Here is a 230,686-nt window from a genome sequence, read left to right as displayed (position 1 = left end):
TCTAAAGTTTTTAATAAAGCATTTGATGAAGCTATGTTTAAAGCTTCAGCAGGTTCAATGACTACAACACGCCAGCCTTCACCAGTTTGCTGAACAAAAGGTAAAAGATCTCGAATTTTTTCAATCTTAATTTTTGCATTTTGCTTTTTATTATCTTCATCTGTTGTGATGTGAACATAGTTAGGATGTGTATCCGACTTTAACCATTGACAGCTACTACATTCGCCACAGGCATTTTCAGATTGTTTATTTAAACATAACACCCATGCTACAAATCTATCGGTAAACTCTTGTTTAGCACATCCTTTCTTTCCATAAAACAATAAACCATGCCCAACATCAGGAAAACGCGAGGTTAAAAGATCCCACGTTTGCTGATGCCAAGGGTAATGTTCATAGACTTGAACTTCTTTTGTCATATTATTCAAAGAAACTAATAGACATTGAGTTTAATCGATCTAAATCTTCCTGAGTATCAACTCCAGGCGGAAGGTTTGCTTCAGCAATAGCTATGGCAATGCGATGACCGTTTTCAAGTACCCTGAGTTGCTCAAGACTTTCTAATTTTTCAAGCACACCTTGATCCCAAGTTACATATTCTTGTAATAGTTTAACTCGATAGGCATACAAACCTAGATGACGGTAAGCACTGCTATGCATTGATTGCTGTTTTTGTTTCGCCCCATCACGATCATAAGGGATAGTTGCGCGGCTAAAATACAATGCTTCATTATGTTTTGACATGACAACTTTGACGATACTATCTCGCTGAAATTCATCCAAAACGCTGATTGGCTCGCACAACGTAGACATTGAGCAATTTGGATTATCGACTAGAAGTTGTGAAACCTGTTTAACTAATTTTGCAGGTAATAAAGGTTCATCACCCTGAACATTCACAATAATATCATCTTCAGCCCACCCTTTTAAACGAGCTACTTCACTTAAACGATCCGTACCAGATGGATGATCAGGGCTTGTCAATACCACATCAACGCCTTCTGCACGGCAGATCTCGGCAATTCGCTCATCATCTGTCGCAACACATAAATCATCAAAGCCCTCAACTTTTTTTGCCTGATCAACCACTCGTAAAATCATTGGACGACCATGTATCAGCAATAATGGTTTAGCTGGTAATCTCGAACTTGCAAAACGTGCAGGAATGACAATGTGTTTCATGGTATATCTCTAAGACAAATAAATACCAACTTGTTGTAATTGTTGCTCCAACAAGTCATAACAATCGGATGATAAAACGGCTTCTACGGGTACAACCCAAATAGGGATATTGAATTCTGGATGTTGAATTAAAATTTCTTTTAATTTAACAGCATCTTTTTCTGTTGTGATAATCGCATTCTGATTCTGAAAACTTAGATCACTCAGTTTATATTCATGATGATCCGGAAACTCATGCGCTTGAAATTGCTCAATTCCTAAATTTTGCAAAGTCTGATAAAAACGCTGAGGAAAACCAATACCAACCACAGCATGATAGCTTTGCTTTGAATCGAATTGATTAGATAAATTATCAGATCTGAGCAAATAAGGCTTACCCACTTGTAAATGCATATTGAGCAATGATTGAGGCTGTTTGCTATGTACAATCACACTACTATTTTGTAGACGTGATTTTGGCTCTCGCAAATAACCTTCAGGCAAAAGCTTTTCATTACCTAAACCACGATTTTGATCTAAAACAATCCATTCAATTTGACGATCTAAAGCCCAGTGCTGAAGACCATCATCACTAATAATCAAATCCAATGAATAGTTCTGCAATAATAACTCTATAGAAGATTGTCTATTTGGACCAACTGCCATTGCAACACCAGTCGATTGAACAATTAAAGCGGGTTCATCACCAATAATCTCAGGCGATGACTCTTTATGTACCAGCGCTGGAAATGGACCAACCCCTCCATAACCACGACTAATTACACCTACCGACAACCCTTTGCTTTGCAAATATTTTACTAGTTGAATTAGCAAAGGAGTTTTTCCACTTCCGCCAACTGTAATATTTCCAATCACCATAACTGGGATTGGTGCCGTATAGATTTTCTTCAGCCTGTATGTGTACATCGCTTTATTCATCAAAAATGCAAAGCGATAAAGCCATGACAAAGGTCTTAAAACGATCAGCCATTTCTCTTGGTTATTCCAAGCAGTCTGAATCGTCTGTGCCAGTGACATGATTAATTTTCCTCAAAATTGCGCTGATGTAACTGATAATACATTCCTTGTTTAGCGATCAATTCTAAGTGAGTTCCTTGCTCGATAATTTGCCCTTTATCCATCACAACAATCAAATCGGCATTTTCAACTGTAGATAATCGATGAGCAATTACAATCGTGGTACGACCTTGCATCGCTTCATCAAAGGCTTGTTGTATAAAGTATTCTGATTCGTTATCAAGCGCGCTTGTTGCCTCATCTAAAATTAGAATTGGCGAATCTTTCAGAATTGCTCTCGCAATCGCAATACGTTGACGTTGTCCACCAGATAAATTCAGACCTTGGGCACCAAGTATAGTGTCATAACCTTGAGGCAAACTCATGATGAAATCATGTGCATAGGCAGCTTTAGCAGCAGCAATCACTTGCTCATCACTAGCATTTTGTAATTGTCCGTAGGCGATATTGTCACGCACTGAACGATTAAACAGAACGACTTGTTGGTTCACCATTGCAATTTGCGATCTTAAACACAGCAACTCTATTTCTTGAACAGGAATATCATCAAAATATATTCCGCCACTACTTAACTCTTGGAAACGTGGCAACATGTTTACCAATGAGGTTTTACCCGCTCCTGACCGTCCAACGAGTGCAATAGTTTGACCAGCTTGAATATTTAAAGAGAAATCTTTAATGGCTTTGGTACCATCAGAATATTCCAAGCAAGCTTGATCAAATCGAATATTACCTTTCAATTGAGGCTTCAATTGCCCTTTATTTTCTTCTTCAGGTAAATCCAATAATTCAAAAACCGAATGTGCTGCAGCTAAACCGCGCTGAAGCTTTTCATTGATATCAGTTAAGTTTTTTACAGGCTTAGATATTAAACCAGCAGCAGTGATATAAGAAACGAACTCTCCAGCAGATGTATCACCCAAAACTTGAGGTCTTAAGGCTAACCATAAAATGATGGCCATCGCTATCGATAACAATAGTTGAATAATGGGGCTGTTAATATTTTGAACGACCACCATTTTTAAACCACGACGCAAGTTCTCTTCTGAAGAATGATAGAACCGTTGCTGTTCAAAAGCCTCTCCTGTAAAACTTTTTACCACTGAATTACCAGTAATTGTTTCTTGAACCACATGGTTTACATCGCCCATAGTATTTTGTACTTGTATTGATAACTTACGCATCTTTTTAGAAGCGATACGAACAAGTAGACCAATAACAGGCATAAACACGATAATACATAATGTTAAGCGCCAATTTGTGTATAGCAAATAGCTCAACAACCCTATAACAATTAACCCATCTTTAATTAAAGTCTGCAATGATTCAGAAGATGCAGCCGTTAACTGTTCTACGTTGTACATTAACTTCGCACTGATATGACCCGCAGAGTTATCCAAATAATATTGTGCAGGCAATTTTAAAAGTTTCGCATAGACTTCTTGTCGTATACTAAAAACCAAACTACGAGAGATAACAGCAGAATAATATCCGCCTAAAAACAACCCAACACCCCTGAAGAACATTAACAAAACAATTAATGCAGGAAACCAATTAAGATTTTCTCTGCTTCCATTTTGAATTGCATCAATAATAAACTTCAGCAATTTGGCTACCGAGACTTCCGTAGCCGCATTGATACCAAAACCAAGTAATACAAATAAGGCAATACCCCAATAAGATTTTAGATAAGCTAAAAGGCGTAAATAAACCTTAAAATCTTGATTCACTCGGTGAAACCTCTAGTTGGAACTTTAGTGCTAATGTTAACGTTTACAAACCCAAGCTGACCTGCAACATCCATCACACGTATTACATCCTGATGGGCGGCTTTAGCATCAGCAGCGATAATAAACATAAAGTCGCGACGTTCTTGTGCAACTTGCTTAATGGCTGTACTGAGATCAGCTGTATCTTTTGTCGATAATGCTTGACCATTCACGGAATAATGGCCAGTGGAGTCTACCATGATTTCAATTTTTTGATCGAATTGTTTAGGCGGTACACCTTGAGCATCGGGCAAAGTTAGATTTATACGACTTTGCTGACTAAATGTCGTCGAAAGTAATAAAAACACCAAAATAAATAACATACAGTCAATCATTGGTGTCAAATTGATATGAATATCTTCAACTTGAGAGCGTTTGAATTTCATTTGATCACCTATGCTTAGCTTGCAAGGCGATGTTCTTGTACATGTGGTACTTTTTTGTAGAAAAGTGCAGCATGGAACAAGGTAGATTGTTGTTCTAACTCAGCGGTATATTCGTGTACAACACGTTGAAAGTATCGATAAGCAATCATCGCTGGAATAGCAATTAACATACCAACAGCCGTTGTGATCAAGGCTTTAGAAATACCAGGCATCATCATACTTGCATTTCCTGCTGATCCCACATCTATCACCAAGAAAGATTCAATAATACCTAAAACCGTACCAAGCAAACCCAATAAAGGGGCTATTGCGCTCAATGTGCCCAAGAAATTGATGTTCTTCTCTAAGAATGAAATTTCTTGTGAAGCTGCCGCCTCCATTTGCGCACGCGCAAATTGTTCACCCTGTTCTTTGTGTTCGTATCCAGCAAGTAGAATACGTCCTAAAGGTGATTTCTTTGCTTGCTCTTGCTGTAAATTTGAAATTACAGTCTCAGCATTAGAACCATTTACAAATAAATCTCTAGGTAATACTTGAGAACGCTTCAAACGAATGTAGCGTTCAATTGTGATTGCAACCGTAAAAATTGATGAGAGAATAAGCGGCAGCATTAACCAACCGCCCGCTTTTACCAGTTCCCACATATTATTCCCCAATAATATTTAAAATAATTAGGACGAATCCTAAATATTAGTTAGGCAAACAAATATTTAGAATCCCATCCAACTCATCCAATGAGTGATAGTGAATGACCATTTTCCCTTTTCCTTGTTGGTTATGGTCAATTTTGACGTTCGCACCAAAGCGTTCAGATAGCTTTTGAGTTAATTGTTCAATATCTGGAGAAATTTTTACTTTCTCCTTTTCTGGTTTTGGTTCACTCCACTCACGAACCAATTGTTCAGTTTGACGCACTGACAAACCTTTTTCAATCACGATTTTTGCAACTTCAATTTGTTCTTTAGTCTTTAAAGTCAAAATTGCGCGGGCATGTCCCATATCAATCTGACCTTGTTGCATATAATCTTTAATTGGGTCTGCTAAGCTTAGTAAGCGCAACAAATTACTGACTGTAGTACGCGCTTTACCAACGGTATCTGCAATTTCTTGGTGACTTAAACCAAATTCATCATGAAAACGTTGTAATGCAAGTGCTTGATCAATAGGATTTAAATCTTGGCGTTGAATATTTTCAATTAAGGCTAATGCTATCGCAACCTGATCATTCAACTCTCTTACAATTGCGGGAATTTCAGTTAATCCCGCCATGATTGCGGCACGCCAACGTCGCTCACCTGCAATAATTTCATAAGGGTGTTGTTCATCATCCACAGGACGAATCACGATAGGCTGCATTACACCATGTTTTTCAATCGATGATGCAAGCTCTTGTAAATCCTGTTCTTGAATAAAACGACGTGGTTGATATTCTCCACGCTTTAACGAGTTAACATCAATCTGCTTGAGTTGACCATGATCCAAGGCTTGTGCTTCTAGTTGCAGTTTTTCTTTTTGAATCGAACCTAGCAACGCATCTAAACCACGACCTTTAGCCAATCCGCGTTTTTTGATGCTCATACAGCACTTCCTTTTTTCACTTTACTTTTTTTAAGCATTTCCGCAGCCAAATTTAAATATGCAACGGCACCTTTAGAACTCTTTTCAAAATAGATCACAGGTAAACCATGTGCTGGCGCTTCAGCCAAACGAATATTACGAGGGATAACCGTATCATAGAGCTTTTTACCAAAATATTGCTCAAGCTCAGAAGATACATCACGTGTTAACGCATTTCTTGCATCATACATGGTACGTAACACACCAATGATTTCCAAGTTTGGATTGAGTGCTTTTTGTATACGGTCGATGGTTTGCGTTAGATCTGCAAGGCCTTCTAAAGCATAGTACTCACATTGCATCGGAATGATCACACCATTCACTGCTGCAAGGGCATTTACAGTAATCAAGCTTAGACTTGGAGCACAATCCACAATAATATAATCAAAAGCTGAATCTACCTCTTCTAATGCTTTTTTGAGGATAAATTCACGACCTTCTTGCTCAGCGATTGCTAGCTCTACTCCTGCAAGCTCACGGTTTGCACCCAAAACTTTATATCCTACTTCTGCTTTTTGAATTGCAGTTTCGATCGGCACTTCACCTAATAAGACATCAGTAACAGAATACAAAAGATCATTCTTTTGTACGCCAGACCCCATTGTTGCATTACCTTGTGAGTCCATATCAACTAACAAGACACGCTTCTTTAAAATCGCCAAAGAAGCAGCAAGATTAACTGCGGTTGTTGTTTTCCCTACGCCACCTTTTTGGTTAGCAATTGCAATAATATGTGCCATGATTACCCTTAATATTTTTTATTAAATTCGTTGAAGCAAAAGCAAATGACGTTGTTCATCTAATCTTGGTACTTTCAATTCGACAATCTGAGACTGATATTGACCTTTTAATTGATCAAGTTCATCAGTTGGAATCAAACCTTTCATTGCTGCAATAATACTTTTTTCATGCATATATGGCTGTGCAGCATCCACAAAGTCAGTTAGTGAAGCGAATGCTCGACTTGTAATTACATCGAACTGACCAAGCTCATTGATACTGTCTTCATTTTCAACACGTGTTTGCACTGCAATTACATTTTTCAGTTTTAAATCAGCAATAAACTGTTTCAGAAAACGAATTTTCTTACCATTTGAATCAAGCAAAACACAATCACGTTCTGGTTGACATAAAGCAATAATCATTCCAGGCATTCCACCACCTGTACCTACATCTAATAAACGCCCTTTTGGTAGATCATTCAAGATACTTAAACTATCTAATAAATGTTTAATCAGCATTTCTTTAGGGTCGCGTATTGCTGTTAGGTTATATGCCTTATTCCACAATACTAGCGCATCTTGATATTTTAATAAGAGTGTTAAAGCCTCTTCGCTGAGGTTTAATCCTAAAGCTTGACTACCTTGCTTTAATTCTTGAAAAAAATGATGCATGACAGTGTAACATCTCGATAAATTTGCTGTGCAGTATACCGATTTCTGATACAAGACACAGTAGGACTTGTTGAACGATTATGCAGTTAATCATCTATGTTCATGATAAACTGCACAATCCATCAAATTTTCTGCCTTGGTTCAACAACATCAAAGCACGACAAATATCTTCTTAGGCAAATTCACCTTGTTTAATTTTATTATCAAGCTCTTCTAACCGCTCAGGCGTACCAACATCAACCCAAATACCCTGCATTTTCTCAGCTGAAACTAATTCTTGTGACATTGCCTGTTTAAGTAAAGGTGCTAATGGTCTCTTACCATTCTCCAGACCTTTAAACATATTCGGTGATAATACCGCAATACCACTATAGGTTAATGCTTCACCCAATTGCTCCTGCTCAAATGTATAAGCCAAATCATTGGATAAAATGAAATCACCTTTTAAATGCTGAGGAGGATTATCAACCAATACTAAATGCGCTTGCTTGTCACCTAAATGAACATTCAGCAATGAAGAGAAATCCATAGTTGTCCAGACATCACCATTGACTAGAATGAAAGGCTTATCGCCCAATAAAGGCAATGCATTGATAATACCACCTGCCGTCTCAAGCCCCTCACCCTCATGCGACCATAAAATAGTTACACTAAATTGAGAACCATCTCCAAGAGCAGCCGCAAGTTTGTCTCCCAACCAAGCAGTATTGATCACAATTTCAGAGACACCTATCTTTTGCAATTTTTCGATATGCCAAACAATTAAAGGCTTTCCACCAACTTCAAGCAAAGGTTTTGGTGTATGCAACGTGAGAGGTCGCATACGATTTCCAAGACCTGCGGCAAGAATCATAGCTCTCATTATGCAGCAACCTCATAATCACCATATTTTGCAATGAACTTTGGCATAACGATTTCACGCATAAATTGCATAAAGTCATTCAATTCATCATAACCTTGACTTTCTTCAAGCAGATACCACATCACTCTTGGCAGATCTTTTAGATAACCTGATTTTCCATCACGCTCGAATAAACGAACAAAAATACCTAAAATTTTAAGATGGCGCTGAATCGCCATAAGATCAGCGTCACGCTTAAACTGCTCAAAACTCCGATTTTCTTTCGCTTTTGCTGGCAACAAGTTATAAAAGACTTCAAACCATTCATAAACTCGCTCGGCATTCCACTGTACATAAGCATCTCGTGTAATCGAGATTAAATCATAAGTATCAGCACCAATTACCGCATCTTGGAAATCAATAACACCGAGTTCTTGCTCATTTTCAATTTTCATCAGATTACGACTGTGAAAATCACGATGAACGATTACTTGAGGTTGATTAGTTGCTTCAATCGCAAGAAAATCGAAAGCGTGCTCAATTGTTTCTAATTGCTGTTCTGTTGGTTGAATATTTAATGAAGGTAGCATCCATTCTGTTAACAAACGCATCTCAGTCATTAATTTCTCATATGAATATGCAGGCAAATGAGATTTCCCATCAATTTGCTGCAATTCAATAAGTTGTTTAAAGCTCTGGGCATAATATTGATCAACTGTTTTATCATTTAACAATGTTGATAACACTACATCACCAAAATCTTCCAACAATAATAATCCTTGCTCCAAATCTTTAGCAACGATATGAGGAACTCTCACCCCATTCGCATCAAAGAATTCATCAATCGTCACAAACGGAACGCAATCTTCTTTTTCAGGAGGCGCATCCATGAGCATATATGTTTTGTTTTGTAAACCAACTCGTGCATAGCGGCGGAAACTCGCATCTCCAGCAAGAAAGTTGATTTCAAACTGATCAGATTTAAGAACGGCTTCAAGCCAAGTTTGTATCAATTGTTCACGTTGTGTATTCATTTGCAATAAAATCTAAAACTAGCTGAGATTTTGAAAGCTTAAGTGTAGCCACTTATCAACTTTTTCTCTATAATGCGACAATAATTAATTGTGAATTAGCATACTGGTTAATGAGACAATGAAACATCAGTTTAAATTTAATCCTTTAGCGACTGCTATTTTGACACTCTTGTGTGGCGGCTCGATTCAATCAGGTTTCGCAGCAACCAACACGTCTCATGTCTCTACACTAGACAATGCTCAACTCAAAGCCAAAATTCAGAAAGACCAAGAAACCTACCCTGGCGAAAGTTTTTTTCAGCAATACTATGTAGACAAATCGGCACCAGAAGCTCAATTGCGTGACAATCGCTATTTAAGCTCATCTTTTTGCCAAGGTACATGGATTACGCCTATCAACCCTGAAAGCAGACCCAAAGATGCGAATAGCACCACCTCTGTTATTACGGCAGACTATGGTCACTACAATCCAAATGGTGATTCGGTTTTACGAGGTGACGTAATTATTGACCAAGAAGGTCGCAATATTCGCGCAGATGAGGTTACTTTAGATTCATCTCAAACATATGCAAATGCGAAAGGTCGAGTTCAACTCGCTCAATCAGGTTTACTCACCCAAAGCGATCAAATCAATTACAACTTAAAAACCCAAACTGGCGACTTAAATAACAGTTTTTATATTTCTGAACAACAACATGCTCATGGCCATGCAAGCCAAATCAAACGCCAAAATGAAAATTTGGTTATTCTTAAAGATGCTAGCTATACAGCTTGCCCACCTGAACAAAAACCTGCATGGAAAATTCAGGCGAAACAAATTGAACTGAATCAAGAAACTGGTCGTGGTGTGACTAGAGGAACTAAACTATATGTAAAAGATGTTCCCGTCTTAGCTGTTCCTTATTTTAATTTCCCAATTGATGATAGGCGCACCACTGGTCTTTTAAGTCCAAATTTTGGCTATAGCAATGATGGTGGTGCTCAACTTACCGTTCCTGTTTATCTTAATCTTGCACCTAATTATGATCTAACACTCACACCAAGCTTTATGAGCAAACGTGGAGCAAAGTTGGATGCAGAATTTAGATATATGACTGAGAATTTTGGTTCAGGACGTATTTGGGGTGGCTATCTACCAAATGACAATGAATACGACAACAAAGATCGTGATGACTTACATTTTGAACACAATTGGAACATCACAGATCAATGGTCTACGAACCTAGAATTTAACCATGCATCAGATAAAGATTATTTCTCTGATTTTAACTCAAGCCCAAATTCAAAAACTGACTTAAACCTACGTCGTGCATGGGAATTGAATTATAAAAATGGTATTCCTGGCTTAAAAGCTCAGTTAAAAGTCGAAGATTTCCAAACCCTAGATGAAACGATTGAAGATAAAGACAAACCGTATGCTCGCTTACCTCAGTTCCTTCTCAATTATGTAACAGGTAATCCACAAGGTTTACAATACGAGTTTAATAATGATACAGCTTATTTTAAAAAGTCTATAAATGATGGCTCAGCTTTAGAATCAAGTGGTACTCGTATCTATAACCAATTTGCTGTTCGTTATAACTACATAACACCATCATGGTTCTACGCTATTCCTGAATTATCCGTACGTTCAATTAATACATTCTACGATCAAGATACTAAAGAAGGTTTAGGCTTATCGGCTTCCGATGATTTAGAGAAGTCTGTCGTTGTGCCGCAATTTACGTTCGCAACTGGTGTAACTTTTGAGAAAGATGGCAAATATCTTCAAAGCATCTCACCAAGAGCGTTCTATGCTTACTCACCTTATAAAAAGCAAGATGATCATCCAAACTTTGACTCTACAACTGCATCTATTAGTTATGATCAATTGTTTAACCCTTACCGCTTTTATGGGCACGACCGCTTAGAGGATAATAATTTCTTATCTTTGGGTGTTACATACAGCTTACTAGATACAGAAGGCTTAGAACGTATTAGAGCGAGTCTAGGTCAAAGTTATTATTTTAATGACAGACGTGTAACCCTAAACGAAGAACCTGATGAGTTCGACACGCAAAAAAGAACAGGTCCGATTATTAGCCTAGCGAGTCAATTGAATCAGAACTTCACCTTAGCTGCCAATTCTGCATGGATGTCTAATGGTGAAAATGCACAACGTGATTTTCAAGCATATTACGTCGGCGATAAAGGTAATCTCTACAATCTAGGCTATTTTTATCGTAAAGACATTCCAGACCGTCAAGATTCTTATGATCAAGCTGTTGCATCCTTTATACAACCTGTAAAAGATAATTGGCGTATTATGGGGCATGCTCAATATGACTTAGACAATAATTTGATGCGCGAGTATTTACTTGGCGTCAATTATGAGTCTTGTTGTTGGGCTGTCTCTGTGTATGGACGCTCGTACTACAACGATTTAGATGATCCTAATTCTCCTGATGTACGTAGAAAGCGTGCTGTAATGGCTGAGTTTACACTTAAAGGTTTAGGCGCCTTAAATAATAAGCTTGCCTCACTTTTAGAAAGCAGAGTTTTAGGTTTCAACAAAATTAATCAATCTTGGACACAACGTTAATGAAGATAAATTCTATTCAACATATCTTTAGAGCTACTGTTCTAGCCGCCCTAATTTCTTCATCAATGCATAGCTTTGCTCAACCTACGGATGAGGTTGTCGCAATTGTGGATAGTAGTGTCATTCTTAAAAGTGATTTAGAACAAGGAATTGCTGAAACTGAGCATCAACTTAAAGCACAAAATAAAACTGTGCCACCACAACAATACTTACAGATGCAAGTTTTAGATCAATTGATCATCCGACAAGCTCAATTAGAACAAGTTAAACGTTACGGTATTAAAGCTGACGAAAAAAGTTTAAATGCTGCTGTTATGAAAGTGGCAAATCAATCTGGCGCTACTACCTTAGAAGCGTTCCAACAAAAACTAGATGCAATTGCGCCAGGTACATATGAAAACTTAAGAAACCGTATTGCTGAAGATTTAGCAATCGGACGCTTACGTCAACAACAAGTAATGTCGCGAATTAAAATCAGCGACTTAGATGTTGAAAATTTCCTAAATTCACCTGAAGGTCAAGCCGCATTAGGCACTCAAGCTCATGTGATTCATATGCGTATCTCAGGAGATAATGCAGCAGAAGCACAAAAAGTTGCCTTAGAAGTAAAAAATGCGCTTACGAATAGTGATGATCCAAAAGCAATCAGCTCTAAATTATCAACTTCTTCTGTGAAAGTTGATGGCGCAGACATGGGATTTAGATCACTTTCTGAAATTCCAACTGAACTCGCAGCGCGAATCACCCCATTGAAAATAGGTCAAACAACTGAACTTATTAATGTTCGTGATGGTATCCACGTTCTTAAATTACTTGAACGTAAACAAAATGATCAAAAAGCTTTAGTGGATCAATACCAAACACGTCATATTTTAATCCAACCTTCTGAAGTTGTATCTTTAGACCGTGCTAAACAAATGATTGATAGTCTATACAATCGTGCTAAAGCTGGCGAAGATTTTGCAACACTTGCTGCAACATATTCAAATGATACAGGTTCAGCTCGTGATGGAGGTAGCTTGGGTTGGGTTAGCCCGGGCGTTATGGTTGCTGAATTTGAACAAACCATGAAGAATACACCTGTAGGTCAAATTAGCAAACCATTCCAAACACAATTTGGATGGCACATCCTGCAAGTGATGGATACTCGCCAACAAGACATGACCAAAGAAGTACAAGAACGTATGGCACGTCAGATTCTCGGTGAACGTCAATTTGATACTGAAGTAGATACTTGGATGCGTGAGCTTCGCGCCAATGCATATGTTGAAATTAAAGATGTCAATTTAGACTCAAAAGCGCAGCAAAAATAAATTCTGCCTCAAAAAATGCCAGCTATATGCTGGCATTTTTTTCATACAAATATAAAAATAGCGGCAAATGCCGCTATTTTTTAAATTACAAGTTAATCACTTGTAACGATCAACCATCTTCTCTAAAGAAATTGGGCGAATCTTATCTGCATTACCAGCTGTACCAAATGCTTCATAACGTGCAATACAAATATCTTTCATTGCTTCAACTGTTTCACCAAAGAATTTACGTGGATCAAATTCACTTGGCTTCTCAGCCATCATACGACGCATCGCGCCAGTAGATGCCAAACGTAAATCAGTATCAATATTAATTTTACGAACACCATGTTTAATCGCTTCTACAAGCTGATCTACCGGTACACCATAAGTTTCTTTAATATCACCACCATATTGGTTAATAATCGCCAACCACTCTTGTGGTACAGAGCTTGAACCATGCATTACAAGATGCGTGTTTGGTAGTGCAGCATGAATTTCTTTAATTCGATCAATTGCCAAGATATCGCCTGTAGGTGGACGAGTAAACTTGTATGCACCATGAGAAGTACCAACAGCAATCGCTAAAGCGTCAACATCAGTATCAGCAACGAATTGTGTTGCTTCTTCTACAGAAGTTAGCAATTGAGAATGGTCTAGTACGCCCTCAGCGCCAACACCATCTTCTTCACCAGCCATACCAGTTTCAAGGCTACCTAAGCAACCAATCTCACCTTCAACAGAAACGCCACATGCGTGAGCCATAGCTACAACACGACGAGTAACATCAACATTGTAATCATATGAAGTTGGTGTCTTACCATCAGCTCCCAAAGAACCATCCATCATCACTGAGCTAAAGCCCAACTGGATAGAGCGTTGGCAGACATCAGGGCTTGTACCGTGATCTTGATGCATTACCACTGGAATATGTGGCCATTCTTCAATCGCAGCTAAAATAAGATGACGTAAGAAAGGTGCACCTGCATATTTACGCGCACCAGCAGAAGCTTGTACGATTACAGGTGAATTCGTTGCATCAGCTGCGAGCATAATTGCACGCATTTGTTCTAAGTTGTTTACGTTAAACGCTGGTACGCCGTAGTTATGTTCTGCAGCGTGATCCAAGAGCTGGCGCATTGAGATTAGAGCCATAATATCCTCCCAGGTAATGCGCCATATTCTACATGTTGATTTGTTTCAATTCAGCAACTAATCACAGGATTTCAAAAAAATTCTTAATCTTTTGTATCATTTGGGTAGCAAAACATACTAAAAAATAAAAAAAGCTAAATCGTCGCATGATTTAGCTTTTTAAATGATTCAATAAACAAATTCTAATTTGAAATTGCTTCAATCAAATCAACAATATCCTTCGATTCGCGTAAGGGGTAATTTCTTCCCAATCGCCTTTTCAATCTCAGGCAAATAGAACGCATCATCTTCTGATAAGAAGCTAATACTTACACCTTGAGCACCTGCACGTCCAGTACGACCAATACGATGAACATAATCATCTGATTGCTCAGGCAAGGTAAAGTTAATGACGTGCGATACACCATCAACATGAATACCACGACCAGCGACATCAGTCGCAATCATAATATTGTTTTTGCCTTGTTTAAACTGATCGAGCATCTTCAATCTTTTGTCTTGCGCAATTTCACCAGACAACATTCCTACTTTATAACCATCACGCTTTAAGTGATCATATAAACGACGAACTTGATCTCTACGGTTTGCAAAGATCATGACTTTATCAATAGGTTCTTCACGAAGAATTTCTTGAAGCAATTTATATTTATCTTTGTTTTCTACAACGTAAACTCGTTGCTCGACATCATTATTGGTTTTCTGTTCAGGTTCAATTTCTACCGTAACAGGTTCAAATAACCATTGTCTTGCCAAATTCAATACATCATAGCTAAATGTTGCTGAAAACATCAAAGTTTGGCGTTGCTCTTTGAATGGAGAAAAACGAACAATACGTTTTACTGATGGGATAAATCCCATATCAAGCAGGCGATCAGCTTCATCAATCACTAAAAATTCAATTTTATCTAACCAAACTTCTTTTTGTTCAACAAAATCAATTAAACGCCCTGGCGTTGCAACAATAATATCAACAAAGTTGCGATCCAACATTTTCTTTTGTTTTTCAAAGTCTACACCACCTAATAGAGTGACAAGATGTAGATCAGTGAACTTTGTCAAATGCTGGGCATCACTTTCAATCTGTAATGCAAGCTCACGAGTAGGAGCTAAGATTAATGCTCGTGGTTCACCACGAAAACGTTGCTCTTGTAATGGATTGGTTAATAAATCATTAATCACACTGATCAGAAAGGCAGCTGTTTTACCCGTCCCTGTCTGTGCTCGACCAATGGCATCATGCCCTGCTAATGTATATTTTAAAACCTTTTGTTGAATAGGAGTCATTTGTGTGAACCCCAAAGCATCAATGGCTTTTTTCAACTGCGGATGTAAATTTAAGGTTTCAAAACCAGACGTCATATATGCTCTCGAACCATCAATGACTAAAGAAAGTGGCTATTATAAACAAAAACGCCCCAAATAACATTGGAGCGCCTTTTATTGCGTTAAAGCAACAAATTAGTCTAAAGGCTGAACGTTTTCAGCTTGGAAACCTTTTTGTCCTTGAACTACGCTGAATTCTACGCGTTGGCCGTCACGTAATGAACGGTGACCTTCGCCTACAATTGCGCGGAAATGAACAAATACGTCATCACCACCATTACGCTGAATAAAACCAAAGCCTTTAGTGTCGTTAAACCACTTTACTACGCCTTGTTCACGAGCTGTCATAAGTCAATCCTCAGATATTGAAAGATAAGGACCTTCCGGTGTTGCAAACAGCAGAGCCAACAAGGTTTTAAAATATTTATAATTTTAAAGCTTGTAATCATTCTGTAAAACTATCAACAATTTCCGGTTACATCCATTTGTTATAGGGTTTAATACAAGAAATTTATATTAAACACTTTCTAAAACGCATCGAGCTTAACACGGGTTTATTCCAATTAATAGATTTATTTTTAGTAATTTCCTAGCACTCTATCTGTTTTATTCAACCATTTAGCGCTTTTTTTGCTAAAAATTTTCCGTGTAAAATAGTGAAAGTTTGTTAAGATAATTTTCAATTAAGCTTTGTTTATTACTATGTCTCAAATTGAAGGCTCGCCCGAAATAATTGATGCGCTAGGACAACCTTGCCCTATGCCACTTTTGATGTTGAAACGCGCTATTAAGAAATCGTCAGGATCAAAGCAATATCTTTTAAAATCATCAGACCCCCATAGTGAAATTGATGTAACACGATATTGCCAAATTCAACAACTTCAATGTCAAACACAGAAAATTTCAGACCGAGAATTTCACTATTTAATTGAATCTATTTGATTCTTTGCTAAACTCTCGGTAAAGATAAAATTGAAATATTTACATTTCTATACTCAAATTTCCTTAGTGATGAAGAACATTCGCATTAAGATGAAATTATTGACTTTAATACCATCCTATAAGGAGACTCCATGACTACTGACAGCAGCAATCAATTGATGCCCCTGTCATTGTCTGCGCCAGGCGTTAACCTTGGTGCATATATCAGTACTGTCAATCAAATTCCTATTTTAACGGCAGAGCAAGAGAAAGAACTTGCTGAACGTTATTATTATGATCAAGATCTGGATGCTGCCAAACTTTTGGTAATGTCACACTTACGATTTGTCGTACATATTGCACGCAGCTATGCAGGTTACGGATTACCACAAGGTGATCTCATCCAAGAAGGTAACCTCGGATTGATGAAAGCTGTTAAGCGCTTCGATCCTAATATGGGTGTGCGCTTAGTTTCTTTTGCTGTGCATTGGATTAAAGCCGAAATTCACGAATATGTTATTCGTAACTGGCGAATTGTTAAAATTGCTACTACGAAAGCTCAACGTAAATTATTTTTCAATTTGCGTAGTCTTAAAAAATCAAGTAAACGTTTGACTTTAGAAGAAGCTCAATCAATTGCAAATGATTTGAATGTGACTCCTGAGCAAGTGCTCGAAATGGAAGGTCGTTTAACCGCTTACGATGCTGCTTTTGAAGCGCAAGGTGATGATGACGATGATACACCGCACACCGCGCCTGCACTTTATCTAGAAGATAATCGTTACGACCCTGCACGCCTAATTGAAGAGGAAGATTACGAAGAACAAAGTACTTCTGCATTGCATGAGGCCATGGATCAACTCGATGATCGTTCTCGTAATATTTTACAGCGTCGTTGGTTAGACGATGACAAATCAACTTTGCATGAATTGGCTGCTGAATATAATGTTTCTGCTGAACGTATTCGCCAGCTTGAAAAGAATGCAATGGAAAAAATTAAAATTGCGATGTCAGCAAGTTAAATTCAGAACAAACACAAGGGCGACAATGCCCTTTTGTTTTATCCAGCTTTGTTAAAAGCTTCGAATATGTTAACTTTGTTCATCAATTTTCCAGTTCCATTTTCATTATGTGGATAGCAATTTCTGCGCTTAATCTTGCACTTGCAGTTATGTTAGGTGCTTTTGGTGCTCATGGGCTTAAATCTATTGCTACAGTAGAGCAACTCGCTTGGTGGAGCACTGCAACGCAATATTTTTTCTACCATGCTATAGGTTTACTCATTTTAGCTGTACTCAAAAAAACCATACCAACATTCCCAATAAAAATTCCTTTTATTTTGATTCAAATTGGCATCATATTTTTCTGCGGTTCATTATACATTATGTCGCTTGGTTTACCTCGAATATTAGGTGCAATCACTCCGATTGGTGGTGCATTTATGATTGCAGGTTGGCTATTACTCGCATGGTATGCGATCAAACATGCGAAATAAGGATTTATCATGCATATCTATTTAAACGGCGAGTCAACAGACACGTCATGTGAAAATCTACAGCAATTGATTCAAAGCTTGGCACTTGAAGGCAAACGCTTTGCTGTAGAGAAAAACCAACAGATTATTCCGAAAAGTAGACTTGAGCAAACAACAATTGCTCCTGAAGATCGTATTGAAATTATTCAAGCTGTTGGTGGCGGCTAATCGGCTAAAAATGGAGTAAGCCCATGCAAGATTCCCCTTTAATTATTGGTTCACGTACTTTCCAATCTCGTCTACTGGTCGGAACTGGTAAATATAAAGATCTCAATGAAACCGATTTAGCAATTCAAGCAAGTGGCGCTGAAATTGTGACCGTTGCAATTCGTCGCGTAAACATTGGTCAACATGCCGATCAACCAAATTTACTCTCAGTCATTCCACCTGAGAAATATACAATTTTGCCGAATACTGCTGGCTGTTTTGATGCAGATAGCGCAATTCGTACCTGTATGCTGGCTCGTGAACTGCTTGATGGTCACAATCTGGTAAAGCTAGAAGTACTCGGCGATGAAAAAACCTTATACCCAAATGTCACTGCAACACTGAAAGCAGCGCAAACCCTGATTGATGATGGTTTTGAGATCATGGTCTACACCTCGGATGATCCGATTGTTGCGCAAGAACTTGAGAGCATGGGTTGTGTTGCGATCATGCCTTTAGGCAGCTTAATTGGTTCTGGTCTCGGTATTCTGAATCCACACACCATTTCTATCATCAAAGAAAACGCTAAAGTTCCTGTGCTGGTGGATGCTGGTGTGGGTACTGCCAGTGATGCTGCGATTGCGATGGAACTCGGTTGTGACGGCGTACTGATGAACACGGCAATTGCTGCTGCTCAAAATCCAATTTTGATGGCTTCTGCTATGAAAAAAGCAGTTGAAGCAGGTCGTGAGGCATTCTTAGCGGGTCGTATGCCACGTAAACGTATGGCAAATGCGAGCTCGCCTGAGACGGGGTATTTCTTTAAATAAGAAAAGAATGATAAAAGGGAGCTTTTTTTGCTCCCTTTTTTAATCGCCAAAACACTCATTTCTTTCTAGCATTTTAATGCTATCTGTAATGAGCTTTTTATATCGTTCACAATATATTTTGGTGCAAGGATAAACAAAAGCATTTCAACCCAATACGGCTCACTCTTAGCATACACTTCCATCGATAATTTTTTCATTAATTGGCAATAATCATGATAAGCAATGCGATGAGTTTTATAGTTCACAGAACCATCAAACAAATTAAAAATCGTATTAAGTTCATATTGAGTTATATCAGCATTCCTTCCAATCGGCTGAGGATAAAATTCCTTTAAAGTTGAATATTTAAACAACAAGCAGTTTAAAGAATAAATGACTCTGGAATCATAAACTGCATAAGCCTGATGATCCATAAATGATGCTACTTTTGATAAGGAAGAGATTACTGAAAAAGTAGTTCTTGTTAAAGCACCTTTTGTAAGTTCACTTTCAAATTGAAGCAATAACAGGTCATTTTTAGGATTTTGCTTAAAAGAACGTATACCTCCCCACTCTTGAATCAACCAGTACCGACTAGCTAAATCATCTGAATTCAATAAAGAATTGAAATTATGTTTTAAATAAATATTTTGCTCAAATATAGAGGCAAGATGCACAGGGATTGGTAATGGATTACTTTCTGGCAACTCCCATATAAAACATTTTTCTAACGGATGCTGTTTCGCTAGCTCTTTCAATGTTTGAATTAGCTGGTGCATGATTCTCTCAACTCTAAATGTTTAATATTCGATTTAAATTTTGCTTCGCTCTTTGCTCTAAATTCTGTTGAAAATATTCCGTTTGATACAGCGGTTCAGTCTGATAAAAATGCGCTAGAACTTGTTTTCTTTTAATCAAATAAATATCTGGATCTACCCAAGCATATTCCTGTTGAATCTGCTGCTCATATTCCGCAAAACGCTCTGGCGAAGCCGCTAGAATCGCTAAGTCAATATCCAGTAAAAACTGCAAATCTAATTCATCCGTTGCTTCATGCCTTTGGGTTGCAAGAATCCATCGGATTATCTTTTGAACGTCATCCGCTGATAAATCTTGAGCCAAATACTGCTCGAATAGCTCAGCACTTTTTAGCTCATTGTCTTTTGCCTGTGGATCATAAACTGCATCGTGGAACCAAAGTGCTAAAGCAACCGCATACGCATCATTTAAATCAGCTCGAATCAAATCAAGAAAGACCAGACATTCATACAAATGCTGGAGCGTATGATAAGCACGTTGCTTTTCACTATAGGCAGCAATCAACTTGTTAAAAATTTTCTGCGGTTCAGAAAAATGATAATGCCGATGCAGCTCAAACCAAGATTTTTCTAATACAGTTAAATATTGCTGCATTGCTCATCCTCATTGGATTTCTTTATTCAGCCACTTTGCTAATGACTCTGCATCCTTACGCTCAAGAAAGAGCTGATACAAAGTGCAGGAACCAAACTCATGTTTTAGTTCCTGCTGACGTACAGGGTGATTACCAAATCGAAAGCGCCGAGTACCATCACGATCTAAAGGCAGTGCATACACCCCATAACTCCGAGGTTCTGTCAGATGCCCTTTGATTCGGACTTGATCAAGCGATATAGCATTTTTCAACAAATGTTCTTTGGTTAACATCCCATCCTGCCCAAGGCAAATCTAAGCTGCGTGCTGTTCATCTCGCTTAAAGACCAACTCTTTATCCGATGAACTTTCAGCATCAAAGTAATACCCTTCACTATCAAATGCTTTTAATTGTTCTAATTGGCTTAATTTATTTTCAATCAAGTATCTTGCCATTAGACCACGCGCTTTTTTCGCATAGAAACTAATGACTTTATATTTCCCGTTCTTCTGATCCAAGAATACAGGCTTGATAATTTCAGCCCGAATTTTCTTTTCATTCACAGATTTATAATATTCGTCAGAGGCTAAATTTACCAATAATTTTGCATCAATTTCAGCTAAATCTTGGTTAATTTGATCAGTGATAATGCTGCCCCAAAACTCATATAAATTATTTCCACGACTATTCTTTAATTTAGTACCCATTTCTAAACGATACGGCATCATCAAATCCAATGGGCGTAACAAACCATAAAGACCAGACAACATGCGCAAATGCTGTTGGGCAAAATCAATATCTTGATCTTTTAAATGATAAGCATCTAGACCTGTATAGACGTCACCTTTAAATGCAAATAAAGCTTGGCGTGCATTGGAAAAATTAAATTCTGCATTCCAATCACGAAAACGCTCTACATTTAAATTGGCGATTTTTTCACTCACGGTCATTAACGATGCGATTTCTGTTGCCGAAAGTTTGCGACAAACATCTATCAATTGTTGTGATTGCTCTAATAAACGAGGCTGAGTATATATATCAGTCGGTAAAGCAGTTTCATAATCTAGTGTTTTCGCTGGAGAAATTAAAGCAAGCATAATCAATCAGAATAAATTTATCTTGGTGAAACTATATCAGTTGATAATTTTTAATGCCAATTCGTGTTCTCGTTCAGTTTTATCGGTAAAATAATGGATTCTTCCATTATCCATTGCGTATCTTATGTCTGAGCAAGTATTCATCCAAGGTCCTGTTGGTCAAATTGAAATGTTTGTAGATCAACCCCAAGGTGAAATCGCAGGTTTTGCTGTCGTCTGCCATCCACATCCTTTGCAAGGTGGTACACCACATCATAAAGTCCCTGTTTTACTGGCTCAGATTTTTAATGAAATGGGTTGTGTCGTTTATCGCCCTAGCTTCCGTGGTTTGGCTGGTAGTGAAGGTGTTCATGATCAAGGTCATGGCGAAACTGATGATATTATGGCTGTAATTGAATATGCCCGTGCAAAACATGCTGGTTTAACTTTTTATGCCGGTGGTTTTAGTTTCGGTTCTCATGTATTAGCTAAATGCCAAACACAACTCAGTGAAGAGTTACGTCCAAAACAATTAGTACTCTGCGGTCTACCAACAGGCTCAGTGGTGGATTTACGTCATTATAAAACCCCTGCAATTGATGGCGATATTTTATTCGTACACGGCGAGCAAGATGACATCACACTACTCTCTGATATGATCGCGTGGGCAAAACCACAAAAGCATCCAATCACGATTCTGCCAGGTGCCAATCATTTTTTTACTGGTTATCTAAAACAGTTGCGTCAAATTATCAATCGTTTTTTAAAACTTTAGACTTAACAAAAAATTACTAAGAAAAATATACGCCTTTTGAATCCAATGTCTGTTATATCAGTTTAGATGTACAGGCATTTAGGTTCTTAAATAATGAAATTAAATAAAAAACAGGGACTTTTTTTAAAGCAAACCATTGAGCATTGGCAACTACAAGGCACGATTACACCTGATGTTGCCAATGAATTAAATCAGAGTTTTTCGATTAGGCCTTTTGACTGGGAGCGGCTAGCAAAATATTCATTCTGGATCTCGATGATTTGTACAGTGATCGCAATAGCCGCTATCACACTTGATGATTATTTGATGAAGTTGATTGAAAGATTCTTTATAGATTCCAAAATTATTCCTTGTCTAGTTTTTGCTGCTGTTGCTATAGCTTTTTATGGCTTTGCCTATCGTCGACGCAAAACCAAGTCCTTACACCAATTTAGCAATGAAGCGATTATTTTTGCAGGCGTGCTGTCTACCGCAGCGTCCGTCGCCTATTTCGGTCAAGCGATTGATACAGGTAGTGGGCATTTTTCTTTATTATTCCTGCTGTCTACAATTATTTATGCCGCCCTTGCCTTCTGGTTTCCCTCTAAACTGATTTGGGTGTTCTCGCTACTTTCACTCGGGTCATGGTTTGGGACGGAAACTGGCTATATGTCGGGTTGGGGAGCATATTACCTAGGCATGAACTTTCCTTTACGTTTTGTCTTTTTTGGCGGCGTATTGATTGGTTTAAGCTTGTTGTTTAAACGCTATGCGCATTTTAGAGACTTCGCCCATTCAACTTATGTCATGGGACTGCTTTATCTATTTATTGCTTTATGGATTCTCTCGATCTTTGGCAATTATGGTGACTTGGGTAGCTGGTATAACGTTAAACAATATGAACTCTTGCATTGGGGTGTGCTTTTCGCATTTATTGCTATCATTGCAATTGTCTATGGTTTAAAACATGATGATGCTACATCACGTGGTTTTGGTATCACCTTCTTATTTATTAATCTCTACACCAAGTATTTTGAGTTCTTTTGGAATGGCATGCACAAAGCCATTTTCTTTATCTTGCTCGCTGGTTCTTTCTGGTGGATTGGCCGACACGCCGAAAAACTTTGGAATTTAGAGTTTCTACCAGCTCAATCACAAATAAAGAAAGATCATCCCGTTGAATAATTACTGAAAATCACTCCAACTCAAGCTAAACCGAGCCAAATACTTTTTGACTCGGTCGCTGTCATTTGTGGTGTTCCGTTGCTGGCGTGAAGCAGCAAATAGCTGACGTCCAGCATCAGCCATCGACTTGGCATTTTCACAAACTTGGAGTACGCCACGCAGCTGAATCTGATCAAACTCATCAATCTCACTCAACCGTGTTTGATCTAAATATTTAAGGAGAATATCTACATCTTTAGATTGGTTTTCTGTGGTTTGAATCGACCACAGTTGCTTTAAACGCTGAATCTCTTTTGCCACCGTTTCTGAACGGATCAACTCACCACTGGATAATGTCGCCAACCGTGTCACACTGGCAGTCAAATCACGAAAATTTCCCTGCCATGATGCTTCCTTCGACTTGGCAAATTTCAAATATGCATCAAGGGCATCACGTTGAAAACGCAATTGTCGCTGGTGATTTACCGCAAAACGTTGCAACTCAAATTCAATATTCGGGGCAATATCTTCTATTCGATCTTTAAGATTGGGTAAAAAGAATGTCCATGTATTCAACCTCGCCCATAAATCCTCACGAAAACGACCTTCTTGTACCTCTGTTCTCAGGTCTTTATTTGTCCCTGCAATCAACTGAAAATCTGCCTGAACCTCTTTATCACTTCCGACTGGAAAAAAAGATTTATCTTCGAGTGCCTTGAGGAGCATCGCTTGTTCATCTAACCCAAGCTCACCAATTTCATCCAGAAATAAAATACCTTGATCAGCACTTTTTAATAAGCCTGTTCTTGAAGCCGCTGCCCCTGTAAAAGCTCCTTTAATATGTCCAAATAAACTCGACATAGCACTATCACCACGAAGCGTCGCACAGTTCACATCAACAAAACGCCCACTTAAATGAAAGTTGTCTTTCTTTAACTGAAAAATTTGTTTGGCTAAATGCGATTTACCCACACCTGTCGCCCCCATAATCAAAATCGGTGCACTTGAACGCGTTGCCACCAACTCAACTTCGGTGATCAGTTGATTAAATTCATGGTTATAAGTTGAAATATTGGCTTTTAATTGTTGCCAGTTTTGTTGTTGCTCATCTTCAAAACGCTGCTTGAGAACATCGTAGCGAGATAAATCCAGATCAATGATGCGATATTCACCTTCTGGCGTTTTCTGTTGATTGGGTGCACTTTGAATCAGCTTGGCTGGTAAATAATTGGCATCGACCAATAGATACCAACAGATTTGAGCAACGTGTGTGCCTGTAGTGATATGCAAAAGATAGTTATTTTTCTCAGTATCAAAGGGATAACTTTTTACAAAGTCATATAGTGCACCATAGACCTCGGCAAAATCCCAAGGATCTCGGATACTCACTTGCTGACCAGACACAGTAGTCGATGGCGACACATTTTGAGCATCTTCAGCAATAAATTTGACTAAATTATGATGTTGGCGATCATGTAATAGTACCAATTCATCTACAATCAGATCTTCATGCATCAGAAAACTTAGCGTCGGACGCCAGCGTTGCCATCGGTCAGGACGCTTTCCTTGATCCAAGGTAGAACCCACAAAGCCAATTACGACAGTTTTCTTTGCATTCAGCATAATTTCTATAATATTTTATAAATGTCTATCATATACAATACGTATTTATGTGAAAAAATCCAACAATATGCTTCATTTTACTTTTTTAGGCACATCTTCTGGTGTACCCACCCTAACACGCAACGTTTCTGCGCTAGCCATCCGCAACAGCAAGAATAAAGACTGGATATTGGTCGATGCTGGTGAAGGCACACAGCATCGCATTCAACAGGCAAAACTTTCATTACAGAACTTAGTTGCGATCTGCATTACCCATGTTCATGGTGATCACTGTTATGGATTAGTTGGTTTATTGGCCAGTGCTGGTATGAATGCCCGTACTGCACCTTTAACCATTATTGCCCCAAAAGAAATTCAACAATGGATTGAAGTTACAGCCCAATTAACGGATTTACATTTGCCCTATCCACTCAATTTTATCAAAGTGAATGAAGCCGCTCAAATACTACAGATAACAGATGAACTTTCAATTCAAGCCCATCCACTCAGTCATCGTGTACCCAGTTTTGCATTTAGTATTATTGCGCAATACACCCAAAAGAAATTAGATACTCAGGCTTTAATTCAACTCGGCGTAGCAAAAGGCAAAGTTTGGGGCGATTTACAGCAAGGCTTAGACGTCCAGTTAAATGAGCAAACCTTAAAAGCAGCTGATTTTATTCAAACCCAAACGCAACGTGTACATGCGATTGTCGGTGGAGATAATGATCGTCCTGAGTTGTTGGCACAAGCTTGCCAAGATGCTCAACTCCTAATTCACGAAAGCACTTACACTCAAGCTATTTTAGATAAAGTGGGTTCAGGCCCAATGCATAGTTCCGCCAAAATGGTGGCTGATTTTACACAAAAACATAATTTAGGCAATCTCATTCTGACGCATTTCAGTCCACGTCATCAGGACCAAATTGGACAAAGAGCAATTGCAGATGAAGTCCACCAATATTATCAAGGCAACTTTTATTTAGCTGATGATTTCGATCAATTTAGCTTAGATATGATAGGTCAACTTACAAAAATTGATAAATCTTAATAGATCACCTTATATTTGATCTATCAATAACATCCAAGGATAGACAATCTATCCTTTAAGATAATTAAATATCTTTTTAGATATACAAATATCGACAAAATCATCTACAAACATATTTTTTAAAAAAATTAAAAATTTATTTTAATTAATTATCAATCACTTAAATTGGATTTAAATTAAATTTAAAAAGTTGGCATAGTCACTGCAATAGTATAAGTACACAACATCACTGGGATATTGTGAATATCACCTGCCTGCAAACGCTTGGCAGGCAGGCTTTGAAAGGAAAAATGAAAATGTCTGTCGTTGAACAAATTAACCAACAAGCTCAATTTGAACAAGAACAACAAAAACGTACTTATCAAGTTCTACAGAATGAAAAAGGCATGCCTGTAAAAATGTGGACCAATGGCGTAATTGTTGATGAAAACTCAAAACAGCAGTTATTACAAACGGCTCAAATGCCATTTATTTATAAATGGATGGCAGTGATGCCAGACGTACACTTCGGTTTAGGTGCAACGATTGGAAGCGTGATTCCAACCAAAGGTGCGATTATCCCTGCTGCGGTCGGTGTTGATATTGGGTGTGGAATGATGGCGACTCGTACTAGCTTAACAGCATCGGATTTACCCGATAATTTGCATGCTTTACGTACCGAACTTGAACGCTTAATTCCACATGGAATGACTAAACGTGGTCGTGATAAAGGTTCATGGGAAACACCACCTGAAATGGTAGATCAAGCTTGGGCAGGTTTAGTTGCAGACTTTGAGTTGATTTGTGCTAAACACCCTCGCCTAAAAAATACCAACAACCGCAAGCAGTTGGGAACTTTAGGTACAGGAAATCACTTTGTAGAAATCTGTTTAGATGAACATGATCATGTCTGGATTATGTTGCACTCAGGTTCTCGTGGTGTCGGTAACGCCATCGGTAACCATTTTATCGAACTCGCACGCAAAGATATGCAGAAACACTTTATTAACTTACCCAATAAAGATTTGGCATATTTAGTTGAAGGAACTGAGCATTTTGATGATTACTGGTTTGCTGTAGGTTGGGCACAACGCTTTGCCATGAAAAATCGTGAAATCATGATGCAGTCAGCGATTAAAGCTTTAGCAACGATTATTCCAAAACCTTTTAATGCCAAATTGGAAGCGGTGAACTGTCACCATAATTATGTGGAAAAGGAAGAACATTATGGCGAAGAAGTGATGGTCACTCGTAAAGGTGCTGTCAGCGCCAGACTTGGACAATATGGAATTATCCCAGGTTCAATGGGTGCCAAGTCCTTTATTGTTCGTGGTCTTGGAAATCAGGAGTCATTTTGCTCATGTTCACATGGTGCAGGACGCGTGATGAGCCGTGCTGAAGCAAAACGTCGATTCACTGTTGAAGATCAGATTGCCCAGACTGAAGGTGTGGAATGCCGTAAAGATGCGGCTGTGATTGATGAAATTCCATCGGCGTATAAACCGATTGAAGATGTAATGAATGCACAAAAGGATTTGGTTGAAGTGGTTTATACATTACGACAAGTAGTTTGTGTTAAGGGATAGATACCTGAGCACAACCAGAAGGTGAGCATATGTTTGTCCAATTAGATCATTTGAAAACCAAAGATTTACAATCTAATCTTGATGCCATACAAGCTGTATTTGAAGTTTTATTGTTTGATTTCACACATCAAACAGAATCTTCCAATACGCTGACTATTCATCAACAGATGCTATTGAATTGTGAAAGTTTATCATTAGAAAGAACGTCATACTTGAACTCACTAGCCATAGAGGAATTAGATCGTAGCCTTGTAGATCTTGATCGTTTGGACAGACCAGATTTATTTTCTGGACATAATTGGTTTTTGAGCTTATTAGACGCAATCATTGATCCACCATATGGAACAACCCTTGCCCCGTCTCATCGGGCAGCATTCTTCAAAACATTCACGCAATTATGTCTTTTAACTGAAAAAGACTGTGAAATATATGATTGGGCTGGCTACCCAGGTAGTGGTCGAGATAACGATTCCGAATGGAATGATTATTTTGAACCCGGCCGAGAATGGTGGGGGAATTGGTGCCTAACTCTCTACTCACCACAGCAAAATAAAGGCTGTTTACTACTTGCAAGCTCGACAGATTAAAGAATAAATTTTTAGGAAAATAAAAGATGAAACTCGCAGAAGCACTTTTACTTCGAAGCGATCAACAAAAAAAGCTCGCTTCGTTAAAACAACGAATCAACGCCAATGTATTGATACAAGATGGTGATGAACCTAGTGAAGATCCAAATGAACTGATCAAACAGGTATTTGCTTTATCTCAAGAAAGCAATCAATTGATTAGTCGTATTCATTTGACCAATGCACTAGCAAGACTTGAAGATGGCAAAATATTGCTATCACTTCTAAGCTCAAGGGATAGTTATGCGGAACAGCATAATATTCTGATTAATGCGATTGCTAATACCCATCGTGAACCCGACCGTTATAGCGCTCGTGAAATCAAGTGGCAGAAAGTTATCCCAGTTTCTAGTTTACAAAAACAAGCTGATGATATCAGTGCCAAACTGCGTGATATAAACATCAAGATTCAAGCTGTAAATTGGCATATCGATTTAGTCGAATAGACAACAAATTTTGTGGATTTAGTTCACAAGCACAGTTTGGACATACTGGGCGAGTACAAGATCCCGCTTTACTCCGATCTGAGGGATTGAAAATAATTCAGGCGGCTATGGCAGCATGTGAGCCGTGCATCAATCTTCACTGATTAGGCTCAGCACCATGTACCTAGCAAACCTTTGCCAAAAGCAAAGTCACGCGTTACTTCGCATTACCATGTACTGACAGTATGTTCATTAAATTAGAAAATAAGGAAAATAGAAGTGAATAAAGCTTTGGCAAATATGTCAGCGACCATCCAAATTGATGGTTCACAAGGTGAAGGTGGCGGACAAATTTTAAGAACTGCCCTTGCTCTTTCGATGATTGCAGGTCAAGCATTTGAATTAATCAACATTCGTGCTGGGCGTAAAAAGCCAGGCTTAATGCGTCAGCATTTAGTCTGTGTACAGGCATCTCAACACATCAGCCAAGCTTATGTGGAAGGTGCTGAACTGCATAGCCAGCGTTTGTACTTTGCACCACAGCATGTACAAAATGGAAAATACCAATTCCAGATTGGTTCAGCTGGAAGTACAACACTGGTTTTGCAAACTCTTTTACCTGCTTTGTTATTGCAAAATGAAGCAAGTGAATTAGCTATTTCTGGCGGCACTCACAACCCGCTTGCGCCTACGGCAGATTTTATCGAGCATTGCTTTTTACCAGCATTAGAAAAACTTGGAATAGCGGTCGAGTTTAAATTAAATAAAGCAGGCTTCTTCCCGATTGGTGCTGGTGAAATTCAAATCAAGATTCAGCCTTGGCAACATCGAAACAAACTAAATTTATTATATCGTGGTGCTTTGCAAAGTACTGAGGCTTTTGCAGCAGTACTCAACCTTTCCGAAGAAGCACAAATTGCACAACGGGAACTTGCAACGTTAAATAAAAGATTGAAATTAGATACTCAGCAGCAATTCCATTTAAATGGCATCAGTCAAGGCAATACAGCGTATGTCAAAGTTGAACATCAACATCACGTTCAGCTATTCACAGCTTTAGGTGAAATGCGCAAAAGTGCAGAACAAATAGCCAATCATTTGGCTGAACAGGTGAAGCGATATATTGCTTCTCAAGCTGTAGTAGATGAGTATTTAGCGGATCAGTTACTATTACCTTTGGCATTGGGGCAAGGTGGTGAATTTACCGCACAATGTATTAGCGAACATACCCGCACACAAGCCGTGATGATTGAAAAATTTATTGATTGTGAAATTGAATTTATTGAACTAGACAAAAATCTGTTTCAGGTCATTGTCAAAGTTTAAGAAGCTCATGAATGAGCTTCTTTTCTATGAAATTTATCTTACAGATTCCAAAGCCGTGACCAATAATTTCCAGCATTTCTCTACCGTATCTACTTTAACTCTTTCACCTGGTGCGTGTGCACCTTGAATATCAGGGCCAAAAGATACCATCTGTAAATCTGGATAGTGTTCAGCAATAATTCCACACTCCAAACCTGCATGTATGACTTTTAAATTCGGCTCAATTTCAAATGCAGATTGATAAGCTTGTTGCAGACATTTCAACGCAGCTGAATCTGGATTTGGTGTCCAACCCGACACCAACGGCGTTAACTCAGACTGAATTTCAAAATTGGCAAAGTGCAGTTGGATATTCTGGGCAAATGTTAGTGCTTCTTGGTTCACCATAGAACGAACCATAATTAAAGTCTTCGCCTCATCTTTAGTCAGTTTGACCACACCAATATTATTCGAGGTTTCAACCACATCAGGTAAAGCACGACTCCACTGTGAAATACCATATGGACACGTTGCCAATGCCTGCAACCAAGCTTGTTGCTGCGGCAATGTAATAACTTCATCAATCTGATTGGAATTTTGCTGCACGATGATTTGCAACTGATCATCAATACCTTGTAACTTTTTTTGCCATTCAGCTTGTATCACAGCAACTGCTTTTTCTAGCTCAGGTAATTGTCCCGATTTAATTGCAATTGTTGCTACAGCTTCACGTGGTATAGCATTGCGTGCGGTTCCACCGATAAACTCAACCAATCGTCCATTTGTTTGCGATAAATAATCATTCAGGAAATTGGCTAAAATCACATTGGCATTACCACGCCCCAGATGAATATCAACACCTGAGTGACCACCTTTTAGTCCAGATACAAGTAGATCGATATAGACTAAATCATCCGATGCTGCTTCATATTGAAGTGAATTTCCTACTTCTAGATCAATACTGCCTGCGCAGCCAAGATAAAGCTCGCCCCATTCTTCGGTATCAATATTAAATAGCCATTGCCCTGTTAAAACACCCGACTCAAGCAAACGAGCACCGCTCATTCCTGCTTCTTCATCAATAGTGAGTAGGACTTCAATCGGACCATGCGCAACATCATTTGATTCTAATACAGCAAGTGCAAGTGCTACTCCGATACCATTATCTGCGCCCAATGTCGTGTTTTCAGCAATAAGCCAGCCATCTTTTAATACAGGTTGAATGGGATCTTTAAAGAAATCATGTTGAGTACCACGATTTGCCTGAGTCACCATATCTAAGTGTCCCTGCAAAATCACACCTGCAACTTGCTCTCTACCCGCTGTAGCAGCTTTTCGAATAATTAAATTACCAATGTCATCAACATAGGTTTCTAGGTTGCGCTGTTCCGCCCAATCTTTTAGATGTTGTCTTAATTGTTGTTCGTGTTTTGATGGTCGTGGAATCGTACACAAAGTCTCAAAATGTCGCCAAACCACTTGGGGAGATAGTTTTGAAAAATCAAACTGTATCATACAGTTATACTCACAAAAAAATGTATATGATGGATTTAAATATACTTAAATCATTAAAAAGTAAATATTCAATCAACGTAAATTTAGTTTATTTCTTAGCTTAAAACCTACGTCGATTTTTAATAAAAATGATCAATCATTCCTTAGTAAACTAAAAGTGATAACTAAATTTCACGAACTAGGCGGAATCCCCACATGATCGAACGTGCTTGGGAAGTTACATAAGCATTTCGATAGGCTGTTCGAGCATTATAAGTGTTGTATATCCATGCACCTCCACGTAACACAGGAAAATTACATTGTCCGTTATTCTCCTCTCCCCAAATACGATTAGTTACAGGTGCATTCTCATAATTTGAGTGCCAACAATCATCTACCCACTCCCGTGCATTTGCTGTCATATCGTATAAACCAAAATTGTTTGGTATAAACTTCCCAACAGGTGAGGTATAAGCATAGCGATCAGTACAATTAAATAAGTTCCACGAGCTTGTTTGTGGCAATGCAGAAACTGTGGTTGGATCTAACACATTTGCATATCTACAAGCTTGATCTCGATTCAAATCATCACCCCAGTAAAATGCAGTCGAAGTTCCTGCACGAGCAGCATATTCCCATTCGACCTCTGTAGGTAAACGGTAGGTTTGCCCTGTTTTTTTGGATAACCACTCTGCAAATGCTCTCCCATCTTCACGGCGCACACATACAACAGGATCTTGCGGCGTTTGGTTCATACCTGCGTTAGTTGGGTTTAAATCATCTCGATACCACATATTAAAAACCCCATCACGTGCTTCCCAATTACGACAGCCTTGTACCTGCCAGCCAGTTTCCTTTTGGAATGCTTGAAACTCTGCAAGGGTTGTTTCATATGTAGACATAGCAAATGGCTTTTCGATTCTCACCATGTGTTGAGGCAATTCATACGGTCGCGACTGAGCAGGAACATTTTGTTGTTGTTGCTCTTGCAGATTTCCACCCATCAAAAAACTACCAGATGGAATAACCGTCATTTCTGGACAAAAACTATCCGAACAATCTTTAAACTTTGATTTTTCTGGTGTTGCTTCATTAATATTTGTATGTGTTAAAGCTGCTAATTTAATTTTAGGATTCATATTAGGGGGATTATTTATTTGACGAATCAATAAATTTATAGTCCCTTGCCATTCGCTTAACATCTCTCTTAACATCGCTGGTCTTTCAATGCTTACCCCAGTTCCATCATAATCTGGAGCATTACATCTAGCTCTTAAAGTAGTGGACTCTTCAGTAAGCTGGACAAGTTTTGGAATAATTTGCTGTTCCAATAACAAACTTAAGTTATTTGTACTATTAAGCTTTGTTCTTAATTCTAAAGCTGATTTCTCAGCAATCTCTGCATCATTGATCACCTTTGAATAAACACTATCACATTGATTTTCTTGCCATACTAAATTTTGACTAAGTGTTTGTAGTGACGAAATTGGTCCATCGACTAGTTTTTGGTTAAAAGCATTGTTAGTTGTATTTTTATCATCGCTATTACATGCCGCAAGTAAAGAAACGAACAATACACTAAAGCCTTTAAGATAATTACTAGATATAGTGGTCATATTAATTCTCTGGAAAAGTATTATGAATAAAAGGAGGAGATTGAGTAATTCTTTGTTAAAAAACATTTTTAAATTAATAGAAAAGTAGTTCAAAATTCAAACACTATTATTTTTTTCATTTGTTAATTTTTATTAAATAATGTCACTATAAAAATAAATATTTCTAATTAATATTAATAAAAAAAATGGATCAACAGATTTGTTATCCACTTTAGATATATAGAGCTAAAAAATATGTAATTAAGATTTCCAAACAAAATCAGAAAAACTATGTTCAGCTTTTAAACTATTTTCAACAGCTTGAGCTAATTGACGAATGATGCTTTGTGTCTCTATACGTTCAAACCATGCTTGTTCTTGCTGTGGATTGGCTGAAATTTGACACAAGATATGTCCTTCCACATCTTGCTGAGAACATAAAATAGAGAGTGGCAAATGATGGTTATCTATACGAACTTCAATCTTTTGATGTTCATGTCGAATGTGTTGAGCATCAAAACCATATTGTTCTAATTGCTTATACAATAACGCTGCTACATACTCTTGAGTAATGTAACATTCATTCGGTGGATGATCGATCAATCCATGTTTTGGGCAATCTGCTATGAATTGCAACGTTCTCATGGTATTCCCTCTATTTTTATGTTTTTTAACTCTGGATCGCAGAGTAAAGCCTACTGCAGCGGTATGAATTATTATATATACAATTGTCTTTAATTGATTAGCCGATTGACTTACTTCTTATTCAAATTTTAGGAATTTCGACCCGATTAGATATGTACAAAGCAAAACTTAATTATTTTTCAATCGAGATGAGAGATTTGAAACTTTATTGTTATAAGTCAGCTTGAGATAGCAGCATTTATTGAATTAAATGCTGCTATCTTACACATTATTGGTTCACAACTTGTAAATCCAAACCAGCAGCATTTGCTAGTTCAGTAAAAGTTGGGAAACTAGTCGCAACTGTCTCTGTACCATGAATTGTAATCGCACCAGCAGTTCTTAAACCAGCAATACTAAAACTCATTGCTATGCGATGGTCATGGTGTGATTCAATCTCACCACCATTAAAGATTGCAGACCAATCACCTGATTTGCCCTTACCTTCGATAATGATACCGTCTTCTGTTGGCGTACAATCGATGCCCATGATTTTCAAACCATCTGCCATCACTTGGATACGATCAGATTCTTTGACACGTAATTCAGCAGCGCCAGTTAATACTGTTTGACCTTCCGCACATGCTGCAGCAATGAATAATGCTGGGAACTCATCAATTGCTAAAGGTACTTGATCTTCAGGCATGTGAATGCCCTTGAGTGTACGAGAACCTTTGATATGAATATCTGCGATAGGTTCGCCGCCTGCGATACGCTCATTTTCTACCGTCAAATCAGCACCCATCTGTTTAAGAATTTCGATCACACCAGTGCGTGTTGGATTGATCCCAACAGCTTCAAGAACTACATCAGCACCTTCTGTGATTGCGGCACCCACCATGAAGAAGGCAGCCGATGAGATATCAGAAGGAACTTGAATATCAGTACCGACTAACTTACCACCACCCACAAGTGAGATTTTATTGCCTTCGGTTTTCACATCATAACCAAAAGCACGCAACATACGTTCTGTGTGATCACGCGTTGGCTCTGGTTCTGTTACCGAAGTTTCACCTTCAGCCCATAGACCTGCTAGTAAAATACCTGATTTGACTTGAGCAGAAGCCATTGGTAAGTCGTAATCAATACCCTTTAAAACTTGGCTACCCGTAATGCTAACTGGTGGTGTACCTTTCTCACCTGTGGTTTGAATTTGCGCTCCCATCAAACGCAATGGTTTTGCAATACGTTCCATTGGACGCTTAGACAGCGATGCATCACCAGTCATGACAGAATCAAATTTTTGAGCAGAAAGCATTCCAGACAACAAGCGCATACTTGTGCCTGAATTACCCATGTATAAAGCACCAGCAGGTGCTTTTAGACCTTGCATTCCAACGCCATGAATCGTCACTTCACCATTCTTTGGACCTTCGATGCTCACTCCCATATCACGAAAAGCTTGGAGAGTTGCTAAAGCATCTTCGCCTTCCAAGAAACCTGTTACATGAGTTGTGCCTTCTGCAATCGCACCAAACATGATAGAGCGATGTGACACAGACTTATCACCTGGTACGGTGAATTTACCTGTAAATGTTTTCTTTCCGGGCAAAATGGTAAATTGCTGTGTCACCTTGTTTTTCTCCATCAAAGGTTTTTTGGCTAACATATGATTAAAGTGTTGGCGTGCAGCTTGCGCATGGCCAAGCAAACCCATCAATGCTTGTGAATCTTCTTGTTCAATCAGTTTCTTTAAAACTGATAACTGCTGTTCAAAACCCTCTACAGCATTCAAGATTGCAGTTTTATTGGCAAAGAAAATGTCATGCCACATCTGAGGATCGCTTGCTGCGATACGTGAGAAATCACGAAAACCACCTGCAGCATAGCGAAAAATGTCTAAATTATCTTCACGGTTTGCAAGCTGCTCAACCAAATTAAATGCCATCAAATGTGGTAAGTGGCTTGTATGTGCAAGCACTTCATCATGCTTCTTCACATCCATGCATATAACTTCTGCTTTTGCAGCAGACCATAGTTGAATCAACTTCTCAACAGCCCAATCTGCACTAGTCGGTAGTGGCGTCAAAATCACTTTATGATTAGCAAATAAATCAACTTTACCCGCATGCACACCTGTATGTTCTGCACCTGCAATTGGATGTCCTGGTACAAAACCTATAGGTAAATTTTCACCAAAGACCGCTTTAGCAGCTTCAACCACATTACCTTTAGTACTACCAACATCTGTGATAATGACATTTTCAGTTAGGTAAGGTTTGATCTGTTCAAGTACTTTTTGCGTCGCTCTGACAGGTAAGGCTAAAACAATTAAATCTGCATCTTGAACAGCTTCTTCAGGTGTTGCATAACCGTATTGAATAAGCCCTAGTGTTTTGGCATCTTCTAATGTTTTTTTTGAGCGTGTTGACGCAACAATTTGACCAGCAAGCTGTTCTGCCACAATCACACGAGCAAGACTCGACCCTATCAGCCCAAGCCCAATAAATGCAACTTTATTAAATAATGGTTGAGACATAAAACATTTTGCCTATCTGAAAATCTCCCTAACCTCTCTTTTAAAAAAAGATCGGAAAGTATCTCCCTTTAAAAAGGGAGACTGGAACGGATTTAAAATAAATTGAACTATAAAACAGCGATAGGATATGAACCCAATACTCGCAATTCTTTTACATTAGGTCGAATTTCATCCAATGCTGCAGCTACATTTTCTTGATCAATATGCCCTTCCAAATCAATGAAGAAAACATAAGCCCATTTCTCAGGAAGCGCTGGACGAGTTTCAATACTAGTCAAACTAATTTTATGTTTGGCAAATGGCGCAAGGATTTCCAATAAAGCACCCGCACGATCATGTGCAGAAATCAGTAAAGACGTTTTATCATTACCACTTTGTGGAATTTTCTCACGACCAATCACAAGGAAACGTGTCGTATTTTCAGGGTTATCTTCAATATTGCTATGTAATATCTCTAGGTTATACATACTTGCAGCAATATCTGATGCAATAGCGGCAGAATGCCACTCATTGCGAATACGGCGAGCAGCTTCCGCATTTGAATTAAGCGCTACACGCTCTACACCTGGATAATGCGCATCTAACCATTTGCGGCATTGAGCAAGGGTTTGTTGATGTGCATAAATCTGTTTAATGCTGTCTTTACGAGTATTTTCAGATATGAGAAATTGATGATGAATGCGAAGTTCTACTTCACCAATCACATTTAAAGTAGATGATTTAAAGCAATCTAAAGTGTGGTTTACGATACCTTCTGATGAATTCTCAACTGGAACAACACCATAATGCGCACCACCAGCTTCAACTTCACGGAACACTTCATCAATCGTTGGCAATGGGCGCACAACTGCATCTTTACCAAAATGTTTTAGCACAGCTGAATGCGTATATGTACCTTCAGGACCTAGAAATGCAATGCTTTGAGGTGCTTCAAGTGCTAAACAAGCGGACATGATTTCACGAAATAAACGTGCCATCGTCGCATCAGACAATGGACCTTGATTACGTTCCATCACCTTGCGGAGAACTTGAGCCTCACGTTCAGGACGATAAAATAATGGGTTTTCTTCAGCTGCAAATTTCGCTTTTGCTACAGCTTCAGCCAGCGTAGCTCGACGGTTAAGTAATTCTTGGATTTGTTGATCAACACTATCTATATCATTACGAATTTGTTCTAAATTAAGTGACGTCGATGTGTTTTGTCCATCGTTTACCATTGAATGCAGCCTCAGCAAAATCATCTATATAAATGGGTTACAATTCATCTATGAACTGTTATGCGAAGCTAGTATAACAAGACTTTAACGCTTTAAACACGTGAAGATTTGACTCTTTTTGCTTAGGTCAAAGCCCTTGCGTATTTTTATAAATGGTTTTTCGCAAATCATTACAATCCCGACCTTTGTTTTTAAAATTATTCATCAAGCATCAGATTCCGCTTTATTCAATCACAACAGACAAAATTCAATCAAGTTTGATAAAATCTGTAATAAATAAAAATTGATGCCATCCATGATAATAAATATAAAAACACCTTTACTGATTAGCGTAATCGCCACAAGTCTAACAGGATGCATAGGCTGCTATAATCCAACAGGATGTAATAAAGATTCTTCACCCTATTATGTTACAACGACAACAACTCAAATCAGAGGAATAACTGTTCCTAACGCAACCAAACTCAAATACAAATCAAAAAATTCATTTCAAAAAGACCAACAGCAACATCCATTAAATGAAAAAGATTTAACAAGCATTGAACTTCCACCAAATACTGCGATCAATTGGGGAGGAATGCCCTCTTATCTATTTATCAAATTTTTTAATTCAGAAATGAACGGCTATTCTATTTATCCTGTTAAAGAGCTGAAACCTCAAACAGAAAATTCATTCGTAAAGCTCTAGAAAAGTTGTGATAGTGCATTGGACGTTACTTTGAAAAATCCAAATGATTGGTCATTTAATCCAGAGAATATGGAAGTTACAGGATGTAGTTTGAATATTCAAAAAAGAAGCCAATATAATAATCATTGGCCAAACCAAGATGAAGCAGATAAATTTCTGCTTGATATCAATCGTGCTTTACAAAAGCTCCCTAAACAGAAAACTTATCCAGTGATTCAATATTCAACAGAAGAACAATAAAAAAGCCTGCTAAAAGCAGGCTTAGGATATCAAAGTCGGCTTATGATTTACCAATCAATCCACGAGCTACGATTTCTTTCATAATCTCGTTGGTACCACCATAAATACGCTGAATACGAGCATCAACAAAGAAACGTGAGATTGGATATTCAGTCATATAACCATAACCACCAAATAACTGAAGTAAGTTATCAGATACCTTCATTTGCATATCTGTACTGAAACTCTTCAGTGCAGCAGCCGTTTCAACATCTAGCTTACCTTCCATATAAAGCTCTACGTTCTGATTGTAGAAAGCTGCTGTTGCCAACTCATCAATCTTCGCTTGAGCCAATACAAAACGCGTATTTTGGAACTGCGAAATTGCCTGACCAAATGCTTGACGCTCTTTTACATAAGCAGTAGCTAAATCAATTGCACCACGAATTGCACCTAAAGCTGTAGATGCAATTGCTGTACGTTCACGAGGCAATTCTTGCATCAAATAAGCAAAACCAGAACCAGCATTACCAAGCAATTGATCTTTAGGTACTTTAACATTATCAAAGAACAATTCAGACGTATCTTGCGAGTGCAAGCCAATTTTATCGAGGTTAGTGCCTTTCTTGAAACCTTCGAGATGAGTATCGACCAGTAGTAACGATACACCCTTAGCACGTGCTTGTGGATCAGTTTTTACTGCAAGAACAACAACATCTGCATGTTGACCATTTGAAATAAATGTTTTTGATCCATTTAGAATGTAGTGATCACCTTCTAGGATTGCACTAGTACGCATCGCCTGCAAATCAGAACCCGCACCTGGCTCGGTCATACCTATTGCACCAACTGCCTCACCTGATACCATTTTTGGTAACCAATATTGTTTTTGCTCTTCTGTACCAATATGTTGAATATAAGGAGCAGCAATTTCAGAGTGACATGAAATTGCTGTCGATAAAGCACAATATCCCGCACGAGCAGACTCTTCAACCAACATCAATGAATAATGTGTTGGCACACCATAGCCACCGTACTCTTCAGGTACATCTACACATAAGAAACCATTTTCACCCAGTAAATTCCAAACTGAGCGCGGCATAATGCCTTCACGTTCCCATTGATCATAATGTGGAGCAACATGCTCACTCATAAAACGTTTGAAGTTATCACGGAAGAGTTCCAAATCTGCATCGTAAGCTAACATCGCTATTTCCTTTCGCTTTCTTTGTTCTTAAAAGTTTGTTTCGCAGCCATGCTAATGATTTTTTAAGTTGATGTCATGGTCCGTTTGCATCAATTCGCTAGACTGATTCGGTCAATAATTTCGCTTGTAATGTTTAATATTTCGCCAAAACAAATTAAACCGAATTTATCTCAGCGTTTATTACTCAACACAGCCAACTTTATGTCATATTATTTTCTAGTTATCGATCACATCAGAATTATCATGAATACCAAACGAAATATTTATAAAACCGCAGAACATCCGTTTGCTCAATATGTTCGTATTTTAGGTAAAGGTAAAACAGGATCGCGCTCTTTAAGCTATGAAGAAGCATATCAAGCATTTAGCATGATTTTGAAAGATGAAGTGCTAGATGTTCAACTTGGCGCATTTTTAATGCTTTTGCGTGTCAAAGAGGAATCTGTTGATGAACTTGCAGGTTTTGTTCAAGCAACACGAGATCAACTCAACTTTGAATCTTTAGATGTTGATCTAGATTGGTCTTCATATGCTGGAAAACGTAAGCATTATCCATGGTTCATTCTTGCAGCTTTAACATTAGCTCATCATGGTTATAAAATTGTAATGCATGGAGCATCGGGTCACACAATTAACCGTGTTTATACTGAACAGGTGTTAGAATATTTAGGCTACCCAATTTGCCATAATCAACAAGAGGTAAAACAGCAACTTGAACAACATCATTTTGCTTACTTACCACTTGAAGCAATATCACCTATTTTAAGTGATCTAATATCACTCAGAAATGTAATGGGTCTTCGCTCACCAATTCATACACTGGCACGTTTAATTAATCCATTTAATGCAAAGGCAACTTTACAGGCAATTTTTCACCCAGCTTACAGATCATCACATCAACAAACAGCTTTTCGATTAGGCTATAAAAATAGCGCTGTGATAAAAGGTGAAGGTGGTGAGTTTGAGCGTAATCCTGATGCCAAGACTTTAATTTGTGGGATTAAAAACGGTGAGTTGTATGAGCATGAATTACCTAAACTGACACCTGATCGTAGTCCTATTGAAGAAGAACTTGATTTAGCAGTGTTTAAAGCGGTGTGGCTGGGTGAGCAAACACATGAATATGGTGAAATGGCTGTGATTGAAACAATGGGAATTGCTTTATATACGATGGGTACTGTAAATAGTTATGGTGAAGCGATGACTAAAGCGAAAGAACTTTGGGAATCTCGTTTGAGTTAAATGAGACTTATCATTAAATAAAATAGAAATGTATTAGCTCAAACCTGATCTGACAGTTACCGATATTTGCTTAAGACTGTCAGGCTAAATTTAAGCTAGTACAATTTACATATTCCTGTGATTTTTTAGCCATATATTTGCTAAAATCTCCAACTTATTTTTAGAAGTATTAAAAACCTAAATATATTAAAAAATCAGCAATAGACTCATAGAAAAAAAATGCGATTCCAAAAATAAACGTTAACAAAGATAAAACCTCATTTATAATAATTTGTTTTTTAAATTTTTCACATAAATAAATAACATTATCCTGATACAGATTTGGATATAACCTTGGACTCTTTTCTCCACGTTTTGCAAAATACGGCATCTTTTTATTACGTTTGTATGATATAAAATATGAAAACCACATCGTGGAGAATATAAAATTAAGTTGTAATACTTTTTCAAAAGAGATACCTACCTCATCTAAATATTCTTCAATACCATATATTTTTTCAGAAAGTTCTTTACTATTTTTTTTGATAAATAATAGATTATATATATACATAATAGTAACATTAACCCAATAACAAGTAAGCCAATTAAAATGCTACCATGAAAATCAACTAATTGACTTTCCATTAGCATACTCCTGTCCTTTTTTTGAGTTCATCTTCAGCCAAATCTGCACCATATTTACCCCCTCCAATCACACCTGCACCAATAACTACAGCTGTAATAGTCAAGGAAACAGGTAAGGAAATTGTATATCCAGCTGCCCCAGCCACAAGACCAATAATATAAATTACCCCTCTTGCTACAACTTTTCCGCCAAAGTTACCAACAGTTCCTCCGATAATACCACCAGCAATCTTACTACCTTCTATCACAGCTACCTTCTTTGTAAGCTCCATATCACCCGTGTTGTAGGCATCCATTGTATTTTTTAAAAAAATTGCAGCGCCTAAACCTACAACCAATTGTTTATCCATTCTTAAGCCAACACTGATTTTCCCCAAATCTACAATCATTTTATCGTAATGCTTCAAACCACCTCTTACAGCATCAGAGCGAATAAGAGAATCCGTTTTCATATACTTTCTCATTAAAGGGATTTGATTTTGAGGTTCAACGATATGTATATCTTTGAGTGCTGTACCCAACTGGCTATAAAGTGAGGCATATTTTTTCTTAAAATCTGAAAAGTGTTTAGGATTGGCAGGTCTTGAGCCCATTTGCCGTTCATTGCATGCATCAACATGATTGAATTATTGGCTTAAGTGACTTTTTCTAAAGACTGTTCTTTCTGGAACTTTAATTAATTTTTGTTAACTTTTTGTCACGCTCTATCCCCAGTGATATAAAAATTATTTTTCAATTAACAAAAAAAGATACACAAAAAAAGATACACAGAAAATAAAGTAGATCAAAATAAAATTTAGGAAAAATTTATTTTCATTTATTACCAACATAAAAATTTCATTTGTCAAATTTGGGAAAATATAATTTTTTTTCTGCTTAAAAATATGTATATATTTACGTCTCATCAAAACCACTTCGAATAAGTAAAAAATATATAAACGACCAAATGTAGTGGATATTATAAATTTATTTTCAAAATCCAAACTTAAATTGTGTATTTTATCCCCAAATAATTTTTCAGAAAAATTATCTTTCTTTTTCTTAATGAAGTATCCAATCATAATATAGAAAAAAAAGGTATATAGTCCTCCAAAAATAATTACACTAAAAAAAACAACATCTGCGGTTGGTATATTTTCTAAACTAATCATTTACAAATCTCTAAATATCTTGATGCTTTCTCTTGTATTAAATCACTACTTTGTTTTCCACCGTAATAAGCAGCAATAGCAATAATTACTATGGCACCAGCTCCTGATGTTCCAACCACTATACCAGCAATAAATCCACCTAAAGCCCCTCCAGCCATCCCTCCTGCAATTCCACCTAAAATAGTGGTTGCACCAACCACAACAGCCGTGATGGCTAACAGAAACTGATATATGTAACCAATTTTTTTAGAGGCATTAAAAACCTAAATATATTAGAAAATCAGCAATAGGCTCATAGAAAAAGAATGCAATTCCAAAAAAAATAATAAATAAAGATAAGACTTCATTGGTGATAATATGTTTTTTAAATTTCTCACATAAATAAATAACATTATCCTGATAAAGGTTTGGGCTTTTTTTTCCACGTTTAACAAAATATGACATTCGCTTAAAATATCTATACTCTATAAAATATGAAAACCACATAAATGAAAATATAAAATTAAGTTGCAGTACCTGTTCAAAAGAAACTCCCACTTCATCTAAATACTCTTCAATACCGTAGATTCTTTCCGAGAGTTCTTTACTGTTTTTCTTAATAAAAAAAAAGTTATGCACATACATATATAATAATAACATTAAACCAATACCAAGTATGCTAAGTAAAACACTACCATGAAAATCAACCAATTGTCCTTTCATTAACATACTCCTGTTTTTTTGAGCTTTTCCTATGCGAGGTCTCCTCCATATTTCCCACCTAAAATAGTGGTTGTCCCAACCACAACAAACGTGATGGTTATGAAAACAGAAACTAACATGTGTAACCAAATTATTTTCAGAAATATTAAAAACCTAAATTTATAATAAAATTTGCAATATATTTGTAAGAAAACATTATTATTCCTGTTAATATACAAATTATCTCCAACACTTCATGAATAATAATTTGCTTCTTAAATTTCTTACACAAGTAAAATACATTATCCTGATAAAGATTGGGATATAAACTCACATTTTTTTCTCCGCGTTTAACAAAATAAGACATCCGTCCTAATGATGGATATTCAATAAATCTAGAGAAAAACATAAATGAAAAGACAAAATTTAATTTCAATACAGTCTCAAAATTAATTCCAATATTATCCAAATATTCTTCAATACCATAGATTCTTTCAGAGAGCTCTCTGCTATTATTTTTAATAAACATATAATTATAAATATATAGAATTAAAAGCATTATCAAAACTAACCCTATTGAACCAAAAAGGACCCAAGCTTGGTAGATGACTAATTTTTCATTCATTTACATATACCAGTAATATTTTTTGATACATCTTCAACAGCATCTCCAATAAACATTCCACCACCAATCGTTCCTGCTCCCACAACAATAGCTGTAATAGTTAAGGAAACAGGTAAAGAGATTGTATATCCAACTGCTCCAGCCGCAGCACCAATAATATAAATTATCCCCCTTGCTGCCACTTTTCCTCCCAAGCCACCAATAGCCCCTCCTGCAATCCCTCCAGCAAATTTACTACTTTCGATCAATGCAACTTTCTTTGTCAGTTCCATATCACCCGTGTTATAGGCATCCATTGTATTCTTTAAAATAACGGAAACACCAAGCCCAACCACCAACTGTTTGCCCATTTTTAAGCCAATGCTTACCTTACCCAAGTCCATTATTAACTTGTCATAATGCTTTAAACCACCCCTTACTGATTCAGACCGTAACAGCGAGTCCGTTTTCATATACTTTTTCATTAGAGAGATTTGATTTTGGGGTTCGACAACATGCATATCTTTCAGTGCTGTACCCAATTGGCTATAAAGTGAGGCATATTTTTTCTTAAACTCTGAAAAGTGTTTGGGGTTGGCAAGTCTTGAGCCCATCTGCCGTTCATTTTCATACATCAACATGATTGAATTATTGGCTTTGGTCACTTTTTCCAAAGACTGTTCTTTCAGAACCTTTAATTCATTTTTCTTTAACTTTTTGTCACGCTCTTCCTTTTGTTCCGAACTATCGACGATTTGACCTGTACGCTCCTCAACCTGATCAAGTAGATCATCTTCACCTTTACAATATTCCTTTCTAAATTCTTCAATAGTGACTGTTTTTTTGCTGGTATTTGCCAAGGCAAGTTCAGATGCATGTGACCAATAGTCATAAAGTAAATCATAGTTCTGAGCAAAAAATGCCGCATCAAAATTTGAGGATTTTCTCAAAAGTTTTAATTTGTCCTCAACACTACTTGCTAACTGCTTATATTCACTCAGCTTAGGATCATTCCCATATTTATTTGACAAAATGACCACCTGACAAGGCTTAAGCACAGTCATTGGTCCATTGGTTGATAACTCTGGCAAATGGGCATTGTTATTTTTAAAAATCGAAAACTCTTTTGTCGTAGGAGGATATGCATAAATACGCTTTAACAGTGCATCAACTGTCTCATCTTCTCGAATTAACAGCCAACCAACTTCAACACCCTCTTTTATATAAACTTTTTGGATTTTATTTTCTTCAATAGGGGCGCTTTGCGCTTGATGGTACTTAAACTTGATCTCTGTAAACTTTCCGCTTTCAGATTGTGCTAAATGTGGCAGTATTGCCCCCTGGTACCATTTACCATCCAAGAAAACATCAACCTGAACAACCGCAGTATCATAGTTCACCTCAATTTTATGGGTTTTCATAAACTTGTTAAAAGGTGTCAGTTTAGATACATAGGTGGATTTGGCTTCAGATGTTTTTGCTGTAATCACATATTTCAAACGTGGCAAAGCAATATGTTTGGGCACATTCGTTAATACAGCTTGTGCAAGCTTAGGTTGAGGATACTTTGCCATCTTAGTTATCCAATTTCTTTATTTTGTCATTGATTGCGTGTAGATAGTAATTCTCCTGCTTATCAGTGACAAATGCCTGAGTCAAACTATTCGCATCTGTTTTTCCATAGCTTACATGCCCTTGATCATTCATTAACATGTAAGAAGTGAAAGGTAGCAACGCTTGTGTTTCAGTATCCCTCAACTCAAATTGGATTTTGTGCGACCCCAATTTAGGCATTAAAGGAATGGTCGCATGTGCATTTTCACCACTCTTCAACAAATGCTGCCCCGCCTTTACCTCGAACTTGCCACCCGTGGTTGGGAAGATACCTGAGCCATTCAGCTTGAGTTGTGATGAACCTGCGGTAATTAAAATTTCTTTTGGGCTAGTGATCTCAATTCGATCTTCAGTAGAGATAATCTTGATACCTTGCTTAGCAAGTAAATCCATACCATCGCCTTGAGCATGCATGTCAAACTTACCTTTAGCAGCTACTTGTTTGATTCCATTCTGAGCCGCGAATAAACTAACCTTGCCACTCACATGTGCAACCAAATTTCTCTGCGTACACAAATTGATACTATCACCCGCAAACTGATTAATCTGTCCATCAGCAGATAAATGAATATCATCACTGCTACTCAAACCAATTCCTGCAGGCGAGCTCAGTAGCAATAAAGCTTTATTAAATTTGGCAATTTTTTCTTCAATCTGACTAGGGCTTGTTGAGAATTAACAAAGACTACTGATTAATTTATAATAGTACTATGGATAGATACATACTTACTGATGCCCAATGGGCAAAAATGGAACCTTTTTGCCTAGGTAAAGTGACCGATCGAGGTCGTAGTGGAAAAGATAATCGATTATTTTTAGAAGCAGTCCTATGGATTGCCCGTACAGGCAGTCCATGGCGTGATCTACCTGCTCATTTTGGTAAATGGAATACCGTCTTTAAAAGATACCGTGACTGGGTTAAAGCTGGTGTATTTGAAACTATTTTTGCATCTGTAAATGAAGATGTTGATTTGGAATACGCCATGATTGATGGAACGATTGTTAAAGTTCATCGACATGGGCAAGGTGCAAAAGGGGGACTTTCAAACAGTCTATAGGTAAATCTCGAGGTGGAATGACCTGTAAAATTCTTGCCTTAGTGGATAGTCTAGGCAACCTCATTAAGTTTCGATTAATGCCTGGTCAATATCACGATTTAGTAGAAACCAAACCTTTAATTGAAGATGTTGATTTTCAAGCATTACTAGCTGATAAAGCATTTGATGCAGATTGGCTCATCCAAGAACTCAATGAACGTAAAGTGAAAGTGGTGATCCCACCCAAATCTAATCGAAAAGTAATGAGAGCATTTGATACGACTATGTATAAATGGCGTCATCTCATTGAAAACTATTTCTGTAAGTTAAAAGAATTTAAACGTATAGCGATGCGTAGTTGTAAAACAGATACGAGTTTTGAAGCCATGATTCAATTGTGTGAACCGTACCGGGTTTGTCGGAGACTTTTTTATTTAAGTTAAGCCACCTGACCTAACGGGTTAATCTTATCATAGTACATTGCTTCAAACTCAAAAGGCGATACATAACCCAGTGCACTGTGTACACGCTTTTTATTGAACCAATCTACCCAGTTTAGTGTCGCAAGTTGTACATCTGCTAAACCTTGCCAATCTGCTTTTAAATATTCAATCACCTCTGTTTTGTATAAGCCATTCACCGTTTCAGCCAGAGCATTATCGTATGAATCACCCGTTGTACCGACTGATGCTCGTAAATTTGCTGCTTCTAAACGATTGGTATAGCGAATGGAAAGATATTGCACACCTCTGTCGGAATGATGAATCACATTCTTTGGCATGCCTCGATCATGCAATGCTTGCTCTAATGCATCAAGCACCATATCTGTATTCATCCGTGTAGATACTTTCCATCCAACAATTGCTCGTGAGAACACATCAATAACAAATGCGGTATATACCCAGCCTGAATGAGTTTGAATATACGTAAAGTCACCCACCCATAGTTGGTTTGGATGATCAGCATTAAAATTACGTTTCACTAAATCATCTGCCCGTTTTTGGTCATCTCGGTTACGGGTGGTTTGTTTATTCTTACCACGCCAAACACCTTGTATACCTAGCTTTTGCATCAATCTAGCAACTGTACAACGTGCAATAACATAACCCTCACGTTTCAATTTTTGCCAAACTTTACGTACACCATATCGACCTGAACTTTCTTTCCAAATTCGTTTAATTTGTTCAGCATGATACTCATCATGTAGATCTCGTTTCGCTCGATGTTCTGGATTGTCAGTGAGATCTAAAGTTCGGTAATAGGTTGAAGGTGCAATCGGTAAAATTCTACAAATCGCTTCAACACCATATCGATCTTTATTGTTATGGATAAAATCCACCATTATTTGTGTGGGCGGTCGAGCTCCGCCTGGGCGAAAAAAGCGGCTGCTTTGCGTAGAATTTCATTGGCACGTTTTAATTCTTTAATTTCACGTTCCATTTGCTTCATTTTTTCTTGGTCAGATATCTGTTGTACTTTGGCAGGATTTAGTTGATCCAGATGCTTTAAATACCAAACACGCAATGTTTCAGGAGTACAACCGATTTTAGGAGCAATAGCTGTGATTGCTGCCCAAGTAGAAGGATAATCTTTTTCAGATTCAATTAGTAATTGAACCGCTCTTTCTCTAATTTCGGGGGTATAGTTTGGTTTTGTCATCGGGATAGTCTCTCAGAATATTGACTCTCCGACAAACCCGGTACGGTTCAGTGCGCGAGTGTAATTAACTCTCGGTAATTCTCAACAGACCCTAGCAAACGCTTTCAATTGTTCAACTGATTCTATTTCATCGGTTTGTTGATTCTTTGCGACTTCACTTAAAGCTTTTGCATTACTTTGATTAACTTCAAATTGTTGTTTAGCTGATTGAGCATCAAGGTGTTCACCTTCTGCTTGGTCTTGAGAATGAGTTGTGATGAGCAGACCCTCGCCAGCTCTAAGCGCACCCCAATGATCAGTACGTAATTCAAAACCTTCACCACGTTCTTCACTTTCTGCTTGGTTTTTCGGATGACTCAACTTACCTAGGTTAAGTTGACTTATGCCGTGACTACTTTGTAACTGAGTACTGATCTGTCCTGTAGTATCATCAAAACGTAGTTGGTTAAATCCTTCACCTTGATATTCTTTGGATTTAATCCCTGATAATTTCTTGGTATCAGGTAACTGACCTGCATTATCAAATTTTGTTGGATAGCGTTGTGCTTCGTGGATTCTTCCCACTACAAAAGGGCGATCAATATTGCCATCAAAAAAATCAATAACTACGATTTCATCAATACGTGGTAAGAACCGAGTTCCATAACCTTCACCTGCCCAAGGGGTTAGTACATCTACCCATGCTGAATCGGTGTCATTATGATTGGCACCAGCACCACCATCATGATTATGGTCTTCTTGTCTAGTAAATAGAAAACGAACTTTTATACGTCCCCATTCATCAACATGGATTTCATCTCCACTCGGCCCTACTACTTGAGCACGTTGTGGTGATACTGCTGGGCGATGTTGTAGTGGATGATATTCGGGCACAGTTTTAATACTTCGTCGTTGTAAAGACAGTGTATTTCCTTGCCGCTCTTCTGTATTTATCTTAGTAATAGAGCTTTTCCAATGACTTTGTTCAAGTAATTGCTCGATTTGTTGATTTAGTTCTTTGGGTAAATTGTTTTGGTTATAAAAGTTTTTACCTGTAATTAGAAATTCTTTGTCTGAACTGATATGTTGGTCGATTTCAGGGTGATCAACTAATGCAAACCAGTATCCAATTTGTGTATCGCGTACAGTCGTCTTTGCCGTAAAGTATTTAGACTTTAGATTATGGTACTGTCCTAAGTTTTGGTTGAATTTCTCTATTTGTGAATTACCTGAGATCGTGGCTCCATCTTCACCCTTTAAATCTTGAATCCATGCAGGACTGAAATGCCATGCATCTTCTAATTGTAGGCTGGCATTATTATATTGATCGCTGTGTTGATGTGTACTTTGGACACTACCTGCACCTTGTTCTTGTTCAAGAGCATCGGCTTGCCAGCGTTGAATATGTACCGCTGTCGGTTGTAGCGAACGTCCAGCGATAAGGCTGGTCATACTATCGTATTGTTCTGTTGCACTACTACGATGATAACGAATTGACCCTCTTTCTAAGGCTTGGTAATGACTATTATCATCAATTAATCGTAACTTTTGGGCTTGGATTGGGCTCAAGTTATTTGTAACAATAAGTTCTACTTCATCAACAAGCCAATTGATACCTTCACTACGTAACAACCGAGTTAGAAAGTCATAATCCGTTTCATTGTGTTGCATAACAAACGGACGGACATCATATTCTTGATTTAACCCATTGAGATCAAGCACTAGTGTTGATGCAAACAAAGGACTTTTTTGTTGCCATTCTTTAAATAAGATTTCCACTACATCAATCGCAGTTTTATTCATAAATACACGGCTATTGCGGCGTTTTTTCCACAATGCAGTTGGGTCTTCTAGGGTAAGTTTATAGAGTGTGAGACTTCCATCAGATTGCCCTTGAAGTGCTTGGGTAATTATCCCTGTAGTACGAAATAATTTTCCTGCATCAGTCACCTGATCAATCGCAACATGACAACCAATAAATTGTTTTAATGGAATCATTACATTAGTTGACAAGCATAATAGCTCAGCGATTAGCCCATCATTGATTCGATGTTCACCATCAATGCGTTGTAAAAAGACTTGGGAATTTAAATATTGATTAGAAAATTGAATATGTAAGGCACGTTTTTGTGAAGTTATACCTAGGCTTTCTAAGACACGAAATATATGATCTAACATCTCTTGTTATTAAAAATCACTCAAATTTCGGCGATCATAAACAAAACAGAACGGTTTGTCTAATTTGTATAGCTATCGTTATTCTTTGTGGAAATATAGTTTCTAATAAGTCTTTTGGTATCTATAACCACAATTTAGCAGACTAAATTCTGATAATTAAATTTTAAATTAGTAATAACAATAAAAAAGCCCTAGCAATCTAGGGCATTTTTAATTCAATTTTTCTTAAACGAAACGAATCGGTTTAAATTCAGGCTCACTCTTATGATGATCATCATCACATTCCTCACCTTCTTCTTTTGTACCACGATCGATATAACCGCTACGCTGTTCTTCAGGTAAATTTTCCATTTCCCAAGCGTATACAGCTTGCATACAAATCTCGCGCTGCTCTTTAGTCAATGCAATACCATTTGGCCATTTACCAATTTCAACAGCTGTTTTAAGACGCTCAACGATTTCAGGATTTAAAATAGCGAGCATTTGTTCAATATTCATGATTCATCCTGTTGAAAAGATTCAAAATCTTGATTCCAACCCAGTTTAGTACGGCAAGCCATATAAAAATCATAACCAGGTGGATGTAATAAGCTTAGTTTAAACGGATGTTTACGAATATGCACTGTGTCGCCAACATTTAATGCCACACTGTGTTGTCCATCTGCACTCACCATTGGTAATACGCGATTTTCTCGTATCGTAATTTTAACTTCACTGTGCCCACCAACGACGATTGGTCTTGATGAAAGCGTATGTGGGTGCATCGGAACTAAAGCGATCGCATCCATGCTTGGATGTAAAATAGGTCCACCACCAGATAAAGCATATGCTGTTGATCCTGTTGGAGTTGAAACAATTAAACCATCACTATGCTGACGATAAACATACTGGCCATCGATGCTCAGCTCAAAATCAATCATATGAACTGATTTTCCTGAGTGTAAAACTACATCATTTAATGCAATTGCATCATAAATCGTTTCATTGTTAGTTCTTACTTCCATTTCTAATAAGAAACGGCGATCTAACTGAAAATGTCCTTGCAAAACTTGATCAAGTTTAAAAATTGCTTCAGCAGGTTTGATGTCGGTTAAAAATCCTAATCGACCTCGGTTAATCCCAATCACTGGTGTGTTGTAACGAACTAAAGCACGTGCTGCATGGAGTAAAGAACCATCCCCTCCTACAACAATCACAAGATCTACAACTTCACCAAGTAAATTTCGGCTAACCGTTTGTCCATGACTATACGGAACTAGTTGTGCAGTTTCTTGGTCGAATACAGGGTTTAAACCTAAAGTGATCAAATGATCATGGATTAAACATAACGTTTCTACAACAGAATACTTGTCTGGTCGCCCAATTAGACCAATATTTCGAAAGGATTTATGTGAAATTTGCACGAATAATTCAGCTCCGTCGCGATTCCTGCCTATCATATCATTAACAGTGCAAATTTCGTTGATGATTGATTAAAAAGTATAAAAATGTATATCCGTTGTTTTTTTATACGAATAATGTCAACACTTTCTTAAAGTTTTTATTTCATGTTGCTATTTATTGACAGTTTTATGATTGCAAATTGCTTATAAGCTATCGCATCATTACCCTCATTGTTTTGGTTTTATCGCAAATCTATGAAGTGTGAACGTGGTATCGGTTTTCTAGCACTAATTTTTTCAATTTTAGTGATCGGTGTATTTATTGCTTTTAGTATCTATTTGATCCGTTTAGATAATATTATCCGCAATAAGTTTGAGGGGCAGCGTTGGGATATTCCTGCCAAAGTATTTGCTCGTCCTTTAGAAATCTATGCGAACGCGCCGATTACTCAAGAGAATTTTACTCAAGAGTTAAAACTCTTGGGCTATAAAAACACCTCTAATTACGATAAATCTGGCAGCTATGTTGTTCAAGGTAATCAAATGTATGTCCACACTCGTGGTTTTGATTACGGTGATACAACTGAACCAGAGCAAGTGCTTGAAGTTGCATTTATCGACGGTCAAGTGAGTGAAATTAGATCAACTAAACCATCAAATACGGGTGTTGCTCGTTTAGAGCCTTTATTGATTGGTGGTATTTACCCTCAACATAATGAAGATCGCGTACTCATAAAATTAAATAAAGTACCAAAACCGTTGATTGAAGCACTCATTTCAACAGAGGATCGAAATTTTTATCAACATCATGGTGTCTCGATTCGTGGTACAGCTCGTGCTTTGGTGAGTAACGCAACTGGAGGAAAACGACAAGGTGGTTCAACACTAACACAACAATTGGTCAAGAACTTCTACCTTTCTCCTGAAAAAACGCTCAAAAGAAAAGTAAATGAAGCATTAATGGCTTTGTTGATCGAACTTCATTACAGCAAAGATGAAATTCTTGAAGCGTATCTAAATGAAGTGAATCTTGGACAAAATGGTAACTACTCAATTAATGGTTACGGTTTAGCTTCACAATTTTATTTTGGTTTACCATTACGTGAACTCAATATTTCTCAGCAAGCATTCTTAGTAGGTTTGGTTCAAGGTCCATCATTATACAATCCTTGGCGCAATCCAGAATCAGCTAAAAAACGTCGTGACATCGTATTGAATAACATGTTGGTCATGGGCTATTTAACAGAAGCTGAATATCAAGATGAAATTGCACGTCCTTTAAATGTTGTCAGTAAACCAACTTTAGGCCCTGCTAAATTCCCAGATTTTCTCGATATTGTTCGTCGCCAACTACGCACAGAATATCAAGAAAGTGATATTACCAATCAAGGCTTAAAAATCTTTACGACACTTGATCCAATAGCTCAAACTCAAGTTCAAAGTGCTTTTAAAAGCTCTGTAGAACGCTTAGCAGGTAGCAACCCTTCTCGTTTAAAGAACCTTCAAGGTGCTGTTCTTGTTGCCCATCCTGAAAATGGTGAGTTAATCGCAGCTGTTGGTTCTACTCAAGATTTTACTGGATTTAACCGCGCACTTGATGCTAAACGTCAGGTTGGGTCATTACTCAAACCAATTATCTATTTGAATGCAATAGAATCTGGTCGCTACACATGGGCTACCCCTATTGAAGATACTGCCGTCAATATCCCTATTGATGGAGATAAAAGTTGGACGCCTAAAAACTATAGTGGTGGCGAACATGGCGTAGTACCAATGCAACAGGCATTAGCAAATTCATACAACTTATCTACAGTACGTCTTGCCAATGAGTTTGGCTTATCAACCTTTAGTAATAAATTAAAGCAATTTGGAGTAACTTCAGACATTCCAGCTTATCCTTCAATCTATCTAGGTGCAGTCAATATGTCACCGATGGAGGTATTAAGTATTTATGGAAACTTCGCTACTGGTGGTTTCAAATATCCACCTCGTTCAATACGCACTGTTGTTGATGCTAAAGGTCGTTTATTAGAACGATATGGTCTAAACGTACAACAAACGATTGACCCCGCTGCGGCATATATTTTGAATTATGGTTTACAACAAGTAATGCGTTCAGGTACAGGTCGTTCAGCATATAGCAGTTTACCTGAGTCTCTAAATTTAGCTGGTAAGTCAGGCACAACAAATGATACGCGTGACTCTTGGTTCGCAGGGTATTCTGGTAATCATGTTGCGGTAGTTTGGTTGGGTTTAGACGACAATAAAATAACAGGTTTAACAGGTTCATCAGGCGCTTTACCTGTTTGGACGAATGTCATGAAGCAACTTCGCCAAGAACCCGTGAATTTACGTCAAACAGATAATGTTCAATGGCAATGGATTGATAGTGCTAGCGGTGATTTATCTGCTCAAGGTTGTGATGGTGCAATGTATATTCCTTTGCTTCGCCAAACAGTTCCCCGTCGAGCTACTACTTGTGGTTTATCGCACTATGAAGTTGAACCGACTTACAACCCATCGACTGAAGACAATCAAGGCAATGAAAGCGATGGTATTAGTAACTACATTCGAGAAAGTGAAACAGAAATGGACAATGATTTATCAAATCACTCCTCTACAAGAATTATTTCTAGCGGTAGCTACAACGGCGAGAATTAAACTCAAAGGAATGATTTGAAATGATGAAAAAAGTAACAGTACTTACTGCTATGTTAGTTATGGGTGGCTGTACCCTAACACCTGAAAAGAGCACTTCAAAACCGATGAAGCAGCTACCAACCACCACAACTCAAAAGAAGAAGGTTACACCACCTTCTTCGGGTGTAAAAATTACACCTTATGAGCAAAAAGAAATAAAACGTAAAAATGTGGAGGTTGTTGTACCACAACAAAAAGTACAGCAGAAATTTAATGACGGGAGTCAGTTACCTGCATTTAGAACATTAATGCAGAAGACTCAAGCGGCATATAAACAGAAACAACTCGCTGAAGCTGAACGATATGCTTTGCAGGCTCAGCGTATTGCACCTCAAGCATCTGAAACTTACCTTTATCTAGCCTTAATTGCAGATCAACGCAAACAGTATGCAAATGCTGAAGCTTTAGCACGTCGTGGGTTAAGCTATGCACAAAGCAACTCAATGAAAAAACAACTCTGGATGATCGTACTTAAAGCCAGCGAAGCACGAAATCATCCTGTCAAAGCTCAAGAAGCACGTCGAGCAATTCAAGCTCTTTAATTGGTTAAATTGAACTGAATTGTCGTATTCCAGCAAGCCCATAAGCATTGTGTTTTTGGGCTTGTTCTAAATCTGCTGGCGCAACGCCCCCTAGAGCAAAAACTGGAATATCACTCTTTTGAGCTAATGCTGCAAATCCGTCCCAACCAAGTACTTTGCTATTTGGATGAGTTGCTGTCGGATTTACAGGGCTTAAAAAAATCGCATCACACCCAATCTGATGCGCATGTTGTAATGAAACAGCATCATGGCAAGCAGCGATATAACGTTTAGCTACAACCAAATCACCCTTTTTCAGTTGCATTAACTGAGATTGTTTGAGGTGGACTGTTTTAATTTTTTCTTGCAACACTGTATTAAATTGTTGCCAAACATCCACATTAACAATCAATTTCAATAATTGCTGTTCAGACAATTTAATTAATTGCTGTTGAAGTTTTTCAATGTCTTTACTTTCTATACGTAAATACATTTGTGAATTAGTTTCTGGTAATTCATCAACTTGATCACTAATTTTGATCAAGTGAGACCAGATCAATCGCTCTATAATCGTTGAATTTGCTTTTGGAAAGTTTAAGTCCGTGAGTTGATCTCTACTAAACCAAGACCATGGTTGATGGATTAAATTTAAAAGCTCATCAGGAACATACGCATGCAATAGATGTAAAGTAACAATAATATCTTCATATTCATGTCGAATAACATCGAACTGATGCCACTCCTTTAATCCGATTCCTACCTCCTCATAGACCTCTCTGCGGCAAGCTTGCTCAGGTGTTTCACCTTCCTCAATTTTCCCACCAGGAAATTCATGCTTATTACCTTGATGTTGGTTTGCTTGTCGCCATCCAACTAGCACTTTAGATTTATGTAATAGAATTGCGATTGCAACATCAACAGTAGCTTTTGCCATAACCATCTAAAATCCTTGATATTTTAAAATTCATTCTAATGAGTTTGTAACCCAATTCACATGTCAAAGAATAAATAATTTGATCATTTTGTAAAATAATGAAATTTGCATTGACAGGTATATTCGATAATGATTATCATTTAAATCATTAAAAAACACACCACGGAGCATAACAAATGAACGCACCTTTTAATCTTTTTACTCGCAGTACAGATTCAGCACAATCGTTGCCAATGTTACATTCAAACAACTTGTTTGCCTTAGGACGTGAAATCCGTATCATGCATGCAGGTGAAGAATATCGCCTACGCCTTACTCGTAACAATCGATTAATTTTAACGAAATAAGATTAATAGAAGAATAAACGTATAAGAACAATAAACGTGGGAATAGCAGTATGTCAGCGCGCACTGCTCTTTTTGTTCGTTAAATAGTTTTAGGCAATTGTATTTGTATCTTTAATCCACCAATTGATGATTGTGCAAAAGTGATCCTACCACGATGAAGTTCTATTATTTTTTTACAAATTGATAACCCTAAACCTGAACCTTGTGTTTTCGTTCCCAACACCCTAAAGAATCGCTCACCTAAACGTTCTAACACTTCTGTATCGAGTCCTGCACCTTGATTTTCGATTGTTAAATTAATGTAATCTGAATCATCATCAAGTTTTATATGAATTGAATAATTTGCTTCTGAATATCGAATTGCATTATCTAAAATATTTCGCAGGCAGGTATAAATTAATTGTTCATTAGCAAAAATATCTAACTTCTTATCAATTAAGATATTTTGATAAAAAATTTCCAAATTTTTTGTTTCGATCGCAGTTGAAAAGTCAGATAAAAGAAGTTTGACCATTTCATTTAAATCAAAATATGTCTTTGGCAAATGTTCTGGATGTTCAGGATCTAAACGCGCGAGTAAAAGTAAATTTTCCAGTGTTTGAATTCCACGAGAGACATCTAATTGTATGCTATCTAGCTCTTTTGCACGTTCTGGATATTTTCGTTGTAATAATTGTAGGCGCAACTGAATCGCAGAGAGCGGTGATCTTAGCTCATGGGAAGCATCAGCAGTAAAGCGTTGTTCTGCTTTTAATGAATTATCTAAACGTTTAAGCAAATAATTCAATTGAGCTAGGATTGGTTGTAATTCCTTCACCTCAAATTCAGCAAACTTAATGGAACTTAAGTCTTCTGCATTTTTTGCTGAAATTTGTTTAGAAAGTTGATGTACTGCTTTGAACTGTCGCTTAATTAAAAAATACAAGATCATCCATTGTAATGACCAAACCATAAGCAAAATCAAAATGTAAGCTGAGAAACTGTGCAATAATTCCTCAAATCTTTCCTCTAAAGGTTGTATCACCAATACATTCATATTTGCTTGATGATCTTTCGCAACATAACTCCGCCACAATTGATGATTCTGCCAAAAGAATCCGTACTGATGATGATCATTAGGAAAAATGCGAGGTTCTTGATCTAATAGAAAACCTTCTGATTGTGTTAAAACAAGTTGTGAATTTTTCAATCTGTATTGAATATCAAATTGTTCACTTAACTCATCAATTTGCTTCCCTGAGCTGGTGGTTAGATCAGAAAGAAGCAGCATATCTGATATCTCATCCATGATTTCATCTTGCACATGCATGGTTTGATAAACAGAGACAACTACAAATATGAGTAGCGCTAAGCTGCCTACCATGACTGAGCTGATTAAGGAGGTCTTAATTAATTGATTTTGCAATGAGACGGTTTTCATTGGTTCAAACCAAGTTCATTCTGTAACCTAAACCACGAATAGTTTTGATTAGGGTCTGTTGACATTTACTGTTCATAATTAAACCTATAAAGGTAGCCATAAAAATATACAGGCTAAGGCAACAGCACTTTGATAATTTCTTTTGAGCTTGTCATATCGAGTAGCTATCCCTCTAAATTGTTTTAATCTACAAAACATATTTTCAACTAAATGCCTGATTTTATATAAATACCAGTCCATATGATCATTGTTCGATTGGCTATTTATTTTCTTTGGTATATTCGCTTTTGTTCCTGTTTTTCTGATCTGCTCACGCAGTGGTTCTGAATCATAGCCTTTATCTGCGCATACCACTTCTGTCTCTTTTAAATCTAATGTTGCTATTAAATCAGGTGCAACTTTGATGTCATGTGTAGTGCCATCGGTAATCATGAAATCAATAGGATTGCCATGTGAATCAACAATCAAATGTATTTTTGAGGAGTTTCCTCCTACACTTTTAGAAATGGATTGATTCGCTATACCGGCAGAATGTTGATGAGCACGTACGTGAGAGCCATCAATAAAAATCCACTCCATATCGGGGCATGATGCTAATAATTTGAATAATCTAAGCAACTTACCGCTGCTTGACCAACGATTAAAACGTTTGAAAATAGAGTTTGATTGACCGAAATAGGAAGGAATATCTCGCCACGGACAGCCTGTTCTAATTCTATAGAGAATAGCTTCAATAAAATTACGTAAATTTGAGTTGTGATGAATAGATAAATTACGCAAAATAGTTTTCAACTTTTGCCAGTGTTGATCTGTCAGCATGGTACGAGGCATAGCGAATAGTAAAATTGGGTTTGGCGATTTGATTTTACTACTTCGCTATTTTTTTAAGCTAAAAGTGTCAACACACCCTAGTTGGCTACCAATTTTTTTTCGAATTTGATATATGAAGACCTCTATCGCATTACTCTCAATCTCCTCTCCCCAAGCATATAATGATTCTTCGAGTTGCTCACGGGTGACAATATGATTTGGATTTTGCATTAACTTATATAAAATTTGAAACTCTTTAGCAGTTAAATTTACCGTTTCACCTGCTTTCAAAACGGTCTTCGCATTAGGATCGAGTTTTAAATCAGCAAAACAAAGATATGCTCCTGTCTGCTTCTGAGATTGTCTTAGTTGTGCGCGGATTCTTGCAGAAAGTTCCTCTAAGTTAAAAGGCTTAACTAAATAGTCGTTTGCTCCTAAATCTAATCCCTCCACACGATCATGAATATGGTCCTTTGCAGTGATAAAAATCACTGGAATCAACAAATGCAAAAAGCCACATGATTTCTCATATGGCTTGTTTAATTTAATCAGTTAAAACTGCACTTGATCGACATCAACTTCAACACGCTTCATAGGCTTATAATCGATATCAATCTCACCGATCAAAGTCACAGGAGTTTTAGCAGATACTGGTTTACCTTTCCATAAATCATCATCAATATCGACAGTCATAGAACCTGTTTGGTCACTAAACTGGTATTTTTCATCACCTGTTGCCTTCACAATATAACCTTTAAGCATAACAGGTGAATCATCTTTAAGTGTCAAAGCTTGTTTAACTGTTGTCGTTTGAGTCGGTGCTAAAGCCTGTTGATTAACTGCACCCGTGTTCGCTAAAGCAAATGTTGTTGTAGCAACTAAGCCTAAAATTACAGCAATTTTAGAGAACATATTCATCTATTTACCCTTGTTTATGTATTCACTTTTGATAAAGGTATTTAAACAAAGCTAGATGAGGTGAATCTTAAGATTTCTATTTTGCTTAACTCAATGGCACGACACGGAGTACTTCTTCCAAAGTTGTTACGCCTTCAATCACTTTACGAGCACCTGCAATTCTCAAAGGTTCAACACCCTCTTTTTTTGCCTGTACTTTTAAATCATTCAAAGTTCCATGTGCACTAATCAAAGATTTGAGTTCGAGACTCACTGGCATAAACTCATAAATTCCTACACGACCTTTATAACCTGTATGACGACAGGTTTCACATCCAACCGCCTTATACATCGTTTCAGGCATTTCCATAATGTAATCAAAAGTCAGGTGTTCCCACTCTTGTTCATTCATTGAGGTTTCTTGTTTACATTGCGGACATAAACGACGGACCAAGCGTTGTGCCAATACACCAAGAATGGTTGCAGCTGTTAAAAATGGTTGAACACCCAAATCATGCAGACGAGTTAAACTTGAAGGTGCATCATTGGTATGTAAAGTTGATAATACCAAATGTCCTGTGAGTGCGGCTTGAATTGCCATATTTGCAGTATCGTGATCACGAATCTCACCCACCATGATGATATCAGGATCTTGACGCATCAAAGCTCGTACACTATCTGCGAATCCCAATTCAATCGTTGGATTAACCTGCATTTGGTTAAAACTTGGCTCCAACATTTCGATTGGATCTTCAATGGTACATACATTCACTTGTTCAGTAGCTAATTGCTTCAATGAGGAATATAAAGTTGTGGTTTTACCAGAGCCTGTTGGACCTGTTACTAAAATAATCCCATGACTATGTTGCGTTAATTGCTGCCAACTATGTAACAAATGTCCTTCGAATCCCAGTTGTTGAAAACTTCTAACCAATACTTCAGGATCAAAAATACGCATTACCAACTTTTCACCAAATGCTGTAGGCAAAGTTGATAAACGTAACTCTGTTTCTTGTCCTTTAGGTGTTCGTGTTTTCAAACGACCATCTTGTGGTTTACGTTTTTCAGCGACATTCATTCGACCAAGAATTTTAATCCGTGAAATCACTGCTGTGAGAGTATTTGCAGGCATATTATAAATTGTATGTAATACACCATCGATACGAAAACGTACCTTACCCTTTTCCTTGCGAGGTTCTAGATGGATATCGCTAGCACCTTGCTCGAAAGCAAATTGCAACACCCAATCCACCAATTTAACAATGTGCTGATCATTAGCATCAGGATTTTGGGTATCACCAAGCTGTAATAGAGCTTCAACACCCTTATTATCTCGATCGAAAGGACTAGAGTTTTGAGAGGAATTTACAGCTCGACTGACTTGATAATACTCAACCAAATAGCGACGAAGCTGTTCAGGATTGAGGAGAACGGGTTCAACTTTCTTAGGACTGAGGCTCCTCTCTAAATTATTTTTCCACTCCAAAGAAAATGGTTGATCCGTACCAATCAGAATACGATCTGCGTGTACTTCAACGGCAAGAATATGGTTCCGTACAGCAAACTCCTGCGACATAACCCCAGTTAAAACTGCTACATCAGCTTTTAATGGATCAATAACAAATAAAGGAACTTGAGACTTTTCAGCCAACCATAGACATAACCGATTTAGTGTTAAGGTTTGCCCAGCATTTAGCTGGTCTTTTAAATTAAAGTTTGCTATCCATTGAAGAGGATGCCATTTCAATTGTTCTTTTTGGCGATGTGTAGTTTGTACCAATAATTTATCACGCTCATTAATTCTTCCGTCTTTTTGTAATTGTTCTAAACACCAAAAAATATCGATTTCAAAGTTAAACGTCATTGTTATACCCCAACTAATTTCTATAATATAACAGAGAACCAGCAGAATCTGTCAGATCATTTTGTAGATTCCAACTCAGTAAATACGCCTTGAAAACATAGACATAAGTTCAATAATTTGACTATAAACTTTGTGAAATTGTGATATAAGTTTTAGAAACGATTAAATATTTGAAATGTTTCATCCTTCCATATCAACGCTGCATGATGAACATATAACAACAGAGATAAATTATGGCTGAACTCATGAATTATTCGATACAAAATACATCATTCAGCCAACTTATGATGATTTTTGCAGTGTCTTTGGGCTGTGGATTATTGATTGGTTTAGAACGTGAACGCAGTAAAAGTAGGCATAAAACTAAAACATTTGCAGGTTTTAGAACTTTTGCAATCACCTCACTTTTAGGTACGTTGTGTTTTTTATTTAACTTAGAAATTGGAATCACGGGGGCAATTCTAGTCGGTGCAATTAGTATTGCGTCGCTACGTAATCAACAAGATGATCCAGGGGTTACAACAGAACTTGCCTTTATCATGACCTATTTTATAGGTGCAGTATGTATTTGGAATATCAATTTAGCGGCAGGTCTTGCTGTCACTTTGACCATACTGCTCTTTGCCAAAGAAACATTACATGGATTAGCTAATCAATGGATTAGCGAGACTGAATTAAGGGATGGTGTTTTATTACTGGCACTTATTCTTATTGGATTACCTTTAGCACCTGATAAAGCGTATTGGGGACCCGTTTTAAATCCTTATACGATTCTCAAGTTACTCAGCTTGATTTTATTGGTTCAAGCGTTAGCTCATTTTGCCAAACGCTTGTTATCTTCTAGAAATGCGATCGTTTTTTCCTCCTTAGCTTCAGGCTTTGTATCAAGTACTGCAACTGTCGCAAACTTAGGTATGGAAGTTCGTAATAATCATGCCGACCCTAAAATCAATGCAGGTGCTGCGCTGATGTCTTGCGTTGCAACTTTAGTTCAAATGCTGATTATCGTCGCTAGTATCAGCATGGCATGGTTAGAGCTTCTTTTAATACCTAGTTTAATTTCGACCTTATTACTATTTGCATGGTCTATTTATCTGTTGCGTAAATCTACTAAAAATGAGCTAAGTCAAAAAACTGATGAAAGTCGTATGTTTAGTTTTAAAAATGCGATTGTTATTACCGTAGCATTATCCACCATACAAGCAGCCGTCTATGGCTTAAATTTATGGTTAGGTAATAGCGGACTTATTATTGGAACATTCATCGCCTCTTTATTTGAAATTCATGCGGCAATTGCCGCAATAGTCGTCCAAGGCGATCCAAATACGGCTCAGGCAACACCATTGCTAATTGCTTTAATGGTTGGTCTATGTGCCCACGCGATGTCAAAAAGTATTAATGCTGGGCTTACAGGCGGTTCTAAATATGCACTTGCATTCGTTCCAGCACAGATTCTTCATATGGCTATTTTAGTTATTTTAGTTTGGGTATCCCGCTGATAAATAGAATAGCCAAAGCTGACATTAAAGTTTCACAATTTCGATGGTATTCGCTATGACTTTGAAATTTACATCGAATTGGGAAAACTTCATTTTATAAATCCGTTCAGCATCCTCATGATATGCAGGTCTTGGGTCTAAAGCCAATACTTGCTCCATTTCATTAAATATGCGAATAGGTATTTGGTCTTTTTGGATAAATTGTTGTCGTTGATGCAATGCCATCTCACTCCAAACAACTTGCTTACGCTGAGGCTCTTCTTGAGCATATCCACTTAATGCATTTGCAATAGAATCCGAATATTGAATATAAGGTTTAATGTCTACAATCGGCGTACCATCTAACAAATCAGCACCTGTAACATAAATTCGAACACGATCTGCTAACTTTTCAATACGCAAGAATTGCACCACGGATAGTCCAATCGGAGATGGTCGGTACATACTTCTTGTGGCAAAGACACCAATTTTTTGATTACCACCTAATCTAGGTGGTCGAACTTGTGCTCGAAATTTATGTCCAGCATCAGTGTTGTTTGCTTGATGCTTATTGTTATGGAACTGCCAAAGTAGCCATAAATGACTAAATTCATCTATCCCTTCAAAAGCCAATATATCGTTATAAGGCTCGATCATTTCGATATATGACTCCACCTGAACCAAATTTGGTTGTCGTGGAATGCCAAATTTTTCACAATAAGGTGAATGCATATAACCAATGATCGGAATTGTAACAACGGAATTCATCACTTTTTCTTATAAAGACAATTAAATATATTCAGTTTATAGAGAATGATTTTAGATTAGAATAGCAATCTGTTTCTTTTAACTGTGATCGAGACCTTTAATGGCTGCTTTTAACGTTGAACGCATTACTCATGTTCACCACTGGAATGACACGCTTTTCAGTTTTAAAACTACACGCGACACAAGCTTACGTTTTAAAAATGGTCAGTTTGTAATGATCGGACTTGAAGTGAATGGTAAGCCTTTAATGCGTGCTTATTCGATTGCGAGTGCGAATTATGAAGAAGAATTAGAATTCTTCTCGATTAAAGTACCTGATGGTCCTTTAACTTCTATTTTACAAAAAGTTCAGGTTGGTGACGAAATCCTTATTTCAAAAAAACCAACAGGTACTTTAGTACATGATGATTTATTGCCTGGTAAAAATTTATACCTTTTATCTTCTGGTACTGGTTTAGCACCTTTCCTTTCACTTATTCGTGATCCTGAAACTTATGAAAAGTTTGAGAAAGTGATCGTTGTGCACGGTACACGTTATATTTCTGAACTTGCATATCAAGATTTGATTCTTAATGAGCTTCCAAATCATGAATTTTTCGAAGAGCTAGGAATCAAAGATAAACTCGTATATTACCCTACAGTTACACGTGAACCATTCCATACACAAGGTCGTGTGACTACTGCTATTGAAACAGGTCAATTATTTGAAAAAATTGGTTTGCCACGTTTCAATCGTGAAACTGACCGTGCAATGTTATGTGGTAGCCCTGCTTTCTTGAAAGATGTAGCTGCACTTTTAGATGAACATGGTCTCGTTGAATCACCACGTATGGGTGTAATGGGTGATTATGTAATCGAACGTGCTTTCGTAGAAAAATAATACCTATGCATTAATAAAAAAGCCGAGGAAGATATCCCCGGCTTTTTTATTATTAAATCTTATTAATAGCTTATTTAGTGATCTTTAATAATATTATTTAGAGCAATAAAAACTATTTATTAAGCAGCTTCAAAAGAAATTAATCGCACAATATAATACCAACACTCTTCAATTTGAACATGATCTTGATTTACCTTTGCAAGTGTCGTCATCCCATCAAGAATATTAATATACATCGTAGTTAACACATGAGGTTGAAATACTTTTGCCTTTTCAAATAGATCTTCAACTAAATTCATCAACCAATTTCTATAGTCGACAATTGGACCAATAATAGATGGGTATTGTTGTAAAATTTCCAATGAAGCCTTTTGAAACATACAACCATGGAAATCATCCGAGTTAAACCATGACACATGCCAAAAATATACTGCTTTAATTTTTCCTAAATAATCACCCTCATCAATCTGATTTAATTGTTGCTCAATCGCTTGCTGAATGCTTTTATTTCTTCTAGATAAACACTCTTCGATTAGACTCTCTTTAGATGGGAAATACTTGTAGAAAGTCATCTTAGCGACGCCTGACTCACTGATAATTCGATCAATTCCTATAGAACTATAGTTATGACGGTTAAATAAATTCAGTGCCGTTGTAATAATATCTTCTTTTTTTGACATTTTATTATCCTTTAGAATTTTATCAAAAAACTTAATGTATTATTTAGACATAGTAAATGCTGGATAATTCTGGCTACTATGCTTATTCATATTATTTTAAGAGCATTATCGAAAATATGGAAACTTTTCTTAAACAACTCATGATTAAGTTAAGCAAAAAAGTAGGAATACACAAGATAATTTGTAAAAAAATTTTTTTCTTATAAATAAAACAGTCATTATTGTGTGCATTAAATCACTTTTTTACAATAATAAATTAGCTAATTAAGTACATCCCTTAGTTTTCAAAAACGAGAATCAATTGCTTTCAAAAAAAAATAGTCTTATATTTTATTAATACAATAAAAAGATTTTTGGTTGAACTAAAAGATATATTTATAAGCGACCAAAAGAAATCGGCAATATATAATTGGAAAAAAGCAATAATATTAATTTATTGAGTAGAAGACTATGCCAAAAAAATTTGAAGATTTTGATAACCCAAGACAGAAAGCTATAGACGGAATGAAAAATAGTATTTCTGAGGATTTATGGAGTAAAAACGTGCAGTTTCTCAAAACTTTGCGCGAAGAGATTTCACAACATCCTGTGTCTAAACACCCTGCAATTCAGCTATTAAATGATGGCTCAATTGATAAAGAAACCTTAAAACATATTCACCTTGAATACCGACATGCCATAGTGCAAGTATTTACAGATGCTTTATTGATGGCTCAATTCCAAACCAAACAACTCGAACCTCGCCTGAAATCAGGTTCAAAGATGTATGCCCGCTTCTTACTCAACCTCAATGTCTTAGATGAGTATGGCTATCGTCCAGCCTTAGATATCAATGGATACTATGCTGGTAATCCTGATTATGCACACTATCCTTTATTTGAAGATGTACTCGATGATTTCGAATTAACACAAGCAGAGCGCAACAATTATCAGCCCTCGATTATTGCTCAACAAGTGAAGAACTATCTTGAATATGCTTTCGATTGTTATGAAGCCGTAACAGCGTTATTGGCTGTTGCAGAAGAAGAAGTTATTCTTTTTAGTCCTGCCTTGCGTCAAGCAACTAAAGCTGTAGGCTTTAACGTTGATAGTGGTTACTACTATGTGCATGGTGCTTCACAAGATGAAACTGCTGAAACTGCTGACGATGACCATGAGGATGATCTCTGGTTTGTTCTAGCTCAAGCCTGTGTAGAATCTGACTATCCTTATATCCGACAAATTTGTTTAGAATATTGTGATTTATGGCAACAATTCTGGGATGAACAAATTGCAACTTATCAATTTGAATCGTTTAGAAAACTTGCATAATTTTCTTCTTAATAATAAGGTCATCTCCAAATCAAGGATTAAGATGACCTTAAAATTTTCGTTCGATTAGGGTGTGTTGACACTTTTAGCTTAAAAAAATAGCGAAGTAGTAAAATCAAATCGCCAAACCCAATTTTACTATTCGCTATGCCTCGTACCATGCTGACAGATCAACACTGGCAAAAGTTGAAAACTATTTTGCGTAATTTATCTATTCATCACAACTCAAATTTACGTAATTTTATTGAAGCTATTCTCTATAGAATTAGAACAGGCTGTCCGTGGCGAGATATTCCTTCCTATTTCGGTCAATCAAACTCTATTTTCAAACGTTTTAATCGTTGGTCAAGCAGCGGTAAGTTGCTTAGATTATTCAAATTATTAGCATCATGCCCCGATATGGAGTGGATTTTTATTGATGGCTCTCACGTACGTGCTCATCAACATTCTGCCGGTATAGCGAATCAATCCATTTCTAAAAGTGTAGGAGGAAACTCCTCAAAAATACATTTGATTGTTGATTCACATGGCAATCCTATTGATTTCATGATTACCGATGGCACTACACATGACATCAAAGTTGCACCTGATTTAATAGCAACATTAGATTTAAAAGAGACAGAAGTGGTATGCGCAGATAAAGGCTATGATTCAGAACCACTGCGTGAGCAGATCAGAAAAACAGGAACAAAAGCGAATATACCAAAGAAAATAAATAGCCAATCGAACAATGATCATATGGACTGGTATTTATATAAAATCAGGCATTTAGTTGAAAATATGTTTTGTAGATTAAAACAATTTAGAGGGATAGCTACTCGATATGACAAGCTCAAAAGAAATTATCAAAGTGCTGTTGCCTTAGCCTGTATATTTTTATGGCTACCTTTATAGGTTTAATTATGAACAGTAAATGTCAACAGACCCTAATCAATACTGATATAAATAAGATCAACTGCTAAAAACTTTCGCTAATCATAGTGAGCTTGAAGCGAATCTTTTTTGTGATTCTGAATGGTTCTGCCTTTTAACAGCGAAGTTTACATAAGCTGTCAAACTTGTAGCCAATTGCGTTACAATTCAAGTTTTATTACCTTTCAATCCAATGTTTGCACACTTCGATTTCAATCTTCTAGTTTTACTGATCTTATTAGGATTTGGTGTTTTCAGTCAAAATACGGCTGTTATGATTGCAACAGCTGTACTAATCATAATGAAAATCACTCCGCTCAATCAGCTTTTTCCTTACATTCAGCAACATGCTTTAAACATCGGAATTATCGTATTAACCATTGGTGTTCTTTCCCCAATCGCAAGTGGAAAACTCAGTGGTGAAAGTATTTTAAAATCATTCCTAAGTTACAAATCTCTTTTGGCTATTGCTGTTGGCGTATTCGTAGCTTGGTTAGGTGGACGAGGTGTGAAATTGATGAGTCACCAACCGGACGTTGTAGCAGGATTATTGATTGGAACAGTCGCGGGTGTTGCATTATTACGTGGAGTACCTGTCGGTCCACTAATTGCAGCAGGCATATTATCGATATTGATTGGTAAGAGCTAATATCTCAAACCAATCAGATAACCTACCGTCATAAATGCACCAAATCTATAACGCAGACTTTAAAACGATCAAATTAACGTTCGTAATACATCACACGCTTTTGTGAGAATTTTTCTAATTGCTTTAAAAAGCCTTCAAAATAGCTTTTCTCTTTTTCATCAGTACGATAACCCGCATAGAGCGTTCTTCTCAAACCTTTTGGTGAAACACAATCTAAGCGACGACTCACCACCCATCCTTTTTGCTCATATTCATTCACAACCCAATCAGGCAAAGCTGCAATACCGCGCCCACTCGCTACAAGTTGAATTAACATCTGAGTCAAATCAGTAGTCCGAATGTGTTTTGGCAAAATATTCGCGGGTAAAAACAGATGAGCCATAATATCCAAACGATGCTTATCGACTGGATAGGTAATCAAAGTCTCTTCAGCCAGATCTTGAACGGTAATATGTTCTGCTCTCACCAAATGATGTGTATTTGATAAAACTAGACGTGATTCATACTCAAAGATTGGAAAGTATTCTATACCTTTTAGCGCAATTGGATCTGCCGTGATCAGTAAGTCAAATTCAGCGTTTTGAAGAAGTTCATGCGGGTTTGACTCAAAACCTGCTGCAAAGTCTAAATCTACGTCAGGATATTGTTGACGATATTGATTTAACAAAGGCATGAGCCAATCGAAACAGCTATGACATTCAGAAGAAAAAATTATGCGACCTGTTTGCCCATGTACGATTCGAGTGATATCCGTCTGTGCAATTTGAACTTGTGGTAACACATCATCAGCTAATTTCAGGAGACGCTCACCCACATTAGAAAAACTCACAGGACGGCTACGTCTATTGACAACTTCTACTCCATACCAATGGTCTAATTCTTTTAACTGATGAGAAATAGCAGATGGAGTCAGACATAAATCTGCCGCTGCGGCAACTAAAGAGCCATGCTCTCTTAAAGCGAGTAGTGTTTTTAAATGTCTAAGCTCTAACACAGCACCAACCATTATTGAATTTATTTCATCTTAGCACAAAATTAATGAGTTAACCTCACTATATATTTCTGCTATTCCAAATGTCTAAAAAACGACTTACATCATATACATCATGTGTCAAATTCATGTGAACACACGACACTATTTCTTTGAATCAACAAATGCCTTGAGTTCATTTACGTTCCTTTTCACATTTTTGCAACTGTCTTGAATATAATAGTAGCGTCACTTTTTCCTTAAAATGTTATGTCATCTCCCTCAGAATTGAATCAAACAAAACAATATTCCTTATTTCTTGTAATTTTCTCCTTGGCTGTTGGTAGTTTCTGTATTGGTACTACTGAATTTGTCGCAATGGGGCTTATTCAAGAAATTGCAACTGATCTTCATGTCAGTGTCCCACATGCAGGTTATTTCATCAGTGCATATGCATTAGGTGTAATGGTGGGTGCTCCTATCATTGCCATCTTAGGTGCTAAAGTGCCTAGAAAAACTTTATTATTATCACTAATGCTGTTTTACGGTCTCGCAAACGCTGCTACTGCTTTTGCCACATCTTCAGATGCAATGCTTATTTCTCGATTTATTGCAGGATTTCCTCACGGCGCATACTTTGGTGTAGCAGCTTTAGTCGCGGCAGAGTTAGCAGGTAAACATCGTCGTGCAACAGCGATTGCACAAGTTATGATGGGCTTAACCATTGCGAATGTGATCGGTGTTCCTATAGCCACTTGGTTAGGACAACAGTTTGGTTGGAAGGCAGGATTTGAATTTTCTGCGACAATCGCTTTCATTACACTGATAGGCGTAAGTTTATTTGTACCCAATATTCCTTTGCAAAAAACAGCTAGCATTAAAGCTGAATTAGCTGGGCTAAAAAATATTAATATGTGGCTGAATTTGGCAGTTGGAGCAATTGGTTTTGGTGGCATGTTCTCTGTATATAGCTATGTGTCTCCTATACTGACTGAATATACACATGCAGATATCAACATTGTGCCAATCGCTCTAGCAATATGGGGAACAGGCATGGTCATCGGAGGCTTAGTAGCTGGTTGGTTGGCTGATAAAAGCCTATTCAAAACCATGATTGGTATTCTTATAAGTTCTGCATTGGCCTTTGTATTTGCAAGTTTTATGATGACAAATCTTTATACAGCCATCCTTGCTTTATTTTTAATTGGATTCACCGTAATTGGTTTAGGCGGTGCCTTACAAACACATTTGATGGATATTGCGGGTGATGCACAAACTTTAGCAGCATCTTTGAATCATTCAGCATTCAATTTGGCAAATGCCTTAGGTGCATTTCTAGGTGGATGGGTATTGAGTCACAATATGGGCTGGCTAGCACCAATATGGGTTGGCTTTGTTCTAAGTTTAGGCGGTTTGATTATTTTATTAATTGCCCTTGCCTACACTAAATATTCAGCAAATAAACAGTCTGTTATTCTTCAATGACAGACTGACGAATTTTTTCGTTAGTGTACTAACTTATAAAGCTGTCGGTCATGCCATTTTGACAACAAAAACAAAGCACTGACCGATCCAATCAAGGCGAAAAACATATCTGACTGGGTATCCCACTCATAACCTTGTGTTCCTAAAAACTCTTCCGCACCTTCACCAAGCGCAAGTGCTGCAGCCCATTCTATTAACTCATAACTAGCACTTATCGCAAGCACAATAGAAATGACAATAAAAATCAGCATTTTTCCATGCTTTAAGATGTCATTTCTCAGCAAAATTTCACGTGCTGCAATTGCTGGAACAAAACCTTGCATAAAATGCCCAATTTTATCGTAAGGATTTCGGTCTAAACCAAACCATTCTGCCATTTCAAATCCAAATGGCACACGTGCATAGGTATACGTTCCACCAACAATCAATACCATGCAATGAATAAAAATTAATATATAGAGAAGATTAGTCAGAGGAAATCTTTTATAAGTGTGAATCAATAGTGGAACGACAATTAATACAGGTAATACTTCCATGAACCATGTACCACGGTCAAAATGATCAATTCCCGAAATAATTAAACTCAAAACTAAAAAGAGCATCGCAAACAACAACACTAATTTTTGATTCATCGTCGCCCCCTCAATTCTTTAATTTTTATAAGGTCATTCTTCATGTCCATATTAATCAATATTTAGATCGAAAAGAAAAATTTAAATGATTCAACAATCGGCGATACCACAGAGATGACCAATAATAATGCCATAGCTGTATTAAAATATTGAACCTTCTTCTGATCATTCACAATGCTTTGCAAGCGTTGTCCCATATAAGCCCAGATTCCAACACAAGGAATGCTAACCAATCCGAAAATCGCACCAATAAAAACAAACTCAGCCAAATGGCTATTTACAGAGCTATAGGTTGCAATCGCACCCAATGCCATAATCCAAGCCTTAGGATTAACCCACTGAAATAAGGCAGCCCCCATAAAACTTAATGGCTTTTCAGGCTTTTCTTCTCCATCTACTCGTCCTGCACCATAAATTTTATAAGCTAGATAAAGTAAATATACGATCCCAACTATTTTCAATATTTCATACATCAAAGGAGATTGTCCAAGTGTGGCTCCTATGCCGAACCCAACAAGCATAACCATCACACCAAAGCCAAATCCGATGCCTAAAATATGCGGAATACTTCGCTTAAATCCAAAATTCAAACCTGATGCTGCCAACATAATATTATTGGGCCCAGGTGTTATAGACGTGACAATCGAATAAACAACAAAAGAAAAAAAGGTCAGTAAACTCATATACAAAATCAAAACAATTGTTCAAATTTACACTTACTATAACAGCCAATTAAGTCAGTTTATTTCAAACAATAAAACTTTTTATTCTGGTAGCTTTTCGCCGCAATAAGGACAATAGTGTTTCTTTGAGTTTTGTTGCTCTTGTTCTTCTAAAACATGCTCTCGCAAAAGTTGGATAATAATTTCATGCATTTGCTCTTTGGGTAATCCTACTCGCTGTCTTAACTTTTCTAATTCGATCGTATTGTGAACTACCTCAAAACCATGCGCTTGAACAAGCTCACGGAACTCTTGTTCCAGACGCTGATTTCGTTGATTGAGTTCATTAGCCAAACCAGAAGCCAAAATACCCGCAGGTAAAGCTGCAATCCCCACACCTAAAATCGTAATAATTGCACCTAAAAACTTACCCATATTTGTGATAGGCGTAACATCACCATACCCTACTGTTGTAAGCGTAACGACTGCCCACCACATCGCGTGAGGAATTGAACTAAATGCTTCAGGCTGTGCTTTGTTTTCGACTACATAAATACCAGAGGCAGCCATCACGATAAGAATCACTAATATAAAAATGACAGCTTGGAATGATCCTTTTTCACGCTTGATGACCCTGAGTAAAATCTGTAATGACACAAAATAGCGGGTTAATTTAAGTAGTCTCAACAAGCGTAAGATTCGCAGCACGCGTAAATCAATTGGCACGAAGAAATTAAGATAAGCAGGTAAGATTGCAACCAAGTCGATAATAGCCCCCCCGCTACGCATCCATTTCAAACGCTGTTGGCTTGCTGGAAGACTAGGTTCCTTTTCAACAATACTCCACAGTCTAAGTACGTACTCGATGGAGAATAGAGCGATTGATATATTTTCAAACACATCAAAATGGACTTGGTACGCCAAATACAGTTCAGTGATCGACTCCAAAATAACTGCCGCAACGTTTCCAACGATTAAAAAAATCAAAAAATAGTTTACGCACAAACTAAAGGTGCTTTGATGATCATCATTTTGTAAATTGTTATAAACAAAAAGTCTTAACCGTTTTATTGAAAGCTTTGCCATACCATACTTATAGTTATCTCAACCAAGACAAAAATGTATCATGTTGATCAAGCACTGGATACGATATTTGGGCATTTACTGAATTATTTCGGTAAATCACATTGCTAAGAATAAAAAATAACTTTGCAGCAACAGTAGTTTGCTTGCTTATAAATTATCATTTAATCAAGTTCATATCTCAAAAATGATTTGAACCTATCACTTTTATAAAAACAAATTCCATCTTACACATGAACAGAACGAGAAATTTATATGGGCTTTAAACCTATTCCCACTTTGATTTCAATTGGTATCGCTTTAATCATATGGTTCATTATTCCTGTGCCGTCAGGTGTTAGCCCTCAGGCATGGCATCTGCTCGCTATGTTTATCGGTGTAATTGCCGCTATTATTGGTAAAGCTATGCCGATCGGGGCTATTGCAATACTTGCTATCACTTTGGTTGCCGTTACAGGTGTCACTAGCAATAATCCCAGTGATGCTATAAAAGACGCTTTAAGTAGTTTTGCTAATCCGCTCATTTGGCTGATCGGTATTTCTATCATGATCTCCAAAGGATTGCAGAAAACTGAATTAGGTGCTCGCTTAGGCTATTTATTTATCGCTGTTTGGGGCAAAAAGACCATCGGGATCGGTTATAGCATGGCGCTGTCTGAGCTGATACTTGCACCAGTTACTCCAAGTAATACTGCACGTGGTGGTGGAATTATTCACCCGATTGTACGTGCAATTTCTACCAGTTATGACTCTGACCCTACTAAGGGAACTGAAGGTCGTATGGGGAAATTTTTAGCTTTGGTGAATTACCAAGCCAATCCAATTACTTCTGCCATGTTTATTACAGCTACAGCACCTAATCCATTGGTCGTTGATCTCGTGGCGAAGGCAACCAATAGTCAGATTTCGTTGAGTTGGAGTACTTGGGCGATTGCAATGTTACTCCCTGGTTTAGTTGCATTAATCGTCATGCCATTGATCATGTACTGGATGTATCCCCCTGAAGTGAAAGAAACTCCTAATGCAGCTCAATTTGCAAAAACAAAACTCAAAGAAATGGGTGCAGTGAGTAAAGATGAAATCATTATGCTTGGTGTTTTCGGAATCTTATTGCTGTTGTGGGCAGGTATTCCTGCCATGATCTTGGGTTCAGCTTGGGCTGTTGATCCAACTACCACAGCATTTATTGGTTTGACTTTGTTATTGCTCACTGGTGTTTTAACTTGGGAAGATATCCTGACGCAAAAAGTGCGTGGGATACCATCACTTGGTTCGCAGCTTTAGTGATGATGGCGACTTATTTAAATAAGCTCGGGTTAATCACTTGGTTTTCAGGTGTCTTGGAAAGTAGCATCGGTTCATTAGGTCTAGGCTGGATGCCTGCGTGTTTATTGTTAATGCTCGCCTATTTGTATGCACACTATATGTTTGCCAGTACCACAGCTCATATCACAGCCATGTTTGCAGCATTTTATACAGCTGGACTCGCATTGGGTGCGCCACCGATGTTGTTTGCCTTAATGATGGCAGCCGCTTCCAGTATCATGATGACCTTGACCCATTATGCAACGGGTACATCTCCTGTGGTGTTTGGTTCGGGTTACACCACACTGGGTGAATGGTGGAAAGCTGGCTTTGTCATGAGTGTCGTCAATATCATCATATTTGTGGTGATTGGCGGACTTTGGTGGAAAGTGTTGGGGTATTGGTAGGATTATCTAAGTTAAAAAGAAGCCCCTTAAAAAAGGGGCTTTATCATATATTTATTTTAAAAATTAATAAATTACCTCTACTCAATTAATTGGGTTTGATATCATAAACCCAATTTCTCGCTTGTTGATCTGTTATAGTTTCACAGACGTAGTAATCTTGATCCCACGAGTCTTGATGGAAAATTTCCATTTTTCGGTAAGTGACTTGTTTGCAATTTTCGACGCATATAAAGCTGTCACCTTGGTCTTTAACAGCAGAACCGTTAAGAAAGCCACCTATGCAGAGGAATCGCGATTGTTTAGACATTTTCAGACCAACTTATCTAAATCATTTAACAATGCATGGATTAAACCGATTATTATATTAAGTATTATTAATACTATCTCTCAAAATATTTTCTGTATATTTCATTTTTTTGTAATGGCAATAAGGAGGAGTACTCTTTCTCAATAATAGATAAAATATAATTTTCTAATTTATATCCACTAAAATCATGATTACGATCAATATTTCTAGCTAATTTATATTCCAATATTAATCCATCCGCCACCCATCTATTCCCCAATCCAGTCATAGTATTTATTAACAATAATTCTTGCTCATTATTACTCATTTGTGATCTTATATCTTTTATAAGTTCATACTTCTGTTCAGAATTCAATAAATTATTTGTATGAATAGTATCCACCAAATGAAATAAACTTCTAAAATAAGTTCCAAATGTAATAGTAAATCCATTAAATAATTCTAAATCTTGATTGCTACTTATTTTATGATCTAAACCATCGATAATATCTTTTATATCTCTTTCAAAATTTAATTTTGAAAAATTTATTTCTAATATGTTCTTCAAACTCTCTCCTCTACCATAGTAAACTATAGTGAAACACAAAGTTAATATATCCTTTTCTATCAGACCTTTATTCTTCAAGTGGGCAAATTTTTCGCACAAAATGTCAATTAGATTACATAAAGCTGAAAAAATAAATTTTCCTTTAAGTTTAGGATTACCACTTTTATCATCTATAGAAAATCCATCAATATTATTATTATGCATTTCTATTAGCTTATGTATTCGCATTAATAATAAATCTATTTCTCTCTGTTTGTGATAATTAACATCTCTTTGAACATCTTTATAGTGTGAGACTAGAAGTAAGATAATTGTTATAAAACCTAATATAGGATTCAATATACCCCCCATATAGTCCCCGAATGCTCCCCATTTACCTTCTAAACCATCATCCTCACTTGCATTCCAATCTTTTTCACCTAAATTTTCCCAAAAAAATACTTTAAAATCATGTTGATTACCAAAAGTATTAAAATACAATAAAACTTGAATTATAAATATTCCAAGAATTATCAATAACAACAACCAATATCTTTTCAAAAACCTCATAAAAAAAGACCCTCAAAATATTGAAGGTCTTTTTAACTCATTTTCGATTAATTTTCAAATAATTAAGTCAATTGAGCCGCTTGGATTTTCTTGGTATCAACTTGATCAGCTTCTTTTGTATATTCGCTCATCTTGTCGAAGTTTAAGTATTTGTAGATATCAGCAGAAGCGCTGTCGATTTGCGACGCGTACTGTTGATATTCTTCTGGGCTTGGTAATTTACCAAGTACCGCAGCTACAGATGCAAGCTCAGCAGAAGCTAAGTAAACGTTTGCACCTTGACCTAAACGGTTCGGGAAGTTACGAGTAGAAGTTGATACACATGTTGTGTTCGGCGCTACACGTGCTTGGTTACCCATACACAATGAACAACCTGGCATCTCTGTACGCGCACCAGCACGACCATAGATGTTGTACATGCCTTCTTCCATCAATTGGTGCTCGTCCATACGCGTTGGTGGAGCCAACCATAAACGAGTAGATAATGAACCACTTGGTACTTTATCCAACAATTGACCCGCTGCACGGAAGTGACCGATGTTAGTCATACAAGAACCGATGAATACTTCATCAATTTTGTCACCTTGAACGTCAGAAAGAAGTTTTGCATCATCTGGATCGTTCGGGCAGCAAAGAATAGGTTCTTTGATGTCAGCAAGATCGATTTCATATACTTTCGTATATTCAGCATCAGCATCAGCTTTTAATAAGCTTGGGTTATCTAACCACTTCTGCATGTTTTCAGCACGACGAGCAAGTGTACGAGCATCGCCATAACCTTCAGCGATCATCCACTTCAACATTGTGATGTTAGAACGTAAGTATTCAGCAACTTTCTCTTCAGAAAGAGTGATTGAACAGCCAGCAGCAGAACGTTCAGCAGATGCATCAGAAAGTTCGAATGCTTGCTCAACAGTCAAATCATTTTCCATTTCTGTTAAGTCGATCTCAAGGATACGACCAGAGAAGATGTTTTTCTTACCTTTCTTCTCTACAGTTAAGTCACCAGCTTTGATCGCATAGTAAGGAATCGCATGTACAAGGTCACGTAAAGTGATACCAGGCTGCATTTTACCTTTGAACTTAACAAGTACAGACTCAGGCATGTCAAGTGGCATAACACCAGTAGCTGCTGCGAACGCAACAAGACCTGAACCCGCTGGGAATGAAATACCGATTGGGAAACGAGTATGTGAGTCACCACCAGTACCTACTGTATCTGGAAGTAACATACGGTTTAACCAAGAGTGGATAATACCGTCACCAGGACGTAAAGATACACCACCACGGTTCATGATGAAGTCAGGTAATGTATGGTGAGTTGTTACGTCAACTGGTTTTGGATACGCAGCTGTGTGACAGAAAGACTGCATCACTAGATCTGATGAGAAGCCCAAGCACGCTAAGTCTTTTAACTCGTCACGAGTCATAGGACCTGTTGTATCTTGAGAACCAACAGTTGTCATCTTAGGTTCACAGTAAGTTCCTGGACGGATACCTTGACCTTCAGGAAGACCACATGCGCGACCTACCATCTTCTGAGCTTGAGTAAAGCCTTTACCAGTGTCAGCAGGTTGTACTGGAGTACGGAATAAAGTAGAAGGCTCAAGACCTAATTCTTCACGCGCTTTAGCTGTTAAACCACGACCAATGATCAGGTTAATACGACCACCAGCACGTACTTCGTCTAAAAGTACTGGAGTTTTAAGTTCAGCTTCAGAAATTTGTACGCCATCTTTAAACGCTGTAACTTTTGCAGCAGCGTGATCGATTTTCAATACAACTTCGTCGCCCATGTTCATGTTCGCAACGTCGATTTCAACAGGTAATGCACCTGCATCTTCCATTGTATTGAAGAAAATTGGAGCGATCTTAGAACCTAAGCACACACCACCATCTTTTTTGTTTGGAATGTGTGGAAGTTCGTCACCGAAGAACCAAAGTACAGAGTTAGTTGCAGATTTACGAGAAGAACCTGTACCAACAACGTCACCCACGTAAGCAACTTGGTTGCCTTTCGCGATCAATTCTTTGATTTGGCTTAATGGACCAACTTCACCTGGTTTTTCAGGGTTGATACCATCACGTTCGTTTTTCAACATTGCGTTAGCGTGTAACGGAATATCTGGACGGCTCCAAGCATCTTGAGCTGGAGACAAGTCATCAGTATTCGTCTCACCTGTTACTTTGAACACAGTGATTTTGATTTCTTCTGGAACGTCAGGACGGCTTGTGAACCATTCTGCTTCAGCCCAAGATTGCAATACAGCTTTAGCAGCAACATTACCTGCTTTAGCTTTGTCTGCTACATCATGGAATGCATCAAATACAAGAAGTGTTTTTTTCAATGCTTCAGCTGCTAATTCAGCAAGCTCAGCATTATCTAAAAGATCAACAAGAGGAGCTACGTTGTAACCACCAAGCATCGTGCCTAGTAAGTAAACTGCGCGTTCTTTAGTTACAAGTGGAGAAGTCGCTTCACCTTTCGCAACCGCAGATAAGAAAGCAGCTTTAACGTATGCAGCTTGGTCAACACCCGCTGGAACACGATTTTCAAGCAAATCTACTAAATATGCTTCTTCGCCTGCTGGTGGATTTTTTAATAAAGTTACAAGTTCAGCAGTTTGAGCATCATCAAGCGGCTTCGGTGGGACTCCGAGTGCGGCACGTTCTTCAACGTGTTGGCGGTAAGCTTCTAGCACAGTGTTATTCCTCTTTTTTAAAAAATTACTTGTAAGTTCCAGCTTTTTTCAAGCTCTACAAGTAATATGGACAGCAAAATTTTACTAGACTTCGACTTAAAAGTTAATGGAACTACCGTATTTCTACGTGATGCCCATTATTTTATAGCGAAATGTTTGTCACTTTTGAATACCGCTTTGGTCTTAGATCAAAGCCTAATAAAACAACGAATTAGGTACATAAAAAAAGACAACTCTTGTTGTCTTTTCAATGGTCAAATTAAAATGATTTATAGTTCGGTAACTTATCATGTGGTGTTACCAAACATTGATCCGTAAATTTCTTCTTTAAATCCTCACGGATCGCATCAGGATCAGACTTTAACTGATCTACTGGAAGTCTATAAACCGTTTCAATAATTTCGAAAATAAATTTACTCGTCATCTCATCTTCAATCTTGCTCGCATGTTCTTTTGCTTGCTTTTCTTCAATTCCATTCTGACGATCTAGTGCAATAGAACGAGCTGCATTGCCAATACTTACGCAATAGCCATGCCACTGTTGTTCTGGTGTTAAAGGCTCTTTCTTACCACAACCCATCAAAATCAAACCGAGTGCAATCAATACAACCTTTTTCATCTTCATACTGCAGCTAATTAGATGTAGACATCATACTCAAACTCAAGCATTTTGCAAAAAAGATGCATTTAAAAACATCAGCTATCGCTAAAAAATTACATATCATTTTGTACACGACATGTTGTTTGTTGTTTTGAGACATTTGCCACCAGTCGAAGAGAGATATGTATTGCCTTGTACTAGATTGTAAGCTTTACCTTTAGTGTCCCAACAACGAACCCCATTACAATTCTTGATCGGAATCAAAACTTCTGTTTTTGCTGCAAGTGCTACATTTTTAGTTTGAGGTGTTGTTGCAACTACTGCTGTTTTTGTTTCTTTAACCAATTGAGCCTGAACTTGGGTTGGTACAGCATGATTAGCTGTGTTTCCAACCGTCATATTTTGAAGTTGAGGCTCTTGTTTCTTGGTGGGTGGCGGTGTCGCTGAATATGTAGTTACACCCTTCGCATCTACCCATTTGTAGTATTCTTTCGCATTAAGTTGAAATGAACTACTCATCAAACCAATACTAACGATTGCCAAAAGCTGACTAAAAGTGACACATTTCATCCCCTTCCTCCAAAAAATGTCATTTATCTATATTTTTCAATTACTTATATATAATAATATCACATTTATATTTTAAAAGTAATGTAAAAAAACCTGCCTTATCTGAACAAGGCAGGTTTTATAATGTTTATCTAGAAGCGCCAGTTGTAGAATAAGTCAATAGCTCGTTCTAGGGACTGACTTGCTTCCAAATAAAGTCGACGATTCATTTGATATCGCAAAGTCAATTTATTGACAGGTGTAAATACACCAATACCATAGCGAATAAATAAGTCTGGCGTAATATAACCCGTTAAACTCACTTGGGTATCATCGCCAGTTCCCTGAGCATCTAATGCCAATCCACTTAAGCCAAAAGTTCGCCCAATTTGATTCGTTAAAGCTCTAGTTCCACCTAAGCCCATGCTGATTCCAGCGGCAGCGATTGTATTATTAACATCAGATTTGAATCCTTCAGTGTTACTTAAACCGCTACCACCTTCATTAATACGTCCTGTTAATAATGCATTGAGTGCTTCTTGCTCAGACAGACCTGCATCATTGTACACTTGAACATTAGGCACGGTCGCAGTACCCGTAACACGCACGCCGACCATGCTTCCTTGTACAGGTTTATTTGCATCAATATCTAAGGTTGGGTTTGCAAGAGGTCCATTAAAACGAGCAATTGCACGATTCAAGTCGAGACTCTGACCATAAGCTTCAATCTTCACTTTTTGGCTTACACCAATTGCACCATTTGCTCGCATGGCTGTTTCTAAACCACGTTGTGACAGATGTAGACGTCCGACCAATGGGATATTACTTTCAAAGCCTTGGAAAATAACTTGATTACCGAGATTTACCGTCATATCAGCACGGATATCCCATGGTTTCGCTGCTTTTAAAGTAGCGAGTAGATCTTGTCCTTGATGCACCACACGTACATCAGGTGAAACATTCACCACCGTTGCTGAACTTTCTGGCATGGAAATACGAGCACGAGGAACATCAATCGTACCTTTCAAACTTAAACGTTGAGCAAATGGATAAACATCCAAGCTTAAATCGGGTTTAACAATCGCTGTAATCATTGGTGCTTGGCGAACTAATAGATTATCGCCTTTAAGTGTTAATGCTAAATGAGGATCATTTTTCCAGTCAAAGCTACCTTTTAAACGACCTACACCTTGTCCACTATTAAATGCACCATCTATGCTTGCTGAATCTTGTCGAATCGAAGAATAAAGCTGAATATTATTTAAATTCACAGGTAATGAAATCATACTAATAGCGCCATTTTTCAAACGCATTTCACCTGTAAATTGTGGTTGTGTTAAAGTTCCGTCCACTTTTCCAGCAAGCGATAAAGTGCCAGCCATAGAACGTACATCTTTAATAAATGGCTTAAATACTTTGAGCTGAACTTCATCAAAAGCAATTTCACCGCGCATTGGCATATTGCTTTGGAATGGATTAATAATCACATTGGCATAACCTGTTCCAATATCAGGTGTTTTCATATCCACTCTGAATAACAATCCTTCACCAACGCTTTTTGCGATTAAACTAAGTTCATCATAAGTGACTGTTGTCGCAGGATCTTGGGGATCAGCAGCAGCAAGACCAATTTCACCTTTACGGGTTACTAATGTTGCATCTAATTTTGGTCGCGTACCATTTGCCCATGATGCACGTGCATAACCATTTAACTGTCCTGTAACAGCTAAACCTTCTGGCATAAATGCAGCAAAATCATTTAAATCAAGATTTTTTGTGAGAAAAGAAACATTTCCTTTAGTTTTACTCATACGTGCAGCCTGATCAAGGCATAACTGGCTATGAGAGCTTGACCAACAATGCTGCCCTACAAACAGTTCAGCAGCAGATGAGGTATATATAATCGGCGCACTTTGATTCTGTACTAGACTAATTCTACGCGAAGTGAAATTACCTTTTTGCAACTGACCTAACCAATCGTTGTTTTGATTAAATCCACCTGCGAGTTGAACATAAAAATTAGACTGCTTATTTTTACTTTCAACTTTTAACAAATGCGCTTTGCGAGTACCAGCGAGATTCACAACTGCATTTTCAATTTCACGATTTCCATTGCGTACTTGATTTACCTTCGCAGTTAAAATCGTTGGTGTCGTCTCTGAAGTTGGTAGTTCACCTTGCACACGTAATGACTTAATACTAACTAGGTTGTTAAATGCAAAATTATCTACAGCGATGTTTGCTGTTGCTTTCAGTTTCGGTTGAGATTGTATATTTAAATTACCATACGCTCGACCTTGCAATCCGGGATAGATTTCATACAAAGCTGGTGCGTTTAATTTAACTTTTAAACTTTGTGCATTACCAGTTGCTTGTAATTGGTTTTGTGCATATGCAAAAAATAAATCATTTGCTTCAAATTGTTGTGGTAAGAACCCTTTTTGATTTGAATCAAGCAAAAGTGTTAAATTACCTCGTCCTCGAACTGGTTTATTGTTAATAAAACCTGCCGCATTGAGTTGACGTATATCAACTCGTTTTAGGTCATCAGACCACACACCCTGTGATTTGACATGTCCTGAAATTTCACCTTTGACACTTGAAACAAAATATTGGGGCTTGAAACGAACTAATGAGGTTTCAATATTCCAACCTAATTTATCTTTTAGATTGACTGAGCCTGTTGCAAATAATTTTCCAGCCACACCATCATGCTTGAACTCATTAATTTTCACGTAATCAGGCGTGCCAGCAACATCAATTTTTAATAATCCATTTGCCTGATTTAAAGCATTTAATGAACCATCATACTGAACCGCATAACTCTTAAATCCACCACCATTTTTTTGATCATGGAAAATTAAAGCTACTGTACTTTTCCCTTTAAGTGCAATTTTTTCAGATGTATTTGATTGGGCTAACTGACCATTTAAATCAATATTATCAAATTGAATAATCTGCTGATTTGGTTTAGCAAAACCTTTAGCAACAATTTGTCCATTTAATAAATTTACTGGTGCCGCTGTAGCTACAGTTTGCGGATTGAAATTATCTGCTTTAAGCGTTGCACTCCATGAGAGTTGCTGTTTTTCAGTTGGAAGTTTAATTTTTGCTAGACCCGATAAGCTTCCATTTTCTGCCTGATAACGAAAATTTTCGATATCTAACAAACTACCTTTAACATCTAAGCGAGCATCATATTTACCCGTTGGCAATACTGTTTTTTCATGTGGCTTTACAGTAGTCGAAACAAAGATATCTTGCTGACCTTCTTTAAGTGTAATGTTGGTTTGACCATTATCACTACTTAACCATCCGATATATGGCACTGCTCGATCAATTCCTTGCCAAGCAATATCAAGTAGCATCGGTTGAGGTTTATTGGATATCGCTTTTGCTTGATTAAGTTTTACATTCCAAGTCTCGTATTGATCAAAAGCCAGCTGTGCATTCAATGCCAACCCTTTTTCCATAGAACCAATTGAACTCAGATTTGCGTCCAACGTTGGTGGCAAAAAGTCTTGAGCTACCTGAGGGATGATTTTATTTTTAGGATTAAGTCGATCAAGTCGACCTTTAATGTCCCATGCAACATGATCTTTCCAACTTACAATCCCTTTTAGTGAAACGCTACCATTCATCACCTGACCGTTAAAATCCTGAATATTTAACTGGTTTCTAAGGTCCGTTTCCATCAAAGCATTATATTTTCCTTCAGGAATTTGCTCACCTTTAAGATCGGTATCTAAACTTAAAATAAGTTTTTTGATGTTACCGTTAAAACGTGCAACACCATCTTTAGCAAATAATTTTTGTTCTTTTAATAAAGGCAAATGATAGTTTTTGAATAAAAGCTCGCCCTGCATTGGCACACCATCACGTACTGGATGTAAAACAGTCCAGCCTGTGAGCAAATCTGGTGTTTGCGTTGCTACACCTGCTTTTAGCGTATCTAATGTACCTGAAGCAACTACCTTTATGACATTGATATCTAAACTTTTAAGAGATGGAATAATAAGATCAGCTTTCGCGTCAATCGGATATTTACCACTAAAATCCATCTGACCTGTCGCATTCTTTACAGCCAAATATCCCATGTCCATATGTGAGTCTTCAAACTCTAATTTGGTACCTGACCATAGGGCATCTTTCAAATAAATATCATTAAACTTCACTTCAGATGTTGTTGTCTTAATGACCAAATGATCTAAATTCGCCTCATCAACTCTTAATACAAAAGGAAGCTTGATTGCATCAAATGCAAATGGTTTTCCTGATGGTGGCTTTTTATTAATAACTTTGAAATTTTGAACATCAGCATGGCTTAAATGTATTTCTTTTTTGAATACTGCACGCCAACCCAAAGATACATCAGCACGATCAAGCGAAACATCTACAGCTTTCAGTTGGACAAGAACATTTTTTAAAATGATTCCTGAAAGTAAATTACCACTTTCATATTCATAACGAATCATCTTTTGACTTTGCAAAACACGATCAAGTAGAAAACGGCTGCCTTTATCCGTAGACATCATGACAAGTAATGAACTGATAAGTACTACAAGCGTCATTAACAGGACTAAAACAATAGTTCTTATCGTATGACGCTGTTTTTTCGGTCCATTTGAAGGCGTTAATTGCTGTTCTACTTCCGACATAATCAACCTGATTTTTTAACCTTTGAATAGGTTTTGTTTAAGATTATTAAAGTTGTGGACCAATAAAAAAGTGTAAACGAATTGGATTATTGTCGTTGGATATACCAGAAGCGACATCCAGTCGAATTGGACCAATTGGTGAGCGCCAACGTATACCAACACCTATACTATATTCTGTAGGGTTGCTAAATTGTTTATCATAAGCATTACCAAAATCGGAAAATATGGCTGCTCGCCAACCATCTTTAAATTGATAATTATATTCAAATGAGCCAACACCTAGGGCTTGACCACCAATTTTATAGCCATCTTCTTCAGGTGATAAGCTTTTATAGTCAAAACCACGTAATGATTGATCACCACCTGTAAAGAATCTTAAATTATAAGGAACTTTATTGAAATCATCGGTAAAAATATAACTAGCATCGCCACGACCTACAAACTGATGGTCTTCATTTTCACCTAATGAATAAATAAATCGCCATCCAGCAGTTAAAATAGCCATGTTAGCATCAGATAATAAGGATTCTGATCCCAATTCGACTTTATAAGTTTGCTTAAATCCTTTTGTCGGATTTAACCGAGAGTTTGCATTCGTTTTCGATGCCTCATAACCGAATAACAATGACTCTTGTTCTGAATCAATACCTGAAACTTTAAATGCATCAGGTAATTCGTCAACATTGACATCACCTTTTTTTGTTAATCGATCTAGACGATAACGAAAACCCATCGTATGTTGCCAATCACCAAGAGGATTCTTAATGATTCGCTCTCCACCTATAACTGCTGATTCAACCAATAGATTTATATCAGGACCAATATCATCACGTTCTTCACGCTCATAACCACCAACTAAGTTAAAGTAATCGTTGAGTGGATGTTTATATGGAATGCTATAACGACCATCGATTGATTGACGAATTTGTGAAAGCTCAATATTGGCATCAAATGCATGACCATATTTATTCACGATTGCACGTCTGTATTGACTACGAATACGGGGACCCGTATCAGTTCCGTAACCAATACCCGTCTCTAAGCTATTCAATCGATCTGCATTTAAAGTCACGACTACAGGAATTTTTTTCTCAATACGAGTTTGTTCTTCTAATTTTTGACGTTCTTCCTCTTCATCATCATGGTCATCAGCAAGTGGCATCGCTCTAGCCAATGCATAAGGCTGTGCAGATTGACCACCAGAGAACTGGGATTCATCAACTACATCTTGTGTAACCTCTTGAGAGGATGTGACTTTCTGCCTAGCTAAATCTGCTTTTTGTTGACTATTTAATAACTGAGATTCTTGAATACGCTGCTGATCGACTAAAGCTTGCAAATCAGGAGGAAGCTCTAAAGGTGGTTGAATTGGATCAGGCTTAATTGTGTCAACCAAGGTATAGTTAAAATATCGTGTATTCGTTAAGTTATTTGCTAATAGATTCACACGCCAAAAAGCATAATCATCACCCTCTTTCCAAGGTGCCAAACTGTCTAAAACTTTTTGAGTGAGTGGTAAAGGCTTACTTGGATCACTCATGCGATATTCAACTTTCTTCAGTTTATATCGCTCGCCTGTTTCATATTTTAAATTAATATCTGCAATTTTTTTTGGTTGACTAATCTTCACATCATGGAGTCGCCAGTATGCATCGAAGAAGCCATTATCTGTAGCAGTATTAACAATTTTGCTTTTTGTCTCTTCATATTTTCCATGATTAAAAATATCTTTTTCATCTTGGATCGGAACTAAGCGAATAACTTGAAACTGAGGTAAATTTTCACCTGCCCCAGTAAAGTCTATATTTTGCTCGTTGATAATTACAGGTTTATTTGGTGTAACATTGACTTTAACTTTGCTTTCACTGACTTTTTCAAACTTAAATTCTGCATTGTAATATCCTACAGCTTGAGCTGCTTGATTTGATAATGCACGTAATTGAGGTAAAGCTACTGCAAAATCATCAAATGATTCTTGCGTAAAACTAGAAAGTTTCGCTTTGATATTTGCTGCCAATTCAGGTGGCGCACCAGATACATCTGCACTAATTCGAGGAACTTTGTCCGTATTTAAAATATTTTCGGGTTTGAATCGATTAATAATTTTCTTAAAAAATCCAACTTTTTCAGGTGCTGGTTCAGATTTAGCTTGGAAGTCAGCTAATGTTCTCCCAGTTTCATTTGCTTCTACAACAATCTTACTATCAGCCTGAATTTCCTGCATTAATTCATTGATGTTTACAGGTGCTTTTGTTATTTCTGTCAGTTCTGTTTGAGAAACATCATTGACTGTGGTTTGTGTGGCATTTGCTCGATAGTTTTTAGCTTCATTTTTCGCTTCTTCTGCAACACGATAAATTTCGTTTGCCATGTTCTGATCAACTGGAACTACTGGCAAATCCTCTAGATTTTCATCGAACTGTATAGGTTTTAATTCTTCAATTTGATTGATTGTTTGTTCTTGTTGTTTTAATGCAGCAAGACTGTCTAATTCTGAAACAGTTACAGTCGATGGCTCTACTGTTGCCGAAGCATTCACATCAGCCGATGCTAGAGTTTGTAATGTTTGATCAGAAGATGATGGTGTCTCTATTGAATTAATTTTAGACATATCAGCAATTTGCTCTTGAGCACAAGCAACTGATATAAAAGAACTAATTATAAAACTACTACAAATAAGTTTAGGAAATCCCTGCATTTTAAATATTAAATGCATAGAATGAACCAGTGTTGACTGTTTAAACTTATCTTTAGATGGCATGTGAAACTCTAAACTTATTTTTAATTTATCTTTTTTTGATGGGTGAAAATTTCTTCAAATCTTTGATTTTCATCCAATCAAACATTGAAAGTATCATACATGCATTTTCTAGTATTTTTACAGTAAGTCACATTTTTTTATAAAACACAATGAAGTGAACACATGATGAAACAAGATGACCACTTAATGACATCACGTCGGTTTGTCCCGATGTTTTTCACTCAATTTTTTGGGGCACTGAATGATAATGTATATAAACAAGCACTGCTTTTGGTCATAACTTATGGGTGGATCCAACAACAAAGCGCACCGATTAGTACTTTAAATAATTTAGCTGCCTTGCTATTCATCTTACCCTATTTCTTCTTCTCTGCTACAGCAGGACAAATCGCGGATAAATACGAACGTTCACAACTAATTCGTTTTATTAAAATCCTTGAAATCGTGATCATGTTGATTGGTACAGCAGGTTTCTTACTCGGAAACTTATGGCTTTTGCTTTTTGCTTTATTTTTAATGGGCACACATTCGACCTGTTTCGGTCCCATCAAATATGCCATTTTGCCTGAAATATTAAAACCAAATGAGTTAATGTCAGGAAACGCACTGTTTCAATCTGGAACCTCTATCGCAATTTTACTTGGCATGATCTTAGGTGGTGCTGTTATTGCATCTTCAGAAGGTAATTTATTGTGGATTAGTGTCACAGTTGTTACGATTGCCTGCTTAGGCTATTTAAGCAGTCGCTTTATTCTTCCGCAAAAGATTGCATCTCCTGATTTAAAAATTGATTGGAATTTTATTAGAACCAGCTTTCAGACATTGAGTTATGTAAAAAAAATTCCTGTTCTATTCATGATCCTGCTTGGAAACTCTTGGTATTGGTTTTATGGTGCGACGTACCTCACTCAAATCCCCCAACTCACTCAACAAAATCTTCATGCATCTGAAAATGTCGTAAGCTTATTACTCACTTTCTTTTCGGTCGGGATCGGTGTCGGCTCATTACTATGCCGTAAGATCGGTGGCAGTGACATCAATATCAAGATGGTTCCTTATGGCGCGGTTGGTTTGACTGTATTTGCACTTTACTTAGCTGCAAGTCTTGCATTTGTACCTGAACGCACTGGTGAACTTCTTAATTTAAAAGATTTGTTTACTCAAGGTTTGGTTTACTACCACGTCATGATCGCTGTAACGCTACTTGGAATTAGTGGTGGATTTTATATCGTTCCTCTATATGCCATGATGCAAGCGTATTCACCACGTTCACATCGTGCTCGTGTCGTTGCTGCAAACAATATTCTAAACGCTGTTTTCATGGTCAGTTCAGCAATTTTTTCAATTTTAATCTTAAGCATTTTAAAAATTGATATTAAAATCTTATTTATCATCACAGCTGTTTTAAGTGCTTTTTTCTCAATTTGGTTATTGAAGCGCTTACAACCTCTGTTAGCGAATGCTCCCCATACTCTAGAGGATTAATATATGCGTCATTACACAGGTCTCGATAAGATGATCAATTCATTTGACCAAGCATTACGCAGCTTAGTTCCTGGTGCTACGACATCACAACGCAACAATCCTGCAGAAGAAACCCCTTCGCAGTTATGTGTTAGCGATGCTCGTCATGTTGCGGGATTAATGCGAGTTAATCATAGCGGAGAAGTCTGCGCTCAAGCGCTTTATCATGGACAAGCACTGACCGCAAAGCTTCCACATGTTAAACAAGAAATGCAACAAGCAGCACTTGAAGAGCAAGACCACTTAGCATGGTGTGAAGATCGTTTAAAAGAATTAGACAGTCATACCAGCATTTTAAATCCGATATGGTATGGTTTATCTTATGGTATGGGTGCAATTGCAGGCATTGCAGGTGATAAATATAGCTTGGGGTTTGTTGCTGAAACAGAACGTCAAGTCAGCCAACACTTACAAGAGCATATACAGCAGCTTCCAGCTCATGATGAACGTTCACGTAAAATTTTAGAACAAATGAATGAAGATGAATTGCATCATCGCGAAACAGCATTAAATGCTGGCGGCGTAGAACTTCCTGTGCCTGTTAAAATCACGATGACGGCCATCTCAAAATTGATGACTAAAACAAGTTATTACCTTTAAAATTTGAGTAATACAGGGAGTTGCGATGATGTAACTCTCTGCACTTCATTAAAATAGTACTAATTATTGCAAAACAATTTTTCCTCTATCTTTTGAGTAACGGTCATACCAGAAACTTTCAGATCCTTTTTCCTGATCCGTGAAAATCGTGTAATTAATTTTTCCCTGCCTAAAAGTTATTTGACTTTTTTCTTAATTGCAATGACTCGATAATCATTCACCCATACTCGCTCTTTATCATCAATTTTGATACGAGCAAGTATCTTCCCATCCGTTCTTTCAGCGATCCACTGTGGTTCAATACTTCTTTTACCTTCCAGTGCATCCTGTGTATTATTTTCTACAAATCCTGCTTTTATATTCTCTTGCTTAGATTTTCTTATATCACAACCTTGCAATTCACTCAGCTGAGTACAACCTGATTGTTCTAATTGGTGTCTATATTTTTCATCAATTGCAAAAGCTTGATTGGTGATCAAGATACTCGGAAGAATTGACAAAACAAGAAGTATATTTCTCATATTATTACCGTTTAAAAGCTTATAAGAGTTATTCAAACACTGATAAACTCAACATGTATGTATCACAATTGTTGAATCAAAAAATAAAACCCATTTATTCAATGGGTTCTATTTATATACCAAGTTTTCTTGAATGAATTACTGTAATCCGCGCTCTGCTTTGAATCGCTCGAGATTTCTTACTGCATCTTGATAACGATACTGAACTCTACTGCTATTTAAACGCAAATCATATAAACGCTTTTTGTAATCATCCCGGTCTTTTACCGATAAATCTTTACGCTCTAATTCCTTTAAATAATAACCAATATCTGTCTGTGAACGTTCAAACGCAGAATTAGCTTGGTAGTATTCATGTGCGACTTGATAATATGTACGTAATGCATCACGTTTTTCAATCGGACAAACACGATAATCACCACGTCCTTCCAAAGCTTCATCAAAGATTGTCTCTGGACGGCAATAAAAATTTAACCCTTTCTGATAACCCTTTTCATATAAGTTTTGATTCGGAGTAATGTTTGCTTTTTGGCACGAAGAATAATATTGATCAAGTCTAGATTCACGACCTGCCGAACCGTCTTTCTCACCAACATTAAACCAATTTGCAGTTTTACATTGCTCAACACTCATTGCTGCGCAGCCAGAAAACAAAAATGACAATGTTGTAAGCAGGAAAATGACTTTCATAAATGAGTCCTTTTATTATCGTAATCTTTAAAATTATATTTTGATGACTGGATATTGTAGCTTGTCATCATAATTTAATGCTTCATGCTGCCACAATTCAAGCAATGGAATTTTAACATCATTTGCTAATGGTAATTTTTTAGGATTGAATTGCATATGCTCTAAATCTTTCCCCCAAGCAATAACGTCTATGTCCAAACTAATATAATGAGATGGACGAACACGACCTGATTGAGTTTCAAGATACTTTAGAATATCCAAGACTTCATCCACGGTCAGCTCACTTTTTAATAAGCATGCTGAATTCCAGTAGTCTGCACCTACGGCATCTCTACAAGGAATTTGATAAATCGCTGAAAATTCCACTTTTCCTAATTGCGCAAGCTGAGCATATGCAAAAGTGAAATTCTGCTGCTGTTGAACATTACTCGCCAGTGCGAGCGCAAAAATCGTTTCTGTTGCGTTCAAGGCGAATTCCTACTGCATTGGCTTGTGCAATAATTGCGGGTTTACGAATTGTTATAATAATTGACTCAATCGAGGGAAATACTAAAAATAATTTTTCAAGAACTAACTGTGCTGCATGCTCTATTAACTTAGGTTTTGCTTGTTGAATCACTTGAGCAGCTAGTTCACATATTTGTGCATAATTTAATGTATCGTCTAGCTCATCAGATTGTGCAGCCTGATTAAGATCATTATGAATGGTTAGATCTAACATTAAAGGTTGAATGATTTGGCGCTCCCAATTGAAACACCCTATTACCGTATCAACTTTTAATCCTTCTATAATAATGGCATCCATAATGACCCAATAAACTGATAATTTAATTAATGCTTTAGAAATGAAGCAGGTTCAATATTGTGAACCATTTTCAAACGTTGGTCAGCATAAATATCAGTATAAGGCGCTAAAACTCGCATAAAACGATCAAAATATAACATTTGTTTGAATAACAAAGCGAAGTCACGCGGGAATTTGATGCCATGACGCTCACCAACCCCAATCATGTCCATCATGATGTCATTCAAATCAGCAGGGTTAGAACTTAAAATTTCTTGAGGGTCTGCCAACAGCGCACCACTAAATAAACGTTCTAAATCATCTGCTAAGACTTGAGTATCGATCTTAAGATGCGTCATCCCCATCTTAAGCATATTTTCAGCCATCGCAGCGTAATTGGTATGCTGTAAAGCATCCATAAATGCCATGCAAGCCGTCCATACTTCAGGTTTTAATTGACCTACAATCCCAAAATCGATGAAACCAACACGACCATCTTCAAGCAACATTAAATTTCCAGCATGTAAATCAGCATGGAAACTCTTACATAGCATTAAACTACCAAACCACGTATTCATCGCTGTAATTAATACTTGAGTTGGATCTTTAGCGTATTTTTTTACCACATCAAAATCAGTCAAAGATACGCCATATAAACGTTGCATCGTTAAAACACGGCGCGTTGAAAACTGATGATAAACTTTTGGCGCTGTTGCAGCTTGATTGCCCGAAACATTGAGATACTGTACAAAGTCATCCAAGTTTTGTGCTTCTTCAATAAAATCCACTTCACGCACCATGCGTGTTTTGATTTCGTCTACTATTTCAGATAATGACGCAAATTTAATTTTTGGAACTGCACGCTCTAATAGCTTAGTCGCCCAATGTACGACGTTTAAGTCAGTATAAAGAATGGTTTCAACACCTGGTTTTTGTACTTTTAGTACGACATCTTCACCTGTCACAAGTTTTGCAGCATGCACCTGTGCAATAGAAGCTGAAGCTAATGGTTTTTCGTCAATGAAACTAAAAATTTCATTCAAGTTTTTACCTTCAAACTCTTCAGCAAGTACTTCTTGGATATAACTAAACGGTAAAGTTGGTGTTTGATCTAAGCACCCTTGGAATTCCTCAACATATTCACGAGGAAATAGTGATGGTGTACTTGCAATAAACTGACCCAATTTAATATATGTAGAACCTAGCGACTCAAATGTCTCACGCATTAGTTTTGCGTTACTTGGCTTCTCAGTTGCATATTTCACACCTGCCTGTGCAGCAACAATCACTGTTTCACCTATCCGTGCAACAGAACGCAATCCATCAAATAAGATATTTCTTTTCATAATCTTTCATTGCCTCATAGATGGCATTAGTTTAGCAAATTTCAGAAACTTTACTGTTTAAGTTGCCCGACAAACTGGACAATTTGCATCTTTTTCAAATTTAAGAATACGTTGCGATAAATTAAAACCATTCCAGAGTAATAGCTTTTGCTTCAGTGGGGTTAATCCCAAGCCTAGAAATAACAATGTGTGATGTGCTTGTAATGACGCTATCATTACAGGAGTTGTTGCCAACACGCCTGACTCTGCACAACGCATGCCCTCATTTGCGTGATCTTCTTTAGGAAATAGACATTCATAACAAGCAGAATCTGACTCCACCATGAACATTTGTCCTTCAAATCCGATTGCAGAAGCGCTAATTAGAGGTACTTGATATTTCTTACAGATCGCATTGGCTAAATAACGTGTCGTAAAGTTATCACACCCATCCAACACTACATCTTGATGCTGTATTAAATCATCAGCATTCGTTTCATCAAATCGTATGTTTTTATAGCTAACATGTATGTGCGGATTAATCACTTGTAAGTGTTTTGCTAATATTTCGGCTTTGTAGCGACCGATATCATTTGGAGTGAATGCAATTTGACGTTGTAAATTACTCATTTCAATTGTATCAGCATCTACAATCGTGATTTTTCCAACACCTGCTCGTGCGAGTAGCTCCGCACTAGTACACCCTATTCCACCAGCTCCAATAATCAGTACATTTGCTAATTTTAATTTTTCTTGAGCTTCAATATCCCAACCATCAAGTAAGATTTGACGACTATAAAGATGCATTTCATCATTTGTTAATTCAAATTCGTTTTCTGGATGAATTGACACATTGATTCTCTTGCTAGCTCTAAAGACTTTAGATTTTAAGTATATGAATGTATTAATGGAAGATAATTTTTTCATACATGCATTTTAGCTTTGACTATATCTAGGTTTTAACCCAATATTGTAGGCACTCTTTAACAGCATAATAAAATCAATTACTTATGAATTGAGATTAAAACTTTGGTTATTTTATTTTTTTAGAAATAACTCTATGTTTTATTTTGAAATTTTAGGTATATTTTATTGTTCACTACCGCATAGGTAGCTTAGAAATGTCTTATCGTCTTTGAAATCACCTGCTGAATGTTCACTACCGCATAGGTAGCTTAGAAAAATTTACGTGGTAAATCACTGCATCAAACAAAGTTCACTACCGCATAGGTAGCTTAGAAAAATTAAGTCCTTACTTAAATTCATTATTTGATGTTCACTACCGCATAGGTAGCTTAGAAATCAATATCATTAGGCATTTCATCCACCACGATGTCCACTACCGCATAGGTAGCTTATGAGACTTTTAAAAGATGCCACCAATTGATTTGGTTAGGCTAGGCACTTATATTCTTAAGAATCAAATTCGCTACGCCTTGTGGATCTTTCCACATTGGGACATGTCCCCAATCTCTAGGTTCTAGCCAATTCACATGGTCTGGCAGCTCAGATTTATTATGACAGTCCTTCTTACTCAAAAGCCAATCTTTTGTACCAAAGGCAATAGTTAAAGGAACTTGAATATCTTTGCCTCCGATAAAACGCCCAACATTTGCGAATGTTCTATCGAAATCTGTGGCTTTGGAAAAATCATCAATCGAGTTCAAAGCATCTTTTCTAGAAATGTTTCGACCTCCAGTTCCTATTGGGATAGCTAAAAGCAACTCTCGAAACAGTGCAAATCCCATCATCTGTCTCGATATATTAGGCATGAATTTAATCGCATTTCTTAAACTAAAAAATACCATCTTTACATGTGCTGGGGATTCAGCCCACAAACCTGCGGGTGAAATTGCGACAACGGAACTTGCCAATCCAACACGTGCAGCTTCTAGTGCCATCCATCCTCCCATTGAATTTCCAACAATATCTACAGGTTCATGTATACCTATAGTTTTCAACTCACGCTCTAAGGCACTAACTAAATTATGAATTGTAGGTTGAACCGATGCACCAAGACTTGGACTATCGCCAAAACCTGCTATATCAAATGCAATGACTCGTCTAGATTTACTTAATTGCTGAATTACGGGACTCCATGCTTTATGAGACATACCAATCCCATGTAACAAAACCAATGGTTTGCCTGTTCCTGCTTCTGCTCTATTCCACATTCGGAGATCCTTCTCTATCAACTTATGTAATTGCTGTATGAAAACCTAGTCTTTTCATTTACCCGACTCATCCTATCTTTTCTGATCATGCATAATTTCATAGGATTGAGCACGAAGTAATTCTTCTTTACTTTGAAACGAACTTGTACGTAACTGATTAATTGCTTGTTGTTTATTTAGGTCTGTCATCTCGCTTTTTAGAATCTGATCACGTTTTATTAAATAATTATTTACCTGACTTTGCCAAACAGCTTCCTCCTGATCAACTTTTTCCAAACGATCTGCAGCTTCTGGCCCCAATAAGCTTTCTCTCATACTACGTAATTCTTGCGGAGAACCACCCTTGTCTTTGATTTCTTGAGTGAGTTGTTGCAATTCTGAAAACTGCATAGACACTCTAACTCCGTCAGCTAAAGTTGGTGGAAGTTGGTCGATTAACTTGGCAAGCTCGATTGCCTTTTGTTGAGTAGATAAGTTTTTATTTGCATGAATTCGTAATTGCTCGATATTAAATTTATTTAAATTACGTTCATTACCAAACAAAGCTTCTATCTCTTTAGCATTAAAAAATTGCTGTTGAATTTTATGCATTTGGTTGATGATCTTTTCTAATTCTTCAACATCAGTCGTTTTGAAATTTCCGCTAGGTTTTGCATTTTGTAAAGTATGCATGTATCCAACATATTGCTCTAATAAATATGCTGCATATTTCGCTGCTGGAGCTGGTAACGTCGCAGACAAATATTGTCGTATATCTGCAATCAGTTCTGTTTCTGTTTTCTCCCCTAAACTTGAAAAAAAATAGTCAAAACAACTACGGATACCTACTGTTAATACCAAGTTTCCATTAGCATCTACTTGTATAGGACAGTCTATCTCCGTTCCTTTTAAGGAAGGTGCTAATGTAGGAAGTGTCGTATTCTTTGAGTCACTCATTGCTAATGCATAATTTTGTGTGACGTTTTGTGATTGACTGTCACTATTTCTATATTGTGCTAATCCTGCTTCGGGTTTAAAAAACCAATAAATCAAACCTAGAACGATCAACAAAATACTAATTAAAGAAAAGATTAAAAGTTTTGAATTTATACGTTTACCAATCATCATCCATGCTCTTGCTAAACATTATTAAAAAATGTGGAGGAATGAATGATCATTCCCCCCTTAAATTTAGAGGCCTTGATTTTTGAGACGATTTGCCTGAATTCTATATGGTGTTACAGGATTTTGTAGAAAACCCACTAGTCCTAACACTTGATTAACTTCATCTAAATGGTTAAACGCATAGTTATCACGAATAACCGTTCCTAAGTGACTTGAACATCTTGGAACAAGACCATCGTTTTCACTTGGTATCAGTAATGATGTTGCTGCCAGTGCATAATCAAATGGGTCAAGAACATTTGTAAGTACCCCTGTGCCACTCCATGAATAATAACGAACACCATTTACTAACTCTGTCCCAGTACCACAAGCTGTTGTTGGTACTCCATCAGGAAAACGCTGGTTAAATTCAGCAGCTCCACGAGTGGTCAATGAATACATTCCCGCTAAAGCATCTTGTTCGTAATAATGCCCAGAACCAATCCCGACCAACGAGAAAAATGCATTTACACCAGCAGCAATAATTGGTGTTGCTATAGTTCCAACTGGTGATTTTGAAAAGTCATATACCACATCTGCAACATCAGAACCTTTAGTCGGTCCGCCAACAGCAGTCACAGATGCAATTTTATTAGGTAAAAGACCAGCCACATAACGAACTGATTGCGTACCATGACTATGACCAATCAAGTTGATTTTTTGTGCACCAGTTATTGCTAATACTTGTTTGGCTTGTATAAGCAATTGCTCTCCACGCACTTCAGAAGAGTTAAAAGATGCCTGTTGCGCGACAAAAACATTAGCTCCATTTCCAACTAGATCTTCAGTAATCCCATTCCAATATTGCAGCGGACCTACAGCAGAAAAACCAGCCATACCATGTGCCAGTAGAATTGGATATTTTGTTTTTGCATAACTAGACGTGACATTGGTACTGCCACCAACCGTACAAGAATTTACATCACAGTTTTGCCATGAAGCTTTAGGCGCTAAGAAATCAAATAGACCTGCATGAACAACAGATCCACTGCTTATTAGCATACCCGCCATTAACGTCATCGCACTTAAATATTTTTTCTTCACTTTTTGCTCCTAGCATTTTTCATTTTTATTACAACAAATACGTCCATAGACTTCGTTGCTAGATCCATTCTAGCGAAAACGAAAGAACAGCAAAATTATACTCCCTATACATATTGTGTGATTTTTAGACTAAAACAAAATGCGCCAAAATCATAACAATTGACGCCAAAAATTAATCTCAATCGTAAAAATCCGATGAATGTACATTTTCAAAATCACTAAGCTCTATTAAGGTCACTGCTTAGTAGATGAGTTTTAAAATGGATTTTGAATAACATCATGAGCATTCCTCGCCTTTATAATCATCACTTTATCAGCAGTTCTTATGTGCATTTATTAAGCGAAGTTGTATCGCATTGGAATATATCTGCAGAAGAGTTATTTTGGGGAACTGGTGTAGATGTAGAGCAACTCAATGATTTCAATCATAAGATAAGTTTATCCTCATTTAAAAAAGTAATTGCGCGATCAATCGAGTTAACTCAAGAGGAAGGTATTGGCTTTTATGCAGGAAGTCATCTAAAAATCAGTTCTCACGGATTATTAGGTTTCACTGCTGCGATTTCAAAGAATGCCTTTGAAGCGATTCAAACAATCAATCAATTTGTCCGTATTCAATGCTCATTTGTTGAATTAGACTTTAAAATCCACGATGATTTAGCTTACTACACGATTGTGTATGAACCTTCTCTGCTTAATTTCTCAGATATATCAGATCGCCAATCCTACGAATTTAGCTGTATTTTCTTTTTAACGGGTTTTGTGCATCTAGTTCGTTTTTTTATTCCAAGCTTTAAACCTAGTTTGGGTTTGCAATGTAAATATCCTGCTTATTTTTCAAGGTTTAAAGACATTTTAGACTCAACTTTTGAAGTCATTACTTTTGAAAAATCTTGTACTCGATTAATTGCTTCAGCTAAATTTCTAGAAATGCCATTGAGTCTTTCGGACCCTTTAACTTCAGAAAAGTTTAAACAACTTTGCCAAAAAGAACTCGATGAATTAGTTGCCACACAGGATATTTTATATCGCGTTAAACAGCTAATCGATGATCCAATAGAGGGCTTGCTTGGAATTGATCAAGTTGCTCAAAAATTAAACCTTACCAAAAGAACTTTACAACGAATGCTTCAAGAAAAATCTGTAAGTTTTCAGAGCTTATACGATGATGTACGCAAAACAAAGGCACAAAAATTGATGTTAAGTCCCTTCGCCTCAAAAGATCAAATCGCAAAACAGTTAGGTTATGCTTCAACTTCAAGTTTTAATCGCGCAGTTAAACGCTGGGCGCTTGAATAAGCCTTCACTTAAAATCAAATATAGATACATTTGAATTGCTGTTTTAGGACATGAAGTAATGAATCAACACATTGCACCCGTCGAGTTATCTAAATCTTATCGCTTACTTAATCATGGTCCAACTGTACTTGTTTCTGCACAGCATAATGATGAAGTCAATGTTATGGCGGCAGCATGGGCATGTGCTTTAGAATTTTCACCAGCAAAAGTTACTGTGGTTTTAGACAAAACCACGAAGACGAGAGAACTCGTGGAGAAAAGTGGCTATTTTGCATTACAGGTTCCGTGTTATGAACAACTCAACATGGTTCATCAGCTTGGAAACATCAGTAAATTTGATGATCCTGAGAAATTACAAACCTGTAAAACTGAAGTCTTTTATCAAGAAAACTATTCTGTACCATTAGTCAGTGGAAGTATTTGTTGGTTAATATGCAAGCTGATACCAGAACCGCACAATCAGCAAACTCATGATTTATTTATCGGCTCAGTTATCGCTGCTTGGGCTGATACGCGTGTTTTCCGCGATGGTCACTGGCATTTTTCGGAAGAGCATAAAAACCTGAAAAGCCTACACTATATTGCTGGTGGTACGTTTTATTTAATTGGCGAAGAAGTGAAAGCAGAGTAAATCAAACACAGAAGCGATGCACTTAGCAGCGCTTCTCACATGAATAATATAAAGACTATTTAATTGCAGCATCATAACGCTGATTTACAGTATTCCAGTTCACTACAGACCAAAAAGCTTTGATGTAGTCTGCTCTGCGATTTTGATATTTAAGATAATAAGCATGCTCCCAAACATCCAAACCTAAAAGTGGCTGTCCTTTCTTCTCCGCAATATCCATCAAAGGATTATCTTGATTTGGCGTTGAAACAATCTCCAATTGACCTGCATCATTCAAGATTAGCCATGCCCAACCTGAGCCAAAACGACCTGTTGCAGCCTGATTGAATTTATCTTGGAAGGCTTCAAATGAGCCGAAATCTTGATTGATTTGTTTTAGTAGCTTTGCACTAACCTTACCAGTTTTATTGGTCGGTGCTAAACTCTCCCAAAAGAAAGCATGGTTAAAATGCCCACCACCATTGTTTCGTACTGCTAAATTATATTTCGAAATTTGTGCTTGAACTTGTTCAATACTTAATTTATCAAGCTCTGGATAGGATTTAATTTGAGCATTTAAATTATCAACATAGGCTTTGTGGTGCTTTGCGTAATGTATTTCCATCGTTTTTTGATCAATCGCGGGTTCTAGTGCATCACTTTTGTAAGGCAATGGTGCTTGCTTAAATTCCGCATAGGCAGGCACACTTAATCCTGCACATAACATCAATGAAAATAGGCTTTTATTTAACATCCGCATCATTAGATTCCATAAATTGATAATCATTTTCATTATCAAAAATATAAGTAAATCCAAAGCAGGTCAAATAACTATATACCAAAGATACATTTTACTACTTATTAAAAACATAAAAGCGATGAACCAATCATCGCTTTTATTTACATAAAGATATTTTTATTTAGCAGCCATACGAATCGAGCCGTCTAAGCGAATTACTTCACCATTTAAATATGAGTTTTCAGCAATATGTGCAACCAAGCGTGCAAATTCTTCAGGACGACCTAAACGCGATGGATACGGAACCATTTGACCTAATGCATCTTGTACATTTTGTGGTAGACCTTTAAGCATCGGTGTTTCCATAATGCCTGGTGCAATCACCATAATACGAATTGCATGACGTGCTAACTCTCTTGCAATCGGCAAAGTCATGGCAACTACTGCCCCTTTTGAGGCTGAATATGCAGCTTGACCAATTTGACCATCAAACGCAGCAACGGAAGCTGTATTAACAATTACTCCACGATCTTCATCACCTTCAGCAACTTCATTTTTACTCATGGCTTCCGCTGCTAAACGCAGCATATTAAATGTACCAGTGACATTAATCTGAAGCGTTTTTGAGAACATACCTAAATCGTGTACACCGTCTTTACCAACAACTTTCGCTGATGGCCCGATCCCAGCACAGTTAACTAAACCATGCACTGCACCATGCTTGACTAATACATCTTTAAAAAATTGCTCAGCAGCTTGCTCATCCGTAACATCGAGTTGTACAAATTCAGCTTTTTCACCCAATCCTTGTGCCTGCTGAGTTCCAACTTCAGCATTCATATCAACTAAAGTGACGGATGCGCCTTTCTGAACTAAATATTCAGCTGTCGCTGCGCCTAAACCAGAACCACCGCCAGTAATAACAAAGTGTTTTCCCTGAATTTTCATTTATGTTTCCTATCAAATTAAAGTGATAAATTTTTATAACAAAGAGTAAAGGCAACTTTTTTCCGATACAATTCCAAAAAGTAGCAAATTTAATGCGATTTTTGAGCATTTATTTCATTCACTCTCCTGTATTTCATCTTTTATGAGCAAACTTCCAAATCAAGATATCAATTCTGCAAAGGATACGATTTCAAATGCACTTATTCGTGAAGCATTGAGTGTTGCAGCTAGCCGCGGCTTAAATATCGTCAATATCGCTAACAAAGCGGGTATTTCAGCTGAATTATTAACTTCAACCAAAGCACGAGTCCCTGTTAACCAATCTGCACAGCTTTGGGTTGAACTGGCAAAAAGTATGAATGATGAATTTCTCGGCATGGATACTCATCCAATGCGCCGAGGAAGTTATAAAGTATTGGCGAAACTTGCTTTTGGTGCGGATACATTAGAACAGGCTATACAAGATATCTTAAAATTTTTAGCTTTGATTTTAGATGACATTCATGGGGAATTAGTTCAGGAAGGTTCGAAAGCATTTCTTATCCTACATGACCGTGATCAACCCAAACGAATGTTTACCTATTCGACTTTTTTAATGCTCGTACACAGTTTGATGTGTTGGTTGAGCGATCAGCGTATCAGTTTTCACCGAATGTCATTTAGATGCCACCAACCTGTTGAGATACAAGATTATCGAGTACGCTTTTGTGAAAATATAGAATTTAATGCTGAACAGAATAAAATTGAATTCGATGCTCACTATCTCAAGCACAAGATCAAAAAAGATAAACAGGCATTAAATGAGTTTCTAAAACATGCCCCATATAATTTAATTGTGCGCTTTAAAAATGAAAACTCATTAAGCCTACAAATCCGCAGACAATTGATTCTCCAACCACCTTCTGAATGGGCTGAGTTAAAAGATATTGCACAACAAATGAATATGTCCACAGCAACTATTCAACGTCGACTAAAACAAGAAGGTGTAAGCTATCAACAGCTTAAAAATGATATTCGATGTGATATTGCAATTGAACGTCTGAGCAAAACGAATGATTCAATTCAAAGTATTAGTGATGATCTAAATTTTCACGATCCAAGTGCTTTCCATCGTGCTTTTAAAAAATGGAGTGGTGTAAGCCCTGGTAGCTATCGAAAAACATCCCCAAGCAAAAAATTACTTGTTAACCAATTTGAAGACTGAATGGTTTAAAAAATGTATTTACCTGAAATTTTTGAAGAAAAAAATACTGAGAAATTATATCAACTCGTTGAAAAATATCCGTTAGGTACATTAGTCACTCACAGCTCCAAAGGTATAGAAGCAAATCACTTACCCTTTAAACTTTTACATGAGTCTAAATTTAATCACGCCATTCTTATCGCTCATATTGCACGAAATAATGAATTGCATACTTTGATTGAGAGTGGTACTGATGTTTTAGTTATTTTCCAAGGTGAACAAGGCTATATTTCCCCCAACTGGTATCCAAGCAAACAATTGCATCATCGTCATGTACCAACATGGAATTATCAAGTCGTACACGTAAAAGGAAAAATTAGATTTTTAGAAGATGAAAAATCCTTACGGGGCATACTCGCCAAACTTACTCGGACACATGAAGCCAAGCAAGAAAAACCATGGAAAATGTCTGATGCACCTAGCGATTACATCGCAGCAGAACTCAAACAAATAATTGGTATAGAGATTGAAATCCAGCACATGATTGGAAAATTCAAACTTAGCCAAAATAGAGACCAATCTGATGCTGTAAATGTGGTAAATAATTTAGAAAAACAGGGTCAGATTCAATTAGCTGAAGCAGTCAAACAATACATTGAAGATTAATTCAACTTCTGTCCAAGGCTGACACGATCATTGCCACCATAATCTTTAACGGTTTGAATTTGGCTAAAACCCTCTTTCTCGAAGATGGTACGGACGGCTTCACCTTGATCATAACCATGTTCAAGCACAATCCATCCATTTGGGTTTAACCAATCCTTACCTTGAACAATAATAGTTTCTAGATCCGCCAATCCTTGCTTATCAGCAATAAGTGCTCGTTCAGGTTCTGATTTAAGCATTTGCATATGCACATCTTCTGGATCGATATACGGCGGATTTGAAACAATAAGATCAAAAAATTGTTTTTCTAACGCATCAAACCAAGCACCACAAGCAAACTTAACATGCGTTAAACCATGACGAATGGCATTTTCCTGTGCGACTTCGAGCGTAGGTTGATAAATATCTGTTGCCGTAACTTTCCACTGAGGACGCTCACTTGCTAGAGCCAATGCAATAGCACCCGTTCCAGTACCTAAATCAACGATATTAGATTCTGAATCAAGGTCTAGCTTTAACACAGTTTCAATCAATATTTCTGTATCTGGACGTGGCACCAATGTGTCATGTGTGACTTTTAAGTCCAGAGTCCAAAACGGTTGTGAACCTGTTATATAAGCTAGTGGTTCACCATGATCAATACGTGCAAGCCCATTCAAATAAGCTTGCTCTTGAATTTCAGTTAACTCTTGCTCAAGTCTTAGTTTTAACTCTAATGAATTGATACCCAGTATATGTTCAAGCAGCCATGCAGCTTCTTGACGTTCATAGCTATCAATTTCACCTTTAATTTCTAATGCCTGAGCAATATTCATTAGCCGCCATTTTCCTGTGCAAGCATCGCTAATTGATCCGCTTGATATTCACGATGCAAACTATCAAGCAATTCAGTTAAATCACCTTCCATGATCGCGTCTAATTTATATAACGTTAAATTGATACGATGATCCGTCATACGACCTTGAGGATAGTTATAAGTACGAATACGCTCAGAACGGTCACCAGAACCAACTAAGTCACGGCGCATTTCAGAAGTAGCTGCATCCGCTGCTGCACGTTTTGCATTTTCTAAACGAGATACAAGTAATGCCATCGCTTTGGCTTTGTTTTTGTGCTGCGAACGTTCTTCCTGACATTCCACGACTACACCCGATGGAATATGAGTAATACGAACAGCAGAATCGGTTTTGTTAATGTGCTGCCCCCCCGCACCTGATGCTCGATAGGTGTCAATTCGTAGATCAGCTGGATTGATTTCGACTGTTGTATCTACATCTACTTCAGGCAAAATAGCGACTGTACATGCAGAGGTATGAACACGACCTTGTGATTCAGTGGCAGGTACGCGCTGTACGCGGTGCGCACCACTTTCAAACTTTAAGCGACCATATACACCTTCACCATCAACACGACAGATTACTTCTTTATAACCACCGTGTTCACCTTCATTTTCAGACAGGACTTCAATTCGCCAACCCTGAGTTTCCGCATATTTACTATACATACGGAATAAATCGCCCGAGAAAATAGCAGCTTCATCACCACCCGTCCCTGCACGAATTTCTAAATAAGCAGCATTCGCATCATTAGGATCTTTAGGGATCATTAACACATTGAGTTGTTCTTCAAGCTCAACTAAAAGTGCCTTGTTTTCTTTAATCTCTTCTTCTGCCATATCTTTGAAATCTGGATCAGATTTCATCATTTCAGCAGTTTCAATGTCCTCTTCAGCTTGACGATATTTACCCCAAACTTCAGTAATTTCAGTTAAATCATTATGTTCTCGTGACAATTTACGAAAACGTTTGTTGTCAGAAATAACTTCTACATCAGCAAGTAATGCCGTCAGCTCTTCATGACGATCACAGAGTTGATCTAGTCTTAAGCGGAGTGATGCTTTCATGGGCGGAATATCTCGAAATCCAAAGACTCAATGCCATTACAAAGTTGAAGCATGAGTAAAATCAAAAAATTGCGCATAGTTTACAGATTCTACCGCTTAAATGACATAGTGAAACTTCACTACTGCGTGATCAAGTTTCGTTTCATCATAAATTGTTCATTTTTAGTTGTAGGCTCTTGTTCTCTTTTTTGCCGTTCTATATAAATATGAGAGACAAATAAAATGATAAAACAATAGGATAATCAATATGAGTAATTTAATTAACCGTCCAACATTGGCATTTATTGGGGCAAGTTGGCTTGCAGTCGTGATCGGTGCTGTTGGTTTTATGATTGGCTTATGGAATGCTTCGATGCCTTTACATGAAAAAGGTTTTTATCTCGTTATTTTACTTTACGGTCTTTTCTCTGCTGTATCCCTACAAAAAACATTGCGTGATAAGTTAGAAGATATACCTGTGACTGCAATCTACGTTGCACTTTGTTGGACTTCAGTCGGTATTTGTATTGGGTTACTATTATTTAGTTTATCGAATGCGACACTTAGCCTGAGCGAAAAAGGTTATTACATTATGTCCTTTTTATTGAGCTTATTTGGTGTTACGGCTACCCAGAAAAATATTCGTGATCTTGAACATTTACGTTTACAGAAGCGAGAGTCTACAAATCAATTAAAACTTGAAGATTCTTCTCATCAAGATTCATAAATGACATCAGCACTATAATTTCATATTGGCTTAATCATTAATGAAAATTGAATTTATTTGATTAATCTTAATACTGATTTAAACAAAACCATACAATCAACTTACCAAATCACAATAATAACAGGATGCTTCTCCACAATTTCACTCTACAAGCTTTGTTATATTTGCTTCCATTACAAAAGATGCCTAAACAGCGGGCACATGGAGTCAAAATGAAAGCGCATTTTATGTTACTGAGTGCAATCCTTGCAGGTTCTACTCTTGCAAGCACTGCATATGCAGATAATGCAACACGTGTTGCAGCCACTTCAGCTTTAGGTAGTGTTGTTGGTACAGCAATTGGTAAAGAGATTGGTGGTCATAGTGGTGCCATGATTGGTTCAGCTGTTGGTGGTGCTGGTGGTGCAGCAGCTGCTAGCAGTAAACGTACGCGTACCGAAGCTGCAATTGGTGGTGGTTTAGGTGGTGTAGGTGGTTATACTGTTGGTCGCAATATTGCTGGTACAACTGGTGGTTATATTGGCGCAGCTGCGGGTGCAGCAGGTGGTGCCGCTTTGGGTCGTAAAGTAGGTCAAGACCGAGACTACGACAACTATCAGTCAAAAAAATATAAGAAAAAACGCAAACATCGTCATCATTGATAAAAAGCACCTTCGGGTCACTGCTGTCCCACAAATATCACAAGAAGAACCTCAATTGAGGTTCTTCTTGTTTTCGCCATTTTTTATCAGGCACAAAGAGTGACCTTAAAAGTTTCCTTTCAAATAAATTGACCTGAATAATTCTCAGTAAACGCTGAACACTCCATCCTTCTTGTGCCATGTGTTTAGCGAAGTTCACCAGCAAATAGGCAATTAATGCAATCCATATTTGCGTTTGTATCGCATTGCGGCTTCGACCTAGAAATGACTTCAGTTTTAAATTCTGCTTGATGGCTTTAAAGAATAACTCAATCTTCCAGCGGTCTTTATAAATTGCAGCAATGGTGGATGCTGCCAAATGAAAGTTGTTGCTCAGAAATTCGAATGTTCTTTTCTTATCTGTATCATAAAACTCTATACGTCTTAATAATTCAGGTGCGCCTCTTTTCTTGGCATGCACACTGCTCAATTCAATACATTCATCCGCAATAATCCCTTTAGTCGCTAATACGCTGCGGCTTGATTTAACTTGATAAACTGTCTTTGGGCGTAGCCGGGTTACAAAGCTGACGTTCTGAAGTGTCAACTGAGCAAACCATTGATAATCAACATATCCTTTATCAAAGACGATAATGCTGCCAGCAGGAAATTTAAATGCTCTGCCTTGCACCATATCATTTTCAATACCATCCCCAAGCGCTACAAATTCAGGAATGGTATTGCTGTGATTTAAGCCAACACTGAGTTTAATACTGGCTTTGGATTCATGCACTTTTGCCCATGCGCACAATGACAGTGAAAGATCAATATGACTGGCATCTAGTGAATACAGCGGATTCTTGAATCTAAATTTATGTGCAGTTTTAGAGTTTTCACAGCGCTGAAGCAGCTGTGTGAACAATTGCTGATACAGGCTGGCGGGCTGTTCTTCGTTGAGTCTTGCTAAGGTGCTTCGCGCAATTCTCTTCGCGCCAAGATGATAGAGCTTTTCCTGCTGGGATTCGAGATTGGATTGAATGTCTCTTAAGCTTTGCCGACAAGAAAGTTGGGACATCAATATGGCAACAAACTGATCCCAGCGGGTGGCTGATCTTAATTTTTGCCCAGAGTGGTGCAGTTTAGCCAGACGTTCAAAATCTTGTCTTAGAATGGGTTTGAGTAATTGATGAAATACGGTATTCTGATGTGACAAAACCTGAGTCCTTTATAGTTAAAGTGTTTGTTTGCACTCATATTTTAACTATTTAGACTCAGGTTTTTTTTATTTAAAGCAAACTATGGGACAGTAGTGCCTTCGGGTGCTTTTTTATTGACCCTTAAATTGGGTCTAACACATTAAAAATCCTGAGTAAATTACTTGGTTGAATCTATAGTTTGAACTTCTTAAAATAATCCCTTATTTTAAATATGCCTTTATTGCATCATGAATACTGAATTACTCTCTCCTGCTGGTTCACTAAAAAATATGCGTTATGCTTTTGCTTACGGAGCAGATGCTGTCTATGCAGGGCAACCACGTTATAGTTTACGTGTCAGAAATAATGAGTTTGATCATGACAATCTAAAAATTGGCATAGAAGAAGCTCACTCTCTTGGTAAAAAATTTTATGTCGTCGTCAATATCCAGCCACATAATAGTAAATTAAAAAATTTCATACGTGATCTATCCCCAATTATTGAAATGAAACCAGATGCATTAATCATGTCCGACCCAGGGTTAATCATGATGGTTCGTGAGCATTTTCCTGATATGCCAATTCACCTATCAGTACAAGCAAATGCCATCAATTGGGCTACAGTTAAGTTTTGGAAAGACTATGGCTTAAGCCGTGTAATTCTTTCACGTGAGTTATCTTTAGACGAAATTGAAGAAATTAAAAATAACGTGCCAGATATTGAGTTAGAAGTATTTGTACATGGCGCCTTATGTATGGCCTATTCTGGTCGATGTCTACTATCGGGTTACATGAATAAACGTGATGCCAATCAAGGCGCATGTACCAATGCTTGTCGTTGGGAATATAAAATCCATGACGCACAAGAAGATTCAAATGGAGATGTTATCCCTGTTCAACAGTTCGAAAATTCAAAAGCATGTTGTTCTAAATCATCACATGATCGTAATACTATCAATCCAGTATTAGTACAACGCAACGATGAGGATATGTTTGCTGCCGAAGAAGATGAGCATGGTACTTATTTCATGAATTCTAAAGATCTTCGCGCGGTGCAACATGTCGAGAGACTGAGTCAAATGGGCGTCGCTTCACTAAAAATTGAAGGTCGAACCAAATCTTACTTTTATTGTGCCCGCACCGCACAAATTTATCGAAAAGCAATTGATGATGCATTATCGGGTAAATCTTTTGATCAAAGTCTAATGACACAACTTGAAGGTTTAGCTAACCGTGGCTACACAGAAGGTTTTTTACGTCGCCATACTCATAGTGAATATCAAAATTATGAAAATGGCTCATCACATTTTGACTTTCAACAATTCTGCGGTGAAGTACTAGAAAGGAATGGTGACTTCATCCGAATTGAAGTCAAAAATAAATTTATTGTCGGGGACTCACTTGAATTAATGACACCGAAAGGCAACGTCCATTTTGTCCTCGAACAAATGCGTGATCTCAAAGGTAATCTTATCGATAATGCCAAAGGTTCAGGTCATACGGTTGAAATTCTATTTCCACAAGAAATTGATATTCGTTATGCATTGCTGATTCGGAACTTACCTCAAGCAAAACAGCAATTATCATCAGCCTCTTTAGCATACCCAGCACATTAATTCATGGCTCTTATGATTACTACCGCATGTATCAACTGTGATATGTGCTTACCAGAATGTCCAAACGAAGCAATATATGAAGGTGCTAAAATTTATGAAATCGATACCGAACGTTGCACAGAATGTGTAGGTTTTTATGATGCACCGACCTGTATTGCAGTTTGCCCGATAGATTGCGTTAAACCTGATCCACAACTTAATGAATCACATTCAGAACTTTTAGAAAAGTTTCGAAGATTAAAATCACAGTAAGTTACAAATAAAAAAGCGCCTTGCGGCGCTTTTTTTAGATATACAAATTAGTTTGCATATACTGGGAATTTTGCACAAACAGCTTCTACTTTAGCTTTCACTTCAGCGATAACTTTTTCATCACCTTTACTGTCGATGATGTCAGCAATCCAACCTGCAAGTTCACGAACTTCAGATTCACCAAAACCACGAGTTGTAACAGCTGGAGTACCGATACGGATACCAGAAGTAACGAATGGAGAACGTGGATCATTTGGAACTGCGTTTTTGTTTACAGTAATGTGTGCTGCACCTAACCATGCATCAGCATCTTTACCCGTTACGTCTTGTTTGATTAAAGACAATAAGAATAAATGATTTTCTGTACCACCTGAAACGACATCATAACCACGTGAAATTAATACTTCAGCCATAGCTTGAGCATTTTTCACGACTTGTTGTTGGTAAGTTTTAAACTCATCAGACATCGCTTCTTTGAAACAAATTGCTTTAGCAGCAATTGCGTGCATCAAAGGACCGCCTTGGTTACCAGGGAATACAGCAGATTGAAGTTTCTTCTCGATTTCTTCATTTGCTTTTGCAAGGATTAAACCAGAACGTGGACCGCGAAGCGTTTTATGAGTTGTAGTCGTTGTTACATCAGCAATTTGAACTGGGTTCGGATAAACACCAGCAGCAACTAAACCTGCAACGTGAGCCATATCAACAAAAAGATAAGCACCAACTTTATCAGCGATTTCGCGGAAACGCTGCCAATCAACAACTTGGCTATACGCAGAGAAACCAGCAACGATCATACGCGGCTTGTGTTCCAAAGCTAAACGTTCAACTTCTTCATAATCGATCTCACCCGTTTCAGGGTTTAAACCGTATTGAACAGCGTTGTATGTTTTACCAGAAAAACTTACTTTAGCACCGTGAGTCAAGTGACCACCGTGAGCTAAGCTCATACCAAGTACTGTATCACCTGGGTTGAGAAGCGCTAAATACACAGCAGAGTTTGCTTGTGAACCTGCATGTGGTTGAACGTTTGCATAATCAGCACCGAACAATGCTTTCGCACGGTCAATTGCAAGTTGTTCGATTACGTCAACATATTCACAACCGCCATAATAGCGTTTGCCAGGATAACCTTCTGCATATTTGTTCGTAAGTTTTGATCCTTGAGCTTCCATAACTGCTGGAGAGCAATAGTTTTCTGATGCAATTAACTCAATGTGAGCTTCTTGGCGTTCGCCTTCAGAAGCAATCGCTTGAGCTAATTCTGGATCAAATTGAGCAATAGAAATATTGGCAAACATTAGCGGGGGTCCTATAAATTAGGGCTTTTAAGCCGTGCTAAAGATTGGTGCGTATTGTAGCATGAAGTTTGCCTTTTCACAGATTGATATTTATTTAATTATTCGTGAATTTTATTCATTCTGAATGTTCCGATATCAATGAAAATGATGAAGAATCTAACAAGTTTTTAAATAACTAAAATTTGGTATAAAAAATGGACTTCGAAAATACTCTGAACAATCATGAATTCCAACTTCCAGAAAACTGGAATTACTATATGTGTCAAATTGATGAGATGCCTGCAAGCTATTTTGTTAATTTAGCCTTAGCTGAAATCGCACCTATATCACAAAGATTACAATTAATTTGGCTAGAAATTAAAATGAATCAACCGCGAGAAGATGGCTTATCTTCAAGTGAAGAATTTGACCATTTAATGGTTTTTGAGGATGAAATCATACCTAGCCTAACAGATGGAAGTCAGAGCATATATGTAGGGAGATTGACACATAATAAAGTGAGAGAGTTCTATTTTTATTGTAAGGATGCGACTGTCTTAGAACATAAAATTCAACTTATCATGCAAAAATTCTCTCAATATTCCTATCAAACTGGTCACCGCGATGAACCAGATTGGTCTTCATATTTTAAATGCATGTACCCTACTCCAGAAATATTACAGACTATATCTAATCGAGCTGTTGTCGAAAATCTTCTTCATCATGGTGATCGTCTAGAGATAGCTCGACCTGTATGTCATTGGCTTTTCTTCCAAAATGAAACAGACTTAGCTGAATGTGTACACAAGACTCAAGCTTTAGGTTTTGAAGTTGTACAAATCGATCAACTTGATGATGAACATATGAAGTTTTCTCTACAAATTTCTCGGATAGATCACGTTGATCAATATTCAATAGATCGTTGTACTTTAGAATTATTCGAGTTATGCAAGCTTTACAATGCTGAATATGACGGTTGGGAAACGGAAGTAGTTATTGATTAACAGCAAGCCCAGTATTTCATTTAGCTGAAATACTGGGCGAATAAACGCGATTTTTAAATTAATTGCTCGCAGGCATCAATGTTTTCACATCGTTAACAATATTTGAGATATTTAGCACATAAGCAGTGCCATGATCCCATTCCGCATTAGTAAAATATTGAATTTGCGATCCTTTACTTCGTGCTAACAAGACAAGACCATCCGTTGCTTCACGAGGAACTGTTGTATCTTTACCACCCTGATAAATCAGCGCAGGTTGGCTCAGTTTAACTTGTGCAGGCTGTGAATCATTCTCCAAGAAAGTCTTAACCAATGGAATTGCCATAAAATTAGTTTGAGTTCGTGGATAGTTAGCTAGGCTACCATTTGTGAATGCATACGTTTGCATTGCCGCACCGAACTTCTGACCAACCTGATCGTAACAATCTAATTCTGCTCGACTTGCAATCTCATCCGTTGGTGATTTAAAGACATTAATATAATTAAAAGTAGGTTGCAGATTTCTTATCCCTGCTGTGATTAATGCAGTAAAAGTATCAAGTTGAGCATACATTTGAATTTGCTGAGCGATAGGTGCATTTTCAACAGATTGCTCACCTTTAACTAGAATTGCTCCTAAGTTCGATGCTGGAGCTACTGCGACCGTGCCTTTATATTCCAATTTAGCGCGACTCGCATATTGCGCTGCACCTAGTGCTGCCTGCCCACCTTGAGAATGCCCTACAGTCACCCATTGACGTGAAAGCACTTTCCCCTGACTCGCCAAATAAGATCTTGCTGCAACAACAGCATCCGTAATTGAGTATGCTTCACTCTTAACATTTAAAAATGGGTGTAATTCTCTCCCACTTGGTTCACCTAAACCTTCGTAATCTGGAGCTACAACAACATAGCCAGCTGCAAGAAATTTATTAATCATGTCTTGTATATAGATATTCGTTGCATTTCGACTAGGCGCACATTGATCAGCAACTCCCGTTGTTCCATGTGCCCAAACGACAACTTTCCAACCATCTGATGGCATCGTTCCCTTTGGAACGAATATCAAACTAGTCGCTAATGTTTCTTTGCCATTTTGTCCCAACATTTTATATGTCATGACAGAGCTTTCAGAAGCAAATGCCGAGAAATCAGTTTTTGTGTAAGCAACGGGCATTCCAACTACTGGATTTTTAAAGTTGTTTTCAGGAATACTTGGTTTCGATGTATAGCTTGAATCGTCACTTCCACCACAAGCCGTTAGAACAAGGCTCGAACTCAGCATAACAACCGTTAATAATTTCATTTTCATATATAGTTTTTCCTTAACTATTTTATTTTTGATGCATCTTTAGATCTTTTCTAAAGCATTTCATTGTCAACAATTACGCTTATTCGAAATGCGTTTCAAGTGTTTTCATCAGCAAAATAAGATTTATTTTTAATCAAAAAATCGAATTACCAGAGGAATATAGCGATTGCGAATCGAACACATCTTGGTTGAGGCATAATTTCGAGTAAGATATCAAATCCACTCTACTTCACTTAGGTCATAACCCAATGCAAGCTATCATTTTAGATACTGAAACCCATACATTGAATGGCTTACCGATAGAAATTGCATATGCACCAATCGAGATAGAGAGTGGTAAATTAAGTTTAGATAAAACCAAAATTTTTGATCAACTCTATCAAGTCGGTCAACCGATCTCATACGCCGCTATGGCAGTTCATCATATTCTTGAATCGGATTTGATCGATCAACCTTTTTATAATGAATTCGAATTACCAGAACAAACTGCGTATATCATTGGTCACAATGTTGATTACGATATTTCAGCAATTGCGAAATGTGGTGTTGATGTTTCCAAATTAAAGCCTATTTGTACGCTAGCGCTTGCTCGTCGCGTATGGGAAAATGCAGAAGCGCATAATATTTCTGCATTAATTTATTTAATTTCGAAAGGAAGTGATAAAGCGCGTGAAATGCTGAAAGGCGCACATAGAGCTGATGCAGATATTATTTTAACTGCCAATATTTTGATGCATATCATCCATCATTTAAATATCCAAACAATTGAACAACTCTATGTAGCTTCAGAAGAAGCACGCATTCCAAAATCAATTAGCTTTGGTAAACACAAAGGTACTGCGATCTCTGATTTACCAACAGATTATGTGCAGTGGTTAATGCGACAAGATGATCTCGATCCGTACTTAAGAAAGGCGTTAGAAAGTAATATAGTCTAAAAAAGCACGTTAATTTTCAATAAGTTCAATTATTTTCTATTTACTTTATGCAAATAGATGATATTTAATAATTTGTTAACATTTCTGTCACTTTTCAACTATATCTTAATCTCCATCTAGATCTTGGCTGGGGGAGATTAAGAGATGTCACATTTTTTTAAAACGGAACTTGGACAAAATGCATTGCAACAACGCAATATCGCTTTGACTGCAAAACAACGACGACTACTATTACTTATTGATCACGAAGACTTTCAAGAACTAGACCATAACTACAAAGAAAAAATTGCACCATCTGAGCTTGTTCAACAACTGATTGACATGGGTTTACTCGCCCAACAGGCAGAGCCAACAAATATAAAAGAAATACCTTTGGAACAAACTGCTCCTATCATTCAATCAGCAATTACAGAACCGCTTGAAAATAATCATTCAACAACACCAAGCTCTGATGAAGAAACATTTGAAAATATTGAACTTGAAAAATTACCTTTTGTAGAGATTCAACAAGTGATGATCCAAACACTAACCACCTATTGCGGTTTGATGGCTCGTCCTTTAATCCAAAAGATTCAAACAATAAAAACCGTGCAACAATTAAAAGCATGTCAAATGCAGTGGATTACCTCCTTACAAGAAAGCCGCATTCCACCGACTCAACTGAATCAAACACTTAAGCTAATTAATTATTCAGTTCAACATTTATAAATTTGACCTTATAAATAAGATCATAATTTGAATAATTGCTCTTTTAATAAGCAAGAAATCACTTGGTGTTCATGTTTATATTTACCTATATGATTTTTTTGCCTATCATGTGGCTCGCATGCGCTCATAGCTCAACAGGATAGAGTACAGGTCTCCGAAGCCTGTGGCGTGGGTTCGAGTCCCGCTGAGCGCACCATTTCGTTGTTTTACCCCATCCGATATAATCCAAAATACATTACAAATTAATAGCTTAGATTGTTTTACTGTCTGATCACGTCCGAAGACGTTTTAGGTTATCCAAGTTTTTTACGGTATTTTTTACGGTACATTCCACTTTAACCAAGGAATATACCGTAAAAATGCCTAAACTCATCGCAAGCCTGACTGATTCAAAAATTAAGTCAACGATATCAACACAAAAGAAGTCTTTTGAGAAAATTATCAAACTTTCAGATGGTGGTGGTCTCTATCTTTTGCTTGATAAAAAAGGTGGTACATATTGGCGATTTGACTACACTAGACCAATTTCAAAAAAAAGAGCAACTATTGCAATCGGTATTTACCCTGACTGTACTTTAGCAGCCGCTCGAATTAAAAGAACTGAGTATAGAGAACTACTTGCCCAAAATATTGATCCCGCTTCTCAAAAACAAATAGAAGATGAATTAGCTCAGTTCACTCTAAATAATACCTTTCGATTTATTGCCGATGAATATCGCAAAACAGAGGAACTCGAACCGAGTACCCAAAGAAGGAATCAATTTGTTTGGGACAAGCTGTACTCCGCGCTTGGTCATCATCCAATTGCTGAAATTACACCGACACAAATTTTACAGGTGTGTCGTCTTTATGAGCGACAAGGCAAAACGGATTCAGCTAAGCGAATGCGAAGTAAAGCATCTCAAGTATTTCGTTATGCGATTGCTTTAGGTTTATGCCAATTCAATGTGGCAGATCAGATTAGTGGCATACTCAAAGTCGGTAAAACTCAACATAGAGCGGCTATCACTGATGAGCAATTGCTTGGACGCTTATTGAGAAATATCAACGATAATTTTGGGCGTGGTGAAATTACAGTGGATTATGCCATTAAAATTTTACCGCATGTTTTTGTTCGCCCTGGCGAATTACGTGCAGCTCAATGGTCAGACATTGATTTTGAAAATAAGACGTGGCGTTATACACCACCTAAAACAAAAAATCAGACCGCTTTAGAGCATGTCGTGCCATTGTCAGATCAAGTCTTCACGATGTTCAAAGAACTTTATCTCATCACTGGGCACTCAAAGTTCTGTTTTGTTTCTATGCGAAATACGGATATGCCAATTAGTGAATCAACGATTAATAAACGGCTGAAACAATACGGCTTTGAAAATGGTGAAACGACTGGACATGGCTTTAGAGCAACTGCTAGAACGTTGTTGGATGAAGTTTTAAAGTTCCCAATTGAGCGAATTGAACAACAATTAGCGCATCAAGTACGAGATATGCATGGTCGAGCGTATAACCGTACAAAGTATTTAGATGAGCGTATTGTGATGATGCAAGCATGGTCAGATTATTTAGATCGGTTGATGGAAAAAGTAAATGAATGAGCTGATTAATAATTTATTTGACTCATTAAATGAGGCGAATATACACTGTAATTGAATCACCTTATTTCAATTTTGGATTGATCAATTATGTATATTGACTGGATATGGAAACAGCCCGACTGGACTGCTTTTACATGGCAAGATGAACAACTACTGCCACTGACTCGTCATATCCATCAAAAAATTGGTATTTTGCTTGGGCAAAGCCAGCATAATCTTGAAAAAGAACGCCTTACATTAGATAACTTGATTGCCAATTTGGTTTCATCATCTGCAATTGAAAATGAAAGTTTTAATGTTTACTCCTTGCGTTCATCTTTGGCAAAACGACTAGGTGTATCACTGGAACAACCCTATCCAAGCTCAGAACGTTCAGATGGTCTAGCCAATATCATGTTAGATGTTTTAGAGAATATTGAGCAGGATTTATCAGTAGAGCGTTTATTTCAATGGCATCAATGGTTGTTTAATGAATCTGATTGCTCGATGTCTCATATGCGGATTGGTCAATTACGTGGGCATGAAGCCATGCAGGTGGTTTCTGGTCGAATTGACTACCCTATTGTGCATTTTGAGGCACCACCTCGAGATGGTTTAGAGCAGCGTTTAGATGCGTTTATTGCGTGGTTTAATCGTAGTAAAACAGATCGTTTGCTTGACCCCTTAACTCGTGCTGGCATTACGCATCTTTGGTTTGTGACGCTTCATCCTTTTGATGATGGTAATGGTCGTATCACGCGTACTTTAACCGATTTGGCTTTGGCTCAGATGGATCAGCAAAGTATCCGCCTGTATGCGATGTCGCCAGTTATTTTAAATAAACGTAAAAGCTATTATGAGATTCTTGAAACTACTCAAAAAGGTGATTCTGATATTACGGATTGGTTACTTTGGTTTTTACAGGCACTGAATGAAAGTCTTGAGCAAACCTTAAAGCGGATTCAAAGGACTTTGCTAAAAAGTACATTTTGGCAGACTTTTTCAGAATTGGATTTGCATGAGGGGCAGCGCAAAGTTTTAAATCGGCTACTAGATGGTGGGGACAATGGCTTCGAACATGGGATCAGTGCTTCACAATATCAAAAAGTGGCGAAAGTCAGTCGAGCCACTGCTACTCGCCATTTGACTGATTTACTGGAAAAAGGCTGTCTAGTGAAACTTAACGGAGGTGGGAGGAATACGAGGTATCGGGTAAAAACTTAAAGGCAGTCCCACCTTCCTTTGAGGCTGTAAATAATAATTATGTACCAAAGGACATGGCATCGTCTTCCTACCAGATTTTATTGCTAAAAAATATTTTGATGCAGGTTTATTTCTCGGTGTTTAGAAGACTATCACAGCCCGATCATGAACTTTTATGCGGTTTATCCCAATGGTCAGAATATCTCTAAAAAGCTTCAAATTTTTATTGATTTCCTGATTAAACAATTTAAAAAATTAAGCTCTTAATTTATTGATAGATTTACCTATTTAACTAACAAATCTTTATAAAAACGTTTTAAAAACTTTATCTTAATAGAGGCTCTAGCTGTTTATTAATTTGCTTTCTAAATGACTGCTCAACGCTGTTCTATATGCTGTTCTATATATAGAACAAGATAAACCACTTTTACACTTGGTTTATTTTTTTATATCGCTCAAAATACGCGTTCAATCTAACAATGAGAGACGTTCATGACTGATGCTTTGGTGTTGAGCGATTTGTCCAAAACTTATCGTAATGGTTTTCAGGCATTAAAAGGTATTAATTTAACCGTACCTGAAGGAGAGTTTTATGCATTATTAGGACCTAATGGTGCAGGTAAATCGACGACGATCAGTATCATTAGTTCTTTAACTAAAAAAACATCAGGTACAGTTGAAATTTTTGGCCATAACCTTGATACCCACCCTTCATTGGCAAAACAGTGTTTAGGTGTTGTGCCTCAAGAGTTTAACTTTGGTCAATTTGAGAAAACTTTTGATATTTTGGTCACTCAAGCTGGCTACTATGGAATTCCCAAAAAACTTGCTGAACAGCGTGCTGAATATTATTTAGAGAAACTTGGTCTTTGGGAAAAGCGCAACATTCAATCTCGGATGCTTTCAGGCGGTATGAAACGTCGCCTAATGATTGCACGCGCGATGATGCACGAACCAAAACTTCTGATTCTCGATGAGCCTACTGCAGGCGTTGATATTGAATTACGCCGTTCAATGTGGGATTTCTTAACTGAAATGAATGAAAAAGGTACTTCAATCATTTTAACGACACATTATTTAGAAGAAGCTGAAATGCTGTGTCGTCGCATAGCCATTATTGACCGTGGTGTGATCAAAGAAGATACCACTATGAAAGGTTTCCTAAATCAACTTAATGAAGAATCGTTTATTTGTGATTTAGCAGAACCGATCGAAAACCTCCAACTCAATATTATTGGCTTTAAATTCGAATTAATCGATCCAGTAACTTTAGAAGTTACGATGGATAAAGCGCATAGCATGAATGATTTATTTTTGATTTTACAATCACAAAATATTCAAGTCAGTAGTATGCGTAACAAATCAAACCGCTTAGAAGAATTGTTCGTAAAAATGGTTGAGAAAAATCTTACAGGAGCGGATCAATGAACTTTAATCAGTTACAAACCGCACTTTGGACCTTAGTCGTTAAAGAAATTCGTCGTTTTATGCGAATTTGGCCTCAGACCTTGCTACCACCAGCGATTACCATGAGCCTATATTTCGTGATTTTCGGTAATTTAGTCGGATCACGCATTGGTGAAATGGGTGGCTTCAGCTATGTGCAATTTATTGTGCCAGGTTTAATTATGATGGCAGTAATTACCAATAGTTATGCAAACGTTTCTTCAAGCTTCTTTAGTGCAAAATTCCAAAAAAGCATTGAAGAATTGATTATGAGCCCTGTGCCATTACATTTAATTCTTTGGGGTTATGTGATCGGTGGTGTATGTCGTGGTGTATTAGTCGGCTTAATCGTTACTCTGATGAGTTTGTTTTTCACTCACTTGGAAATCTATAATTTCTTTGTAACTATATATACAGTAATTATCACCTCGTTATTATTTTCACTTGGTGGTTTCATTAATGCCGTATATGCAAAATCTTTTGATGATATTTCGATTATCCCAACTTTCGTTTTGACTCCACTCACTTACTTGGGTGGTGTATTTTATGCGATTAGTGCTTTAAGTCCATTTTGGCAAAATCTCTCTTTAATTAACCCAATTGTTTACATGGTCAACGCTTTCCGTTTTGGTATTTTGGGACATAGTGATGTCAATGTTTCATTCTCTCTCACTGTTGTCACATTATGTTGTGTTGCCCTTTATGCAGTTGCATATCATTTATTAGCTCGCGGTTCAGGAATGCGTGAATGAGTGTAGAACATTCTTTATTGGGCAAAGACACCCAGTACCCTACTCAATATCAACCAGAAGTCTTATTTCCGATTGCTCGTGCTGAATCTCGCAAACTTTATGCAGATATTGAAGGCATAGCTCAAGGCAAAGACTGGTGGCATGTATTTGAGATTTCATGGTTAAACCAACTTGGTTTACCACAAGTGGCTATAGGACGTTTAACCTTACCAGCCAACTCTCCGAATTTAATTGAATCGAAATCCCTTAAACTATATTTCAACAGCATGAATTTCACGCAATTTACATCTCAACAATTATTTGTTGAGACCGTTGAGCGTGATTTATCAGATGCTGCTGGTGCTAAAGTTGAACTGCAACTATTTCAAGTGGATGATTTACAGATTTCTAAACCCCAAGGAATCTGTATAGATGATCTGATCCCTGAACGTCTTTCAGAATATCCAGATTCAAGCTTATTGCAGTACGATGCTGTCAGTGAAGAAAATATTGAAGTAGAACTTTACTCTAATCTTTTGAGAAGTAATTGCCCAGTGACGGGACAACCTGACTGGGGTACTGTTTTTATTCGTTTTCAAGGTAAAAAACCTTGTTATCGCAGTATATTAGCCTATATTATTTCGTACCGTCAGCATAATGGTTTTCATGAACAATGCGTGGAACAAATATTCGCAGATATTTGGCAACACTTAAAACCAGAAAAACTGATGGTCTATGCAACCTATACTCGTCGTGGTGGATTGGATATCAACCCTTGTCGAGTATCTGACTTGTCATGGATGCCCGAGCCGATCCGCTTGGCACGACAATAAAACGAATAAATTTGATATAGAGGACGTTCTTCAATGACCAGTTATTTCGGTATTCTTCCATCTGCAACGTTGAGTCAGGATATTCAACTTGCACAAGCCAACCGTAACAGCAAAGAACCACAATACCCTTTGCGTGACAAGATTTCTCTTCAACTTACTGATGAGCTGATTGACACGATGTTGGTGCATTTGGTACAGCAGTTCCCACCAAGTGACAAACGAGATACAACTGAAGAACTCGCACAAAAGATTCGTAGTATTGTCTCTACTTTGATGAAGCAATTATTAGGCAAAGCATCGAATGAACAAGTCCTTGAATCTTTAGCTTTCATGGAAAAGAGCTTGTTTATTGATAATGAAGGTAAACAACGTATCGGTACTCAACTACCAGATGCTTTAGTTTCTGACATGAAAAAAAGCTTTGCTGAAGTTGCTGCGGGCAACGGTAAAGAACAACGTGATGCATTAACACAACAGTTCAAATCTTTTGCTGACGCGCTTATTCAACACTTCATGACTGAATACAACAAAACATTGGGTTTAGGCATGGTAAAACGTGGTGTTGCAAGTGTTGCGACTAGCGGTGTTGAAACTGCTGTGCATATTGTAATCAAAAAACTAATTCCTAGCTTAAGCCAAGCTGAGTTGGATGTATTCACTAAGCATTTCGATCAGTTGCTCGTTCAGAAATAAACTTCGAATATTCAAAAAAAGCGACTATATATAGTCGCTTTTTTTATAGAAAATAATAAGTCATTTTCAAACTTATATAATGTCACAATTTCTAAATTTGCATTGTCTAAATCAGTGTTTATGTTAGCATTCGCGAAGCATTGATTTACTTGATTTAGAAGCGCATGTCTCCAAGCTCACAGTACAAATTTTTACGTCAAGCACCGCGTGATGGCTTGAGTACTGCCACTCACCCTTCACGGTGGCAACAACTCCATATAGACCCATGGCTTTGCCTATTTCTGGTACTAAATGCATTTTTAGGACTTACCGTCTTATATAGTGCTTCAGCCCAAGATGTTGGACTTGTCAGTAAACAAGCAATGAGCTTTGGCATTGGTTTTACAGTCATGATTATTCTGGCGCAAATTCCTCCAAAAGTTTATCAAGCATTCTCACCATATTTTTATGTCTTCGGTGTTTTGTCCTTAGTTGCAGTAGTCGTGTTTGGTGAAGTACGCATGGGAGCACAAAGATGGATTGATATTCCAGGCTTTGGTAGTGTTCAACCGAGTGAATTCATGAAGATTGGCATGCCAATGATGATCGCATGGTTCCTGTCCCGCAAAGCCTTACCTCCTAGCTTGTCTCAAGTCATACTATCTTTGCTGCTCATCCTCGTACCCTTTCTTTTAATTGCTGAGCAACCAGACTTAGGTACTTCATTACTTGTGCTTGCTAGTGGCATTTTTGTACTTTTCTTGAGTGGATTATCGTGGAGATTGATTGCTGCCGCTGCTGGGATTGCAGCTGTAATCATTCCAATTGCTTGGGAGTTCTTACTACATGACTACCAACGACAAAGGGTACTTACCTTGTTAGATCCTGAGGCTGATGCATTGGGTACAGGTTGGAATATTATTCAATCTAAAACTGCGATAGGTTCAGGCGGTTTTTCAGGAAAAGGATTTTTAGAAGGTACTCAATCTCACTTACATTTTTTACCAGAAGGTCATACCGACTTTATTATTGCAGCCTATTCTGAAGAATTTGGCTTGATCGGCGTTACCCTACTTATTTTCTTATATTGCGCGATTATTTTTAGAACATTTCAGATTGGCTTACAAAGCTTCCATAACTATGGGCGTTTAGTTGCAGGAGCCTTTGGTTTGTCATTTTTTGTTTATGTATTTGTAAATGCAGGCATGGTCAGTGGTATTTTACCTGTAGTGGGTGTGCCGTTACCGTTTATGAGCTATGGTGGAACTGCAATTATTACACTTATGTCAACATTTGGACTTGTGATGTCAATTCATACACATCGATAACGAGGAATTCATAAAACACATGTTTCATCCTAAACTAAATAATACTTTTAAATTTTTAACATTAAGTGCCAGTCTATTTTTGAGTAGTAATTGGGCGCAAGCAAATGAATTTTACACTCATCCAAATTATTTTGCTTTTAAACAGAAAGCGATGACTACTTATGGTTTAAGTAGTGAACAAATTGATAGTGCAATGAGTGGTGCACGTAATTTACCCAACATTTTAAACATCATGACGCGCCCAGGTGAAAGTAAGCCTTGGTATGAATATCGCTCTATGTTCTTAGTCGAAGGTACAATTCAACGTGGTGTCCGCTTTAAAAACCAATATGAAGATGTTCTGAATCGTGCGGAACAACAATTTGGTGTACCAAAATCTGTAATTTTAGGCATTTTAGGTGTTGAGACAGGTTATGGTGCAAATAAAGGCTCTTTCATCACCCGTGACGCTCTAGCAACCTTAGCGTTTGGTTATCCTCGTCGTGCTGATTACTTCAGTGATGAACTCGCAGCGTTGATCTCATGGACATATAAAGAAGGCTATCCAACCAACAGTATCGTTGGTTCATATGCTGGGGCTATTGGCTATCCACAATTTATGCCGAGTAACATCCAAAAGCTAGGTGTGGATTATGATGGTAATGGACATATTGATTTAAGAAACTCCGCAGTTGATGCAATTGGTTCAATCGCGAATTATTTAGCTCAATATGGTTGGCAACGTGATCGTCCAATTGGCTTCCCTGCTCGTTATTTAGGTAACGATCCTGAAAGTATTATTGCTAAGGATTTAACTCAACCAACTCCCTATGGTGAGCTAAAAAGACTAGGCATTGCACCTATTGACCCTTTGGTAAAAATAGATGATCTTGATTTAGTAAATGTTATTCAATTACAAGACCAATTTGGACCTATTTACTACATCACTTATCCAAATTTCCAAGTAATCACGACTTATAATAAGAGTCGAATGTATGCCACAGCGGTGTGGTTATTAGGCACTGAAGTCGCAGGAAGATAATCCGACTTTTTAATCAAAATTTAAAAGTCAATAAATTTATGGTTCAAAAAGGGTTTTAAATAATCAATTTTAATATTTTGTTACAATATTGATTGTTTTTTAATCTAAAACTGTAAGTTTTTACCCTTTTTGCAACTATTTATCGTTAAAGACTAGACACACTTCGTAAGCGCTGAATATTATCCACCCAAGAAAAGTAATTGCAAAAGTGAATAATTAGACATGTGCACTGTATTTCGATGCTGTTTTGTCGAGATAGAAAAGCATGTTCTCTAGGAGTTTATACAATGCAGTTTTCGCTGAAATATATTCTAGCGCTGACGGCAGGCTTAAGTTTAAGCCCGTTACATGCTGAAATGGTACAATCATCATCATTAACAAATGATGTTGAAGGTTCTAATTTAGCAGCCCGCGTTTTGAGCAAAGATTCTCAAAATTTTAATTCTCGTTTTTCTAACGTCAATAGTCTTTCAATCACTGAGAGTTCTGGTGACAAAGTACGTCGCCAAACAATTGCTGCTAAAATTGATATCCCTGAAGAAGAGCCTTCAGTGATTGAAAAACTTAACACTGTTGCGTCTAATACTGTACGTAAGTTTAGCCAAACTGGCGTAGCATCATGGTATGGTCGTCAATTTCATGGTCGTAAGACTGCAAGCGGTGAAACATTCGATATGAATGGTTTAACTGCTGCTCATCGTAGCCTGCCATTGAACTGTTACATTCGTGTGACCAATAAAGACAACGGTAAAAGCGTTGTAGTTAAGGTTAACGATCGTGGTCCATTCCATGGTAACCGTGTATTAGATTTATCTTATGGCGCAGCTAAGCAACTTGGTGTTACCAATGCTGGCACTGCGAAAGTAAGTATCGAACGCGTTGATGGTCCAAATTCTTAATATTTAGACTTCCAACTAATAATAAAGCCACGTTTATACGTGGCTTTATTATTTATATTATTTTTTGATTCATTTTTGACCCTCACTACTTTCTTCGCTATAGTAATGACATTATAAATTGTCAATTTAGCAAGGAGTGCAGTTGTGAAATCGATAGATGAATGGTTCGATGAATACAGCGATAGTCACCAAAACCAAACCAATAAAAAAATACATTGGGTATGTGTCCCAGCAATTCTTTTTTCAATAATTGGTATTCTTGCGCATTTTAGTACTCTACTCACCGCTTTATTGCTTGTACTTACACTCGTTTTCTATGCTCGCTTGGATATCGTGTTAGCTGTGGCTATGGCTGCTTTGTTGGTGGTAATGGCTTGGCTTATTATTATTCTACCTGTAGGGGTAGGATTTTATATCGGCGTGTTTGTAATCGCATGGATTGGTCAGTTTTATGGTCATAAAGTTGAAGGAAAGAAACCTTCTTTCTTCAAAGATCTGCAATTCCTTCTGATTGGCCCTGTATGGTGCATGGATGCCTATTTAGCTAAGATACTACCTAAATGGAAATCTCGTCAAAATTTGGGGCTTTCAAGCTAATTTAGAGCATATTATGGATGGCTAATTAGCGAAAAGAGATTATTGATAGCTTTTCCCTTGATATTTTAGCCATCCATCCACATGTTTTCCTTGTGGATCATGATGAGTCCAATGAATCACTCCACCTTTAGGGCTATATTCATATTCTCCATAAAATTCGACTATTTCACCTTTTCTAAGTCCCTCCACCCGAGGTGCCAAATCAATGTTATGCGCCACTAGAACGGTTAAACCATTCTCCAGTTTTAGAATCATTTTTTGGTGTCTTGAACCATCATTATCATCAGCTAAAATTGCTTTTACTTCACCCTTGGATTGAACTTGAATGTTACTTAGCTGTTGTTTATAAGCTTTCATAATCTTATGCTGATCATCAACCGCCGCTTCCTCAACAATTGAAGTCTGAACAACATTATCGTTCAGGTTGTTTTGCTTTAAATCTATACCGACATAAGCAGCAATTAGCACAACAATAATCGTTACGATCACTAAATTATTTTTCTGGATTTTCATATTTAACCTTTTTATTTCAATTTAAATAACAAAATGCCAATCATATTGATTGGCATTTTGTTCATACAACTCTATTAAAGTTAGAATAGACGATTCATACCATTCAAAGCTGCAACACGATATGCTTCTGCCATTGTTGGGTAGTTGAATGTCGTTTCAACAAAATACTTTAATGTATTATTCGGACTATGCATTACAACCTGTCCAATGTGGATAATCTCTGCGGCATTGTTACCAAAACAATGAATACCTAAAACTTCCAAACTATCGCGGTGGAAGAGGATTTTTAACTCACCTACGGTATCACCAGTAATTTGAGCACGAGCTAGATGACGGAAAGATGCTTGCCCTACTTCATAAGGTACTTTTTCTTCAGTCAATTCTTGTTCAGTTTTTCCAATCGAAGAAATTTCTGGAATGGTATAAATGCCTGTTGGTACATCTTTAATCGGTTTAACATTTTTCTCACCGACCATGTTTGCACCTGCACAACGACCTTGGTCATATGCAGCAGATGCAAGTGATGGCCAACCAATCACATCACCAGCAGCATAAATGTTCTCAACTTCAGTTTGATATTGATCATTTACCATCAACTGACCACGATTGTTTGGTACAAGACCTACATTCTCGAGTCCTAAACCGTCAGTATTACCTGAGCGACCATTACACCATAAGATGGCATCAGCTTTGATTTTCTTGCCGCTAAGCAAATGTAAAACCACATGATCATCAAAGGTTTCTAGGCGATCGATTTGTTCATTGTGACGAATCAATACTCCTTGCTCACGCAAGTGATATGACAATGCATCAGCGATTTCATCATCAAGGTAGCTTAAAAGCTTTTGCTGAGTGTTGATCAAATCAACTTTATGATCTAGACCAATAAAAATCGATGCGTATTCGCAACCAATAACACCAGCACCGTAAATAATGATTTTTTGAATTGAATAATCCAAATCAAGAATTTTGTCAGAATCAAAAACACGAGGATGGTTAAAGTCCAAACCTTGTGGCTGATAAGGACGGCTACCCGTTGCAATCACAATTTGTTTACAGATAATGGTATCTTTTATGCCATCTTGACCAAAAATGAGTACGGTATTTTTATCTTGGATATATGCACGTCCATGAAAAACATCAATCTTATTGCGATCATAAAAACGTGTATGAGTATCAACTTGCTGTTGAATCACTTTATGCGCGTTGCGTAACACTTGTTTCATGGTGAATTGTTTCCATTCACCTACTTTTTGAAACATTGGATCACGCTGATAACGGATGATACTTGAAACTGTTTGACGTAAGGCTTTACTTGGAATTGTACCTACATGTGCACAGTTACCACCGAGTTGATCACGTACATCAACGATTGCTACTTTTCTACCTGCTTTAGCTAGCTTCATTGCCGCGCCTTCACCAGCTGGGCCAGAACCGAGAATGACTGCATCAAATTTTACAACATTCCCACCAACGACCTCTTTCTTACGTGGCATTCAAAGCTCCTTTATCTCTTAGCTGTTTACTTCTATATATATGATAACTAATATGCTATGGGTTGATGTATTTCTCAACTATATATTTTTATATATTCACATTTTCAAAATGAATACCTATTTCATCCTATAAACCTATAAATTTGACTATAATAATCGAATATCTCAAGCAATAGGTTGTAGAAAATAAGATGTCTGAACACCGTAAACCTGAACAGGGCATAAAACTTCGTGGCGCTGAAAAAGTCGCTAGAATTCCTGTAAAAGTTATACCTACGGTTGAAGTACCTCGTAAACCAGACTGGATTCGCGTCAAAATGACTGCACCTGAAGAGGTTCAGCGTATAAAAACAACTCTACGTTCGCAAAAACTCCATACTGTTTGTGAAGAAGCTGCCTGCCCTAACCTTCCAGAGTGTTTTGGTGGTGGTACTGCGACTTTTATGATTATGGGCGATATTTGTACTCGTCGCTGTCCTTTCTGTGACGTTGCTCATGGTCGACCAAATGCACTTGATCCTGATGAACCTCGTCATATGGCGGAAACTATTTCAAACTTGGGTTTGAAATATGCGGTTATCACCTCTGTAGATCGTGATGATCTTTTAGATGGCGGCGCTCAACATTTTGTGGATTGTATTAAAGAAGCTCGTGCTTTGAGTCCAAAAACGCTACTTGAAATCTTAGTTCCTGATTTCCGTGGTCGCATGGATATTGCTTTACGCATTATGACTGAATGTCCACCTGACGTTTTTAACCACAATATCGAGACAGTACCTCGCTTATATAAAGCAATGCGTCCAGGCTCAGACTATCAACATTCTTTGAATCTTTTAAAAATGTTTAAAGAATACTGCCCAGACGTTCCCACCAAATGTGGTTTGATGGTGGGTATTGGTGAAACTGAAGAAGAAGTGATTTCTTTACTTGATGATTTACGTGCACATGACGTAGATTATGTAACCATTGGTCAATACTTACAACCGTCTAAGCAACACGCGCCAATTGATCGCTTTGTGACGCCAGAAGAATTTGAACGTTACGCGGAACATGGTCGTAAATTAGGCTTCAGAAATATTTGGTCTGCACCCATGGTTCGTTCAAGCTACTTTGCAGATCGTCAGTATCATGGTGAACCTGTTCCTGCGGTTCGTCGCAAAGTAGATCCTGCTAAGAAAATTGCTGTACAAACTGTAGAAGCTTAATCAAGTTTCTATGAAGTAAAAAAGAGAACAATCATGTTCTCTTTTTTATTTTTTGATGTGAGATAATCCAATTTTAAAAATAATTTCTGTGCACTAATTAACGTTTCTTAACGAGCGTGAATTCCTCGTGAATAATTACCAATCGACACGCTACTACCAAAAAATCACTTAAAAACATTAATTTACTTTATACCCTAGTCCGCATAACCTGATTCAAGTAGAAGTGAATTTAAAAAAATTGTGATTTGTATTTTTTAACTTAATACATCCCTCTTTTTTGGAATTTCCTCCAAACAAAAATGAATATCAAGAAGCATTGTCAATTTAAACCGTTCATTGGAAGACGACTTCTTATTATAAATAACTTTGAGATCAGGATAGACACATGAATAAGAAAATTACAGCTTTGACTGTTACTGCATTAGCAAGCTTTGCATTGTTAGGTTGTAATAGTGATTCAGACAACGATACCGAGTCGTCAAATGTGAATACTGGCGATACTTTAATTCTAACTGCCAATGGAATGATTAGTTCAGTCGATAGATCAATGCCTGACAAGGTTGTGTCTAACCGCAAGATTAAAGGATTAATGTCTGGAGACGAACTGGTAGGTATTGATTACCGCCCTAAAGACGGCAAACTTTATGCTGTTGGTCTACAGGCGAACTTATACACTTTAAATCCAAACAATGGCGAAGCAACTTTCCTGAGAAAACTAATCGCCGACCCGAGCGATACTACAGATGGAAATGCATCTTTCACACAAATTATGGGTGATGCCAACCTTATCACTGTCAATTTTAACCCTGCTGCAGATCGCCTACGTGTAATTTCTAACACAGGACAAAACTTACGTATCAATGTTGATACTGGTGCAACCATTACAGATGGTACGATTAATTTAGCCACAGGTACTGCAGCAATTGTTGCAGGTGCTTATACCAATGCCTTTACTGGCACAGGTTCAACAAAACTATATAGCATTGACCAAAATTCTGATCGCATTTATATTCAAAATGCGAACGCAGGTACATTAGGTAATTCTACGGCTTTGGGTGCAGACATTAATACAAACGGCGGTGGCGGTTTTGATATAGACCCTGTCAACAATGTAGGTTTTGCCGCACTCAAACTCGCATCAGGCAATTATAAATTTTTTAAACTTAATCTAGCTAATGTCGGCACCTCAAGCGATGCTGTTTTTGAATCACATGACTTGAATAATAGTTTTAATAGCATGGGAATTCGTGGGATTGCATTAAAACGTTCAACCAATGCCACAGCTCAAGGCTATGGTTTAACAGCAAACAATAAACTGCTTAGCTTCTCTATTACCAATCCAAATACTGTAACTGAAAAGAGCCTCACTGGATTGCTTGTAGATGAGAAATTTATCGGTATCGATTATCGTTTTAGAACCTCAACTGACAATTCTGGCAAGCTATATGGATTAACCAATAAAGGGAATTTGTATACGATCAATACAGACACGGGTTTAGCAAGCCTCATCACAGCACTCAAACCAGCTACCAGTAGTACTTTCACAAATCTAGATGGTACAAGTTTCGCAGTTGATTTCAACCCTTTAGCAGATCGACTCCGCGTAATCAGTAATACTGGCCAGAACTTAAGAATTAACGTCGATACTGGCGATACTATAAAAGATGGCGATATTAACGGAATTTCTGAGGCTAAAGTTACTGCAGCTGCATATACCAATAGTTTCGCTACACCTATCGCGATGTTAGCTACAGAACTATTTGATCTTGATCAAACAGGCAAAACTCTCACTAAACAGAATCCACCAAACGCAGGCACATTAAATCTTATCGGTAATTTAGGAATCAACTTAGGTATAGACAATGGCTTTGATATTGCTGGTGGTGACAATGGCTTAGCTTTAGCGACTGTGGCAGGTGAAACTGGACCATCTGTACTTTATCGAGTCGACTTAAATAGCGATACAACAATTACAACACCTAGAGCACGTTTAGCTATCAGTGTAGATGGAACACCAAATTTAGCAGCTTCAACTATTGGTGGTAACACCACTCCACAAGTCATCGACCTAGCGATCTTACTTAAATAAGCTGAAATCAAAAAAACCGCATCATTGATGCGGTTTTTTATTTTGCCTATAAATTTTAAGCAATATGTTTTTGTACGATAATCGAACCAACCGAATATCCTGCGCCAAATGATGAAATTACAGCATATTCACCATTATTTACCTGCTCGCCTGTACGGTGCATTGCAATAATTACGCCCGCAGAAGAAGTGTTAGCAAACTCATCCAAAATAATTGGTGCACGATCTAAATCAGCATCCTTACCAACAACGAGTTTTAAAATTAACTCATTCATATTAGCATTCGCTTGATGCAACCAGAAGCGTTTAACTTGTTCAGGTGTTAATTGTAATTTTTCCAACTGTGCTGTAATGATTTTTGCGACAAGTGGACAAACTTCTTTAAACACTTTGCGCCCATCTTGACGGAACAATTTGTCATCAACAACCGCATCTTCACTACGGTTTAAGAAACCAAAGTTATTACGGATGTTATTTGAAAATTGGGTAAACAAATGAATATCTAAGATTTCATAACCTGATTTGGTTTCAGTTTCTTCGATAATTGAAGCAGTTGCAACGTCACCAAAGATAAAGTGCGCATCACGTGTACGATAATCCAAGTGACCTGAGGTAATTTCAACATTCAAAAGTAAAACACGGCGAGCACCACATTTCACAGCGTCATAAGCTTGCTTTAAACCAAATGTTGCAGCTGAACACGCGACATTCATATCATAAGCATAGCCTTTAATACCTAATGCCGACTGAATTTCAATCGCAACAGCAGGATAAGCACGTTGCATATTTGAGCATGCCAAAATCACAACATCGATATCTTCAGCAGTGACACCTGCATTTTCCATCGCTTGTTTAGCAGCAATTACACCCCACTCGGCTTGGAGCGAAAGTTCATCATTACTACGCTCTTGTAAGCGCGGACGTAAACGTGTTGGATCTAAAATACCTGACTTCTCAACCACGTAACGGCTTTTAATACCAGATGCTTTTTCAATAAACTCAGGACTTGAACCACGTAGAGCTTCGATCTCACCTGCTGCAATTTTGTCAGCATTTTGTTGATTAAATTGTTCTACATAAGCATTTAAACTTTCAACCAACTCTTCATTAGAAATTGTTTCAGTTGGGTGAAACAAACCTGTACCTGTTATACGGATGCCCATGTAAAACTCCTGTAAAGAATGGTTCTAACTTTCATTATTGCTCAGTTTAACCGATTGCTAATCGATCCCATAGTTTTTGTAATCTAGTTGGTGAAATTGGCATCTTTGTTTTCATTGGTTGAGAAAACAAGGAAATTCTCAATTCCTCTAACATCAAATACATTTCTTTGATTTTATGATCATTTTTAAACTTAAATACTTTGTCCATCCATGGATCGACATCATCAATTGCAGCAAGGTCACGTTGTAGATTATTTGGCAAACGATCTAAACGCAATAGCAATGCTTTTAAATAACGTGGATATTCCTGCCAAATCTCACTTGGTTTGCTATAAACAAAGTCCGCCAATGACATTAAGTCCAACTGATCCTCTATATCGTCAATACTACGACCGAATATATCTTGATCTAAAACCAACAACTCACGACGAACTTGCTGCCATTGGGTAAAAATTTCAGTGATGTCCGTTAGTACTTTTTGACCATTGCTCAAAAAGTGTTTTTTTACATCAAGTGCTAAGGTATTAAATTCTTCAGCATTTTGTGGAAGTTGTTGGATTGATACTTGTAGGGTTGCATAAACCAACATTTGTTCGAGTTTAGCGCGCTCACCCAATGGAGAATATGCCAAAGCCAAAGGTTTAGAAATCTGCTTTTTCAGTTGGCGAATCAAATCTCCAAGCTGCATATGAATCAGACGAATGACACCTTCACGATGCTGTTTGAGGGCTTCTTGCTGATCATTAAACGTTTGTACAACCACACCTGATTCATCTTTTGCTTCAAGTGCAAAAAATATCTTTGTGGGAACAAGCGCTTGATACTGTTTAACTATCACTCCTGTAACCTTTTGAGAAGCTTCAAAGATAAAGCTCTCAGGGAAGGCTTGGAACTCGCCTTGCTGTTGTTTTACTGGACGATGAGTTTCAACTCGGCATCTCGCCTTTAATTCATCTAAGTCACGACCTTGTGCAATTAATTTTCCTTTTTCATCAATCACTTTGATAAAAGGAACAAGGTATTGATCGATACGTTCAAACGAGAAATCTTTTTCAGTAATCTGCTCTCCACGTAGAGCAAAAGCGAGATAGTTAAATAGATGCTCACGTAAATGAACAGCATCGACACCCTGCATTAACTTTTTGGCTGTATCAGGAATTGGAACTAAATTGCGGCGTTTATCTTTAGGTAGTGCTTTTAATAAAGCCTCGATCAAATCTTGCCGCCAGCCAGGTATTCCCCATGACCATTGCTTTTCATCCACTTGAGGCAATGCTTGCACAGGAATTTTAACCGTAGCCCCATCTTCATCATGACTTGGATCAAAACGATAACTTGCTGCTAAACGTAATTGCCCATTGTGCAAATAATCTGGAAATTGTTGCGTAGTTGGACGATCACTCATCCAGAGTGCGTCATCCTCAACAAACAAATAACGAGGATTTTTTGCTTCTACGGTCGCTCGCCAATCTTCAAAACTATGTCGACTCGCCACTTCAACTGGTACACGTTCTGCATAAAATTGATAAATCGTTTCTTCATCGACCACTAAATCACGGCGGCGTAATTTATCCTCAACTCGCTCCACTTCTTCAAGTTTAAGCAAGTTATGTTTTAAAAATGCAGGGGTAATGCCTAAATTGCCAGTCGTGAGCGCATCACGCAGAAAGATTTCATGTGCAGCTGCCTGATCAACTTTTTCAAAGTTCACTAAACGTTTAGGTTCGATAATCAAACCAAATAAGGAAATTTGAGCATAGGCATTTACTATGCCACCTTTTTTTGACCAATGTGGTTCAAAATAGTGATATTTCAATAGGTCTCGAGCAGCTAACAATATCCATTCAGGATCTATTTTCGCCAAAGTACGCAGATAAACTTGGGATGTTTCTACCATCTCAAATGCCATAACCCACGCTGTATTGGTTTTATGCAATGTGCTGGCTGGGAAAACTTTGGCTTTTTGCTGACGAACAGCCATAAAGGTATTACGTTCATCAGTTTTGTTGGCAATAAATGAAAGTAAACCAGTTAATAAAGCTCGATGTAAATTTTCATAATTTGCACCCTTTTCATTAAAACTAAGTTTTAAACCTTCTGCCAACTCTACTAATTGTTGATGTGTTTGTTTCCACTCACGCAAACGTAACCAACTCAGAAAATGTTGGCGTGCAAACTGACGGCGTTTATTTTCAGATTGAGCATCAGGGCTTGTTTGCAATGTATTCCATAATTTTAAATAGAACAAAAAGTCAGAATCAGCTTCTTTAAATAAAGCATGCTTTTGATCTGCCTGCATTTGTTTATCTGCTGGTCTCTCACGAGGGTCTTGAATCGCTAAAGCACTAACAATAATCAAGGTTTCTTTAAGTACCCCAAAATGTGCTCCACCGATAATCATACGTGCTAAACGAGGATCAATCGGCATACGTGCCATCATTTGACCAACTTTAGTCAGATCATTCTTGCGTTCGTTCAAGGCACCCAATTCAATAAGCAACTTACGACCGTCATTTACCAAACGAAAATCAGGTGGCTCAATAAAGTCAAAATCTTCTAAACTACCTAAACCAAGACTTTGCATTTGTAAAATTACAGAAGCCAAGTTCGTCCGTTTGATCTCTGGTTCGGTAAACTCAGGACGACTTAAAAAGTCTTCTTCGCTATATAGACGAATGCACACACCCGCTGCTATACGACCACAACGCCCTTTACGTTGATTGGCTGCTGCTTGTGAAATCGCTTCAATTGGCAAACGCTGAACACGCGATCGATAGTTATAACGTGAGATACGTGCAAATCCACTATCAATCACATAGCGGATATTTGGAACGGTCAATGCCGTTTCTGCTACGTTCGTGGCAATAATGATGCGGCGACCTTTACCACCAGGATTAAAGATTTTTTGTTGTTCAGCGAGAGCTAGTCGTGCATATAGAGGTAATACCTCTGTATGACGTGGTCCATATTTCTGCAATGTTTCTTGTAATTCTCGAATTTCTTGCTCTGTACTGGCAAAAATTAGAATATCAGCATGTTCAGGATGACCTTTTGCTTCAGCATCAGCAAAACACTCTTCAACAGCTTGAACAACGGCTCTAGGTAGATTTTCCTCAAAATCATCGAACTCATCATCATCACTACCAGCAATACTCAATTCAGAAATAGGACGATAACGAACTTCAACAGGGTAATTGCGACCTTCGACTTTAAAAATTGGTGCATTATTAAAATATTGACTGAACCGATTTACATCTAAGGTTGCAGACGTAACAATCACTTTTAAATCAGGACGCTTCGGCAATAATTGCTTCAGATAGCCCATGATAAAGTCGATATTGAGAGAGCGTTCATGCGCTTCATCAATGATAATGGTGTCGTATTTTGATAAGAATCGATCATTAGTCAATTCAGCTAACAGAATACCGTCCGTCATCAACCGAACGATCGAGTCTTGAGAACCTTGCTCATTAAAGCGAACTTTAAAACCAATTGACTCGCCAAGCTTTTCACCAACTTCTTCCGCAATACGTTGCGAAACGCTTCGTGCAGCCAAACGACGTGGTTGTGTATGTCCAATCATGCCAGTAAGTCCACGACCTGCAAGCATTGCGATTTGAGGAAGCTGTGTGGTTTTACCAGAGCCTGTTTCACCTGCAACAATAATCACCTGATGCTTTTGAATAGCCTCGATCAAACGATCGGCGTATTGCGTAACAGGCAAATCTTGGTTGAGTTTGATCTTAGGCAAGCGAGCTAAACGCTGTTTTACCTTTTGGTTTGATTGTTCAAATAGTTTTTCGATTTCTGCTGTTTCTGTTTTTTTATTTTTGCGCAGTCGATTTAAACGGTGACGGTCACGTGCCATAACCAATTGATCTACATTTAAATGACTCTGCACTGAACAGCTTTCCTGAAAATTAAATAATCGGCTATTTTACGCCTTAAAATCTTGCTATGCAAAGGAACTACAGAAATCTATTGATGATATTGCTGTAGTTCTAGTTTGGTTTTTATGATTTAGATGAATGATCAAAACGATTACGTAACTGTTTGACGTATTTTTTAAATGGCCACGCAAATTGCTTTACAAAACTATTGGGGATCTTATACCCCACAGTTCCATATACACTTGCCAAATGGTTTGGCATATACACTGTTTTAAAAATGACATCATACAATGGGATAAATGCCGCATAGTTTTTATCAATTGCAGGTTTCTCTGAAGAGTGATGCCAATGATGAAACTCAGGGGTAGCTATCAGCCAGCGTAAATACGGAAATCTAAAACGTACATTTGAGTGGATGAATATCGCATGAAAAGAAATAAATACGAGATAAGCAAAAACGGCTGAGGTATGAAAACCTAATAAAAATATCGGTAACGTTGCAATAAATCGCGTCATCAATACTTCGACAATATGTAAACGTGAAGATGCTAACCAATCCATATGTTCCGTTGAATGATGGATCGCATGAAAACGCCACAAGAAATTCACCTCGTGCATCGCGCGATGCAACCAATACACAACGAAATCAACGACAATCAACAATTCTATAAATTGCAACCAAATCGGCTGTGCTTGTACAAAAGGAACGATTGGATTATTCGGAAGATGAGTAATCCAATACTGAATCGGCATGACTGTTAGAAAGGTAAAGAGTTGAATGCCAATGTGACTAAACATGAAATATTTCATATCCGTCACCCATCCCACTCTAAGTATTTTTTGATGGGGATTTTTAGCAAAAAAACCTTCTAAAGGGATAAAAACTAAAGCCAAGATCACAAGTGTTAGTACGAAATAATCAATACCTGCATAGAAAGGAATGTTCGGCAAAGTTGGGGCTTTGATTAACCCACATCCCAAAACAGCCGCAACTAATGCGAAACACAAACCATAAAACCCATATCGATTTTGTCGAAAAATCGCACTAAACGCCCCAAAACCGACACTAAGTACAATCGCGATCATCAAACTAAAATAAAAAGCATCATAATGTTTAACGTATAGCGGACGTAGTTCTGGCATGGTGAGAACTGAAGGAAATAAAAAGCATAAAGCACTGAAAATGCTTAATAATCCTAGAGACATAGATATAAAAGCACTAATCTTGCCTAAACCCGCATTGAGTTCAAGATTCTCAAATTTTTCTCTCAATTGATCTGTCATTTGTTGTATTAATTCTCTTTGAATACGAGTAATCTCGCTCGCTGTTAACTTTAATCCTGCTTAATACTTCACAGTATTTCTACCCTATCTCAAATTCTAAACATCCCAAACATTTGAAACAAGAAACATTTGGACCAATATTTAAGCATAAACAATAATATCTCCAACATGCATGAACTTCGTGCAGATTATGGTTTTTTATATAATAGGACTTACGCATTGACAGATTCAAAAAAGTATTAAAATGCTTTATAAAGTATCTGTGATTAGACGAATTAAACATGCTTCTACAGCAACCTGTACTCTACCCATTTATATGGGCTTTCTCATGACAGAACCGAACTCTATTAGCTGCACACAACTTGCCGAGACTTATAACATCTCGCATGATAGTGTAAATCGCTTTCTAGAGCGTGAAGACTACACACCTCACGACCTATATCAAGAATCAATTCAACATATTGATAATAATAAACTTATAGTCAGTATTGATGATACTGTTTTAGATAAACCATATAGTCAGCATATGGACTTAGTTAGCTATTTTTGGTCAGGCAAACACCACCGATCCGTCAAGGGTATTAATCTCATTACCTTGTATGCGACAGATCAAAATGGTCAAAATATTCCAATTAATTTCCGAATTTATGACAAATCTGAAAGTAAAACCAAGAATGATTACTTTATGGATATGTTAAGTGAAGTACTCAGTTGGGGTGCAAAGATTCAATTTATTACAGGTGATAGTTGGTATTCATCGACTGGAAATCTAAAAACCATAAGAAAATATGGTATTCGATTTATGTTTGGTATCGACTGTAACCGTAAGGTTTCCCCAGAAAAAGGACAATGGTTTCAACTGCGTTTATTGCCAGATTTTCATCAGGGTCAAGTGGTCTGGCTCAAAGATTTTGGCTTTGTACAATTATTTAAGACTCAGTTAAAAGAACAGCAGAGGTTTTATATTGTGCATCAAGATGAAGATGATTTATTGTCCTTTGAGGGTTTTCATGAATTACATTCAAGTCATTGGAAAATAGAGCAATATCACCGAGTGATTAAACAGGTTTGTCATATTGAAAAGTTTCAAGTAAGACGATCTAAACTGATTTTGAATCATATTTTTGCAGCCTTGATGGCCTACGTCGAGATACAAAAGAACCAGTTTGAGCGGATCTTTGAAAATGTATATCGTTGGCAGAAGAAATTATTTAGACCAATCATCAAAGACTTCATTGATGACTTTATTCTCGATAAAAATCATCTCCTACCACAGAGAATCTATAAATAATAGTGCGTAAGTCCTATATAATTTTATTTTTTTCAATTTTACCCTTGAATTTTAAGGCGATCGGCTTCATGTTGTAGAGCACGATCATTTTCGATATTTGTCATTTTTGCTTCATGTGAATGGAGTCAAATGGAAATATCTTTTTTTGGGTGAAAGCTATCGATCTCGGATCATTTAATTTTCCGATTTTAGTCATGTAAAAATACTATTTCCCCAATAACTAGAAATTATTTATTCTAGACCTCGCAAACAAGTTTAAAGATAAACCTCAATCATGGAGACAATGATGAGCTTGATTAATACTGAAGTTAAACCATTTAAAGCTGATGCATTCCGCAACGGTGAATTCATTCAAGTAACTGATGCTGATCTTAAAGGCAAATGGTCTGTTCTTATTTTTATGCCAGCTGCATTCACATTTAACTGCCCAACAGAAGTTGAAGATGCTGCTGAAAACTATGAAGAGTTCAAAAAAGCTGGTGCAGAAGTTTATATCGTAACAACTGACACTCACTTCTCTCATAAAGTATGGCATGAAACTTCACCAGCAGTTGGTAAAGCTCAGTTCCCATTAGTTGGCGACCCTACACACCAATTAACTCGCGCTTTTGACGTTCATATTGAAGAAGCTGGTTTAGCACTTCGTGGTACTTTCATCATCAACCCAGAAGGCGTTATCAAAACTGCTGAAATTCATGACAACGCAATCGCTCGTGACGTATCAGAAACTTTACGTAAACTTAAAGCTGCTCAATTCGTAGCTAGCCACCCAGGCGAAGTTTGCCCTGCTAAATGGAAAGAAGGTAACGATACAATCGCTCCATCTATCGACTTAGTTGGTAAAATCTAATTTCTAGATATAGAGATTAGTTAAAAACCACTCTTTTTAGAGTGGTTTTTTTATGCAGGTTACTCTCATATAAGCAATCATATTTTTCAATGATTCTTATCATTTTTTATTCACTAGAAAACTTCATTTTCTGATTGTCAGTTTTACAAAGTTGGAGTACTGTCAAAAGATGAGCACTTAAAGAGTTTTTTATATGTAATAAACGATGATCACTGCGGGGGTGCAAGGTATGGAAAAATCTGTAGTCGTAACATCTTGGAAATATGATGTTTCTTCACGTTATTTAAAAATTTTCTATAACAATGGTTCAGGCGAACTTTACCACCCAGTACCAGAGTTTATTTACGATAATTTACTTCGCTCAACAGATAAAACAGCTTTTGTGCAGAAATATCTTGAGTTTGATTTACACTTCAAACGTCTTCAAATTTCTGCTTCATGATAAAAAAAGCCCTTTTCAGGGCTTTCTTCATATCATATCTATCTCTTCTGCATATTTTTCATATATTCGTGCTTCGGCATCAGGGTGTAAATTTACTTTACTCAAGTCACCGTTGTAATGCTCTACCACTCGATCATCCATAATTTTTGACCACCATGCTGGAATGAAGGCTGGTAAAAGCATGGCACCATAACCTGCTGGTAATTGAGGTGCATTTTCAAAATGACGTAAGGTTTGGAAACTCCGTGTCGGATAAGCATGATGATCTGAATGACGTTGTAACTGGTACAGAAATAGATTCGTCACTAAATTATTATTGTTCCAGCTATGTTCTGGCAAAGTACGCTCATACTGCCCATTTTCTTTCTTCTCACGTTTTAAACCATAATGTTCAATATAGTTAACGGCTTCAAATAGAGTCACCGCATATGTAGCTTGAGTGAGTTGAAATGGAACTGAACGCATACCAAATTTCTTAAACATCAAGCCATGATAAATTGCTGACATGGCCCAACCATGAATCAGTTCATTTTCCTTGCAGAAAAATGGTAGTTTTTTGCGTTCTAAACGTTTCTTTTCTATCTCAATTGCAGATTTAAAACTTCCAATTACTGTACGTGGTAAGAACTTCCAAAAGGTCTCACCCAAGCGTGATGATGCAGGATCTTCAGGCGTTGCTACTCGACGATGATGCCCATATGGATGTTCAATTCTGAAGTGGTTATACCCCGATGGTGCTAATGCAAGATGTGATAAATAATGTTCTAAACGACCATTTTTATGGCTTAATTCATGTGCAGTATTAATTGCAATACCATTCACCATACCAACTAAAGTTCCTAATAGAACTTGATCAGCTACAGATGTGCCTTTTCGACTTGCTAAGTATGCTCCATAAACGTTAGTCGCATATTGGAGTGGTATAAAAAGCTTCACAATGCGAGAGTAATATGGGTCAGCTTCTAAGTCCGCAATCGCATCTAGTGGTGGATTTTCAGTATCCTCACCAATTAATTTGTCTAGAGTTGGGATCACACCATGGATAAATAATGGTCCAAATGAGGCAAAAAACTTTTTCGATTTTTTAGGTCCAAATTGATAGCCAGCAAGTCCACTCATCGCGATAGCAGGTACTGCAAGACCAAGTAACCACAAATGACGCTTTTTATCCTTAAATGGTGTAGTTGTTTGTTCTACATCTAATTGCGCATGCATATTCATACTAAACTCCTCAATCAAGCGTTTAATGTTTTGCTTGAATTGATTGTGTTCTTATGAACAGTTGCTATATTATCATTTTAAGACTTCATATTATCATTTTAAGACTTTATTGGAGATTTATTGTGCACAAACAACAAATCCCTGTTATTCCAGCTCGCTATTATTTACGTTTGATTGAGATATTGATCAGTACCAATCAATACGATAATTCAGTTTTAAATCAATTTAAGGATCAATTATCACAAACTGAATTTTTATCAATCCAACAAATCGAACAATTTATTGAGTTAGGATTAAGTTTACCAAATACAGAAGATTTAGCCTTTCAGTTAGGCAGAAATTTAAAACTAAGTTCACATAGCTTGGTCGGTTATGCACTTATGACCAGCCCAAATTTAGATCATGCTTTAAAATTAATTGCACAATATTTCAAGCTAATCATGCCAAGCTTTAAGCTATCCATTCAGTTTTCACAAGCGCAGCAAAAAGTAGAATTATTATTTGAACCAATTTTGCAGATGAACAAACAATGTTTAAGCTTTCATATCGAAGCAATTGCAGTCGGATTTTATTACAGTCTATTTGAGCTTGCAGGTCAGCAATTACAACGCTATCGAATTTATTTAAGTATTCCTGAACCTGCTTACAGTGATAGATACATACACCTTGTCAAAGCTCAGTTTCATTTCAATTACACTTGGTTTACAGGGATCAGAGTTGTACTTGATCAGCAGCAATTAGCACTTCCCTTGCCTTTAGCAGATGCACATAGCTTAAAAGTTGTAGAACAACGTTGTCAGGAACAGATTCAAAAAATTTATCATCAGGGTGAAATTGTTGAGTGGATCAGTACGATGTTAAGGCAAGCGAATCAAGTTCCGACACTGACTGAATGCGCGAAAGTATTAAATATTTCAACCAAAACCCTACAACGATATTTGCAACAACAAGGAGTAGAATTTAATCGCCTAAAACAAAAGATCAGTACTGAACGTGCAATTGAATTACTTGAAAATACATCCTTTACCATTACACATATTGCATATGAGTTAGGTTATTCCAACCCTGCCAATTTCACACGTGCATTTAATAAAATAATGGGGTGTAGCCCTCAAGATTATCGATTGGCACATACCAAAACTAACTCACTTCGTGACGACCATACATAAGCCTGCACCTATAGGTAATATAGTACTCATATAAAGTTCGTCATTTTTTATCAAATCTAATAATGGCTTCACTTCTGCTGGGTGAGAAATTACATTATCAATAATTAAAGTCCCACCTTTAGTTGACATGAGTCTCTTGAGATCATTCCAATAACCAGCATAGCTTCCGCGTTCGGCATCTAAGAGTATGAGATCATATTGCTCGGTGGATGCTGCCAAATAATCAGCTGCATCTCCCACCCAAAAATCAATATACGCTTCTAGACTAAATTCTTCTGCATATTTCTTCGCTTGTGCACTACGGAATGCATTGATTTCAAGTGTTTGAACATGACCGCCAACTGTCTTTGCAGCCTCAGCTAACCAAAGTGTTGAATATCCAGTGGAAGTGCCTATTTCTAAAATACGTTGGGATTGCTGTGTTCGTACCAGCATAGCCAATAATTTAGCGGACTCAGCTTCAATGTTACGAAAGCGTCGTAAACGATCTGCCTGTCGAGCATCATGTTGTTTAAATTCATCATATAAATCAGCAATTCGTTTTAAAAACACCGTGCTGGTCATATTTCACTCCCGATGATACTCAGACCTTTGGCTATCAATTATGTTGGTTGAATCAACTTAAAACGTGGAATAATTTCACCACTATCAAGTGCAACAGTTTCAGTAAACATACTTAAAGGTCGAACCCACATGGAATAATCACCATACAAGCATTGATATACAACCAACTCTTCTTCTGTTTCGCTATGTCTTGCAACATTAAATACCTGATAAAGTTGACCTTTATAGTGTTGATAAATACCACGCTGTAAAGCCATTTCACTTTCCCTTAGTTATGCCATGTAAAGATTGCAGTTATATAACAAGTTCAGAAGTATTCAAGTTTTATCTTTGAACGCATTTAATTAACATGGAGCCTTAATATTTAAAAATACGATCAAAATAATAAAAACAACCTGTTTTACCTATTTAAATAATTTGCGTACTATAGCCCCATTGAAAGAATTTAGCTGATTGAATTGCTGAGAATTTGGAGAAAGACATGTTAGATCAAAATATTAAAACTCAATTAAAAGCTTACTTAGAACGTTTAGAAAGTCCAATCGAGTTGGTGGCTGCTTTAGATGAATCCGATAAAGCTGCAAAAATCAAAGAACTCGTGACCGAAATTGCTGAACTTTCTGATCAAGTTACGGCGCGTTTTGACGGTTCAAACGCTCGCCGTCCTAGTTTCGGTGTGGCTAAAGCAGGTGAACAACCTCGTGTGTTCTTCGCTGGTCTACCAATGGGACATGAGTTCACCTCTTTGATCTTGGCATTGTTACAAGTTTCAGGTTATGCACCGAAGGTATCTGATGAGGTGTTAAATCAGATTAAAGGTTTGAACTTAAAATCAAACTTTGATGTGTTTGTATCTTTGAGTTGTCACAACTGTCCAGATGTAGTTCAAGCGTTGAACTTGATTGCGATCTATAACCCCGATGCAACTGCGACCATGATTGATGGTGGTTTCTTCCAAGAAGAAGTTGAAGAACGCAAAATCTTAGCAGTCCCAATGTTGTTCCAAGACAATGAACATATGGGTCAGGGTCGTATGACTTTGGAAGAAATCATCGCGAAGTTAGATAGCAACTCAGCAGAGAAAGATGCAGCTCTTCTCAATGCAAAAGATGCTTTTGATGTATTGGTGATTGGTGGTGGTCCTGCAGGCGGTACAGCAGCGATCTATGCAGCGCGTAAAGGGATCAAAACTGGGATTGTGGCTGAACGTTTTGGTGGTCAAGTCATGGATACCATGGATATTGAAAACTTTACTACGATTCAAAAAACAGTTGGTCCTAAGTTTGCTCAAGACATGGAAGCCCATGTCCGTGAATACGGTGTGGACATCATGAACTTGCAACGTGTCAGCAAGATCACAGGTGCAGATCAAACAGCCAATGGTTTGGTTGAAGTTGAACTAGAAAATGGTGCTAAGCTTGAGTCTAAGACCATCATTCTTTCAACAGGTGCTCGTTGGAGAGAAATGAATGTTCCAGGTGAAGCTGAATACCGTACACGTGGTGTTGCGTACTGCCCACACTGTGATGGCCCATTATTTAAAGGTAAACGAGTTGCAGTGATTGGTGGAGGTAACTCGGGTGTAGAAGCTGCGATTGATCTTGCAGGGATTGTTGAGCATGTGACTTTGGTTGAGTTTGATACCAAACTTCGTGCTGACCAAGTCTTACAGGATAAGTTAAATAGCTTGCCGAATACCACAGTTATTACCAATGCTTTAAGTACTGAAGTGGTTGGTGATGGTTCACAAGTGACAGCATTGAAGTATAAAGATCGTGCGACTGATGTAGAACACACAGTAGAACTTGCGGGAATCTTTGTACAAATTGGTTTATTGCCAAATACGGATTTCCTAAAGAACAGTGCAGTTGAACTCAGCAATCGTGGTGAGATTGTGATTAACGATCGTAATGAAACCAATGTACAGGGTGTATTTGCAGCAGGTGACTGTACGACAGTACCATACAAGCAAATCATCATCGCAACAGGCGAAGGTGCGAAAGCAGCATTATCTGCCTTTGATTACATGATTCGTTCTACAAACTAAGTCAATATCTTGTTTTGTGACCACACTTACATTTAACAATGTAAGTGTGTGTTTTTACAAGTTATCAACAAATTTGTAACTTTCTTATTCACTCGCTTTGTGTTTATATTTTCGATATCCATACGTGTTGGATGCCACAACGAAAAGGAAATATGAAAATGAATAAATTACTTGTTGCGTTAGGTCTAGCTGCTACTGTTGCTCTTGTAGGCTGTAATAAAGATAAAGCACCAGAAACTGGTGCAACAACGGGTGAACATTTAGAAAACGCTGCTGAACAAGCTGGCGCTGATGTGAAAGATGCTGCTGATGCTGCAACAACCAATGTAGCTACAGCGGTTGATACTGCTGCTGATCAAATCGACGCTGCTGCTGATCATACTGCTCACGCAACCGCTGAAGCCGCTGCTAAAACTGAAGCTGCTGCACGTGATGCAACTGCTAATGTTGCTGGTGCTGTAGAATCAGGTGCAGCTGAAGTGAAAGAAAAAGCTCAACAATAATTTGTTGATAATAAAAAAGCCTCTGTAGACAGAGGCTTTTTTATTTGTACATTTTTAATTAAACAAACCTTCATCACGCATTGCAATTTGTACAGACTGACGTTCTGCAACTTTATTTCGTAGCGCGATAATATTGGTATAAGGCGTTAAATCATGCTCAATATGATTTGACCAGTTTGTCAGTACAAATAAATATGCATCCGCTGGACCAAAATTATCATCAACTAGATAATCATATTCAGATTCAGCTAAATAATTATCGATATATTTAAGTAAACGATCTACTTCTGCATATGCTTTGGTCTTTTCATCATCTGTAAGTTTACCACCAAAGAAAACAGCATATGCATCATGAAGTTCTGAGTTCAAATAACCCAACCATTCCAATACCTTAGCTCGTCCCATCCCTGATGGTGGAATTAAATCTTGCTTTGGATCGTGTTGTGCTAAGAATGGTAATATCGCTACATTTTCAGTCAAAATTAGACCTGGATTAATTTCTAGTGCTGGGACATACCCCTTAGGATTAATCTCGTAATAATCTGCACCTTTAGAAGTTTTATGCGTTTTTAAATCAACTCGTTCTAAATCAAAATCAACATTTATTTCATTTAAAATAATGTGTGCCGCTAACGAACATGCGCCTGGTGAATATACAACTTCATCTCTAATCCTTGTTATCTAACTACTTATGCTCTTGAACTTCGAATGAACATCGAGAACAGATATAGATTTAAATTTATAATAGCTCTAATGCTAAAAACATCTACCCATCTACTATTAATGAATTTTTTTCTAGCTTGCAAGTTATATTCCGTGACGATTGATTAATTTATGAAAAAACAAACTGCACAATGTCACGGAATGTAGTTAAGCTCGACCAAAAAGCTTACCTAACCACTCAAATAGAGAATTTAAGAACTCGACAATGATATTTTTCTGATTCGGTTCTAGCTGAGCATCTGGTGTTTTTAAGTCTAAGTCTACAATGACAGGGTCATGGTCAGATGAACGATATGGGTCTGCAGCAAAGAAAAGTTCTTTTTGCTCATCAGTTTTATATTCTTCATTGTAATCAAGTACCGTCGGCTCATCAGCATTGATATGCCAAGCAAAAGCTTTAACTACACGTTTATAGAGATTTGCATCAGCAATCGCATGATCAAGATTACCTGCTCCACCATAACCATCACTATTACTGAAAACCCCAAAGACGTAACTATAAGCGTTCGTACCCTCGCCGATTTTGCTGTCATTGATTAGAACTTTGTAGTTGGCTTTTTCAAAAGCTAAAATTGGGTCTTCTTTGGCATAGCTATTCATATCACCAAGCAACAAAATATTTGGATTTTTGACTTGGGTAGGATTCTTTGCAATCCACTGAGTGAGCTGTTCGACGGCTTTAACACGAGTCGGATTCCAGCAGCCTTGACCATCTTTTTGATCTGCATCAAGCGAGTTCAAGTCAACGCCCGAACAACTTTTAGATTTAAGATGATTTGGAATCACTGTGAAAATTTGTCCACCATGCACTGGTTTGAATGATTGTGCGATAGTCGAACGATTCTTTTCACCCAGATCTAGAACGGCTGCTTTATTCACTGGTTGAACACGTTTGCTATTATAAATAATCGCCACAGCAATCACATCTGTGCCTAATTGATTTAAACCTTCAGGAATTACATATTTCCAATCAGGTCCTAAAGCTTTGGTTAAATAAGCAACCGCACTATCACTACCATAACCATTATTGGCAATCTCCATCAAACCATACACATCAGCATCAATGGATTTTAATGCGTTTATGATTTTGGCATGTTGCTTATCAAATTCAGCCTGACTGTTCGCACCACGTTCTGTAGGGAAACCATTCTTGCCATTGTCATAGTTCAACACGTTGAATGCTGCAGCACGAATATGTTTAGTTTGTTTCACAGCAATTGTCGTACGTGGATTAGTCGTGGTAACGACTTCAGGCAAGTTTGCACCTGCAATTGGTTGTACACGCCAAGCATTAAAGCGATATTCCAAAATGCCTTGTGCATTCTTTAATTGATATCCAGAACGTAAAGTTCTTAAAGCACTAAAATTTTGTGGCAACCATGGTGCTCGATTTTGATTATTATAGCCATCATCAAAAATGATCTTAGAAAGCAGGTTTTGCTGTGCCAATGCCTTCGCTTCATTCGATAAAGCTGGATATAGATTGGTAGGAATAAATAGGCGACCAAGACTCAGGGACAACTCACCATAACGCCCAAAATTATAGTTCTCGCTGACAGTTAAAGTTTGCGGTAATTTCACCAACATGCCTTGATAGCGTTTTGGTGTATTACCTGTATTTTCAGTCAAACTCGTAAATGGCAAATTAAGATCAAGTGGCTGAATTAGCGATGCCATATTTTGATTACAGGTTTGTATGTCTTGCTGTAATTGATCAATTTGAAGTTGGTTTTGATAGTTAGTGAGACGACCGCGTAAAATCACCTCATCGCCGATTTGTCCGCCTTTGACAGCACTGCTCGCAGGAATATAAACAAAAATCGCATTACTCACATTTGGCGTTGCCTTGCTATCTGGTGTTTGTATATAGAAACCTGAAAATCCATTGCTATAGCGATAGTCCGCCGTGATCACCCCACGAATCGTATAATTTTGATTTTGAGTTGACTGTGCTAAGTTCGCAATTGGAGTATCCGTACTGCTACAGCCGACTGATTCATTGACTGGAGGCGTTGTTGTTGAACCTGACAAATTTGAAAAATCATTTCGATCTGACCAAGCTTGCCAAGACTGATCTAAATCAAATGGACTGGTTGGATCAACACTGATCACAGGATTATCAGTTTGAATACGTTTAAAACTATTAGCAACACTATAAACTGTAGTGCCCCAACCTGAAGTTGGACGCTCACCTATCCGTCCAAAACGATCTACAGGCGTACCACGATAAAGTAATACAATCGCATCATCTCCATTGAATGATAGACCTGCTACTTGATTCACTTTGTTGCCTAATTGTGTTTGTAATTCCGAACGCCCGATTAGATATTTCTGTTTACTGGCTAAAGCCCCCTGTAAAGGAAATGCTGCTGTTTTGACTGTTCCCCCATTATTAAATTGTTGGATTTCATAATCTGCTAAATTTACTGTTGTCGCATCAGGATTATAGATCTCTAAACCTTTACGGTTGCTACTACCATCAACAGGTGGCTAAACATGAGTTGCGCATGTGCAATAGAAAATGTAGAAGAAGCTCCTAACAGACCTAAACAAATTGTAAGCGAATGGTAATTAAAATTTTTCATAGTTTTTTACTAAGTGTTTTAAATTGCAATTAGGCTATGCAACTTCTATGACAACTCTATGAAGCTTTTTTGACAAATTTTAATCACTACTAAAAAGTTTCAAGTAAATAAAACGATTTAAAAGTTTGACTTGAACACCTGAACACTTAAAATACGGCATTTCTATATTTATATCTCCAGAATCATGTCAAACGATCAGTTAGAAACGCAAATTACGGAACTCGACAATTTGCCTGAGCACCGTGAAATTGTGACGTTTATGCGTCGTTCAGCTCCGCTCAATACGTCACAACGTACTGCTTTAGAAGATCATCGTGATTTAATTTTGGAATACCCTGTTGGTGATTTACGTCAGCACTTTGAGCACCCCAAACGTCCATTAACCGTTGAAATCGGTTTTGGTATGGGACGTTCTTTAGTACTCATGGCTAAAGCAAACCCTGAGCGCAACTTTGTAGGCATTGAAGTACATGTTCCTGGTATCGCACAATGTGTCTATGAAGCAGGCATGGCAGGTTTAAAGAACTTATTTGTATTGGATGCTGATGCAATCCAAGTATTACGTGAAATGCCAGACAACAGTATTAACTGTGTACAACTTTATTTCCCAGATCCATGGCAGAAGAAGCGTCATTTTAAACGCCGCTTCGTGATACATGAGCGTATGCAATTAGTCGAACAGAAGTTGGAACTTGGTGGGACTTTCCACGCAGCTACTGACTGGGAACCATACGCAGAATGGATGCTTGATATTTTGGACAATCGTCCTGATATGGAAAATTTAGCGGGTAAAGGTAATAGCTACCCTCGCCCTGAATGGCGTCCAGTGACCAAATTCGAACGTCGCGGGCTTGAATCTGGTCATAAGATCAATGACTTTATTTTCAAAAAAATAAAGTAGTAATTCATCAAAAATTTAAAAATAGCATTAAATATCAACATTTAATGCTATTTCAACCTATTAAAAACCAACTCAATTTTAAATTTCAAATATAAAAGACAAAAAGTGAATTATTAAAACAACTTATAAAAGCTGTACCTATCAAACCTATATGCTTACTTTGTAAAATCAAATGTGTTCAAATTTACAACCCTCTATTTACATGATCTATAAATATTTTTTGTTCATGTTTAGCTAAAATAAAAAATGAATCATTTTGATCTCAAATGAAGAAATTATTGCTTCATAAACAATGAGTGCTCTATTCAGTGCAATGATTTAGCCCAAAGATGAAGATAGGTTGGTTTTATGGAAAAAACTCTGCAATGCCCCAAATGTGGTTCTACAGAAATCGAAGTACGTGATCATGACAAATTACTTAAAACTACAGGTGGCGTTTTAATGACTGCTGCTGGCACAACTGCTGGTACAGTAGGTGGTGCAGCAACTGGTGCATCAGTTGGAGCAGCTATAGGAACTGTAGCAGGTCCATTGGGTGTAATTGTTGGTGGAACTATTGGAACTTTCGTGGGTGCAATTAGTGTCGGGATTACAGGTGGCGTCGTTGGTAATATTTTCGGAAAAAAAGCGGGTGTCGTGATCGACAAGAATATTTTTCAAGATTATTTATGTCTAAAATGCAAACATCGTTTTAATCAAAAGAATTGATTAAGTTCAAGACACATTTACCTAATTTCTAAGCTGATATTTAAACAACTCATATCAGCTAAATGTGTTTATAAACAATACTTAAGTTTTCTAATACAGGTATTTTCTGATCTGCTCCTCTTGTTATTAATTATAAAAAATGCAAACACGACCGAACTTAGTTTAGACAAAAAAGATTATACAATTTATACATTTATGGTTATTTACCAGGTAAATGACGGGTCTTAATACCTTCACTTAAGAGCTGATAAACATCAACAAGATCATTTCTTGCATCTTTTTCTAATAACTTATGATGCATTTTTAAAATATTTTCATCACCACGCATAGCTGGACCTGTCTGCATTTCTTTAGGGTCATTGATTGTTGCTTTTTGTGCAGTCTCCAATATCAATGGGTGAAGTAAAGAAAAATCGACCTGTTGTTCATCAACAATTTGTTTAGCAATATCATAACAGTAGTTACTAAAATTACATGCAAAAACAGCAGCCATGTGCAATGTCTGACGCTGTTGAGAGCTGTATTGGTAAACCTTCTGAGTCAAACTACCTGCTAAAGAGGTGAGTAAATCCAAATCATGATTGTTTACAGCCTCGACAAACACAGGCGTTGTAGTCCAGTCAATCTCTCGTTCATAACTAAATGTTTGTAAAGGATAAAATACACCTGATTTGTCGTTAACTACTGAAAGAACTTCTAAACTTGTACTTCCTGAAGTATGTACAATTAATACTTGCTGCAAATAAGCGCTAATTTTTTGAATAACTTCAGCTATTGCTTGATCTGAAATAGCGATGATCACTAGATCAATATCAGAACTTAATTGCTCAAAATCACTGATGGCAACAGCATCCACTAACGATGCTAAACGATTGGCTTTTTCTAAATCACGACTAAAAACTTGTACAATCTGGTGATCAGGATGGAGTACTTTTGCTAAATGATAGGCAACACGCCCTGCACCAATGAATGTAATTCTCATTTTTATAGAACCTTTTTAGAAGCGAAATAATCTACCAATAAACTCTTTAAGAAAAGATTACAATAATGAATTAACTAATTGAAATAATTAAGCAGAATAAGTAACTTGACCTATTCTGCTTAGAAATAAAGTTTAGATAAATGTCTGAAGCACTTTGCCTTTCAAGGTTTGACCTAATAGCGGTGTATTTTTACCTTGAGATAAAATTGTTTCTTTTGAAACAGTCCACTCTAGCTCTGGATCAATCAGTACCCAACCTGCTTCTTGTTTCCAACGTTCAGTCATATTGGCAACTTTAGCAGGATTTAAGGTAACTTTTTCGACCCATTCTAAAGCATCAAAAACACCTTCTTGGATAAGCTGAACACCTAAACCGACATAGGTATCGAACGCTGTAATACCTGGTTGAGTTTCAGCAAATGGAGCCATTTTTGCTGAACTACTTAATGGTTCGTGATGGGTACAGATAGCGTCAATCACGCCCTCTTTTAAACCCTGACGCAACAAAGCTTTATCTTGTTCAGAGCGCAGTGGCGGACGAACATGTGCTAGAGAATTAAATCCATCCGTCAATTGTTCAGTTAAATGAAGTTGATGCATTGCTACATCCGCAGTTACTGGCAAACCTTTGGCTTTCGCAGCACGAATCAAATCAGTAGACGCGCCACATGACAATAAACCAAAATGGGCTTTGACACCTGTTGCTTCGATCATGAGTAAATATTTAGCAATCGCCACAGTTTCAGCAATCGCAGGAATCATTGGCAAACCCTGACGCGATGCAATAAAGCCTTCGTGTGCACAACCATCTTTCGCGATTTGCGGCTCTTCTGCGTAAAATACTACTGTTAAATCTAGACCAGCAGCATATTCAAGCGTACGAATCACAACATCATCATTTTCAAAGGCGGCATTAGCATTTGAAACCGCAGTACAGCCACCTTTTTTTAGACCAGCCATATTAGAAGGTTGCTTGCCATTTAAACCTTGAGTTTGAGCACCAATAATTTGAAGATAAATACCACCATCTAGTTGAGCTTTCTCAATTAGACCATGGATCAACGCACCATTATCTTGCACGATCGGCTTTGAGTCAGGAGGTGTAATTACATGCAAAATACCGTTTGCTCGCGCAGCTCTCCCCTCAGATTTTAATGTGCCGTGCTGTTGTTGTCCTGGTTCACGCAAACGCGCGCAGAGATCAACCATAGTTGGCATTAACCATTTACCTTGACCATCAATCATCTGATCAACTTGAGATGCTGCATCAACAATTTTACCGTTCTCTACATAAACAGTTTTAACTTGATCTGTTTTTTGAATTGGATCGAGTACACGAACATTTTCAATTTTTACAATACTCATGTGTAGCACCCTTATACAGCAATCGCTTCAATTAAACCTTGTTCTTGGAGCTGACCTTGCATCGCAAGTGCCAATACTGCCATGCGAACCGCAATACCATTCGTGACCTGTTTTAAAATCACTGATTGATCGCCATCAGCGACACTCGAATCAATTTCAACGCCACGGTTCATCGGTCCAGGATGCATCACAATACAATCTGGTTTAGCTAAAGCAAGACGTTCTTTATTTAAACCATACATCTTGTAAAACTCAGATTGAGATGATAATGCTGGAGAGTCGATACGTTCATTCTGAATACGTAATGCAATGATGACATCACAGTCAGTCACACCTGCATCCATTTGATTGAACAAGCGAACATGTTCACCGTATTCATTAAAACCCACAGGTAACAAAGTATTCGGTGCAATCACTCGAATGTCTTTACAGCCCAATGTCTGCAAAGCAGCGACATTTGAACGTGCAACACGTGAATGTTTGATGTCACCAATAATTGCAACGCTTAATTGCTCAAAAGGCTTTTTAGTTTCACGGCGAATGGTCAGCATATCTAGCATCGCTTGCGTTGGGTGCGCATGACGACCATCACCTGCATTAATAATTGCGACCTTAGGACATACATCTTTTGCTATGAAGTGCGCTGCACCTGAAGAGGAATGACGCACGACGAATACGTCCGCAGCCATAGCTTCTAAATTCCACAGCGTGTCACGCAAAGTTTCACCTTTAGATGTACTTGAGCGTGCAATATCAATATTTAATACATTTGCGGATAAACGCTTAGCTGCTGCTTCAAAGGTAGTACGTGTACGAGTAGAGTTTTCAAAAAATAGATTCATTACCGTGCGCCCTTCTAGAAGCGGACGATTAATCAAATTATTATTATCATCTAAAAAGCTTTGTGCTGTATCCAAAATCTTAGTCAGACTTTCTTTTGAAAGCCCCTCAATCGTTAAAAAATGCTTGAGATTTCCTTGTTGATTGAGCTGTATCTGACTCAAAGTATGCAATGCTGCCACGTGCATAAGAGATTCCTTATACGTTAAGTTAACGCATTATACAGATTTTATATTTCTTTCGTCGTTGAAGTTTTCAGCACTCAGCAAAACTTTTTAGTGGTGATCTACAATAACGATTTAATATTTTCTCTGCATGTTAATTTGATGAAAAGAAAATCAAAAAAATAAGGATGTAGAAAAAGCTCTACACCCTTGTAACGCTGTAATTATTTTTCACTTATTGTTTTTTTATTATTATCACTTATCGCAATGCACCAATATAATGGTGAGCGACTTGAGCTTTATAAATTTCTTCTTCTGTAACTTCCATAAAATAGCTTTCTTCTGTTTCTTCTAGCTTTTTATTTTCAACTATGGCTAACGTAGGCTCTGGATATAAATCTATTAATGGACGTAAACGATCAACATAGTGAGCCAACTCTTCGTCACTTGTTTCCAAAGCAATTTCTATAATGTGTTTTGCATATTCTTTATTGTTAACTAAGTACATCACATCAATTACACGACTGGATACACGTCTTAAACGAACATACATTTGTGTTGCGATAGCAAAAGCTTCAGCATTTACCTTAATTTCACTATTCATGCTTTCTTTCATAAAGTCCTCACGTCGTTGGGAGAAATGTATATTCTTGATTCATCACATAGAAAGCAAAATATGTACCAATAATTAAAAACACATTTAAACTTAAAAAATATTTTTATGAAAATTGATTAAAAATAGTAAAAATAATAGTCAATAATGCGGTCGATCACACAAATTTGCACCGACAGTTTCATTAAAAATCAGTTAAAATAGCCGATTGCTGAACTGCTTTTTTGGAAATGTGCATGAATTCTACACAACGTCTGACAAACTATTGGGTGACCTGTGCGGATGGACTTGAAACCTTATTACAACAAGAACTTGAAAATTTAGGTATTCAAAACATTCAACGCTTTGCTGGACGTTTGGTATTTAAAGGTACACTAGAAAATGCATATCGTGTTTGTATGTGGTCTAGACTTGCTTCTCGCGTGTTGTTACCGATCCACACTCACGAATTAGAACATACTCACGATGCCCGTGATGTCGCAGAAGAACTCTATGAAGGTGCAATCAGCTTTGATTGGTCTCTCATTTTTGCACCGCAAAGCACCTTCGCAGTGCGTTTACATGTTGAACGAGACATTAAAGTAAACACTCAATTTGCAACTTTACGTGTGAAAGACGGTGTAGTCGATTCGTTTATGGAAGCTGTTGGTAAGCGTCCAAGTATCGATATTAAACAGCCTGAAATTACCCTTTATGCTTTGGCTGGTAAAACTGAACATACTTATTGCTTAGATTTATCGGGTGACTCATTGCACAAGCGTGGCTATCGCCGCTTTATGACTGACGCTCCGATCAAAGAAAACCTTGCAGCTGCGATATTACTAAAAGCAGATTTAGCAAATTATCGACCTGATATTATTTTAGATCCAATGTGTGGTTCAGGGACATTTATCATTGAGTCACTCATGATACTCACTGATCGTGCACCAGGATTAGTGAGACGTTTTGGATTCAATGGTTGGCATGGACATGATCGTGATTTATGGTTATCTCTCAAAGCCGAAGCTGCTGAACGCCATGAAAAAGCGTTAGAACAAGATTTACCAAAATTTTATGCTTACGATGCAGATTGGGAAGCTGTTAAAGCCACACGTCAAAATATTATTGCTGCAGGCTTCGAAAAACTATTGGATCAAATCCAGATTGAAGAACGTACTTTAGCAGATTGGGATGATTTCCATGCTGAAGGTAAAAAAGCATTTATCGTAACGAATCCTCCTTATGGTGAACGTTTAGGTGATAAAGCATCTAACCGCTCACTTTATCTAGGTTTATCTAGCTTATTGCAGAAAAATTTTCCAAATCAGCGTGCTGCAATTATCGCTGCGCAAATTGAACAAGCGGATGTGTTGGCATTTAATGACCCACAAACTTTACGTTTGATGAATGGTAAATTACCGATCTACACTCGATTCGGGACAATTAAACCAGCAACAGTTACTCAACCATTTCTAGCGACATGGCAACCTCAACAATTTGAAAAAATTGAAGGTGCAGAAGATTTTACAAACCGTTTGCAAAAAAATATGCAAAACCTAAAAAAATGGGCTGTAAAAGAAAACGTATTCTGTTTACGTATTTATGATGCAGATTTGCCTGATTTTAATGTTGCTGTCGATCTTTATGGTGATCGATTACACGTACAAGAATATGCCCCACCAAAAAGTATTGATCCTGAAAAAGCTAAAAAACGTTTCAATTTAGCTTTAGCTGCTATTCGTGCAGTTACAGGTCTAAATCGTGATGCGATTTTTATCAAAACACGTGCTAGACAAACGGGTACAAATCAATATACCAAGCAAAGTACAGCATCAAAACGCTTTATCGTACAAGAAGGTAAAGCACGTATCTTAGTAAACTTGACTGATTATTTGGATACAGGTCTATTCCTAGACCATCGTCAAATGCGTTTACGAATTGCAAAAGAAGCACGTGGAAAACACTTCCTTAATTTGTATAGTTATACTTCAACAGCAAGCTTACATGCCGCTTTGGGTGGTGCAGCAAGCACAACGAGTGTGGATTTATCTAATACTTACTTGAGCTGGTCAAAAGAAAACTTTGTATTGAACGGATTAACTGTTGATCATGCCGATGAACAACATATGTTCTTTGCAAGTGATTGCTTTGAGTGGTTAAAAGAAGGTCATGAACAATATGATCTAATCTTTATTGATCCACCTACTTTCTCAAACTCAAAGAAATTCTACGGGACTTTTGACGTTCAGCGAGATCATGTTTCATTAATTAAACGTGCAATGAATCGCCTAACAAGTGATGGTACCTTGTATTTCTCAAACAACTATCGTGGGTTTGAGTTAGATGAAGAAATTGAAGCGATGTATCAGATTGAGGAAATCACGTCTGAAACCATCGGTTTAGATTTCAAACGAAATCACAAAATCCATCGTGCTTGGAAAATCCAACATCAACAAATCTAAGTAAATCATCCAAGAGATCGGGTTACTTGACAGTAATCCGAATCTCACCTTTGATATTTGATGATTCAAACTCATATATCGTAAAGCGATCTGGATCTTGTGCATGAGGCTTGATCGTTGCCTTTTTCTTTTCTCGCAAGTCAGCGACATTATTTTTCTTTTGTTCTTCGTATGGGGACAGAACACCATCTAAAAGCGTTTCAATACGAATTTCTCGCAAATAATTATCACTTAAAATTCGCTGAGCACGCCACCGCTCTTCCTCAGGCTTCTGAGCATCTTGTTCAGCTTTCTGAATAATATAAGGTAAGGTATTGTTTAATATAGTTGTTTGTTGAGCAAGAATCCTTTCTGATAGTGGCTGAACAGCCCAACCTTTCAAAGGCAGAGCGGTTATGAACAAAATTACACCGATATTGGTGTAATAGTGCTGCTTTTTTTCCATTGCAATTCATCCTGAATTTTTTTCTTATTTGCTCAGAAAGTATCAAGTTTTTCATAATGTCGCAATGTCATTGGTAATATTCATTGAAAAATCTGATAAATTGCTTAATACAAAAAAAGATGGTGACTTATGTCACCATCTTTTTAACTTGAAGATTTCAAAATTTAACTGAGTTTGATTTTGTCAAATACCAGTTGTCCGCCCTCAGCTTTAATCAAAATATTATCTCCTGGTTGGAACTCACCTGATAATATTTTTTGAGCAAGACTATTTTCAACTTGCTGTTGTATCGCACGTTTCAAAGGTCGAGCTCCGTAGATCGGGTCAAAACCAGCATCAATTAACAGATCAAACGCTGTATCATCAACAGTTAAGCCCATATCACGATCACTCAAACGAGAACGTAAACGATCTAACTGAATATCTGCGATACCACGTATCTGAGCTTTTTGTAGTGAGTGGAAGATCACTAGCTCATCAATACGGTTGATAAACTCTGGACGGAAATGCTGACTTACAGCACTCATCACAACAGTTCTTACTTCATCATCAGTTGCGCCTTCTCCTAATTCACGAACATCTTGTGAACCAAGGTTAGATGTCATTACGATAACCGTATTTTTAAAGTCAACCACACGACCTTGCGAATCCGTTAAACGACCATCATCCAACACTTGTAATAAGATATTGAATACATCTGGATGTGCTTTTTCCACCTCATCAAACAGTACGACGCTATAAGGTTTACGACGTACAGCTTCAGTTAAAACACCGCCCTCTTCATAACCAACATAACCTGGAGGTGCACCGACTAAACGGCTAACTGAGTGCTTTTCCATAAATTCAGACATATCAATACGAATCATGGCATCATCACTATCAAACAAGAAGTTTGCTAATGCTTTAGTCAACTCAGTTTTACCAACCCCAGTTGGACCAAGGAATAAAAATGACCCACTTGGACGATTTGGATCTGACAAACCTGCACGTGAACGACGAACTGCATTCGATACGGCGACGACTGCTTCATCTTGCCCAACTACACGATTATGTAAAAACTCTTCCATATTAAGAAGTTTCTCACGCTCGCCTTGAAGCATTTTTGAAACAGGGATTCCTGTTGCTGCACTTACCACTTCAGCAATTTCATTTTCAGTCACTTTAGTACGAATGAGCTTTGGTTCCTCATTTTCTTCTGCGACTTCAGCTTGTTCCAAACGTTTTTGTAACTCTGGAATCACACCATATTGCAAACGTGCAGCCTCAGCTAAATCACCTTCACGCTTTGCTTTTTCTAAAGCAACACGTGCTTGATCAAGTTCAACTTGAGCCTTTTTATCACCTTCGACCAGTGTTTTTTCAGCTTTCCAAATTTCCTCTAGATCATTGTACTCTTTTTGCTTTTCAGCAATCTGTTGCTCTAAATGATTAACTTCAGCTTTACTACCCGCATCTTCATCTTTTTTCACCGCTTCTAGTTGCATTTTTAACTGAATTAAGCGGCGATCCAATTTATCTAAAGCTTCAGGTTTAGAGTCGATCTCCATTTTGATGCGCGATGCAGCTTCATCAATCAAGTCAATCGCCTTATCTGGTAACTGACGATCGGTAATATATCGATGAGACATTTTAGCAGCAGCAATAATCGCTGAGTCTAGAATTTGTACACCGTGATGTGTTGCATATTTCTCTTTAAGACCACGTAAAATTGCAATCGTATCTTCCACACTCGGTTCATCAACCAAGACTTTTTGGAAGCGGCGCTCAAGTGCAGCATCTTTTTCAATGTATTGACGATATTCATCTAAAGTCGTTGCACCAACACAACGCAACTCACCGCGAGCCAAAGCAGGTTTTAACATATTACCTGCATCCATCGCACCATCACCCTTACCAGCACCAACAAGTGTATGCAACTCATCGATGAAGAGAATGATTTCACCCTCATGCTTCGCAAGGTCTTTTAGAACGGCTTTTAAGCGCTCCTCAAACTCACCTCGATATTTTGCACCCGCAAGTAATGAGCCCAAATCCAAAGAGAGTACACGCTTATTCTTCAAGCTTTCAGGTACTTCACCATTGATGATCCGTTGTGCCAACCCCTCAACAATTGCGGTTTTACCCACACCAGGCTCACCAATTAACACTGGGTTATTCTTGGTACGGCGCGACAACACTTGAATGGTACGGCGAATTTCATCATCACGCCCAATCACAGGGTCTAACTTACCTGCCAATGCACGCTCAGTTAAATCAATCGTATATTTATTTAATGAGTCACGTTGATCTTCGTGATTATTACTCATAACTTTGTCATTTCCTCTAATATTTTCAATGACTTTACGTAAATTCTCTGCTGTAACACCAACACCATTCAAAATAGTTTTGGTTTCGCCTGTCTCAGCTAAACCCAACAATACCCAATCTGTTGATAAAAACTCATCACCAACTTTCTGTGCATAGCGATCCGCAAGATTCAATGCCTTTACCGCTTCAGGATTAAGATTAATATCACCTGTTGGGTTTGCTAATGTCGGAGCATTTTTTAAAGCTTGCTCTAATTTCTGCTTTAACTCAGGTAAACGAGCGCCAGCCTGTTGTAATAAGCTTAAATTAGCAGGCTCTTCTAACAAGGTTGTCAGAATATGAATTCCTGCTATCGCTGTATGATCCTTACCCATTGCTAACGATTGAGCATCTGAAAGAGCTTGCTGTAAACGGTTTGTAAATTTTTCAAAACGCATTCTTGTTATTCCTCACAACAAATTTTCAACTTGTAATTAAGATGGGAACTAATTTTTAAATTTCAAATAAAATTTATATATATTTCAAAAATTTATATTAATCATCATTGATAAAACTCAGTAATAATATGGGACTATAAACTCCCTATTTCAAGTATAATTTTATAAATTTTTAATGTGTTGAAAGATCACAAATGGACTATTGCTTATAATTTCAATCTGACCTACTTTGACATAAATAATTTCATGTCATTGAAAGCAATGTATTTTAATAAGTTTGTTATTTCTTCTGTTCTTATTACACTTTCCTCAGTCTCAGTAGCTGAATTACCTAAAGACTCGCGTCGAGCGGGAGGAATTGCGGTAATACCATTATCAGACCAAATAACGCAGGTGTTTTATAACCATAAACCTGTTTTAATTTCTCGTGAAAATTCTAAACGATATGCTGTTTTCGGTATTCCTTTATCTGCTCCTGTTGGAATATTGAACCTTGAAACGAATATCGCCCCAATTCAAATTGAGATCAAAGCATTCTCATATGCTGAGCAACGTTTAAACGTAAAAAATCAGGATTATGTAAATCCAACCCAAGCGCAACTTGACCGCTATGCTCGCGAAGCCAAAGAACAAAATGATATTTACGACTCTTTTACAAACAGTACTTGGACTCAATTTCCTAATTTTATCAGTCCTACTAAAGGTAAATTCAGTAATTCTTTTGGTCGGAAGCGTTTTTTTAATGGAGAAGAACGTGCTCCACATTCTGGATTAGATATTCCCGCACCTGTAGGACAAAAAGTCATTGCACCAGCTGATGGTATTGTCGTTCAGACTGGTAACTACTTTTTTAATGGTAATACCATCTTGATTGACCATGGTCAGGGCTTAATCAGCATGTTTTGCCACTTAAGTAAAATTGATGTTGAAAAAGGTCAAGCAATTCGTCAAGGTCAACTTATCGGTCTTGTAGGAAAAACTGGACGAGTGACAGGCGCACATTTGCATTGGGGTATGAGTTTAAATAATGCACGAGTTGACCCACAATTATTTTTAAAATAAAAAAGGTGATCGATATTGATCACCTTTTAGAAAATCTAAACAATCTTAAGCTTCGGCAGTTTCAACAATTTCAAAATCATGCGTGATTTCGACACCACCATCAGATAACATTTTACTTGCCGAACAATATTTTTCAGCTGAAAGTTCAACTGCCTTCTCAACTTGCTTTTCTTTGACAGCTTTTCCAGTCACAATAAAGTGCAAATGGATTTTGGTAAAAACTGCTGGAATCGCGTCAGCACGTTCAGCTTTTAGCTGACATACGACATTGGTCACATCTTGACGAGATTTCTTTAAAATGGTCACAATATCAAACGAAGCACACCCACCAAGTCCCATTAAAATCAACTCCATAGGACGTGGACCACGGTTTTCACCACCATATTCAGCGGAACCATCCATCAGCACAGTGTGACCACTTTCTGATTTCGCTTCAAAAGCAACATTCTCTAACCAATGTACACTTGTTTGCATTGCAACTACCCAAAAAACGTTATAAATTTACTCTGTTCTTGTACACTAACATAAAATGAGTTGATAAGGAATTTCATCTCTTCTGTGTAGAAAAGGCTCTAACAAGGCCTGTGCGATCGGTTTTATCCAAATTCGGAAATTTTAAGCATGACTTCAAATTTTTCACAGCTTAGCACTGATGCTTTATCACCAGGTCAATTACCTGAATCTGTTAAAGCCTTGCTAAAACGTGCTCATATTAACAGATACCCTAAACGCACCACGATTGTTGACGCTGGAACGGAATCAAAATCACTGTATTTAATATTAAAAGGTTCGGTGTCAATTATTTTACGTGAAGATGATGAACGTGAGATTGTCGTTGCATATTTAAACCCTGGGGATTTCTTTGGCGAAATGGGTCTTTTTGAGAAGAACCCACAACGTACTGCGGAAGTAAGAACTCGTGATGTTTGTGAAATCGCTGAGATTTCATATGACAACTTCCACGAATTAAGCAAACAATATCCTGATTTGAGCTACGCGGTATTTGCTCAATTAGTTCGCCGCTTAAAAAATACAACACGTAAAGTAACTGACCTTGCATTTATTGATGTATCTGGTCGTATTGCACGTTGTTTAATTGATTTATCTTCGCAACCAGAAGCAATGATCTTACCAAATGGTCGTCAAATCCGTATTACTCGCCAAGAGATTGGTCGTATTGTCGGTTGTTCACGTGAAATGGTTGGACGTGTTCTTAAGACGCTTGAAGATCAAGGCATGATTCAAACTGATGGTAAAGCAATTTTAATTTTTGATACTTCATTAGAAGAAAATGCATTTACTGAAGAAGAGTTTGACGACGAAGAATAATCGTTACACGCTTCTAGTGACTCTTAACAAAGCCAGTGCCTCACACTGGCTTTAATTTTTTGATTTATCTCAAATATCATTTTCAGTTTGATTACATAATTACAATGATTATAGAGAGATTCAGAATGTTATGCGCTTCAAACATTTTTTATAATTCTAAGGAATGATTAAATCAATAAGATACTGATTTGGAGAGAATAAGTATGAAGAAGCTGGCTTTAAGCCTTTGTGCAGCATCAGTGATGACCATTTCTGGTTGTGCTTCTTTTGCTGATATGGCTGGTGCAGATAGTGCAACTTTGAATGCTCAATCAGCACAAAGTTTCTCTAAAATGACTCAAGAAGCTCGTGCTAAAAACCAACTTGATACTAGTTCTAGCACTTATCAACGTATCAATACGGTTTTCTTACGTTTAAAACCTTATGCAGATCGAATGAATCAAACTGGACAACGCTTTGATTGGCAGCTTGCAGTGCTGAAATCTGACAACGTGAATGCTTATGTCGCACCTGGTGGTAAAGTTGTTTTCTACACAGGTATCGTAAATAAGCTAAATCTAACCAATGATGAAATCGCTGCAATTATGGGACATGAAATGACCCATGCCCTTGAAGAGCACGCTAAAAGCAAAATTGGGGCTCAAGCACTGACTAGCCTAGCCATTGGTATTGGTACCAGCTATGCGGGCGCTAATATTGGTGAAGCTGGAAATGCAGCAATTAACTTAGGTAGCCAAATTGGTATTGGTTTACCTTATTCTCGTAATCTCGAAAGTCGTGCCGATTACGGCGGTTTGATGTTAATGGCGCGCGCTGGATACAATCCTAACGCGGCAATTAGCTTATGGGAAAAAATGAATCGTCTTGATGGTCCTGGCGGTGCATCGTTCTTATCAACACATCCATCAAATACTCAACGTATTGGCGATATGCGTAAGAACCTACCAGCAGCTATGGCTGTGTACAATCAAAGCCGTCGTTAAGCCATACAAAGCCACTAGATAATGATCTAGTGGCTTTTTTATTATAATGGTCTCAAACTGGATGAATCTCAGCTATTTTCTCATCGTTTGAATAATTTTGATGGATCTGTGCTAATTGCTTAATCTGTCCACTACGATGAGCAGTTACCTGAACTTCCATTTTCATTGCCTCCATCACTGCAACTACATCACCTTTTTCTACCATTTGATTGTCTTCTACTTTCCAAGCTGTAATTACACCTGAGATTGGAGCAAGCAGCGTTTTTTCATCAAATACTTTAACTTCTTCTATAGGTTTGACATGCTGTTGAACGCTTTGAAAATTTAAAAACTCCTTCGGCAATCCAATTTGTTGTAACTTCCCATCTATTTCAATCATGAAACGTGCAAACTGATGATCATCCTGAATCATACTTCGCTGTTGAACCTCATATTCGTGAGAAAAATCTTGCTCAATCCATCGCGTATGTACTTTAAATTCGTCAACAAAATCTGGATGTTGCAATACTGCTTTATGAAAAGGTAAAACAGTGGCTACACCTTCTATTTCAAAAGCAGCTAAAGCCCTTTTAGCTCGTTGAATGGCAATCTCACGTGTTGGTCCCGTCACGATTAATTTTGCAAATAAAGAATCAAAATGGCAGGAGACTTCACTTCCTTGCATAACGCCTGTGTCTAGACGAATTCCAATACCAGATGGCGCCATAAATTTGGATATTTGACCAAATGAGGGAATAAATCCACGTGCAGGATCTTCGGCATTGATACGAAACTCAATTGCATGAGTTTGGGTTTTCGGCGTAGCTTGGATTGAAAGCGGTTCACCTAATGCAATTTTTATTTGTTCGACAACAATATCTAATCCCGAAGTTTGTTCAGACACGGGATGTTCAACTTGTAATCGTGTATTAACTTCCAAAAATGAAAGCTTGCTATTTTGGCTCAATAAATATTCGACTGTACCAGCCCCGACATAATCAACTGCACGACATAGCTTGATCGATGAACTTACAATTTGCTGATAAATATCATCGGATATAAATGGTGCTGGCGCTTCCTCTACAAGCTTTTGATTACGTCTTTGCAAAGAGCAATCTCGTGTTCCAACAACAACGATATGACCTAACTGATCTGCGAGAATCTGAGCTTCAATATGTCTAGGCTTATCCAAATATTGCTCAACATAACATTCGCCTCGTCCAAAGGCTGCTGTAGCTTCTCTTACGGCAGACTCATACAGGCTCGCAACTTCCTCGAGCTCCCAAGCGACCTTTAAACCACGTCCACCGCCACCATAAGCAGCCTTGATAGCAATCGGGAGGCCATATTGTTTAGCAAACTTTAGTGCTTCTTCTGCAGACTGTAGTGGTTGTGCTGTGCCCTGTACCAATGGAGCACCAACTGATTGAGCAATTTTTCTTGCTTGAATCTTGTCACCAAGTTGTTGAATTGCCTTAGGCGGTGGCCCAACCCAAATAAGCCCTGCATCTAATACTGCTTGCGCAAAATCAGCACGTTCTGAAAGGAAACCATATCCTGGATGAATCATCGTGACTTGAGCTTTTTTGGCAATTGCCAAAATTTTATTAATATCGAGATAAGTTTCTTTTGCAGTTAAACCTGATAGCGCCCAAGCTTCATCCGCCATTTTGACATGTAAACTCGCCATGTCATCATCTGCATAGATTGCAACCGACCTAATCGCTAAATCTTTGCAAGCTTGAATCACACGAACTGCAATCTCACCCCGATTTGCAATTAAAAGCTTATGTGAACTGTACATTTATTTTAAGTCCATAAAATCTGAAATTTGTCTAAATTTAATCAAACACCCCGTTGGAATCTGCGCGATTAGGTCCAGATGATATGCTGCAACACTCGCGATGACTGGATATCCACCTGTAATTGGGTGATCATTCATAAATAAGACAGGCTGACCATTTGGGGGTACTTGTATCGCTCCAGTACAACATCCTTCACTCGGTAACTCTTTGTCGATCTCTCTCACTAGTGGTTTTTCACCACTTAATCTCAATCCAATTCGGTTACTTTCAGCACTGACTTGCCACCGCTGATTGAAGAACAATTCCAAACTATCTGTAGAGAACCAATCTGTTCGAGGACCTAAACACACATCTATAATGATTTCATCGCCTACTTTTGGTTTTGTTCGAACAAAAAGATTTAACTCAACAGGATAAGTTTTTAACTGAGCAGAATAAATCTGATCACCGACCTGAATAGGCGATGTACCCAATTCTGCAAGAGAATCATAACTGACACTACCTAGAACTTGCTCCGCATAGTGAACCGTACCGGGTTTGTCGGAGACTTTTTTATTTAAGTTAGGCCACCTGACCTAACGGGTTAATCTTATCATAGTACATTGCTTCAAACTCAAAAGGTGATACATAACCCAGTGCACTGTGTACACGCTCTTTATTGAACCAATCTACCCAGTTTAGTGTCGCAAGTTGTACATCCGCTAAACCTTGCCAATCCGCTTTTAAATATTCAATCACCTCTGTTTTGTATAAGCCATTCACCGTTTCAGCCAAAGCATTATCGTATGAATCACCGGTCGTACCGACTGATGCTCGTAAATTTGCTGCTTCTAAACGATTGGTATAACGAATGGAAAGATATTGCACGCCTCTGTCACTATGATGAATCACGTTCTTTGGCATGCCTCGATCATGCAATGCTTGCTCCAGTGCATCGAGCACCATATCTGTATTCATACGTGTTGATACTTTCCATCCAACAATTGCTCGCGAGAACACATCAATAATAAAGGCGGTATAGACCCAGCCTGAATGAGTTTGAATATACGTGAAGTCAGCGACCCACAGCTGGTCAGGATGATCTGCATTAAAATTGCGTTTTACTAAGTCATCTGCTCGTTTTTGATCATCTCGGCTACGGGTGGTTTGTTTATTCTTACCACGCCAAACACCTTGTATACCTAGCTTCTGCATCAATCGAGCAACTGTACAACGTGCGATAACATAACCTTCACGTTTCAATTGTTGCCAGACCTTACGCACACCATATCGACCTAAACTTTCTTTCCAAATACGTTTGATTTGCTCTGCATGATGTAAATCATGCAGAGCACGTTTCGCTCGATGTTCTGGGTTATCAACGAGATCTAAAGCCCGATAATAGGTCGAAGCTGCAATCGGTAAAATTCTACAAATCGCTTCAACACCATATCGATCTTTATTGTTCTGGATAAAATCCACCATTATTTGTGTGGGCGGTCGAGCTCCGCCTGGGCGAAAAAAGCGGCTGCTTTACGTAGAATTTCGTTAGCACGTTGCAGTTCTTTATTTTCACGTTCGAGTTGTTTAATACGTTCTTGATCTGAAAGTTGCTGTACTTTAATTGGGTTTTGTTTATCTAAATATTTTTGATACCAAACACGTAGAGTTTCAGGAGTACAACCTATCTTGGGAGCAATAGCGGTGATTGCAGCCCAAGTAGAAGGATAATCTTTTTCAGATTCAATCAATAATTGAACCGCTCTATCTCTGATTTCAGGGGTGTATTTTACTTTTTTCATCGGGACATTCTCTCAAGAAAAGTGGTCTCCGACAAACCCGGTACGGTTCATAGATTCCACCCTGAACTGCAAGATAGTTACGTAACCCTTCTTTAGGCTGTGTTAGATAGATCTTATCACCTTCATCTAAAGCGATTGGTTGGCATAAGCTGGCTTGTCTTTTACCTGTCTCTTTATAAGTGATCCAAAGCTCACTCAATGCACCCGTTACTGCGATTACAGTTGGCTGAATGACTTTAAGTTTTAGCCCACCATTTAAAATTTCTAACACTGCTGCATGTTTAGGATTACCAACGATTAGGTTCGCTTCAACAAAACTACTTTGATCTAACGCGCCTGCTCTTCCAACTCCAAGAGATGCTACATGATGCCGACCTTGATCTTGGACTAAGACTTGTAATCCAGTATTTAATACTTCAAATAGAGCGGGTTTATGGGTTGCTAAATTTGAATGAACTAGGGTTGTTGAAACAGAGGTTTGTGTTGGGTTTCGACTAATATCTTTAAAAATCACTTGATCAGAAGGCAGTAACAAAGCTGGATTTTCTCGGTGAATATCCCACATGATTTCATCCGTTCTCCCAATCAGTTGCCACCCACCAGGACTCTCCTTAGGATAAATTCCGCTATATTCTCCTGCTAAACCGACAGATCCTGCTGTTACTTTTTTACGGGGTGAGGATCGGCGTGGGACACTACCAAAAGGCTGATCATGGCTCATCAAATAAGCAAATCCCGGTGCAAAACCAATGAATGCAACTTGCCAGCAGGTTTCGGTATGTTTTCGAATCAATTGTTGAGTTGTTAGCCCTAAATGATCGGCTATTTCTGCTAAATCACAACCATCATAATGAACACCAATAACAATTTCTTTAGTTGAATTAAATCGTTTTAATTCAATTTTTTGGGAATGAATCCATTTGATCAAGCTAAGTTGATCAATCCAAATTGGATCGAAATACACCAAGACTGTTCGAGCAGCAGGAATTAATTCTTGAATATAAGGATGATTCGCTTGATTGAGTGATTGATATACTGCAATTGTTGTCTCTAAAGCATCTAATTCAATTAAAAATGCATTTTCATTGACCGATAAAAATCTCATTCCAGCACTCAACGATATGATCTATAAGTCTTAAGATACAAAGCTATGTATAGCAATTTGGTGATCAGCTAAGGTTTGGCGAATCACTTTTGCCATCTGTAATGCTCCTAACGAATCTCCATGCAAACAGATTGTATCGGCTTTAAGCGGGGTAAATTCGCCTTCTATAGACATGACACCCTTTTTTTTGATCATATCTAATACACGCTCAGCAATCATTTCTACATCATGCAAAACTGCACCCTCTTGACGACGCGAAACCAAGGTCCCATCACGATGGTAAGCACGATCAGCAAATGCTTCTGATACGACTCTTAAACCTTGTTTTCTTGCAAATTCGATTAACGGTGAACCAGCTAAAGCAACTAATACCAAAGACGAGTCGTAAGCCAAGATCGCATCTATAACTGCTTTTGCTTGATCTAAATTGGTAGCGATAGTGTTGTACAAAGCGCCATGAGGTTTTACATACCGAACGCTAGTGCCTGCGACTTGTGCTAGACCTTGTAAAGCTGAAATTTGATACAAGACATCTGCATATAACTCATCATATGCCACATCCATATTACGACGGCCAAAACCCACCAAGTCTGGATAGGAGACATGCGCTCCAATACTCACTTTTAATTGAGCAGCTTGCTTCAATGTTTGTAGAATACTTTTGGGATCGCCTGCATGAAAACCACAAGCAATATTGGCACTACTAACAATCGGAAGTATTTGTTCATCATTACCCATAGACCATGAGCCATAGCTCTCGCCTAAATCACTGTTTAGATCAATGTACATACGCTTCCCAATTGCTACTCTTTCTTTTATTGATTTATTTTAGCAATATACTCCAACGCTTTGCTTTACCAATATTTATTTTTATTAATTTCCGAATGGGATTTTATACAGAATCTATTTTAATTAAGCATCTTTTTATTTAGACACTTAGCCCCCAAACTCTTAGGAGCTAAGTCACCATAAATGCCTATTTAGCTAAAATCAAATGCAACATATGCGTTGCTATAGTATGTCGAATATGATCAGGACGCTGATAAAAATAGCGCTCACTTAGACCATCACCTGATAAATCCTCTAGAACCTGATAGCCGATTTCATTCACAGCTTGATGCAAATCTTTCGTTCGAAACTGACCTTTTAATGGTTCTTTCAAGAAACGAGTAAATTGTGAAACAAATAAACTTCCGAAACGTTCAACACCATTCAACTCACGATAGTCAATTGAATAATCTAAAACCACTTCACTTCCCTCGCTAGCGATTTGAGCAATACTCGATAAAGTATGTAATGTGGTTTGTGGTTCAAGATAGTGTGTTGTACCCAACCAAGAAAAAAATGCTTTTTCATCTTGTTGAAATGAACTTCTTGCCAAAGCATCTGCAATCGATTCTTTTTCAAAATCAATTGATACAAACTCAACATTAGCTGGAATGTCACCAAATTCTTTGAGTTTCAACTGTTTTGCCGCTTGGGTATCAGGATGATCAACTTCAAAAATTTTTAAATTAGGATAGCGCTGTGCTTGTCTCAACGTGAACGAATCTAAACCTGCACCCACCAAGACATATTGCTGAGTTCCTTGCTGAATCGCTTGCTGCAATAAGTCTTCTGCATATCGAGAACGACCAACAACTTGCCCTGTCAATAAACCTAAAGTTCGGTTAAATACAGTTGAGTTCATCACTTTAACGGTGAGCGATGTTTTCAATAATTTTTGCCAACCTTTGCTAGTTAGGTTAAATGCAAATGGATCGGAAAAAACTGGATTTTGAGCATTTTGGAAATGATTTGCACGTAATGCGGCAGCCGCTTCAGCCGTTCGGCTTGATTGTCCATCTTTCATATTTATTTCCTAATTTATTTCTATCTTGCAAAAAATAAGCAGCAAACTCCATCCGAAGATAAAATTTACTGCCCTAATATCACTCGACTAAAAAATTAGTTGGTCTTTTCAGTTTGATACGTCACTTGGTAATCGTTTAAATCCATCTGTTTTAAACGTTGTTTTAACTTTTTCAATGACCAAGGCCAAGCAGCAAAGTTTCGACCATTTGCATCTAAATAGTAGCTCTTACATCCACCAGCATTGAAAACAGTTGTTTTAAGATGTTTTTGTACTAACTCATTGTGCTTTTTAATCACTTCAGGTTTGATGTTTAACTTGGCAATACCTTGATCTCTAATTTTCAATAAACCATCAACGATATAATCAAGTTGAGCTTCTGCTAGACCAATAAAAGAGTCATATACCAGAACGTTCGGACCCAAAACCAAGAAAGCATTTGGTACGTTTTCAATGCTTGTACCTAAATACGCTTCTGGAGAACTGCTTTTCCAAAGGTCATTTAAAATCTCACCTTTTTCATTCGCAACACGCTTGCCAATCGGTGGATGAGAGACTTCAAAACCTGTACCCCAAATGATCACATCAACTTCATGACGCTCACCATTTGCAGCAACAACTGTATTACCTTCAACCTTGACTAAACCATGAGGGATGAGTTTAGTATTTGGTTGCTGTAAAGCTGGATAATAGTTGTTTGCGAACAATAAACGCTTACAACCAATAGTAAAGTTTGGCGTTACATTTTTACGTAACTCTGCGTCTTCAATTTGGAAACGTAGAATCAGTTTAGCCAACTCACCTACTGGTTTTAACACAGCAGGATTACGTAAACCAAAGTTAATTGCATTCAATGATTGAGCAACCGCTTGGCGCCAAGTTTTTTGAATTAATGGATATTTCTCGATTAATTTTTTACTTACATCGCCTAAATCCGTATCAGGTTTTGGAACAACCCAGGGCGCGGTACGCTGGAATACATATAATTCTTTAGCTTTTGGTTGAATTTGTGGCACAAACTGAATTGCTGATGCGCCCGTTCCAATGACCGCAATACGTTTACCAGTCAAATCATAATCATGATTCCATCTTGCTGAATGGAACATTTCGCCAGTAAAGGTCTCTAGACCATCTAATTTTGGAATTTGAGCTTCGGTAATTGGGCCTGTTGCGAAAATAGCTGCACGTGACAAGAACTGCCCTTTATTAGTATCCATCACCCATAAATTACGCTCATTATCCCATTTTGCACTGAGTAACTCTGTACCAAATTCAATTTTTGAACTCACGCCAAAATTCTCACTTACTTCTTCTAAGTAGTTCAAAATTTCAGGTTGACGAGCGAATAAGTGACTCCACTTTGCACTTGGTGCAAATGAGTATGAATACAAAGCTGACGGTACGTCACAACCACAGCCTGGATAAGTGTTTTCGCGCCAAGTACCACCAACGCGTGTTGCCTTTTCTATGATCTTGTAGTTGCTATAACCAACTTGATCAAGACGGATTGCTGTTGCAATACCTGAAATCCCTGCGCCTACGATAAACGTATCGTAAATATGCTGAGGGAGGGCTTTTTTGTCAGCAGAATTTAATTTTTTTGCTTGAGCTGTCATTCAAAATATCCTTTCATCTAAAAACAGATGTCAATAACGGTGTCTTACCGAATTCTCATCTAAATTTCATCATTAGCCTTCGGCTCGACCTACTTTTCTTTTGGGAAAAGTAGGCAAAACCATTTTCATCCGCAAAACCTGTTCACCACTTTCATTTATTTAATACTTTCTTGAATATAAAACCTTATTATTTTTTTGATACTATGCAGGTTGCGGATGATCATTACGCGTATCAAAACTCGATAGAAATTTTACATTTGCTTAGGCTATTTCATTAATCGGTATGATGTACCCAAGAATTTTGCATATAAATTCGGAGCAGTACGCTTCATTAACCAGAATAGTTTTGCGTCAATCTGAGGGATGGTATAAAGCTGATCTTTATCCAAACGGTCTAATGTCAGTTTGGCAACTTTGTCACTGGTCGTGAAGGCCAAGTTTGTCAGTGCATAGTCCAAGATACCCTTGTGCGGTACTTTTCCGTTTTTGATGATATTGGTCGGCACCAATGTTGGACATAACACATTAACTTTGATGTTATGTTTTCTCAATTCAGCTGAAAGCGTTTCAGACAAAGCACGTACCCCAGCTTTAGTCACGTTATACGCTGTCATTTCAGGTGCCGCAGTATAAGACGCTGCTGAAGCAACATTGATAATTGCACCGCGACCAAGTTGTTTAAACTTTGGTACGAAATAGTGACAACCATGAATCACGCCCCATAAGTTAATATCTGAAACCCATTTCCAATCTTCCAGAGAGGTTTCATCAAACTTACCACCCAACCCAACACCTGCATTGTTGATCACAAGTGTTGTTGGATGTTGCATAAGTTGTTCTGCTTGGTCAGCAAGCTTTTCAACTTGTTTAGCATTTCCAACATCGCACTTTACTGCAAAAGCTTTTGAACCCAATTGCTCGATTATGGCAACCGTTTCTTTTGCTGCTTCCAAGTTAATATCGGAGCAAACCACAGTCCCGCCACGCTTTGCCAGTTCAAGTGCAAAACTACGACCAATCCCACTTCCCGCACCAGTTACCACTGCATATGCGTTTTGGCTTGGTTTGGCTTTCTTTCCAAATAATTTCATATTTGTATTCCAAAATATTGTTTCAGCTTGACCAAGTTATGCAGATGCTGCACGAACAGGTGGCACAAATTCTTTTAAGAAATAAGGTGATAACAAACCTGTTTCTGGATTTAATAAACGCTCTTTGTAATATTCCATGTATTTTGTAGTGTCATGGTCGTTTGGATGGAAGCTTGGACGTAAATATTCCAAGATATGCATAAAGCTACTACCAAATACCCCTCGTTCACTACCAAATAATAATGCGGTACTTTCTAATACATCTTTCATATAACGTGGATTGATCAAATTACTTGGCTTACGAATAAATGGCATCAAGTAACCACCTAAAGAAACACCACCTAAAATGGTTAAACTTGCAAGTAAGAATCCCGTGATACGAACCCAGTAATCTCCTGATAACTCTAGAAACACATCATAAGCAATATCTTTATGCTCTGATTCTTCGAGCATGTGCCACATCCACATCGCACGTTGTCTTTCATCTTGTGAACCAAGTAAATATTCTTCATGCTGCATCATAAATTCAGCGAGTACAGCGGTGTAATGCTCAATACCTGCCATTAAAGATAGCTGCATAGAATGCGGTAGTTTATAAATTCCGTACTCAAACACTTTATCTGCAATCGCACGGAGCAATTCGACTGGATAACCATTCTCTTTGAGAACTTCATCATTGAATTGATTATGAATTTTTGAGTGAATTGCTTCTTGACCAATTAATGAAGTCAATCTTTGTTTCAAAATCGGATCATTAATAAATTCACGATGGTGACGAGCTGTCTCAATGACCACATCCTCACCAAAGGTTAAGAAAATCGATAAAGCATGAAAATAAGAAGTCGCCAACTCTTTATTTAAGAAGAACTTCTGATCCAACTCAGCTGGATTAAATTTGAAATCAAAATGACGAATAGGAATTGGAGCCTTGTTCGCTAAATTTTGGACAATGCCTTGATATTTAGTACTAAGTTTGTCTGAAAATACATTTCTAATAACTTGAGCGACCATCGCTTGTCCCCCACAGAGAGAGTAATATAAAAATTAATAGCGGCACATCCAATGAAATGATCAAATTGTCTTTAAGATTATTTCTGCAATTTGAAACATCTCAGCTCTTAAAAAATTTCTAAGAATGTTTGTGCCAAACATTATCTCGATAAAATCTAATACTGGTCTTTATCAAGATATTCGATGCATAGTGCACTAGCAAAATATGACCAACAAGAACCAAATTGCTCATAACGAATTGATCATTTTTGCCACTCGAAAACGATAATTCACTAGCGCACTGCATCGCTATAAATCAATCAAGCTGCCTGAACTTTAGGTGTAAACTCCTTCACAAAGAAAGGATGTAAAGCACCGCCTTCTGATAACAATTTTTTCTCGTAGTATTTAAAATATTCTGACGCATCATGATCGTTAGGATGGAAATCTCTGCGCAAATAATCAAAGATTCGAGCCTGAGTACTACCGAACACACCATCTTTAGGACTAAAGATTAATTTCACACCACGTCGAGCATCTTTCCAAAACTTCGCCGTTAACATTTCTTGCGGTTTACGCAAGACTGGAACTAATGTTGCTGAGAATGGAATCAGCCCAAGAATCGTGAAATATGCAAGGAAGAATCCTGTAACACGTAACGCATAATTACCATTCAATGTTTGATAAACATCATAAGCAACATCCTTATGTTCAGACTCTTCAAGCATGTGCCACATCCACAAAGCACGTGTCTTTGCATCATCAGAAAAATAGAAGTTCTGCTCATGCGCCATCATGTATTCTGCTAACACGGCCGTGAAATGTTCGATTCCAGCCATTAGAGAAAGTTTTAATGGTTGTGGGAATTTCAAGAAAATATGATCAAAAAACTTTTCACCAAGAAAACGATACAAGCGCACTGGATAATCAAGTTCAACAATTGCGTCGTTAAATTCATTATGTAATTTAGAATGAATCGCTTCTTGACCAATCAAAGAGGTTACACGTTGTTTTAAAATAGGATCTTTGAGCAAATCACGATGGTGACGTGCTGTTTCAATCACTAAGTCTTCACCATAAGTCAAGAAAACAGAAAGTGTTGCAAAGAATATCGTTGCAAACTGGTTATTCATATAGAATGATAAATCAATCTGTTTACCTTCAAATCCGATTGCCAAGTGTCGAATGGGTATGCTTTTTTTACTCGCAAAATCGATTTGCTCAGTTATTGGGTTGGATTTAAATAAACTCAAACCTTTGTTCAACGTGCTGCTAATCATGGCTACACCTACCTACTTCACTTGAGCGTCATTTGCCCTTTAATATTCTTTGGATTAGGTTCATCTCTTTTCGCCACACTCATTCTTTTTTAAGTTACGAAAAAAGATTCGGGAGATTTTATTGAACCTAGTTCCCTACTAGAACCAATGTAAACCGATCTTATGTTCGGATTCAATTCGGGTAAAAATGAAGATTTTTTATCCTATATTTTTCTAATATTGATACGACTCAACAAGTAATCTCAATCATAAAAATCCACAGCAATTAAAATTAAAAACAATAATTATCATTAATTTAAATAAAACATAATTAAGAAAAAATAATGAAATAATTTTATTTATCTTATCTAAACTGGTGTTTATTACAAATTCAAAAGAATAATTTAAAAATTAGTAATTATTTTTGTTCGGATTAATTTAATAGAACTTTCATGAGATATCAGGGCATGCTAATCTGACAATATGTTCGGATTTTATTTTTCACTGAAATGGCTACTCGTAAACCTCGTCAAAATCGCTCAAAAGTTACTGTTGATACTATCATCGAAGCAGGTTTTATCGCTGTTGCTGCCAATGGAACCAGTGGAACAACGACCCGCCATATTGCTGATATTGCTGGAGTGAGTGTAGGTTCACTTTATGAATACTTTAAGAATAAAGAAGAAATTTATGATGCGATGGCCAAATCTTTTGTAAAAGAAGTATTAGATATGGTGAAAGAACTTACTCCTATCATCGTGGAAATGGAGCTTGAACCATTGTTTCAGATGATCTTTTATACGTTCCGAGATTTGCTCACACGCGATAATGATCGTTATCTTATATGTCTACGCTATGCCACAGAACTTAAATATGAACGCTATATTGGACAAATTGAAATGGCGTTGATGGAAGTGCTCATGAAATATATGATGCGCCATCCTCGATATCTAAAAGTTAATAATTTGAGCGTTACAGCTTATATCAGTATCAACAGCAGTATCTTTAACGTCGCTCGTCATCTCATCTTACCTAACCCTCAAATTAGCTTTGATGAAATGGTTAAAGGTTTAAGTACAATGATTATTAGCTATATCGAAACAGAGTTAGCAAAAGCTGAGGCATAAATTATTGATTGCCTTTAAAAATTCTAGAAATTGATAATTATTGGCTATATAGAACAAACTTATCCCCACGACAAAAACTGGCTAGAGTTAAATTTAATTTTTTTGCCATCTCAATCGCCATACTGGTTGGAGCAGAAATCGTTGCCAGCAAAGCTATGTTGTATTGGGCGCATTTGCGAATCAGTTCATAACTGGCACGACTGGTCATCACAACAAATCCATCTCCAACATCTAACTTTTGCTCAGCCAAATAGCCAAGCAATTTATCCAATGCATTATGCCGACCGACATCTTCAAATAAAGCAATAATTTGTCCATTAACAACCCAAGCTGCTGCATGAGCACCACCTGTAAGTTCACTAATTGTTTGTCTCACCTTGAGTTGTGCCATCGCACTTGGAATTTGATTTAACCAAGAAAGCTTTAAATGTGTAGAGATGCTCGGAAGATCTAAATAGAGTTGCTTCAAGCTTTCAATTCCACATAACCCGCAACCTGTGCGACCCACCATCATACGTCGATGTTGTTTTAAAGCTATAAAAGCACGTGACGAAATCGTCATCTCTATTTGGATTCCAAGTTCATTTTGATTCATTTCAATTGCATATAGCTCATTCAAACTATTTATAATACCTTCAGAAAGGCTAAATCCTTTTGCGAAAACTTCGAGATCAGCGGGTGTCGCCATCATCACTGCATGAGAAATACCGTTATAAATCAATGCAACAGGATATTCTTGAACAATATAATCCAGTTCATTTTCAGACGTATTCTGATGAAAACGATGTACCTCTACAGTTTCATAGCCTAATGTATCTACCACCACAGTATTTAGTCTCCCATTCATCTCAACAAGCATCAAATTTATTCACTAGAGATTGCTCACACGTTGATTTGCCAACTCAGATTCAACTTCAACAGCTAAGTTAAAATGCTCAGGTGCTTTCCCTGCATGTAGTATCACGGGCACACTTTTTGATGCAGGAATTTTTGCCTGTTTGTCATGGCTACCGAGTGCGACCAATGGATTAGTCTCTGGATAATATGCAGCCAAACTGCCCACAGGTATGTTATATGGCACGATACGAAAACTATGCACAATTCGTTTAACACCATCAGAGAATACACTTTCAATATCGACCCATTGATCTGCCTCAAAGCCTGCCGAATCGATATCCAACTGATTCATAAACAGCACTCGTCGTTGACCAAAAACACCTCTATATCGATCATCTAGTCCATATAAGGTCGTGTTGTATTGATCATGCGATCGAGTGGTCATTAAGGTATAAACCTTTTGTTGAGTATACGCGGCAGCATATTGATGTTCGGTATCCTCATAAACCTCCGCTAAAGGAGTAATTAAAAATTGTGCTTTGCCACTTGGTGTATTCCAAACATGTTGATTAGCTGGGTGTTCTAAATGGAAACCTCCTGCTTGATAAACGCGTTGATTGAAATCATGGAATTCATCAAATACATCTGCAATCGAATCACGAATGCGATCATAACTTTCAATGTACCATCGCCATTTGACTTGACTCGTTGGTAATACTTCCTCAGCCATGCGAGCAACAATATCAGGTTCCGATAAGATATTTTCTGAGATTGGAGGATTGCGTCCTGCTGATAAATGCACATTACTCATGGAATCTTCGACAGAAATTGCTTGAGGTCCATGAAGCTGTTGATCAACTTCTGTCCGCCCTAAACATGGGAGTATTAAAGCATCTGCACCACACACCAAATGACTGCGATTCAATTTAGTTGCGATATGAACAGTCAAATTACATTTGCGTAAAGCTTCTTGTGTATACGGCGTATCAGGTGTTGCAACTGCAAAATTCCCACCTAAACCAATAAAGACCTTTACTTGACCCTCATACATTGCTTTGATGGTATCAACCACACCATATCCATGTTTTCGTGGTGATTGAATGCCAAAAACTCGATCGAGACTATCAAGTAACTGGTCACTTGGGTTTTCGTTGATACCCATTGTCCGATCGCCTTGTACATTACTATGACCACGAACTGGGCATAGACCTGAACCAGATCGTCCAATATGCCCTCGAGCCAACATCAGATTGGCTAACATATGAATATTGGCTGTACCGTGACGATGTTGAGTAATTCCCATCCCCCAACAAAAAATCGCGGTTTTAGCATCTAAAAACATTTGTGCAATTGATTCCAAATGTTCAGGTGAAAGCCCTGTATACTTATGAATTTGCTCCCATTCTGTTCGATCAACCTCAGCGATCATCTGCTCAAAACCAACCGTATTTTTTTCGATAAAGCTTCGATCGAATACGCTAGATTTGCCTCGCGCTAATGCTTTTTTATCCCATTCAGATAAATGCTTAAGCACCCCTAAAAGTAACGCGTAGTCCCCACCAATTTTAGGTTGAAAATAATAACGACTAATTGGTGTACTGCTGTTAGTCATCATCTCTAAAGGCGCTTGTGGGTCTTGGAAACGCTCCAAACCACGCTCTTTAATTGGATTGATTGCAACGATATTACCTCCCCGTTTAGAAACTTCTCTTAAAGTTGCTAACATTCGAGGATGGTTAGTTCCTGGATTATGACCAAAACTAAAGATAGCATCAGCCTGATCAAAATCATCCAGAATTACAGTGCCTTTCCCTAAACCGATCGACTGCTTTAATCCCACACTGGTAGTCTCATGGCACATATTCGAACAATCAGGGAAATTGTTGGTTCCAAAGCTTCTTACGAATAATTGATATAAAAAAGCTGCTTCATTGCTAGTACGTCCAGATGTATAGAAAGCCGCTTGATTGGGGTCATCCAGTGCTTGGAGATGTTTTGCAATCAGCTTAAAAGCTTCGTCCCAACTGATCGGAATATATTTATCTGACACGATGTCATATCGCATAGGATCAGTGAGGCGACCTAAATCCTCTAAATAAAAATCACTCTGCTCAGATAACCAACTCACAGTATGTTTTGCAAAAAATTCTGGTGTCACTGTTTTACTAGTTGCCTCAAAAGCAACAGCCTTTGCACCATTTTCACAAAAGTTAAAGGCATGAGTATCTTTTTTTTCAGGCCATGCACAACCTGGACAATCAAAGCCTGTCGGCTGATTAATGTTTAATAGTGTGATTGAACCTTTTTTTAGAACATCTTGACGTTTTAGGTTACGTGCAACGCTAAGCAATGCACCCCAACCTCCAGCGGGTTGAGTATATGGCTCTATACGCGCATAACCTTGATTTTCTTGCTTGTGGATGTTTTGTTCTGAATTATCCATTTTGCCCTCATTTGAGCTTTTTTTTGTATATTGGAGATAGAATTATCACGAATTGAGATTCTTTTCTATTTATGATTTGTCGGATTCAGTTTGTTTTATTCTAATTTATGCATAGAAAAGCCTACTTTCTGTAGGCTTTTGTTTTTTAAAGTAGATTCAAAAATTCTTATTATTCTTGAATCCTCTAGAGACTATCAGCTACCAGATGAATAATTAGTAGTTGTAATTATTCCCCACTCAAAGAACATTCGAAATTAGTACGTTCCACCGTACAACGGGCACGCTTTAGTACACTCATCATCGTACGGTCATATACGCCTAATTTAGTCAGTTCGATGCGTCCATCGCGCAACATTTGCTGATAACGGCGTTTATCATCCGCTGATAAGCTACGTTTATATTTTGTCGGTATTTCCGACTCCAAACGAGCAATATTCGTAAAATTCTTATTCAACTGTTGAGTTGCCCAAGCTCGTGATTTGAGCCCAAAGCCTTGAGGAAATTTGTTCGGTCGAATAATAATATCACCCGTTAAATTGACCACTGGGAAGTTAAACATCGCCCCATTTGCACTAATACCTTTTTCAATTTCTAAAGGTTTATATGCATATGCAGGTGCAGCAATCACATCGACTTGATTTTGATTAAACTTTTTTGCAAAGTCTGAAATTTCAGATGGCACACAAACCAATTGCAAACGCTCTATAATCATCTTTTGTGCTTGATCATAATGTAAGTAAGCAAACTTTTTCCCTTTACCCTTTTCGATCGTATCAATATTTTTATTCCGTACAAAAACATAAGCGAGTCCAATTTGGACAATCACCGCAACCTCATACTTATCGCCATCCATTTCTGTAACTAGGCGATTTTTATTAAGAGGATCAAGTACATAAGTAATTGCTTTTTTAGCAATCGAATTATTTGGCACGGCCCCCAGCGCATCGATCGAACCTGCGAATTTATTATATTTACGTGCTCACATGGAGGTCATGGAAACACCATCACATTTCCCAGCATCAAAATCATTTTGCGCTTTAGCTTCATCTTGATAAGGGATGAGATTCATATCCACTTTCCAAGCTTTGGCTGCCAATGCCCACTCCTCGACTGTTTTATATGATTCTCCTGCTTTACCCTGCAAATCAAACACACAAATATCTATCTTTGCTTGTACTGATTGAAAGCCCAACATCAAGGCAATCAATAGAAATCCTTTTCTCATTTTATTTCCTATTGAATTTCAGTTAATTCATTAACTTTTTATTGTTTGCGGAATTCATTTCATTTTTTAAAATTCCGTACTCACCAAATAACTTTTCTCTCCACTCATTCAACAACTGATCAGTGTCATGCTGACTTGGATGAAAGTTAGGTTTAAAGAAATCTAATAATTGTGGAACGATTCCCTGAAACATACCGCCACGTCCCCAAAAATGCTTAATACCACGCCAATTTTTGGTAATCGAAAATAATCGTTTGTCATGAGCCAATAAACGTCCATGAAACCACAAGAACATAAATGCAAAAGTGACGGTCGTTGGAATCATCATTAGGCTGCGCTCAAGATAGTGCCCTCCAATTTGTTGATACACATCAAAAGCCACTGTTTTGTGTTCATTTTCTTCTAAGGCATGCCACAACCATATTTTTAAAATTTCTGGATCAGCCAAGCGATGCATATGGTCGGCTTTCAAACAATATTCAGCAATGATAGCCGTGTAATGCTCTAAACAAACGGTGATCGCTAATTGCAGTCGATGTGGAGCGTATTCTTGTATTAAGGACAATAAATTTCCTACATCTCGGTCCAAATGATCCATTGGATAGCCTTATGCAGCAAAGAACTTATTAAATGAAACATTCTCTTTACTATGCATAGCCTCTTGACCAATAAACCCTGCAATTTGAGCTTTTAAAATATCACCTTGTACTTGGTTGCGATAATGTCGCACTGACTCAACGAAAAAAGATTCTTCTTTTGGAAATAGTGCAGAAAATGCAGCCCAAAAAGTTGTCATATAAGCATCATTGGCATAGCCATTGATCGGTGCCTTAGAAAAATCAAAATCCATACGTCGTGGTGGAATATTGACCTGAGCGCCAAGTGGTTTTCTACTGCTTTGTTTTTGAACTGTATCTAAATGCGCCATCACTTTTCACCCTCTAACCAAGAGACTGCTATTTTTCCTAGAAAAAACTTGTGACAATTCTTCAGAATATGTCAACTTATTATCATTTCCCGACACACATGGGCACTTCATGCAAATCACAACAAAATACAGAAACACTGTACCTGGAACATACATCGCATTGATTGCGGATGTTGTGACGCGTTGGAATGTCACAAAAGAAGAATTATTAAATGGCACAGGGATTGAACAAGCGAAGCTATTGGAATCTATGTGGCATGCTGATTTTGATCAGACAATTCATATTATTGATCGAGCGTTATTGCTCACAAAGGCACAACCATTTGCTTTTGGTTTTTATTTAGGTATGCAGATGACTGTGACTTGCCATGGACTAATCGGTTTTGCAGCACTGGCAGCTCAAGATGTACATGATGCCTTAAAAATAGCTCAAGAGTTTATTGCGCTACAGTCAACCATACATAAAATTAAATTAAACACTGATGATGAGTTTGCGTATCTATATTTTGAACAAACCACACCATATCAATACGATGAGGTGATTCAAACTGCTTTATTACTTGGTTTCGTACAAATGGGGCAAGCAATATCAGGTCATAAACTAACAGGCTTTGCTGATGTGCAATTTGAGCGTCCAGACTATTTTGAAGAACTCTTACACTTGTTGCCAGGAGAGGTTCGATTTAATCAATCTTCAACCCGACTGGTTTTTAACAAACAAATTTTAGAGATTCCACTACCGACTGCTGATCCAATCACTGCCCGTCTAATGCGAGAACAATGCAAAACTCAATTACGCAATTTAATTAAACACTCAACCTTTAGCAGTCTTATTCAAGACTTGGTTTACGATGAAGTCTTAGGAATCAGCTCAATCACGGAAATCTGTGAGAAACTTCAAATTTCAGAACGTACCATGCAAAGAAAACTCGCAGATGAACAAACAAACTTTAGAGATATTGTGGAGCAAGTCCGCCGCAACAAAGCAATCATGTTGTTAAGAAATCATAATCTAAGCTTAAACTACATTTCAGATCATTTAGGTTATACCAATATCACTAATTTCTCGCGTGCATTCAAAAGATGGACAGGCAAGTCTCCTCGCCGATATTCATAATTCGTCTAAAAAAAAGCTTACTTTTAGACACAACGTCAGCAGTAAGCTTGAGAAAAATATAAGTGATTTAGCATTCTAAGTTTATTCAGTTGATGAATGTGCTGGTTGAATCTTTTGAATATTCTGCTTCTGTTGTGACGGCATATAATCTGGTTGGTTACTGACCGCAAGGAAGAAGAAAACTAAAAATAAGCAACCAAGTAAAATACTGATACCAACTGTTAAGTATGGAAACTTAGATTGTTGCTGAGACATATTGTCTACTCCTATTTAAATACAAGTATTCGGTTCTAAAATCTTTAAATCATGGATAAAGTTTTATAACTTGATCCATTTTGGATATGGGTCTGCATGTATTCGGCATAGACTGATAATTTTTCAAAAATATGTTCCGAATAAAACATGTCTTCAATAAGATGAGCTGCCTGTACTTCACTAAGTTGACTTATTTGTGCAATAAGTTTTGCGTTTAAAGATGAAAACAATGTACAAATATTTCGATGGAAATCATCTTTGTTTTTAAACAACAATTTCCGAGTATTTAACATTTCATCCTTTACAATACTTTCTTCACAAACTGTCTGAATGACACTAATCTTTACGCTTAAGAAATCCTGCAACTGTTGAAGTTGGTGATGATTCATCGCTGATGATGTGATCAAAAAAATTTGCGAAATATCTGATCGACAGAGTGCTTTAACCAAGTTTCTAAATAGAAAGTCCTCTTGGTTTTTGGGTTGATCGACAACATCTACATAAACTTTCAGACTTTGCAGCAAATCTATGACATTCAACTTCACTCTTTTTTCTGCCTGATAATATTGATTTAATATCTTTAAAATCGAAGATGAATTGAGCGTGGTATAAATCACAGGCTGATTTAAATTGGCAAGCACAAACGGCGCAAATAAATATGCTAGATTTTGGTCATTCTCATAAATTTGAGTTTGCACAATGTAAGTCACTTTCTCTTTAGCAAAATTTCTTAAGACTTTTGCTCTTAATAAAGTCGCTTCAAGATTCACATATTCAAGTTGTAATTCTTCCTTAATCAGTGATGAAGGCATACTGTCTTCAAAAACTGCTGTCATCGCATTAAGTTCTTTGGTCACAAACATCGAATACGCCCTGTCAAATCGAAACATTCTTTAGAACCCAATAAACTCAAATTTTGTGTTTGGAGTTTTAATCGTTCATGGTGTTATTTTGAGCGTTACTTCAAGTATTGAATAGCTACAGAGCATGCTTAAAAAAATATAACAGATGATTCAATTGGACTAAATCTGTTATAAAATCCTGATAGATTTTCTTTAAAATAAAAGCAGATATCATTAGGGCTGCAAACTTCATGTATAAGTCTGAACAGTTAGCACACAATCTAAAATTACTGATCGAAAATGGTACTTGGAAGGCACATAGCAAACTTCCATCTCTACGTGAACAAGTACAACGTTCTGGTTTTAGCTTGATCACAGTGATGAATGCTTACCAAGAATTAGAGGCACAAGGATTAATTTTAGGACTTACGCATTGACAGATTCAAAAAAGTATTAAAATGCTTTATAAAGTATCTGTGATTAGACGAATTAAACATGCTTCTACAGCAACCTGTACTCTACCCATTTATATGGGCTTTCTCATGACAGAACCGAACTCTATTAGCTGCACACAACTTGCCGAGACTTATAACATCTCGCATGATAGTGTAAATCGCTTTCTAGAGCGTGAAGACTACACACCTCACGACCTATATCAAGAATCAATTCAACATATTGATAATAATAAACTTATAGTCAGTATTGATGATACTGTTTTAGATAAACCATATAGTCAGCATATGGACTTAGTTAGCTATTTTTGGTCAGGCAAACACCACCGATCCGTCAAGGGTATTAATCTCATTACCTTGTATGCGACAGATCAAAATGGTCAAAATATTCCAATTAATTTCCGAATTTATGACAAATCTGAAAGTAAAACCAAGAATGATTACTTTATGGATATGTTAAGTGAAGTACTCAGTTGGGGTGCAAAGATTCAATTTATTACAGGTGATAGTTGGTATTCATCGACTGGAAATCTAAAAACCATAAGAAAATATGGTATTCGATTTATGTTTGGTATCGACTGTAACCGTAAGGTTTCCCCAGAAAAAGGACAATGGTTTCAACTGCGTTTATTGCCAGATTTTCATCAGGGTCAAGTGGTCTGGCTCAAAGATTTTGGCTTTGTACAATTATTTAAGACTCAGTTAAAAGAACAGCAGAGGTTTTATATTGTGCATCAAGATGAAGATGATTTATTGTCCTTTGAGGGTTTTCATGAATTACATTCAAGTCATTGGAAAATAGAGCAATATCACCGAGTGATTAAACAGGTTTGTCATATTGAAAAGTTTCAAGTAAGACGATCTAAACTGATTTTGAATCATATTTTTGCAGCCTTGATGGCCTACGTCGAGATACAAAAGAACCAGTTTGAGCGGATCTTTGAAAATGTATATCGTTGGCAGAAGAAATTATTTAGACCAATCATCAAAGACTTCATTGATGACTTTATTCTCGATAAAAATCATCTCCTACCACAGAGAATCTATAAATAATAGTGCGTAAGTCCTAAATTTATTCAAAAGAAAAATCTGGTTATTTTGTTGCTGAGCAAGTATCGACCCAAATTCCACAAACACACTCAATTGTTGCATTGAATCCCAAAATTGAAATTAACTCTCTGGTATTTAAATATCTAAAATCGATTCAATCTAAACATATCAGTCCACTGGGCTCGGCATTTCCTGATAGTCAGTTGCTCTATCCACCCAAGCTGATTCAAATCATGGGACAACTCTCCCGTAACCGACATAGTTACGACCAAACCACCAATCTTCCACCTGGGAATTTGGAACTTCGGAAACTGATCGCCCAACGTTATTGTATGCAAGGTATTCCAACCGATGCGGATGATATTGTTATCACCTCTGGAGGCTTGGAAGCACTCAATCTGTCTTTGCAAGCGATCACACAACCTGGTGATTATATTTTATTGCAGCAAACCATTTTTTATGGCGCTTGGCAGGCAGCCGAACGTTTAGGATTGAAAGTCATTACACTTCCAGAACATCCACAGTATGGTTTTGATATTGAAGCTTTTGAACAAGTAATTAAGACGTATCCAATCAAAGTCTGCTGGTTTATGCTCAATGCACACAATCCAATTGGCTTTACAGTCAGCGATGAAATCAAATTTAGAATTGCTCAAATTTTGCATGAACATCAAATTCATTTAATTGAAGATGATGTCTATGAAGAATTGTTTTATGGCAGTCAGAAACCACTTCCAATGAAGTATTTTGATCAACAAAATTTGGTATTGCACTGCTCTTCTTTCTCGAAAACTTTAGGTTCTGGTTTTCGTATGGGCTGGGTCTATGCGGGTAAATTCTCAGAGCACATCCAACATTTACAACTGATGAGCACGATTTCTGCAAATGCACTCATCCAAAATGCCCTAGTTGAATTTTTAACCCATCATCATTATGAAAAGCATTTAAGAACGCTTAGACGCTCATTAGAAAAGAATAAAAAACAATTTTTCCAATATCTAAAACAACATTTACCCGAAAACTGCAAGGTATATAACTATCCAAGTGGTTATTTTCTTTGGATTCAATTGCCTGAAAAAGTCAGCAGCATGCAAATCTATGAACAACTGATTCAACAACAGATTGGTATAGCACCCAGTCCGCTATTTAATGTATTGCCTTCACATCAACACTTTATTCGAATGAATTGTTCTTTTGAATGGACTGAAAAAATTCAACATGCCGTGGATCAATTTATTCTAGCTATTGAGAAAGAAATCTCAATTTAACTAGATTTGGCTACGCTACGCTTTCGATATTGGCTTGGTGTTTCTCCAAAGGCCTTTTTAAAAGCACGGATAAAATTGGTCGCTTCTTCATAACCAACAATGCTTGCAATATCTTGGATGCTATATTGTTTGTGTTGCAACATTTTTTTAGCCTCCGTAAATCGTACATCAGCTAAAATCTGTAAGAAAGTCGTCCCTTGCGCCTGTAAATGTCTTTTTAGAGTTCGTTCAGACATATTCAAACGTACAGCAATCATGGGCAATGTGGGATAACCATTGCTTGAGTTATACAATAATTCTGAGCGAATACTTTTCTGTAAATCCCTTATATTTTCTTTAACTAACCGCCCTTTATCATTTTCACAATACAAAAGTGCCTGCTGAAAAGAAACTTGATCAGCATTTTTATTTTTGCAGTTAAGGAAGAATTTAGGAAAACGAAGCCCATTTCTTTTTTGACTAAAATGTATCTTAACTTTTGAAAGCTCAATACACTGGTAATCATTGCTTTCTTCCCAATCAAGAAAGACTTCACTCTGCTCAATCAGCTCTTTTGAAAATAAACTTAAAAAATGAATTGCTCCAAAGATCAAACATTCGACTAGAAAAGATCGTAATTGCGCTGATTGTTGCTCATCACCAAATCTAACAGGATGTACATCATCTAAATAAACATACACAAAATCCTGATCAACAGTCCATTCAGGTGTGAAATTTTGAATCCGAGTACAGAAATATTGCTGACAGAGTGTCAAAGCAGTTTCAACATCAGCACAACTTAAAAATGCAAAGCCCAATGCCCCATGTGAAGTAGGACGAAGTTTGAGTCCATACTCAATACCCAAGCGATGATTACCTGTGAGTTGTAATGCATTCACCACCAGCTTAGACCACTGATGAGCACTCATTTTGGCATCAGCATGTTTCATAGCTGATAGAACCAACCCAGTATTATATAAAACAGTTTGATTCTCGATGCCATATGCTTCAGTAATTTCTAATAATACATGAGCATAAGAAACAGAAATGTTTTCTTGAAACAGCCCAAAAGGATCACGCATAGCACATCCAATGTCCTAAAATGATCATTAATATGGCATAGTCTACCCTATTGGGCGAGCAGTTTATTCTGAATAATGAGTCATAGATAAATGAATAAACTTAGAGGAATTGCTTAAATGGCAAGCCTACATCTCGATAAACAACAATCCATTTATGTGCTGACATTAATCAACGGCGATCAGGAAAATGCGCTCAACAAAGACGTTTTAGATGAATATATTTCGGTTTTTGATGAAATTGAAAACGATAAAAATAACGCGAGCCTGATTATTCGAAGTGATCATCACAAAACGTTTTGTAATGGTTTAGATCTCGCGTGGTTGATGCAACAATCTATCGAAGATAAAAAAGCATTTACTATTCAACTGGAAGATATGTTACTTCGCTTAGCATTATTGAATCTCCCTGTCATTGCTGAAATCAATGGCAATGCTTATGCAGGCGGTGCGATCTTAGCATCAGCTTGTGACTTTAGATTTATGCGGTCAGATAAAGGTCGATTCTGTTTTCCTGAAATAAAACTTACCATTCCTTTTACCGATATCATTGCAGAAATTGTCCAACTGCTACCAAATCAATATGCAACTTGGGAAATGTCGTTAACAGGCAAATCGATTACAGGCATTGAATGTTTACAAGCTCAAGTAGTGAGCCAGATACATTCTGTTGAATCCTTACAGACTGAAACTTTACGATTTGCAGAAGATATGTCACAGAAACATCGCCTGACCTATGCCGTAATTAAACGTCAATTGCGCCATTGAATTGTAGAAATTGCCAAACAACGACAGTTATATAATCCTGAAAAATTTGCACATCCTTTTATTCTTTAACTTAATTTTTAACATGAATTAGAAATAGGAAATTACAATGAAAACTATGCAAGGAAGAACTGTTTTTATCACTGGTGGAAGTCGTGGTATTGGTCGAGCAATTGCAATAAAGGCCGCCCAAGCAGGTGCTAATGTCGTGATTGCTGCGAAGACTGCTATCGAAACACCTAAATTATCAGGCACGATATACAGCGTTGCAGAGGAAATTAATGCTGCGGGTGGTAAGGCACTTCCTCTCATATTAGATGTACGAGATGAGCAACAAATTCACTTTGCCATCCAACAAACAGTTGAAACCTTTGGCGGATTAGATGTGCTCATCAATAATGCAGGCGCAATCGCTCTCACTGGTGTTGAGTCAACTTCACTAAAACAATATGACTTGATCCAGACCATTAATCACAGAGCCACATTTATCTGCGCCCAAGCAGCACTACCTTACTTAAAAAAATCTTCAAACCCACATATTTTGAGTTTGTCTCCACCAGTCAATATGTCACCGAAATGGTTAGGAATGCTTTCTCCCTATGCACTATCTAAATATGGAATGACTATCCTCACGCTAGGTATGGCAGAAGAGTTTCGGCAATATGGAATTTCCTGTAATACCTTATGGCCAGAAACTTATATTGCGACTGCGGCTGTTTCAAAAAACCTAGGAGAAGAAAATACTCTACAACTAAGTCGCAAACCAGAAATTATGGCAGATGCAGCTTATGCAATTTATACGACTAATCGTGGTGAATTCACAGGACAAAGTTTAACTGATGAGCAAGCGCTTGCAAGAATTGGGATCACTGAATTGGGCTGTTATGCTTGTATTGAAGGAAAGACAGAATTACAAAAAGATTTCTTTTTAGATTAAGTTCTAAGACAAAAGCGACCTTAAAACTATGGTCTTAAGGTCGCTTATTGTTATTTCACCCGTATTAACCTGGGAAAATACCACGCTCTTTACGTGCTTTTAAGATACGCTCACAACCAAGAATAAATGCTGCGGTTCTTAGCGTACATACTTTCTCGTTGGCAGTATTCCAAACATCATGGATTGCTTGAATCATCAGCTTATCAAGACGTTCGTTAATCTCTTCTTCTGACCAGAAGTAGCTCGACATATCTTGAACCCATTCAAAGTAAGAAACCGTTACACCACCCGCATTACAGATAACGTCTGGGACAACCGTGATACCACGTTGAACTAGAATATCATCGGCTTCAGGATATGTTGGTCCGTTCGCACCTTCTAAAACCAACTTCGCAGTTAATTTTTGTGCACGTTCAACTGTGATTTGACCTTCTAAAGCTGCTGGAATCAAAATATCCATTTCCACATCCCAGAATGCTTCATCACTGATCGCTTGCGCACCAGCAAAACCGCCCACACCTTGATTTGTTTGAAGATAAACTTTTAACTCTTCAAGGTTAATACCTTCTGGATTATAAATCGTACCTGTATGGTCTTGAATAGTTACGACTTTAGATTTTGACTCAGCGAATAAATACGCTGCTTCACTACCTACGTTACCAAAACCTTGAACTGCGATTTTCGCACCATCTAAAGGTAATTTGATCTTCTCAGCAACTTGTTGACCTGTGATAAACACACCACGACCCGTTGCTTTGATACGACCTAATGAACCACCTAAATGTACAGGTTTACCAGTTACAACACCTGTCACAGTATGACCTTGACCAGATGAATATGTATCCATGATCCAACCCATGACATTTGGGTTTGTACCCACATCAGGTGCTGGGATATCTTTTTGTGGTCCAATGATGTGACTAATTTCACTGGTATAACGACGTGTCAAACGTTCTAACTCACGAGGTGAAAGTTTACGCGGATCAACACGTACACCACCTTTTGCACCACCAAATGGAAGATTTAAAACTGCAGTTTTAATCGTCATCCACGCAGAGAGTGCCATCACTTCATTTAAGTCGACATCTGGATGAAAACGAATACCACCTTTACCTGGACCACGTGATAAATTGTGTTGAATACGATAGCCTTCAAAGTGCTGGATCGTACCGTCATCCATTACAATAGGCACATCCACAATCAAGGCACGCTTAGGGCGCTTCAATGTGTCGATGTAATCTTTTAAATGCTCTAAGTAAGGCGCAACGCGATCGATTTGTTCGAGGTAAGTTGACCATGGACCGTTATTTTGAGAGATATAAGATAAATTAGACATTGTCTATCCTTATAAAATGAAAATAGATGGGTCAGCTCACGCCAAGCCATCAGTCAAAAATGTAGTTAAAAATAATATAAGCGGCTAATTTGGCTGTTCGATTATCCAAATCAAACCGTGGATTGCATTCAGCCACATCGAAAACTCGAATTTTTCCAGATTTCTTTATGGCTTGAAACAATGGATCAAAGACCGAAAGATCAATTCCTTTGACCGAAGGTGCACTCACACCGGGAGCAATGCTGGGACTAAATACATCCAAATCTACTGTAATGTATAACGCGTCAATTTTTTCTATAAAACCGTTAATTTTCGATATCAAATGGTCAATTTCTGAAAGCTGAAGTTGCTGATCGTATATATATTGACAGTTCAGGCGATCTGCCGTGTCAAACAAAGCTTTCGTGTTTGAATGCTTCGCGACACCGATGCACAAATAGTGAAATTCTTTTTGATTCTGTTCTGATAATTTTGCAGCATTTAAAAATGGTGTACCTGATGTCACCTGCTCTGCTTCACGCAAATCAAAGTGTGCATCAAAATTAATGATTCCAATTTTTTGCTGCGGCTCATGATGTTGGATGTATTGGAACAGTCCTGAAAAACTTCCAAAAGCAACCTCATGACCACCACCTAGAACAATCGGTTTCATTCCCTGTTGTAAACTTCGTTCAACTTGATCTGCTAACTCAGCTTGTGCCTTTTCTAATTGACCTTGCTCACATACGACTGTACCAATATCAACAATTGATACAGATTGGTGTACAGGTAAATTTGCCAATTGTGCTCGAATCATATCAGGTGCATCCGCTGCGCCTAAACGACCTTTATTTCGTTTTACACCTTCATCCGAACCAAAACCAATTAAGGCAAATGAAGCATGTTGTGTGGTATTTACCACATGATGGATACGTCGATGTTCTTCACCATCGCCATCATTTCGTCCTTGCCATGTAAATGAATGATTCATATCAAATATCGCTAATTAAAACTGTTTGCACTACACACAAATTTCATTGCCATGCTGAATAATACGTTTAGGCAAATCTCCACCTAGCCAGTACACAATCTCAGCTGGATGTTCAATTTCCCAAGCAATAAAGTCAGCAACTTTGCCTACTTCTAGACTGCCATGTGAATCTTGTAGTCCCAAAGCATGTGCAGCATGAATAGTCACCCCTGCCAATGTTTGTTCAGGTCTTAAGCGAAATAAGGTACTTCCCATGTTCATCATCAAACGTAATGACAATGCTGGAGAAGTTCCAGGATTTAAATCGCTCGACAAAGCAATACGAACACCATGTTTATGCAAACTCTCTAGTGGAGGAAGTTGTGTTTCCCTCAAGAAATAGAATGCACCGGGTAGTAACACTGCAACGGTTCCCGAAGCAGCCATTGCTTTGACATCATCTTCAGTCATAAATTCCAAATGATCTGCAGACAATGCGTGGTAACGAGCAGCAAGACTAGAACCACCAAGAGAAGACAGTTGTTCAGCATGCAATTTAACTGGGAGATTGAGTGCATGTGCTGTGTTAAATATACGTTCAACTTGTGCAGGTGAAAATGCTAAATACTCACAAAATGCATCGACCGCATCCACGAGTCCTTCTTGATGTAGTTTTGGCAACATTTCTGTACAAATATGATCAACATACGCATCACTTTGATCTTTATATTCAGAAGGTAAAGCGTGCGCTGCTAAGCATGTACTGCGTACAGTCATTGGCAAAATATTTGCAATTTGACGAATCACACGTAACATTTTACGTTCATTCAGATAGTCTAAACCGTATCCTGATTTAATCTCGATGGTGGTAACCCCATCTTTGAGTAAACAGCGAATACGTTTTAGTGCTGAAGCAAGTAACTCGTCTTCGCTCGCTTCACGTGTTGCACGAACAGTACTGGCAATACCACCACCATTTGCCGCGATCTCAGCATAGCTAACGCCTTGCAAACGCTGCTCAAACTCAACACTACGATTGCCACCGAATACGCTATGCGTATGACAATCAATTAAACCGGGCGTTAGCCATGATCCATTTAAATCAATGGTTTCAGCATAATTGTCATTTGGAATATCACTTTCACGACCGATCCAGTGAATGCAATGTCCAGATGTAACTAATGCAGCATGTTCAATACAGTTGTATTTCCCATCCTGCATAGTAGCGATATGACAGTTTTTCCAAAGCTTTTTCATTTTAAATCCTCTCCCTGTTCAAGAGCTATACGCTCTTGAACAGTTAGGTTATTAGCTTTCCATTTTGAAATTTTGTGGTAAATCCTGATCAACCTTGATCGCATCTTGTTTTGGTTTAACCCAAATGTTGTATGCAATACACAGTAAAACCAACCATGTAATACCGACATATAATGCAGGTCTTGAGTCAGGGAAATAACCCATCATTGCCAAGATAAACAACATGAATGCAATCGCAAATGCAGGAGCATACGGCCAACCAATCACAGGGAAATCTAGTGCTTTAATCTGTTCTTCCGACATCTTACGACGCATCGCAACTTGTGAAAGTAAGATCATCAACCATACCCAAACCGTTGCAAATGTTGCGATTGATGCAATGATAAGGAATACATTTTCTGGAATTAAATAGTTGAGAAGCACACCGATAAGTAAAACTCCAGCCATAACCACGACTGTCATCCACGGCACACCATTTTTAGAGATTTTTTGAAACACTTGTGGTGCTTGTCCACGGCTCGACATACCAAACAGCATACGTCCAGCACCAAATACATCACTATTAATCGCTGATACCGCAGCAGTGATGACGACAATATTCAAAATTGTTGCAGCCGATCCGATTCCTAGATTCTCAAAAATTTGTACAAATGGACTACCTTGGCTACCTATTTGATTCCAAGGGAAAATCGACATCAAAACAAAAATGGTTAGCACATAAAATAATAAGATACGTACAGGAACAGCGTTGATTGCTTTAGGAATAGAGGTCTTTGGATCTTTAGATTCACCCGCAGTGATCCCAATAATCTCGATACCACCGAAAGCAAATACAACTACAGATAAACAAGCAATCAAACCCACAATACCATTTGGCATAAAGCCTTCATGAATCCATAAGTTTTGAATACCTGTTGTGAAACCTGCTTGATCGGCATTGAAACCATAAATCATCAGCCCTAAGCCACCCAAAATCATGGCAACAATCGCGGTCACTTTTACGATTGAAAGCCAGAACTCTAGCTCGCCAAAAACTTTGACATGAATGAGGTTAATTGCACCTAAGAACATGATCAGTGACAGAATCCAAATCCATCGAGGAACATCTGGATACCAGAAGCCCATATAGATTCCAAAAGCAGTCACATCAGCCAGCGCAACAATGATCATTTCAAATACATAAGTCCAACCTGTGGTAAAACCTGCAAGTGGTCCAATGTACTGTGAAGCATAGTGACTGAAAGAGCCTGAAACTGGATTTTGAACAGCCATCTCTCCTAATGCGCGCATCACGATATATATTGCGATCCCTGCAACAATATATGCGAGCAAAACTGATGGACCTGCCATTTTAATGGCTGTTGCTGAACCGTAAAAAAGTCCCGTTCCTATCGCTGAACCTAATGCTAAGAAACGGATGTGACGGGTGTTTAATCCCCGCTGTAAAGTGGAGTGTTGTGACATTATTATCTCCAATCCTTGAGGAAATATAGTTAGAGTCGGTCACTCCATGTGACCGTTATCATGATTAGGCGTTTGATAGACTAGGTAATAGATTTGGGAGAATGAGCTCATTCAAACAGCCACTTGCGAGTAATTCACTTGCCTGTTCAATATCAGGAGCGAAGAAACGATCTTCACTGTAGTAAGGAACTTGGTTACGTAATACTTTTCGAGCACGTTCAAGTTTTGGAGAGCTTTTTAAACCTTCACGGAAATCAAGCCCCTGACAAGCACCCAACCATTCCACTGCAAGAATGCCACGAACGTTATCTGCCATATACCACAAGCGCTTACCAGCATTTGGTGCCATAGAAACATGGTCTTCTTGGTTTGCTGAAGTTGGCAAACTATCCACACTTGCAGGATGTGCTAAAGCTTTGTTGTCACTTGCCAATGCTGCGGCAGTCACTTGAGCGATCATAAATCCAGAATTGACACCACCATTAGCGACTAAAAATGGTGGAAGTTGTGACATATGACGATCCATCATCATCGAAATACGGCGTTCAGACAGTGAACCAATTTCTGCAATTGCCAGTGCCAAATTATCTGCCGCCATCGCCACAGGCTCAGCATGGAAATTACCACCTGAGATCACATCGCCTTCAGCTGCGAAAACCAGTGGATTATCTGATACAGCATTTGATTCAATTTCTAATACTTCCGCTGCCTGACGAATTTGAGTCAAACAGGCACCCATCACTTGCGGTTGGCAACGTAATGAATATGGGTCTTGAACTTTGCTGCAATCTTCATGCGAATGTGCAATTTCACTTGAATCAGTGAGTAAGTCACGATAAGCCGCAGCAACATCTATTTGACCACGTTGACCACGCACCTCATGGATACGAGCATCAAATGGCGCACGTGAACCCAACATCGCTTCTACACTTAGACCACCACAAACCGTAGCAGCAGCAAATAAATCTTCTGCTTCAAATAAACCGCGCAATGCATATGCTGTTGAAACTTGTGTACCATTTAACAGCGCCAAGCCTTCTTTAGCCGCTAGGGAAATTGGTTCTAAGCCAGCAACTTTCAATGCATCAACAGCTGAAAGCCATTCACCTTTATGGCGAGCTTTACCCTCACCTAATAACACTAAAGACATATGTGCTAATGGTGCTAAATCTCCAGATGCACCCACCGATCCTTTAAGTGGGATATGTGGATACACTTCCGCGTTGATCAACGCAAGAATGGCATCAATCACTTTACGGCGAATACCTGAGAAACCACGTGCCAAGCTGTTTGCTTTGAGCAACATGATTAAACGAACCATCGCATCATCTAATGGTTCACCAACACCTGCTGCATGAGAAAGTACCAGTGAACGTTGTAATTTTTCTAAATCTTCAGGCGCAATTTTAGTTGAAGCGAGCAAGCCAAAACCAGTATTGATCCCGTAAGCGGTACGGCCTTCATTCACTATTTTTTCGACACATGCAACACTGGCATTAATGCCTGCGGATGCACTGTCATCAAGTTTGACTTTAATTGGATTTAGGTAGGCATGACGAAGATCTGCTAAGGTAAGTTTGCCGGGTTGAATTAAAAGTTCCATCGTTGGCGTCCTGTTTTTGCATTGTATTGTTCGCTTACGATGCTGCTTACACAATTGCAAAAAGCATCGTAATGTTGTTGTCTGTTTACTGCGTAATCATAGGCAAGTTCAAACCTTGCTCTTTAGCGCACTCGATCGCAATGTCATAGCCTGCGTCAGCGTGACGCATCACTCCTGTTGCAGGATCATTGGTTAATACACGAGCAATACGTGCTGCCGCTTCATCTGTACCATCACATACAATCACAACACCTGAATGTTGAGAGAAGCCCATACCAACACCACCACCATGATGTAAAGAAACCCAAGTTGCACCACCTGCTGTATTCAAGAGCGCATTTAATAATGGCCAATCAGATACTGCATCTGAACCATCTTGCATCGCTTCTGTTTCACGATTCGGACTTGATACTGAACCTGAATCTAAATGGTCACGACCAATGACGATCGGAGCTGAAAGCTCACCACTGCGAACCATTTCATTAAAAGCTAAACCAAGTTTGGCACGTAGACCTAATCCCACCCAACAAATACGCGCTGGTAGACCTTGGAAGCTAATACGTTCACGTGCCATATCCAACCAACGATGCAAATGTTCATCATCAGGGATTAATTCTTTTACTTTTGCATCTGTTTTATAGATATCTTCTGGATCACCTGAAAGTGCAACCCAACGGAATGGTCCTACACCGCGACAGAACAATGGGCGAATATAAGCAGGTACGAAACCTGGGAAATCAAAAGCGTTCGCAACACCTTCTTCTTGTGCCATTTGACGAATGTTGTTGCCATAGTCAAATGTTGGCACACCCATTTTTTGGAAATCAAGCATCGCTTGAACATGCTTTGCCATAGATTGTTTAGCGGCTTTCACCACAACTTCTGGTTCAGTTTTAGCACGCTCACGGTATTCTTCCCATGTCCAACCCACTGGCAAATAACCATTAAGTGGATCATGTGCACTAGTCTGATCAGTAACCATATCAGGACGTACACCACGACGAACTAATTCAGGTAAAATTTCAGCTGCGTTACTATGTAATGCAATCGAAACAGCTTTACCTTCTTTGGTGTATTTTTCAATACGCGCTAATGCATCATCCAAATCAGTCGCTTGTTCATCAACATAGCGTGTGCGTAAACGGAAATCGATACTGGTTTGTTGGCATTCGATATTCAATGAGCATGCACCAGCCAATGTTGCTGCTAATGGTTGAGCACCGCCCATACCACCTAAACCAGCAGTCAGTACCCAACGACCTTTTAAATCACCGTTGTAATGTTGACGACCTGCTTCAACAAAAGTTTCATATGTACCTTGTACAATGCCTTGGCTACCAATGTAGATCCAAGAACCTGCTGTCATTTGACCGTACATTGCCAAACCTTTTGCATCTAGCTCATTGAAGTGTTCCCAAGTCGCCCAATGAGGAACTAAGTTCGAGTTTGCAATCAAAACACGTGGCGCGTCTTTATGAGTTTTGAACACGCCAACAGGTTTACCTGATTGAACCAACAAGGTTTCATCCGCTTCTAAGTTTTTTAAAGTTTCAACAATTTTATCAAAGCATTCCCAGTTACGTGCAGCACGACCGATCCCACCATAAACAACGAGTTCTTTTGGATTTTCTGCCACATCAGGGTCAAGATTATTCATCAGCATGCGTAACGGCGCTTCAGTTAACCAACTTTTTGCATTCAGTTGTGTACCACGTGGTGCGCGAATTTCTACGTCACGAAATTTTGTTGTCATTGTAGTCACAATCGGACTCCTTCCTTTGAGATTTGAACCGCAAATTAAACTGCTTTTAACGTATAGCAATGTATTAACTTGTATATACATCTATATACTACACAAATCTTTTATCTTGAAAAGATGCATTTCATTCCATTTATGAAAATAAATTTTAAACATATGAAATAAATTGATTTATTTTTATTAAGACCATAAAAAACCCATACAACTAAAAATTGTATGGGTTTCAAAAAAGTGTTAATTATTTAAATTTTTGTGAGTCGAATCGCACAAACTTGTTTTTTATCCTGCTTACCAAAAGAAATACTTTTCAAGTAATCCCGATCTTTTATAATTAAACTTTCTTGATGCTCCAGATAGAAAATAGATTCATTTATTTTAACTTCTAAAGGTTCTAAACTTTGATTAAAAACAAAAAATAAATCAGCAGAACTCTTTATTTCAGAAGCAGCAGACTCGAACATCCATTCATAATCTGCATGAAATTTTTTAGCATCATATATCAGATTAAAGTCTCGAATCTTTCCATTGGGCAATTCACAACTAACCTGACTGTCTCCACTGAACTTTATCGATTCCAGATATTGTAAATGCTTCACTTGATGATCAATATTCAGCAAAATATCTTGACCTTCCAAAACCGTCAAATAGCGTTGCATACCATCAAATTTGGAAAACGAACCAGACGTTTTGACGTCCGCCATGGAAATACGCCAATCAAATAACTCAAGGCTACTCCCTTCACTCCGAGCAAGTTCAATTGTATAGCCTGCACCATTTTTCCACAGCATGCATTTATAATCTGCTGAGCTTAGATGCTGAATCATTGCGTAAATTTACCTTCCAAATAATAACGACTACCTGGATAAATCAAACGTGCACTTGAAATCAGTTGTTTATTTGACCATGTACGACGGCGAATCAATAGGCAGGGTTCTGTCTTATTAATCTTCAACCATTTACATTCTTGAGCCGATGCTAAAATCGCCGTAACCACATGCTCACCCTCAGTCACAGGTGCCTTTGACATCAAATAAGCATTTGGCGTAATCGCTGTAAAGTCTTGAGCTAAATAATCAGGTATCAACACTGGATCAACTAAACGATCTTCTATTTGTACAGGCACATCATTTTCATAATGCACAATAATCGAATGAAATAGCTTTTGCCCTTCACGCATCTGCATTAATAGGCTTTGTTCTGTGTTGGCTTGAATTTGTTCCAACACCAATACTTCTGCACGATGTTTATGATTTCGAGCGATAATCTCTTCGGCAATATTATTCACATGAAATAAAGCTGTGCGTCCTTGTCCTTCTGTAACAAATGAACCTACACCTTGTATGCGTACTAGCAAGCCCTCACTGGTCAACTCACGCAACGCACGATTAACTGTCATACGACTACAACCAAGCAAGTTGACTAATTCACTCTCGGATGGAATCTTTTTATTGACTGTCCATGTGCCTTCGTAGATTTTCTGTGAAATCATTTGTTTCACACGCAAATACAAAGGTACAGGACTGTCTTCCCCGAGTGATAAATCCAAATCAGTTTGCTTGGATGTTCTTGACATTGACTAAAACTCATACACAATACTTAGAGCTATTGTATATAGATTATCGCCAATTTGTATATACAAGCTTATACAATTAAACGTCTAAAATTAAATTAATGTTGAATTTCATTTGCTTGATTTTTCAAAATTCTAAACTTGTATAAGCCTAAACTGTATAGCGCTTACTCAAACCCCAATCTGCCAATATACGGCGATACATGGTCGAAGAACGATCCGCTTCAAAATGTGCTTCCATTGTAATATCTACAGGTAATTCTTCAGGTTTTTGAGACTCTACCATCTCTTGATCTTCTGCAAAAATTTGTGCATTAAAGTCATAAACAGCTTGCAAATCCCCAGTGGTATCAAAGTTACGTGTCAGTGGTACAAACAATCGAGTTTTGTTATGTGAGATTGGGCAACAAGCATTTAAAATCTTTAACACACCATCATTCGGAAAATGAATCGTCAATACAGCTGAGAATGGTGGATAAACATCAAAAATCCGCTCCCAAAGGAAATCATCAGACGCTAAATGTTGCATCCCATGCGGGTAATTACTGACGTTAATGACATATTAGACTTCTTGCAAAAATCAAAAAACGATCAACGTTTTGTTTGTTTTTTATCCACATTAAAAAGTCATGTTCTACTATCATGAGTACATGAAATATGAAAAAGTAAAGATGCTATCAAATAGTCAGTTTAAACGACTGATTGGAATACAACCCTCAACCTTTTTAGAAATGCTTGAAGTATTAGAGTCAAGCCAAGTCAATACTCAACGAGGTAGGCCTTCGAGTCTTTCACTTGAAGACCAACTGTTAATGACGCTAAGTTATTGGCGTGAATATCGCACGCTCTTTCATGTTGCTATGAGTTATGGAATCCACGAATCAACTGCGTCCAGAATTATTCATAAAATAGAAAATATTTTAATAAAATCTGATAAATTTCATTTACCTAAGAAACTACCGCATGGTGCAGGGATAGATTGGAATGTTGTTATTGTCGATGCAACTGAAATGACAATTGAGCGTCCAAAAAAAACAGAAAAGATTCTACAGCGGTAAGAAAAAACGACATACGATCAAAGCTCAACTCATCATTCATTATGAAACGATGCAGATTATTTCATTAGGTCTTACACATGGGATTACACATGATTTCCAGTTGTTTAAGGCTCAACGTAAAAAGCAGAGATATCAAGCCTTTATGCTGATTGATAAAGGTTATTTAGGTCTAAATCGTTTGGGGATAAAATGCCTGATGCCATTCAAGGCAAGTAAAAAGAAGCCGTTAACTTTATTACAGAAGCAAATAAATCGGGAAATTAGTAAACGTCGTATTCGAATTGAACACGTCAATGGAAAATTAAAGACCTTTAGAATTCTGGCTACACGTTATCGAAATAGGCGTAAACGCATGGGTTTACGTCTGAATTTAATTGCTGCAATTTACAACATGGAGTTGGTTAAAAAATGATTTTTGCAAGAGGTCTAATATTTTATTCTGCTTTTTTGTTTAGTTTGTTGCTCAAGTGCTTCAGGAGAAGCATAACGGTTTTTAGACATATAAAATTAATAGTTCTGTTGTTCTATACATATTTTCAATGCACTAAGAATAACAAAAAAGAATAATTAAAAAAAATCAATAAAAAATTACGCTAGAAATACCCAGAATCCATTTCTCTTAATCATGATTCAACAACCCATCGTGATACAACCAAAGGATGAACATCACAATTTTGTCCACCTCCAATACGATCCACCACTACAAAATCACTTTTAGCTTCTAAGGTAATTAATGGATGATGCCAAGCCCCTTGAGATAGGTAACCCCCTGCTTACCATTACTTAAAAAGGCAAAGATTTGCTGTTCATCTGGTTGTAAGTGATTCAAAGGTAGCGCTACGATGATGATAAATTTTTATTGTTGTAATGGAATGAAGGATTGTGAACCGTGAGGATGACGTTCAAGCATGTCTATTTTAAACGGAATCTCTGTTGCGCATAAATTATGAAAAATACTCATACCAACAGCGGTATTATCGCCACTAATTTGAGCAACTGATAATGCATGATAGCGCTGAGTTAAACCTTGGTTAATCGCAAAAAAATCATGATTTTCTTTTTCAATCACATCACCAAAAGCGGAGAAACTCTCTTGAGTTAAAGGCTGAATTTGGATGTTTTTTTCTCATATATTGAACTTCACTTTATTTTAGCAGAACGAAACTTCGTAGACTATTCTTCTCTAATCCAATGCATAATGAACATTTGCTATCGAGCTAGGCGGCATGGATGCTGCACGTTAGGCTGTGGCATCAAGGATGTGCCATCAGCCTAACAAAAGATTTTTGTTACTTTTGATCTTTCAAAAGTAAGCAAATACCAATTCAAAAATGATCTGTTTTATCAAAACTTATATGCCTTTGCTCATTACTGAAGAAACAATTTCATTCTGTGATTTTCCCCCACAAGCGAATCCGACTAATTCCACCATCAGGAATCATATTGACACGAATATAGTTCACTTTTTGATGCTGCAAGATTTCAGCTATATATGTGTGAATCGGGTCCATTGATAAAGGCTGTTGTTCTAATAAATAAGACCAAAACATACTTTGAGGAATCAACTGAGCATCAGTAGCATCTTCAACATAAGCGGCTTGGATCGAACATAATGCAGGAAAATTACCTTTAAAATGTGCTGTATCAACTTCTATTTTTTCTACATGCCCAGCTTGACCTAAGGCAATAACACACCAGTCAAAACCAGGTTCACGACGCTTGGTTTCCCAACCATCGCCCATATTAATGCCACGATCTGGACTGAGTAAATTATTCGGATGCCCATAATGCGCATCACTAAATGCAACAATACGTCCTCCATTTTTCAAACCAATCAGGTCAATTTGTTGGCTGGAATTTATATTTTCCAATAGAACATTGCCGTAAACACGTAAACGAGCAACACCGCCATCAGGGAAAATGTTAAGTCGAATATGAGTGATTTTATGTGCTTCGCAGCTAAAAAAATGATGATGATCTGGAGACAAAACCGAGTTTTCTAACAAAGAAACCCAAGTGGTATTTTCCAGTTGATCATCAGGTGCATAACACCCTTCTATTGAGGCAGAAGCAGGATAATTCCCTGTGAAAAAAGAAGTATCGAGATCAAAGCCTGAAACTTTTCCAGTTACACCTAAGCGAACAATACACCAATCATAACCAGCTTCGCGCTTACGGCGTGTTTCCCAGCCATCCATCCATTTGCCATGATCATCAAACTTACCTTCAATAAATTTTTTGCAGGTTCTGGTTGTATCATTCGTTCCGCACTTGCAAAAAACTCATCTGAACAAGATACAATGCTCGCGCCGATGCGCGCACCAGCTAAATTGGTTAAACCCTGTAAGTTATCTGGCAAAGTTACTACTTTGGCAATATGCACCGTCATTGATCAATCCTAAAAAAATTTTCATATGGTTCATTCTATGCAAAATCCAGTCCAACTGGTCTGACCTGTTGTAAATAATTATCTAATTTTAACTTTGAAGCAATTTAAATTTATGAATTTTGTGTAGAATCAAATTGTTCATTTTATTTCTAGGAAACGATGTATATGAGTCCACAAGCTATGCTCAACGGAAAATCATCTCAAGTGACTGAGCAAGCGGTGGAAGTCATTCATCAACGTATTCAAGAAGGTACTTATGCAATTGACTCTACATTACCTTCCCAACGTGATCTTGCTGCCCAGTTAGGAATCAGTCGCGCTTCTCTACGTGAAGCTTTAACTCGTCTTGCTGCTTTAGGCTTGTTAGAAATTAAGGCTGGTAAAGGTGTTTATGTCATTTCAAAGCATAGTAAAGCAGCCGAACAATGGGAAGGTGAACATCGCATTTCTTTAAAAGATTTCTATCAACTACGCTATGTGCTTGAAGGATTTTGCGCCTTGCTAGCATGTGAATATCTAACTGAACAAGATAAATCAACTTTAAAACTACACTATGAAGCGCTCTCAAATGCAATTTTGGAACAAGATTGGCAAGCGGCTTCAGAGTTTGATTATGCATTTCACCAACATATCATTGAATTAAGTCATAATCAGTCCATTATTCAAACACTTAAAATGCATAATGAATGGATTAAGAAAAGTCAGATTCTTCCTTTTGTTCAACCAAATTTAGCATTTAAAACCATTAAAGAACATGATGCGATTTTACAGGCACTCTTTAAACATGATGCTTTAGCGGCTGAAAAGGCAATGCAGGCACATATTATTGGCGCTGCTCAACGTGCTGGTGTTTATTTTTCTCGTCATGAGTCTTGATAAAATACCCATGCACCACTTTAACTCAAACTTTGAACCACATCGAAACACCCATCCTATTTCCGCTTCTTCATAGCGCATAATAACTGGTATGACCTGTTAAACCACTAAATAAAATTGGCACAATTCTCGCTTAAGACTCATTAGAAATTTTATCATTTTGAATACTAGGGTCTGAACAATGAATATTGCGATTGTAGGTGCAGGTATGGGCGGTTTAACTGCTGGTATCGCTTTAAAAAAATTTGGACATCAGGTCACGATTTATGAACAAGCAGCTGAAATATTACCTGTAGGAGCAGCGATATCACTCTGGTCGAACGGCGTAAAATGCCTAAATTATCTTGGTTTGACTGAGCAAATTCAAACTTTAGGCGGTGAAATGGAGTCATTAGCCTACATCGATGGTCTCAATGATCAAACCATGACTCAGTTTGATTTAACTCCTTTATACAAAGAAGTTGGACAACGTGCCTACCCTATCGCACGTGCAGATTTACAACAACTTCTGATGGAAACTTTTGGTTTAGAAAATATTAAACTGGGTATGAAAATGACTGAAATTGAAGATCAGTCTAAATATGTCAATATCCATTTTGCCGATGGTTCCCAGATAAAAGCAGATCTACTGATTGGTGCGGATGGAACCCACTCCATCACACGCAAGTTTGTACTCGGCCATCAAGTCGAACGGCGTTATGCTGGTTATGTCAATTGGAATGGGCTGGTTCAAATCGATGAAAAAATTGCACCGGCACAACAATGGACAACCTATGTCGGTGAAGGAAAACGTGTCTCACTTATGCCTGTAGCAGAAAATCGTTTCTATTTCTTTTTTGATGTGCCTGTAGAAGCAGGTCTACCCAATCAACGTGATCAATATAAAACTGAGCTGAAAAAATATTTCAAAGATTGGTGTTCACCTGTGCATCAACTGATTGATCGTTTAGATGAGCAAAAAACCAATCGCGTCGAAATTCATGACATTGAACCTTTTATGAATTTTTATAAAGGTCGTGTCGTTTTACTTGGCGATGCAGCACACAGTACTACCCCAGACATTGGGCAAGGCGGTTGCCAAGCAATGGAAGATGCTATTTACTTGGCACGTGCTTTGCAGATAAATACTTTTGGGCTAAGTGATGCACTAGAAAGATACCAAAACAAACGTAATGACCGAACCAAACAAATGGTATTACGTGCTCGTAAGCGTTGTGATGTAACGCATATGAAAGATCAAAAAGTGACTGAAGAATGGTATCAATCAATCTATACAGAACAAGGTTCGCACATCATGCAAGGAATTATTAGCAATATTGTGGGAAATCCTTTAGATTAATAACATAAAGTTTTAACTCCCCCCTTCAATGGGGGCTTTTTTTATTCAAATAATTTAATCAGGTAATTTTTATAAAATAGCTTATGAGAATCTTTAGCTATTGATCATTACCAACTTAGTAACTGGCTTTTTTTCACGATATTCACTACAATAAAAATACGCCATTGACGTACTGACGCCATGCTATTTATTGAAACCAGTATTTTTATCAAACAAATCAAAGAGCTTGTCTCTGATGATGAATATAGAGAACTCCAACAAGAACTTTTAGTTCAGCCAGATAAGGGAGATCTCATTAAAAATGGTGGTGGAATTCGTAAAGTACGTTGTGCTCAAGGCAGTAAAGGAAAAAGTGGTGGCATTCGAGTAATTTATTACTGGATCACTAAAGATGATCAGATATTTATGCTATTGGCTTACCCTAAATCTGTTAAAGAAAACCTAACTGAGAAAGAGACCGCTATCCTATGTCAACTTGTGAAGGAGCAATTTCATGGATAATAACTTATTTGATGACCTCGTTGCTTCGATCAAAGAAGCAGGAGCTATTAAACGTAATGAAGTTAAAGCAAGTCGAGTGACTGAGCTGACCCTTCCTGATATTAAAGAAGTTCGTGAGAAAACAGGCTTGAGCCAAACAGAATTTGCTGCACGTTTGCATATTAGCCCTCGTACACTTCAAAACTGGGAACAAGGCCGACGCTATCCAACAGGGCCAGCAGCAACCCTGATCCGCATTCTAGATGCACATCCGAGCCTGATTTAAATTGTTACTAGCTCAAATCCGATCTGACAGTTATCCATTTTTTCGTATGCCTATCAGGTTAAATTTGAGGTACACCCTATACGAAGTTAAGCTATTCAAGACCAAAACTTTCTAATTCAGCAGGGTTAAAGGTTTCATCAAACATATAGTGATCCCGCTTGGCTGTTTTAAGTACGGTAAGCATATTAAAAAAAACAGGTTTCACATAGCTGAAATAGGCAATTGGGATAAGCAGACTTTAAAACTTATAACTCAATGTAAATCGATTTTGTAAAAAGTCTTTTTCATAACGTGGTGAAGTTTGGATACCAAAGAAGTTACTCACACTAAATCCTTTTAAAGCGCCTGTGAAATTATAAATGCCAAAAACCATATACTCAGATTGATTGCGACTCGCAACATGATCGGCCTCTTTCAAATCCGTAAAAGAATATCGAGCACCCGCAATCACTTGATCTGTGAGCTTTCCTTCCAAGGACGTCATAAAAGCATTCCCTGCACCTAAATCTTGCGTACTGGTAAAAAATGGTTGTGCGAAAATTTCACCTGAAGAAGTTTTAGTAGCGTATGGAGTTAATAAAGCACCATTTAGATAACTTTCGCTATCTGGTTTGATATAGTTATAGGCCACTTTCACACTTGCTTTTGACAAAACTTTAAACGCCGCCTGAACCCCAAAAATTTGGCTATCTACCGCTCCAGCCAAAGCTTTACCTTGATCTTTACCCGAAATATATTGCATAGAAAACTCTGGCGAATAATTCAATTTTGGCAAAGACAAATCTGCTTGGGTATAAATCAAACGCGTGTAATCATCATAGTCTTGATACCAAAATTGAGCTTTAAGCTTTTTATCTTCGGCGATATCAAAACTCTTACCTGCACCAACTGACCACACACCATCTGATTGAATATTTGAATTTTGACGTGTGGTTTTGGTAAATTCATCATCAGCATAGCTTTTAAATTTATTGACTTTAGTTAAGCGTATAAAGTCAGTGTTATTTCCCACTTGGAAATCCGCAGCTTGATACAAAGCCATTAAAATACGCCGATCTGCATAATCCCCTATAAATGGTAAATTAAGACGCTGATTACCGACTGTCACTCGTGCGAAATCATTTTTCCAAGTGACATAGGCCTCCGCCAAGCCATCGCTATCTTCTTTTAAATCGGATACTTCATCATTTTTATTTTTCTCATCTAAACGACGTTGCAGATCATAAAGCCATAAAATGGCGCTGTTTCATATTTAATATAACCACCAATGGCAACAGTATCTTGATTAAGATTATTGACAAAATAACCATTATTCAAAGAATAATAAGCTGTTTTAACTGCACCATGTATCGCTCCACAAGTCAGCATTTCCTGTATGGATTTAACTGAATTATCTTGCACTTTGCAGTCTTGCGCTAAATTAAACAGACCATTCAAGCTCGTATCTGCAGCCCAAACTTGGCCCATGCTCCCCATTGTGATGAGCAGAGTCACCGATTTAAAAGTAAAATTTTTCATAATATTTCCCTAATGATTCATTTAAAAATCAACTCAATTCATTTTTTAAGTCGTCAAAGCCCCAACCTTTGATTTTTAAAATCAAAAGTTCCCCTAGACCTATTCAAAAGTGAATAAGTAATTTTTTAATGGTTGATGTTTAAAACGTGTGATGGATTTGGAAAATCAAGCCACTTCTATACAGCTATGAGTGGCCAGAATTAATAGGTAATGTTGTTGTTTCGACCGATTTTTTGGCGAAAGGTAAATGATTAAATAAAATATTGAGCAAAATGGCAGTGATACATGCTGAGCTAATTCCAGAATGTAATAGTGTACTAACCCATTTTGGAAACTGTGCGTAGAACTTATTGTTTGCAATCGGAATCATTCCAATTGCCAATGAGGTTGCGACAATAATCAGATTTTTATGATCGTTATAATCAACTTTTGCCAATGTGCGGATACCACTTGCGGCCACTGTGCCAAACAATACAATACCTGCCCCACCTAATACTGGCATTGGAATAGCAGCGACTAACCGCCCAACAATTGGTAATAAGCCAAGTACTACCAGAATCCCTCCAGCAGTAGCTACAACAAAACGACTTTTGATTCCTGTAATTGCAACCAAGCCTACATTTTGTGCAAATGCGGTTTGCATAAACGAACCAAAAATTGGGGCAACTGCACTGGACAACATATCAGCGCGTAGACCATCTCCAATCCGTTTAGAATCAACTTTGCTTCCAACAATTTCACCAATTGCGATAATGTCCGCCGTAGTCTCAGTCATAATAACTAAAGTTACGATCACCATAGAAAGAATGGCAGTAAATTCAAATACTGGCATTCCAAAATGAAAGATATGAGGAAAAGCGAACATTGAACCGTTAGCAACTTTGGAAAAATCTGCAAAACCAGCCAATGAAGCGATAATTGTTCCTAATACAATCGCCATTAAAATTGCCAGACGACGCATTAACTGACTTTTTAACATACTGAAAATAATGACAATCGCTAAAGTCATCGCAGCTAAGCCAATGTTTGCTCGATCGCCCCAATTTTCAGCTTTGGGATTACCCCCCATCATCCAACGAATCGCAACGGGCAATAAAGAAATACCAATCATCGTAATCACACAGCCATTCACCACAGGTGGGAAAAAACGAATAATTTTTGAAAAGAATGGTGCTAGTAATAAACCAATCAATGACGCAACGATGACTGCGCCAAATGCTGAAGCTAATCCTCCACCTGTGGTGACAATTGCCAAAATTGTTGCAACACCAGCAAAAGATACCCCCTTGAACAATCGGCAATTTTGCACCGAAATGCTTAAAGCCCAATGTTTGTAACATTGTTGCTATGCCTCCAACAAAAAGCGCAGCAGCAACCAACAAACCTATTTCCGAGGCTTCTAAACCTGCGGCAGCGCCAATAATGATAGGTGGTGCAATAATTCCACCATACATCGTCAGCACATGTTGCAGTCCATAAATGATGTTTTTATTCATTCCTAAATATTGATGTTCTGCAGATACGCTTGCACAAGCTTCACTGTGCATTTTATCGTTGTGCATGTAATATTCCTCAATAAAAATTCTTTGTTAATGCATGATGTACCTAACTACCGCGATAGGTTGAATAGGAAAATGGACTAATTAATAAAGGCACGTGATAGTGCTGATGAATATCCAATACTGTAAAATCGATACAAACTTTTGGATAAAAGCTTTCAATCTCTAGAGATTGAAAGTAATCGACAGTGTGGAAAATGAGCTGATAATTGCCTGTTGTGAATGAATCAAGATTAAAAGCTTTAATACGACCATCTACATCGGTTAATTGCGTACCCATCGAAATATAGCCTTGCGACGTTTCCTTTAATAATTCAACAGAAACCCCTACAGCAGGTTTACCCAATGCAGCATTTAGAATATGTGTACTTATACCTGCCATTATTGAATCTCCTGCTTTAAGCGAATTAATGCAATTTCTTTGAGTTGTTGTTTAACTTCTTGCTGCTCTTGTTCAGCTGAATTTTCTAAACGTCGATTGAGTTCTGTTAACATTTCTGTACCAGAACGCCCTGCAGCACGAATTAAAAAAATATGACCAAATTTGTGCTCGTAAGCTAAATTGCCCTGAAAGAGTGCTTGTTGAATATCTTGATCTACACCAAGCTGAGCCTGTTCTTTTTGTGAAAACTGCTGCTCTCTTTCCGATAAAGTCATGGCAGCTTTTTTTTCACCAATTCGTGGATGTTGTTCCAGTGCTTCTAATATTTCTGACCATTGCCATATTTGAGCTTGTAAAGCAGCAGTTTGATATAGTTCTTCAGCTGAACCAAAAGGTCGTTGCAGAACAATACTTTCAATCCATGATGGAATCTGAACGCATGGTTTTAATGCTTCAAATGCTTGCTCATCATTTAAAAGATTAAATCGTTCTAAATTCATTGTTGCTCCAAATTATTCAATTGTCAGACTGGTCTGACCAGATAATTTATATTTGAGCAATGAACATGCCAAGACCGAATTTTGAGGACTAATTATTTTTTGAATTAAGTAAAATTAACAGTAAAAAAATCTTAAATTACTGTTCAATAATTAAAAAAGTTTCTTTATGTTTCATCGCTATAAAAGCATGGTTTTTCAAGTTCACGTCATATTCACACCTTCACGTCTAACATAAAAATATGGATGTAATTGGATGATAAATATGACGCTCTTAAAAACTCTAGCAATATCAACACTTACCTTGATTTCGCTCGTCGGATGTAAAAGCGTGCCAAGTTATACATCTGATTATCGTGAAGCAGATAAAAATATTACAGGTGTGACTCTTGATCAAGAAAAAGCACAAATGATTGGTAATCGTTTTGTGAATGCCTTTAATACTTTAGGTACACCAGATTTTGTTAAAAATGCCAGTGAATTATATGCAGATCGTCTATTTATCAATGACACACTTTCTCAATTTTCCAATAAACAAGACCTAATCAATCACTTTGAAGGCATGAATAAACGTGTGAGTAATGTCACGGTTAAACTTGTGAGCGCCACACATCAACGTGACTCTGCTTATATTCATTGGTATATGGCATATGACTTTAAAATGTTTGGTCGAACTAAATCTATGGCTTCATATGGTGTGACTCAGATGAAAATAAACGGTTCAAATCAAATCATTTTCCAACAAGACTATTGGGACCCAGCAAATGGTTTGTATCGCTCATTACCATATGTCGGAAGTGGTTATTCTATGATCTTACCGTTCAAAAAATAGTTTAAAATTCAGCCCCCTTTAAGCAGAAAATAAATTATGGAAATCAATTTATTATCAAAACAATTAAAACGGATTAAAGGTTTAATTGTTCTAGCGCTGATCGATGCCTATGATGGTTCGATTCTCGAATACTTTGGTGATGAATTTTTCAATATTGATTTAGCTGCTGCTGAAGGGGCAAATTTACTCAGCTATCAACGACAACTGATGACCGAGCTTGATTCAAATGATTACTTAGAAGGTGTCTTGGTCACGATGCGCGATCAATATCATATCGTGACGCCATTGGAAACCAATCATACGCTTTTCCTTTATGCTGTTTTAGATCGTACCGACACAAATCTTGCTTTCGCACGGTATGAGATACAGCAAGTTGAACGAAACCTTAATTTCTATACCTATTAAGCTCGGTCTATATAAGGCTAGATCTACATTTGAAAACTGAGGATTTGTTATGTTTTACCACAGAAAAATCATAGTGCTCTCAAGTGTACTATTTCTCTCTCTCGCAACAAATCTTAGTCATGCAAGCACTCAATTTTGTAAAAATGCGCCGATTATCGTGACTAAAAAGAATGTTGGTACCGTCAGTTATTATGCTAGTGACTGTAGTCAAAAATGGGATAGTCAAGATATACAGCTCGATTTCATGTACACACGTGATATTCCAGAATGGGCTTTTAAAAGAGCAGCCACTCATTTCCTCAAAAAAAATGTCAGCAATTTTACGGATAATTCTGCATTGAATAAAATTACATCTTTATATAAGCCTGTCCGTAAAGGCGATCTGTACTCATTAAAATATAGTCATTCCAATCAAACACTTTCGCTGTCTTTAAATCAAAAACCACTTGGGAAAATCACGGATACTGAAGCCAATCAGTATTTTAAAATTTGGTTTGGAAGCCAGCCATTTAATGCTAAATTAAAGCAACAATTACTAAATCAATAACTTGACTATTATTATGAGCAATCAATTTATTCTGATGGTTGAAGATCACTATGAACTTGCAGCAACAGTGTGTGAGTTCCTAGAAGAGCATGGCTTTGTGATCGATCATGCACGCAACCTCGATGCGGCACGAAATTTTCTAAAGAACCAACCCTACCATTTGCTACTTTTAGATATCAATCTTCCCGATGGTTCAGGCTACGACTTATGTGAATGGCTTAGAAATGATCAAGGTAAAGATATTCCTATCTTGATGTTAACCGCGAGAGATACCTTAGATGACAAATTAAAAGGTTTTACTGCTGGAACAGATGACTATTTAGTTAAACCTTTTGATTTTAATGAATTAGTGATGCGTATTCGTGCGTTGATTAAACGATCTCTTGGAGAGGTTTCTTCTAGTAAAATTCAAATCCATGATCTTATTTTAGATAGTTCTACCCAAACAGTTACCCGTGCGGGTCAACATATTGAGCTGCCAAGAATTCAGTTTAAATTACTCAAAATTTTGATGCGCAATTCACCTAAAGTGATCACTAAACAAGAAATTATCATCGAACTATGGGGAGATGAAGAACCTGAAAGTGATGCTTTACGCAGCCATATCTATAACTTACGCAAAATGGTCGACAAACCATTTGACCAAAAGTTAATTCATACCGTCTCAGGTGTTGGCTTAAAAGTCGCTTTTGAAGATTATTAAACTCAATTCATATACACCACAACGATTAAACCCGTTGTGTTTTCCAGTTTGAGATATTTGCGTGTGCTCAAATAATATTGTCGATCAAATAGCTCAACACGCCAGCCTAATTGATTACAGAGTTTTTGCACCAACTGTAATCCGATACCATGCCCTTTTGCTTTAAGTTGCAGTTGAGTCGTATTTAATTCTTGAACTTTGGAATCATTCGGCATCGTGATTCCAATCCCATTATCCGCAATCACAATACTATTTTTACGTTGAATAATATGAATGTTTGAGCCTTGGGAATAATTCAGAGCATTACGCAGGATATTGCTCAGAACCATTTTAGTCATAGATGGATAAATCATACGAGGAAATTCTTGAGGATCGTATTGAACTAGAATCTCCATTCCTTTGCTTTGACTCACTGGATCTAAGTCACTTACCAAATCACGAATGATCGTTGATAGAGTCATTTGTTCAGCGGTTAGCGTGTTCGTGGTGTTTCGAGCAATAGCCAATAGCGTATCAACCAACAATTGCATATCTTCGATGGTATTCGAAATTCGATTTAGTGATTTATCTTCACCATATTTCGCCTGACAAAGTTGCACATTGCCTTTCAAAATAGTTAGCGGAGTACGCAATTCATGGCTCACATCACCCGTAAACTCTCTTTCCCGATAAATAAATTCAGTTAAAACTTGATGATATTTTTCCAGCGCTTGTTTTAGATATTCCGCTTCTAAATTGCCATTGGTACTAATACCTTGAAACGGCGATGCTTCTTTATTTTGATGCGCCCAATCAATATGTTCTAAAGCATTGGCTAATCGAGTTATCGGTGAGAAATAACGTTTAGCACGACGATTAGACCACCATAAAATACTGTAAAGCACAATTAGGCTAAACATTAATGGTGCAAGTCCGAACATCCATACAATTTTATTAACGTTACTTTCGCCAAAAACCAATAAAACGTGCTGACCATTTCTCTCTCCATAAACAGTCATACGTTCTTTTCCATCCACAAAAATGCGGTGTACACCTTGTTCTAAACGTTGTCCTTTAAAAGCAGCGGGCGGCATTGCTGTGTTCCAACGATAGCCGTACAAATTCTTTGTGTCAGGTAAATCTGCATTGGGATTACGATCGACTCGCAGCCAATAATGTTCCATCTCTTGCTCGAGTGCAGTTTTAAGTAAAGAACCCTTAATTACCCATGCACTACACGCAATACCAATAATGATTGAAAGTGCGATCAGCCCTATTTGCAACCAATAATGACGATTAAACATCTTGCTCAATGGATGTGTATTCACGCCATGATTTTTCGGTTTTAACATAAGCTGATCTGCAATAAACAATAATTAATTATACGACTTTCTTATTGAACAGGAAGTGACCAATCACCCACTCTTGTCCTTGTTCAAATCCAAATAACTCTGCACAAGCCATAAAGAATATACGCCAACGTTGCCACCATGCATCTGCATCTTGTGCATAGACTTGCTCAAACAAAGGTCTTAACTCATCAGCATGGCGATCCATATTTTCTAGCCAAGCATTAGATGTTTTTTCATAATGTGTGCCTGACCACTGCCAATGCTGCGCAAGCTCTAAATGATCTTGGAAATGTAAGAATGTAGAGGTAGATGGCATCAGACCACCCGTAAAAAAGTAACGTGACATCCAGTCATATTCACTTTTGATTTCAAAAGGATAATGTAAGAAACGATGACAGAAAATATGACACCACAACTTACCGTCTTCTTTAAGCCAAGACTGAATTTTCTCAAAGAGTTTCTGATAGTTTCTAACGTGTTCAAACATTTCAACCGAAACTACACGATCAAACGTATTGGTCTTTAATTCAAGCACATTGACATCGCAAGTGATGATTTGAATATTATTCAAATTACGTTTTTCAGCTTCAGCTAAAATATGCTGACGTTGAGTTGCAGAATTTGAAACACCTGTGATCTTCGCATTTGGATAACGCTCAGCCATCCATAGGGTAAATGATCCCCAACCACAGCCCAACTCTAAAATCTCTTGACCATCCTGCAACTGTGCACGATCGCTATATATTTGCAGTGCAAATTCTTCGGCTTCATCTAATGTGGTGTGGTCATGTGGAAAGAAACAGGCACTATATTTCAAACGTTTGCCTAAGACAGCCTGAAAGAAAGCAGTCGGCAACTCATAATGTTGCTCATTGGCTTTGTCTGTTTCAATCGCAATCTCACTGTGCTTCAACATATTGAGCACGTCCATATAACGCTGTGCACCTTGCTCAGGATCATAGCGCCCTTCTTGAATCAAACGCTTTTTACTCAATGCACGGATTGCTGCACGAATTGCCTGATCTGGAACTAAACCGCTTTCAACGAGTTTTAAAGATTTTTGAATAATAAAGTCCATGTGCAGTACCTACTGTTTGGGTTTCCACGGAATAAACATTGAAGTTCGTTTTTGATAATCGAGATAATTTTGACCTCGATTTTTTAATGCTTGTTGCTCACTGAATGGAATACCCGTGATGTAATACAAGAATAACCACATCAAAATTGGATAGATCCACAAGCTTAATAATCCTGCCGCTAATCCTATGATGGGATAAGCAAACCAATGCAGCCATTCAAAGAAGTAGTTTGGATGCCTTGAATACTTCCACAGACCTTGATCCATTGTTTTGCCATGATTTTTAGGATTTTGCTTGAAACGATATAATTGTTGATCTGCAACCGTCTCACCGACGAATGCAACAAACATAATTAGACCTGCAATAATCAGATAATCATTGGTATCCATGCTCCAAGACATGCTTGGCACATTGAGCAAGCTCCACATCGGAATGCTGAATAAAATGGCTAATCCAGCCTGAAACATGAAAAATAGAAAGAAACCAAAATGTTGATATTTGCCCATTGTTCTACGCATGTTGGCATATCGACGGTCTTCTTCATGCTCAGCTAAATAACGACGGAATAGATGCAAAGTTAGACGCAAGAACCATATTGAACTGAATACGCCGAGAAACAATCTGACATTTAACGGAGCGATCTCAACAAACAATGCTGTAATGGCAATATTGAGAACAATACAGAAACTCCATGCGACATCTACGATACCTGCACGATGGTTTACTGTTGCCCACAACCAACAAAGCGTCATCACAAGGGCATCAAGTAAAAACAATTGCCATATCATAACTGCCTCCTTGATGCTTATAATAATGAGGAATTAATAAGGACTTGCTTCAAATAACAGGTGTACATCGCTGATCACCCCTTCTTTAAAGCCACCTTCGCAATAGCAAAGATAGAAATCCCACATCCGAATAAAGTTTTCATCAAATCCCAAAGCCAAAACTTGTTCTTTGGCATTTAAGAAACGCTCACGCCATTGATGAATCGTCTCAGCATAGCTCAAGCCAATATCTTCAAGATGTTTTAAGCGTAACTGTTGTTCAGATGCCGCTTGTGTTAAAACGCTGATACAAGGGATAAAGCTCCCTGGGAAAATATAGCGTTTAATGTAATCCACGGTGTTCAAGGCTTTTTTATAGCGCGCATCTTCAATCGTAATAGCTTGAATCAATCCCAACCCGTTCGGTTTTAATAAGGATCGGCATTTATTAAAGTAAGTCGATAAATATTGCTCACCCACCGCTTCAATCATTTCGATCGAAACTAACTTGTCGAATTTCCCTTCTAACAATCGGTAATCTTTGAGCTGAACATTGACACGATGACTGAGACCCGCATCGGCAATACGTTTGGTTGCTTCATCGTATTGTGCTTGAGAAATAGTGATCGTAGTCACTTTACAGCCATAATGCTGAGCAGCGTAGATCGCAAATCCGCCCCAACCACTACCGATCTCAACCAAGTGATCCATTGGTTTGAGTTGTAATTTCTGACAAATCAGTTCTTTTTTATAATCCGAAGCTTCTTCTAGAGTCATATCTTTGTGCTTATATACTGCACTGGAATACATCATTGAAGAATCAAGAAAGAGTTTGAAAAAGTCATTGCTCAGGTCGTAATGCTCTGCAATATTTTTTCGACTTCCTGACAATGAATTTTTACGTGTTTTGTACCAAGCTTTTAATACAAGTTGGCTGGCTTGAGAAATCACATTCTGATTAATCTTATCAAGCACATGACGATTTCTCGCCAAAATTTGAATGACTTCAACGAGGTGTTCACTGCTCCAATAGCCGCGAATATAACCTTCAGCCGCACCAAGTACACCGTTTTTAAAAATCAGATCGATCAATTCTTTATTATGAATATCTATCGTAGCTTCTAAATCTGAAAGCTCTCCCACGGTGCCATTCCATTCTCCACGAAAATGAATTTGACCATGACGAAGTTTGAGCAAGCTCCGAAGAACCAAAGGCAGTGAATCGTGTTCACCGAAAATAAGCGTTTTCATCATGTTGTTTTAAATCCTTATCTTTTTTAGGGTGCCGATAAAATGGAACTTTCTTTCGCCATAGATGAAAAGCTTGAACATAGATTGAAGCTAACATCTTGAAAGGTTCAAAGATATGATAAATAGCATAACGATTCAGTTGTGAAGGAACTGTGATGCTGGTTAAAGTGAAACGCATCGTTGCATCAAAGATAAATTTATCTGATTGATAAAGCTGCATATGAATCACATTTTGTTCATCTGAAAAGTTAAAGCACCATTTATAGTGAATATCCATCGGCATAAATGGAGACACATGAAAACTCTTTTCAAATTCGAACTCATAACTTTTGAAATGACTGTGCTCTTTTAATTTTTGACGGCAGTCATGCACATAAACTTTACGTTCATTCCAAGGGGTATTGGTGATTTCACTCAATATGAAAACAGGTTGTTTTTGAGGATTAAGTACAAAATAAAAGATGACTGAATTAAAACTAAATCCTAAAGTTCTTGGCAATGCGAGCACACGAATTTCTGATTGAGTCGATAAAATCGTGTCCACTTGCTGCAAAAGAATTTTCTTAATTCGTTCTCTGATCGAACCTGTATAGCCTTTTAGAAAATCATTTTCATAAAGATTTAAGATATTCCAACGCGAAGTTGAACAAAGCCATGAACGATCTAGGTTTTGATCGATACGATCTGGATCAAAGCATAAATAGCTCAAACTAGACTGAAAATCGTGTGCTTTGGGATGAAAGCGCCGATGTCTAATCTGAGCTTTGGCTATGGAAAGTGAATCTTCAAACATGTGATCACCTCCAAATTAGTCTTTAATTTTTAACAACTTATCTACTACCCGCTGAGCACTTCTCGCCCCATCTTCATGAAAGCCCCAACCCCAATATGCTCCACAAAATGAACTGCGGTTTTGACCATTAATCAGTTCCCAACGCGCTTGTGACTCAATTGCTTTTTTATCAAAAACAGGATGTCGATAATGACGTTCGACATAAATCTTATCATTCGCGATCGGCATATTCGGATTCAATGTAGAAAATACCTGCGTTTTACAAGGTAGATTCTGCAAGCTGTTCATCCAATAGGTAAATCCATAGTGTACTTGATGAACTTTACCATTTTTTTCAGGTTTTTCTTGAGCAGTGACGTGCACATGCCAACTCGCCCATTGAGATTGACGCTTCGGCATAATCGAAGTATCGCGATGTACCACCATAAAGTTATCTTGATAATCAAAACAACCTAATACATCTCGCTCATCTGCCGAAGGATTTTGAATAAGCTGTAACGTATCATCAGCATGACTCGCAAACACAACCCAATCAAAAGTTTCTTGTTCTTGATTCGTGACAATATGAACTAAATCATTTTCACGAATCACTTGTTGAACTTGCGCTTTCTTCCAAATAATCGATGGGCAAGCTTTTTGAATCGCTCGTATATAAGAAGCTGAACCACCTTTTACTGTCTGCCATTGTGGTCGATCAGCCAACTGCAACATACGATGATGTTGAAAGAAACTGACCACAAATTTGTAGGGTATCTTGCCAACTTGATCAACTGGACTTGACCATAGTGCGCCACACATTGGATAGAGATGTTCTTCTCTAAAAACCTGAGAGTAGTCATTTCGATTTAGATAATCTTCAATACTTAACTCAGCATCACATTGATCCACGACGACATCTTTATTCTCCTGATAAAACCTGATCAAATCAGACAGCATCAATCGAAAGTTCTTATTTAAAAAATTTTGCGGGCGAGTCAATAATGACCATTTTTTAGATGGATTGTACTGTAGTCCAGTGACCTGATTATTCACAGAAAAACTCATATCACTATTCTGTGCTTGGACACCAAGTTCAGCAATCATTGCACTGAATAAAGGATAGTTATAGTCATTAAATACAATAAACCCACTATCTACTGCAACATTCTGTTCATCAATCCAAAGATCGTGGGTGTCAGTATGCCCTCCGAAATAATTCTCTTTTTCAAAGATCGTGACTTGATGCTGCTGTGATAATTTCCATGCGGCATACATGCCTGAAATACCTGAACCTACAATTGCAATCTTCATCAAGACTTCTCACTTTGAATTTTATTCGCGTTCATTTTTAAATTTTGTATTTGAGTTTTGTGCGCATCATAAACGCGCTCAGGTACTGGTTTGATCGCCCAAATGAGACCTAAAAAAGACATCATTTTTAAAATGTAATAAGTAATATCGATTTGCCACCAGAAAAAACCTTGTCGCGTGCTACCTGCATAATAGTGATGATTATTATGCCAACCCTCGCCCAATGTAATAATCGAAAGGAATAAGTTATTTCGACTATTGTCATTAGTCTCAAAATCTCGACTTCCATACAAGTGAGCAAGCGAGTTAATACATAAAGTTGCGTGAATCAACAAAACTGTTGAAACCACAAAACCCCAAACCAGCAATTGCAAACCTGATGTACCTAAACTTGGATAAGCAACTGCTAACCACTCACCCAAACCATAGATTGATAAAGCAGTCAGTAACACAACGGGTAAACTAAATCGGTCTAACCAAACTAATTCTGGAAATTTGATCCAATCTTTGATGACCTCCTTTCGCGTTGTGAAATTCTGTTCATTTAGGAACCAGCCGATATGGCTATACCAAAAACCATGCTCTGATGAGTGTGGATCATGCTCTGTATCGGTAAAACGATGATGATAGCGATGATGAGCAGCCCACCATAAAGGACCACGTTGCGCACTCATCGTTCCAATCAAGACAAATATAAATTGCACAGGACGAGAAGTCTGAAATGTTTTATGTGACAAATAACGATGAAAGAATGCTGTAATCGCAAACATACGAATAAAATAAAAAAACAGCATAAACGCGACTGCAAACCAAGATACACCGACCCAGAAAACGGCTAAACATGCGATATGCAAAAAAATAAATGGAAGGATTCGCAACCATTGAATTTTAGTATCTTTATATGTTTTAAACGTATCAGACTCATTTGTCTCAGAAGTTTGTGTAGTTGACCAACTGTCTATCCATCGCAGAAAAAATTTAAACATTGATTCTTCCTGACCCATTTCTCTTGTAATTTTGATTTTATAAAATTTGGTATGAAATTTATGTGAAGATCAATTATATAAAAAATATTAGCAAAATGATCGTGTAAAATCATTTAAAAACAAAAATTTATTTATACTCATTAGCCTATTCCTAAAAATAGGCTAATCATAGAATTTCATTTTTTAAATATGACACTTTCTATAAAAATAGTACAGAAAGACTTGTCCAAATTAGGTAAACAGCGACACCAATTACCACAGTTGCAAATATCTTTTGCACTGTTTTTAGATCAATCAAATTAATGAGTCGTCGTCCGACCAACATCCCTAAAATGCAAGCAACCACAAAACTGATCGTTACTGAAACTGGATATTGGAAGCCATCGAGTACGTGGATAGAAATGCTCACACCGCCAATCAGAAAAATGATCATTAACGACGTTGCAACTATACTACGCATATCGAGATCCGTTGCTTTACGCAGCGCTGGAACAATGACAAATCCACCACCAACACCAAGCAATCCAGTCAACAAACCCGCAACCACACCAATAAGACCCAATACACTGGCTGTTTTCACATTCCAAATAAGTTTTCCAGTAGACTGATTGACCTTACATGGTGGATCTTCAAAATCATGAACTTTATTGAAGAAAATTCGATAGGCAACAACCATCATCACTAAACTAAAAGCTAGGCTTAACCATGTAGGAGAGATGATGTTAGATAAATGCACGCCATATCGAGCCGATGGAATACTAATCAAAGCAATCCATATTGCAGCTTTATAGCGTACGATTTTTTTCAATAAGCCTTGTACACTCCCCACAAACGCAGAAAGTGTAATTGCAAGTAGTCCAACAGGTGCAGCTTGTGAGACAGTCCATCCTTGACTCGCCATCAGTGCGGGAACGGCTAAAATTCCTCCTCCCGCACCTGTTAATCCAAGCAAGCATCCGATTGCTAGACCTTCCAAGACTAATAACCACATATCCATAAAGGACCTCATGAAAAATGAGATACACTTTTTCAAGTGTGAAAAAACCTAACCCAGCTCTAAATTTAGAGCTAAGCTAATGATTTATATGATCTAATAAATAAATTACAGTTTAGGTTTTACAAGCCACTCATGCCCTTTTAACATGCCATCCCAATACATCGGGGGTAGGATCTGTTCTTTTAACAGCCATGCCATACGTGAAGGTTTTTGACCATCCAAGAACCACTTTGGAAAACTCGGAAGCAGTTTCCCACCATAACCAAATTCTGCAAGAACGATCTTGCCTCGCTCAACAGTCAAAGGACATGAACCATAACCATCGTACTGAGCAAATTGATCACTACCTTTTAAGTACTGCAAAACATTCACTGCAACAATTGGCGCTTGTTTGCGCGCTGCCGCAGCAGTTTTCGCATTCGGAGCATTCATGACATCTCCAAGTGCAAAAATGTAAGGATATTTGCTGTGCTGCAAAGTATTTTGATCAACGCTCACCCAACCTGCTGCATCAACTAAATTACTTGCACGAATAAAATCAGGTGCTTGTTGCGGTGGAACGACATGAATCATGTCAAAATCAGTTTCTAACAGTGATGTACTTTCACCTTGATTGACCTTGAACCATGCACGTTTGTTTGCACCATCAACTTTTACCAGCTGATGGTTGAAGTGCAGATTGGCGTTATAGCGTTTCACATATTCCATCAATGCTGGCACATAAGCTTCAACACCAAATAACACCGCACCCGTATTGAAGAAATCAACTTGAATATCTTTCAATACGCCTTGTTTTTGCCAATAATCGGCAGATAGATACATCGCTTTTTGTGGCGCACCAGCACATTTGATCGGCATAGGTGGTTGAGTGAAAATCGCCTTACCACGTTTCATTTGACTGACTAACTGCCATGTATACGGCGCTAGATCATAACGATAATTCGAGGTCACACCATTTTTGCCCAATGTTTCAACTAAACCGTCAATACCGTGCCAGTTGAGCTTCAAACCTGGGCAAACCACCAATACTTCATAGTTGATCGGCTTACAGCCCTCTAACAACACCTGTTTATTGTCTGGATCAAAGGCCGCCACAGCAGCTTTTATCCACTGTACTTGCTTGGGTATCAAACTCGCCATGGTTCGAACTGTTTTTTCAGGTGCAAAAATTCCACCACCGACCATCGTCCAACCAGGTTGATAGTAATGAATTTCTGCTGGATCAATCACAGCAATATCTAGATTTGGTTCTCGTGAAAGTAAGCTTGAAGCAACTGAAATCCCAGCAGCTCCACCACCTACGATCACCACCGAAAATTTAGGCACATTATTTAATTGTGTCGGATGTTGATTGAGGATTCTTGGAATTAAACCTTGTAAGTCATAACCCAGAGTTTTAGACACCAATAGCATTTGATCCAGACTTAATCCAGAAACCTGAGATAATCCCCAAAGCGTGATTGAGCGTGTACCTGTTCGGCAAAACGCCAAGATTGGCTTTTGAGCTGCTTGATAAACTGATTTAAACTCTTCAGCCTGCTCATCAGTTACACGGCCACTCACCACAGGTAAATACTCAACTTGAATCCCGTGAGTAGATGCTACTTCTTGTATTTCAATGATATTGGGTTGATCAGCACCCTCATTACAAATAATTGTTTTGATACCTTTATTTGCAAGTTCAGCCACATCTCGTTGAGAAATTTGATCTGCAACATAAAATTCTTGATTCACTTGTTTTAATTGCATGCCACTCTCTCCTATTACTGACCGCAGGCTTTATTCGCAGGTAAAGCAATATCAATTTTCTTTGGATAAGGAAGATTGAGGTTTTCCATCAAAATAATGAAGTCTTGCTTACTTTTGCCTTCCCCCAATCGAGAGTTATGTAGTCGCTCTTGTCCAACCGTAGATGACAAACGCCCCTTGTAGTCATGACCTGGATAAACAATCGTTTCATCAGCTAAAGTGAATATCTGTTGATGAATACTGTCATACAAAGTTGCAGCATCACCTTCTTGGAAATCAGTACGCCCGCAACCGTCTATAAGCAATGCGTCACCCGTAAATACCATACCGTCCACTACATAACTGGTACATGCATTGGTATGTCCAGGCGTATAGCGAGCTTCAATTAAAATCTCCCCTACGCGAATTGCACTACGGTCAGATATAAAAATGTCACCACATGCAACTTCAGAGTTGCGATGTAACACTGTTTTACATCCAAAGCGTTCACGTAACAGATTTGCTGCCGTTACATGATCTGCATGCACATGCGTATCAAGGCTATAAACTAGCTTCAAATTATTTTGTTCAAGCATGTCCGCATAACGCTCAATTTCCGATGCAACAGGATCAATCAGTACAGCTTCACGTGTCTGTTCAGATGCGATGAGATAGGTATATGTTGAACTTTCATTTTCAAAAAACTGATGAAATATCATGTGGATCAATCTCGATGTACTTATTTATATATTCTTAAATTGCAAACAAGATACCAACTCTATGCACAAATTATTATATTCAAATAAAACAATATATTATTAAATATTATTTAATAGTTTCTTAATTTTATGTTTCACCATCAGTTCATTTTATGTTTCAATGAAACATTCAAAGAAACAACACCTGAAACAATATGAATCAATCCATTGATTTTATAAAACAAGTAGATTTGGAAAACTTCTTAGGATATTTACAACAACTCATTACAGACTGCGCCCTGTTTATTGTTGATCAATCAAACTCAGCTATAATTTATGAGTTCAAATCAACACGTTTTAATCCCTCTATTGCTCAACTGACTAAACAAAAAATACTAAACAATCTATTAGAAACTGGGAAAATTCATCTGCAATCTGCCACAGCTTCAATTGAGCTTTTATGTCACCAACACAATATCCAAGTTTCAGATCAGGATTTCTCTGGAAAGTTGTACTTAGTTCAACCATTGCAACAGGCTGAAACATCAAAAAAGGAAAATAGTGGTCAGAGTTTGTCTGAAACATTTCATAGCCAATCTCCTGAAATGCAACGTATGTTTTCAATTATTGAACGTGTGGCGATTACAGAATTTCCAGTCTTAGTTCGTGGAGAGTCTGGAAGTGGCAAAGAACTAGTTGCACAAGCCATTCATGACCATAGTCAACGAAAAAACAAAGTTTTTATCGCAATCAACTGCGCAGCTTTAAATGCAAACATCTTAGAAAGTGAATTGTTTGGGCATGTCAAAGGTGCTTTCACAGGTGCGATTCGTGAACATAAAGGAGTTTTCGAGCGAGCTGCTGGCGGAACGCTATTTTTAGATGAAATTGCTGAAATCCCACTGGAGTTACAAGCCAAACTTTTGCGTGTACTCGAGACAGGTGAATTTACACCTTTGGGTGGTGAAAAATCAATTAAAGCCAATGTACGAATCATCACCGCGACCCACCGAGCTTTGCGCGAAGAAGCGAAACAAGGACGTTTCCGTCAGGATTTATTATATCGCCTAAGAGTTATCCCTATTTTTATTCCACCTTTACGTGATCGTAAAGAGGATATTCCGCTGATCGCTGAATTTATTTTGAGTCAGCAGCAATCTTTATTTCACACACAACCGCATCTATCCGACGAAGCATTAAAAACCTTGATTGCTTATGATTGGCCAGGAAATGTCCGTGAGCTAAAAAACACCCTTTTATATGCATTGACCATGGCAAATGAAAAATCAGAAATTGAAGTTGCTGATCTACCAGATGAAATCATAGATACTCATTTGCATTCATCACAATTACATAATCAGGTATCAGAGAAGCCTGTTTATCCAGAAAAAATCAATAAGAATAAAATTAGAGATGTTTTGATTAAACATCAAAATTACCTGAATCTTGCTGCAAAAGAACTCAATATGAGTCGAACAACTTTATGGCGATATAGAAAAAAATTTAATCTCTAATAAAAAAGCGAGCTATTTAAAATAACTCGCTTTTACTTATGATGGATGACAAATTCTTAACTTGGCAGATGCGGATTTGCTAAAGGTCGTTCTTGTTTCAATTCACGATCAAATACATCCGTTAACATACTGTCATAACGCTTAGCATTATATTTCAGTAGTTTATCTGCCTCTGCGGGAGTAATAAAATCAATCGCCACAGCATCATGGATTCTTTCTTCAAAGCTGAATCCTTTGAACTTATCTTTTGATTCTGCGCGTTTGAACTTATCCCACAACGGTTGCATAGTGAGCAACATCTGGAATGTAGATTCCATACGCCCCATCACATCTGTTGCTTCAGTGGTGTAATACACATGCTTCTTCAATTCTTCACGGAAAGCATTTTCCTGTAATAGCAATTGAGCCACTTCTTGTTTCAAATGATCTGTTGGTTTTGCGACTGGACGTCCAAATGGGAAACAGATCAATTTCACTAATTTAGCTGCAACTTTTACTGGGAAGTTTTCATAGAATCCAAAAAAAGCTTCTTGTGCATTAAATAAAGCTTTGTTTAATGCCAATTCAGCATGTTTTTGCTCAGCTTCCGTCCGTTTACCACTTTCATAATATTTAAGAATCGAGGTTGCGATAAATAAGTATGAATGGATATCCGCCAAGCGTCCTGAAAGCATTTCTTTACGTTTTAAATCTCCAGCTAAAAGACCTAAAGCCATATCAGCGGTTAGAGCAAAATCAGTGCTCATGCGATTGATAATCACATAATACGGTTTGGTGAAAGTATCAGACTGCATGGATGCATGACTCGGTCCACCCGTAATACCATAAGCGAAAGCTCTCGCACCTCGGTTAAAGGTATAAGCCAAATGCTTAAACAACAACGTGTTAAATTGTTTCAAAGCAACTGATTTATCTTCTGCTTGCAGGAGTTGTAATTCTTCAAACAAATACGGATGGCAACGCATAGAACCTTGACCAAAAATCATCAATGAGCGAGTTAAAATGTTCGCACCTTCAACGGTAATCGCTACTGGGATAGATTGATAAGTCAATGCCAAGAAGTTACGAGGACCAAGCTGAATCGCACGTCCACCGACTACATCCATCCCGTGATTGATCACAGTTCTCATCGTTTCGGTTGCATAATACTTCGCCATAGCGGTCATAACTGATGGTGTACCACCTTGATTCAAACCACAAGTGACCATGTATCTAAATGCCTCTAACATATAAGCATCACTGGCAATATCACTGGTCGCTTCTTGTACACCCTCAAAGTTACCGACAGAAACTTTGAACTGTTGTCGTACACTCGCAAATGCACCAACCAATAAGTAACTCATCTCACCTGCGGCTGTAGCTAATGCTGGTAATGAAATACCACGTCCGACGCCGAGACACTCCATCAACATACGCCATCCCTTACCAGCATTTTTTTGTCCACCGATGATCCAGTCAATTGGAATAAATACATCAGTTCCTTCGACTGTACCATTCATAAACGGCGCACCTGGATTATGGCGTGCACCAATTTTAATTCCTTCATGATTTGCAGGAATTAATGCACAGGTGATGCCATATTCGATTTTTGATTTATCACCCAATAAACCATCAGGATCATACAGTTTAAAAGCCAATCCAATCACAGTCGCAATCGGTGCTAGTGTGATCCAGCGCTTAGAAAAATTCATTTTTAATCCAAGCACATCCTGACCTTGATACTGACCATAACAAACCACGCCAGTGTCAGGAATTGCACCAGCATCTGACCCTGCTTCAGGACTTGTTAAGCCAAAACATGGAATTTCTGTACCATTCGCAAGACCTGGTAAGTAACGTTGTTTCTGTTCAGTCGTTCCATAATGCAATAAAAGCTCTCCTGGTCCTAAAGAGTTAGGAACCATACAACTCACAGCTGCAGTTAAAGAGCGTGATGCAATCTTGCTCATAATACGACTTTGCGCAAATGGGCTAAATTCTTTGCCACCAAAAGATTTTGGAATAATAAGACCTAAGAAACCTTTATCCTTGATGAATTGCCATACTTCAGGAGGTAAATCTTTATCTTGATGATGAATTTTCCATTCATCGAGCATGGCGCATAGCTGCTGAACTTCGTTGTCTAAAAAGGACTGTTCTTCAGCTGACAATGTCGGATAAGGATAATCATCAAATTTATTCCAATTAGGAGAACCCATAAACAGTTCTTTTTCCCACCAACTGGTTCCTGCTTCTAGGGCTTCTCTTTCTGTCGTACTCATCGACGGCATTGCTTTTGACAATGCTTTATATGCTGGACGACTGATGAATGCTTCACGTAATGGAGGGAGGAGAAGAATCACACTCGCGAGAATAATTGGTAAGCCAATCAATAAACTCCAAGGTGTGATAAATACACTACATAAAATAGCGATAGTAATTGATAAAATACTACCAATCGTGCGATTTAGTTCGAAATAAAATACAGCCCACAACAAAACAAACTGAATAAACAAGCTAAGCAATATCAATAATAGAGTCATGGTTACTCCTTTGCCTTCAACTTGAACTGAGAAAATTGATTTATTTGAATTACTTCATGTTTGAACTTAGATGGCGATAAGTGAAAAAAGAGTGAATTTTGATTGTACTGATTAAAGACTGATTTGCTTAAATAACTACCATTCATTACACAAGCACATCACAAAAATACTTTTTAAAATAAGAAAACAAAATAATTTACAGATACTTAAAATTACCAAAAGATAAATTAAAAGCCAAATAAGTATATGATGATTTATTCAAATCATTGCAATCGGTTTAAATTATATTGAACGCTACAGTCAACTTATAATATTTTGCTCTGTACACGACAAATTTCATAGGGTCCTTGTCTTATCAGGCTTTTTCTTTCTTAAAATTGCGAGCACTTTCTTAAATTCTTCTTTTTTCCAAAACCAATCAAACGTAGAATAACCATTTGAACATAGTCCAAACCGTAGCGAAATAAACTTATTGAAAGTCGTCCATGCTTCTTTATTTTTATCGTTTTTTTTCGATCATGTTGCCATTCACCTGTTAAATAGCACCAACAGAAACCGATAGCTAGCACTGCTATCAATTTCTTGACTCGTCTAGGGTCTGTTAAACGAGTATTTTCAAGATTGAATCCACGTCCTTTGAGACAACTAAATAAGGTTTCGATTTCCCAGCGTAATGCATAATCACCAATAGCAGAAGCATTAAACATAGGAGAAACAACAAGTAAAAGTTCTCCATCTTCTAATCGAAGCGTACTAATATACAGTTTCACTCGACCAACCCAAATACGTCGTTTACGACATTCTGTTTGACCAACTTGAAGATGACGAAATAAATCACTAATTTTATGATTCTTGGCTAAGTGATTGGTCACAATAAAGTTTTTTTAACACGTATACAGAAGTGAATGTCATTTTCAATTAACCATGTAAACCATTTCTCACCGATAAATTCTCTGTCTGCGAACTCATTCACAATACAATCTTTACCAAAAATGGAGATAAAGCGTTGAATCAAAGCAATACGCTCTTTTGTATCTGAATTGCCACGTTTATTTAGCAATGTCCAAACAATAGGTATCGCTATTCCACGATAGACGATGGCTAACATCAAGATATTGATATCTCGTTTTCCCCATTTCCAGTTGGTTCTATCCAAAGTTAATTGGACTTTATCGAATGAAAATATATTGAAAATTAACTGAGAAATTTGACGATAATCGAAATACTGATCTGCAAAGAAGCGTTGTATACATCGATAAAATGATTGTGGTAAGCACTTGATGGGTAAGGCTTTAGATGCAGAAGAAAGATTACATGTCTGTTTTACAATTAATGCAAGCATAATCAGTGTAAAACATTTTGCATGTGACTTGTTCCTCTTTAGATATTTATTTAAGATGAGATGTAACTCATTGAAATGTGTCATCATATTCGTCGTCAGAAAACAAGTATTATGCCATTATTTCAATGAGTTATCTTTTTTGTCGTGTACAAAGAAAAAAATTATATGCAATGTGGTTGGACTCCATTCCAAGATAAAACCTTTCGTTATGAAGTTGATACCACCATTGTTTCTGGGCAACTGGCGTGGCATCAAAATCAGTTATTTTTAAATTGTCGTGGACAAGCATTAGAAATTAATCGTTAAACAAGGGATTATTTTATATTTTTAGAGATCAATGAAACTAAAATTCACTGATCTCATTTCATAGATTCAATATTTTCCTGCCTGATTTGATCATCAACTTAGGCTATTAACGTATAAACTAAAAAACTATTTAAAATATAAAAATCAATCACATAAGAAAATATGTTAAGTGCATCACACAAAATTCACAAGGTGATCTGTAAAACTAAAATGTCTAATGCATATAACTACTTTTCAAATTAGGGAAAAGCATAAGACCCATAACAACTTATCAAAAATTAAAACCTAAGATCAAAAAAGTGATCAAGGAGATACTCTATGGACTCTCGCCTACTTATTGCAATCTTGCTAAGTAGCTTTAGTGCAACCACATTTGCTTCAAGTCACCGAGAAGCACCCTCAATCACTAAGCTACCAAAAGTAGATGCTACAGATTTTTATATGTTTAAAAGCTATGAATCTGGGCGCAGTAACTACGTTACATTATTAGCCAATTATCAACCACTTCAAGATGCCTATGGCGGCCCGAACTACTTTTCTCTTGATCCAAAAGCATTATACGAAATCCATGTAGACAATAATGGCGATGCTCAAGAAGACATCACCTTTCAATTCAAATTCAACCAAGAATTAAAAGACCTTCAAGTTCCAGTGGGCGGCAAAAATATTTCTGTTCCATTATCTAATATCGGCAAGATTACCAATGACGGTAGTTCAGCCCAAAATACTGCTGAAACCTACACAGTGACGATGATTAAAGGAGATCGTCGTAAAGGTGATCGTAATGTACTCGGCACTTTCAAAAAACCATTTGATAATGTAGGAACAAAATCTATTCCTAACTATCAAGCTTATGCAGATAGTTTTGTACAAAACGTGAATTTCGGAAGCTGTGGTTCAGGTAAAGTTTTCGTTGGTCAACGCCAAGAATCTTTTGCGGTGAACTTGGGAGAAGTATTTGACTTAGTCAATATCAAAATTCCAGCCACTCAACTTGCACCTTCTGGCGTCAATGCTGAAGATCAAGGCTTAAATACAATTGCTGATAAAAACGTCACGACGATCGCTCTTGAAGTTCCACAATCTTGTTTAGTATCAACAAACGATACTGTGATTGGTGGTTGGACAACTGCGAGCTTACCTCAAGCAACCTTATTAAATCCAAATCCTGATAGCAACTTGAACAGCGCATCAAAAGTTGGTGGTGCATGGACTCAAGTTTCACGTTTGGGTATGCCGTTAGTCAATGAGGTTGTGATCGGCTTGAAAGACAAAGACAAATTCAATGCCAGCAAGCCAGCCAATGATGGTCAATTTGCTGATTATGTTACTAATCCAGCACTACCAACTTTAATTGAAGTTCTGTTTAAAGATGCCACAGGCGGCGCTGTTGTAGCACCAACAAACTTCCCACGTACAGACTTAGTGAATGCATTCTTATTGGGTATTCCTGGTCTCAATCAACCAAAAAATGTGAAAGCGTCTGAGATGCTACGTTTGAATACAGCAATCGCACCGACAACAAAAGACAAGCAAAGTCGTTTAGGCGTCATTGGTGGTGATACTGCTGGTTTCCCAAATGGTCGTCGCCCTGGTGATGATGTTGTAGATATTGAGCTTCGAGTTGCTATGGGCTTGTTGTGTACGATTGATGGTGTAAATACTGCCGTAGGTTGTAAAGCAACTGATGCCAAAGCTGGCGGAATTAGTTTTACTGATGGCGCGTTACAATCACCGCAACAGTTCGGTACAACATTCCCTTATTTAAATACTCCAGTATCGGGCTCACCGTTTAATACAGCTAGCAAATAATCAGGAGTAAACACCATGAAAAAATATATGCTGTTGTTCATGGTTGCAATTGGATTAAGCGGATGTGGTGGCGATGATAATAAATCTAAACCCAACAATAACAACCAATCTCAAGGTGATGCTGTACTGAAAGAAACGTTGATATTGACCAACCAATCGCAAAGCAACTTTGAACAAGCTGAACCAAAAACTCTGACTGCAATATCAGAAACAACCATAGATAACAAAGCTGAACCTGTAGCAGTTAAATTTTAAAACAAAAGCCCTTGGTTAGATTAGCTAACTAAGGGCTTTTTTAGGAGTTTTTCTAAATGTTAATCCGCCAACTTACCCTTGCTGTTTTAGTACTTAGTTATTTTGGTCCTGTGCATGCACATCCTAAACATCAACATAAAAATACAAGCTCAGAACTTACAAACAATCAAAGCAGTTTGAATAATCATTATAACGATACAGTTAGAAACCAAATTGTGACCGTATTACTCGAAAAAGCATATGCTCGTGGCGATGGTGATTTATTGGAACAAGCTGAAAACCTAATGAAAACCAGTAAAAATCCTTCCGATGTGGAAAATAAATTACTGGCAACTCGATTAGCGCAGGCTAACCATGATTTTAGTACAGCAGAAAAGACTCTAAAAGAAATACTGAAATCTCAGCCAAACCAATATGATGCTATTTTACAGCTCGCAAATATTTACAGACTTCAAGGTCAATTCGATCAATCGCTTAGCTTATGCAATCAACTAAATGATTCCGAAGTCAAATGGTATCAAGCTGGCTGTATCCTCCAAGTTGAGGCAATGACCAAGAATTATTCAGATTTAAAACCTAAAGCAGATGAGCTTTTAAAAGCGACTTCACGACTTAGTAAAAATGACAAACAGTGGTTTGGAAATATTTTGCTTGAAGTTGCCACACGATATAATGATCAACAACTTGCGACTCAAGCTATTCCCTTACTTGTAACAGATAACCTACCTAATACTCTCGCCAAAGCAAATTGGTATATCGCTCAACAACAATATCAAACGGCATTAAAGATCTTAGAATTCTATCGTTATCATGATGGTGCTCTTTATCGAATTATTTTAGCGAAACAGAAACTAGGTGATCACTCAACAAATAAAGACCTGAGTGAGTTAAGCTTGCGTGTTCAAACCTTATTAAAAGAGCAAGATCACATCCATTTGAGAGAACAAGCACAATATCTTTGGGTATCAAAGCAATATCAAGAAGGTCTCAAGATCGCTGCGAAAAACTGGGATATGCAAAGAGAAAATGAAGATTTTGAAGTTTATGCAGAACTTGCACTCGCAAGCCAAGACCGTATAAGTGCTGAAAAACTGTTGCGTTGGAGCACGATCACAGGTTATCAAAATCCAACTTATCTTCCACGTTTAAAACAAATGGTTGCTGTGCTTTGATTTTTTTTAATATAAAGGATTTTAATCGTTACGATTCACAGTGATTTCACAGCAAAAAAATTAAGCTAAACCATAAAATTATATAAGTGAAAAAAAATGAAAAAAAAGATCATTTCTTTACTTTTGATGAGTAGTAGCAACTTTTACTTGAGTCAAATGACTTATGCAGGTGGTGAACTTATTCTAGGTCTTCCGACGATCAAGCTCTCAGCTTCATCTTCTACAGATGAGCCATTTGGTATTGCTACGACTGCTTCTCAAGGTACGATCTCTCAAGAACAAATTCAAACTCGCCCACTCTCTAGACCTGGTGAAGTACTAGAAACGATACCAGGAGTCATCGTAACGCAACACAGCGGTACAGGTAAGGCAAATCAGTTTTTCCTGCGTGGATTTAACCTAGATCATGGTACCGACTTTGCCACTTCATTTGATGAAATCCCAATCAATATGGTCAGTCATGCACATGGACAAGGCTATACCGATT

The 230,686-nt window shown here is 37.7% G+C and carries 198 protein-coding genes, 1 tRNA gene, 21 pseudogenes, 1 CRISPR repeat array and 2 other annotated features (2 of these 223 running past the window's edge); of the genes and pseudogenes, 87 read left to right on the top strand and 133 right to left on the bottom strand.

All coding sequences use genetic code 11. The annotated features are described in order from the left end of the window. From Q9Q86_RS04640 to Q9Q86_RS04590, 11 genes are all read right to left on the bottom strand, one after another. On the bottom strand, positions 1-419 hold the 5' end (the start) of the coding sequence (locus Q9Q86_RS04640; RefSeq protein WP_112986427.1) for a DNA polymerase III subunit delta'. 571 nt of this gene lie to the left of the window's left edge; 419 of the gene's 990 nt are visible here — the first part of the coding sequence; its start codon is at positions 417-419; its stop codon lies beyond the left edge, outside the window. Between the two features lies 1 nt (position 420). Next, positions 421-1,182, bottom strand: a complete 762-nt coding sequence (gene kdsB, locus Q9Q86_RS04635; protein ID WP_004911526.1) for a 3-deoxy-manno-octulosonate cytidylyltransferase — start codon at positions 1,180-1,182, stop codon at positions 421-423. 9 nt (positions 1,183-1,191) lie between these two features. After that, complete coding sequence (gene lpxK, locus Q9Q86_RS04630) at positions 1,192-2,199, bottom strand: tetraacyldisaccharide 4'-kinase (RefSeq protein ID WP_112986428.1); 1,008 nt, start codon at positions 2,197-2,199, stop codon at positions 1,192-1,194. Between the two features lie 2 nt (positions 2,200-2,201). Further along, positions 2,202-3,929, bottom strand: coding sequence for a lipid A export permease/ATP-binding protein MsbA (gene msbA / locus Q9Q86_RS04625; protein WP_112986429.1), 1,728 nt, complete (start codon positions 3,927-3,929; stop codon positions 2,202-2,204). Beyond that, positions 3,926-4,354, bottom strand: a complete 429-nt coding sequence (locus Q9Q86_RS04620; protein WP_004954071.1) for a biopolymer transporter ExbD — start codon at positions 4,352-4,354, stop codon at positions 3,926-3,928. The genes msbA and Q9Q86_RS04620 overlap by 4 nt, the downstream gene beginning before the upstream one ends. A gap of 14 nt (positions 4,355-4,368) precedes the next feature. Continuing rightward, positions 4,369-4,998: a MotA/TolQ/ExbB proton channel family protein gene (locus Q9Q86_RS04615; RefSeq protein ID WP_042891015.1), complete on the bottom strand. Its 630-nt coding sequence runs from the start codon at positions 4,996-4,998 to the stop codon at positions 4,369-4,371. 46 nt (positions 4,999-5,044) lie between these two features. Next, complete coding sequence (locus tag Q9Q86_RS04610; RefSeq protein WP_004911551.1) at positions 5,045-5,932, bottom strand: ParB/RepB/Spo0J family partition protein; 888 nt, start codon at positions 5,930-5,932, stop codon at positions 5,045-5,047. Beyond that, complete coding sequence (locus tag Q9Q86_RS04605) at positions 5,929-6,711, bottom strand: ParA family protein (protein ID WP_004911554.1); 783 nt, start codon at positions 6,709-6,711, stop codon at positions 5,929-5,931. The genes Q9Q86_RS04610 and Q9Q86_RS04605 overlap by 4 nt, the downstream gene beginning before the upstream one ends. A gap of 21 nt (positions 6,712-6,732) precedes the next feature. Further along, positions 6,733-7,365: a 16S rRNA (guanine(527)-N(7))-methyltransferase RsmG gene (gene rsmG / locus Q9Q86_RS04600; RefSeq protein ID WP_112986430.1), complete on the bottom strand. Its 633-nt coding sequence runs from the start codon at positions 7,363-7,365 to the stop codon at positions 6,733-6,735. Between the two features lie 172 nt (positions 7,366-7,537). Further along, positions 7,538-8,227 (bottom strand): N-acetylmuramate alpha-1-phosphate uridylyltransferase MurU, encoded by a 690-nt coding sequence (murU, locus tag Q9Q86_RS04595; RefSeq protein ID WP_112986431.1) that lies wholly within the window; start codon positions 8,225-8,227, stop codon positions 7,538-7,540. Further along, positions 8,227-9,240, bottom strand: a complete 1,014-nt coding sequence (locus tag Q9Q86_RS04590; RefSeq protein ID WP_004962229.1) for an aminoglycoside phosphotransferase family protein — start codon at positions 9,238-9,240, stop codon at positions 8,227-8,229. The genes murU and Q9Q86_RS04590 overlap by 1 nt, the downstream gene beginning before the upstream one ends. 118 nt (positions 9,241-9,358) lie before the next feature. Here Q9Q86_RS04590 and Q9Q86_RS04585 point away from each other — a divergent pair, with 118 nt between their 5' ends. Both Q9Q86_RS04585 and Q9Q86_RS04580 read left to right on the top strand, forming a co-directional pair. After that, complete coding sequence (locus Q9Q86_RS04585; protein ID WP_112986432.1) at positions 9,359-11,821, top strand: LPS-assembly protein LptD; 2,463 nt, start codon at positions 9,359-9,361, stop codon at positions 11,819-11,821. Next, positions 11,821-13,134 carry a peptidylprolyl isomerase gene (locus Q9Q86_RS04580; protein WP_112986433.1) on the top strand — a complete coding sequence of 438 codons (1,314 nt, stop codon included), beginning with the start codon at positions 11,821-11,823 and terminating at the stop codon, positions 13,132-13,134. Before Q9Q86_RS04585 ends, Q9Q86_RS04580 begins: the two co-directional genes overlap by 1 nt. 96 nt (positions 13,135-13,230) lie before the next feature. Here the strand turns inward: Q9Q86_RS04580 and fba are convergent, their stop codons facing one another. From fba to Q9Q86_RS04565, 3 genes are all read right to left on the bottom strand, one after another. After that, positions 13,231-14,268, bottom strand: coding sequence for a class II fructose-bisphosphate aldolase (gene fba / locus Q9Q86_RS04575; protein ID WP_004954063.1), 1,038 nt, complete (start codon positions 14,266-14,268; stop codon positions 13,231-13,233). A 207-nt stretch (positions 14,269-14,475) separates the two neighbouring features. Continuing rightward, on the bottom strand, positions 14,476-15,627 hold the full coding sequence (gene rhlB, locus Q9Q86_RS04570) for an ATP-dependent RNA helicase RhlB (protein ID WP_112986434.1): 1,152 nt from the start codon (positions 15,625-15,627) through the stop codon (positions 14,476-14,478). Positions 15,628-15,726: 99 nt separating this feature from the next. Next, entirely contained in the window at positions 15,727-15,939 is a 213-nt protein-coding gene (locus tag Q9Q86_RS04565; RefSeq protein ID WP_004911569.1) for a cold-shock protein, read from the bottom strand. Positions 15,940-16,293: 354 nt separating this feature from the next. Between Q9Q86_RS04565 and Q9Q86_RS04560 the strand changes: the two genes are divergently transcribed. From Q9Q86_RS04560 to Q9Q86_RS04540, 5 genes are all read left to right on the top strand, one after another. Beyond that, the gene (locus tag Q9Q86_RS04560) at positions 16,294-16,533 is read left to right on the top strand and encodes a sulfurtransferase TusA family protein (protein ID WP_004954060.1); all 240 of its coding nucleotides are present in this window, start codon (positions 16,294-16,296) and stop codon (positions 16,531-16,533) included. 131 nt (positions 16,534-16,664) lie between these two features. Beyond that, a complete protein-coding gene (gene rpoH, locus Q9Q86_RS04555) occupies positions 16,665-17,534 on the top strand; it encodes an RNA polymerase sigma factor RpoH (protein WP_004911572.1) in 870 nt (289 codons plus the stop codon). Positions 17,535-17,641: 107 nt separating this feature from the next. Further along, positions 17,642-18,007 (top strand): DUF423 domain-containing protein, encoded by a 366-nt coding sequence (locus Q9Q86_RS04550; protein WP_112986435.1) that lies wholly within the window; start codon positions 17,642-17,644, stop codon positions 18,005-18,007. 9 nt (positions 18,008-18,016) lie between these two features. Continuing rightward, positions 18,017-18,214, top strand: a complete 198-nt coding sequence (gene thiS, locus Q9Q86_RS04545) for a sulfur carrier protein ThiS (RefSeq protein WP_004911577.1) — start codon at positions 18,017-18,019, stop codon at positions 18,212-18,214. Positions 18,215-18,237: 23 nt separating this feature from the next. Further along, positions 18,238-19,023 carry a thiazole synthase gene (locus tag Q9Q86_RS04540; protein ID WP_004639328.1) on the top strand — a complete coding sequence of 262 codons (786 nt, stop codon included), beginning with the start codon at positions 18,238-18,240 and terminating at the stop codon, positions 19,021-19,023. Positions 19,024-19,088: 65 nt separating this feature from the next. Here the strand turns inward: Q9Q86_RS04540 and Q9Q86_RS04535 are convergent, their stop codons facing one another. Genes Q9Q86_RS04535 through yaaA form a run of 4 tightly spaced genes read right to left on the bottom strand, consistent with a single transcriptional unit; the run spans position 19,089 to position 21,492 of the window. Next, positions 19,089-19,781: a hypothetical protein gene (locus tag Q9Q86_RS04535; RefSeq protein ID WP_112986436.1), complete on the bottom strand. Its 693-nt coding sequence runs from the start codon at positions 19,779-19,781 to the stop codon at positions 19,089-19,091. Between the two features lie 13 nt (positions 19,782-19,794). Then, entirely contained in the window at positions 19,795-20,415 is a 621-nt protein-coding gene (locus Q9Q86_RS04530; protein ID WP_112986437.1) for a metal-dependent hydrolase, read from the bottom strand. A 9-nt stretch (positions 20,416-20,424) separates the two neighbouring features. Further along, positions 20,425-20,688: a hypothetical protein gene (locus Q9Q86_RS04525; RefSeq protein ID WP_004962254.1), complete on the bottom strand. Its 264-nt coding sequence runs from the start codon at positions 20,686-20,688 to the stop codon at positions 20,425-20,427. 21 nt (positions 20,689-20,709) lie between these two features. Further along, positions 20,710-21,492, bottom strand: coding sequence for a peroxide stress protein YaaA (yaaA, locus tag Q9Q86_RS04520; RefSeq protein ID WP_112986438.1), 783 nt, complete (start codon positions 21,490-21,492; stop codon positions 20,710-20,712). Positions 21,493-21,616: 124 nt separating this feature from the next. On the opposite strand from yaaA, the gene Q9Q86_RS04515 reads away from it, so the two are divergent. Beyond that, on the top strand, positions 21,617-22,246 hold the full coding sequence (locus Q9Q86_RS04515) for an alpha/beta hydrolase (RefSeq protein WP_112986439.1): 630 nt from the start codon (positions 21,617-21,619) through the stop codon (positions 22,244-22,246). A gap of 93 nt (positions 22,247-22,339) precedes the next feature. Next, positions 22,340-23,410, top strand: coding sequence for a DUF2157 domain-containing protein (locus Q9Q86_RS04510; protein WP_112986440.1), 1,071 nt, complete (start codon positions 22,340-22,342; stop codon positions 23,408-23,410). Here the strand turns inward: Q9Q86_RS04510 and rtcR are convergent, their stop codons facing one another. Next, the gene (rtcR, locus tag Q9Q86_RS04505; protein WP_112986441.1) at positions 23,411-25,012 is read right to left on the bottom strand and encodes an RNA repair transcriptional activator RtcR; all 1,602 of its coding nucleotides are present in this window, start codon (positions 25,010-25,012) and stop codon (positions 23,411-23,413) included. It lies immediately after the preceding gene. Positions 25,013-25,079: 67 nt separating this feature from the next. On the opposite strand from rtcR, the gene Q9Q86_RS04500 reads away from it, so the two are divergent. The 5 genes from Q9Q86_RS04500 (at position 25,080) to rtcA (ending at position 29,984) form a co-directional block, all read left to right on the top strand. Beyond that, the gene (locus tag Q9Q86_RS04500; RefSeq protein ID WP_112986442.1) at positions 25,080-26,042 is read left to right on the top strand and encodes a ribonuclease Z; all 963 of its coding nucleotides are present in this window, start codon (positions 25,080-25,082) and stop codon (positions 26,040-26,042) included. Between the two features lie 296 nt (positions 26,043-26,338). After that, a complete protein-coding gene (locus Q9Q86_RS04495) occupies positions 26,339-27,607 on the top strand; it encodes an RtcB family protein (protein WP_112986443.1) in 1,269 nt (422 codons plus the stop codon). Positions 27,608-27,636: 29 nt separating this feature from the next. Then, on the top strand, positions 27,637-28,194 hold the full coding sequence (locus tag Q9Q86_RS04490) for a hypothetical protein (RefSeq protein ID WP_112986444.1): 558 nt from the start codon (positions 27,637-27,639) through the stop codon (positions 28,192-28,194). A 26-nt stretch (positions 28,195-28,220) separates the two neighbouring features. Continuing rightward, positions 28,221-28,679 carry a DIP1984 family protein gene (locus Q9Q86_RS04485; protein ID WP_112986445.1) on the top strand — a complete coding sequence of 153 codons (459 nt, stop codon included), beginning with the start codon at positions 28,221-28,223 and terminating at the stop codon, positions 28,677-28,679. Between the two features lie 258 nt (positions 28,680-28,937). Then, on the top strand, positions 28,938-29,984 hold the full coding sequence (gene rtcA / locus Q9Q86_RS04480; protein WP_112986446.1) for an RNA 3'-terminal phosphate cyclase: 1,047 nt from the start codon (positions 28,938-28,940) through the stop codon (positions 29,982-29,984). Positions 29,985-30,017: 33 nt separating this feature from the next. On the opposite strand, the gene Q9Q86_RS04475 is transcribed toward rtcA, so the two are convergent. From Q9Q86_RS04475 to pheA, 5 genes are all read right to left on the bottom strand, one after another. After that, positions 30,018-31,478, bottom strand: coding sequence for an aminoacyl-histidine dipeptidase (locus Q9Q86_RS04475; protein ID WP_112986447.1), 1,461 nt, complete (start codon positions 31,476-31,478; stop codon positions 30,018-30,020). Positions 31,479-31,642: 164 nt separating this feature from the next. Then, entirely contained in the window at positions 31,643-33,073 is a 1,431-nt protein-coding gene (locus Q9Q86_RS04470; RefSeq protein ID WP_171293852.1) for a formylglycine-generating enzyme family protein, read from the bottom strand. Positions 33,074-33,313: 240 nt separating this feature from the next. After that, positions 33,314-33,697, bottom strand: a complete 384-nt coding sequence (locus Q9Q86_RS04465; protein WP_042890975.1) for a hypothetical protein — start codon at positions 33,695-33,697, stop codon at positions 33,314-33,316. 268 nt (positions 33,698-33,965) lie between these two features. Then, positions 33,966-36,215, bottom strand: coding sequence for a bifunctional prephenate dehydrogenase/3-phosphoshikimate 1-carboxyvinyltransferase (locus Q9Q86_RS04460; protein ID WP_112986448.1), 2,250 nt, complete (start codon positions 36,213-36,215; stop codon positions 33,966-33,968). Positions 36,216-36,322: 107 nt separating this feature from the next. Beyond that, positions 36,323-37,432 (bottom strand): prephenate dehydratase, encoded by a 1,110-nt coding sequence (gene pheA / locus Q9Q86_RS04455; protein WP_112986449.1) that lies wholly within the window; start codon positions 37,430-37,432, stop codon positions 36,323-36,325. Between the two features lie 295 nt (positions 37,433-37,727). Between pheA and Q9Q86_RS04450 the strand changes: the two are divergent. Beyond that, positions 37,728-38,360 (top strand): annotated as a pseudogene (locus Q9Q86_RS04450) (hypothetical protein). A 40-nt stretch (positions 38,361-38,400) separates the two neighbouring features. Here the strand turns inward: Q9Q86_RS04450 and Q9Q86_RS04445 are convergent. Continuing rightward, the gene (locus Q9Q86_RS04445; protein ID WP_112986450.1) at positions 38,401-39,546 is read right to left on the bottom strand and encodes an acyl-CoA dehydrogenase family protein; all 1,146 of its coding nucleotides are present in this window, start codon (positions 39,544-39,546) and stop codon (positions 38,401-38,403) included. 243 nt (positions 39,547-39,789) lie between these two features. Between Q9Q86_RS04445 and Q9Q86_RS04440 the strand changes: the two genes are divergently transcribed. Continuing rightward, positions 39,790-40,788, top strand: coding sequence for a glycosyl transferase family protein (locus tag Q9Q86_RS04440; protein WP_112986456.1), 999 nt, complete (start codon positions 39,790-39,792; stop codon positions 40,786-40,788). Positions 40,789-40,957: 169 nt separating this feature from the next. Here Q9Q86_RS04440 and Q9Q86_RS04435 read toward each other — a convergent pair whose 3' ends face one another. The 8 genes and pseudogenes from Q9Q86_RS04435 to Q9Q86_RS04400 form a co-directional block, all read right to left on the bottom strand. Then, the gene (locus tag Q9Q86_RS04435) at positions 40,958-41,338 is read right to left on the bottom strand and encodes a hypothetical protein (protein ID WP_227540302.1); all 381 of its coding nucleotides are present in this window, start codon (positions 41,336-41,338) and stop codon (positions 40,958-40,960) included. 73 nt (positions 41,339-41,411) lie between these two features. After that, positions 41,412-42,005, bottom strand: a complete 594-nt coding sequence (locus Q9Q86_RS04430; protein WP_227540301.1) for a hypothetical protein — start codon at positions 42,003-42,005, stop codon at positions 41,412-41,414. A gap of 132 nt (positions 42,006-42,137) precedes the next feature. Then, complete coding sequence (locus Q9Q86_RS04425; RefSeq protein WP_112986451.1) at positions 42,138-42,563, bottom strand: hypothetical protein; 426 nt, start codon at positions 42,561-42,563, stop codon at positions 42,138-42,140. After that, positions 42,560-42,763 carry a hypothetical protein gene (locus tag Q9Q86_RS04420; RefSeq protein WP_004954005.1) on the bottom strand — a complete coding sequence of 68 codons (204 nt, stop codon included), beginning with the start codon at positions 42,761-42,763 and terminating at the stop codon, positions 42,560-42,562. Before Q9Q86_RS04420 ends, Q9Q86_RS04425 begins: the two co-directional genes overlap by 4 nt. Positions 42,764-42,818: 55 nt before the next feature. After that, positions 42,819-43,265: a hypothetical protein gene (locus Q9Q86_RS04415; RefSeq protein WP_112986452.1), complete on the bottom strand. Its 447-nt coding sequence runs from the start codon at positions 43,263-43,265 to the stop codon at positions 42,819-42,821. A 145-nt stretch (positions 43,266-43,410) separates the two neighbouring features. Then, positions 43,411-43,869, bottom strand: a complete 459-nt coding sequence (locus Q9Q86_RS04410) for a hypothetical protein (RefSeq protein ID WP_112986453.1) — start codon at positions 43,867-43,869, stop codon at positions 43,411-43,413. Further along, positions 43,866-45,422, bottom strand: coding sequence for a hypothetical protein (locus tag Q9Q86_RS04405; protein WP_004953997.1), 1,557 nt, complete (start codon positions 45,420-45,422; stop codon positions 43,866-43,868). Before Q9Q86_RS04405 ends, Q9Q86_RS04410 begins: the two co-directional genes overlap by 4 nt. 1 nt (position 45,423) lies before the next feature. Then, positions 45,424-46,119, bottom strand: a pseudogene (locus Q9Q86_RS04400) (DUF2345 domain-containing protein); the annotation flags it as partial. A gap of 53 nt (positions 46,120-46,172) precedes the next feature. Here Q9Q86_RS04400 and Q9Q86_RS04395 point away from each other — a divergent pair. Continuing rightward, positions 46,173-46,942 (top strand): IS5 family transposase gene (locus Q9Q86_RS04395; RefSeq protein WP_305156083.1). Its coding sequence is split into 2 segments (ribosomal slippage): positions 46,173-46,509 and positions 46,509-46,942, totalling 771 coding nucleotides; the frame shifts between segments, so codons are not numbered across the junction. Here the strand turns inward: Q9Q86_RS04395 and Q9Q86_RS04390 are convergent. The 4 genes and pseudogenes from Q9Q86_RS04390 to Q9Q86_RS04375 all read right to left on the bottom strand — a co-directional run bounded on the left by Q9Q86_RS04390 (position 46,939) and on the right by Q9Q86_RS04375 (position 51,718). Next, positions 46,939-48,158 (bottom strand): IS3-like element ISAba19 family transposase gene (locus Q9Q86_RS04390; protein WP_087486619.1). Its coding sequence is split into 2 segments (ribosomal slippage): positions 46,939-47,882 and positions 47,882-48,158, totalling 1,221 coding nucleotides; the frame shifts between segments, so codons are not numbered across the junction. The genes Q9Q86_RS04395 and Q9Q86_RS04390 overlap by 4 nt on opposite strands. Further along, positions 47,767-47,883 (bottom strand) — a sequence feature (AL1L pseudoknot). It overlaps the preceding gene by 117 nt. A gap of 96 nt (positions 48,159-48,254) precedes the next feature. Continuing rightward, a pseudogene (locus tag Q9Q86_RS04385) lies at positions 48,255-50,315 on the bottom strand (type VI secretion system Vgr family protein); the annotation flags it as partial. Between the two features lie 225 nt (positions 50,316-50,540). Beyond that, positions 50,541-50,813 carry a YeaC family protein gene (locus Q9Q86_RS04380; protein ID WP_112986732.1) on the bottom strand — a complete coding sequence of 91 codons (273 nt, stop codon included), beginning with the start codon at positions 50,811-50,813 and terminating at the stop codon, positions 50,541-50,543. Beyond that, positions 50,810-51,718 carry an NAD(+) kinase gene (locus tag Q9Q86_RS04375; RefSeq protein WP_005402512.1) on the bottom strand — a complete coding sequence of 303 codons (909 nt, stop codon included), beginning with the start codon at positions 51,716-51,718 and terminating at the stop codon, positions 50,810-50,812. Before Q9Q86_RS04375 ends, Q9Q86_RS04380 begins: the two co-directional genes overlap by 4 nt. Positions 51,719-51,952: 234 nt before the next feature. On the opposite strand from Q9Q86_RS04375, the gene mrcB reads away from it, so the two are divergent. Both mrcB and Q9Q86_RS04365 read left to right on the top strand, forming a co-directional pair. After that, positions 51,953-54,358 carry a penicillin-binding protein 1B gene (gene mrcB, locus Q9Q86_RS04370; protein ID WP_112986731.1) on the top strand — a complete coding sequence of 802 codons (2,406 nt, stop codon included), beginning with the start codon at positions 51,953-51,955 and terminating at the stop codon, positions 54,356-54,358. Between the two features lie 20 nt (positions 54,359-54,378). Then, complete coding sequence (locus Q9Q86_RS04365; RefSeq protein WP_112986730.1) at positions 54,379-54,939, top strand: tetratricopeptide repeat protein; 561 nt, start codon at positions 54,379-54,381, stop codon at positions 54,937-54,939. Positions 54,940-54,943: 4 nt separating this feature from the next. On the opposite strand, the gene Q9Q86_RS04360 is transcribed toward Q9Q86_RS04365, so the two are convergent. Continuing rightward, the gene (locus tag Q9Q86_RS04360) at positions 54,944-55,852 is read right to left on the bottom strand and encodes a thiamine phosphate synthase (RefSeq protein ID WP_171293866.1); all 909 of its coding nucleotides are present in this window, start codon (positions 55,850-55,852) and stop codon (positions 54,944-54,946) included. Positions 55,853-56,028: 176 nt separating this feature from the next. Between Q9Q86_RS04360 and hemP the strand changes: the two genes are divergently transcribed. After that, positions 56,029-56,199, top strand: a complete 171-nt coding sequence (hemP, locus tag Q9Q86_RS04355; protein WP_004638676.1) for a hemin uptake protein HemP — start codon at positions 56,029-56,031, stop codon at positions 56,197-56,199. A gap of 79 nt (positions 56,200-56,278) precedes the next feature. Here hemP and Q9Q86_RS04350 read toward each other — a convergent pair whose 3' ends face one another. The 5 genes and pseudogenes from Q9Q86_RS04350 to Q9Q86_RS04330 all read right to left on the bottom strand — a co-directional run bounded on the left by Q9Q86_RS04350 (position 56,279) and on the right by Q9Q86_RS04330 (position 61,190). After that, positions 56,279-57,619: a HAMP domain-containing sensor histidine kinase gene (locus Q9Q86_RS04350; RefSeq protein WP_112986728.1), complete on the bottom strand. Its 1,341-nt coding sequence runs from the start codon at positions 57,617-57,619 to the stop codon at positions 56,279-56,281. Positions 57,620-57,703: 84 nt separating this feature from the next. Continuing rightward, positions 57,704-58,450: an IS5 family transposase gene (locus tag Q9Q86_RS04345; RefSeq protein WP_004912080.1), complete on the bottom strand. Its 747-nt coding sequence runs from the start codon at positions 58,448-58,450 to the stop codon at positions 57,704-57,706. Positions 58,451-58,495: 45 nt separating this feature from the next. Further along, positions 58,496-58,924 (bottom strand): annotated as a pseudogene (locus Q9Q86_RS04340) (response regulator transcription factor); the annotation flags it as partial. A gap of 57 nt (positions 58,925-58,981) precedes the next feature. After that, positions 58,982-59,347 carry a NirD/YgiW/YdeI family stress tolerance protein gene (locus Q9Q86_RS04335; RefSeq protein ID WP_112987672.1) on the bottom strand — a complete coding sequence of 122 codons (366 nt, stop codon included), beginning with the start codon at positions 59,345-59,347 and terminating at the stop codon, positions 58,982-58,984. An 85-nt stretch (positions 59,348-59,432) separates the two neighbouring features. Further along, positions 59,433-61,190, bottom strand: coding sequence for a GspE/PulE family protein (locus tag Q9Q86_RS04330; protein WP_112987671.1), 1,758 nt, complete (start codon positions 61,188-61,190; stop codon positions 59,433-59,435). A gap of 233 nt (positions 61,191-61,423) precedes the next feature. Between Q9Q86_RS04330 and Q9Q86_RS04325 the strand changes: the two genes are divergently transcribed. Then, entirely contained in the window at positions 61,424-62,689 is a 1,266-nt protein-coding gene (locus Q9Q86_RS04325) for an MgtC/SapB family protein (RefSeq protein ID WP_112987670.1), read from the top strand. Positions 62,690-62,713: 24 nt separating this feature from the next. Here the strand turns inward: Q9Q86_RS04325 and tsaA are convergent, their stop codons facing one another. Next, entirely contained in the window at positions 62,714-63,436 is a 723-nt protein-coding gene (tsaA, locus tag Q9Q86_RS04320) for a tRNA (N6-threonylcarbamoyladenosine(37)-N6)-methyltransferase TrmO (protein WP_112987669.1), read from the bottom strand. A gap of 100 nt (positions 63,437-63,536) precedes the next feature. On the opposite strand from tsaA, the gene Q9Q86_RS04315 reads away from it, so the two are divergent. Beyond that, a complete protein-coding gene (locus Q9Q86_RS04315; protein WP_004911671.1) occupies positions 63,537-64,316 on the top strand; it encodes a ferredoxin--NADP reductase in 780 nt (259 codons plus the stop codon). A gap of 119 nt (positions 64,317-64,435) precedes the next feature. Here the strand turns inward: Q9Q86_RS04315 and Q9Q86_RS04310 are convergent, their stop codons facing one another. After that, a complete protein-coding gene (locus Q9Q86_RS04310) occupies positions 64,436-64,996 on the bottom strand; it encodes a TetR/AcrR family transcriptional regulator (protein WP_112987668.1) in 561 nt (186 codons plus the stop codon). A 450-nt stretch (positions 64,997-65,446) separates the two neighbouring features. On the opposite strand from Q9Q86_RS04310, the gene Q9Q86_RS04305 reads away from it, so the two are divergent. The 3 genes from Q9Q86_RS04305 to Q9Q86_RS04295 all read left to right on the top strand — a co-directional run bounded on the left by Q9Q86_RS04305 (position 65,447) and on the right by Q9Q86_RS04295 (position 67,868). After that, positions 65,447-66,307, top strand: coding sequence for a hypothetical protein (locus Q9Q86_RS04305; RefSeq protein ID WP_112987667.1), 861 nt, complete (start codon positions 65,447-65,449; stop codon positions 66,305-66,307). Between the two features lie 147 nt (positions 66,308-66,454). Next, a complete protein-coding gene (locus tag Q9Q86_RS04300; protein WP_004912080.1) occupies positions 66,455-67,201 on the top strand; it encodes an IS5 family transposase in 747 nt (248 codons plus the stop codon). 211 nt (positions 67,202-67,412) lie between these two features. Then, positions 67,413-67,868 (top strand): DUF441 domain-containing protein, encoded by a 456-nt coding sequence (locus Q9Q86_RS04295; RefSeq protein ID WP_112986931.1) that lies wholly within the window; start codon positions 67,413-67,415, stop codon positions 67,866-67,868. Between the two features lie 73 nt (positions 67,869-67,941). Here the strand turns inward: Q9Q86_RS04295 and Q9Q86_RS04290 are convergent, their stop codons facing one another. After that, on the bottom strand, positions 67,942-68,862 hold the full coding sequence (locus tag Q9Q86_RS04290) for a LysR family transcriptional regulator (protein ID WP_005402501.1): 921 nt from the start codon (positions 68,860-68,862) through the stop codon (positions 67,942-67,944). Between the two features lie 246 nt (positions 68,863-69,108). On the opposite strand from Q9Q86_RS04290, the gene Q9Q86_RS04285 reads away from it, so the two are divergent. Further along, entirely contained in the window at positions 69,109-70,323 is a 1,215-nt protein-coding gene (locus tag Q9Q86_RS04285) for an MFS transporter (RefSeq protein ID WP_112986930.1), read from the top strand. Positions 70,324-70,343: 20 nt separating this feature from the next. On the opposite strand, the gene Q9Q86_RS04280 is transcribed toward Q9Q86_RS04285, so the two are convergent. From Q9Q86_RS04280 to Q9Q86_RS04270, 3 genes are all read right to left on the bottom strand, one after another. Continuing rightward, positions 70,344-70,955: a DUF2238 domain-containing protein gene (locus tag Q9Q86_RS04280; protein ID WP_112986929.1), complete on the bottom strand. Its 612-nt coding sequence runs from the start codon at positions 70,953-70,955 to the stop codon at positions 70,344-70,346. Between the two features lie 62 nt (positions 70,956-71,017). Continuing rightward, positions 71,018-71,638 (bottom strand): LysE family translocator, encoded by a 621-nt coding sequence (locus Q9Q86_RS04275; protein ID WP_004953966.1) that lies wholly within the window; start codon positions 71,636-71,638, stop codon positions 71,018-71,020. Positions 71,639-71,719: 81 nt separating this feature from the next. Then, positions 71,720-72,703, bottom strand: coding sequence for an ion transporter (locus Q9Q86_RS04270; protein ID WP_112986928.1), 984 nt, complete (start codon positions 72,701-72,703; stop codon positions 71,720-71,722). Between the two features lie 252 nt (positions 72,704-72,955). Here Q9Q86_RS04270 and Q9Q86_RS04265 point away from each other — a divergent pair. Beyond that, positions 72,956-74,412 (top strand): annotated as a pseudogene (locus Q9Q86_RS04265) (DASS family sodium-coupled anion symporter). Between the two features lie 85 nt (positions 74,413-74,497). Here the strand turns inward: Q9Q86_RS04265 and Q9Q86_RS04260 are convergent. The 7 genes from Q9Q86_RS04260 to Q9Q86_RS04230 form a co-directional block, all read right to left on the bottom strand. After that, a complete protein-coding gene (locus tag Q9Q86_RS04260; protein WP_112986927.1) occupies positions 74,498-74,719 on the bottom strand; it encodes a hypothetical protein in 222 nt (73 codons plus the stop codon). A gap of 73 nt (positions 74,720-74,792) precedes the next feature. After that, the gene (locus tag Q9Q86_RS04255) at positions 74,793-75,806 is read right to left on the bottom strand and encodes a putative phage abortive infection protein (RefSeq protein WP_171299327.1); all 1,014 of its coding nucleotides are present in this window, start codon (positions 75,804-75,806) and stop codon (positions 74,793-74,795) included. Between the two features lie 71 nt (positions 75,807-75,877). Beyond that, complete coding sequence (locus Q9Q86_RS04250) at positions 75,878-78,517, bottom strand: bifunctional aconitate hydratase 2/2-methylisocitrate dehydratase (protein WP_004911724.1); 2,640 nt, start codon at positions 78,515-78,517, stop codon at positions 75,878-75,880. A 259-nt stretch (positions 78,518-78,776) separates the two neighbouring features. Then, positions 78,777-79,136, bottom strand: coding sequence for a hypothetical protein (locus Q9Q86_RS04245; protein ID WP_004911726.1), 360 nt, complete (start codon positions 79,134-79,136; stop codon positions 78,777-78,779). Between the two features lie 102 nt (positions 79,137-79,238). Further along, entirely contained in the window at positions 79,239-79,688 is a 450-nt protein-coding gene (locus tag Q9Q86_RS04240; protein WP_112986925.1) for a DUF4124 domain-containing protein, read from the bottom strand. Between the two features lie 131 nt (positions 79,689-79,819). After that, positions 79,820-84,325, bottom strand: coding sequence for a translocation/assembly module TamB domain-containing protein (locus Q9Q86_RS04235; RefSeq protein WP_112986924.1), 4,506 nt, complete (start codon positions 84,323-84,325; stop codon positions 79,820-79,822). 46 nt (positions 84,326-84,371) lie between these two features. Further along, the gene (locus tag Q9Q86_RS04230; protein WP_112986923.1) at positions 84,372-87,086 is read right to left on the bottom strand and encodes an autotransporter assembly complex family protein; all 2,715 of its coding nucleotides are present in this window, start codon (positions 87,084-87,086) and stop codon (positions 84,372-84,374) included. Positions 87,087-87,248: 162 nt separating this feature from the next. Between Q9Q86_RS04230 and Q9Q86_RS04225 the strand changes: the two genes are divergently transcribed. Beyond that, on the top strand, positions 87,249-88,571 hold the full coding sequence (locus Q9Q86_RS04225) for an MFS transporter (protein WP_112986922.1): 1,323 nt from the start codon (positions 87,249-87,251) through the stop codon (positions 88,569-88,571). Positions 88,572-88,574: 3 nt separating this feature from the next. Then, positions 88,575-89,210, top strand: coding sequence for a 2-polyprenyl-3-methyl-6-methoxy-1,4-benzoquinone monooxygenase (gene coq7, locus Q9Q86_RS04220; RefSeq protein WP_004911746.1), 636 nt, complete (start codon positions 88,575-88,577; stop codon positions 89,208-89,210). A 63-nt stretch (positions 89,211-89,273) separates the two neighbouring features. Here the strand turns inward: coq7 and Q9Q86_RS04215 are convergent. The 9 genes and pseudogenes from Q9Q86_RS04215 to Q9Q86_RS04175 all read right to left on the bottom strand — a co-directional run bounded on the left by Q9Q86_RS04215 (position 89,274) and on the right by Q9Q86_RS04175 (position 96,891). Continuing rightward, positions 89,274-89,731: pseudogene (locus Q9Q86_RS04215) on the bottom strand (hypothetical protein). A 138-nt stretch (positions 89,732-89,869) separates the two neighbouring features. Further along, entirely contained in the window at positions 89,870-90,421 is a 552-nt protein-coding gene (locus Q9Q86_RS04210) for a DUF2799 domain-containing protein (protein ID WP_112986921.1), read from the bottom strand. A 33-nt stretch (positions 90,422-90,454) separates the two neighbouring features. Next, positions 90,455-90,889: a 2-amino-4-hydroxy-6-hydroxymethyldihydropteridine diphosphokinase gene (locus Q9Q86_RS04205; RefSeq protein ID WP_112986920.1), complete on the bottom strand. Its 435-nt coding sequence runs from the start codon at positions 90,887-90,889 to the stop codon at positions 90,455-90,457. Beyond that, positions 90,846-91,226 carry a dihydroneopterin aldolase gene (gene folB, locus Q9Q86_RS04200; protein ID WP_004911755.1) on the bottom strand — a complete coding sequence of 127 codons (381 nt, stop codon included), beginning with the start codon at positions 91,224-91,226 and terminating at the stop codon, positions 90,846-90,848. The genes Q9Q86_RS04205 and folB overlap by 44 nt, the downstream gene beginning before the upstream one ends. Before the next feature lie 26 nt (positions 91,227-91,252). Then, on the bottom strand, positions 91,253-92,551 hold the full coding sequence (locus Q9Q86_RS04195; RefSeq protein ID WP_112986919.1) for an AarF/ABC1/UbiB kinase family protein: 1,299 nt from the start codon (positions 92,549-92,551) through the stop codon (positions 91,253-91,255). 57 nt (positions 92,552-92,608) lie between these two features. Further along, positions 92,609-93,337, bottom strand: a complete 729-nt coding sequence (locus Q9Q86_RS04190; protein WP_164978095.1) for a HesA/MoeB/ThiF family protein — start codon at positions 93,335-93,337, stop codon at positions 92,609-92,611. 285 nt (positions 93,338-93,622) lie between these two features. Then, positions 93,623-93,892: a CRISPR direct-repeat array (repeat unit 30 nt; unit sequence ATGTTCACTACCGCATAGGTAGCTTAGAAA). A 35-nt stretch (positions 93,893-93,927) separates the two neighbouring features. After that, complete coding sequence (locus tag Q9Q86_RS04185) at positions 93,928-94,704, bottom strand: alpha/beta fold hydrolase (protein WP_112986917.1); 777 nt, start codon at positions 94,702-94,704, stop codon at positions 93,928-93,930. Positions 94,705-94,776: 72 nt separating this feature from the next. Beyond that, the gene (locus Q9Q86_RS04180; RefSeq protein ID WP_112986933.1) at positions 94,777-95,808 is read right to left on the bottom strand and encodes a lipase secretion chaperone; all 1,032 of its coding nucleotides are present in this window, start codon (positions 95,806-95,808) and stop codon (positions 94,777-94,779) included. A 66-nt stretch (positions 95,809-95,874) separates the two neighbouring features. Beyond that, positions 95,875-96,891 (bottom strand): triacylglycerol lipase, encoded by a 1,017-nt coding sequence (locus Q9Q86_RS04175; RefSeq protein ID WP_099948542.1) that lies wholly within the window; start codon positions 96,889-96,891, stop codon positions 95,875-95,877. A gap of 279 nt (positions 96,892-97,170) precedes the next feature. Here Q9Q86_RS04175 and Q9Q86_RS04170 point away from each other — a divergent pair, with 279 nt between their 5' ends. Both Q9Q86_RS04170 and Q9Q86_RS04165 read left to right on the top strand, forming a co-directional pair. Continuing rightward, positions 97,171-98,190: an AraC family transcriptional regulator gene (locus tag Q9Q86_RS04170; protein ID WP_112986916.1), complete on the top strand. Its 1,020-nt coding sequence runs from the start codon at positions 97,171-97,173 to the stop codon at positions 98,188-98,190. A 58-nt stretch (positions 98,191-98,248) separates the two neighbouring features. Further along, entirely contained in the window at positions 98,249-98,821 is a 573-nt protein-coding gene (locus tag Q9Q86_RS04165) for a flavin reductase family protein (RefSeq protein ID WP_112986915.1), read from the top strand. Positions 98,822-98,876: 55 nt separating this feature from the next. Here Q9Q86_RS04165 and Q9Q86_RS04160 read toward each other — a convergent pair whose 3' ends face one another. After that, entirely contained in the window at positions 98,877-99,560 is a 684-nt protein-coding gene (locus Q9Q86_RS04160) for a superoxide dismutase (protein ID WP_112986932.1), read from the bottom strand. Between the two features lie 156 nt (positions 99,561-99,716). Further along, a complete protein-coding gene (locus Q9Q86_RS04155) occupies positions 99,717-100,487 on the bottom strand; it encodes a 3-hydroxyacyl-CoA dehydrogenase (RefSeq protein WP_112986914.1) in 771 nt (256 codons plus the stop codon). A 142-nt stretch (positions 100,488-100,629) separates the two neighbouring features. Between Q9Q86_RS04155 and Q9Q86_RS04150 the strand changes: the two genes are divergently transcribed. Continuing rightward, positions 100,630-101,691 carry an AraC family transcriptional regulator gene (locus tag Q9Q86_RS04150; protein WP_004915247.1) on the top strand — a complete coding sequence of 354 codons (1,062 nt, stop codon included), beginning with the start codon at positions 100,630-100,632 and terminating at the stop codon, positions 101,689-101,691. Between the two features lie 12 nt (positions 101,692-101,703). Further along, the gene (locus tag Q9Q86_RS04145) at positions 101,704-102,336 is read left to right on the top strand and encodes an FMN-binding negative transcriptional regulator (protein WP_112986913.1); all 633 of its coding nucleotides are present in this window, start codon (positions 101,704-101,706) and stop codon (positions 102,334-102,336) included. On the opposite strand, the gene prmC is transcribed toward Q9Q86_RS04145, so the two are convergent. Further along, positions 102,333-103,151: a peptide chain release factor N(5)-glutamine methyltransferase gene (prmC, locus tag Q9Q86_RS04140; RefSeq protein WP_112986912.1), complete on the bottom strand. Its 819-nt coding sequence runs from the start codon at positions 103,149-103,151 to the stop codon at positions 102,333-102,335. The two genes, Q9Q86_RS04145 and prmC, sit on opposite strands and share 4 nt — an antisense overlap. After that, the gene (gene prfA / locus Q9Q86_RS04135) at positions 103,151-104,239 is read right to left on the bottom strand and encodes a peptide chain release factor 1 (protein ID WP_004953903.1); all 1,089 of its coding nucleotides are present in this window, start codon (positions 104,237-104,239) and stop codon (positions 103,151-103,153) included. The genes prmC and prfA overlap by 1 nt, the downstream gene beginning before the upstream one ends. Positions 104,240-104,486: 247 nt before the next feature. Here prfA and yiaA point away from each other — a divergent pair, with 247 nt between their 5' ends. Together yiaA and Q9Q86_RS04125 are read left to right on the top strand one after the other, a co-directional pair. Beyond that, complete coding sequence (gene yiaA / locus Q9Q86_RS04130; protein WP_004915237.1) at positions 104,487-104,945, top strand: inner membrane protein YiaA; 459 nt, start codon at positions 104,487-104,489, stop codon at positions 104,943-104,945. Positions 104,946-105,157: 212 nt separating this feature from the next. Beyond that, on the top strand, positions 105,158-105,586 hold the full coding sequence (locus Q9Q86_RS04125; RefSeq protein WP_112986911.1) for a hypothetical protein: 429 nt from the start codon (positions 105,158-105,160) through the stop codon (positions 105,584-105,586). Positions 105,587-105,623: 37 nt separating this feature from the next. Here the strand turns inward: Q9Q86_RS04125 and Q9Q86_RS04120 are convergent, their stop codons facing one another. After that, entirely contained in the window at positions 105,624-106,778 is a 1,155-nt protein-coding gene (locus Q9Q86_RS04120) for an IS4 family transposase (protein ID WP_308150316.1), read from the bottom strand. Between the two features lie 231 nt (positions 106,779-107,009). On the opposite strand from Q9Q86_RS04120, the gene yegQ reads away from it, so the two are divergent. Continuing rightward, positions 107,010-108,377 (top strand): tRNA 5-hydroxyuridine modification protein YegQ, encoded by a 1,368-nt coding sequence (gene yegQ, locus Q9Q86_RS04115; protein ID WP_112986551.1) that lies wholly within the window; start codon positions 107,010-107,012, stop codon positions 108,375-108,377. Between the two features lie 3 nt (positions 108,378-108,380). Beyond that, positions 108,381-108,629, top strand: coding sequence for a YfhL family 4Fe-4S dicluster ferredoxin (locus Q9Q86_RS04110; protein WP_004962453.1), 249 nt, complete (start codon positions 108,381-108,383; stop codon positions 108,627-108,629). 47 nt (positions 108,630-108,676) lie between these two features. Here the strand turns inward: Q9Q86_RS04110 and glyA are convergent, their stop codons facing one another. Next, positions 108,677-109,930: a serine hydroxymethyltransferase gene (glyA, locus tag Q9Q86_RS04105; protein WP_004915215.1), complete on the bottom strand. Its 1,254-nt coding sequence runs from the start codon at positions 109,928-109,930 to the stop codon at positions 108,677-108,679. Between the two features lie 194 nt (positions 109,931-110,124). On the opposite strand from glyA, the gene Q9Q86_RS04100 reads away from it, so the two are divergent. Continuing rightward, positions 110,125-110,913 (top strand): DUF695 domain-containing protein, encoded by a 789-nt coding sequence (locus Q9Q86_RS04100; protein ID WP_112986550.1) that lies wholly within the window; start codon positions 110,125-110,127, stop codon positions 110,911-110,913. Positions 110,914-110,971: 58 nt separating this feature from the next. On the opposite strand, the gene Q9Q86_RS04095 is transcribed toward Q9Q86_RS04100, so the two are convergent. Then, complete coding sequence (locus Q9Q86_RS04095) at positions 110,972-112,204, bottom strand: alpha/beta fold hydrolase (protein WP_112986549.1); 1,233 nt, start codon at positions 112,202-112,204, stop codon at positions 110,972-110,974. Between the two features lie 248 nt (positions 112,205-112,452). Between Q9Q86_RS04095 and Q9Q86_RS04090 the strand changes: the two genes are divergently transcribed. From Q9Q86_RS04090 to Q9Q86_RS04030, 13 genes are all read left to right on the top strand, one after another. After that, positions 112,453-113,142, top strand: a complete 690-nt coding sequence (locus tag Q9Q86_RS04090) for a putative quorum-sensing-regulated virulence factor (protein WP_112986548.1) — start codon at positions 112,453-112,455, stop codon at positions 113,140-113,142. Positions 113,143-113,286: 144 nt separating this feature from the next. Beyond that, the gene (locus tag Q9Q86_RS04085; protein WP_004962465.1) at positions 113,287-113,850 is read left to right on the top strand and encodes a hypothetical protein; all 564 of its coding nucleotides are present in this window, start codon (positions 113,287-113,289) and stop codon (positions 113,848-113,850) included. Between the two features lie 120 nt (positions 113,851-113,970). Beyond that, positions 113,971-114,046, top strand: a tRNA-Arg gene (locus tag Q9Q86_RS04080). A gap of 163 nt (positions 114,047-114,209) precedes the next feature. After that, positions 114,210-115,445 (top strand): integrase arm-type DNA-binding domain-containing protein, encoded by a 1,236-nt coding sequence (locus Q9Q86_RS04075; protein ID WP_112986547.1) that lies wholly within the window; start codon positions 114,210-114,212, stop codon positions 115,443-115,445. Positions 115,446-115,532: 87 nt separating this feature from the next. After that, positions 115,533-116,648: a Fic family protein gene (locus Q9Q86_RS04070; RefSeq protein WP_112986546.1), complete on the top strand. Its 1,116-nt coding sequence runs from the start codon at positions 115,533-115,535 to the stop codon at positions 116,646-116,648. 471 nt (positions 116,649-117,119) lie between these two features. Beyond that, positions 117,120-118,055, top strand: coding sequence for an ABC transporter ATP-binding protein (locus Q9Q86_RS04065; protein WP_004953672.1), 936 nt, complete (start codon positions 117,120-117,122; stop codon positions 118,053-118,055). Next, a complete protein-coding gene (locus Q9Q86_RS04060; RefSeq protein WP_112986545.1) occupies positions 118,052-118,825 on the top strand; it encodes an ABC transporter permease in 774 nt (257 codons plus the stop codon). The genes Q9Q86_RS04065 and Q9Q86_RS04060 overlap by 4 nt, the downstream gene beginning before the upstream one ends. After that, positions 118,822-119,637 (top strand): NADPH-dependent 7-cyano-7-deazaguanine reductase QueF, encoded by an 816-nt coding sequence (queF, locus tag Q9Q86_RS04055; protein WP_112986544.1) that lies wholly within the window; start codon positions 118,822-118,824, stop codon positions 119,635-119,637. Before Q9Q86_RS04060 ends, queF begins: the two co-directional genes overlap by 4 nt. 33 nt (positions 119,638-119,670) lie before the next feature. Continuing rightward, positions 119,671-120,330: a hypothetical protein gene (locus tag Q9Q86_RS04050; RefSeq protein WP_004915166.1), complete on the top strand. Its 660-nt coding sequence runs from the start codon at positions 119,671-119,673 to the stop codon at positions 120,328-120,330. 164 nt (positions 120,331-120,494) lie between these two features. Next, positions 120,495-121,637, top strand: a complete 1,143-nt coding sequence (gene rodA, locus Q9Q86_RS04045) for a rod shape-determining protein RodA (protein ID WP_042893515.1) — start codon at positions 120,495-120,497, stop codon at positions 121,635-121,637. Between the two features lie 19 nt (positions 121,638-121,656). Next, entirely contained in the window at positions 121,657-122,658 is a 1,002-nt protein-coding gene (mltB, locus tag Q9Q86_RS04040; protein WP_004953667.1) for a lytic murein transglycosylase B, read from the top strand. 287 nt (positions 122,659-122,945) lie between these two features. Further along, positions 122,946-123,557, top strand: coding sequence for a septal ring lytic transglycosylase RlpA family protein (locus tag Q9Q86_RS04035; protein ID WP_004679681.1), 612 nt, complete (start codon positions 122,946-122,948; stop codon positions 123,555-123,557). Between the two features lie 144 nt (positions 123,558-123,701). Beyond that, on the top strand, positions 123,702-124,154 hold the full coding sequence (locus Q9Q86_RS04030; RefSeq protein ID WP_004915160.1) for a DUF962 domain-containing protein: 453 nt from the start codon (positions 123,702-123,704) through the stop codon (positions 124,152-124,154). Positions 124,155-124,193: 39 nt separating this feature from the next. On the opposite strand, the gene Q9Q86_RS04025 is transcribed toward Q9Q86_RS04030, so the two are convergent. Beyond that, positions 124,194-124,667 carry a DUF3465 domain-containing protein gene (locus Q9Q86_RS04025; protein WP_112986543.1) on the bottom strand — a complete coding sequence of 158 codons (474 nt, stop codon included), beginning with the start codon at positions 124,665-124,667 and terminating at the stop codon, positions 124,194-124,196. An 80-nt stretch (positions 124,668-124,747) separates the two neighbouring features. Further along, a complete protein-coding gene (gene sthA, locus Q9Q86_RS04020; protein WP_004915155.1) occupies positions 124,748-126,163 on the bottom strand; it encodes a Si-specific NAD(P)(+) transhydrogenase in 1,416 nt (471 codons plus the stop codon). Positions 126,164-126,354: 191 nt separating this feature from the next. Here sthA and lipA point away from each other — a divergent pair, with 191 nt between their 5' ends. Beyond that, positions 126,355-127,368, top strand: a complete 1,014-nt coding sequence (lipA, locus tag Q9Q86_RS04015; RefSeq protein ID WP_004682327.1) for a lipoyl synthase — start codon at positions 126,355-126,357, stop codon at positions 127,366-127,368. A 385-nt stretch (positions 127,369-127,753) separates the two neighbouring features. After that, positions 127,754-129,457: a DUF4394 domain-containing protein gene (locus Q9Q86_RS04010; RefSeq protein WP_112986542.1), complete on the top strand. Its 1,704-nt coding sequence runs from the start codon at positions 127,754-127,756 to the stop codon at positions 129,455-129,457. A gap of 55 nt (positions 129,458-129,512) precedes the next feature. Here Q9Q86_RS04010 and Q9Q86_RS04005 read toward each other — a convergent pair whose 3' ends face one another. From Q9Q86_RS04005 to Q9Q86_RS03995, 3 genes are all read right to left on the bottom strand, one after another. After that, positions 129,513-130,619 (bottom strand): beta-ketoacyl-ACP synthase III, encoded by a 1,107-nt coding sequence (locus Q9Q86_RS04005; RefSeq protein ID WP_004953654.1) that lies wholly within the window; start codon positions 130,617-130,619, stop codon positions 129,513-129,515. 46 nt (positions 130,620-130,665) lie between these two features. After that, positions 130,666-134,520 (bottom strand): ATP-dependent RNA helicase HrpA, encoded by a 3,855-nt coding sequence (gene hrpA, locus Q9Q86_RS04000; protein WP_112986541.1) that lies wholly within the window; start codon positions 134,518-134,520, stop codon positions 130,666-130,668. A 112-nt stretch (positions 134,521-134,632) separates the two neighbouring features. Beyond that, complete coding sequence (locus tag Q9Q86_RS03995) at positions 134,633-135,793, bottom strand: sterol desaturase family protein (protein WP_075696399.1); 1,161 nt, start codon at positions 135,791-135,793, stop codon at positions 134,633-134,635. A 262-nt stretch (positions 135,794-136,055) separates the two neighbouring features. On the opposite strand from Q9Q86_RS03995, the gene Q9Q86_RS03990 reads away from it, so the two are divergent. The 3 genes from Q9Q86_RS03990 (at position 136,056) to Q9Q86_RS03980 (ending at position 138,376) form a co-directional block, all read left to right on the top strand. After that, positions 136,056-137,084: an IS701-like element ISAba11 family transposase gene (locus tag Q9Q86_RS03990; RefSeq protein WP_142028625.1), complete on the top strand. Its 1,029-nt coding sequence runs from the start codon at positions 136,056-136,058 to the stop codon at positions 137,082-137,084. Positions 137,085-137,370: 286 nt separating this feature from the next. Next, positions 137,371-137,934: an alkyl hydroperoxide reductase subunit C gene (ahpC, locus tag Q9Q86_RS03985; RefSeq protein ID WP_112987675.1), complete on the top strand. Its 564-nt coding sequence runs from the start codon at positions 137,371-137,373 to the stop codon at positions 137,932-137,934. Positions 137,935-138,163: 229 nt separating this feature from the next. After that, the gene (locus Q9Q86_RS03980; RefSeq protein WP_112987676.1) at positions 138,164-138,376 is read left to right on the top strand and encodes a KTSC domain-containing protein; all 213 of its coding nucleotides are present in this window, start codon (positions 138,164-138,166) and stop codon (positions 138,374-138,376) included. Positions 138,377-138,403: 27 nt separating this feature from the next. On the opposite strand, the gene Q9Q86_RS03975 is transcribed toward Q9Q86_RS03980, so the two are convergent. Continuing rightward, complete coding sequence (locus tag Q9Q86_RS03975; protein ID WP_099948520.1) at positions 138,404-139,597, bottom strand: alkane 1-monooxygenase; 1,194 nt, start codon at positions 139,595-139,597, stop codon at positions 138,404-138,406. A gap of 122 nt (positions 139,598-139,719) precedes the next feature. Here Q9Q86_RS03975 and Q9Q86_RS03970 point away from each other — a divergent pair, with 122 nt between their 5' ends. Then, positions 139,720-140,766, top strand: coding sequence for an AraC family transcriptional regulator (locus Q9Q86_RS03970; RefSeq protein WP_112987674.1), 1,047 nt, complete (start codon positions 139,720-139,722; stop codon positions 140,764-140,766). On the opposite strand, the gene Q9Q86_RS03965 is transcribed toward Q9Q86_RS03970, so the two are convergent. Both Q9Q86_RS03965 and Q9Q86_RS03960 read right to left on the bottom strand, forming a co-directional pair. After that, positions 140,743-141,330, bottom strand: coding sequence for an O-methyltransferase (locus Q9Q86_RS03965; RefSeq protein WP_112987673.1), 588 nt, complete (start codon positions 141,328-141,330; stop codon positions 140,743-140,745). The two genes, Q9Q86_RS03970 and Q9Q86_RS03965, sit on opposite strands and share 24 nt — an antisense overlap. Positions 141,331-141,368: 38 nt before the next feature. Continuing rightward, positions 141,369-141,587 carry a DUF1653 domain-containing protein gene (locus Q9Q86_RS03960; RefSeq protein ID WP_099948517.1) on the bottom strand — a complete coding sequence of 73 codons (219 nt, stop codon included), beginning with the start codon at positions 141,585-141,587 and terminating at the stop codon, positions 141,369-141,371. Positions 141,588-141,811: 224 nt separating this feature from the next. Here Q9Q86_RS03960 and ahpF point away from each other — a divergent pair, with 224 nt between their 5' ends. Together ahpF and Q9Q86_RS03950 are read left to right on the top strand one after the other, a co-directional pair. Further along, positions 141,812-143,377, top strand: a complete 1,566-nt coding sequence (ahpF, locus tag Q9Q86_RS03955; RefSeq protein ID WP_234856170.1) for an alkyl hydroperoxide reductase subunit F — start codon at positions 141,812-141,814, stop codon at positions 143,375-143,377. A 158-nt stretch (positions 143,378-143,535) separates the two neighbouring features. Then, complete coding sequence (locus tag Q9Q86_RS03950; protein ID WP_039908054.1) at positions 143,536-143,880, top strand: hypothetical protein; 345 nt, start codon at positions 143,536-143,538, stop codon at positions 143,878-143,880. 54 nt (positions 143,881-143,934) lie between these two features. On the opposite strand, the gene Q9Q86_RS03945 is transcribed toward Q9Q86_RS03950, so the two are convergent. Together Q9Q86_RS03945 and Q9Q86_RS03940 are read right to left on the bottom strand one after the other, a co-directional pair. Then, positions 143,935-144,552 (bottom strand): glutathione binding-like protein, encoded by a 618-nt coding sequence (locus Q9Q86_RS03945; protein WP_112986836.1) that lies wholly within the window; start codon positions 144,550-144,552, stop codon positions 143,935-143,937. A gap of 198 nt (positions 144,553-144,750) precedes the next feature. Continuing rightward, a pseudogene (locus tag Q9Q86_RS03940) lies at positions 144,751-147,188 on the bottom strand (ExeM/NucH family extracellular endonuclease). A gap of 184 nt (positions 147,189-147,372) precedes the next feature. Here Q9Q86_RS03940 and trmB point away from each other — a divergent pair. Then, positions 147,373-148,089, top strand: a complete 717-nt coding sequence (gene trmB, locus Q9Q86_RS03935; protein WP_112986835.1) for a tRNA (guanosine(46)-N7)-methyltransferase TrmB — start codon at positions 147,373-147,375, stop codon at positions 148,087-148,089. Between the two features lie 348 nt (positions 148,090-148,437). After that, complete coding sequence (locus tag Q9Q86_RS03930; RefSeq protein WP_005402767.1) at positions 148,438-148,797, top strand: hypothetical protein; 360 nt, start codon at positions 148,438-148,440, stop codon at positions 148,795-148,797. 199 nt (positions 148,798-148,996) lie between these two features. On the opposite strand, the gene Q9Q86_RS03925 is transcribed toward Q9Q86_RS03930, so the two are convergent. The 4 genes from Q9Q86_RS03925 to Q9Q86_RS03910 form a co-directional block, all read right to left on the bottom strand. Beyond that, positions 148,997-149,779 carry a Rossmann-like and DUF2520 domain-containing protein gene (locus tag Q9Q86_RS03925; protein ID WP_112986834.1) on the bottom strand — a complete coding sequence of 261 codons (783 nt, stop codon included), beginning with the start codon at positions 149,777-149,779 and terminating at the stop codon, positions 148,997-148,999. A gap of 132 nt (positions 149,780-149,911) precedes the next feature. Beyond that, positions 149,912-151,144 (bottom strand): dihydroorotase, encoded by a 1,233-nt coding sequence (locus Q9Q86_RS03920; protein ID WP_112986833.1) that lies wholly within the window; start codon positions 151,142-151,144, stop codon positions 149,912-149,914. 11 nt (positions 151,145-151,155) lie between these two features. Then, entirely contained in the window at positions 151,156-152,172 is a 1,017-nt protein-coding gene (locus tag Q9Q86_RS03915) for an aspartate carbamoyltransferase catalytic subunit (protein ID WP_004915106.1), read from the bottom strand. A 235-nt stretch (positions 152,173-152,407) separates the two neighbouring features. Continuing rightward, entirely contained in the window at positions 152,408-152,764 is a 357-nt protein-coding gene (locus Q9Q86_RS03910; RefSeq protein WP_112986832.1) for a hypothetical protein, read from the bottom strand. Between the two features lie 233 nt (positions 152,765-152,997). Between Q9Q86_RS03910 and rlmKL the strand changes: the two genes are divergently transcribed. Then, on the top strand, positions 152,998-155,202 hold the full coding sequence (rlmKL, locus tag Q9Q86_RS03905) for a bifunctional 23S rRNA (guanine(2069)-N(7))-methyltransferase RlmK/23S rRNA (guanine(2445)-N(2))-methyltransferase RlmL (RefSeq protein WP_004953619.1): 2,205 nt from the start codon (positions 152,998-153,000) through the stop codon (positions 155,200-155,202). A gap of 22 nt (positions 155,203-155,224) precedes the next feature. Here the strand turns inward: rlmKL and Q9Q86_RS03900 are convergent, their stop codons facing one another. Both Q9Q86_RS03900 and clpB read right to left on the bottom strand, forming a co-directional pair. Then, on the bottom strand, positions 155,225-155,647 hold the full coding sequence (locus Q9Q86_RS03900; protein WP_112986831.1) for a hypothetical protein: 423 nt from the start codon (positions 155,645-155,647) through the stop codon (positions 155,225-155,227). Positions 155,648-155,811: 164 nt separating this feature from the next. Then, positions 155,812-158,391, bottom strand: a complete 2,580-nt coding sequence (gene clpB, locus Q9Q86_RS03895) for an ATP-dependent chaperone ClpB (protein ID WP_004953616.1) — start codon at positions 158,389-158,391, stop codon at positions 155,812-155,814. 261 nt (positions 158,392-158,652) lie between these two features. Here clpB and Q9Q86_RS03890 point away from each other — a divergent pair, with 261 nt between their 5' ends. After that, positions 158,653-159,453 carry a M23 family metallopeptidase gene (locus Q9Q86_RS03890; RefSeq protein WP_112986830.1) on the top strand — a complete coding sequence of 267 codons (801 nt, stop codon included), beginning with the start codon at positions 158,653-158,655 and terminating at the stop codon, positions 159,451-159,453. A 45-nt stretch (positions 159,454-159,498) separates the two neighbouring features. Here Q9Q86_RS03890 and Q9Q86_RS03885 read toward each other — a convergent pair whose 3' ends face one another. Continuing rightward, positions 159,499-159,927 (bottom strand): OsmC family protein, encoded by a 429-nt coding sequence (locus Q9Q86_RS03885; protein ID WP_004953612.1) that lies wholly within the window; start codon positions 159,925-159,927, stop codon positions 159,499-159,501. A 147-nt stretch (positions 159,928-160,074) separates the two neighbouring features. On the opposite strand from Q9Q86_RS03885, the gene crp reads away from it, so the two are divergent. Together crp and Q9Q86_RS03875 are read left to right on the top strand one after the other, a co-directional pair. Next, positions 160,075-160,782: a cAMP-activated global transcriptional regulator CRP gene (gene crp / locus Q9Q86_RS03880; protein WP_004915082.1), complete on the top strand. Its 708-nt coding sequence runs from the start codon at positions 160,075-160,077 to the stop codon at positions 160,780-160,782. 203 nt (positions 160,783-160,985) lie between these two features. Continuing rightward, on the top strand, positions 160,986-161,765 hold the full coding sequence (locus Q9Q86_RS03875) for a M48 family metallopeptidase (RefSeq protein ID WP_004915079.1): 780 nt from the start codon (positions 160,986-160,988) through the stop codon (positions 161,763-161,765). A gap of 52 nt (positions 161,766-161,817) precedes the next feature. Here the strand turns inward: Q9Q86_RS03875 and Q9Q86_RS03870 are convergent, their stop codons facing one another. From Q9Q86_RS03870 to Q9Q86_RS03825, 10 genes and pseudogenes are all read right to left on the bottom strand, one after another. After that, positions 161,818-163,548, bottom strand: a complete 1,731-nt coding sequence (locus tag Q9Q86_RS03870) for a biotin carboxylase N-terminal domain-containing protein (protein ID WP_112986829.1) — start codon at positions 163,546-163,548, stop codon at positions 161,818-161,820. Next, positions 163,549-164,064 (bottom strand): annotated as a pseudogene (locus tag Q9Q86_RS03865) (allophanate hydrolase); the annotation flags it as partial. Between the two features lie 46 nt (positions 164,065-164,110). Continuing rightward, positions 164,111-165,330, bottom strand: a protein-coding gene (locus Q9Q86_RS03860; RefSeq protein ID WP_100833221.1) for an IS3 family transposase whose coding sequence is annotated in 2 segments (ribosomal slippage) — positions 164,111-165,054 and positions 165,054-165,330 — 1,221 coding nt in all. Because the reading frame shifts where the segments join, the coding sequence is not laid out codon by codon here. After that, positions 164,939-165,055, bottom strand: a sequence feature (AL1L pseudoknot). Its footprint overlaps the gene before it by 117 nt. Positions 165,331-165,379: 49 nt before the next feature. Then, positions 165,380-166,435 (bottom strand): annotated as a pseudogene (locus Q9Q86_RS03855) (carboxyltransferase domain-containing protein); the annotation flags it as partial. 30 nt (positions 166,436-166,465) lie between these two features. Further along, positions 166,466-167,224, bottom strand: a complete 759-nt coding sequence (locus Q9Q86_RS03850; protein WP_112987011.1) for a LamB/YcsF family protein — start codon at positions 167,222-167,224, stop codon at positions 166,466-166,468. Between the two features lie 187 nt (positions 167,225-167,411). Further along, the gene (locus Q9Q86_RS03845; protein ID WP_112987012.1) at positions 167,412-168,287 is read right to left on the bottom strand and encodes a class I SAM-dependent methyltransferase; all 876 of its coding nucleotides are present in this window, start codon (positions 168,285-168,287) and stop codon (positions 167,412-167,414) included. Between the two features lie 95 nt (positions 168,288-168,382). After that, positions 168,383-169,903 (bottom strand): NAD(P)/FAD-dependent oxidoreductase, encoded by a 1,521-nt coding sequence (locus tag Q9Q86_RS03840; RefSeq protein WP_112987013.1) that lies wholly within the window; start codon positions 169,901-169,903, stop codon positions 168,383-168,385. A 266-nt stretch (positions 169,904-170,169) separates the two neighbouring features. Continuing rightward, positions 170,170-170,994 (bottom strand): SDR family oxidoreductase, encoded by an 825-nt coding sequence (locus tag Q9Q86_RS03835; protein WP_112987014.1) that lies wholly within the window; start codon positions 170,992-170,994, stop codon positions 170,170-170,172. A 36-nt stretch (positions 170,995-171,030) separates the two neighbouring features. After that, positions 171,031-172,005, bottom strand: coding sequence for a metal-dependent hydrolase (locus tag Q9Q86_RS03830; RefSeq protein WP_017395081.1), 975 nt, complete (start codon positions 172,003-172,005; stop codon positions 171,031-171,033). 299 nt (positions 172,006-172,304) lie between these two features. Continuing rightward, entirely contained in the window at positions 172,305-173,264 is a 960-nt protein-coding gene (locus Q9Q86_RS03825; protein WP_004953589.1) for a metal-dependent hydrolase, read from the bottom strand. A 488-nt stretch (positions 173,265-173,752) separates the two neighbouring features. Between Q9Q86_RS03825 and Q9Q86_RS03820 the strand changes: the two genes are divergently transcribed. Beyond that, positions 173,753-174,370, top strand: coding sequence for a TetR/AcrR family transcriptional regulator (locus tag Q9Q86_RS03820; RefSeq protein WP_004953586.1), 618 nt, complete (start codon positions 173,753-173,755; stop codon positions 174,368-174,370). 37 nt (positions 174,371-174,407) lie between these two features. On the opposite strand, the gene fdhD is transcribed toward Q9Q86_RS03820, so the two are convergent. The 4 genes and pseudogenes from fdhD to Q9Q86_RS03800 all read right to left on the bottom strand — a co-directional run bounded on the left by fdhD (position 174,408) and on the right by Q9Q86_RS03800 (position 179,725). After that, positions 174,408-175,217 carry a formate dehydrogenase accessory sulfurtransferase FdhD gene (fdhD, locus tag Q9Q86_RS03815; protein ID WP_112987015.1) on the bottom strand — a complete coding sequence of 270 codons (810 nt, stop codon included), beginning with the start codon at positions 175,215-175,217 and terminating at the stop codon, positions 174,408-174,410. 24 nt (positions 175,218-175,241) lie between these two features. Next, positions 175,242-177,650 carry an FdhF/YdeP family oxidoreductase gene (locus Q9Q86_RS03810; protein WP_112987016.1) on the bottom strand — a complete coding sequence of 803 codons (2,409 nt, stop codon included), beginning with the start codon at positions 177,648-177,650 and terminating at the stop codon, positions 175,242-175,244. Positions 177,651-177,876: 226 nt separating this feature from the next. Then, positions 177,877-178,875 (bottom strand): annotated as a pseudogene (locus tag Q9Q86_RS03805) (putative solute-binding protein). Positions 178,876-178,897: 22 nt separating this feature from the next. Beyond that, positions 178,898-179,725: pseudogene (locus tag Q9Q86_RS03800) on the bottom strand (metal-dependent hydrolase). 187 nt (positions 179,726-179,912) lie between these two features. Between Q9Q86_RS03800 and Q9Q86_RS03795 the strand changes: the two are divergent. After that, positions 179,913-180,920, top strand: a complete 1,008-nt coding sequence (locus Q9Q86_RS03795) for an AraC family transcriptional regulator (protein ID WP_112987017.1) — start codon at positions 179,913-179,915, stop codon at positions 180,918-180,920. Positions 180,921-181,001: 81 nt separating this feature from the next. Here Q9Q86_RS03795 and Q9Q86_RS03790 read toward each other — a convergent pair whose 3' ends face one another. Beyond that, a complete protein-coding gene (locus Q9Q86_RS03790; RefSeq protein ID WP_146751479.1) occupies positions 181,002-181,175 on the bottom strand; it encodes a cbb3-type cytochrome oxidase assembly protein in 174 nt (57 codons plus the stop codon). 44 nt (positions 181,176-181,219) lie between these two features. After that, complete coding sequence (locus tag Q9Q86_RS03785) at positions 181,220-182,038, bottom strand: hypothetical protein (RefSeq protein WP_004953571.1); 819 nt, start codon at positions 182,036-182,038, stop codon at positions 181,220-181,222. Positions 182,039-182,268: 230 nt separating this feature from the next. On the opposite strand from Q9Q86_RS03785, the pseudogene Q9Q86_RS03780 reads away from it, so the two are divergent. From Q9Q86_RS03780 to Q9Q86_RS03770, 3 genes and pseudogenes are all read left to right on the top strand, one after another. After that, positions 182,269-182,436 (top strand): annotated as a pseudogene (locus Q9Q86_RS03780) (GntR family transcriptional regulator); the annotation flags it as partial. 57 nt (positions 182,437-182,493) lie between these two features. Further along, positions 182,494-183,522 carry an IS701-like element ISAba11 family transposase gene (locus tag Q9Q86_RS03775; RefSeq protein WP_142028625.1) on the top strand — a complete coding sequence of 343 codons (1,029 nt, stop codon included), beginning with the start codon at positions 182,494-182,496 and terminating at the stop codon, positions 183,520-183,522. 17 nt (positions 183,523-183,539) lie between these two features. Then, a pseudogene (locus Q9Q86_RS03770) lies at positions 183,540-184,787 on the top strand (PLP-dependent aminotransferase family protein); the annotation flags it as partial. Here the strand turns inward: Q9Q86_RS03770 and Q9Q86_RS03765 are convergent. Further along, positions 184,784-185,848, bottom strand: coding sequence for an AraC family transcriptional regulator (locus Q9Q86_RS03765; protein ID WP_112987009.1), 1,065 nt, complete (start codon positions 185,846-185,848; stop codon positions 184,784-184,786). The pseudogene Q9Q86_RS03770 and the gene Q9Q86_RS03765 sit on opposite strands and share 4 nt — an antisense overlap. 117 nt (positions 185,849-185,965) lie before the next feature. On the opposite strand from Q9Q86_RS03765, the pseudogene Q9Q86_RS03760 reads away from it, so the two are divergent. Further along, positions 185,966-186,682 (top strand): annotated as a pseudogene (locus tag Q9Q86_RS03760) (enoyl-CoA hydratase/isomerase family protein). 37 nt (positions 186,683-186,719) lie between these two features. Continuing rightward, positions 186,720-187,547 carry an NAD(P)-dependent oxidoreductase gene (locus Q9Q86_RS03755; RefSeq protein ID WP_112987008.1) on the top strand — a complete coding sequence of 276 codons (828 nt, stop codon included), beginning with the start codon at positions 186,720-186,722 and terminating at the stop codon, positions 187,545-187,547. 64 nt (positions 187,548-187,611) lie between these two features. Here Q9Q86_RS03755 and Q9Q86_RS03750 read toward each other — a convergent pair whose 3' ends face one another. The 9 genes and pseudogenes from Q9Q86_RS03750 to Q9Q86_RS03710 all read right to left on the bottom strand — a co-directional run. Next, a complete protein-coding gene (locus Q9Q86_RS03750; RefSeq protein WP_112987007.1) occupies positions 187,612-188,883 on the bottom strand; it encodes a Glu/Leu/Phe/Val dehydrogenase in 1,272 nt (423 codons plus the stop codon). Between the two features lie 49 nt (positions 188,884-188,932). Further along, a complete protein-coding gene (gene hutG, locus Q9Q86_RS03745) occupies positions 188,933-189,853 on the bottom strand; it encodes a formimidoylglutamase (RefSeq protein ID WP_112987006.1) in 921 nt (306 codons plus the stop codon). Positions 189,854-189,883: 30 nt separating this feature from the next. Then, positions 189,884-191,089, bottom strand: coding sequence for an imidazolonepropionase (gene hutI / locus Q9Q86_RS03740; RefSeq protein ID WP_112987005.1), 1,206 nt, complete (start codon positions 191,087-191,089; stop codon positions 189,884-189,886). A gap of 51 nt (positions 191,090-191,140) precedes the next feature. Continuing rightward, the gene (locus tag Q9Q86_RS03735; RefSeq protein WP_112987004.1) at positions 191,141-192,553 is read right to left on the bottom strand and encodes an amino acid permease; all 1,413 of its coding nucleotides are present in this window, start codon (positions 192,551-192,553) and stop codon (positions 191,141-191,143) included. Between the two features lie 64 nt (positions 192,554-192,617). After that, complete coding sequence (hutH, locus tag Q9Q86_RS03730; RefSeq protein ID WP_004915004.1) at positions 192,618-194,156, bottom strand: histidine ammonia-lyase; 1,539 nt, start codon at positions 194,154-194,156, stop codon at positions 192,618-192,620. Positions 194,157-194,241: 85 nt separating this feature from the next. Next, on the bottom strand, positions 194,242-195,909 hold the full coding sequence (gene hutU / locus Q9Q86_RS03725; RefSeq protein ID WP_112987003.1) for a urocanate hydratase: 1,668 nt from the start codon (positions 195,907-195,909) through the stop codon (positions 194,242-194,244). A gap of 248 nt (positions 195,910-196,157) precedes the next feature. Next, complete coding sequence (locus Q9Q86_RS03720; RefSeq protein ID WP_112987002.1) at positions 196,158-196,739, bottom strand: HutD family protein; 582 nt, start codon at positions 196,737-196,739, stop codon at positions 196,158-196,160. Then, a complete protein-coding gene (gene hutC / locus Q9Q86_RS03715) occupies positions 196,736-197,488 on the bottom strand; it encodes a histidine utilization repressor (protein ID WP_112987001.1) in 753 nt (250 codons plus the stop codon). The genes Q9Q86_RS03720 and hutC overlap by 4 nt, the downstream gene beginning before the upstream one ends. Positions 197,489-197,636: 148 nt before the next feature. Then, positions 197,637-198,047 (bottom strand): annotated as a pseudogene (locus Q9Q86_RS03710) (aromatic ring-hydroxylating dioxygenase subunit alpha); the annotation flags it as partial. A gap of 88 nt (positions 198,048-198,135) precedes the next feature. On the opposite strand from Q9Q86_RS03710, the gene Q9Q86_RS17460 reads away from it, so the two are divergent. Then, a protein-coding gene (locus tag Q9Q86_RS17460) for an IS5 family transposase (protein WP_374050028.1) occupies positions 198,136-198,955 on the top strand; the annotation gives its coding sequence in 2 pieces (ribosomal slippage) (positions 198,136-198,521 and positions 198,520-198,955; 822 coding nt in all). A gap of 211 nt (positions 198,956-199,166) precedes the next feature. Here Q9Q86_RS17460 and Q9Q86_RS03695 read toward each other — a convergent pair. Together Q9Q86_RS03695 and alc are read right to left on the bottom strand one after the other, a co-directional pair. Continuing rightward, positions 199,167-199,660: pseudogene (locus tag Q9Q86_RS03695) on the bottom strand (ureidoglycolate lyase). Positions 199,661-199,928: 268 nt separating this feature from the next. Then, positions 199,929-200,932 (bottom strand): annotated as a pseudogene (gene alc, locus Q9Q86_RS03690) (allantoicase). Between the two features lie 165 nt (positions 200,933-201,097). On the opposite strand from alc, the gene Q9Q86_RS03685 reads away from it, so the two are divergent. The 4 genes from Q9Q86_RS03685 (at position 201,098) to nadS (ending at position 203,913) form a co-directional block, all read left to right on the top strand. Further along, positions 201,098-201,808, top strand: coding sequence for a FadR/GntR family transcriptional regulator (locus Q9Q86_RS03685; protein WP_112986127.1), 711 nt, complete (start codon positions 201,098-201,100; stop codon positions 201,806-201,808). 181 nt (positions 201,809-201,989) lie between these two features. After that, the gene (gene hpxO, locus Q9Q86_RS03680; protein ID WP_112986128.1) at positions 201,990-203,147 is read left to right on the top strand and encodes an FAD-dependent urate hydroxylase HpxO; all 1,158 of its coding nucleotides are present in this window, start codon (positions 201,990-201,992) and stop codon (positions 203,145-203,147) included. Between the two features lie 180 nt (positions 203,148-203,327). Further along, a complete protein-coding gene (locus tag Q9Q86_RS03675; RefSeq protein WP_112986129.1) occupies positions 203,328-203,648 on the top strand; it encodes a type II toxin-antitoxin system RelE/ParE family toxin in 321 nt (106 codons plus the stop codon). Further along, on the top strand, positions 203,641-203,913 hold the full coding sequence (gene nadS / locus Q9Q86_RS03670; RefSeq protein WP_005082538.1) for a NadS family protein: 273 nt from the start codon (positions 203,641-203,643) through the stop codon (positions 203,911-203,913). Before Q9Q86_RS03675 ends, nadS begins: the two co-directional genes overlap by 8 nt. A 238-nt stretch (positions 203,914-204,151) precedes the next feature. Here nadS and Q9Q86_RS03665 read toward each other — a convergent pair. The 4 genes and pseudogenes from Q9Q86_RS03665 to uraD form a co-directional block, all read right to left on the bottom strand. After that, positions 204,152-205,431, bottom strand: a pseudogene (locus tag Q9Q86_RS03665) (hypothetical protein). Positions 205,432-205,615: 184 nt separating this feature from the next. Then, positions 205,616-206,993, bottom strand: a pseudogene (locus tag Q9Q86_RS03660) (nucleobase:cation symporter-2 family protein). Between the two features lie 43 nt (positions 206,994-207,036). Further along, positions 207,037-207,372 (bottom strand): hydroxyisourate hydrolase, encoded by a 336-nt coding sequence (gene uraH / locus Q9Q86_RS03655; protein ID WP_112986130.1) that lies wholly within the window; start codon positions 207,370-207,372, stop codon positions 207,037-207,039. Then, positions 207,372-207,872, bottom strand: a complete 501-nt coding sequence (gene uraD / locus Q9Q86_RS03650; protein WP_112986131.1) for a 2-oxo-4-hydroxy-4-carboxy-5-ureidoimidazoline decarboxylase — start codon at positions 207,870-207,872, stop codon at positions 207,372-207,374. Before uraD ends, uraH begins: the two co-directional genes overlap by 1 nt. Before the next feature lie 262 nt (positions 207,873-208,134). Here uraD and Q9Q86_RS03645 point away from each other — a divergent pair, with 262 nt between their 5' ends. The 4 genes from Q9Q86_RS03645 to Q9Q86_RS03630 are packed head-to-tail and all read left to right on the top strand — an operon-like array spanning position 208,135 to position 210,356. Further along, positions 208,135-208,701, top strand: coding sequence for a nuclear transport factor 2 family protein (locus Q9Q86_RS03645; RefSeq protein WP_112986132.1), 567 nt, complete (start codon positions 208,135-208,137; stop codon positions 208,699-208,701). A 36-nt stretch (positions 208,702-208,737) separates the two neighbouring features. Continuing rightward, positions 208,738-209,106 carry a roadblock/LC7 domain-containing protein gene (locus Q9Q86_RS03640; protein WP_112986133.1) on the top strand — a complete coding sequence of 123 codons (369 nt, stop codon included), beginning with the start codon at positions 208,738-208,740 and terminating at the stop codon, positions 209,104-209,106. Positions 209,107-209,155: 49 nt separating this feature from the next. Continuing rightward, on the top strand, positions 209,156-209,653 hold the full coding sequence (locus Q9Q86_RS03635; protein WP_042893116.1) for a chalcone isomerase family protein: 498 nt from the start codon (positions 209,156-209,158) through the stop codon (positions 209,651-209,653). A 13-nt stretch (positions 209,654-209,666) separates the two neighbouring features. Next, positions 209,667-210,356 carry a response regulator transcription factor gene (locus Q9Q86_RS03630; RefSeq protein ID WP_004959303.1) on the top strand — a complete coding sequence of 230 codons (690 nt, stop codon included), beginning with the start codon at positions 209,667-209,669 and terminating at the stop codon, positions 210,354-210,356. 2 nt (positions 210,357-210,358) lie between these two features. Here Q9Q86_RS03630 and Q9Q86_RS03625 read toward each other — a convergent pair whose 3' ends face one another. From Q9Q86_RS03625 to Q9Q86_RS03580, 10 genes are all read right to left on the bottom strand, one after another. After that, positions 210,359-211,687 carry a HAMP domain-containing sensor histidine kinase gene (locus Q9Q86_RS03625; protein ID WP_039047254.1) on the bottom strand — a complete coding sequence of 443 codons (1,329 nt, stop codon included), beginning with the start codon at positions 211,685-211,687 and terminating at the stop codon, positions 210,359-210,361. Positions 211,688-211,715: 28 nt separating this feature from the next. Beyond that, positions 211,716-212,765 carry a cyclopropane-fatty-acyl-phospholipid synthase family protein gene (locus Q9Q86_RS03620; RefSeq protein WP_004953470.1) on the bottom strand — a complete coding sequence of 350 codons (1,050 nt, stop codon included), beginning with the start codon at positions 212,763-212,765 and terminating at the stop codon, positions 211,716-211,718. Positions 212,766-212,774: 9 nt separating this feature from the next. Next, positions 212,775-213,554: a DUF1295 domain-containing protein gene (locus tag Q9Q86_RS03615; RefSeq protein WP_005402808.1), complete on the bottom strand. Its 780-nt coding sequence runs from the start codon at positions 213,552-213,554 to the stop codon at positions 212,775-212,777. A 33-nt stretch (positions 213,555-213,587) separates the two neighbouring features. After that, positions 213,588-214,787 (bottom strand): cyclopropane-fatty-acyl-phospholipid synthase family protein, encoded by a 1,200-nt coding sequence (locus Q9Q86_RS03610; protein ID WP_004914971.1) that lies wholly within the window; start codon positions 214,785-214,787, stop codon positions 213,588-213,590. Further along, a complete protein-coding gene (locus Q9Q86_RS03605) occupies positions 214,762-215,577 on the bottom strand; it encodes a DUF1365 domain-containing protein (RefSeq protein WP_005402809.1) in 816 nt (271 codons plus the stop codon). The genes Q9Q86_RS03610 and Q9Q86_RS03605 overlap by 26 nt, the downstream gene beginning before the upstream one ends. A gap of 15 nt (positions 215,578-215,592) precedes the next feature. Beyond that, entirely contained in the window at positions 215,593-216,867 is a 1,275-nt protein-coding gene (locus tag Q9Q86_RS03600; RefSeq protein ID WP_112986134.1) for an NAD(P)/FAD-dependent oxidoreductase, read from the bottom strand. Then, the gene (locus Q9Q86_RS03595; RefSeq protein WP_004914962.1) at positions 216,867-217,853 is read right to left on the bottom strand and encodes an acyl-CoA desaturase; all 987 of its coding nucleotides are present in this window, start codon (positions 217,851-217,853) and stop codon (positions 216,867-216,869) included. The genes Q9Q86_RS03600 and Q9Q86_RS03595 overlap by 1 nt, the downstream gene beginning before the upstream one ends. A gap of 199 nt (positions 217,854-218,052) precedes the next feature. Continuing rightward, positions 218,053-218,850 carry a sulfite exporter TauE/SafE family protein gene (locus tag Q9Q86_RS03590; protein WP_004959321.1) on the bottom strand — a complete coding sequence of 266 codons (798 nt, stop codon included), beginning with the start codon at positions 218,848-218,850 and terminating at the stop codon, positions 218,053-218,055. Between the two features lie 105 nt (positions 218,851-218,955). Then, positions 218,956-220,599: a bifunctional protein tyrosine phosphatase family protein/NAD(P)/FAD-dependent oxidoreductase gene (locus Q9Q86_RS03585; RefSeq protein WP_112986135.1), complete on the bottom strand. Its 1,644-nt coding sequence runs from the start codon at positions 220,597-220,599 to the stop codon at positions 218,956-218,958. 14 nt (positions 220,600-220,613) lie between these two features. Beyond that, positions 220,614-221,297, bottom strand: coding sequence for an MBL fold metallo-hydrolase (locus Q9Q86_RS03580; RefSeq protein WP_112986136.1), 684 nt, complete (start codon positions 221,295-221,297; stop codon positions 220,614-220,616). A 194-nt stretch (positions 221,298-221,491) separates the two neighbouring features. On the opposite strand from Q9Q86_RS03580, the gene Q9Q86_RS03575 reads away from it, so the two are divergent. Continuing rightward, the gene (locus Q9Q86_RS03575; RefSeq protein WP_112986137.1) at positions 221,492-222,790 is read left to right on the top strand and encodes a sigma-54-dependent Fis family transcriptional regulator; all 1,299 of its coding nucleotides are present in this window, start codon (positions 221,492-221,494) and stop codon (positions 222,788-222,790) included. Positions 222,791-222,846: 56 nt separating this feature from the next. Here Q9Q86_RS03575 and Q9Q86_RS03570 read toward each other — a convergent pair whose 3' ends face one another. Both Q9Q86_RS03570 and Q9Q86_RS03565 read right to left on the bottom strand, forming a co-directional pair. Then, positions 222,847-225,312, bottom strand: coding sequence for an acyl-CoA dehydrogenase (locus Q9Q86_RS03570; protein WP_112986138.1), 2,466 nt, complete (start codon positions 225,310-225,312; stop codon positions 222,847-222,849). Between the two features lie 336 nt (positions 225,313-225,648). Next, positions 225,649-226,738 (bottom strand): annotated as a pseudogene (locus tag Q9Q86_RS03565) (IS4 family transposase). Between the two features lie 60 nt (positions 226,739-226,798). Between Q9Q86_RS03565 and Q9Q86_RS03560 the strand changes: the two are divergent. From Q9Q86_RS03560 to Q9Q86_RS03540, 5 genes and pseudogenes are all read left to right on the top strand, one after another. Beyond that, positions 226,799-226,960: pseudogene (locus tag Q9Q86_RS03560) on the top strand (dihydroorotase); the annotation flags it as partial. Positions 226,961-227,278: 318 nt separating this feature from the next. Then, entirely contained in the window at positions 227,279-228,772 is a 1,494-nt protein-coding gene (locus Q9Q86_RS03555) for a DUF4331 domain-containing protein (RefSeq protein ID WP_112986139.1), read from the top strand. A gap of 15 nt (positions 228,773-228,787) precedes the next feature. Then, a complete protein-coding gene (locus Q9Q86_RS03550; protein ID WP_004914937.1) occupies positions 228,788-229,027 on the top strand; it encodes a hypothetical protein in 240 nt (79 codons plus the stop codon). A 56-nt stretch (positions 229,028-229,083) separates the two neighbouring features. After that, complete coding sequence (locus Q9Q86_RS03545; protein WP_112986140.1) at positions 229,084-230,199, top strand: lipopolysaccharide assembly protein LapB; 1,116 nt, start codon at positions 229,084-229,086, stop codon at positions 230,197-230,199. Between the two features lie 96 nt (positions 230,200-230,295). Next, positions 230,296-230,686, top strand: partial view of a TonB-dependent receptor gene (locus Q9Q86_RS03540; RefSeq protein WP_112986141.1) — the start only. The gene runs 1,727 nt beyond the window's last position; 391 of the gene's 2,118 nt are visible here — the first part of the coding sequence; it begins with the start codon at positions 230,296-230,298; its stop codon lies beyond the right edge, outside the window.

Origin of the sequence: Acinetobacter sp. A22 (assembly GCF_030913345.1) — a bacterium.
Classification (GTDB): Bacteria; Pseudomonadota; Gammaproteobacteria; order Pseudomonadales; family Moraxellaceae; genus Acinetobacter; species Acinetobacter junii.
The sequence above is the reverse complement of the archived record's forward strand: the minus strand, read 5'-3'. Positions and strand labels throughout refer to the sequence as shown.

Bases quoted from the DNA above. Each gene is read 5' to 3' on its own strand.
- kdsB (WP_004911526.1), bottom strand. From the start codon at position 1,182: ATGAAACACATTGTCATTCCTGCACGTTTTGCAAGTTCGAGATTACCA.
- lpxK (WP_112986428.1), bottom strand. From the start codon at position 2,199: ATGTCACTGGCACAGACGATTCAGACTGCTTGGAATAACCAAGAGAAA.
- Q9Q86_RS04620 (WP_004954071.1), bottom strand. From the start codon at position 4,354: ATGAAATTCAAACGCTCTCAAGTTGAAGATATTCATATCAATTTGACA.
- Q9Q86_RS04615 (WP_042891015.1), bottom strand. From the start codon at position 4,998: ATGTGGGAACTGGTAAAAGCGGGCGGTTGGTTAATGCTGCCGCTTATT.
- Q9Q86_RS04610 (WP_004911551.1), bottom strand. From the start codon at position 5,932: ATGAGCATCAAAAAACGCGGATTGGCTAAAGGTCGTGGTTTAGATGCG.
- Q9Q86_RS04605 (WP_004911554.1), bottom strand. From the start codon at position 6,711: ATGGCACATATTATTGCAATTGCTAACCAAAAAGGTGGCGTAGGGAAA.
- rsmG (WP_112986430.1), bottom strand. From the start codon at position 7,365: ATGCATCATTTTTTTCAAGAATTAAAGCAAGGTAGTCAAGCTTTAGGA.
- murU (WP_112986431.1), bottom strand. From the start codon at position 8,227: ATGAGAGCTATGATTCTTGCCGCAGGTCTTGGAAATCGTATGCGACCT.
- Q9Q86_RS04590 (WP_004962229.1), bottom strand. From the start codon at position 9,240: ATGAATACACAACGTGAACAATTGATACAAACTTGGCTTGAAGCCGTT.
- Q9Q86_RS04585 (WP_112986432.1), top strand. From the start codon at position 9,359: ATGAAACATCAGTTTAAATTTAATCCTTTAGCGACTGCTATTTTGACA.
- Q9Q86_RS04580 (WP_112986433.1), top strand. From the start codon at position 11,821: ATGAAGATAAATTCTATTCAACATATCTTTAGAGCTACTGTTCTAGCC.
- fba (WP_004954063.1), bottom strand. From the start codon at position 14,268: ATGGCTCTAATCTCAATGCGCCAGCTCTTGGATCACGCTGCAGAACAT.
- rhlB (WP_112986434.1), bottom strand. From the start codon at position 15,627: ATGACGTCTGGTTTTGAAACCTTAAATTTACATCCGCAGTTGAAAAAA.
- Q9Q86_RS04565 (WP_004911569.1), bottom strand. From the start codon at position 15,939: ATGACAGCTCGTGAACAAGGCGTAGTAAAGTGGTTTAACGACACTAAA.
- Q9Q86_RS04560 (WP_004954060.1), top strand. From the start codon at position 16,294: ATGTCTCAAATTGAAGGCTCGCCCGAAATAATTGATGCGCTAGGACAA.
- rpoH (WP_004911572.1), top strand. From the start codon at position 16,665: ATGACTACTGACAGCAGCAATCAATTGATGCCCCTGTCATTGTCTGCG.
- Q9Q86_RS04550 (WP_112986435.1), top strand. From the start codon at position 17,642: ATGTGGATAGCAATTTCTGCGCTTAATCTTGCACTTGCAGTTATGTTA.
- thiS (WP_004911577.1), top strand. From the start codon at position 18,017: ATGCATATCTATTTAAACGGCGAGTCAACAGACACGTCATGTGAAAAT.
- Q9Q86_RS04540 (WP_004639328.1), top strand. From the start codon at position 18,238: ATGCAAGATTCCCCTTTAATTATTGGTTCACGTACTTTCCAATCTCGT.
- Q9Q86_RS04535 (WP_112986436.1), bottom strand. From the start codon at position 19,781: ATGCACCAGCTAATTCAAACATTGAAAGAGCTAGCGAAACAGCATCCG.
- Q9Q86_RS04530 (WP_112986437.1), bottom strand. From the start codon at position 20,415: ATGCAGCAATATTTAACTGTATTAGAAAAATCTTGGTTTGAGCTGCAT.
- Q9Q86_RS04525 (WP_004962254.1), bottom strand. From the start codon at position 20,688: ATGTTAACCAAAGAACATTTGTTGAAAAATGCTATATCGCTTGATCAA.
- yaaA (WP_112986438.1), bottom strand. From the start codon at position 21,492: ATGCTTGCTTTAATTTCTCCAGCGAAAACACTAGATTATGAAACTGCT.
- Q9Q86_RS04515 (WP_112986439.1), top strand. From the start codon at position 21,617: ATGTCTGAGCAAGTATTCATCCAAGGTCCTGTTGGTCAAATTGAAATG.
- Q9Q86_RS04510 (WP_112986440.1), top strand. From the start codon at position 22,340: ATGAAATTAAATAAAAAACAGGGACTTTTTTTAAAGCAAACCATTGAG.
- rtcR (WP_112986441.1), bottom strand. From the start codon at position 25,012: ATGCTGAATGCAAAGAAAACTGTCGTAATTGGCTTTGTGGGTTCTACC.
- Q9Q86_RS04500 (WP_112986442.1), top strand. From the start codon at position 25,080: ATGCTTCATTTTACTTTTTTAGGCACATCTTCTGGTGTACCCACCCTA.
- Q9Q86_RS04495 (WP_112986443.1), top strand. From the start codon at position 26,339: ATGTCTGTCGTTGAACAAATTAACCAACAAGCTCAATTTGAACAAGAA.
- Q9Q86_RS04490 (WP_112986444.1), top strand. From the start codon at position 27,637: ATGTTTGTCCAATTAGATCATTTGAAAACCAAAGATTTACAATCTAAT.
- Q9Q86_RS04485 (WP_112986445.1), top strand. From the start codon at position 28,221: ATGAAACTCGCAGAAGCACTTTTACTTCGAAGCGATCAACAAAAAAAG.
- Q9Q86_RS04475 (WP_112986447.1), bottom strand. From the start codon at position 31,478: ATGATACAGTTTGATTTTTCAAAACTATCTCCCCAAGTGGTTTGGCGA.
- Q9Q86_RS04470 (WP_171293852.1), bottom strand. From the start codon at position 33,073: ATGACCACTATATCTAGTAATTATCTTAAAGGCTTTAGTGTATTGTTC.
- Q9Q86_RS04465 (WP_042890975.1), bottom strand. From the start codon at position 33,697: ATGAGAACGTTGCAATTCATAGCAGATTGCCCAAAACATGGATTGATC.
- Q9Q86_RS04460 (WP_112986448.1), bottom strand. From the start codon at position 36,215: ATGTCTCAACCATTATTTAATAAAGTTGCATTTATTGGGCTTGGGCTG.
- pheA (WP_112986449.1), bottom strand. From the start codon at position 37,432: ATGGTAAACGATGGACAAAACACATCGACGTCACTTAATTTAGAACAA.
- Q9Q86_RS04445 (WP_112986450.1), bottom strand. From the start codon at position 39,546: ATGTTAGCTTACGATGCAGATTTGGAACTCTTCCGTGATAACTTCAAA.
- Q9Q86_RS04440 (WP_112986456.1), top strand. From the start codon at position 39,790: ATGAATACCAAACGAAATATTTATAAAACCGCAGAACATCCGTTTGCT.
- Q9Q86_RS04435 (WP_227540302.1), bottom strand. From the start codon at position 41,338: ATGTATATATATAATCTATTATTTATCAAAAAAAATAGTAAAGAACTT.
- Q9Q86_RS04430 (WP_227540301.1), bottom strand. From the start codon at position 42,005: ATGGGCTCAAGACCTGCCAATCCTAAACACTTTTCAGATTTTAAGAAA.
- Q9Q86_RS04425 (WP_112986451.1), bottom strand. From the start codon at position 42,563: ATGATTAGTTTAGAAAATATACCAACCGCAGATGTTGTTTTTTTTAGT.
- Q9Q86_RS04415 (WP_112986452.1), bottom strand. From the start codon at position 43,265: ATGAAAGGACAATTGGTTGATTTTCATGGTAGTGTTTTACTTAGCATA.
- Q9Q86_RS04410 (WP_112986453.1), bottom strand. From the start codon at position 43,869: ATGAATGAAAAATTAGTCATCTACCAAGCTTGGGTCCTTTTTGGTTCA.
- Q9Q86_RS04405 (WP_004953997.1), bottom strand. From the start codon at position 45,422: ATGGCAAAGTATCCTCAACCTAAGCTTGCACAAGCTGTATTAACGAAT.
- Q9Q86_RS04380 (WP_112986732.1), bottom strand. From the start codon at position 50,813: ATGAATATTGAACAAATGCTCGCTATTTTAAATCCTGAAATCGTTGAG.
- mrcB (WP_112986731.1), top strand. From the start codon at position 51,953: ATGAAGTGTGAACGTGGTATCGGTTTTCTAGCACTAATTTTTTCAATT.
- Q9Q86_RS04365 (WP_112986730.1), top strand. From the start codon at position 54,379: ATGATGAAAAAAGTAACAGTACTTACTGCTATGTTAGTTATGGGTGGC.
- Q9Q86_RS04360 (WP_171293866.1), bottom strand. From the start codon at position 55,852: ATGGCAAAAGCTACTGTTGATGTTGCAATCGCAATTCTATTACATAAA.
- hemP (WP_004638676.1), top strand. From the start codon at position 56,029: ATGAACGCACCTTTTAATCTTTTTACTCGCAGTACAGATTCAGCACAA.
- Q9Q86_RS04350 (WP_112986728.1), bottom strand. From the start codon at position 57,619: ATGAAAACCGTCTCATTGCAAAATCAATTAATTAAGACCTCCTTAATC.
- Q9Q86_RS04345 (WP_004912080.1), bottom strand. From the start codon at position 58,450: ATGCCTCGTACCATGCTGACAGATCAACACTGGCAAAAGTTGAAAACT.
- Q9Q86_RS04335 (WP_112987672.1), bottom strand. From the start codon at position 59,347: ATGAATATGTTCTCTAAAATTGCTGTAATTTTAGGCTTAGTTGCTACA.
- Q9Q86_RS04330 (WP_112987671.1), bottom strand. From the start codon at position 61,190: ATGACGTTTAACTTTGAAATCGATATTTTTTGGTGTTTAGAACAATTA.
- Q9Q86_RS04325 (WP_112987670.1), top strand. From the start codon at position 61,424: ATGGCTGAACTCATGAATTATTCGATACAAAATACATCATTCAGCCAA.
- tsaA (WP_112987669.1), bottom strand. From the start codon at position 63,436: ATGAATTCCGTTGTTACAATTCCGATCATTGGTTATATGCATTCACCT.
- Q9Q86_RS04315 (WP_004911671.1), top strand. From the start codon at position 63,537: ATGGCTGCTTTTAACGTTGAACGCATTACTCATGTTCACCACTGGAAT.
- Q9Q86_RS04310 (WP_112987668.1), bottom strand. From the start codon at position 64,996: ATGTCAAAAAAAGAAGATATTATTACAACGGCACTGAATTTATTTAAC.
- Q9Q86_RS04305 (WP_112987667.1), top strand. From the start codon at position 65,447: ATGCCAAAAAAATTTGAAGATTTTGATAACCCAAGACAGAAAGCTATA.
- Q9Q86_RS04300 (WP_004912080.1), top strand. From the start codon at position 66,455: ATGCCTCGTACCATGCTGACAGATCAACACTGGCAAAAGTTGAAAACT.
- Q9Q86_RS04295 (WP_112986931.1), top strand. From the start codon at position 67,413: ATGTTTGCACACTTCGATTTCAATCTTCTAGTTTTACTGATCTTATTA.
- Q9Q86_RS04285 (WP_112986930.1), top strand. From the start codon at position 69,109: ATGTCATCTCCCTCAGAATTGAATCAAACAAAACAATATTCCTTATTT.
- Q9Q86_RS04280 (WP_112986929.1), bottom strand. From the start codon at position 70,955: ATGAATCAAAAATTAGTGTTGTTGTTTGCGATGCTCTTTTTAGTTTTG.
- Q9Q86_RS04275 (WP_004953966.1), bottom strand. From the start codon at position 71,638: ATGAGTTTACTGACCTTTTTTTCTTTTGTTGTTTATTCGATTGTCACG.
- Q9Q86_RS04270 (WP_112986928.1), bottom strand. From the start codon at position 72,703: ATGGCAAAGCTTTCAATAAAACGGTTAAGACTTTTTGTTTATAACAAT.
- Q9Q86_RS04260 (WP_112986927.1), bottom strand. From the start codon at position 74,719: ATGTCTAAACAATCGCGATTCCTCTGCATAGGTGGCTTTCTTAACGGT.
- Q9Q86_RS04245 (WP_004911726.1), bottom strand. From the start codon at position 79,136: ATGAAAAAGGTTGTATTGATTGCACTCGGTTTGATTTTGATGGGTTGT.
- Q9Q86_RS04240 (WP_112986925.1), bottom strand. From the start codon at position 79,688: ATGAAATGTGTCACTTTTAGTCAGCTTTTGGCAATCGTTAGTATTGGT.
- Q9Q86_RS04235 (WP_112986924.1), bottom strand. From the start codon at position 84,325: ATGTCGGAAGTAGAACAGCAATTAACGCCTTCAAATGGACCGAAAAAA.
- Q9Q86_RS04230 (WP_112986923.1), bottom strand. From the start codon at position 87,086: ATGCCATCTAAAGATAAGTTTAAACAGTCAACACTGGTTCATTCTATG.
- Q9Q86_RS04225 (WP_112986922.1), top strand. From the start codon at position 87,249: ATGATGAAACAAGATGACCACTTAATGACATCACGTCGGTTTGTCCCG.
- coq7 (WP_004911746.1), top strand. From the start codon at position 88,575: ATGCGTCATTACACAGGTCTCGATAAGATGATCAATTCATTTGACCAA.
- Q9Q86_RS04210 (WP_112986921.1), bottom strand. From the start codon at position 90,421: ATGAAAGTCATTTTCCTGCTTACAACATTGTCATTTTTGTTTTCTGGC.
- folB (WP_004911755.1), bottom strand. From the start codon at position 91,226: ATGGATGCCATTATTATAGAAGGATTAAAAGTTGATACGGTAATAGGG.
- Q9Q86_RS04195 (WP_112986919.1), bottom strand. From the start codon at position 92,551: ATGAAAAGAAATATCTTATTTGATGGATTGCGTTCTGTTGCACGGATA.
- Q9Q86_RS04190 (WP_164978095.1), bottom strand. From the start codon at position 93,337: ATGCATCTTTATAGTCGTCAAATCTTACTTGATGGTTGGGATATTGAA.
- Q9Q86_RS04185 (WP_112986917.1), bottom strand. From the start codon at position 94,704: ATGTGGAATAGAGCAGAAGCAGGAACAGGCAAACCATTGGTTTTGTTA.
- Q9Q86_RS04180 (WP_112986933.1), bottom strand. From the start codon at position 95,808: ATGATTGGTAAACGTATAAATTCAAAACTTTTAATCTTTTCTTTAATT.
- Q9Q86_RS04170 (WP_112986916.1), top strand. From the start codon at position 97,171: ATGAGCATTCCTCGCCTTTATAATCATCACTTTATCAGCAGTTCTTAT.
- Q9Q86_RS04165 (WP_112986915.1), top strand. From the start codon at position 98,249: ATGAATCAACACATTGCACCCGTCGAGTTATCTAAATCTTATCGCTTA.
- Q9Q86_RS04160 (WP_112986932.1), bottom strand. From the start codon at position 99,560: ATGCGGATGTTAAATAAAAGCCTATTTTCATTGATGTTATGTGCAGGA.
- Q9Q86_RS04155 (WP_112986914.1), bottom strand. From the start codon at position 100,487: ATGAAAATTCAGGGAAAACACTTTGTTATTACTGGCGGTGGTTCTGGT.
- Q9Q86_RS04150 (WP_004915247.1), top strand. From the start codon at position 100,630: ATGAGCAAACTTCCAAATCAAGATATCAATTCTGCAAAGGATACGATT.
- Q9Q86_RS04145 (WP_112986913.1), top strand. From the start codon at position 101,704: ATGTATTTACCTGAAATTTTTGAAGAAAAAAATACTGAGAAATTATAT.
- prmC (WP_112986912.1), bottom strand. From the start codon at position 103,151: ATGAATATTGCTCAGGCATTAGAAATTAAAGGTGAAATTGATAGCTAT.
- prfA (WP_004953903.1), bottom strand. From the start codon at position 104,239: ATGAAAGCATCACTCCGCTTAAGACTAGATCAACTCTGTGATCGTCAT.
- yiaA (WP_004915237.1), top strand. From the start codon at position 104,487: ATGAGTAATTTAATTAACCGTCCAACATTGGCATTTATTGGGGCAAGT.
- Q9Q86_RS04125 (WP_112986911.1), top strand. From the start codon at position 105,158: ATGAAAGCGCATTTTATGTTACTGAGTGCAATCCTTGCAGGTTCTACT.
- yegQ (WP_112986551.1), top strand. From the start codon at position 107,010: ATGAATACTGAATTACTCTCTCCTGCTGGTTCACTAAAAAATATGCGT.
- Q9Q86_RS04110 (WP_004962453.1), top strand. From the start codon at position 108,381: ATGGCTCTTATGATTACTACCGCATGTATCAACTGTGATATGTGCTTA.
- glyA (WP_004915215.1), bottom strand. From the start codon at position 109,930: ATGTTTGCCAATATTTCTATTGCTCAATTTGATCCAGAATTAGCTCAA.
- Q9Q86_RS04100 (WP_112986550.1), top strand. From the start codon at position 110,125: ATGGACTTCGAAAATACTCTGAACAATCATGAATTCCAACTTCCAGAA.
- Q9Q86_RS04095 (WP_112986549.1), bottom strand. From the start codon at position 112,204: ATGAAAATGAAATTATTAACGGTTGTTATGCTGAGTTCGAGCCTTGTT.
- Q9Q86_RS04090 (WP_112986548.1), top strand. From the start codon at position 112,453: ATGCAAGCTATCATTTTAGATACTGAAACCCATACATTGAATGGCTTA.
- Q9Q86_RS04085 (WP_004962465.1), top strand. From the start codon at position 113,287: ATGTCACATTTTTTTAAAACGGAACTTGGACAAAATGCATTGCAACAA.
- Q9Q86_RS04075 (WP_112986547.1), top strand. From the start codon at position 114,210: ATGCCTAAACTCATCGCAAGCCTGACTGATTCAAAAATTAAGTCAACG.
- Q9Q86_RS04070 (WP_112986546.1), top strand. From the start codon at position 115,533: ATGTATATTGACTGGATATGGAAACAGCCCGACTGGACTGCTTTTACA.
- Q9Q86_RS04065 (WP_004953672.1), top strand. From the start codon at position 117,120: ATGACTGATGCTTTGGTGTTGAGCGATTTGTCCAAAACTTATCGTAAT.
- Q9Q86_RS04060 (WP_112986545.1), top strand. From the start codon at position 118,052: ATGAACTTTAATCAGTTACAAACCGCACTTTGGACCTTAGTCGTTAAA.
- queF (WP_112986544.1), top strand. From the start codon at position 118,822: ATGAGTGTAGAACATTCTTTATTGGGCAAAGACACCCAGTACCCTACT.
- Q9Q86_RS04050 (WP_004915166.1), top strand. From the start codon at position 119,671: ATGACCAGTTATTTCGGTATTCTTCCATCTGCAACGTTGAGTCAGGAT.
- rodA (WP_042893515.1), top strand. From the start codon at position 120,495: ATGTCTCCAAGCTCACAGTACAAATTTTTACGTCAAGCACCGCGTGAT.
- mltB (WP_004953667.1), top strand. From the start codon at position 121,657: ATGTTTCATCCTAAACTAAATAATACTTTTAAATTTTTAACATTAAGT.
- Q9Q86_RS04035 (WP_004679681.1), top strand. From the start codon at position 122,946: ATGCAGTTTTCGCTGAAATATATTCTAGCGCTGACGGCAGGCTTAAGT.
- Q9Q86_RS04025 (WP_112986543.1), bottom strand. From the start codon at position 124,667: ATGAAAATCCAGAAAAATAATTTAGTGATCGTAACGATTATTGTTGTG.
- sthA (WP_004915155.1), bottom strand. From the start codon at position 126,163: ATGCCACGTAAGAAAGAGGTCGTTGGTGGGAATGTTGTAAAATTTGAT.
- lipA (WP_004682327.1), top strand. From the start codon at position 126,355: ATGTCTGAACACCGTAAACCTGAACAGGGCATAAAACTTCGTGGCGCT.
- Q9Q86_RS04010 (WP_112986542.1), top strand. From the start codon at position 127,754: ATGAATAAGAAAATTACAGCTTTGACTGTTACTGCATTAGCAAGCTTT.
- Q9Q86_RS04005 (WP_004953654.1), bottom strand. From the start codon at position 130,619: ATGGGCATCCGTATAACAGGTACAGGTTTGTTTCACCCAACTGAAACA.
- Q9Q86_RS03995 (WP_075696399.1), bottom strand. From the start codon at position 135,793: ATGACAGATCAATTGAGAGAAAAATTTGAGAATCTTGAACTCAATGCG.
- ahpC (WP_112987675.1), top strand. From the start codon at position 137,371: ATGAGCTTGATTAATACTGAAGTTAAACCATTTAAAGCTGATGCATTC.
- Q9Q86_RS03980 (WP_112987676.1), top strand. From the start codon at position 138,164: ATGGAAAAATCTGTAGTCGTAACATCTTGGAAATATGATGTTTCTTCA.
- Q9Q86_RS03975 (WP_099948520.1), bottom strand. From the start codon at position 139,597: ATGAATATGCATGCGCAATTAGATGTAGAACAAACAACTACACCATTT.
- Q9Q86_RS03965 (WP_112987673.1), bottom strand. From the start codon at position 141,330: ATGACCAGCACGGTGTTTTTAAAACGAATTGCTGATTTATATGATGAA.
- Q9Q86_RS03960 (WP_099948517.1), bottom strand. From the start codon at position 141,587: ATGGCTTTACAGCGTGGTATTTATCAACACTATAAAGGTCAACTTTAT.
- ahpF (WP_234856170.1), top strand. From the start codon at position 141,812: ATGTTAGATCAAAATATTAAAACTCAATTAAAAGCTTACTTAGAACGT.
- Q9Q86_RS03950 (WP_039908054.1), top strand. From the start codon at position 143,536: ATGAATAAATTACTTGTTGCGTTAGGTCTAGCTGCTACTGTTGCTCTT.
- trmB (WP_112986835.1), top strand. From the start codon at position 147,373: ATGTCAAACGATCAGTTAGAAACGCAAATTACGGAACTCGACAATTTG.
- Q9Q86_RS03930 (WP_005402767.1), top strand. From the start codon at position 148,438: ATGGAAAAAACTCTGCAATGCCCCAAATGTGGTTCTACAGAAATCGAA.
- Q9Q86_RS03925 (WP_112986834.1), bottom strand. From the start codon at position 149,779: ATGAGAATTACATTCATTGGTGCAGGGCGTGTTGCCTATCATTTAGCA.
- Q9Q86_RS03920 (WP_112986833.1), bottom strand. From the start codon at position 151,144: ATGAGTATTGTAAAAATTGAAAATGTTCGTGTACTCGATCCAATTCAA.
- Q9Q86_RS03915 (WP_004915106.1), bottom strand. From the start codon at position 152,172: ATGCACGTGGCAGCATTGCATACTTTGAGTCAGATACAGCTCAATCAA.
- Q9Q86_RS03910 (WP_112986832.1), bottom strand. From the start codon at position 152,764: ATGAAAGAAAGCATGAATAGTGAAATTAAGGTAAATGCTGAAGCTTTT.
- rlmKL (WP_004953619.1), top strand. From the start codon at position 152,998: ATGAATTCTACACAACGTCTGACAAACTATTGGGTGACCTGTGCGGAT.
- Q9Q86_RS03900 (WP_112986831.1), bottom strand. From the start codon at position 155,647: ATGGAAAAAAAGCAGCACTATTACACCAATATCGGTGTAATTTTGTTC.
- clpB (WP_004953616.1), bottom strand. From the start codon at position 158,391: ATGCGTTTTGAAAAATTTACAAACCGTTTACAGCAAGCTCTTTCAGAT.
- Q9Q86_RS03890 (WP_112986830.1), top strand. From the start codon at position 158,653: ATGTATTTTAATAAGTTTGTTATTTCTTCTGTTCTTATTACACTTTCC.
- Q9Q86_RS03885 (WP_004953612.1), bottom strand. From the start codon at position 159,927: ATGCAAACAAGTGTACATTGGTTAGAGAATGTTGCTTTTGAAGCGAAA.
- crp (WP_004915082.1), top strand. From the start codon at position 160,075: ATGACTTCAAATTTTTCACAGCTTAGCACTGATGCTTTATCACCAGGT.
- Q9Q86_RS03875 (WP_004915079.1), top strand. From the start codon at position 160,986: ATGAAGAAGCTGGCTTTAAGCCTTTGTGCAGCATCAGTGATGACCATT.
- Q9Q86_RS03870 (WP_112986829.1), bottom strand. From the start codon at position 163,548: ATGTACAGTTCACATAAGCTTTTAATTGCAAATCGGGGTGAGATTGCA.
- Q9Q86_RS03850 (WP_112987011.1), bottom strand. From the start codon at position 167,224: ATGTACATTGATCTAAACAGTGATTTAGGCGAGAGCTATGGCTCATGG.
- Q9Q86_RS03845 (WP_112987012.1), bottom strand. From the start codon at position 168,287: ATGAAAGATGGACAATCAAGCCGAACGGCTGAAGCGGCTGCCGCATTA.
- Q9Q86_RS03840 (WP_112987013.1), bottom strand. From the start codon at position 169,903: ATGACAGCTCAAGCAAAAAAATTAAATTCTGCTGACAAAAAAGCCCTC.
- Q9Q86_RS03835 (WP_112987014.1), bottom strand. From the start codon at position 170,994: ATGAAATTATTTGGAAAGAAAGCCAAACCAAGCCAAAACGCATATGCA.
- Q9Q86_RS03830 (WP_017395081.1), bottom strand. From the start codon at position 172,005: ATGGTCGCTCAAGTTATTAGAAATGTATTTTCAGACAAACTTAGTACT.
- Q9Q86_RS03825 (WP_004953589.1), bottom strand. From the start codon at position 173,264: ATGATTAGCAGCACGTTGAACAAAGGTTTGAGTTTATTTAAATCCAAC.
- Q9Q86_RS03820 (WP_004953586.1), top strand. From the start codon at position 173,753: ATGGCTACTCGTAAACCTCGTCAAAATCGCTCAAAAGTTACTGTTGAT.
- fdhD (WP_112987015.1), bottom strand. From the start codon at position 175,217: ATGAATGGGAGACTAAATACTGTGGTGGTAGATACATTAGGCTATGAA.
- Q9Q86_RS03810 (WP_112987016.1), bottom strand. From the start codon at position 177,650: ATGGATAATTCAGAACAAAACATCCACAAGCAAGAAAATCAAGGTTAT.
- Q9Q86_RS03795 (WP_112987017.1), top strand. From the start codon at position 179,913: ATGCAAATCACAACAAAATACAGAAACACTGTACCTGGAACATACATC.
- Q9Q86_RS03790 (WP_146751479.1), bottom strand. From the start codon at position 181,175: ATGTCTCAGCAACAATCTAAGTTTCCATACTTAACAGTTGGTATCAGT.
- Q9Q86_RS03785 (WP_004953571.1), bottom strand. From the start codon at position 182,038: ATGTTTGTGACCAAAGAACTTAATGCGATGACAGCAGTTTTTGAAGAC.
- Q9Q86_RS03765 (WP_112987009.1), bottom strand. From the start codon at position 185,848: ATGCGTGATCCTTTTGGGCTGTTTCAAGAAAACATTTCTGTTTCTTAT.
- Q9Q86_RS03755 (WP_112987008.1), top strand. From the start codon at position 186,720: ATGAAAACTATGCAAGGAAGAACTGTTTTTATCACTGGTGGAAGTCGT.
- Q9Q86_RS03750 (WP_112987007.1), bottom strand. From the start codon at position 188,883: ATGTCTAATTTATCTTATATCTCTCAAAATAACGGTCCATGGTCAACT.
- hutG (WP_112987006.1), bottom strand. From the start codon at position 189,853: ATGAATCATTCATTTACATGGCAAGGACGAAATGATGGCGATGGTGAA.
- hutI (WP_112987005.1), bottom strand. From the start codon at position 191,089: ATGAAAAAGCTTTGGAAAAACTGTCATATCGCTACTATGCAGGATGGG.
- Q9Q86_RS03735 (WP_112987004.1), bottom strand. From the start codon at position 192,553: ATGTCACAACACTCCACTTTACAGCGGGGATTAAACACCCGTCACATC.
- hutH (WP_004915004.1), bottom strand. From the start codon at position 194,156: ATGGAACTTTTAATTCAACCCGGCAAACTTACCTTAGCAGATCTTCGT.
- hutU (WP_112987003.1), bottom strand. From the start codon at position 195,909: ATGACAACAAAATTTCGTGACGTAGAAATTCGCGCACCACGTGGTACA.
- Q9Q86_RS03720 (WP_112987002.1), bottom strand. From the start codon at position 196,739: ATGATTCAGCATCTAAGCTCAGCAGATTATAAATGCATGCTGTGGAAA.
- hutC (WP_112987001.1), bottom strand. From the start codon at position 197,488: ATGTCAAGAACATCCAAGCAAACTGATTTGGATTTATCACTCGGGGAA.
- Q9Q86_RS03685 (WP_112986127.1), top strand. From the start codon at position 201,098: ATGAGTCCACAAGCTATGCTCAACGGAAAATCATCTCAAGTGACTGAG.
- hpxO (WP_112986128.1), top strand. From the start codon at position 201,990: ATGAATATTGCGATTGTAGGTGCAGGTATGGGCGGTTTAACTGCTGGT.
- Q9Q86_RS03675 (WP_112986129.1), top strand. From the start codon at position 203,328: ATGCTATTTATTGAAACCAGTATTTTTATCAAACAAATCAAAGAGCTT.
- nadS (WP_005082538.1), top strand. From the start codon at position 203,641: ATGGATAATAACTTATTTGATGACCTCGTTGCTTCGATCAAAGAAGCA.
- uraH (WP_112986130.1), bottom strand. From the start codon at position 207,372: ATGGCAGGTATAAGTACACATATTCTAAATGCTGCATTGGGTAAACCT.
- uraD (WP_112986131.1), bottom strand. From the start codon at position 207,872: ATGAATTTAGAACGATTTAATCTTTTAAATGATGAGCAAGCATTTGAA.
- Q9Q86_RS03645 (WP_112986132.1), top strand. From the start codon at position 208,135: ATGACGCTCTTAAAAACTCTAGCAATATCAACACTTACCTTGATTTCG.
- Q9Q86_RS03640 (WP_112986133.1), top strand. From the start codon at position 208,738: ATGGAAATCAATTTATTATCAAAACAATTAAAACGGATTAAAGGTTTA.
- Q9Q86_RS03635 (WP_042893116.1), top strand. From the start codon at position 209,156: ATGTTTTACCACAGAAAAATCATAGTGCTCTCAAGTGTACTATTTCTC.
- Q9Q86_RS03630 (WP_004959303.1), top strand. From the start codon at position 209,667: ATGAGCAATCAATTTATTCTGATGGTTGAAGATCACTATGAACTTGCA.
- Q9Q86_RS03625 (WP_039047254.1), bottom strand. From the start codon at position 211,687: ATGTTAAAACCGAAAAATCATGGCGTGAATACACATCCATTGAGCAAG.
- Q9Q86_RS03620 (WP_004953470.1), bottom strand. From the start codon at position 212,765: ATGGACTTTATTATTCAAAAATCTTTAAAACTCGTTGAAAGCGGTTTA.
- Q9Q86_RS03615 (WP_005402808.1), bottom strand. From the start codon at position 213,554: ATGATATGGCAATTGTTTTTACTTGATGCCCTTGTGATGACGCTTTGT.
- Q9Q86_RS03610 (WP_004914971.1), bottom strand. From the start codon at position 214,787: ATGATGAAAACGCTTATTTTCGGTGAACACGATTCACTGCCTTTGGTT.
- Q9Q86_RS03605 (WP_005402809.1), bottom strand. From the start codon at position 215,577: ATGTTTGAAGATTCACTTTCCATAGCCAAAGCTCAGATTAGACATCGG.
- Q9Q86_RS03600 (WP_112986134.1), bottom strand. From the start codon at position 216,867: ATGAAGATTGCAATTGTAGGTTCAGGTATTTCAGGCATGTATGCCGCA.
- Q9Q86_RS03595 (WP_004914962.1), bottom strand. From the start codon at position 217,853: ATGTTTAAATTTTTTCTGCGATGGATAGACAGTTGGTCAACTACACAA.
- Q9Q86_RS03590 (WP_004959321.1), bottom strand. From the start codon at position 218,850: ATGGATATGTGGTTATTAGTCTTGGAAGGTCTAGCAATCGGATGCTTG.
- Q9Q86_RS03585 (WP_112986135.1), bottom strand. From the start codon at position 220,599: ATGCAATTAAAACAAGTGAATCAAGAATTTTATGTTGCAGATCAAATT.
- Q9Q86_RS03580 (WP_112986136.1), bottom strand. From the start codon at position 221,297: ATGATATTTCATCAGTTTTTTGAAAATGAAAGTTCAACATATACCTAT.
- Q9Q86_RS03575 (WP_112986137.1), top strand. From the start codon at position 221,492: ATGAATCAATCCATTGATTTTATAAAACAAGTAGATTTGGAAAACTTC.
- Q9Q86_RS03570 (WP_112986138.1), bottom strand. From the start codon at position 225,312: ATGACTCTATTATTGATATTGCTTAGCTTGTTTATTCAGTTTGTTTTG.
- Q9Q86_RS03555 (WP_112986139.1), top strand. From the start codon at position 227,279: ATGGACTCTCGCCTACTTATTGCAATCTTGCTAAGTAGCTTTAGTGCA.
- Q9Q86_RS03550 (WP_004914937.1), top strand. From the start codon at position 228,788: ATGAAAAAATATATGCTGTTGTTCATGGTTGCAATTGGATTAAGCGGA.
- Q9Q86_RS03545 (WP_112986140.1), top strand. From the start codon at position 229,084: ATGTTAATCCGCCAACTTACCCTTGCTGTTTTAGTACTTAGTTATTTT.